The following is a 230686-nucleotide window of genomic DNA, read 5'->3' as shown; positions in this document are numbered from 1 at the left end:
AGCCCAGGCAACCAGGGCTATGACGCCGATGAGGGTGGTGGCAAATACCGGGGTATTTACGGACCGCCGTGATGAGATCTGTTTTCCTCGCACGAAGAAGAGGATAGGCGCTGATCGCACGGGTGGCATAAAAAAATCCCCGCCGAGGGTGGACTCGTGGGGCTAAAAGCTCCCCCAACTGGACTCGAACCAGTAACCCTTCGATTAACAGTCGAATGCTCTGCCAATTGAGCTATGGGGGAATGGTGTGTGTGCCGGGGTAATCCCTTGCAACGAGAAGTAACTATATACGCGGCCGGGAAAAGTGTCCAAACGGGCAGGTCACAGGCGGTTTTTTGGCGCGAGTTTTCCCTCTGCCCTCGCACCGGCTAAGCTCAGTGCGGGGCTATAGCTCAGTCGGTTAGAGCCGCGGACTCATAATCCGCTGGTCGCGGGTTCGAGCCCCGCTGGCCCCACCAGTAAGAAGCGCCCCAGGTGTCACAGCTTGGGGCGCTTCCCATACCCTGGGAAGATTGCCCACAATGTGAGTGTGGCACTAATGTTTTGCCCTCTAGATGAAAATACCCCTGAGTTTTACAGAAGAATTCGGGTAAGAGGGTGGCCGTATGGGTTTCATGCGTGCTACTTATCGAAATTGAAGTACTGAATGGTAGTCCACAATAGGTGGGTTCGGTACGTAGTAATAGCCAGCTATCTAGGAGTGCATTGATGATCCTCAGGGGTACGGTTCGAGCAGCATACGAAGAACTCGGATTGCCGTCCGACGATGCGACGATTGACAAGGTGTGGCAAGAGATTGTGGCGGGAGCCGCAGGCCGCGCAGAGACCATCCATACGATGCTCTCACAGCAGATTGATCCCGAACTAGGTTTGGCGCTGGACCGAGAACTCCCTGGACGCGACATTCCAGTGCAGGCCTCTTACGGCCGTCACGCGGCGCCCGGCGATTGGGCCTAATACGGCCCGGTTTCGCCCCGGTAGGCCGTGCCCCGGTTGGGTGTGGCCGATACTTGTAGTTGACTAGGTGGCATGCCCACAGTTGATCCCACGATCCTTGCGATCTACCAGAGCCTCGACTTGATTGGCGTCGTGCTCAATGGTGCTATCGGCGGCACCATCGCAAGGCAGCGAAATTTTGACATCATTGGTGTGGCGTTCCTGGCGCTATTTTCCGCGCTGGGGGGCGGTATGCTTCGCGATACCCTGATGCAGCGAGGCACCCCCGCCGCCATTGCCGAACCCAGTTACATGGGCATGGCGATCGCCGGCGGCCTTATCGTGATGGTGATTCATCTCGACGGGCGCTCGTGGGAGTTGTTCCGCATTCATGGGGACGCCGTGATCCTCGGCGTGTGGGCTGTCACCGGCTCTACGAAGGCCTTGACGTACGGCATGCCTTGGGCTTCCGCGCTGTTCATGGGCATGCTTACCGCTGTGGGCGGCGGTATGATTCGCGACATCGCCACCGGCAGCGTCCCCTCCATTTTCGGCGGGAATACGCTCTACGCCACGCCGGCGATTGTGTCCTCCGCGACGATGGTGGCTTTCCATGCCGCGGGTCACGACGCCGTGGGCATGATCGCCGCGACCACCCTCGGCGCCGGCTTTGCCATCCTGGCCTATTGGCGGGGCTGGGTCTTGCCGACCAGTGCTGATTGGGCACCCATCAAAATGACCCCCGCCCAATTGGCTAAAGCCTTGAAACGCGCCGAGCGTAAAGGCGCCCGCGAGGAACGTTCGCGCCTCAACCACGAGTAGTTCTGGTGGCCAAACAATCGGTGTTTATGCGGCTGAATTGTGTGGGCTCGTGTGGGCTTGCGGGCCTTTGCCGCAACGCCGCGATTCTGTAGCGCACTGCGCATTTTCGCTGTGTAACGGCCTGGATGGCCGCCCGCGGGGGCTAGTACCCTCTAAACGCTCGTACGCCCTAATTGGCTCGTGCACGACATATTGGCATTTCCCGAGTTGAACGGTGTCTACTGATATTTTTTACATCAAAATCCCGAAATCTGTGTAAATAGTATCGCGCCAGGCCGCTGAGGCCGTCCCCGATGATGAAAATTACACCGGATCCGCGATTCTGGTGTAAAAAACTTCATGCGTAGCACGCAACCTAATCCAAATGGCCTCCCCGCGCGCCCCAGCCCTCGCCCCGCCGGCCTGAAGTCGCCCATCTGCCGGTTTGAGGCCCCGCCCCGCCGTCATGCGGCCCAAGCCCTGAGCGCCCAACCCCAATATAGACAATCCGGTCTATCCGATTCCCCCACCTCAGTCCATCCAAAACACAAACAAAGGCCCCACCACCCACATTTGACCGTACTGATTAGTCTAGCTTATGCTTTCGACTGCATTAGGCATACAAGCCTTACCAAAATCGCAGTGAAAGAGCATAACAACAATGACTACTGTGGCTACGAAGCCGGACGCGGAACAGCGTCAGCATGTGTTTACGTCCTTTGGGGCGCAGGTGGTATACGGCCTGATCGTGGGCCTCCTCCTAGGTATGGTTGCCCGCAACCAGTCTTGGCTGGTGCCGATTGTCAGCGAGGTGGGCGCAGCATATGTGTCCTTGCTGAAGTTGATGGTCCCGCCGCTGGTGGTCACCGCGGTGATCACTTCGATTGCGCAGCTCCGCCAGGTGACTAATGCCGCGCGCCTTGCGTGGAAGACGTTGGTGTGGTTTGCCGTGACGGCTTTGGCTTCTGTTGTTGCGGGTTTGGTCATTGGCACGTTGTTGCATCCTGGCCGTAATTCGCGTGTCGACGCCGCGACCGCAACCGCCCCGGAAACCACCGGCTCGTGGGTGGCTTTCCTGCAGGGCATTGTGCCTTCGAATATCTTTGGCCTGGAGATCGGCCTGAAGGAGACGGCGTCCGGCGCTTTGGCGGCGACCCCGTCGTTTCATGTGTTGCAATTGTTGTTGATTTCCATCGCGTTTGGCATTGCTGCCGTCAAGGTGGGGGAGCCGGCGGAGCCGGTGTTGAGGTTGACGGCGAGCGTGTTGGAGATTGTCCAGAAGGTGTTGTGGTGGATTATCCGTTTGGCTCCGATCGGCACGGCGGCGCTGATTGCAAAGGCGGTGTCCGTTTATGGTTGGGAGGCGCTGAGCTCGCTGGGGACCTTCGTGATCGCTGTGTATATCGGCTTGGCGGTGGTGATCGGCTTGATTTACCCGGCGGTGTTGAAGCTCCATGGTTTGAGCGTCCGTAGGTTTTTCGCACAGGTGTGGCCCGTGACGTCCCTGGGGTTTGTGACTCGCTCGTCGATGGGCGTGATGCCGGTGACCGAGAAGACCACGGTGGAGCGATTGGGGGTGCCGCGCGCGTATGCCTCGTTTGCGGTGCCGCTTGGGGCGACCACCAAGATGGATGGTTGCGCCGCGATCTACCCGGCGATCGCAGCTATTTTCGTGGCGGAGTTTTACGGCGTGCAGCTGAATATCACCGATTACCTGCTGGTTGTGTTCGTATCGGTGATCGGATCTGCCGCCACTGCGGGCACGACGGGCGCTACGGTGATGCTTACCCTCACGTTGTCTACCCTGGGCTTGCCCCTGGAGGGGGTGGGCTTGTTGCTGGCGGTGGAACCGATCGTGGATATGGGCCGCACCGCCGTGAATGTTACTGGCCAGGCGTTGGTGCCGGCTGTGGTGGCAAAGCGCGAGGGTATCCTCAATCGCGAGGTGTTCGAGGGCAAGTAAACTCCCAAGGTATGGAGTTTTTGCGCGATTGGCCCGTGGATCATTGTGGAGCCGCCGTCTTGCACGGCGGCTCTGTTTCGTTCGAGGGCGATGTGGATCGGTTGTTCGGTTTGGCGAGCGTCACCAAGCCGCTCGTCGCCTATGCCGTCCTTATCGCCGTAGAGGAAGGTGTGTTCGAATTGAACACGCCGTTGGGCCCGCCCGGGGCGACCGTAACGGATCTGCTGGCGCATACATCGGGCATCGGTTTTGCATCGACCAAACCGGAACGCCCGCCGCGTCAGCGCCGCGTGTATTCCTCCGCTGGTTTTGAGATCCTCGCCGCCGCAATCGCCGAGGAAACCGAAATCCCGTTCGTGGATTACCTCGACGAGGCGGTGCTGCAACCCCTCGGGATGACGCGCACGCGGCTCGCCGGGTCCCCGGGCCATGGGGCGGAATCCACCGTCCGCGATCTTGCGAAGTTTGCTGCGGAAGTGCTTAATCCGACCCTGTTGCATGGCTCCACGCTGAGCCGGGCCCTTACCCCCGTTTATCCGCGGCTGAGTGGGCTGGTTCCCGGGTATGGAGTGTATAAGCCGTGCCCGTGGGGTCTGGGGTTTGAGATTAAAGGGGCGAAAGCGCCGCATTGGACCGGGGTGAATATGCCGCCGGATGTGGTGGGACACTTCGGCCAAGCTGGGACTTTCTTGTGGGTTCACCGGCCAACGCAGCGCGCCATGGTAGCGTTGACGGAGCGTCCTTTTGGGGATTGGGCGAAGCCGTTGTGGACTGAAACTAATGCGAAGGTGTGGGCACACCTAGAGCAAACGCTGAGCAAACCCTCAAGTACTACTTGAATAGATGGGGGTGTCAAGTAAAGGTTGAGGGTTGTCCGCAACCTATCTTCTCAGCCAAACTGTCCCATACACACACTAATTACGAGGCCGTTGGGGAAGACGATCCTCGTCTTGGCGTACACAACCGTGTACGTCTGGTTAGCGACAGGGAAATTAAGACAGTGACTCTGCCAACTTCAGTGTGTTCCTCGCATGCCGTCCTCACTATTCACGGTATGCCCATCCGGCTGCGCCGAACCGTGGAAGACGCCATGGTCGAGTGCATCCAAAGCCCAGCCGACTACGCTGCAGCCACATTCGACGATGTGTTTGCTTCAGAGTGGTTTACTCAGTGGCGTCGCACCGCACCAGGCTTGATCGGTTGCCGCCAGGTAATCACCGGCGACGCGCACGAACTGGCGCAATTGAGCGATGTGCTTGATGCGCTGGGCCGCGAGCATGGTTTCCACGTGAGCGTGGATTTCCAGCTTGATTACGGCTACCACCGCACGGTCGCCTAGCGCGCGTCACGCCGTCGCTGTCACGAGCGCCAGGGCCTCCTTAAGGTTCGCAGGTGAGAACGCATCTATGCGCACCCCAAACTCCTCTTCAATTCGAACTGCAAGTTCGATGAGGGTGAGCGAATCGAACGCTAGGGGAGCGTCAAGGTCGATCTCAGCGGCGTCGTTACCCGTGACGCGTTGTACCAGCGCAATGAGGCGTTGTTCGGCGGACTCCATGACGCTCAGGCTACCCACGGTAACGTGGAAAACGTAACCGACACGCGAAGGGTAGTCTGCAACAGTGGCCAATAACATCATCCCCAAGTTCATGCGTCGCGCTCCGGAACTCACCCCGTTCCCGCGTTTCGACGCCGTGGACCGCACCGGAGACGTCGACGGCGTGCATTACTACGAAACGGGGCCTATCGACGCCCCCGTCACCGTAGTGTTCGTACACGGGTTCACCCTTGCCGCGAGCGCGTTCTATTTGCAGGTCGAACATCTGGCCGGACGGGATGACGTGCGCTGCCTGTTGATGGACCTGCGGGGCCACGGCGCTACCGGCGAGGTCCCCTTTGAGAAGTGCAGCGTTGGGGGTGCCGCGGACGATGTGGCGCGCGTCGTCGAAAAGCGCTGTCCAGAGGGGGAAATGATCATCGTTGGGCACTCGCTGGGTGGGTTGATCGCGCTGAATCTTGCGCGCCGTTATGGGCCGCGGCGGGTGCGGGGGCTGCTGCTGATATCTTCGGCAATCGAGTCGCTGGGCAGCAAGGGGTTACCGAAAATAATTACGCACCCCATTATGGACAAGGTGCGGCAGGCAGTCGAAGCTGCGCCCGAAGCCACCGAACGCCTCACCCGCGACGCCAAAGACTTTATCGCCAGCACCATGGGGCCGCTATTTTTTAACACAAATACAACCAGCTACGATATCGTCCAATTCCACGCCGAATTAGTGCGGCAAACCCCGATGTCCACCTTTATCGGCTACTTCGATGACCTGCAACAGCATGACGAACTCGCCGCTGCGGAAGTGCTCAAAGAAATCGACGGAATTGTGCTGGTGGGCGAACGCGACAAAGTCACGCCGGTATCGCAATCCGAACGAATTTGCGAGCTGTGGCCGCGGGGCGAATTGCGCACCGTCAAAGACGCCGGGCACATGCTGCTTATGGAAATCCCCGAAGCGGCCAACAACGCCATCGATTCGCTCGTGGCTGACCTGCACCGGCAGCGCTCACGGTAAAAGGGGCGGCGGCTTAAGGGGGAGCGGCGCGCCCTTACGGTGCGGGGACGGCCGGTTGCAGCGCGAGATACAAATAAAACAGCGTGCAGGCCGCCCACACCGTCAGGACGATCAAATTGATTGCAAAGACGATCTTGAGCAGCAGGATGGTTACCTCGGTGTGCGCGTACTCCTGTAGGTGCTTGCGCAGCGTCACATTCGAACATGTGCCCAGGGCGAAGACGATGGGGAAGGCGATCAGGAACACCAGCTGCGCGGTGGAATACTCCTTGAGCAACCAATCCTGAAACCATGCGCCCGTATAGGTGCCGGCGTAGGAGCCGGAGGCGACAAGCATCGTGTAGGTAAACACGAAAATCGCCGAAATCCAGCAGAGCCCCGAACAAATAATCGAGCGGTTTACGCGTTTGACCACGTATTTCGGGGTGACAGCGGGAGGCATCAAAACGTTCGGTTGGCTCATGCTGTTTCCCGTCATATGCTGCGCAAACTTTCTCAAGCTTCGATTGCTTCGTTCCCTATCATGGCACGGTATCCTCTCCGTGTCTCCTCGTGGGGAATTCCGGCGGGCGTGTTGGGAAACTTAGCTCCGAATGATCACTTCGCCGAACAGATTCAAACCCCTGAGATGGATGCGCGGCACCGACGGATCCGCTGGCTGTTCGCTGCGCAACTTCTCCTCGGCGAAAATGGAAACCGCCGATGAGGTTACCGCCACGCCCTTGGGGACAATCAATTTAACTTCGCCAAACAAGTTAAACACATTGATCACCGTCTCCTGCTGCGAAATCCGCGCCTGGCGGAAATCCAGCTTTGTCTCCCCAAACACGTTTACCGTGGAAATCTCCGCCGGAAGAGTAATCCGGCCGGTCACCTTGCGTTCGCCAAAAACAGCGATGTGGCGCTGCTGGGGTTCCACCGTAGAGTAGGTGGGAAATTGCTGGTGAGTGGGAACTACCGCCACCGATTGGACAATGCGATCGATTTCGGCGGGGTCGTCCGTAGCCCAGACATCGCCAACGAGCTGGGAATAAGTGCCTAAATCAAGCTGCCCGCGTCCTACCGCTTTGGTTAGAACGTCTTGGGCGTAGGCGCGTTTCTCCTGATACGGCAGAGGTAGGTTCATACCGTTAAATATAGCGAAAACACTTTGGATTGATTGGCGGAGCGAACAGCAGCCGTGCGATCGGCTGGCCTAGGTGTTGGTCTGGGTGCCGAGCTGGGTGCCGGTATGCGCGGGGTTGTGCGGGGCGATGGGCAGGGAAGATCGAGAGGGGCCCACTGGGACTCGGGTTGTGTGCTACGCATGAAGTTTTTTACACACGAACGCCGATTTTGTGTAATTTTCATCATCTGGGGCGGCCCAGGGCCGCCGGCGCGGTATTTTTTACACAGATTTCGGGATTTTGATGTAAAAAATATCGGTAGACACCGTTCAACTCGGGGTTGGGGAATAGGTTGCCTGCAACCAACCGTATTGGAACAGCGCGCGAAATGCAATTGGGCCATAGTTGACCAAGGGTAGCCAATTTCAGAGGCTCAGCGGGGCTGCTATGGCGTTTTTCTCAAGAGAATTTGTGCGCAAAATGTTTTGGGCGCAATTGATTTGACCGCGGGGGTTGGGGGGCGGCGCGGGCGAAACATGGGGAAACCCCCTGCGGTTTGGCAGGGGGTTTGAGGCGTGGCGGTTAGACGGAGGTGGGGTCCGTGAGCTGGTACTTCTTGGCGGCTTCGTCGGCAACCGAGATGTCCAGTTTGCCCTCGCGTGCGAGGCCAGCGAGTACGGCGACCACGATGGATTCGGCGTCGATATTGAAGTAGCGACGCGCGGCGGGACGGGTGTCCGAGAAACCGAAACCGTCCGCACCCAATGTGGTGTAATCGCCTGGAACCCATTGGCGGATCTGCTCCGGCAAGGCCGTGGCAAAGTCCGAGACGGCCACGTACGGACCGGAAACGTTTGCGAGCTTTTGCGCAACGAACGGGGCGTCGATAGGCGTGCCGGGGTGCCGCAGTTGCTCGAGGTTCTGGCGGTGCCCATCGCGGGCAAGCTCGTTCCAGGAGGTGACCGAGAAAATGTTCGTCTTGACGTTGTAGTCGGCGGCGAGCATTTCCTTCGCCTTCAAGGCTGCCTGCATCCCGATGCCGGACGCAAGAATGTTCGCCTCGTGGCCGGTGCCCTCCGCGGGGGAGTAGAGGTAGATGCCCTTGTGCAGGCCCTCGATGTCGAGGTCGGCGGGTTCGGCTGGCTGCGGCGTCGGCTCGTTGTAAATGGTGAGGTAGTAGATGACGTTCTCGCCGCGGCCGGGTCCGTACATGCGGTCGATACCCTCGCGGATGATATGGGCGAGTTCGAACGCAAAGGCGGGATCGTAGGAAACCACCGCAGGGTTCGTGGAGGCCAAAATCGGGGAGTGGCCGTCCATGTGCTGCAGGCCCTCGCCCGTCAGCGTGGTGCGGCCGGCGGTGGCGCCCAGCAGGAAGCCGCGCGCCATCTGGTCGGCGGCCGCCCAAATCGAGTCGGCGGTGCGCTGGAAACCGAACATGGAGTAGAAGATATACAGCGGGACCATCGGCACGCCGTGGGTCGCGTACGAGGTGCCGGCGGCGATGAACTCGCCCATGGAACCGGCCTCGTTGATGCCCTCGTGCATGATCTGGCCGTCCACGGCCTCGCGGTAGGAGAGCATGAGGTCATGGTCCACCGGGGTGTATTTTTGGCCGTGCGGGTTGTAAATCTTCAGCGTGGGGAACCACGAGTCCATGCCGAACGTACGTGCCTCATCGGGGATGATCGGCACGAAGTGCTTGCCCAGCTCCTTATCGCGCATCAGTTCCTTAAAGATGCGGACCACGGCCATGGTGGTGGCCACCTGCTGCTTGCCGGAGCCCTTCAAAATGGACTTCAGGGCCTCCATGCCGGGCACGTGCAACGGCTCGTAATTCTGCCGACGCTCCGGGAGGAAGCCGCCAAGCTGCTTGCGCCGCTCGATCATGTACTTGATCTCCGGGGCGTCCGGGCCGGGGTTGTAGTACGGCGGCAGGTACGGGTCTTTCTCCAGCTCAGCATCGCTGATCGGGATGCCCTGGCGGTCGCGGAAGGACTTCAAATCTTCCAGCGTGAGCTTCTTCATCTGGTGCGTGGCATTGCGGCCTTCGAAGTTATGGCCCAAGCCGTAGCCCTTAATGGTGTGCGCCAGGATCACCGTGGGGCGGTCCTTGGTTTCCATGGCGCGCTGGAACGCGGCGTAAATCTTGCGGTAATCGTGGCCGCCGCGCCGCAGCTTCCAAATGTCGTCATCGGACATATCTTCGACGAGCTTTTTGGTGCGCTCATCGCGGTTAAAGAAGTGCTCCCGAACATACTTTCCATCGTTGGCGCGGAAAGTTTGGAAGTCACCGTCCGGGGTGATGTTCATCAGGTGAACAAGGGCGCCTTCCTTGTCCTTTTCAAACAGCTCGTCCCATTCGCGGCCCCACACGATCTTGATCACGGACCAGCCCGCGCCGCGGAAGAAGGACTCCAGCTCCTGGATGATCTTGGTATTGCCACGCACTGGGCCGTCCAAGCGCTGCAGGTTGCAGTTAATCACAAACGTGAGGTTGTCTAGGTTGTTCAGCGCCGCCAGCTGGATCAGGCCGCGGGATTCCGGCTCGTCCATCTCGCCGTCGCCGAGGAACGCCCACACGTGCTGGTCGGAGGTGTCCTTGATGCCGCGATTATGCAGGTAGCGGTTGAAACGCGCCTGGTAGATTGCGTCCATCGGGCCGAGCCCCATGGACACGGTGGGGAATTCCCAAAAGTCCGGCATGCCGTGCGGGTGCGGGTAAGAAGGCATGCCGCCTTGCGGGCGGGACACCTCTTGGCGGAAGCCGTCCAGGTCGTCCTCGTCCAGGCGACCCTCTAAGAACGCACGTGCGTACATGCCGGGGGAGGCGTGGCCTTGGAAGAACACATGGTCGCCGCCGCCCGGGTGGTCTTTGCCGCGGAAGAAGTGGTTAAAACCAACCTCATAGAGCGGCGCGGAGGATGCGTAGGTGGAGATGTGTCCGCCGACGCCGATGCCGGGGCGTTGCGCGCGGTGCACCATGATGGCCGCGTTCCAGCGGATCCACCGGCGGTAGCGTTTTTCAAGGTCCTCATCGCCTGGGAATTCGGGTTCCATGGAGGTGGGGATAGTGTTGACGTAATCGGTGGACGTCAACGGCGGCAGGGCCACGCGGCGTGCGGTCGCACGTTCGAGTAGACGCAGCATGAGGAAGCGGGCCCGGTCTGGGCTGGCTTCGGTCAGCAGACCGTCGAGGGACTCCATCCATTCACGGGTCTCCTCAGGGTCCGTATCGTTGAGGTACGACGCGACTCCATCACGGATAAGGGCGAAGTTGCTGTCGTCTGCGGAGTTCGAACCCTGTTGCAGGTCAGCCATACCAAATCCTCCAATCGGAATTTAGGGTGTTTTCCCCATAAACAATACGGGCTCGTTAAGAACGCTGCTGCTTCTGGGCCCAAATTGCGAGGTGAACACATGTCTGTGATGTGAAAGAGTGGGCAAAGTATGGCAGACTCTTGATGTAGAAGTAAGAATTCTGCCAAAACTCGTCGATTCGCCTGCAAAGCAGCGTAGTGTCGAGCACAGGTACATCATCATTACATAACCAAGTCAGGCTTGCTTCACACTGGTGGTTCGCCTGACGTTTTGCAGGAGGAACAGACAGTGGTCGATGCTCCGGGCGCAGCGAAACAGAGTGCCCAGGATTACGCAATGCTCTTAGGCGTGAAGCCAGGCCAAATCGTGCAGGAGCTCGGTTGGGATGACGATTGTGACGCGACAATCAGCGAAGCAATCGAAGACGTTATCGATGCCGAATTGCTTGACGAAGACACCGACGAAGTGTGCGACGTTGTGCTGCTGTGGTGGCGCGACGAAGACGGAGACCTTGTCGATGCGCTTGTCGACGCCGCGCGTCCTCTCGCCGACTCCGGCCGCGTGTGGCTGTTGTCCCCCGGCGCCGGAAAACCTGGAACCCTGGAACCGGGTTTGATCGCCGAATCCGCCCAGCTCGCAGGTCTGGTGCAGACCAAAGCCGAACGCCTCGGTGTTTGGCAGGGCTCTTGCTTGGTGCAGCGCGGCGCAAAGCGCTAGTCAAGCAGGGGATTTGCAGAAAATTTCAGTCGTTCGGTAAAGTCAACGGCTGTTGCAAGCGCCTTTAGCTCAGCTGGAAGAGCAGCTGGTTTACACCCAGCAGGTCGGCGGTTCGAACCCGTCAGGGCGCACGCTTGGAGAAGGGTCAGGTCCACATTGGGCTTGGCCCTTTTTGCTTCGCTCGGGGCGCTTTAATGTAGATGCCTTTGCCCCCGAAATGTGGCAATAGTTGATTCAAAAGAACTTGCTGGTCGAGAACACATTAATGTGTAACCATGTTTGTGTTTCGGCCCACCCTCAAAGCGATCAAAATGCTCCCGCGGGAGTCATTCGGCGATCCTGCCTTGTATGATGCCGTCATTTCCCTGCGTAGCTTGAGCATAGAGGAGCGGCGGGAGGCCGTGAATTCCTTGGATTTGCGGGGGCTCGATCATTCATTGCTTAAGGACGGGCGCAAGTATTTTGAGCAGGGCCGTCGCCCAGATACGCACCTCAGTAGCTCGCAGGCGTTAGGGCAGCCGGTGTACGAGGTCCGATCAGGGGATTCGGGCTGGCTTCGCGGCGCGGTTATTCAGGCCGCCACGCCTTCCGTGCAGGAGTTCTGGCTGGTGTACGCGGACCAGCACAACAGGTTTCATCGCCACGCCGAACAGTTGTTCGGCAATTCTAATGCGCAGTTTTGGCCGACAACGGTGGATAAAAAACTGCTTGCGCTGGATCAATTGCGCACCAAGCGCGAAATTATGCACAACCAGGTATATGAAACTTTGCTAGACGGTATTCGCCGCGCAATTAGCTGCCTTGGCCTCAGCATTGTCATTCAGCTTTCCCTCGACGATACGAATTGTTTCGTCTCCATTACGGTTCAGCTATTCGAAGATGAAGTCGGCGGGGACTTGGATACCATGTACGAGGTAGATTTCGTGGTGAACTCGGCATACAAGGACTTCGAATTGCGGGACTTTGTCATCAATGCGATGATGGCGCTTCTAGAGCCCAGCCCCGATTGCGTGGAACAAGTGTATGCGCCTGGCCAGCGGGGCTTGCATTACTTTATGTTTGTGTCGCAGGCGCGCATTCGGCTGTTGTTATCCGATCCGAAATTTGTTGAGCTGATTACGCACCCCGAGGTTTCCACCGGAGTCGATTACGCCACTTCCCATCAGTGGGCGCCGGTGCTGGAAGTCGAGTACGCGGTCGTTCCAGATGTTCCTGCGCAGCTTCATTCGGTGTTTCCAACGCAGGCATCGCCAACGCAAAATTCCCACCGTAAGTCGTCGCTTGGGTTCGACTAGTGCCCCGCAGCGGGGGTATTTAAGCCCCGCAATCGGGGGATAAGGTTCGAATTTGACGGACTTGTGGGTGAGTTAAATATCACATAATTCGTCGTCCGTAAACTCAATTTGGGGGGTCAGGGAGGACTGCTGCATGGCTGCCTTGGTGGTCGCCTCGGCCTTCTGCTTGCGCTGCAAAAAGTCGCGCACGTCGGACTCCTTGATCCGGTAATGGGTGCCCACCTTTGTGGCTTTAAGCAGCCCGCGTTTGATGTATTTATTCACAAGGTGGGGGCGGCTGACGCCGAGGATTTCTGCCACTTCGTTTGGTGTGAGGGTCTGGTCCGTGACGATCACCTGCCATTCTTTGTCTTGTTCATGTGCCGAAAGGATGAGCTTAAACTTGTTAAGCTCCGGGGCGGAGGTGGGTGTTGCTGCGATTAAATCGCGGAGTAAAACATCGACGGTATCTTTCGTGTGTGAGATTTGATTTGGTTGATCTATAGCCAATTGCTGTGCCGCGGTGTCGTGCGGCGCATGGGATACTCCCATATTTTCCTCCTAACTGAAACAACTGTAACACGCGCCCTCCGAGCGGCATAGGGTTGCAAAACCGGAAAAATACCCAACTTTTGGGGTCACCCGCCGCCATTGACAAAACGTCCGCCATAAACTAAGGAAATTGCGCCCATCACCCCTGGCTGCAAAGGTTACTACGATCGTTGCCATGGAACTTGATGTCAAGGCTGTGAGCGGCATTAATACGCCCCTGTATCTGCGCGTGACGGACCTCCGGCCGAACGAGCGGGTGCGGGTTTCGGTGTCCACTGTGGATTCGCACCGCCAGCCGTGGTCGACGGACCAGGCGTTCCGCGCCAATGAGCTCGGGGTGGTGGATTTGGCCACGTCGTTGCCGGAGAGCGCGCAGTGGGAGCCGGCGCATTCGTTGGGCATTCTGTGGTCCATGCGCCCGGATTCGGCGGGCCTGGGTGAGGACGACGTATCCGCCTTCGACCTCAATGGCCTCAGCCCCATTCACCTCAATGTTCGAGTGCGCATCAAGGGCGAGGGCCTGGGTTCGCTCCTGCAGCGCACCATCGCCAGAAACGCACACCAGTTCGACGGCCCGTGTGGTCCCGCGTTCCACACCAAGCGCGGACCCGGCGTGATATTGCTTATCGACGCCCCGGCCTCCACGAATTCCGCCAGCGCAGCCGCCCTCGCACACCACGGATTCGCAACCATGTACGCCACGAGCACGCCTTCGGCGGCGGAGCTGGAACGCTTCCACCGGAGCGAGTTTGTGGACGCAACCGTACCTTTGGCCCTGGTCGCCCACGGCCGCGCCTGCACCAAGGCCTTCGAATTGGCGGCGGCGCACCCAGAACTGATCGGCCCGGTGGTGGCGCATTCGCCAAGCGATGTGGCCTTTCCCAACCCCTCCCGCCAGGAGTTTCGACGCACCAAACTCACAGGTAAACCCGCAGATCTCGCGGGATTCCACGCCGCCCACCGAGCCCAGGCCACACCGATCGATGTGGCGGGGATGACGGGACCGCTGCTCGTGACGGCGGGAACCGAGGATGCCGTGTGGGACGGCGTGGGCATGGCGGGTGCGCTTGCTGAAAAGGCGGAAGCAATGGGCGTCGAGACGTTCCTTGTGGCGTATAGCGGCGCCGGACATATGTGCGGATACCCCTTTGCGTTTCCGGGGTTGCCCACGGCGACGGTGATGCGCGACCATGGACACCGCATACGCGTCGGTGGCAGTATCGACGCCAACGGACGGGCAGCCCAAATCTCCCGCCAACAAGTGATCAGCTTCCTCGCCTCCTCCTACGATATGCCGGTGACCACCCTATGAAATTCACCCACGCAACCGCCCTCGCTCTCGGCATGCTTGCCGACCGTACCATCCCCGACCCGCAGCGCAATCACCCCGTAGCCGTGTTCGGTAATTACGCCTCCTGGCTGGAAAAACGCCTCTACCGCGACAGTCGCAGCGCCGGGGTCGTGTATGTCGCTGCCGCCGTGATCCCGCCAACCCTCGCCGCGCATTGGGTGGCCCGCCGCTGGCCCGGCCCGGCACTCGGCGCCGCCATCTGGGCCTCCCTCGGCGGGGCAACTCTGCAACGCACCGCCATCGCGCTCGCCCTTCGTATCGACGCCGGCGACACCGAAGGGGCCCGCGAATGGGTGCCGTGGCTCTGCTCGCGGGACCCGCAAGCCTTGGATGCCCCCGGAATGGTCCGCGCCGCCGTCGAATCCGTGGCCGAAAACACCTCCGACGCGGTGGTCGCCCCGATCGTATGGTCGCTATTCGGAGCGCCCGGAGTAGTGGCGCACAGGTGTGTGAACACCCTGGATGCGATGGTCGGCTACCGCAACGAACGCTACGAAAACTTCGGCTGGGCCGCCGCAAAACTCGACGACGCCATGGCCTGGGTACCCGCCCGCCTCACGGCACTCATCCACGTCGGATTCGCCGCCAGCGCCGGGCGCGGAGAAGAAGCCCTGCGCGCATGGCTCGAAGACGCCCCCAAACACCCCAGCCCCAACGCCGGCCCCGTAGAGGCCACAGCCGCGGCCGCCCTCGGAGTACAACTCGGCGGCGACACCATATATGAACACGGCGTGGAACAACGCCCCCGGCTCGGGGAAGGACCCGCACCAAGCACCGCCACCGTGCGGCAAGCCACCAGGCTCTCCCGGATGGTGCAAGGCGTTGCCGGCGGGATCGTCGCTGCGGTGGGGGTGGTCTGCGGGGCGGTGAGGTAGGGAGGCGGTGAGTTGGACGACATACGTCATGCACACGCCCCCGCATGGTCCGAGTTCGCAGGAGGCCGAGTAGTGGCGGTGGGAAACTCAGTTTCCGGTGCTTGCGAGGTAGGGGAGTGGCGTGAAATCGCGGCTATAGATGCGAGAGCGGCGCAAACGCTTGGGCTCCGAGCGGATGGGACCGTGGTTCGAGCGGGGAGGTAGGGCATAGGTGCGATAATTTCGGCTATGATGTAAGAAAGATGCAACAACCCTGAAATTCTGGTGATCCTAATGCTGCTTAAATTCACCGTGAAGAACTATCGATCATTTCGGAATGCGAGCACGCTGGACATGATCGCTAGCAACGAGCAACGGTTTCGGTCTCGGTTGCCGAAAATAAAGAAGCGGTACGACGTGACCCTCACTCCGGTGGCGGCGATTTTTGGGGCGAACGCCGCCGGAAAGTCTAACTTTATTGAGGCGTTGCAGGATTTGAAGGACGTATTGATTCGGCCGCTACAGCACGGAAAACTACTGCCGTATACGCCATTTCTGATGGACAAAAATACAAGAGAGCAGCCTACGGAATTTGAAATCCTGTTTTTCTACCGCGACAAGATATATGAGTACAAAATCAGCTACCATGCACGCGCAATAGTGACCGAATCTTTGGTCGAACACCTAAGCCGGAGTGAGCACCTATTGTTTTCCCGTCAAGGTGCGGATGTGAAAGTCGGAGAAAAAATTGAGAACGAAATTCTCAATGTTCACCTTCAAGGTGTGCCCGACAACGTCGCATTGCCAGCGTACTTCGCGTCGATGAAAGAAGTTGACGCAGAGTGGTGGCGCAAAATCGTTATTCCGTACCGCTGGATTCATTCAAGCGCGATGATAGGCTCACATTTTTTCGCTGATGGAAAACCTATTTCCGTGCCGTATATTGAGATATCCGAAGACATCCTTAAGAAAATTGACATAGGCGTGAGCGGATTCGATCGGACACGAGTTGAATGGGAAAGCCTCCGGATAGCCGAATCCGATAAAGAACTTGTGCTAAGGAGCTTGCTAACCGAGCAAACTCAACGCGTAGTCCTCGAGATGAATGGAAAGCGGTTCGAAGCTTTTATTGCCGATGACGGCGAAATTGCTGTCGAGGAAACACGGCTAGTCCATCACGGTACGGACGATGACTACGTACTCGAGTGGTCGCAGGAGTCCGAGGGGACGCGGATTGTCATCCGGTTGTTGTTTTTGTTTGCATTGTTGAGCCTGCCCAGAGTCAATGTCGTTTTGCTCATTGACGAGCTGGACCGGAGTTTTCACACCGAGCTATCGCGTGCCCTTATTGATGGGTTTCTGTCAAATTGTAGCCCCGATAGCCGCGCGCAGCTGATCTTTACTACGCACGATCTATTGTTGCTCGACCCCGATAGATTTCGGCGTGATGAAATGTGGGTAGTGGAGAAAAACCTCGAAGGTTCCTCAAGCATGATCAGCATCGCCGAATATAATACCGGTAGAAAGGGAGCCGATTTAAGGAAAGCCTACCTCGCGGGGCGTTTTGGTGGGGTGCCTTCCATTGATCCGCTAGATTTTTCCGAACTTCCAAGTGACCTCAGCGTGGTGTGAAAGGTTTGGTGACGTGACGGCCAAAAAGTTCAAGCGCGGAAAAATCAAACATCGAGAAGAACGTTCGCTGTTTGTGATCGCGGTCGAGGGGAAAACCGAGTATGAGTATTTTAATACGTTCCGTAACAAGCTAGCTTCCGTCCGAATCTTCGTTGATCAGGGGAAAAGCAGTAACCCTCGCGCTGTATTACAAGCTGTCAATGGCAAGCTCGATGCATTGAAACGTGATGGCGAACTACGTCCCGGTGATGAGGCTTGGGTTATCGTAGACGAAGATCGTTGGCCGGAACCTGAACTAGTAGAAATCTGGAAGTGGGGCGCAGAACGCAGAGATCGAGGTATCGGCTTTAGCGTGCCGCAGTTTGAATGGTGGTTACTTCTTCATTTTGAAGACGGTCACGGTGCTCGCACACAACGCGAGATTATGGACCGATTAAACAGTTATCTGCCCGAGTACCAGAAAGGCAATCGAAAACAGTTAAAATTTGCGGACGAAGCGATTTCCCTAGCAATTGAACGTGCGTATAGTAAGGTGAAGACAGTGCCTTATGAAAGTGGTGAACGGCAAGCTGTCCTGGGCGCGTGGACATCTGTTCATATTTTGGTGGATAAAATACAGGCGGCGATTAAGCGATCAAACCCGTGAGTTGTTTTAGGGTCAATTGATGGTAACGTCTCAAGGCGCCCCAATAGATTTAATCGATATAATGAAAGAATTGAGTAAGGTATTCGCTTACTAGAGGATCGACTGCATGGATGAAGGTGCCGCGAATTCCTCTGGTAAGCAGGACGAAGTAAATGTTGCTTATGTACTCGAGTAGCATTTCATCGGTGGTGGTGATATTCAACATATTGTTATTGCGTTTGCCAGCTTTGTCGAAGTACTGGTCGCGCCGAACGAACAGGCACTGACGTTCTGGGTCGTAGCCGATATCGCGGCCAATGATCACGCCAGCGTAATTTAGGTCGTAGCCTTGGATGGTGTGGATGGAACCTGATTCGTTGATTGAATTTGGGGAATTTACCCAGTCAACGGCAGTGGTGTTCCATTTCAGGCGGACTCCTTCGCCGAGATCGATATCGTAAAGTTCGGGGTTCTTCTTACTCACCCATTCCCAAGCATATCCAGCAACGATACGTGCGAGGCCATCCCGCTGCTCGTAGTCGTAAATTCTCTGAATCATCTTTGCGGGGCTGCGGAACAGGCCCACTTCGTAATCGCCGAACGACGTTATGGAATCTGGCGGATACGGTGAAAAAATCCTTTTGATGTATTCTATGTAATCGTTGCCACCAGCACTACGCATTTGTGTTGTTAAATGGTAAGTGCGGGAGACTCCAGAATAGACTTCTTTTGGCGCATCTGCGGGGCGTATCGTTTGGTTGGAGTCGTACATTAAAATGAGGTTGCGAGCCTTTGCTTTTAGCCAATCAAGTTGATTAGCATCCGGCTTTTCTCCATGGAATAGCGTTTGGTTGATATCTTTGAAACGCTTAGTCATTGCACCAACAGATTGCGCCGCGAGACGGTTGAGTCGATGTGCTTCGTCGACGAGCACGACGTCGTAAATCTCCGGCGATTCAGCAATCGTAAAGGCGGTGTGAACCATCGACTTGTCGAGCCCCGGCGTTTGTTTGAAGACATTTTCAATTGACTTGCGGAGGGACTGTTGGGGGACGACGAGCGCAATCTTTCTGTTTTGAAACAGTTCGCGGTTGCCTTCGACGAAAAACTCGGAGAACATGGTGTCTGCGTCGATGTTTGAATCGTCCGTGCAATTCGCAATGTCCGACAAAAGCTTCATCAGGTAGATCGCGATGACGGTTTTACCTGTGCCAGGGTCCCCTTCAACGATTACTACGTTGCCATGTTTATTGGCATTGTCGGCAAGGTCTTGCGCGAGCCCTTCCATGATATCTTCGGCCGCGATTGCTTGATCGTAATTGAGCGCTTTGAACGGGGAAAGTTTGAAGAGCTCGCTATTGACGATTTCTGGGATCGAGCGTTGGAATAGGCCTTGATGACGAAGCTGCTCGAAGATTTCATCGAACGTTCGACGATAAACGCTGCGATTGTAGTAATCCGAATCCAAGATGCCTACGTTTTGGTTGAGTACTTGGTTCGAAGCATCCCCAGCGGCGAGTTGGATGAGTTTGGACTCTAGATCGAGGCAAGCCGATTTGTGGAACTTTTCGCTGAGAACAAGGGCGACGGTTTTGAGCTGCTGTTTTTCGGGAGTCTTCAAGTGCTGTTTCATGCGCTTGATGAAATTGAGGGACTCGCCGATGTAGATCAATCCAGGCTGGCGCGGGCCAGAAGAATTGCTCGGCGCTGGGCGATGCAAGAGATAGACCACCGGCCAGTTGGATAGCTGGCGGTTTGATTCGGCTTCGCGTTCAATACCGTGGTCGAAAGCGTAATTGAGAATCCGGAAATCGCTCACCGAGGCTATTCCTTATCCTCACGAGGAGTGGCTTTGACGGGGTATTTCTTCGCAGTGCGCTCGAGTTTTCTTAATATGATGTCCTCGGGATCTGCGCCGAGGCGATCGGCTAAGAAATAGGCGTACGTGAGGATATCTGCCAGCTCTAGCAGCGCCTCATCGTTGCAGAAATCCTGACCAGGCCATTGAAAGCACTCGAGCAACTCCCCAGCTTCAATGGCAATGCTTTTGGCAAGGGCGTCTGGAGTGTGGAACTGTTTCCAGTTGCGGGCATCACGGAACTTGCGCAACGTGGACATGACGGATTCCTGAGACATTCTTCCATTGTACGAAACATGGTTTTTCGAGGTTATGGATAGTGTCGGCGAAGGAATAACGAGCCAGGGGCGGCCTAGTTCAGATGTGAGCGATCCCGCGCTCATCCCGGCATGGGGGCTGGGTCTAGGACGCCGGGTTGGCCTTCGGCGAGTTGTAGATAGTCGAGCTCGAAGGTTTGATTGAGCGCGAGGGCGAGGCCTTGGGTGTCTATACGGTCGGTTTCCGGCGGGTATTTTTCGGCGACTGCGCTCATGCCGGGCTGGGTGCGGCGGATGTATCCGGTGATGGTGACTTTCCCGCTGGGTGCGGGGGCGTAGTCCCTGCCATTTTGGGGGGTTCCGCGGTTCACCAAGATTACGGGACCGGCGTCGCTGCGGAAGGGGGTAACCACGTGGTAGCCGGGGCGGGTGGCTATCAGGACGTCGTCAAGCGGGGAATACGTGCCGGTGACGGTGACGCGTTGCCATTCGTCAAGGTCCTGGGCGTAGGGCACGGGGGCGCGATTGAGTACGGCCTGGGTTTGCTGCCTATCGTAAAAGAATACAATGGTGCCGAGGAGTGCTGCGGCGATGATGACCAGTAGGAATGTTCCGAGTTTCTTTTCCACGGTATGTATCGCCCTGCTCGTGTTAGAACCGCTCTTCGTTCTTTTCTGCGAGTTTACGGTAATGGTCCACGCGGTCGTCGCCGTAGCGGGCGTGTTGCCTTGTTTTCTTTCTCGGCGTCGCAGTCTCCTCGCCCTTGGTTATCGACGTCGCGGCTTCCGCGCGTTCCTCCTCCTCGCGGCGTCGCTCCCGAATCTCGGCGTAGATGAAGTAGCCCAAGCCGAGGGGCGCCATGATCCCGAAGGCGATCCATTGGATGCCGTAGGAAAGGTACGGGCCGGTTTCCAACTGGGGTAGGGGCAGGGCCTGGATGACGCCGGGTTGGTCCTCGACGAGCTGGAGGTAATCCTCTTCGAGGTCGAGGCCGGTGATTTGGGCGAGCTGCGTGGTGTCGATGCCATTGACCTGCGGCGGCAGGGAGGCGGTAATGCTTGGGTCCACACCCGTTTCGCTGCGGCGCACATGGGCAGTGATGGTGACCTCGCCGGCGGGGGCGGGGGTGAATTCGGCGGAGTCCTGGTAGCCCCGGTTTACGATCACGGTCTTGCCGCTATTCAGTTGGAAAGGCGTGAGGGCGTGGTATGCCGGCTTTGAATTCACCGGGCGGAGGCGAAGAACAACCTCCTGGTCCGGAAGGTAATGGCCTGTGATACGCACGCGCCGCCACTCCTCGAGCCCGGGGCTGTAATCCACGGGTTCGTGCTCGAAGGCTGCGGTGATCGCGGAATTCCTGGCATTGGTGGCTTCGTTTTTGCCCAGCTGCCAGGGGGCGAGAACGGTGAAGGCAACATAGGCGAAGGCGAGGACGGCGAGGGCGGTGATTACCCAGCCGGGTTTGAGGAATACCTTGACCAGTGATTGCTTTCGGGGCATCCTAGCGTCCTGATTTGGATTCGAGTAGTTCTTGTACCCAGTGTAGGAGGCCGGGGACCGCTGCCTCAATCTCCCGGCGGGTTTGGGCGAAGGATTCGGCGTCGCAATAATAGGGGTCTTCCACCTCGGCGCCCTTGGGGGAGTCGGGGTCGAAGGAACGCAGCAGGCGGATGCGGCCGCGGGGGATACCCCAGGCACGGAGGCCTCGCAAATGTGATTTATCGAGTGCGAGGAATAGGTCGGCCGATTGGTGCTCGGCGCCGAGCTGGGCGGCGCGGTGGGCGCGGGCGTCGAGACGCACATTGGCCAGCTCAGCGATGGCGCGGACGTCGGCGCTTTGGCCTACATGCCAGCCACTGAGGCCACAGGAACGCACCATAACTTCCTCGGCGAGATCCGCATTGCGAATCGCTCGTTTGAACAAATATTCGGCCATGGGGGAACGGCAAATATTGCCGGTGCATACAAAGACAACGTAGGCACGTTCGGTGGTTTCGGCGCGTTCGGCGGCGGATTTCATCGTATTTGGTACTCCTGAACGGGTTGCGGCATTAGCCAGAATAATAGACTCGTTGTTTGTGATCGATTTCAATGCGTTGCGTTTTCACGGCGACGAAGCCGCCGCGGCCGCCAGTTTGGATTTCGCAGTGAATGTGCGTTTGAGCCGCCCGCCAGCGTGGTTGCGCGAGATACTTGTGCGCGGTATTGATTCGCTGGGCGCGTATCCGAACGCAAAAGCGGCGCGGGAGGCGGTGGCGGAGCACCATTGTGTGCAACCAGATCAGGTGATGTTATTGAGCGGTGCGGCGGAGGGATTTGCGTTGTTGCCGCGTCTGCAACCCCGATTGGCTACTGTTGTGCATCCGAGTTTTACGGAGCCGGAATACGCACTGCGAGCGGCCGGGGTGCCCGTCCAACGGTGGATCCTCGATCCGCCTTTTTGTTTGAATAGCGGGAGTGCGGCGGGGGCGGGGTCGGGCGAGCTCGGCGACATCGGGAAGGCGGGGCCGGGGGAGCTTGGCGACATGGTGGTGATCGGCAACCCTACAAACCCCACCGGCGTGCTGCATTCGCGGGCGGACCTGCTGCGGTTGGCGGATCGAACTAAGTATCTGGTGGTGGATGAGGCGTTTATGGACCTCAGCCCGGACGAATCGGTGATCGGTTCCGGCGCCATCGTATTACGCAGCCTGACCAAAACTTGGGGCCTTGCCGGGTTACGCTGCGGGTATATGATTGCGGATGCGGAGATTATTGCGCACTTGGAGCGGGAACGCCCGCACTGGCCATTGGGCACACTGCAGCTCCTCGCCATCGAATATGCGGTTGGTGCGGAGGTGGGGCCCCTGTATGAAGAGATGGCGGCGCAACGCACCGAAATGGCCGCGTACCTTACCTCACATGGCTGGAACGTGTGGCCTAGCCAAGCGCCGTTTTTGCTGGTGAACCCGCCGCCGGGGCCGGACCCGGAAGTGCAACGAGTGCGGTTAGCGGAGCGCGGGGTGGCGGTACGCCGCTGCGATACGTTCCCCGGCTTGGATAAGACTTTTTGGCGCCTCGCCGTGCGCGATGCCGCGGCGGTTGCCACACTGGAAGCACATCGAAAGGAGATCGCGTGGTAAGCACAGTTGGCAAGGTTCGGGACGTGTTGCAGGCGGCGTACCCGCCGGAGTTGGCGGAGCCGTGGGACGCGGTAGGTCTGATCTGCGGCGATCCGGATGCGGAGGTGACCAAGGTGGCCTTCGCCGTGGATTGCACCCACAAGGTGGCGCGCCGGGCGGTGGCCATGGGTGCCCAGCTGCTGGTGGTGCATCACCCGCTGCTGCTGCGCGGCGTGACCTCCGTGGCTGCGGACACCCCAAAGGGCAAGGTTATTCATGAGCTCTTGCGTGGCGGGGTGGCGCTTTTTGCCGCTCATACGAACGCGGATTCGGCGCGCCCGGGGGTGAACGATCGGCTCGCGGAGCTATTGGGCGTGACTGCGGGTCGGCCGATCGAACCGAAACCTCAAACCTTGGATAAGTGGGGCGTGATGGTTCCCGTCGCGGACGCGGAAAAGGTAAAGGAGGCCATGTTCGCGGCGGGCGCGGGCGCGCTCGGGGATTATCGCGAATGCGCATTCCAGTTCGAAGGCACCGGGCAGTTTCTGCCGGTGGCCGGGGCGAACCCAGCGCTCGGCCAGGTCGGGGCGCTCGAACACGTTTCTGAACTTCGGGTGGAGTTTGTGGCGCCCACGCCGGCGCGCCGGGCGGTGGAGCGGGCGCTGCGGGCGGCCCACCCCTACGAGGAACCCGCTTTCGATATCGTGCAGCTTGCAAATACCGTGGACATCGAACAGGCTTACGGTATTGGCCGCGTTGGCGAGTTGGATCAGCCGATGCCGCTCAAGGATTTCGTGCAGCGGGTGGCGGAGCGTCTGCCGCGCACCAAGTGGGGTGTGCGGGCCGCGGGCGATCCGGAAAAGATCGTGCGCCGGGTGGCGGTTTCCTCCGGTTCCGGCGATAGTTTCTTGGATGCGGTGCGCGCGCTGGATGTGGACGTATTTGTGACTTCAGATCTGCGGCACCACCCGGTTGACGAATATTTGCGCGCAGGCGGTCCGGCGGTGGTGGATACCGCGCACTGGGCCAGCGAGTTTCCGTGGTGCGCGCAGGCCGCCGGCGTTGTGGAACGTGAATTAGGCTTGACCACGAAAGTGATTGACCTGCGCACGGACCCTTGGACCATCTCGATCAAGTGAAGGAACCCCTATGAAACTTGCCCCTGAAAAGCAGCGTGACCTGCTGGAATTGGCTACGTTGTCCGTGGTGAATCCGGCGGCAATTCCGGCGAGCGCGGAGCAGCGCGAGGTGGATCAGTTGACGGCGGAAATGACCCGTATCCAGGCCGCAGACGCCTCGATCACACTTTCTATTTCCGATATGGAGGCGGAGGTGCGGCGAATCCAGCTTGATATGTCGAAGTTGCAGCGTCGGGAGTCCGCGGCAAAGGGAGCGCTGGGCGCGGTCACGGACGTCGAAAAGCGCCGGGACTTGCGTCATGAGCTTGCCGCGGCGGTGCGTCGCCTCGATGACCTGCGCGGGGAGCTTAAGGAGACGCACGACGAGCTCCATGCCCTCCGCGCAAGCCACGATCGTTTTTGCGCAGATTTGGAGGCTGTGAGGGCGAAGTTGGAGGCCGCTCAGCGCGCCGTTGTCCCCGCCGATGATTCCCAGCGAATCGCACGTATTGACGAACTCAAATTGCGTCTCGACGCCGCGGTGCTCGAGGCGTATGCGGAACAGTGCGACGTTGACGGCATCGGCGTCGCCAAGTTCTCTGGGCGTGCGTGTGGTGGCTGTCACATAATTCTGCCGCCGGCCGTGGTTTCGCGGATTCGTAATGCCCCCGAAGACGAGTTGCCGCAATGCCCGGATTGTGGCGTTTACCTGGTGCGATAGGAGTCTGATGAAGGTTTGCATAGAGGCCGACGGTGGTTCTCGCGGTAACCCCGGCATCGCCGGTTCGGGCACGGTAGTCCTGGATGAGACGCGCACAACCGTGTTGCGGCGGATCGCCGAATTTGTGGGTACCACTACGAACAATGTGGCCGAGTACCACTCGCTGATCAACGGTCTGCGGGCGGCCCAGGAGCTGGGCGCGCTGGAGGTGGATGTGTTTATGGATTCCAAACTGGTGGTCGAGCAGATGTCCGGCCGCTGGAAGGTCAAGCATCCAGACATGAAAACCCTGGCCTTGCAGGCACAACGCCTCGCCGCGGGCTTCCGATCCGTTTCCTACACGTGGGTGCCGCGTGCCGAAAACTCGCGCGCAGACGAGCTCGCAAACACCGCCATGGACGCGGGTGCCGACGGCGCGGAACCCGGCATTATCGTAAACGAAACCGCCAGCTGGAACGGCGCCACAACGCGGCCGAGTCGGTTGATTCTGCTGCGGCACGGTCAGACCCCGCTATCCGCCGCAAAACAATACTCCGGCGTGGGAAATCCCCAGCTCACGGACCTTGGCGAGCGGCAAGCCGCAGCCGCAGCGGCCCGGTTGGGGGCCCGTGGCGGCATCGATCACATTGTGTGCTCGCCTTTGGCTCGGGCCCGGCGTACCGCCGAACATTGTGGCGAAGCGCTGGGGCTGGATGTGGTGGAACACGAAGGTTTGATCGAAATGGACTTTGGCCGTTGGGAGGGGTTGACCTTCCAGCAGGCGCACGAGGCCGATCCGGAGACCCACGCCGCGTGGATGCGCGATATTACGGTGGCGCCGCCGGGCGGGGAATCGGTGCATGACGCGTACCGGCGAGTGTCCGCGACCCTTGCCGAGCTGCGTGATACCTACCGGGATTCGAACATTCTTGTGGTGTCGCACGTGACGCCGATTAAGTCTATTTTGCGACGCGCGTTCGATGCCGGGCCGGAGTTTTTCCACCGCCTGCATTTGGATTTAGCGTCGTTGTCGGTGGCGGAGTTTTACTCGGACGGCCCCACATGTGTGCGCTTGGTGAATGATACTTCTCACCTGAAAGGGGTATGATCGTATGCGCGAATGAGCCATCCGGGTGGACGCGGCACGAATGTATCGGCATTGCAATGCGCTGACATGTCTGTCGAGGAAAGTCCGGACTCCACAGAGCACAGTGGTTGCTAACGGCAACCCAGGGCGACCTGCGGGATTAGTGCCACAGAAAACAAACCGCCCAGCGATGGGTAAGGGTGAAACGGTGCGGTAAGAGCGCACCAGCGCCCTAGGTGACTAGGGCGGCTAGGTAAACCCCACTGGGAGCAAGGCAAGAGGACGTACATTGGTATGTCTGTTCGGGCGTTATAGGTTGCTCGCCGAGCCCGAAGGTACGCTGCTTGAGGCCCGCCAGCGATGGCGGGTCCAGATGGATGTTCACCCCAATGACAGAATCCGGCTTATAGGGTGGCTCATTCGCCCACCGGCTCCCCGTCCGTGGGGGCACCCGCGCGCAGGGGGACTACTAGCAATCCGTCCGCCGACAGATCGGCGGCGAAGTTTTCGGCGTGTTTGGGTTCCACATACGCCACGGCAGCGTCGACTAAACCGGGCGCGGTTCCGCGCGCCGCAATAGCCCCGCGGGTTTCGCACAAATAAACCAATGCACGATGGGTGTCCGTGGCTAGATTGAACGTGTTCTCTAGCTCCGACTGAGAGGTTCGCACCAGCTCGAGCACGGCATTCATGCGGCGGGATCGCAATGCCGCGGCAGCCTCCGCGGCGCGTTGCGTCTCCGCCGTGAGGAACTTCAACCAATTGCTGGCTTCCTGCAGGCCAGGCACCTTATCCGTGCCGTGGACCTTGTGCACGGCCGCTAACCAATCCGTGACTCGTGCTTGGGTATCGGGGAGGGCGCGCAGCGAGTCCACGCCGTAGGCCCGCGCGGCGTCGTCTAGAAAGCTATGGCGGCGCAGAATCTCGGACACCAGTTTGCTTGGCCCGGCAGGCTTCGGCTTTGTTACGACGATCAGTTCGATTCCGCGCGGGTGTGGCGCTTGGGTGACCGAACCGTCCGCGTAATCCACCAGTGCCACCGAATTCGTGTGCCCCCGCAGCGCCGCCACGTGTCTTGCGCGCAACTCTGGAGTGTCGGCGAACGTACTTGCGGACTGGGTGCATACCTCCGCGAGGCGCGCGCGCAATGGGGCATCGATCTCCACATCAGCCGCAATCTGCAACGCCAGTGCGAATGCCGTAGCCATCGCTTCCGCTTCGCCCAGCCCACAATTGGTGGGAATGGTGCTGACCACCGTGATGTCGAACCCCTGTGTGTCTCGGCTCAGCATTTGGCGATTGATGAGCGTCCATATAATGCCCCCGAGCCGTGTCTCCACGCCGCCCGGCTTTCGCTGCGTAACCGCATCCATATTCGACTCGAGTGTGGCGTCACGACTGCCCGGTTGGGAAAGCCGCACGTTGAGCTTGGAATCCGTGCGGGGGGAGGCGGCGACCGCGACGCCCAAGTGCGTCATCGCCACCGCCACGATGCCGCCAATATAGTCAGTGTGTTCGCCCACTAGCGGAAACGTGCCCGGTGAAGTGGTGAGCATTTGTGGTTCTATGCCATATGTTCGATGATGTAACTGCGCGGCGCGGTCGCGAATATCCTCGTCGGGGGCGTTCCAAAGCGGCATCGGGGCGGGGTCTCCTCACACAAGGGGCGGCATGCTTTGCCCCCACTTTAGTCCGGAAAGCGCAGCATGGTTCGCCGCACACGAGGTAGGTTGGGGAGGAAGATCGCCGATTTAAGGAGAGTGACACCGTGACCAACGCAGACGACCAATGGTTCTACGATCCGACCACAGGTTCGGTTTCCCAGGGGAAAAATCAGGCGTGGGAGGATCGCATGGGCCCCTACGCCACCGAAGCGGAGGCGCGCGATGCCATGAAGCTCGCGGCAGAGCGCACCGCCGCAGCTGACGCCTACGATGAGGAAGACGACGACTGGGGCGTGGAACCCGCCTGGGAGCGCTAGTCCTTTTTCGCAGCCTTCTTGCGCGCGGCCTTTTTCATTGATTCATACGCCTTTTCGATTTTCTCGAAACTCTCGGCGTAGTCCTTCAATGACTCAAGGCCGCGTTCGCGTTCCACCTGGAACAGCACGCCGTAAGCGAACGTATCTTCGCCCGCCGCGCGGGACTCTTCGGCCTTGCGCAGCAATACATCGCGCGAGGTCACCGAATCCTGGAAGTCTCCCAGCACGGTTTGCATGCGTTTGCATGCTTCGTACAGCTTTTTGGTTTTTAGCCCAGTGGCGCGGGCCGCATCGGCGGAATAGCGGAGCTTCTTTGCCGATTTCCGCATGTCGTGGAAGTAGCCTTCGCGCTCTCGCAGCGACCGTTCCTTGTCCTCCCAGCGCGTCACCGCCTTTTGGTGCCGCTTAACCAAACGTGTGTACGCCTCATCGAGGTGCGTCACAAGGATCTCTTCGGGGGTTTCCTCCTCACCTTCTTCCTCGGCAGCCTCCGCTACCTGCGGGTTTGCGAGCAATTCATCGAGCGCATTGAGCAGATCAAAATAGCGTTGCGATTCCAGCAGCTCCAGCACTTCCGAATGTGCATTCCGGTACTCCACGGCCATATCTTGTTCGAGGTGCTTGCGCGTGACCTCGTCGATAATGTCCGAATCCACGGTCTTCAGCAGGTCATGGAAGCGTTCTTCCACCACCTCCGCGTCGCGCGCAACACCGAGCACACCGGCGAGGTGTTTGAGCTCTTTCTCCAGCTCAAGGTACCCGTCGCCGACCAGGATTCCTTCAAATGTTTGCATATGGCTGCGGAGTTCGCGGGTGGCCACGCGCATCTGGTGAATGGAGTCGTACTCGTCCCGTCGCACCTTCGGATCGTTCGCCACAAGCGCATCCCTGTTCGATTTCAGCGCCTTCAGGACGGCGTAGGCGGGATTGCTCTTCTCAAGTTCTGCTGGCTTCGGCGGCTTCGGCGCGGTGTCTACCGAATCGCCCAGCGCCGCCACCAGCTTCGAAGGGCTTTTCGACGCCGTGGCTCCCGCGGCCTCCAGCAGCTGCGTCGCCGAGGCCATCGTGTTTTCTACGTCCGCCAAATACTCTTCGCCGAGTTCGAACTCCCATTCGCGCCAGGTTTGGCGCTTGCCATTGGGCAGCAGCGACCAGGACGTCACATGATCATCGCAGAATTCGCCGACTAGTTTGCCTTCGATATCCATCAAAGCAAATTCGTGGCGAACGTTATCTACCTGCGCAATTGGCTCTAAGGGGATATCTCTGACGATCGCCCGCACTGGGAACAGCAATTCGGACGGCACGGTGTATTCTCCGTACTCCGGTTCGGTGAGATCCGCATGTAACTCCACCCGTCCGTGGCTGGCCGGCAACTTTATATGCCAGCCAGAATCCTTGCCGCCGGTACGTCTGCGCAACGTAATCTTCGACCTTGTCAGCCGCAAATCTGGAGAATCGTAATATACCGCCGATAGTTCATGCGTTTCCCCATGAACTTCAGCCACATGTTCAATCTCGGTCAGCACCGGGGTGGTGGCGCTTTCATCAACCGAAAACTTTGCTTCTACCTCGAGGAATTGACGGGTACTCATACCCCAGTTGTACCAGCAAAATCGCACCATTGACGGCGAGTGATGGCGAGCAATCCCCCCGTTTTGTCGCAAGCGCAAGGCCCTCCATCCCCAGCTCCCGACCCGTGCCGTCACCCCCGTAGCGCTGACCTCGGAGTGGCTGAACACCTCAAAACTTTGGGCCTGTGAATTCTGCGCAGTCGTTGCGATCCCCAAAAGTCATAGCAGCCCTGCTAAGCCTTTGAAACTCGCTACCCTTGTCGGACTATGGCCGAATTGCTTTTCGTGGCTCATTCTGACGTGGTAAGCTGCCCACAACCTATTCTCGCGCCTAGAGTTGAACGGTGTCTACCGATATTTTTTACATCAAAATCCCGAAATCTGTGTAAAAAATATCGCTCCGAGCCGCCCAGGCCGCCCGGAATGATGAAAATTACACAGGATCTGGGATTCGTGTGTAAAAAACTTCATGTGCAGCGCACAACCCATCGGTCCGAGCCTTGCCGACGCCTGTTTGCGGGTCAATCCTGCGATGGTTTGCCACGGCCCAGCTATGCTTCGGGAAAGGGGCGGAGCTTGAGGATCTCTGGCGACCGATAGGCGGGCCGCCGACAATGACGTATATGTATCCATAACCGTATCAGCCCGAGTGTGGACGTTCGGGGCTTGACCGGATTGTGTCCGCCGAAATGTAGTTTGCTACCGGATTGCGCCCTCTTGTTATATGCTCTCTGCGAGCCTTGATCTGCTCGCCTTATGCAAAGCATGATGGAATTACGTCACTGTGACGAAAAGCCGGCCCTATTAGTTGTGTGCAAGCTATTGCCGCGCCGGGAGTTGAACGGTGTCTACCGATATTTTTTACATCAAAATCCCGAAATCTGTGTAAAAAGTATCGCGCCGAGCCGCCCAGGACGCCCAGAATGATGAAAATTACACTAGATCCGCGATTCGTGTGTAAAAAACTTCATGCGCAGCGCACAACCCATTTCTCAGCAGCCCATTTCCTAGCCCAGTCATCGGCTCGTCCCAGCTTGGTTGGGCATCTGGCGTGAAGATTGGTGGCGGGGATTCTGCCTCGCACCAAGGCTGCGGCGGGGATTCTGCCCCGCACCAAGGGGCGAGTCCATTAGATTGAGAAGAATGAATAGCCAACAGGAGTTTGTGCTCCGCACCATTGAAGAGCGGGATATTCGGTTTGTGCGCCTGTGGTTTACGGACATCCTCGGGTATTTGAAGTCGGTAGCCGTGGTCCCCGCCGAGCTTGAAAGTGCTTTCGAAGAGGGCATTGGTTTCGACGGTTCGGCCATCGAGGGGTTTTCGCGGGTGTCGGAGGCGGATACGATCGCCCGCCCAGATCCGTCTACGTTCCAGCTGATGCCCTTCGAGCGGCAGGACACCACCGATATCGCAAGGATGTTCTGTGATATCACCATGCCGGATGGGCAGCCGTCCTACGCGGATCCGCGCCAGGTGTTGCGCAGGCAACTCAAGGAGGCGGCGAACGATGGGTTTACGTGCTTCGCGCACCCGGAGATTGAGTTTTTCCTGGTGGAGTCGTTAAACACGGACGGGCGTCCGCCGACGCCCACCGATAATGGTGGCTACTTTGATCAGGCGGTCACGGATAAGGCGCCGCATTTTCGGTTCGATGCGATGAATGCGCTGGAATCCATGGGTATTTCGGTCGAGTTTTCGCATCATGAGACCGCCCCCGGCCAGCAAGAGATTGACCTGCGCTACGCGGACGTCCTCACCATGGCGGACAATATTATGACTTTCCGCTACATAATCAAGAAAACCGCCTTGCGCAACGGTGTTCGATCCACCTTTATGCCAAAGCCCTTTGCGGAGTACGCGGGCAGCGCGATGCATACCCACCTGTCCCTGTTCGAAGGGGACACTAACGCCTTCCACGATCCGGACGATGAGTTTTCGCTGTCTAGCACGGCGCGGCAGTTTATCGCGGGGATTTTGCACCACGCGCCGGAGTTCACAGCCGTGACCAACCAATGGGCGAATTCGTATAAGCGTTTGATGTTCGGCAATGAAGCGCCTACCGCCGCGACCTGGGGTGTTTCCAATAGTTCGGCCATGGTGCGTGTGCCAACCTATCGCTTGGGCAAGGTGTCGTCACGCCGCGTCGAGGTGCGCAGCCCGGACTCGGCGTGCAACCCCTACCTCGCGTACGCCGTCCTAGTGGCCGCGGGGCTGAAGGGTATCCGGGAGGGGTACGAGCTGCCGGATCCCGCGGAAGATGATATTTCTAAGTTAACGCGCCGCGAGCGTCGCGCATTGGGGTACCAGGATTTGCCGGGCAGCTTGGACCAGGCACTGCGCCTGATGGAGCAATCGGAGCTGGTCGCGGAGGCACTCGGCGAGCACGTTTTTGAGTACTTCTTGCGCAATAAGTGGCGTGAGTGGCAGGACTACCAGGCGCAGATTACGTCGTGGGAGCTGCGCACCAACCTGGACTACTAGAGGAGCATTATGGCCACCCCCCGTTCCACCCGTCGTTTGGTCCCTACCCCGGGTGGGCTGAGTTTGGAGGGGCCGCACGCCCAGGCGGATTTGGAGTGGCTGGGGTGGATGAATCCGGATTCGGTGGAGCTGTTGTGGAGCCTGACCGGGGCCGCCGATCCGGACCTAGCGCTGAATACGCTCGTACGTTTGATGCAGGCACTGGGGGATGAGCGCGCCGAACTGGATCGGGCGCTGCGGGAGGAGGTGCCGCTGCGGGTGCGTTTGGTGGCGTTGCTCGGGGCGTCGACAAGCCTCGGCGACCACCTGGTGGCGAACCCGCAGCTGTGGCGGCAGCTGTCGCTGGGGCTGCCAACGGCGACGGAGATGATGCAACAGATGCTGGAGTGCGTCGCCGCCGTCCCCGCCGAGTTAGTACATATGGACGATGAAAACGTCGCGGTCGCGGACCCGGACGCGGACACTGCGTCGGCGGATCTGAGCACGCCCGGGACGTACAAAGCCTGCGTGGTCGGCACGGAAGCGGAACAGCGATTAGAACGTACGTACCGAACATTGCTGATGCGTATCGCCGCGCACGACCTCGCCGGAACTTACCCTGAATCGCCTCGCAGACCGGGTCAACCACATGTTCCATTCACCGTGGTTTCTGGGGCGCTGTCCGATCTTGCCGACGCCGCCCTTACCGCAGCGTTGGCGGTGGCTGTGGCCTGTGTGTACGGTGAAAAACCTGTTTCTGCACGCCTGGCTGTGCTCGCGATGGGTAAGTGCGGCGCCCGCGAATTGAACTATATTTCGGATGTAGACGTCATTTTTGTGGCGGAACCCGCCGATGCCCGCACCACCCGGCTAGCGGGAGAGTTCATTCGTTTGGGTTGCCGTTGTTTCTTTGAGGTGGATGCCGCGCTGCGCCCCGAGGGAAAACAGGGCGCATTAGTACGTACGTTGGAAAGCCACGTCGCGTATTATAAGCGCTGGGCGCACACGTGGGAATTCCAGGCGCTGCTCAAGGCGCGGCCCATGACGGGGGCGGTGGAATTGGGGAATCAATACGTGACGGCGCTCGCCCCGCTCGTGTGGAACGCCAGCCAACGCGAAAGTTTTGTCGATGACGTGCAGGCTATGCGACGCCGCGTGATCAACAACGTCCCCGCGGAGCTCCGCGAGCGCGAACTCAAGCTCGGCAAGGGCGGCCTGCGGGATGTGGAATTCGCGGTGCAGCTGCTGCAAATGGTGCACGGCCGGGTGGATGAAAGCCTGCGCCGCCTCGGCACGGTGGATGCGCTAACGGCCCTGATGAAGGGCGGTTATGTGGGGCGGGAGGACGCGCACGCCTTGATTTCCGCCTATGAGTTTCTGCGCCTGCTGGAGCATCGCCTGCAGCTGCAACGCCTGCGCCGCACGCACACGATGCCGGCGGATAAAGATGTGAAACAGCTGCGTTGGTTGGCGCGCGCGGCGGGGATTGTGGCCCAGGGCAATCAGGGCACGGCCGCCGAGGAGCTGGGGGAACGCTTCCGCAAGGTGGCGTTGCAGATCTCCTCGATGCACGCAAAACTGTTCTATCGCCCGCTGTTGAACTCGGTGGCCAGCCTGCCGGTGGAAACGCTTCGCCTGTCCGCAGAATCCGCGAAGCTGCAATTGGCGGCGCTGCGTTACACCTTCCCAGAGCGCGCCTACGAGCACCTGGTTGCATTGGCTTCCGGCCGCAGCCGCAAGGCGAAAATACAGGCGATGCTGCTGCCGACGCTCATGGAATGGCTTTCCCAAACCGCCGACCCGGACATGGGCTTGCTCAACTACCGCAGGCTTTCCGACGCCGCGGAGGACCGCCAGTGGTTCCTCCGCATGCTGCGCGATGAGGGAGTGGTGGGCCAACGGCTCATGCGGATCTTGGGCAATTCGCCCTATGTTTCGGACCTGATTCTGGCGACACCGGATTCGGTCAAACTCCTCGGCGACGGCGCTACCGGCCCGAAGCTCCTCGCCGCCTCCCCGGATACGGTGTCGCGTTCGTTGCTTGCGGCGTCGAGCCGGTACGCGGATCCGGAAAAGGCGATCCGGGCGGCGCGTTCCTTGCGGCGCGCGGAGTTGGCGCGCGTGGCGGCCGCTGACCTGCTGGATATGATGGATGTGCAGGAGGTTTGCCGCAGCCTGTCGCTGGTGTGGGATGCGGTGCTGGACGCTGCCCTGGCCGCCGAGATCCGCGGCAGCGTGCCGGAAGGGGAGCAGCCACCGGCCCGGATCGCGGTGATCGGGATGGGTCGTTTGGGCGGCGCGGAACTGGGTTACGGCTCCGATGCCGATGTTATGTTCGTCTGCGAACCTGCCGAAAACGTGTCCGATAATAACGCCGTGCGCTGGGCCGTCGGCGTGTGCGATCGGATGCGCCGCCGGTTGGCCAAACCCAGCGATGATCCGCCGCTGGAGGTGGATCTTGGGCTGCGCCCAGAAGGCCGCTCGGGTCCGATCGTGCGCACCTTGGACTCCTACGAAAAGTATTACGAACGCTGGGGCGAAACGTGGGAGATTCAGGCGTTGTTGCGCGCCTCCGTGGTGGCGGGAGACAGGGAGGTCGGGCGGGAGTTTTTGCACCGTATTGATCCTTTGCGCTACCCGGCTGGCGGTGTGTCCGCCGAGACCGTGCGTGAGGTGCGCCGGATGAAGGCGCGCGTGGATAACGAGCGGCTGCCCCGCGGCGCCGACAGGAACACGCATACGAAACTGGGTCGCGGCGCGCTGACCGATATCGAGTGGACCGTGCAGCTTCTTATCATGCTGCACGCCCACGAGGTGCCCGGTTTGCACAATACTTCCACCCTGGAATGCCTGGATGTGATCGAACAGGAAGGGCTGTTGCCGAAGCGCCAGGCGGAGACGTTGCGCGCCGCGTGGCTGGCGGCTACCCAGGCAAGAAATGCGCTTGTGCTGGTGCGGGGCAAGCGTACGGATCAGTTGCCGCCGCCCGGCCCGCAGCTGGCGCAGGTGGCTGGCGCGGCGGGCTGGGACCCGACGGAGTACCAGCAATTCCTGGAAAACTACCTTCGGTTGACGCGCCGGGCCCGGCAAGTTGTAGATGAAGTGTTTTGGGGTGAGACGACTTTCGAGCCATAGGAAGGAGGTCCGGGTCGGTCATTTTTTCGGACCCTACGATGCGGATTTTTCAACCAAATGGTTGATGTTGAGGTGTGGCTACCCTTAGTTAAATAGTGGTCGTGGGTAGGCCGCTGATTCTGGTGCATCACGGAACCGCCCTTTACGCTAGACCCCTTACTGCAAAGGAATTTTCGAGATGACCCTAGCCATGGACGCTCGCCCCAGTGCTCAGCTCTCCTCTGATCTGAAGACCTCTACTGCCGATGCACACGAACGCGCCGAGCATTCCAACTTCATGGATCAGCTCCTCGCCGGCGAACTCAGCGTCGATGACTTTATCGCTCTGCAAGAGCAGGCTTGGCTCGTGTACAACGCGCTTGAGCATGCCGCCCGCGTGGTGGCGCAGGACCCGATCGCTGCCGGCATCGTCGACCCGATTCTCGAACGTGTGCCCGCACTCGAAGCTGACCTCGATTTCCTGCATGGCAATGCCGAGTGGCGCGAGACTGTGACCGCTCTGCCCGCAACGCAGGCGTATGTCGACCGCCTCAACGAGATTGCCGACGCCCGCGACGCCGCACGTTTGGTTGCCCACCACTATGTCCGCTACCTCGGCGACCTGTCGGGTGGCCAGGTGATCGGCCGCATGATGCAGCGCCACTATGGCGTCGCCGCTGAGGCCGTGAACTTCTACAACTTCGAAGGCATCGCGAAGGTAAAGCCTTACAAGGATTCCTACCGTGCCGCCCTCGACGCAATTGAATTGGATGACGCCGACCGCGCTCGCCTGCTTGACGAAGCGGCTGATGCTTTCCTGTTGAACCTGAACTTGTTCATGGCCCTCGGCGAACGCTAATTTTTCACCCAGATGCGCTAACCTAGTCGTCTCGTTTCCAGACGCCCACGCTTCCTGTCACCAGCCCAGACATTCGGGAAGCGGTGGGCGTTTTTGCGTGCGTGCCCGCGCGCCGGACAGTTTGCAAATTGCCCACAATGTATCCGTTACTTAAGCCCCTTTAGCGCTTAGAACATACCACCTAAACCGCCCGTTGTGAATCGAAAAACCCCAGCTTGTACCCGGTCTCACCCACCCATGCGAGTGTGTGTGCCCCCGCCGTTTGCAATTCACCCGGCGACGTAATATCCCCGTTGATCTACATTGCGCGCAACTTGCACGACCAGCGGCGGCAGCCCCAATGCGGCCACACGTTCCCGCAGCTCATCCAAGCCCCGCGAAACCACGGAATCCGGCCATACGGTTGTCCGAACCTGCACGTCCACGCCCGATTCGGCCACCATTTCCAAGCAATCCCACATAAATCCCGCAACCCGCGGCGTGCAGCCAGTGACCACCGGCAGATCCTTGGGCAGCGCCTTGACGTCCAATCCGATCCAATCCGGCCGCGTTTCCGCGCGCGCCAAGAGTGCCGCCACCCTGCGCGGGGCGTACCCACAGGTGTGCAACCCGACCGGAAACCCCAGGTCATGCACCGCTTCGATGGCGTCCGGGAGGCTGCGGTGGACGGTCGGTTCGCCGCCGCTGATCACCAGGGCGTCGAGAAGCCCGCGGCGATGCTGCAGCAGCGCAATAACCTCGCTGAATGCAACATCGCCGGGCTGTCCTAACGCCTGCAATTCGGGATTATGGCAATAGGTGCAGCGCAACGGGCAGCCTGGTGTGAACACAGTTGCGGTAAGTTTGCCGGGCCAATCGGAGGCAGAAAACGGAATCAACCCGGCGATGGGCAGGTTAACCTCAGGCGGCGGGTGGTTCCGCGAAGTAGAGGCGCTCATGGAACTCGCCTTTCTTACCTGTGTTAAAGCTGGTCACGGGCCTGAAATAGCCCATGACCCGGGTCCACATTTCGGTCTCGCTTCCGCACGTCGGGCATTCGGGGTGTTCCCCGGATAGGTACCCGTGTTGGGCGCAGATTGAGAAGGTTGGCGTGACGGTTATGTACGGCAGTTCGAAGTTTGTTAACGCTCGCCGTACCAGCGCCGCGCAGGCGTCTCCGCTGCTCATGGCGCTGCCCATATAGAGGTGCAGGACGGTGCCACCAGTGTAGCGCGTTTGCAATGCGTCCTGCGCCGCCAATGCCGCAAACGGATCGGGCGTATGTGCGACCGGCAATTGGGTGGAATTGGTGTAGTACGGCTCCGCGTCCGTCCCCGCCTGCAAAATGTCGGGGTAGTGTTCGCGATCGGAGCGCGCGAAGCGATAGGTTGCGCCCTCCGCAGGCGTGGCCTCGAGGTTATATAGGTGCCCGGTGCTTTCCTGGGCCGCGATGAGCAGTTCGTTTATATGATCGAGAAGCCGCGTGGCCAGGGCGTGGCCTTCTGGGTGCGTGATATCGTACGCATCTTCGGTATAGTTCCGGATCATTTCATTGCAGCCATTGACGCCGATGGTGGAAAAATGGTTGTCCAGGTCGGGCAGCCACCGCGCGGTGTAGGGGAACAGGCCGAGCCCCATAAACTCGTTGATGGTGCTGCGCCGCCGCTCTAGCGTATCGACGCCCATCCGAACCAAGCGCGTGACCTCCTCCAGCATCTCCGCTTCCGGGCGCCCGCGGAATCGGTACCCCAGGCGCGCGCAGTTCAGGGTGACCACGCCGATGGATCCGGTGTGTTCGGCCGATCCAAAGAGACCGTTGCCGCGTTTGAGCAGCTCGCGTAGGTCAAGTTGGAGGCGGCAGCACATGGATCGGATCATGCCGGGATCCATGTCGGAGTTAATAAAGTTCTGGAAGTAGGGCAGCCCGTATTGCGCGGTCATCTCGAACAGCGCCTTTGCGTTCGGCGATTCCCAATCGAAGTCCTTGGTAATGTTATAGGTGGGGATCGGGAAGGTAAACGGCCGGCCGTCCACGTCCCCGGCGGACATGACGGAAATAAAGGCTTGGTTGATCATGTCCATCTCCGCGCCCAGCTCCCCGTAGGTGAAATCGCACACCTCATCGCCGATGAACGGGTATTCGTCGGCGAGGTCCGCGGGGCATACCCAGTCGAAGGTCAGGTTGGTAAAGGGTGTTTGCGTGCCCCACCGGCTGGGAACGTTCAGGTTAAAGATCAGTTCCTGCATGGTCTGCTCAACCTGCTCATAGGTGAGATTGTCAAGGCGTACGAATGGTGCCATATAGGTGTCAAAGGAGCTGAAGGCCTGCGCCCCGGCCCATTCGTTTTGCAGCGTGCCCAGGAAGTTCACCACTTGGCCGCAGGCGGCGGAAAAGTGCTTGGGCGGGCCGGAGGAGATTGTGCCCGGTACCCCTCCGAAGCCCTCCTGCAGCAATTGACGCAGCGACCAGCCCGCGCAATATCCCGAAAGCATGTCCAAATCGTGGATGTGGATATCACCGTTTCGGTGGGCCTGGCCAGCTTCTGGGTGGAACACCTCATTGAGCCAATAATTGGCCACCACCTTGCCGTTCGTGTTCAGCATGAGGCCGCCGAGGGAGAAGTCTTGATTCGCGTTTGCGTGTACGCGCCAATCGGACCGGCTCAGGTATTCGTTGATGGTTTCGGAAACATCAATGCTGGCTGGGGGCATACGAAGGGTGGTAGAGGGGCGCATATCGACCACTCTAGAACCGCTGCGCTAAGATGTCACCGTGCCTTGACGTGAGATTCCTAACCGTTCGGAGTTCATACCCCGCGAGCGCCAGCCGACTGATTCATTAGCCGAATTGGGAAGCGGCTTGTTCACCAATATCGTGTCGGACACCTGTTCGTTTCGCGGCCGGACGGGACACCACGCCAAGCACCCTTATAACGAGCATTAATGCTCAGAACCCGGCGTCGAGGGCAAGTCGACGCCGGGTTATTAGGCGGAATACTCATTGCGCACCATATTTGGGAGACGGTGTGCGCTTTGAGTTATTAAGGACAATGGTTGGCTCGCGGCAGGGCTTCCGCTGCAACCGATATGGAGGGCCGAGGAGACGGATTCGGACCTAGTTTTGCGCTTTCGGATTGCGGCGAACGCCGGAGAATGCGCGACCATCCATGGGAACGCGGCGGTTGTTCAGGGATTCAACCACGCGGCCCGTGAGCTGGTGAAGTTCTGCGAGCTCGAAGCGGGTCAGGTCGACGCTGGCGGCGACGCAGCGTTGCAGCGGGCCAGCTTCAACTTCAAGGTCGCGACCGCGTTGGGTCAGGGACAGGATACGGCGGCGAGTGTCAGTAGGATCGATCAGACGAACCAACAGATCTGCAGCTTCCATGCGCTTCAGCAGCGGAGACAGGGTGCCGCTGTCCAGGTGGAGGCGTTCACCGAGTTCATTTACGCTGAGGCCGTCCTCCTCCCACAAGCACACGAGCACGAGGTACTGCGGGTAGGTGATACCCCAGCGATCCAGGTGGCCACGGTACACTTGTTGGACTGCGCGTGCAGCTGAGTACAAAGAGAAGCAGACGAGGTCGTCGAGATTCAAATGGGTCTTGGGCTTGTTCACATCGTTGAGTATGTCGTGCGAAGCCAAGCTGTGCAATTCGGGGGTAGCTTTAATTGTGCACGTTCAATTTCAATGATGAGGCTAAAACTCGGCGGGAGGGGTCTACGGTTTCACCAGCTCAAATGTGAAACGTCAGACGTATCACCTGAAAAGCTCTAGAAGTGCTATGGGGGTGGGATTTAAATCGTGCGAAATGTGCTAGTTGTTTAAACTCAAATTTTCATAAAACGCTAATTCGACCGCTGATTATCGCAATCCTTTTAGATTTCTTGCGTGTTATATAAAAAGTGAGTTTAGGGGCTTCAAGCTCTATACACATGCATGCGTTATGTAACGATTGCGAGCAACGGTTGTCCCAATTTTGGGGGGATGGCCATTACAACTAGTGCCTATTTGTATCTACGTTTCATGCTCACATTACGACCAATGTAACTGTGAAGGTTATTCAGGGGTTTCTGTAGAAGAATAGCTTGGTAAGGGTTTGTATTGTGCGCTTCGTGGTGGCTATGGGTAATCGGCAGTCGGTGTGAAGTATTCGCCAGTTTTTGATGTGGGCGATTGCTTGTTCGACGACCCAGCGGATGGATGCAAGAGCGTTGTTGAAGCGCTGCTGCCAGGGTTCGAGAACCTTTTGCCCGTTGTTGCGTTTCTGGGGGATGTCAAAACCAGTACCTACGTACCCAAGGTCGGCGGTGACATAGTCGCCTGGCAACACGGTGGTGATGCCCAGCTTATCTGCGATGCGCTTATCGTGAGATCTCCCAGGCATTGGCGGGCTGATGTACTCGATATTGCCGTTCTGGTCGGTCAAGACTGCGAGGTTGTGGCCGGTGGCTTTGCGTTTGCCGCTGATCAACTGTTGTTGCCCTTTCCATGACCAGCATGGGACCAATGTCCCATCGAGGACGCGATGGCGCGTTGGTACGAGGTCTTCCACGGTTGGTGCGGTTGGGAGAAAGCGTTCCAGAAGGTCAAGGACTGCGTTGATGGCGCGGGAAATCGTGGGTTGGGACACCCCATAGATCGTGGCGATCACACGTTGCGGGAGATTTTCGCTCCAGTAGTAGACCAAAGCGCATTCCAGGCTACTGACTAACCCCAAACTAAGGGGGCAATGATGTGTATAACCTGCGGTTTCGATGTCGTTGGCTAGCGCGATAATCTCATCAGTCGAACATTTGCTAGTATTGGCCCAGCGGTACAAGGCATTTGTGTTTTGTTTTGTCATAGATTCATTATGCGGAACCTTGTATCGCCTTTGCTATGTTCGGGGGTATTGAGGTCGGAAAGTCCACCCGGCAAAACCCCAGCGGTTGAATAACCCTCTGTATTTATACCCATTATGTAGTGAACATTGCTACTCGCACATGGGGGTGACTTTCGCGTCGGGCTCGGAAGCCCGATTGTGTGGCTTTTGTGGGTTGGAACGTGAAGATTTCCTCATTGACAAGGAGATTTCCGTGGGTAGGGTTGCTTTCGGGTGTGGTCTCACACGTGCAGTCTTGAAACACATGTACGGTTGCCCCCTATGGGGTTCTCTCAGCATCCTTGAAACAGGTTTTATTCAGCCACTTACCTTGTAACGTTTTGTGCCTTAACTGGTAAAGTTCGGGTAAATCGAGTGGTAACGCAACTCAGTGATGTGCTTTTGAAAAAGGAATGTTTAGCTTCCGTTTTGTGCGGATTCGCTAGTCCGCCGCCGCTTCAAAGGCACGAAATTTAAGTTTAATTTAAGGTTTTTAGCAGCTTTTGTTGGGCATTCGAAGGCTCCGGTCGTGCGGTTTTCTACGCGTTACATGGTGCAAAACCGTGGGGGTATCCGGAAGGGCTATGAAATCATTTTGGGCCGGTTTTGAACCCAGTTTGGCGCTTGTGCCGGGCCCCGAGGCCGGGAAACCGGGCAGCCGAAAGGTGCCGCCAACGGCCGATTTTGGGCCTCAAAACCCAGCGCGTAGCGCACGTCCAATGGGGGTAATAGCAAAGCCGCTACATAGATTGGAGGCGTCGTTGTGTTGTCAGATCTCTAGGCTTCAATTCTTGTGGCGTGCGTGATTTCTTCGAATGTTTCGCCCCCGTTTCTGGGGGGTGCACAATTGGCTCTCACGGCGACGCTAGCGCTCCAAACCCTCTACATCGCCGGCAGAAAAGCGCAGGTCAACGCGGGGGATTCTCTGCAGTTTTGGCAATATCATGTGTCCGGCCGAGGTCAATAGACCAATACTATCGGGACCATAGGGGGTGAAAGTTACAACCGTGTCCAACCAAGAACGGACGCATCCTACTCTCTGGGGCACACTCTGTATGGTTGCGCGGCACTATTTAAAACTTTTGGGTTTTTAAAGGGCGTGCTGAGGTGTATCTCAGGTGTGTTAACTCCTGCATAACTTTTGCTTGGGTCAATAATATCCCCGCGACGTGCGGCGTTGATGCATTTATGTCTATAGCTTTCGCCCTGGAAATGGTCAAGGGCTTTCAACTGTATCGTTTGAATCGGGCACAAGATAAAAAAGACCCACCCAGAGGGGCGAAAGCTTTACCTAACCAATGCAGGGGCGACTGATAGGGTTATGGCTATGGGTTGTTTGTGTTGATCGCGATGTAGCTCGTATCTCCGAGTGAAAATTGTTCGCAAGATTTTAGGTTGATGCTCTAAAGGTGCGAAACTGCTGGTATCGCATCGATTATTTCGGGGTAGGTTGTGCACAATTCGAGTGGATACTTCTTTTTTAGCTTTGACGTTCGAAGGGTTTGTGGCATTCAAACTAGATTTGCACATAAATTTGCTGCCCCCAGTTCTTGGGGCTTTAATAGGGCGAATTGATCTTTGGGAAGCCTTACGCCGCGACCGACCTTGGGCTTTGGGAACGATGTCACGCTGCGGGCGCTCGCAGCGGTTGCGCGCTGGGCGTCGAGAAGCAAGGGCGTAAAAGGCACGAAAAAACCCGCAGCGTCCTTGGGAGAGCGGCTGCGGGAGGTGCGGCTAGCAGTCGAAGTACATCTCGAACTCCTGCGGCGTGGGCCGCAGACGCACCGGGTTGATCTCGTGGTCGTACTTCATCTTGATGTAGGTGTCCAGGAGGTCCTCGGTGAACACGTCGCCTTCGGTAAGGAAATCATGATCTTCGGAGAGCGCTGCCAAGGAGGCTTCCAGGGACGTAGGCGCCTGCGGGATGGACGCGGCCTCCTCGGGAGGAAGCTCGTACAGATCCTTATCCACGGGCGCGTGGGGTTCAATGCGGTTCTTGATGCCGTCGAGACCGGCGAGCATCATCGCCGCAAAGCTAAAGTACGGATTGCCCGACGGGTCCGGCGCGCGGAACTCAATGCGCTTCGCCTTCGGGTTCGAACCAGTGATCGGGATGCGGACGGCGGCGGAGCGGTTCCGCTGCGAATACACCAAATTGATCGGTGCCTCGAAGCCCGGCACCAGACGGTGGTAGGAGTTCAAGGTCGGGTTCGTGAACGCCAAGACCGCGCCCGCATGGTGCAGGATACCACCGATGTAATAGCGGGCCAGATCCGAAAGCCCGGCATAGCCAGACTCGTCGTGGAACAGGGGCTTGCCGTCCTTCCACAGCGATTGGTGCGCGTGCATACCGGAACCGTTATCGCCAGCCAGCGGCTTAGGCATAAACGTCGCCGTGCGGCCGGCACGGAAGGCGGCATTCTTAATGATGTACTTGAACGTCTGCAGATCATCGGCAGCGTGCAGGAGGGTATTGAACTTGTAGTTGATTTCCTGCTGGGTGCCGGTGCCCACCTCGGGGTGCTGACGCTCGACGACAAACGCGGCGTCGCGAAGCAAAAGCGTCATCTCGTCGCGCAATCCCTCGTACACGTCGTGCGGGCCAGCTTGGCCGTAGCCGCCCTTTACGCGCGTCTTGTAGCTGCGGTTCGGGGAGCCATCCAAATTCGCATCAGCGCCGCGGTTCCACCAGCCAGCGTCGGAATCGATGGAGTAGAAGCCCTCGTGGGTGTCGGTGGCGAAGCTGACCTTATCAAAAAGGTAAAACTCCGCTTCTGCGCCGAAGAAGCAGGTATCGGCAATGCCGGTCGCTGCAAGGTATTCCTCCGCCTTGCGCGCCACATTGCGCGGATCTCGGGAGAACGGCTCACGGGTGAACGGATCGTGGACGAAGAACTTGATGTTCAGAGTCTTCGCTTTGCGGAACGGATCCAACACGGCGGTGCGTACATCGGGGAGCAGGTTCATGTCTGACTCGTCGATGGTGGTGAAACCGCGGATGGAGGAACCATCAAAGGCGAAGCCCTCTTCAGCGGCTTCCTCGGTAAAGGTATCGGCCGGAATCGTAATTCGTTGCTCAGCGCCGGGTACGTCGGTAAACCGCATGTCCACAAACTGCACGTCTTCGTCGCGGATAAATTGAATTACGTCTTCGATGGTATTGAACGCCACTGGACACTCCTAGTGGATGGCGGGCAGGTTATTGTCTCTGTTAGAACTGTCGGAAATGGGCGGCCGAGAGAGGCACACACCTGTTCGGCAGGAGCGATTGAGTTCTGGGCAGGGAGGTGTGCTCCGCGCACGCTAGGGGTACTGCGGGCGCGCCTAGGCATGTGATGCTGTGTACGCGGCCGATTAGCCTCAGAAACATTCGCACGAGGGGAATTCTACCTATATCTGTCGATCGACCGTAACCTAGGGTCCGATTGGGGCTAGCGCAATGTGTAGGGATGGGGCGCCGTGAGGCAGGGCAGGGCGGAAAATAATCGGGCTGGCAGTATGCATTTTTCGAGTGCGGCCAGTTATCTTGATAGATATGGCAGACAAAAAGCACAGCTGGCTGGAAGGACCGCAGATTCCCGCCGAAAACGAAGATCCGCTCGCGCCAGGGCGGTGGCCGGGCGAAAAACTCGGGCTCCCGGAGAGCGGGCCAGGGGCGCTTGCGAGCGTAATGCGGCGCGTTGGCGGAATTGTGTTCGACTGGTTCCTGTGCATGTTTGTGGCGATTAGCATTACGAGCTTCACCCATATCTTGGGTGGGGTGTCTACCGTGACGCTGATGGTCTTTGTTGTCCTCGGGGTGGTATCCGTAACTTTGTTCGCACGCACGCCGGGGCAGGCGGTGATGCGAATGGGGGTCGCGCGAGTCGATGCTGAAGAGCGGGTAGGATTCTGGCGCGCCCTCGTGCGCACCGTGTTAACCGTATTTGTGTTCCCACCGATCTTGGTCGACGCCGACGGGCGTGGGCTGCACGATCGCGCGACGGGGACCGCGGTGATTTTGGGGTAGGGGGTCGCGCCCCGCACGGACGCCCTTGAAAAACAGCATTGGGCCACACTTTCTTACGAGCGTGCGGCCCAATGTTGCGTGTTGGCGGTGAGAAATATGGCTGAGTGATCCCGCCAAGGACACGTCTAGTTATAAGAATAGCAAGAACAGGAGTACCTGTGCGCTGACGATCTTGGCCACCATGGCCATTGGATACACGGTGGTGTAGCCGATGCTTGGCAGCTCGTTTTTGGTTTGGTCGGACACGTAGCTGAGCACGGCCGGGTGGGTTTGCATACCGGCGAGGATGCCGGAGACTTGGCCGAAGGGGATCTTCATGAACTTGTATCCGATGATCAGTGTGAGCAGGCTGAAGATCATGGTGATGGCGGCACCAACGGCCAGGATGGTCAGCGAGCGCGGGTCGGCGAGCGCTTTGCCGAATCCGGCGCCTGCGGTGGTGCCGATGCCGGCGAGGAATAGGGTGATGCCAAGCTGGCGGAGCGCAAGGTTCGCGCCGTAGGGCACTTGCCACACGACGGGGCCGGTGCGGCCGACGGCGCCGAGGATCAGGGAGACGACCAACGGGCCACCGGCGCTACCGAGCTTCAGTGCGGTGCCGCCGGGCAGCGGGATCGGGATCATGCCGATCAGCACGCCCACGCTCATGCCAAGCAGGAGCGGCAGCAGGTTGATATCGGAAATGCGTTTGTATGAGTCGCCGAATAGTCGGGTGGCGCGGTCGATGCTTTCGTGCGGGGCGACAACGCGCACGCGGTCGCCGAGCTGCAAAATGGTGTCCGGGGTGGCCACCATGTCCGCGTCGCCTCGCCGTACGCGTGTGACGAGCATGTGGTCGAGGCGGGGGCGGAGTTTGCGCAGTGGGATGCCCACCATTTCGGTGGTGGATACGAAGATGCGGCGGTAGTCGAGGCCTTCGTCGTGGGTGGGGTCGCCGGGCAGGAATTCGCCAATAAGTTCTTGTGCCTTATTGACTTCCTCTTCCGTGCCCACGACCGAGATGATGTCCCCGGGGTCAACGTGGTCGCCTGGTTCCGGCAGGAAGAGTTTGCCGCTGTGTTCGATGCGGGAAATGATGATTTCCAGGTCGAAGCGGTGCGGCATCGTGGTGACCGACGGCAGGCCTTCCTTGGTCACTCGAATGCGCCGCGTGAGCAGCTCCTGGATGGCCACACCCGCGTCGCGCGCCTCCTGATCGTGGTCGATGCGGAACACTTTCGCCAGCACCGCGACCGAAATGATCACGCCGAGTACGCCGATGGGGTAAGCCAGGGAGTACGCGACGACGGGCAGCTCAAGCTGTGCTTTCGTGTCAGAGTCCGAGCCAATTAACGCAGGTAGCGTATCGACGACCGCGGCCATCGCCGGTGTGTTCGTTAACGCACCGGTGAACATACCCGCGCCCGACGGTGAGTCGATATTAAATGCCTTGATGAGTGCATATGAGACGCCTGTAATGACCACCACCATCAGCAGGCCAAATATATTGTGGCGGATGCCTGTGGTCCGCAAAGATTGGAAGAACCCAGGCCCAGCTTCCAATCCAATCGTGTAGACGAACATGGACAGGCCGATGATAAACACGATCGACGGCAGCGTGATGTCAGGCTCAAGCGTGGCAAAGCCCAATCCTACGAACAGGACGGCGGCCACTCCGAGGCGAAACCCGGCAATTTTTATTCGCCCGATGAGGAGCCCCAAGGACATGATCACTAACAGCGCTAATAGCTTGTTTTCCACTAACAGATGCACACGTCCATGGTGACACGGTGGGGATAGCGCCCTCAACCCAAATCGGTGACTAGTCACTCGTCATATCACTGTTGCAGGCTGGAAATACCACAATTGCTTGGGCTGAAACCCCGCTGTTTGACCCCCTGTTATAGGGGAGGTTCGTTTCCTTAGTCCTTGCTGATAATGCAAAGCTAATGTCGCAAATTCATTAGCTATCCACCCTAGAGAGCTAGGTGTGAGTTTTGACGCAAAATCATGCGAACGCGCCGCAACCCGCAACACCGTGTTCTAGTTGGTTGCGGGCGGGGGCGCGGGCGGGGCGTCGAAAAGCGTTGGTCAGTGCTTTTTGCGGTCGGCGGCGCGGCGTGCACGACGGTTCATGCCGGACACGCGTGCGCCCTTCGGAATCGGGCCCTTGGGGAGGCCGGGGTGCTGGGCGCTGCGGCTATCGATCGAATCAACGCGGGCGGCGAGCGCGTACACCTCGTCCTTCTTCATATTGCGCGGCAGCTTCATCAGCTCGCGCTGCAGGTTGCGGATGCGCACTTGGCCCTCCTCTTCGCCCACGTAAATCTCGTAGATCGGGGCGGTGCCGGCAACGCGCTGCAAGCGCTTCTTTTGCTGCGTCATCAGGGGGCGCACGCGGTGCATTTCGCCTTCGCCCACCAGTACGATTCCGCAGACGCCGACCACGCGGTGCACGGCATCCATTTGCGTGGTCGCCGCAACCGCAGTCTTGGTCTTCCACACCATGCCCACGCCATTGCGCAAGTTTTCTAATGCCCAGCCAGCGGCGCCCGGTTGGCCCGAGGCCTTGTCATACACCGAATTTTCCACGCGGCGGGTAAACAGATACAGCGCGGCCGTGAGGCCGAACAGGATGCCCACGAACAGCATGTACCACTGGCCGCCCCACAACAAACCGAGAAGGAAGAACGCGAAAGCGATGCCAATGATAGTGAGCAGCAACAGCGGGACGAGCTTCTTGTCCTGCTTGCGCTGAATCTGGAAGGCCTGCCACAATTGCGACCAGTTCTGTTTGAACTGCGCGAGCCTAGCGCGGAAGCCTTTTTTCTGCGCAGATTGATCCCTCTGCTTGCGTGCGTCTGCCATGCCTTCAAGGATAGGTGATGGAGGCGGGGGCGTCGAAACGCAGGTCCGAACTAACGGCTGACTACCGGGGTGTCTTGGGAAGCGCCGTACTTAGCCAACAGCGACGATGCCTCTTGCGCGGTGGAACCCTCCGTGGTCTCGGCGAGGTGGCGCAGATTCTCCGGCAGCTGCTCGCCGCGGGCGGCAATGGTCTGCGCGTACAGGCGGCCCGCCCGGTAGGACGAACGAACGAGCGGACCGGACATGACGCCGCTAAAGCCCATTTCCTTCGCCGCATTGGAGTGTTCCACGAACTCTTCCGGCTTCACCCAGCGTTCGATCGGGTGATAGGTCGGGCCGGGGCGCAGGTATTGGGTAATGGTGAGGATGTCACAGCCTGCGTCTTTCAGGTCGCGCATCGATTGCGTGATCTCGTCGAAGGTTTCACCCATGCCCAAAATTAAGTTCGATTTGGTGACCAAGCCGTAGTCGCGGGCCTGGCGGATCACTTCGAGTGAACGTTCGTAGCGGAAGGCGGGGCGGATGCGCTTGAAAATCCGCGGCACGGTTTCGATGTTGTGTGCGAAAACCTCGGGGCGGGCGGCGAACACCTCCGCGAGCAGATCGGGCTTGCCGGAGAAATCCGGAACCAGGTTTTCTACACCCGTGTGGGGGTTGAGCTTGTGAATTTGGCGAACCACCTCGGCGTAGAGCCAGGCGCCCTCGTCCGGGAGGTCGTCGCGCGTGACGCCCGTGATCGTCGCGTAATTCAGGCCCATTTCTTGGATGGATTCCGCTACGCGGCGGGGTTCATCGCGGTCCAATGGTTCCGGGCGGCCGGAAGAGATCTGGCAAAAATCGCAGCGGCGCGAGCATTGCGAACCCCCAATTAGGAAGGTGGCTTCGCGCGATTCCCAACATTCGTGCAAGTTTGGGCAGCCCGCTTCCTGGCACACCGTGTGCAGGGAAGCGCCGGACACACGCCGTTTCATGTCCTTAAATTCGGGACCGGTCTTGGCGGTGGTGCGGATCCAACGAGGCTTGCTTTCGATTGGCGTTTCTGCGTTTCGCGCTTCAATGCGAAGCAGTTTGCGGCCGTTGGGGGCGATAGTCACGTTCCACACCCTACTAGGGAAATCGGGGTGTGTCGAAAACGCTTGTTGGGCGTGTTTGGGTGGGCCGTCGCGGCTCGGCGCGGCCGCGAACGGTCGAGCGAACAGGCAGCCCACGAGGGATTAGTAAGGTACCTGTTGACAAGCCAAGGTACCTTTGCAATACTGAAGGTACCTTCTTGAAGGGCAAGGAGGTACCAAAAGAAGGGAAATGCATCATGTTTGGTTATCCGCAAGATCCCGGAATGCCTCCGGAAGACGGATTTGATGGGCCTGTGGGCCCCCCGCCGCCGCGCGATGGCTTGCCGTTTTCGGATGACACTTTCGAAGGCCGCATTTTCGAGATCTGGACGCTGATCAAGCGCGCCACTAAGAAAGATCTCGACCAAGCACGTCGGCAGCTTGGCTTCGGCCATCGAGTCCATCGCGTGTTCGAAGGACAGGGCCGCGTGCTGGCGATGCTGGCCATGCGCAGCCCCATTGCGCAAAGCGAACTGGCGTACGTACTCGGTGTGCGCCCGCAGTCGCTCGGTGAGATTCTTGCCAAGCTCGAAAGCGCCGGTTTGGTTACCCGCGAGGTAGACCCGAACGACGCTCGCGCCCGCGTGGTCAGCATCACGGAGGAAGGCCTCAAGCAGGCGGAGGAAAACGCCAAGGGCAGCAATTCGGCGGATCCGCTGACGTTGCTCTCCGACAAGGAGCGCGAACAGTTTTTCGCAGTGACGGATCGGATCATCACCTACCTCGAGGATTACATCGGCGAGGACGATGAGGACTATGGCCCTGGTTTTCCGCCGCCGCGGTACATGGGCCGTCCGCGGCGATTCGGGCCTCCCGGTCGACGTGGCCGCCGGTTCCGCCAGGACGATTGGGAATAGATTCCCAGGTTAAACAAGGTGTCCGGAGACGATGACGTTGTAGTCGAGGTCTTGGTTGTCCTTCACCGCGCAGGCGATCAGAATGATTCGGCCGGGAATGGTGGTGTCCACCAATTCCGCATCCTCAATGGCATCTTGTTTCCCCACGAGCCAGGCGCCGTCGACCACCCATTCGCGCGCCGCACCGTGTTCATCGGTGGTGCGTAGCTTCGATCCATTCAGGATCGAAGAGGAATAGCGGGGGACGGTGCCGCCGCTTACTGCGGGCACTTGTTCGGGCGGGGCGTCGAGAAGCACATCGGCGCTCACACGTTCGGAAATAGGGTTGAATACCAGTTGCTGCTGAGCCCAGGCATGGCCGAGGATATATACGGTGCCATCCTGGGCTTTTGACGGTGGTTGCCCCCAGCCCTCAACCCAGCGCACCATGGTTGTTTGCGGCCCGGGCGGGTCGAGGGGGAGGACGTAGGGCATCGAGGCGTACGTTGCGCCGACAAGCGGCACGCTGCCTTCGATACTGAACGTGCCGACGTCCATCGGGGCCGGGCCCGCATTCACGTTCGGCGGCGGCGGGGGTGGCGGTGGCGTCGTGGAGGTGGTTACCGGCGTGGAAGCCGCTAATGGTTCCGGCTCTTCGGTGGCCGTATTGCGGGTGAGCACTAGAAATGCGCCCGCGCAGACGCAGGCTAGCGTGACCAGTACAGCCACGATGGGCACGGCCACCGATTTCCTCATGGGACAGTATTGTACTGGAGGGTCGCGTGTACTTGCTCGGGGGAATGTTCCAGCAGTTCGAGCAGGTGTTCGCGGAGTTCGTTGTGGTTCGAACGGGTGGCCACCTCGATATCGGCGATGATGGTGGATCGCGGGCCGTGGGACATCACCAGGATGCGATCCGAAAGCAGGATGGCCTCGTCGACGTCGTGCGTGACCATGATGACCGTGCGGCGATTCGCCTCCCACACGTTGCGGAGCTGCAATTGCAATTCGCGGCGCGTGAGGGCATCGAGGGCTCCGAACGGTTCATCGAGAAGCAAGATCTCCGGATCGACCGCGAACGCACGTGCGAGGCCGACCCGTTGTTGCATGCCGCCGGACAGGCGAGCGGGGCGGCGGGAGGCGGCGTGCGCAAGGCCAACCTGTTGCAGGAACTGATCTGCGATTTCGGAGCGCTCGGCGCGGGAAAGTTGCGGGCGGGCGGACTTCAGGCCGAATTCGATATTGCCCTTGGCGGTCATCCAGGGCAGCAGCGCGTGGTGTTGGAAGACCATGCCCCGGTCCGGTCCGGGTGCGGTGACCGCGTGCCCGGCGGCGAATACCTCGCCGGTGCTGGGGAACGCGAGCCCCGCAATCATCGAAAGGATTGTTGATTTGCCACAGCCGGAGGGGCCGAGGATGGACACGAACTGTCCTTCGTCGATATGCACGCTCGTTGGAGCGATAACCTCGGCGGCGCCATAGGATTTGGTGATATTGCGCAGTTCTACATGGCTGCTATTAGTCATAGCGAACAACTTTCTGAATCGCGGCGATCAGATGGTCGAGGATGAGCCCGGTGGCTCCGATCAGGAGGATGGACACCACGATGGCGTCAATGTCGAGCCGGTTCCATTGGTTCCACACAAAGAAGCCGATGCCTTGGCCGCCCACGAGCATCTCGGCGGCGATAATCACCAACCACGAGGTGGAAAGCGAAACCCGCAGGCCGGTAATGATTCCGGGGAGAGCGGCTGGGAGCCACACATAGCCAATCTGCGCCCAATGCGAGGTGCCTAGGGTGGCGGCGAGGTTAAGGTACGTGGGATTGACGTTGCGCACGGCGTCGATAGTGTTGATCAGGGTTGGCCACAGCGCCGAAAGCACGATCACGAAGATGGCGGTGCGTTCGGAATCGCTCAGCAGAGCGAGGCCAAGAGGGAGCCAAGCCAGCGGGGAGACCGGCCGCAATACCTGCAGCAATGGATCGACAGCCCAGCGTAATGCCGCGCTGCGGCCCAGCACAAAGCCTAATGGGACGGCGATTGCTGTGGCGATGAGAAAGCCGGTAAGCACGCGCCGCAGCGAGGTGACCAGGTGCCAGAAAATGCCCACGCTGCTCGGTCCATCCCGGTAAAACGGATTGGACAGGATTTCTATCGCTCGACTAGCCGTTCGGGTTGGGGTGGGGGCGAGGTCGCTCAGCCAACCGAACACGGCGGCGCATTGCCAGAGGCCGACGGCGGCGAGGAAAAGGACGGTGCCGATCCCAATGGCGCGGATAGCGGGTGTTTGTTCCGTTTGCATGTTTGTGGTTCCTAGTAGCCGATCGTCGGTATGTTCGGGTTGAATTCGCGGCCGTTGACGGTGATGCTCTCGCTGCCGTGCCCGATATCTGCGGGCAGCACGGAGTCCGCAAATTTGATCAGCGTCGGGTCGTCCATGATGAGCGCATCGCCGCCGAGCTTCCACCGCGCGATTTGGGTGGCCATCCAGGTAATCGCGGCGGGATCGGTGGCGTCTCCAAAGGACATGCGGCCGTGATCCACCACGGCCTGCCCGTGCCAATTTTCGTATTCCCCGCTAAAGGTGGGCAGGAATAGTTTGGCGGGCTGATTGAGGTATTCCTCGCGCCCCAAAGTTTTCGCAACTTCGTGTTGTTTTGCGGGGTCGTTCGCAATCTTGGACGCCTCGGCCAGCGCCTCCGTAATAAGTTCCGCCTGGGTTGAATGCGTCGAGCGCCAATCCTTGGACATCGCGACGCTGCAGCACGGGTGCCCGGGCCACAGTTCCTTGGTGAGTTTGAAAATACGTCCGGCACCGGAAGCGATCGCGCGCTGATTAAACGGCTCTGGGCCGACAAAGCCGTCGATGCCGCCGACCTGCAATTGGGCGATCATATCGGAGGGCCGCAACAGGCGCAGTTCCAGGTCGGCGACGGGGTCCACGCCGCCGGCGGTGAGGTAGTCGCGGAAGAGCAGCGCATGGACGGAGAATTCGAATGGAATGCCGATGACTTTGCCGCGGAAATCGGCGGCATCGGAAACCTTGTCCACGTACTTGCTCGCCAGCGTGATCGCCTGTCCGTTCGTATTTTGGGTAAAGGCGATCTCGGTGGGCCGTTGGCCATTCGTAGCGCCGGCGTTCATGGCGATGGGCATGGGGGAGAGCATGTGGGCCACGTCCAATTCGCCGGTGGAGTAGGCGCTCCAAAGATCCGCCCAACCGGCGAATTTCTTAAGTTTGACGGTCAATCCGCGCTGCTCAAAAAGGTTATTGGCGTGCGCCAAAATCAGGGGAGTGGCGCACGCGATGGGGACGTAGCCGATGGTGAGCTGATTCGCGGATTGTGTCGATTTGGCAGTGGGGACGGCGCAGGAGGTTGCCATGCTCGCCACGGGCAGGGTTGCGGCGGCGAGCGCGGTGCGCGCGAGTATCGCGCGGCGGGTGATCGTGTGAGCGTGTGGAGGCATAGCGGCAACCTAGCAGGGGAAAAGATGGTCTGTAGCAGATAGACCGCTTGGTCTTGCGGCTTGGCCGTTGAGAGTAACCGTTGCACGGGTCTGATGTCTAGCCCCCAATGAAAAAGCCACGTAACAGCGTGAATATTTCTCGCTATAGGCAAGGTTGCCCTAACAAATTGATAGACAAAGTGGTTCACAGGCGCGCGGAAATGTGTTAGGGTCGTTCCTCAACTTCAGCTATGTATCGTTCACAACGGAAAAGAGCACGACTGCGATGAGCAATCTCACTCCTAATCACCGCCCCGGCGAAGCGCTGCAACCTATCGATCCCGCAGCCCTTCGCGCCCTCGCCGAAAAGAACATCGAAAACCCGTCCGGTGCAAAGAGGACCGTGCGCACCCATACGGAAGCGGACGGCCTGTTCCGCAACGTCACCCAGATTCGAAACCTTGAGCCCGTCCTCGTATCCGAACCGCCGGCGCTGCTGGGCGATGATTCAGCGCCGAACCCTACCGAGGTGGCGCAGGCCGCGCTGGCTGCCTGCATTTCGGTGGGCATCCAAGCGATCGCCACGCACCGCGGCGTGACCCTCACCAAGATCGAAATTGATATCGAAGGCGATATTGATATTTCCCCGACCTGGGGCGTCGGCGACCTCAATGCGGACAAGCGCCCCGGCGTTTCCGACGTCCGCGTAAAGATCGCACTGGAAGGCGACGCAGACCGAGCGACCCTAGACCAGATCCACAAGGATGCAATCCGGTGGTCCCCAGTAGTAAACACCTACACGCGCCCGGCGAAGTTGACCTCGGAGCTCGTGTCACCAGAGGAAGGCTGATATGACCACCGCAACCATTTCCCATATCGAACTCGAACCCTTGGGCACGCACCCGGATCTGCTGCAAAAGGTCTCTGCGAACGCAGCTGCGGTTGATCGCGGGGAGCTCGACGCCCGCTATATCCTGCCATTGCTGGGTGAAGCGGGCCTGGGCGGGGACCTGCTTTCCGCCGCCCGGCTGATCCGGGAGTTGTCCCGGTGCGATCTTTCCGTTGGCTTTACCGTGTGGGCGCACCGCATGACGCTGGAATACCTGCGCCGCGCGGCCCGCGCGGATACCGAACAGGTACTCGGCCAATTGCTGCGCGGCGAGCGCCCCGGGGTCACCGGCATGGCGGCGGCCTTTAAGGAGTTCGCTGGTTGCGGCCAGGTTGAGCTGCACGCCGCCGAGGTCCAAGGTGGCTACCGCATCTCGGGCAAATTGAACTGGGCTTCGAACCTCTATCACGACGCCGTGGTGGTCAGCGCCGCGCGCACCGATCACGGCGAACGTTTTTTGTTCTTTGTCGAGGGCACCGCGGAAGGCGTGGATTTTGGCAACCCGTTCGGCCTGCTTGGCCTGAACTCCACGGCGTCCGCAGGCGTGGAGTTCAATGCCGTATTTATCCCGGAATCGCAAATCATTTCGCACGATTTCGAACCGTTTATTACCGAGGTCCGCCCGACCTTCGTGTTGCTCCAGGTGGCGGAGTGCCTCGGCGTGGCCGAGGCGGCGATTGCGGCGGCCTCGACCCGCCTATCGGGTGTGAATGCGACCTTCGCGGAAGACGTGGAGCGGCTGGCGGAACGGATCCGAAACCTGGCGCAACAGCACGAGGAAAGCATCCTGCGGCTACCGAACGCAAATGCGGTTGATCTGCTGGAGTTGCGCCTCGGGGCAGCCTCGGCGGCGGTGGATGCGGCGGGCATCGAGGTGCGCGTGGCGGGCGGCGCCGGATACGCCAAGAGTTCGGCCGCTTCCCGGCGTTTCCGCGAGGCGGCGTTTATTCCGGTGCAATCGCCGTCGGAATCTCAATTGCGTTGGGAGTTAGCCCGTGCGCGGGGCGATGAGTGAGCGTGCGGTGCGGTTTCCGACTAGCACGCATTATCGGCAAACGGTGGCGAATTTCCCGTCCGGGGTGACGGTGGTAACCACCAACAAGGACGGCGAGGATATCGGGCTTACCGTAAGCGCGTTCGCATCGTTGTCCTTGCAGCCGCCGATGGTGCTGGTCAGCATCGACCAGAACTCCCGTTCGCACACATATTTGCAGGTGGGCTCGCCGATAGGCGTGTCCGTGCTGGCGGAGGGGCAGACGGATCTTGCCGTGCGTTTCGCCCGCCACGGGCTCGACCGTTTCGCCGACGTGGAGATCGACCGCCGCGCCGATATCCCCTTTATCGCAGGTGCCGCCGCCTGGTTTCGGGGCGAGGTGACCAGCCGTTATCGGGGCGGCGACCACATTATCCTCACCATCGCGGTCCACGATTGCGATTTCCGCGAGGGCATCGACCCGCTGTTATACCACGGCGGCCGTCTGCACGCATGGTCGAATACGGCCGCGACAAGCTAGGCGAGCGAGTGGTCGGCGACGGTGAGTTCGCCGGAAAACGCCGCGGCGAGGGCGTCGGCAAGCGGTTCGATTAGCTGTTGCGTATCGACGTCGCGTCCTAGCTCGGCGCTCAACGTGGTCACCCCGGCGTCGTCGATGCCGCACGGGACGATGTGTTGGTAAAACTCCAGCGTGTTATTGCAATTGAGGGCCAGCCCGTGCATGGTCACACCGCGGGTCACGCGGATGCCTAGCGCCGCTATCTTCCTGTCGGGTTGCGGCAACCAAACACCCGAGCGACCGTCGATACGCCCGGCCTGAGGGAGGCCGGTGGTGCGCAGGACGTGAATAATCGCCTCCTCAACGCGGCGCACGTAATCCACCACGTCCACGGGTTCGGCGAGCTTGATAATGGGGTAGCACACCAGCTGGCCGGGCCCGTGCCACGTGATGCGGCCGCCGCGGTCCACGTCCACGCACGGTAACCCATTGGTGGGGCGATCCTCCGGCTGCGTCCGCTTGCCCGCCGTATATGTGTTCGGGTGCTCGAGGAAGAGCAGGAGGTCCCCGATCTCGTCTCGGGCGCGCTGGGCCGCGAGTGTCGCCTGCCGCTCCCAGGTTTGCAGGTAATCCACGCGGCCCAGCCACTGGACATCCAAGGGCACGCTCAGATCGCGGATTGGCTGGTCAGGTGCGGTAAACGGGGGGCGGGGTGCGGTCATAATGGGACTCATGTTACCGCCTTACGGGGTGAGCTCCTATTCGGCGCTGGTTGCGCACGAAAAAGCCCCGCATGCAGGGCGCACACGGGGCTATCGTTGGGGCTCTCGCGTTAACCGCTCACCAGTGCTACAGGTCGAGGTCGCCCGCGAAGTTTGCGGTCTCCAGACGGTCGCGCACGGTGGTGAGGAAACGGCCGGCATCGGCGCCGTCGATCACCTGGTGGTCGTAGGTCATCGGCAGGAACACCATCTGGCGCACGGCGATGGCGTCAACGCCGTCCTCCGTGATCACCACGGGGCGCTTGACAATCGCGCCGGTGCCGATCATGGCGGCCTGCGGCGGCACCAAGATCGGGGTATCGGACAACGCGCCCTCCGAACCAATGTTCGTGATGGTGAAGGTGCCGCCCATGAGGTCGGCGGGCTTCAGCTTATTGCTGCGCGCGCGTTCCGCAATGTCCACGATGGCCTGCGCCAGCTGTGGCAGCGTCAAATCCTGAGCGTTGTGGATCACCGGGGAGAGCAGGCCCGCCGGGGTGTCCACGGCGATACCGAGGTTGACCTGCGGGTGGTAGGTCATTTCCTTGGTCTCTGCATTGTAGGACGCATTCACGTTCGGGTGGGAAACCAGCGCCTCCACGATCGCCTTGGCAAAGAACGGTAGGTAGGTCAGGTTCACGCCGTACTTGGCCTGGAACGCGGCCTTGGAAGCCTTGCGCAGGTCCGCAACCTTGGTCATATCCACCTCATGCAGCTGCGTCAGCTGAGCTGACGAATGCAGGGACTCCAGGGTCTTCTTCGCCGTGATCTCGCGGATGCGGTTCACGCGCTGCGTGGTACCGCGGAGCGCGGCCTTCGCCGGATCCACACCCTTGGTGGAGGCGGCGGACACCGGGGCCGCCGGTGCGGCCTCTTCTTCCGCAGCCGCACCTTGGTTCGCGGCGGCCAAAACGTCCTGCTTGCGGATGCGCCCACCAACACCGGTGCCGGTGATGGTACGCAGATCGATGCCGTGCTTATCGGCGAGCTTGCGCACCAGCGGGGTCACGTACGGGACGTTTTCCGCATTCTTTTTCGCCGCCGCGGGTGCCGGGGTGGGCTCGGGAGCAGCGGGCTTCGGCTCCGGCTTGGGTTCAGGCTTGGGCTCCGGCTTGGGAGCGGGTGCTTCCACCTTCGGGGCTGCCTCTGCCTTCGGTTCGGGCTTGGGGGCGGGTTCCGCGGGGGCGGCGGCGACGCCGGAACCGACGCGTGCGATCACGGCGCCGACATCTACGGTGTCGTCTTCCTCGGCAAGGATTTCCACGAGGGTGCCGGCCACCGGGGAGGGAACCTCGGTGTCCACCTTGTCCGTGGAGACCTCCAGTAGCGGCTCATCCACCTCGACGGTATCGCCCACGGCTTTGAGCCACCGGGTGATGGTGCCCTCGGTGACGGATTCACCAAGCTCCGGCATCTCAATATCGGTGGCATCGGCCGCCGGGGCCTGTACTTTGGCGGCTACCTCGGGGGTGGCTTCCACCTTCGGGGCGGCCTCTACCTTCGGTTCGGGCTTGGGGGCCGATTCCGCGGGGGCGGCGGCGACGCCGGAACCGACGCGTGCGATCACGGCGCCGACATCGACGGTGTCGTCTTCCTCGGCAAGGATTTCCACGAGGGTGCCGGCCACCGGGGAGGGAACCTCGGTGTCCACCTTGTCCGTGGAGACCTCCAGCAGCGGCTCATCCACCTCGACGGTATCGCCCACGGCTTTGAGCCACCGGGTGATGGTGCCCTCGGTGACGGATTCACCCAGCTCCGGCATCTCAATATCGGTGGCATCGCCAGCGGGGGCCGCAGCGGCCGGGGCGGGGGCCGCCTCAGCTGCGGGTGCCGGTGCGGGGGCAGCGGGGGTGGTGTCGGCTGGTGCTTCGCCTTCTTCGCCGATTTCGGCGATGACTGAGCCAACGTCAACGGTGTCGTCTTCTTCCGCCAAGATTTTCAAAAGAACACCTGCGGCGGGGGACGGAATCTCAGTGTCGACCTTGTCTGTGGAGACCTCCAGCAACGGCTCGTCGGCGGCGACGGTGTCACCGACCTGCTTCAGCCAGCGGGTGATTGTACCCTCGGTGACGGATTCGCCCAGTTCGGGCATCTCAACGGAGAACGCCATTGTGTCAGACTCCTTGGAAAAGTCGTTTTGTTACGGTCTTAATACAGCAAAGCGTACCGGTTTGCTGTTTGTTTTGTGTCGCTTGGGTAGGCACAAACCACAGATTTGGACCTAGAATTGTGTGCTGTGTTCAACATTTTCGGCCGAAACCGCGCCAGATCCAGCCTGAAACCACCCCGTGCACCGGGTGAAACCATCAGGCCAGAGGACCGCGAATACCTACGTTCGTGGGTAGTGGGGCGGGCGTTCGTCGAGGCATATATTGAGCCCGAGACGGTGGTCAATGAAATGAGTGTCGTCCTAGTCGATGAAAATGGCGAATTCACGCGTCGCCGCATCGGCGGCCCCAAGGGCATTGATGCACTTGTTCGACTCCTCGATATCCCCGTATACGACGTTGAAGAGACCGGATACCCCCAGCGCATGCGCGCCAAGATCGAACGAGATCGCATTCTGCGCAAACGCCAGGAACAGCGCGAACGCCGCGCCCGGTTTGAGCGCGGCGAGCTGCCGGACGTCGATTAGCGCTGGTCGGAAACGTCTTGCAGGGCGGCAAGCAGCGTGCGTACCGGGGCGCCGGTGCCGCGTGCTGGGGTGAAACCGTAGCCGCTTTCGGTGTTAAAGGCCGGGCCCGCGACGTCCATGTGTGCCCATTCGACATCGTCTGCGACAAATTCGCTGAGGAAGTGCCCAGCCACGAGCATTCCCGCAAACCTGTGCGTAGCGATATTGCGCAGATCGGCGACTGGGGACTTGAGCGCGGAGCTAGCGATCTCCTCCGGGATCGGCATTGCCCACGCCGGCTCGTCCACGCTGCGGCCTAGCTCGGCCACGCGGTCGCGGAAGGTATCGCTGCCGAGCACGCCCGTGGTGCGGGTGCCCAGGGCCACCAGCTGCGCGCCCGTCAGCGTGGACACCTCGATCAGGTAATCGGGGTTGTCTTCACACGCGCGTGCGATGGCGTCGGCGAGGATAAGGCGGCCCTCGGCGTCGGTATTGAGCACCTCGCAGGTGGTACCCCCGTAGTGCGTGATTACGTCGCCGGGACGGTACGCGCCGCCGCCGGGCATGTTCTCCGCCATCGGCACCGTGGCCGTCACATTGACGTTCAGCTGCAGCTGTGCCGCGGCGATAATGGTTGCGATCACGGCGGCGGAACCGCCCATATCCGAAATCATGTGATCCATGTTTGCCGAGGGCTTAATGGAGATCCCGCCGGTGTCAAAGGTCACGCCCTTGCCAACCAGCGCCACGTGCTTCGCAGCTTTTTTCGCACGGTAGGTCAGCCGCACGAGCCGCGGTTGGCGCGTGGACCCGCCGCCTACCGCCAGAATCCCGCCGTAGCCCGCTTTGGCTAGGGCAGCCTCGTCCAGCACCTCGACCTGCAGCCCGGCACGCTTGGCCAGCCCCGCGGTAAGCGTCGCGTAGGTTTCCGGATAAAGGTGCGAAGAGGCGGTATTTACCAGGTCGCGTGCCAGCGCCACGGCGGCGGCGGTAATCCGAGCGCGCTCCACGGCCGCCTTATCCGCGCCCACGAATACCAGTTCGGCAACGGGGGTCTTGCGTTCCGGCAGTTCCGCCGTGCGCAAACCGCGGTAGGTGTAAGCGCCCAAGATCGCGCCCTCCACGGCCGCCTGCACGCCAAAGGTGCCCAGGGTGGTGGCGGCCTTGTGCACGCCTTTGAGCTCGCGCACCGCCACGCCCGCGGCCCGCCGCACCACCGTGTCGGTGACCTCGTCCGCATTGCCGAGCCCGACGGCCACGATCAAGTCCAGGTTGGTGGCGGCGGGGGCGGGCACCTTGGTGATTTCCTCCGCCGCGCCGGTAGCGCCCAGCGCGGTGAGGGTTTTGAGCAATTCCAGCTCGACGGCTTCCGTAAACAGCCCGCTGGCCGCGAGCACCAGATCCTCCTCACCTTCGAACACAGGAACAATGAGCGCCTCGGTGCGCTTGGGGAGCTTCTTGGACGCGGAGACCGTAGGGACGATGCCATACGCCGGAAGCGTGAATTCTTTAGCCACGATTGGCCCTCCAATGATGTAAGGATGCGTGTCTTAGTTTGCTGCTGCCGCGCCGTGCCGCCACGGTGGCCGCGCGCAACGGGCGGGCACCTCCCACCCTAACCACATGGGCGCGCCGCCGGGGTGCAGCGTGCCCAGCGCAAACGTAGCTATGTTCGGTTGGCTGTGCGGGTGTTGGGGAGGTGTAGGGTGTCTGTATGCCTGCAATGACCTTTACTGTTACGCAAACTGAACAGCCCACCAGCCCCGAGAGCCGGGCCGAGATCCTGGCCAATCCGGGCTTTGGAAAATTTCATACGGATCACATGGTGCTCATCGATTGGACCGAGGAGCAAGGGTGGCACGATGCGCGGGTGGTCCCGTACCAGCCGTTCGTGCTGGACCCGGCTTCGTCGGTCCTGCACTACGGCCAGGCCGTGTTTGAGGGGCTGAAGGCGTACCGCCACGAGGACGGCAGCATTCAAACGTTCCGCCCCGAGCAGAACGCGCAGCGTTTCCAGCGTTCCGCCGAGCGCCTTGCCATGCCGCAGCTCCCGGCCGACGTGTTTATCGAATCTTTGCGTCAATTGGTCGCCGTGGATAAGGATTGGATCCCGGCCGCCGGCGGTGAGGAGTCCTTGTACCTGCGTCCCTTTATGTTGGCCACCGAACCGTGCCTTGGCGTGCGCCCGGCGAAGCGTTATGTGTACGCCCTGATCGCTGGCCCTGCCGGCGCATATTTCGCGGGCGGCATCAAGCCGGTGTCGGTGTGGCTGTCCGAGGATTATGTTCGCGCCTGCCCGGGTGGCACCGGCGCCGCCAAGTTTGCGGGTAACTATGCGGCTTCCTTGCTCGCGCAGGCCCAGGCCGCCGAACAGGGTTGCGATCAAGTGGTGTGGCTCGACGCCATCAAGCGCTCCTATGTGGAGGAAATGGGCGGCATGAACCTGTTCTTCGTGTACGGCGAGGGCGAGTCCGCGCGCGTGGTCACCCCGAAGTTGTCGGGGTCGTTGCTGCCGGGCGTCACCCGCGATTCGCTGCTGCAGGTGGCCCGCGATTTGGGCTATGAGACCGAGGAGGTGCTCATTTCCACCCAGGATTGGGAGGATGATGCCGCCGCCAAGAAGCTCACCGAAACGTTCGCCTGCGGCACCGCGGCCGTGATTACCCCGGTCGGTTCCGTAAAGAGCCGCCACGGCGATTTCGATATCAATGGTGGCGTGACCGGCCCGATCACCATGCGGCTGCGGGAAACGCTTACCGGCATTCAGCGCGGCAGCCTGCCCGATACCCATGGCTGGATGCACCAGCTGAGCTAGCCCCCGACCAGCGCCCCGTAGCTGATCACAAAGACGCTGGGCGCGAGGGCGGTCGTGAGTTCGATAAGCGCGCCGATGCAATCGCCGTTGAGCCCGCCGAAGCGACGCGTCAACCGGCGTGCCAATACCACCGCCGCGCTTATCGACGCCGCGCCGGCACACCCCAGCGGCAGCACCAGCGCCCATTCGCTCACCGGTGCGATCGGGAGGGTCCCGGCCGCGATCGCCAGCGCCGCCGTCAGCGCGAACGCCCATGCGAATATCGCGCGGCTTGCCACGGTGCCGATCACCAACGCCCCGAAGCCGGTGGGTGCCAGCGGGGAGAAGTTCCGGTGGCAGGGGATCATCCCGGCCAGGCGGGCGACCACAGGCACCGATCCGATCACCAACCCCGCCGCCGCCGTGCCCGGCAGCTTGTCCAGCACCGCGGTGAGCCCAGCCAGCTGCACCATAAGGCATAGCACGGCGGCCCCCATGCCCAGCGCCCCGGTGTATTTGTCCGCCAGGATTTCGCGCGCGCGTTCGGGATCGCCAAAGGATCCCAGCGCGTCGCCCACATCGGCGAGCCCATCCAGGTGCATCATGCGCGTGAGCCATTGCCACAGCGCGATGCACAGGGCTGCGATCAATATCGTGGGCGTGTGCAGCCAGGAGAGCCCGGCCACCAAGGCGGCGCCTGTGGCCCCGAGCACGAGCCCTACCACCGGCAGCGAGTTCATGGCCCGCCGCCCGGTCACCCGATCGAAGGCTTGTGCTACGCCCCGCACGGGCAGGATGGTCAACCAGGACAGCGCCGTCGCGGGCCCCTCCACCAGGGCAAACCCGTGGTCACCCGCGACGAATTCGGCTTTCCCGGACACTACCGTGCTACTCCTTTTCGGAAACCCCGGCGGATTCGAAGGTGGCCATATCAATCATGATGTCTACGGCGGCCTTGACTATCGGCAGCGCCACCGCCGCCCCGGAGCCCTCCCCAAGGCGCATCTTAAAATCGAGCAGGGGTTCGAGCTTCAACGCGCGCAATGCGAGCTTGTGGGCGGGCTCGGCGCCGCGATGCCCGGCCAGCCACCACTGCCGCGCGCCGGGCGCAAGTTTGTTCGCCATGATCGCCGCAGAGGTGACCACTACGCCGTCCAGAATCACGGGCGTGCGGCGCACGCTGGCCTGCGCGAGGAAGCCCGCCATGGCGGTGAGATCGGGGGAGGAAATGGCCCGCAGCACGGTGATCGCGTCGTGGTGCTGGTTGCGCACGCGGAACATGGCATCCCGTACGGCCGCCACCTTGCGCTTCCAACCCTCATCGTCGATGCCGGTGCCGCGCCCCACCACAACCACCGGTTCGGACTTGGTCATGGCCCCCACCAACGCCGCCGCCGGGGTAGTATTGCCGATCCCCAAATCGCCGGCAATCAGCAGGTCAGCCCCGCTATCCACCTCCTGATCCGCGATGCGCTGCCCCACCTGAATCGCGCGCAGCACCTCTAGCTCGGTCATGGCGTCCACGGCGTCGATGGAGCCGCAGGAACGCCGCACCCGGTCCTCGCCCTCGGCATCGTGATCCAAGGACACATCCACCACGCGTACCGAAGCCCCCGCCGCCCGGCCCAGCACATTGATCGCCGCGCCGCCCGCCTCAATATTGGCCGCCATCTGCAGGGAAACCTCCGCCGGGTAGGCAGACACCCCGCGCTGCGCCACGCCGTGATCGCCAGCAAATACGATAATCCGTGGGTCCCTAATTGGCCGCGGCGGACACACCCCCTGACAGGAGCTCATCCACACGCCAATTTGTTCGAGGCGCCCGAGGGATCCGGCGGGCTTAGTCAGCGTCTTCTGATACGCCTCCGCCTGCTCGCGCACCTCGAAACTCGGCGCGTCGACCTTGGCGAATAGTTCTGCGGGAAGCATGGGTGACTCCTTTTATGTTTGGGGTTTCAAGACTAGTGGCAATCCTGCGGCAACAAGCACCACTTTGTCGCACACCTGGGCCAGCCGCCCATTGAGTGTGCCAATTTCATCGCGGAACAACCGTCCCGCAGGGTGTTCGGGTATCACGCCCATACCCACTTCGGGGGTGACCAGCACGAGCTCACCGCCACCATACGTATCGACGCCGCGTACCAGGGCGTCGATACGCGCCTGACACGTGCCACGGGGGCGGTCCCAGGCCTGCGCGGAATCGATAACATGAGTGAGCCACGTACCCAGGTCGTCGACCAGGACGGGTGTGGGCGAGGCGTCGATAAGCACGTCAACAACGTCGCGCGTATCTTCGGTGCGCCAATGGGAGGGACGCCGAGAAACATGGTCCGCGATGCGCGCCGCAAAATCCGAATCACCCGGCCACGGGCGCGCCGTAGCAACATACGTGACCGGGCCCGCAGGCATCAAAGCCTCCGCAAACGCCGACTTGCCCGACCGTGCGCCACCTAGCACAAGCGTACGCACCTAAACTTCAGCGCCAATCTCCACGCGCGGCTTCGGACTCCGCAACTTACGCGGCTGAGACGCCCGCGAATAACCATAAAACGCGAGGGCGTAACCGGTATCAGTCGCATGCGGGAAACGCTCCGCCGCAGCCTTTTTCAAACGAGCGCCCAAAATGAAACCCTCAATGAAAAACGCCGCCATGACCAGCATCGCGATCGTAGAAGCGATCGCATTCACCTCCGGATTCGACTGCACCGCAAACAACACCACCAACAACAGCAGGGCGGCGGGCATCACCATATTGCTAAAGAACCGGCGGGCATCCACCCAATCTCGAGCAAACGCGCGAACCTCCCCCTTATCGCGCTCCAAGAGGTAGCGCTCATCGCCGCGATCCATCGCCTCCTGCACCGCCCGGCGCTTCGCGGCCGCAGACTCCCGCTCCTGCTTCTTCAGCGCCTTATACTCTTCCCGAGACATCGACTTCTTCAACGCCTTACGGCGTGCCCGCGCCTCCTTCGACGTTTCCGGCGGCGACACCGGATCCCGCCGGATACCCCGGGCGCGCTCAACCTCATTCCGCTTCGGCGTCGGACGCCCCTTTTTCGGCGTATAACCCTTGCGGTGCTTGTCTGCAGACTGAGTGTCAGAAGCCACAGAACACTCCTTGGAAGAAAAAACTAACGAACGCCCTCAAGGCTACAAGCTTTTCCGCCCAATCCGTGAATGCGGGTCCAGCACAAGGTGTGCGCAAAACGTACAATGCTAGTACCGTTGGTTGCCGACATAGATTCACACGCAAGGAGACTTCTTTTCCATGACTGCTCCCGAGACCAACACCGGTGTCATTCTTACCGATGCCGCTGCCGCAAAGGCCAAGGCTCTCCTTGATCAGGAAGGCCGCGACGACCTAGCGTTGCGCATCGCCGTCCAACCCGGTGGCTGCGCCGGACTCCGCTACCAGCTCTATTTCGACGACCGTCGCCTGGACGGCGACAAAGTCGACCTTATTGGCGGGGTCAACCTTGTAGTAGACAAAATGAGCTTGCCGTACCTTACCGGTGCGCGCATCGATTTCGCAGACACGATCGAATCCCAGGGGTTTACCATCGATAATCCCAACGCCAGCGGCTCTTGCGCCTGTGGGGACTCGTTCAACTAGGCGAGACGCTGCCGTGCCGATCGGGGGGTTCGGGGGTTGGGGGCGGGTTTCTGGCGCTGACCGCCTCGGATGCAACGTTGTGCCTAGGTCTGGCTAAGTCCCGAACGGTTGTGGACAACTTATCGGTGACCTTGGCGGTGGCTGCGACAGCCTACTGCCGCTGGGGTGGCTTGGGGGCCGAAATCAGCCGACGATTTTCCGCGCTCAGGCAGATTCGACACGCCAGCCGCCGCGCGGTGGTGTTTCCGCAGGACGCGGAATTCGCCATGTCAGATCTGCCTGAGGCAGATTTTGCGGGGCCGATGGTTCGAAAAAGTTCAATCTTGTCTGTGTTTCACGGCCTTGCCAATAGCTTGCGCGGATAGGTTGTGTGCAGCTGTTGACCTGCGATCGTCCGGAATTTCTTCATTAGGGTGGTCAACGAAGAATAGAAAGACGATTTGCAGCGTTTTTGGCCTGTCATCTCTCAGGACCTTGGTAACAACCTGTTTCATCACCTTGGTGACAACCTGTCTCATGTCCTTGGTAACAGTCTGTCTCATGGCCTTGGATGCAACGAGTCTCATGACCGTGGAAACGATTTTGGTGGTGTTCGTTTTCAATTAGGTGCATGGTTCGTCCTCTTTCGCCGAATGTGCGGCGTTTAATTGTTGAATTTGATCCGTGTGCCGCGAACGGCATGAGTATTACGGAGTTTTGTGCGGTTCATGGCATTAGCCGGAAAACGTATTATGCGATCAAAAAGCGTTTTGAGCAGGAAGGATTTGGGGCGCTGCATCCGCGGTCGAGTGCGCCGCATAAGCCTGCGACTACCTATGATGAGGCTACGGTGTCGATGGTGCTTGCGATGCGGGAGCGGCTTGGCCAATTTGGTTGGGATAATGGGCCGCGATCCATTTGGTATGCGTTGATTGATCAGCCGAATGTGGTGCAGCCGATTCCTTCGGTGTCGACGATTGCTCGGATTCTGGCTGCTGCGGGTGTGGTCGCGAAGAATCCCCGGAAGCGGCCTCGCTCATCGATAGTGCGCTTCGAGCGATCCTGTGCCATGGAGTTGTGGCAGCTGGATGCGTTTTCCTATCGGCTCGCTACTCCGGCGGGCACTGTGATCACGATTTACCAGCTCATCGATGATGCAACCCGATTTGATGTGGGTACTACGTATGGCACCAAGCCGGAAAATGGGGCAGATGCGTTGAACTGTGTAGTTAACGCGATCCGTGTCTATGGGGTACCGCGCCAATTGCTGAGCGATAATGGTGGCGCGTTTAATCAGATTCGCCGGGGCCGGATCACTGCGCTGCATCGGTTTCTTGCCGTCAAGGGTTGTGAGGCCATTACTGGCCGGGCGGATCATCCCCAAACCCAAGGCAAAAACGAACGCTCCCATCAAACCTTGGTGAAGTTCCTTGATGCGCACAAGCCCAGTACTGAGGCCAAATTGAAGGAATTGCTCAGTGAATACCGGGAGTACTACAACAACAAGCGGAGGCATCAAGCACTCGGGGGTATGACCCCGAAACAGGCCTGGGACAGCATCGAACACCGCCCTAGTAGCGGCGAGCCCATCACCCAGGAGCAATTGACTGCAGAGATTGAAAAATACCGGCAGGCCCGTTCGAGCGAGTCCCCCAGCGCTGCAGATGGCCTCGACCAGGATCCAGCAATGCTGTACATCAAACCCTCGTCCAGACCACGTTTCGCGCTCGCGGGGTACTACATCAATATCCCCAAACGGCTTACCGATAAGCACTACTACGTCGTTCACACCGACGATGAATACGCGCTATTCGATTCCGTCGACGGCGTCATGGTCCTGCGAATCCCACTGCCACTAAACGTGCTCGGCGAACCGATCGGCGCCACCGTACCCCTTTGGAAAATCATCGGCGCGTACCTCCACGAGGCCCCGCCGTGGTTTCTCAAACGACAGCAGCAATGGCTACAACAACACCCCACCGCCGCTGCTGAACTAGAGGATTAACTACCCGCTCGCGCGTTACCAAGGTAATGCTACTGGTTGTCACCAAGGTGATGATACTGATTGTTACCAAGGTGATGGCACAGAGTGTTACCAAGGTCGCGAGATTCTACACGGCGTTTTTGGGCCAGATTCGTCCTGGATTTCTTCGTTGGGGCCCCGAATGAAGAATAGAAAGACCAGCCCCAGGTCGGCAGTTGCGCACAACCCATCGGCGACCTAGGCGGTGGCGCACAATGTATTGCCGCTGGGGCGATTTGGGGCCGAAATCGGCCGACGATTTTCCGCGCTCAGGCAGATTCGACACGCCAGCCGCCGCGCGGTGGTGTTTCCGCAGAAGGGTGAACCCGCCGTGTTAGATGTGCCTGAGGCAGATCCGGCGCGTCGGTCATCGCGGGGTAGTGTTTCCGCAGGACGGTGAACTCGAGCTGTTAGATCTGCCTGAGGCAGATTTTGCGGGGCCGATGGTTCGAGAAAGTTCGAACTCTATTGCCCGGGATTGCTCTCCCGGCAGCTTGCCCTGATAGGTTGTGTGCAGCCGTTGACCTGCGATCGTCCGGAATTTCTTCATTAGGGTGGTCAACGAAGAATAGAAAGACGAGCTGCGGCGTTTTTGGGCGTTTTTGGGCCAGATTCGTCCTGGATTTCTTCGTTGGGGCCCCGAATGAAGAATAGAAAGACCAGCCCCAGGTCGGCAGTTGCGCACAACCCATCGGCGACCTTGGCGGTGGTGCACAACTCATCGGCGGGTGGAGAAGCTCCGCAACCTATCGGCGGGTTGGCTGGTTGAGCGCAACCCCACACGGCACCAGCGTGGAAGTTGCGCGCAATCTTGGATTTAGAGGTGGACGGGGTAGTCGCGCTCCTCGATGTCCGGCTTGATGCGGTGTTCCACGAAGATGGCGTGCCACACCATAAAGGCGAGGACGGTCCAGAGGCGTCGAGAATGGTCGGAGACTCCAGCGCGGTGCTCTTTGAGCATGTCAAGCACGGCGTGCTTGGCTATGATTCCGTCGGTCTGGGATTCATTGATGGTTTCTTGCGCCCACCCGTAGAGTTCGTCGCCGGCGAGCCAGTGGCGCATGGGCACCGGGAAGCCCAGCTTGCGGCGGTTGAGCACGTGGGCCGGAACGATTTGTTCCATCGCGCGGCGCAGGGCGTATTTGGTGGTGCCTTCGGTGATCTTGAGATCGTAGGGAATGGTTTCCGCCACGGCGAAGACTTCGCGGTCTAGGAAGGGAACGCGCAGTTCAAGGGAGTTGGCCATGGTGATTTTATCGGCCTTGACCAGGATATCGCCGCGCATCCAGGTAAACAGGTCTAGGTGTTGCATGCGGGCAACGGGATCCATGTTTTTGGATTGCGCGTAGATGGGGGCGGTGACGTCTTTGTGGTCCCATTCGGGCCGGGCGTCGGGAAGCACGCGCTTGAGTTGCTCCCAGTTAAAGGAACGCGCATTGCCGTAGTAGCGCTCTTCCATGGTCATGGAGCCGCGTTCGAGGAGGGATTTCCCCTTCATGCCGTCCGGAAGCACGCGGCTGAGTTGGTGCATGCCCTTGCGCATGGGGGAGGGGAGTTTCTCAAACGGCGCGAGGGATAGCGGCTCCTTATAAATGGTGTAGCCGCCGAAGAGCTCGTCCGCGCCTTCGCCGGAGAGTACCACTTTGACGTGCTTGCGGGCCTCGGCGGCGACGAAGTAGAGGGGGACCAAGGAGGGGTCGGCGACTGGGTCGTCGAGATACCACATGATCTTGGGGATGGCGTTGGCGTACTCTTCGGGAGAGACGACCTTGACGATGTGCTCGGCGTCGATAGCCGCGGCGGATTCGGCGGCGACGTCAACCTCGGAGTAGCCTTCGCGTTCGAAGCCGGTGGTAAAGGTGAGGAGCTTCGGGTTGTGGCGTTTGGCTAGGGCGGCGATTGCGGTGGAGTCGATGCCTCCCGAAAGGAAGGAGCCGACTGTAACGTCCGCACGCATATGCTTTTCGACGCTGTCTTCTAGCGCCCGCGCGATGCGATCGAACAGGTCCTGCTCCTTGCCTTTGGGCACGGGCTGGGCGGGGAATTGGGGCTTGAAGTAGCGCTCCGCGGTGACCTGACCGCCGGGTTGGACGGTGGCGATGCAGCCGGATTCCAGGCGGCGGATTGCGGCGTGTAGGGACTCCGGTTCGGGCACGTATTGCAGATCTACGTAGTGTTCGATCGCGCGGAAATCGAGGTCCAGCGGGAGGCCGATCTCGGGGGCCATCTCCAGGATTGATTTCTTTTCGGAGGCGAAGACCGTGCCGGCGTCGGTGGTGGCGTAATACAGCGGTTTGATGCCAAACGGGTCGCGGGCCAGGAAAAGCTCGCGGTTGTGCGTATCCCAAATGGCGAAGGCGAACATCCCGCGGAGGTGCGTAACCACGTCCTTGCCCCAATGGTGGTAGCCGACGATGATCGTCTCGCCGTCGCCAGACGTGTTGAAGGTGTAGCCGAGGTCTTGCAATTCCGCGCGCAGCTCGAGGTAATTGTAAATCTCGCCGTTAAAGGTCATGGCGTAGCGCTCGGGGGCGTCGGCAGGGCCCCATTGGAGAGGCTGATGCGAGTGGGCGATATCGATAATGGAGAGTCGGTTAAAACCGAACACTACGTCGGCATCGAACCAGGTACCGTCTTCGTCGGGGCCGCGGTGCCGCATGCACGGCAAAGCGCGTTCGGTTGCCGCGACAAAGTCAGCAGCGTTCTGATTGCTGGTCAGCATGCCAAGGAGGCCGCACATACAACAGTTCCTTTAAATAGAGTCGTTTGGTCAGGGTGGACAGCGGCGCCCACGCGCCACGCATCAACACAGCTTAACCGCTAGCGGGTTTGTGGCACCACAGACCCATCATGCCGGAAGCGTGAGGTGTCAGCCGGTTTCCGTCAGACGGTGTTACGAACGTGCAAGTGAATTGCGGCTCCATTGGAACTGGTGAACAACCCTGAACGGGTGGGCAAGCGCTGAGTTTGAAAGTTCCGAAAGTGACTTGCGGGGTAAAAAACACTGCATAAACGGCCCTTAACACGCCCATTGGGGGGTACCCAAACGTTTGATACCGAGTGTGAGTTGGATTACATGCTGAGGGCGTATGTTCGGTTTGCGCGGCTTTCATGCAGTAGAATCCTCACTGTTTTATCAGGAACGCACCTAGCCTGCCCTTTTTCATGGGTGAATCGAAGTGGAAACCCGCGCCGTATGCGATAACCTCAATGTTTAGGACAAGGACGCGTTGCGTTCTGAAGCGATTGTGTGGACAGGAAGGCAGACACACGTGGAACAGCGAAACAAGCGTGGTTTTCGGCGAAAGGCCCTGCTTGCCGGAATCATCGGCGCAGGTAGCCTTACGCTGACTGGCTGCGACGTCGCCGCACCCGGCGGCTCGTTCGGCCAATTCTTGCGCATGGGCTGGCCCGAGGGCATTACGCCGGAGGCGACCGCTATGGGCAACTTCTGGGTATGGACCTGGGTGGCGGCATGGATCATCGGCATTATCATGTGGGGCCTTATGTTCTGGTCGCTCTTCGCGTATTCGGCGAAGAAGGCGGAAAAGGCCGGTAAGGGCGAGTTCCCGCGTCAGACCGGGTATAACGTGCCCTTGGAGCTGGTGCTTACGATCATCCCGATCGTTATTGTGATGGGCTTGTTCTTCTTTACGGTGCAGACCCAGGACAAGGTCACCGCATTGGATAAGGACCCGAAGGTCAAGGTGGACGTTACCGCCTTCCAGTGGAACTGGAAGTTCGGCTATGCGAACGTTTCTTCGGAGCTTTCGCCGACCGGCTCGGACTATGTTGGTACCGACGCCGAACGCCAAAAGGCAGCCGAAAACTCTGCCGAATTCTCGGATACCACCCGCGGTGAAGAAGGTACCGCGTCGCATGGTGACGGACATGGTGCGGCCGCGGGCCCGATCCACGGCAAGTCCACCTCGGACGTTTCCTTCTTGCACTTCAACAAGATTGAGACCGTAGGCACCACGGACGAGGTGCCGGTGCTGGTGCTGCCGTCGCAGACGGCGATCGAGTTCGACCTCGCCGCGGCCGACGTGGTGCACTCCTTCTGGGTTCCGGAATTCCTGTTTAAGCGCGACGCGTTCCCGCACCCGGAGGCGAACAAGTCCCAGCGGACCTTCCAGATTGAAAAGATTGAGAAGGAAGGCGCGTTCGTGGGGCGCTGCGCGGAAATGTGCGGTACCTACCACGCAATGATGAACTTTGAGGTGCGCGTTGTTTCGCCGGAGAAGTTCACCGAGTACTTGGACTACCGGATGAAGAACCCGGATGCGCAGAACTCCGAGGCGCTGGAGGCTATCGGTGAAAAGCCGTACGCTACTTCTACCAGCCCGTTCTTGCCCGGCCGTACCGATACCCGCGGTGCGAACGAAAACACCGTGGACCTCAACGAGGGCTTTTAAAGGAGGAGTGACCTAACAATGAAGTCTTCTGCAAAGATCTTCTACGGGCTGACCGTGTTCCTGGCGGTCATGGCAGTGCTCTACATTCTGGCAACGATGAAGATTGCCGATGCCGGCAGCATTCGCGGCCTGGAGTGGGCCGGTGCCACGGGATTGGTCCTGGCCACAGGGTTGACGCTGATGCTGGGTGGTTACTTCCACTTCACCGAACGTCGAATGGATATTCTCCCGCACGACTGGGAGGAAGCCGAGGTCGAAGACGGCGCCGGCATGCTCGGTTTCTTTAGCCCGAGTTCCATTTGGCCGTTTGTGATGTCGATGGCCATTTTGATTATGGGCTTTGCTATTGCCTTTATGTCCTATTGGATGCTTCTGCTTGGCGCAGTTGTTCTGATTTGGTCCGGTACGATGCTCAACTTGCAATACGGTCTGCCGAAGGAAAAGCACTAAATTCCTGTCTGCTATTACGTGGTGTTGCCTAGGTAGGCACCTGTAACGCAATTCGAGAAACCCTGCGGAATCACCCGCAGGGTTTTTGTGTGCTTAGTTGGCGTATGACGCTTTATCTAAAATGCTAAATTGGAGTTAGCGCTCGGGGAGTGTGAACTCCTCGATAGCACCATTGAGCCCCAGCGGCAGGGTAGGGGATGGGCTGCAGAGCGGGCGCGAGGCTTTCGCGTCGCTTCGCGCTTCTTCCCAAGTAGTGGTGCATGTGGGGGCGTTATGGTGCCGAGTTTTTCGTCCGTCAGCATTTCCGCAGGCCGCAGGGGGTCAACCGAAAGTTGTAGCGGACGAAAAGTTCCCGCGGATATTTGTGACATACATCTCTCACTTCAGCTGAGGAATTGGGGCCATCAATACAGGGGAATGTTTTAGGCTTTAATGGCGAAAACGGAAAGCGGCTTGTGGACGCGTCCGGCTGGGGGGTTGACCTGCAAAAATAGCGCGTCGGATCTGCGGCGAAAAAGTTCCCGCCGTTTAGAAAGTTTTTGGAATTTCTTAGTGGGCCAAGAAAAGCACCTGTACACGCGATTTTCTCGCACGAGAATTCGGGGGCATGAGATGACTTAACTCTAAGAAACCGTCATACTAGTTAACGTGACGAGCGCAGTTGGAAATACAGACATGGCGGCACCGCAGCGTGTTGCGGCACTGAACCGGCCCAATATGGTCAGTGTCGGCACGATTGTGTTTTTGTCGCAGGAATTGATGTTCTTCGCTGGCCTGTTCGCTATGTACTTTGTGTCACGTGCGAATGGTCAGGGAGAGTCGTGGGACGCAGGTACAGGCCACCTGAATGTTCCGTACGCCTTCGCGATTACGGCGATTCTGGTTTCATCGTCGTTTACCGCACAGTGGGGCGTTTTCGCCGCAGAACGAGGTGACGTCTTCGCACTTCGTCGCTGGTATGCACTTTCTACCGTTATGGGTCTCGTGTTCCTCGTGGGTCAAGCGTGGGAGTACTTCCAGTTGGTGCAGCACGGCCTGACCATTCAGAACAGCATCTACGGATCCGTTTTCTACATCACAACCGGGTTCCACGCTGCTCACGTTCTGGCTGGTGTCCTTGGTTTCGTGGTGGTTTTGATTCGCGTGGCCAAGTCGAAGTTCACCCCGGCCCAAGCGACCGCAGCGATGGTGGTGTCCTACTACTGGCACTTCGTCGACGTGGTTTGGATCGGCTTGTTCATCACCATTTACTTCATTCAGTAGGCCGTAGCAGCCGACGGACCTCGGACTCACCCAGTAGATGAGCTCCAGGGCTCGGCCTATAGCCCTTCACTTTCCGAACACGAGTTATAAGGGAAATGATGGATACCAACCTCCAGAAACCCGATATGGCCGCCGCTGCGGTCAGATCGGCGAAGAAGGTCAAGAGCCGCCGCAAGGTGCGCCGGACCGTCGCCGGTGCAGTGGCATTGACCATCGGTCTCACCAGTGCTGGCCTTCTGGCTGATGCGTTGACACCCGACGCACAGGTGGCTACCGCCAGCTCCGACACCCAGGCACTGATTCAAGAAGGCAAAGACCTTTACGACGTCGCGTGTATTACCTGCCACGGTGTCAACCTTCAGGGCGTCAAGGGCCGCGGCCCCTCCCTGATTGGTGTAGGCGAAGGTGCAGTGTACTTCCAGGTCCACTCTGGTCGTATGCCGATGCTCCGCAACGAAGCACAAGCTGCACGTAAGACCCCGCGCTACTCCGAGCATCAGACGCTTGCGCTTGCCGCATATGTCAACGCTAACGGCGGTGGCCCGGGCATTGTGAAAAACGAAGACGGCTCCATCGCCATGGAATCGCTTCGCGGTCAAAACTACAACGGTGAGATTGATCCAGCCGATGTCGCCCGTGGTGCTGACCTATTCCGTTTGAACTGTGCGTCCTGCCACAACTTCACCGGCCGTGGCGGCGCGCTTTCCTCCGGTAAGTACGCTCCCTACCTAGATCCTGCAAACGAGCAGGAGATCTACCAGGCTATGCTCACCGGCCCCCAGAACATGCCGAAGTTCTCCGACCGTCAGCTCACCGCGGACGAGAAGAAGGACATCATCGCCTTCATTAAGTCCGCGAAGGAAACCCCGAACCCCGGTGGCTACGGTCTTGGCGGTATCGGCCCCGTCACTGAGGGCATGTTGATGTGGCTCGTCGGCATTACCGTGCTGGTTGCCGCTGCATTGTGGATTGGATCCCGCTCATGAGTAACAACGAAATGAAGAAGTACACCTCTCAAGAGCTCAACTCCATGAGCAACGATGAGCTGGCCCGCTTGGGCACCGAGCTCGATGAAGTGACGGTCGCGTACCGCAAGGAACGCTTCCCAATCCCGAACGATCCTGCAGAAAAGCGCGCGGAACGCAGCGTGGTCATCTGCTTCCTCCTGGGCATCGTATTCGCTATCGCATTCCTAGGCGTGTACCTGTTCTGGCCGTGGGAGTACAAGGGCCTCGGCGAAGAAGGCCTCTGGCTGTACACCCTGTACACCCCGCTGCTCGGCGTCACGATGGGCTTGTCCATCCTGTGCATGGGCTTCGGCGCGGTCCTTTACGTAAAGAAGTTCATCCCTGAAGAGATTTCGGTGCAGCGCCGCCACGACGGCCCTTCCGAGGAAGTCGATCAGCGCACCCTCGTCGCATTGCTGAACGATTCTTGGGAGACCTCCACGCTCGGCCGCCGCAGCCTGCTTAAGGGCCTGATGGGCACCGGCGCGGTCCTTGCCGGCCTGGCCATTATCGCCCCGCTGGGTGGCATGGTGAAGAACCCGTGGCGTCCGAAGCCCGGCGGCGTCGACGTCCAGGGCGACGGCACCTTGTGGACCACCGGATGGACCCTTACCGAAGAGGGCACCAAGGTGTACCTCGGCCGCGATACCGGCGCTATCGCCGAGGAGCACAATGGCCACTACACCACGCAGGGCGTGACCCGCCTCGTGCGCATGCGCCCCGAGGATCTCGCGGCAGGCGCCATGGAAACCGTCTTCCCGCTGCCCGAGGAAGACGTCAACGATGGCGACCTCTACGATTCGACCCGCGAAGTGTACGAGATGCACATGCATTCGATTCACGGTTCGCGCAACTCCGTGATGCTGATTCGCCTCCGCCACGAGGACGCGCAGCGCGCAATCGAGCGTGCCGGACAGGAAGACTTCCACTACGGCGACTACTACGCCTATTCGAAGATCTGTACCCACATTGGTTGCCCCACCTCGCTGTATGAGGCGCAGACCAACCGTATCCTGTGCCCGTGCCACCAGTCGCAGTTCGATGCTTTGCACTACGGTAAGCCCGTTTTCGGTCCTGCCGCTCGTGCTCTTCCGCAGCTGCCTATTACCGTAGATGATGAGGGATACCTCGTCGCCGCTGGCAACTTCATCGAGCCGGTCGGCCCAGCTTTCTGGGAGCGTAAGTCATGAGCAACAATAAATTAGCCCAAATGGGCACCAATATGGACTCGCGGTACACCATGTCCGCGATGGTCCGCCAGCAGATCAACAAGGTCTTCCCAACCCACTGGTCCTTCCTGCTCGGCGAGATCGCACTGTACAGCTTTATTGTGCTGCTGCTGTCCGGCATTTACCTGACGCTGTTCTTCGACCCTTCCATTACGAAGGTCATTTACGACGGCGCTTACGGTCCGCTGCGCGGCGTCGAAATGTCCCGTGCGTATGAGACGGCGCTGAACCTTTCCTTCGAAGTTCGCGGCGGCTTGTTTATCCGCCAGCTGCACCACTGGGCCGCACTGATGTTCGCGGTGTCGATTATGGTGCACATGATGCGCATCTTCTTCACCGGCGCTTTCCGACGCCCGCGTGAGGCAAACTGGATCATCGGCTGCGTGTTGCTGCTGCTGAGCGTTGCCGAGGGTTTCATGGGTTACTCGCTGCCTGACGATCTGCTTTCCGGCGTGGGCCTGCGCATCATGTCCGCGATCGTCATTTCCCTGCCGGTCATTGGCACCTGGCTGCACTGGCTGATCTTCGGCGGTGACTTCCCGTCCGAAATCATGCTCGACCGTTTCTACATCGCACACGTGTTGTTGATCCCCGGCATTCTGTTGGCGCTGATCGCCGCTCACCTGGCGCTGGTCTGGTACCAGAAGCACACGCAGTTCCCCGGCCCCGGCCGCACGGAAAACAACGTGGTTGGCGTGCGCATCCTCCCGGTCTTCGCAGTGAAGTCCGTGGCCTTCGGCCTGATCACCTTCGGCCTGCTGGCGCTGATGGCCGGTGCTACCCAGATCAACGCGATTTGGAACCTTGGCCCGTACAACCCGGCGCAGGTCTCCGCCGGTTCGCAGCCCGATATCTACATGCTGTGGACGGACGGCGCGGCCCGTATTATGCCCGCCTGGGAGCTGTACTTTGGCAACTACACCATCCCCGCCGTGTTCTGGGTGGCTATCATGCTGGGCGTGCTCGTGGGCCTGCTGTTCGCCTACCCGTTCATCGAGGCGAAGATGACCGGCGACGATGCCCACCACAACCTGCTGCAGCGTCCGCGCGACGTCCCCGTCCGCACCTCGCTCGGCGTGATGGCGCTGGTGTTCTACGCACTGCTGACCATCTCCGGTGGTAATGACCTGGTGGCCTACCACTTCCAGATCTCGCTGAACGCCATGACCTGGATCGGCCGCATCGGTTTGATCGTGCTGCCCGCGCTGGCGTACTTTATCACCTACCGCATCTGCATTGGCCTGCAGCGTTCGGACCGCGAGGTCCTCGAACACGGCATCGAGACCGGTGTGATCAACCAGCTGCCCAATGGTGCCTTTATCGAGGTGCACCAGCCGCTGGGTCCGGTCGACGATCACGGCCACCCGATCCCGCTGGAGTACGCCGGTGCCCCCGTGCCGAAGCAGATGAACCAGCTTGGCTTCGCCGGTGCCCCGGGCCGCGGCTCCTACTTCAAGCCGGATAACCCAGAGATCGCCGCCAAGGCCGCAGAAATCGAACACCGCAACCACGCTGAGGAAGCGGAAATGTTCGAAGAGCTGCAAGCCGCCAACCGTGCCCAAGATGAGGCTGATGGCCGCGTCTAGCTAGCTCATTTCCAACGCGCTCAAAACCCGCCCCACACACAAACTGTGGTGGCGGGTTTTTTAGGCCTGTGGCGGGCACTGGGAGGCGCTGTGGCGGCCGTGGAGGTGCGTTGTAGTGGGGGCTTTAAGGCAAATTCCCAACGGGGCGAGACGTTCGAGCACCGCATCGTTGCGGGTGCGGTCAAGCAGCCCGCCGCGATTCCAATGGCCACATTGATGGCGGTGACTATGGGGAACACCAGAATAGAAAGTGTGTACCAACCCAGATTTCCCCGCAGTCTCAATCGAAAGCCTGTGTTATTCCAGCCGTCGTTGTCGAGCCCACGCAGGGCGAGACCGGTAAGCATGGGCGTCACGATAAAGATGAGCAGGCCTGGGCTGCCGCTGGGTGTGTCGGAGGGGATCCCGAGGAGGGTAGCCAAGCCGACGCCAACCCAGCCGCAGCCCACGGCGACTGCCGAAAAGACGGCGAGATTGCGTTGCGTCCTGTCCATACCGCCATCATATCCCTATGAGATATATGGCGATGCGGGATGCTGAATGTCGAGTGCGGCGCTCTTGGCCGCCGCAAAGGGGTGTGCGTCGGTTACCCCTGCCGCCGCGGCATACCTTATATATAAGGTGCAATTTTTCTGAGAGCTTTCCTTATATATAAGGAGTGCACGCTTAGATTGCGAGCTAGCGGGTCGCAATATTGCTTTTCGACGTCCCGCCGGCCCGGCGTCGTCGGCAAAGCTTCCTGCGTGGCGCCGGTGAGCGCCTTGTGTTGGGCGCCTTGCCAGCGCCTGTGACGCGAGGTGTATTTGGTATTTAAGTTAACCGTGGTGCGATTGTGAAAACGCTGACCGGGGCCATTTGGGGCCCAAAAAGCGACGCGCCATCCGTTGAATGGTCAACTTTTTACCCTTCCGCATGGGCATGTGACAGAAGTCACAAAATTAATTTGTAACGTGCGATCGGGTGTCGCGCCACGCATTGGTAGCTGAATTGCTTTAGGCTCATAAATCTGAGCGTCGCCCACCGCGAAAGTGCAGCGTACAACATATTTTATTGTTGCAGGTTTGGTGTACTGTATGTGGCAGTGATTGTCTCGATTTGGATACATGAGGGTTGCCCGTTGGTTTTGGTAACGGGACGGTAACGAACACAAGATGTGCGTCATTTGCTTGCGAACGTTGGACAAACCAAACCCCCTTTCGTAACCTAAATGAGACATTGCGAGCCGGGAGAGATCAGACGGGTCTTGAAGGGTAAGCGACGGATAACCGAACAATGCCTAATCGCATTTGCTTCAAAGCCTCCGGCAAGTGGAGGTGGTGAATGTGAACCGGGGAACCAAACCTTATTCATTCTGGGGTGAGTTCCGTGTGAGAGCGCTTTGATAAAAGCGTGGATCCGGATAGGGAGCCTTCCGCTTCCGAACCCGACAGCTAACCCGGTCGGCCAACAAAGGAAGATTTGGAGTTTTCTATCGTGGGTAAGCACAGCCGCCGTAATACGAACACTGTTCGCAACGCAGCAACCGCTTCCGCTGTCGCCGTTGGCGCCACCGTTGCTTTTGCGGGACCTGCACAGGCTGCAGATGTTGTCATCCCGAACACCGGAATCACTTTCAATGTCCCTGGCATCGAAAACGTGCCGGGTGTCCAGAACGTCCCTGGCGTTCAAGACTGGGTGCCCGCGCTCTCGGGGCAAGCTGCCACCCCTGGTGGGTTCAACCTGCCGGGCATTCCGGCCGCCAACAATGGGCAGGCCATCGTTGATGCCGCAGCATCCAAGATCGGTGCTCCGTATGTGTGGGGCGCAGCTGGCCCCAACGCTTTCGACTGTTCCGGCCTGACCACGTGGGCATATCAGCAGGTGGGCAAGCAGATTCCGCGTACTTCTTATGAGCAGGCCGCTAACGGCCACCAGGTTGCGTACGACCAGCTGCAGGCTGGCGATATCGTCGCCTTCTACTCTGGCGCTTCGCACGTGGGCATCTACACCGGCCACGGCACCGTGATTCACGCCTCCACCGAGGGCACCCCGCTGTCCGAGGTTCCGATGGATCAAATGCCGTTCCACTCCGCTGTTCGCTACTAACGCGAACGACGCGCCTCGCGCGCTGAAACTTCCGTAATTTACCCGCAGCGAAACGTTCGTGCCTGCGGGTTTTTGCGTTCGTGGGGTAGCTTTTCGCGGGGCACCGGTCCCTCCCCAAAAAGTTGTGGGCGATTAATCACGGTAATCACATCGCTCACTCTAGTTTCAGTTTTCCTGCGAGTTCTTTGTCTTTGTTTATCAACCGTTTATAGTCATAGTGTTGCCGTAACGGCCTTATGTGGGCGCCGGTCCCAACACCGGAGTGAACAGGTGTTTTACGGCGCGAATCCCATGTGCAAACGATGGAAAGTTGGTTTAGGTTACGTGTCCGAGTCGCAGTTGCGCCGCGTTATCAAGTCCACAATTTTGATTGGCGTCACTGTTTTCAGCGTGGCAGTGGTTCCGCCCGCCTACGCGGACCCCGCCGAAGTGGATCGCCTGATCGAGGACCTTGGTAGGGTCTCCCACGAGATCGAGGCCAAGAACGAAAATGTCAAGCAATTGGAGCTTGATATTGAGGCCAAGCAGAACGAGATTAACGGTATCCGCGATGAGGTCCGTGTCACCTCTGAAAAGGCGCAAGCCGCGCGCGATGCTGTTGCGGCCAATCAGGCTGAGGTAAACAAGTTGGCGCTTTCTAAGTATCGCGGCGCCAATGTTGACCCCGTGACCAGCGTTATTTCCGCGCAGAACCCGCAGAGCGCCATCGACCGCACGGCGTATATGACTTCGCTGACGCGCCACCAGGAGCAGATGCTGAAGGGGTTGTTGGCGGCGGCTGATGAGGCTGCGGCGTCGCACGATAGGGCGGCGCGGGCGGAGGCGCAGGCTGAGTTTCAGGCGGGCCAGCTTGAGGTTGAGCGTAGCCGCGCCGAAAAGGAGCGTAAGGATCTCGACGGCCAGACTGCCGATATCCGTCGCCGCGTTGAGGCGTTGAGCCCTGCCGACCGGGAACGCTGGAATTCTAAGAATGGCCCCGTGGAGCATTCACTGCTGGGGATTTCCGGGTCGAACCCGTCGGGCATGAGCGCCCTTGAGGTCGCCATGACCAAGGTGGGCTCGCCATATGGTTGGGGCGCTATTGGCCCGGACGCGTTCGATTGTTCCGGCTTGGTGTATTGGGCCTACCAGCAGCAGGGCAAGACTGTGCCGCGGACTTCGCAGGCGCAGATGGCCGGTGGCACGCCGGTGAGCCGCGAGGAGCTGCAGCCCGGTGATGTGATCGGCTATTACCCGGGCGCCACCCACGTGGGCATTTACGCGGGCAATGGCATGTTGTTGCACGCCTCCGATTACGGGATTCCGGTGCAGGTCGTGCCCATGGATTCCATGCCCTATTACGGGGCCCGCCGGTACTAGTGGCCAAGACGCTGCTGGTCACGAATGATTTCCCGCCCACCGTAGGCGGGATTCAGTCGTACCTTAGGGATTTTGTGGCGCAGCTCCCGCCTGAGGAAATCGTGGTGTTTGCCTCGACTCAACACGCTCAGGCCGCGCGCGAATACGATGCGGGGCTGCCGTATGTGGTGGAGCGCTGGCCGCGGCGGGTGATGCTGCCTACGGTCGCGGCGTCGATACGCATGGAACAATTAATTCGTGCGCACGGTATAGATACGGTGTGGTTCGGTGCCGCGGCGCCGCTGGGGTTGCTGGGTGCGGCGGCGAAACGGGCGGGCGCGCGACGGGTGGTGGCTACGACGCATGGTCACGAGGTGGGTTGGGCGATGCTGCCGGGCGCGCGTTCGGTGCTGCGCAGGATCGGCCGGCACGCGGACGTGGTGACGTATATTTCCGCGTACACCTGCCGGCGGATTGAACGTGCGTTCGGGGATGTGGAATGGCTGCATTTGCCCTCCGGAGTAGACGCGCAAGTGTTCGAACCTCTGGAGGTTGGCGCCGACCGCTACAGGGCGGTGCGGGAACGCTGGGGGATCGCCGGGCGGCCGATGGTGTGCTGCATTTCGCGGCTGGTCCCCCGAAAAGGGCAGGATTCGCTGATACGTTCGTGGCCGCTGGTGCGCGCGGAGATCCCCGACGCCGTCCTGATGATCGTCGGCGGAGGCAGGTACGAACGCATCCTGCGTAGGCTCGCCGGGGATGGCGTGTATTTCACCGGCATGCTTGCCGACGCCCCGCGCACGGCGCTTCTGGCAACCGCCGACGTGTTCGCCATGCCGGCGCGCACCCGTGGCGGTGGTTTGGACGTGGAGGGGCTGGGCATCGTGTATTTGGAGGCGCAGGCCTGCCAGGTGCCGGTGATCGCCGGGGATTCCGGGGGCGCGCCGGAAACGGTAACCGCGGAGACGGGCGTGGTGGTATCGGGAAGGGACATTACAGGGCTTGCACGGGAGATTGTGTCCCTGTTGCGGGATGGGGAGCGCAGGGCCGCGATGGGGCGTGCCGGGCGGGCGCATGTAGTGCGCGATTGGTCCTGGGAGAGGCTTGGGGCGCGGCTGCGGGCGGCGCTTGAATGCCCACCAAAATAGGGCTTGTACACGGCGTGGCATATACTTGAACAGCTTTTTGTATTTTATTTAACGAGCGGCAGGTGAATACGCCCCATGGCCCCAGTGTGCGTTGGTTTTGATATCGGTGGCACCAACCTTCGCGGGGCGGTCGTAGACGCTCACGGAACGGTGATCGATTTCGAGCAAGTCCCCACGCCCAGCAGCACCTCTGCGTTGGAACGCGGGATCAAACATATAGTTGAAAAGCTCGGAAAGCGGCACCAGATCGCGGCGGTGGGAGTGGCCGTGGCCGCATTCCTCGACCCGGATTGCACAACAGTGCGATTTGCGCCGCACTTGCCGTGGCGGGACGCGGCTGTGCAACAGCGCCTGCAAAACCTCCTGCAGCTGCCGGTGCGCTTGGAGCACGACGCCAATGCCGCCGCGTGGGGCGAATATCGGTTCGGGGCGGCGCGCGATGCGAAAATTTGGACGTTGTTTGCGATCGGGACGGGGATCGGCGGGGCGCTGATGATCGACGGCAAGATTTATCGGGGCGCGTTTGGAACCGCACCTGAGTTCGGACATTTGACCGTGATCCCCGATGGGCGTACCTGCCCGTGCGGCAAGCGCGGCTGCCTGGAACGGTATTGCTCCGGAACGGCCTTGGTATCCACGGCGCGGGAGCTGATCGCCAGCGGGAGGTTCGAGGAATCCCGCTTAAGTATTGATTTTCGCGCGCGTCCGGAGGCCTTGACCGGCCATGTGGTGATGCAGGCGGCGCGCCGCGGGGACGTCGCAGCGCTGGCCGCGGTCGATGATTTCGCGCATTGGTTGGGTGAGGGGTTGGCCATCGTCGGCGATGTGTTGGACCCGGAACTCATTGTTATCGGCGGCGGCGTGGCTGGCGAATCTGTGCTCTATTTGGAGGCGGCACGCAGGCAGTATGGCAAGCGCATCGTGGGGGCGGGGCATCGGCCGCTCGCTCGTTTGCGCACGGCGGAACTTGGCAGCGACGCAGGTATGATTGGCGTAGCAGACTTGGCTCGCCAGCTAACCTGACCTGCACCCGTTCCGGCTCGATGGAAGTGAAATAGCATGCAAAACAAATGGTACTGGGCGTTTAAGCACATCATTATGGGCCCGTTTTTTCGGGTGTATAACCGCCCGGAAATCGAGGGGCTCGAACACATTCCCAGTACCGGGCCGGCCATTTTGGCTTCCAACCATCAGTCCGTGATGGATTCGTTTTACCTGCCGTTGATGTGCCCCCGGCAGATCACCTTCTTGGCCAAGCAGGAGTATTTCACCGGCACCACGCCGGTAGGTAAATTGCAAAAGTGGTTTTTCTCCAGCGTCGGCCAGGTGCCCATCGACCGCAGCTCCGCCAACGCTGCGCAGGCCGCCATCGATGTGGGCATGCAGGTGCTCAGACGCAATGATTTGCTGGGGATCTACCCGGAGGGAACGCGGTCACCCGATGGCCGTATTTTCCGGGGCAAGACCGGCATGGCGTGGATGGCGCTCGGTGCGGGTGTGAGCGTGGTTCCGGTCGCCATGATTGGCACGCGGGAGGCCAACCCGATTGGCTCCTGGGTGCTGCGGCCGGCGAAGGTGCGCATCCGCGTGGGCGAGGCTATCGACGCCGAGGGTTATGTCAAGGCGCTGGGGCTGGATCCGGATTCCTATGAAGCGGCACGCGCCTTGACGGACCACGTTGTGCAAACCTTGGCGGCCCTGTCGGGCCAGACTTATGTTGATGCCTATGCGGCCGATATCAAGGCGTCGCTTGCGGCCGGTGAGGGCTATCCGGAGGGAACTGCGCCGCAGTACAACTAGGTTGGCAGGAGCTGCGGGGCTACCAAATTCGCTAAAGGTGCAGTAAGGTTGTTCAAGGCCCAATCCAATGGGCTTCAACTATGCCCAAGGAGAGGTAAGGCGTGAGCACTCAGGTGGCCACCCCGCGTAAGGTTGAACGCCTTGCGTGGCCAGACGCTGCCCGCGGATTGTCCATTATCGGCGTGTTATTGCTGCACGCGTGTCTGACGGTGCCCAGCGCCATGGAGACGACGCTACCCGCGCAATACAATGAGATGCTGGCGCCGCTGCGCTTGCCGCTGTTTTTCCTGGTCAGTGGGTTTTTTTCCGTTAAGATTCTGCACAGCACATTGTTCGAGTTAGTGTCTCGGCGGCTGTGGTATTTTGTGGTGCCATATGTGATTTGGGTGCCGGTGGAGCAGTGGCTGAAGGCGTCCGAGTTGGCAGCGTTTCAGGATAAACCCATGCCGGACTTGTGGTTCTACTGGGAAGCGATCACGGGCGGGAACAATACCTATTGGTTTTTGTATTGCCTGATCCTGTGTAATCTGCTGCTGTGGGCGACGCGGAAGCTGCGGCCGTGGCTGGCGGTGGTCTTTTCGTTTAGCCCAGTGGTCTTGCTGGTCGCCGGGGAGTGGGATCCAATTGTGGCGAATTCGATCATGTTTATCCCCGTGTTTTTTATCGGGGCGCATGGGCACTCGCTGATCAATTGGTTCGCGGAGCACACCCTGTACCTGTGGGGCCTGGGTGTGGCCGGGCTGAGTTACGCGTCCGGATATGTGCTGGAGACGCTGTGGGTGCTGCGCCAGGAATACCCGGTGGAAGGCTGGCAGCTGCCCGGCGGCATCCTGCTGGATAGCAACGATATCGATATCATGGTGCGCCTGATGGTGCGGCTGTTGATGCTGCCCGCCGCGGTGGCGTTGGCGGTGGTCTTGTCCCGCGTGCCGGTGGTCAATTCCGTGTTGGAGTTTTTCGGGCGGCATACCCTCGTGCTGTATTTGGGGCATCCGCTGGCGCTGACATTGCTATTTAATTTTCATTATCGCTACGAGGACATTGCGTTCACGGAGGATTCGGGCAATCTGTGGGATTCGCCGACACTGTGGGTTGGGGTGTGCCTGCTGTTCGCCATGTTTGGCGGGCTGGTCTTCGAGGGCCTGCGCCGGATCCCCGTGGTCAAGTGGACCGTGGTGCCGCCGGCACTCACCGAGCTTGTGAAGGCTGCCCCGAAGCGGGCCGAAAAGGTGTATCGCTAAACAGACGCACCCTACAGCCACAGAGCGAGGGTAACTCTCCGCCGCTGCTCGGCCCCGGTTATTGTGTACAATGCAACTAAGTGTCTGTATTCATAATCAGCACTTATAGCGCGGCGTTTGCCCAATGCTCCAAGACACCCCTCATGAAGGAGTGACAATGAAACCTATTCGTCTTGCTGTATTTCTGTCCATCACCACGCTCAGCCTCGCTGCTTGCAGCGGCAACTCCGAGACCAGCAGTGCGATGTCGTCCGCGACTTCGGCAGCATCTTCGGCGATGTCCTCGGCTACTTCGGCGGCTTCCTCGGCGATGGCTCAACCCTCCGGCGGCGATGTCACCGTTGAGGTCGATGGTTCGCCACTTGAGGCGAATTTTCTGAACATCACCTGTACCCCCGGTGATTCCAATGATGATGTCGACGATGCGGATGATGTGAACGAGGGTCCCGAGTTGAACATCGAATCCCAAAAGGGCGAAGCCCACGAGCTGGACATTGATATCAATAACCCGGACGATAACCCCACCCTGGATAACCTCGATATCGATGTGGACACCACCCACTTGGACACGGAAGACGCCCAAGAAATGGCCGCCACCGTGACGCGGGATGGCAATACGTGGACCATCGAAACCGACGCCTTCCATTCCGAAGGCACCATGAATGATGATGCCGATGACGGTACCGGCAAGGTTGCCCGTGTGAAGGTCAGCGTTACGTGCCCTAGCTAAGGGAGCCGCGGCGTCGATAATGGGCCGCAATAACGCCGAACACAATGGCGAGGGAGAGTAGCACGTAGGAGCTTCCTACCAGCTGTTGCGCGAAATTCCACGCCTCTTCGGCGTTATTGTTGCGCGGCAGCATCCAATGCGGGGGGAACAATGCGGTGCCAACCACCAGCACAAACGCCACACCGGCGGCCACGCTCTTGCGCATGGCCACGGCCAGCAGCAGCGCGGCGGGGACGATCCACACCCAGTGGTGCGACCAGGAAACGGGGGAACACAGAAGCGCAACCAGCGAATTCAATGTGACGGCGACTACGGGTTGCGCGTGGTACATCGCCCAGGCGATCAGGGCGAGGAGGATCACGATGCCCACCTTCCACAGCGTTTCGGAAGTTTGTTCGCCCACGAGGCGGAACAGCAGGCCACGCAATGATTGATTGCCGGCGTATGACAGGCCGCCGATGCGGGAGGGGTCGCTCAGCGTGTGCAGCCAATATTGGGAGGAGTTCGTGGGGCTGATCAGCCACGCCAAGGCCGTAAAACCGATTCCCGACGCCGCGCACACGCCCGCCGATTTCCAATCCCGGCGCAGCAGGAAATACAGGCCGAACACCGCGGGGGTGAGCTTGATGGCGGCGGCGAATCCGATCCAAAATCCGCGCGGCAGCCAGGGCTTTTTGGTCAGCGTGTCCACGAGGACGAGGGCCATAAGGAAAATGTTTACCTGCACAAAGTCCAGGGTTTCCGTGATCGGTTCGAGCAGGAGCGCGGCGGGCAGGAGCACCAAGGCGCTCAGGCGGGCGGGCAGCGCGGGCGCGGCGTGGCGGAGCACGATCACCATGCACCACCACAGCACGATCACGGAGGCGATATCGAAAACCACCGCGCCGAAGGCTAGGGGGAGCACCGCCAGCGGCGCGAACAGAATTGCGGCGAGCGGCGGGTAGGTAAAGGGCAGTTTGATGTCCGCGACGCTGTAATCCTGGGTGTACAGGTTTTCGCCCCGCAGGAAGGCCTTTGCGCCCTCGCGGTAGACGTCAATATCGATGTGGTAGCGCCAGAATTCGGAGCTGCCGATGGCGTCGAAATTCACCGTCCGCAACGAAACCGCGTACAGGGCAAACAGGAGGGCGCTGGCCACCACCGCGGGGTGGCTTAACGCTCTGGTGAGGAGCCTGGAGTACGTTTCGGATTCGCTCTGGAGTGTGTTCACGTTTGGAGAGTCTAATGCCGTTGCCTGGAAAGGACTATGCTGAGTGCGGGATTGTTTGTAAGCGAAAGTGTAGGAATCTGCTGTATGCGCTTCTTTTACGACACAGAATTTATTGAAGACGGCACCACAATCGACCTTGTTTCCATCGGCATCGTCGGCGAGGACGGTCGCGAATATTACGCCGTCTCCACCGCCTTTGACCCCGCCAAGGCGAACACGTGGGTGCGCAATAATGTGTTGAACCAATTGCCGGAGCCGGGCCATAAGGCGTGGCGTTCCCCGCAGCTGATCCGGGAGGAAATCCTGGCGTTTTTGCTGGATTCGCCCGGGGATCCGGAATTATGGGCGTGGGTCGGCGCGTACGATCACGTGGTCCTAGCCCAGCTGTGGGGCGATATGGTGGCGTTGCCGCGCAAGATTCCGCGCTATACGCGGGAGTTAAAGCAGTATTGGGAGTTTGCGGGCCGCCCGAGGTTGCCGCGGCTGCCCAATAATAATCACGATGCGCTGGTGGATGCCCGCCATAATTTGGCCAAGTTTAAGGTGTGTTTTGCGGCGTTGCCATTGACGCCGAGCAATGCCGCCATTACCCGCCGCTAACACGCGTTTCCCACATTATGAAACGGCGACGTCTCACATTTTAGGAATGCTGTGATGCGCGTGGTTAAATGGTGTGCGTGAGTTGGACTGTAGATATTCCCGTGGCTGAGCTCCCCGATTTGCCGCCGTTGCCCGGTGGTATCCAGGAGCGATTTGATGACGTTATTTCGCGCCCTGCATACCAGCAACCGAGCTGGGACCAGCAGCAGGCCGATACCGTCCGCAAGATTTTGGAGTCGGTGCCGCCGATCGTGGTGGCCCCGGAGATTCGGGGGCTGCGCAAGCAGCTCGCCGAGGTTGCCCTGGGTAGGGCGTTCCTGCTGCAGGGTGGCGATTGCGCCGAGACTTTCGAGTCCAACACCGAGCCGCATATCCGCGCGAACATTAAGACGTTGCTGCAGATGGCCGTGGTGCTCACCTATGGCGCCTCCACTCCCGTGGTCAAGATGGCCCGTATCGCAGGCCAGTATGCGAAACCACGTTCGTCGGACCTCGATGCGAACGGGTTGCCGAACTACCGCGGCGATATCGTCAACGCCGTGGAGGCTACGGAGGCTTCTCGACGCCACGACCCCGCCCGCATGATCCGCGCTTACGCGAACTCGTCTGCCGCCATGAATTTGGTGCGTGCCTTGACCACTTCCGGCACGGCCGACCTGCACCGCTTGAATGAGTGGAACCGCGAATTCGTGGCGCAATCGAAGGCCGGCGCGCGCTACGAGGCGTTGGCGCAGGAAATCGAACGCGGCATGGCCTTTATGCAGGCCTGCGGCGTGGCGGACCATAATCTTCGGCACGCGGATATCTTCTGCTCCCACGAGGCACTGCTGGTGGATTACGAACGCGCCATGCTGCGCCTCGCGGACGATGATGAGGGCAATACCGAGCTATACAACCTGTCTGCGCACCAGGTGTGGGTGGGCGAGCGCACCCGCGGCATGGAAGATTTCCACGTGAACTTCGCAGCGTTGATCGCCAACCCGGTGGGGTTGAAGATCGGCCCTTCCGTTACCCCGGAGGAGGCCGTGGCATACGCGGATCGCCTGGATCCGAACTACGAGCCGGGCCGGCTGACCCTGGTGGCGCGCATGGGCCACGATAAGGTGCGCAGCGTGCTGCCGGGCATCGTCGAGGCGGTGGAGGCCTCTGGGCACAAGGTGATCTGGCAGTGCGACCCCATGCACGGCAATACCACCACCGCATCCAATGGCTACAAGACCCGCCACTTTGACAAGGTGATCGATGAGGTGCAGGGCTTCTTCGAGGTGCACCGCAAGCTGGGCACCCACCCCGGCGGCATTCATATCGAATTGACCGGCGAGGATGTCACCGAGTGCCTCGGCGGCGCGGAGGACATCACCGATGTGGATCTGCCGGGCCGCTACGAATCGGCCTGCGACCCGCGGTTGAACACGCAGCAGTCCCTGGAGCTGGCGTTCCTCGTTGCGGAGATGCTGCGCAACTAAGCCTGCAACAGATAAGCCACAGCGCCGCCGCTACGAATAGGTAGTGGGCGGCCAGTAGGCTTTCCCACCCGGCCCATTCGCCCCAGGGAAGCCATTTGTGGAACTGGCCGATGGTCATTGCGGCCAGCGCCCACCAGCACCACCAGCGCGCCACCCGCCACATGATCACTACCCCCGGCACCAGCCATACCCAGTGGTGGGACCAGCTGACGGGGGAGGCGACAAGGCCGAAGTACGCTACGGTGAGTAAGCACGCGGCGTCGATAGGCGTGCGCCAGGCAATGACAAATACGCCGCACCCAAGCGCGGCAATCAGCCACCACCAATGCTTATCGACGTCCGCTCGCACCAGCACAGCCAGCAACGAAACGTTCGTAGCCTCCCCCAGATCCCCAATGCGGTGGGCATCCCACAAAGTGCCGGTGAAATACGTGATGGAATCGCGCGGCCGAAACGCGGCCGCCAACCCCGTTGCCGCCGCACCAGCGCCCGTAAACCAGGCGGCGGCGCGGAAATCACGGCGGGCCAGGAAATACAACAGGAACACCCCGGGGGTGAGCTTGCAGGCGGCGGCGAGACCCGTGAGCAGGCCGCGGGGGAGCCTGCGCTGGGGCGCGAGGCAATCATGCAGGACCAGCGCCATGAGTAGGATATTGATCTGGCCGAAGCTGATCGTACTGGTGACCGGTTCCAGAAGCAGGGCGGCGGCCAGGATCGCGCCGATATGCGGGGTGTGGAGCGTGCGCAGGGACCAATAGAGGCACACGACGCTGATCGCGGTCATCGCTACCTCCGCGGCGAACTGCGGCAGGGCGGCCAGCGGGGCCAGGAGCAACGCGCCGAACGGGGGATACGTAAAGGGCAGCGCGCGATCCGCCGTGGGGTAGGCGCGGTGGTAGAGATTGCCGGGGTCGTGCAGCAATGCGGCGGCGCCCTGGCGGTAAACATCCACATCCACCAGGTAGCGCCAGCCGTCGCCGTTGACGCTCACCGCCGCCAGCGCGGCGAGCACAAGCAGCCAGCTAGAACGGGTAGAGAGTAACCGTTGCACCATATTCAGTCAGGGAGGCCGGGGACGGCGACTGGGAAATAATGCGGTCGCTATTGTCTGCGTCATCCACGCCGGTGACCTTGAAGCCCTCCCGCTGCAGGGTAGCCACGGCGTCTTTGACGGTCTTGCCGATCACAAGGGGGACGCGCACCTGGTGGGTCACCGTGAGATCCACTTCCGCATTGGCGGGGTCGAGGAAACGGCCCGCGACGGGGACGGTGCCCGAGACCACCTTGGTGCCGCCCGAAGCGGAGGAATCCGTGGTGACGGTGCGCACGCTAATGCCTACCTCCGAAAGCTTTTTGCGGGCCTCCGATTCGGTGAGGCCGGTGACGTCGGGCACCTCGATGGCATTGGAAAGGATCAGCTTGATCTCCGTGCCGCGATCCACCTCGGCGTCGGTTTCCGGCGAGGTGGAAATGACCTTGCCGCGGCCAATCTCGGCGTCGAATGCCTCTTCGATCCCGGAGACCTTCAGGCCGGCGTCTTCGAGGGTCTGAATGGCCTCCTGGCGCGTTTTATTGCGCACGTCCGGCACGTGGACCGGGGCGGGCCCCTTACTCAACGCCACGGTCACCGTGGAATGCGTGCTCACGGTGGTGCCAATGCCTGGGTCCGTGCTCACCACCCCGCCTTTTGGGACCTCGTCCGAATACACATCGGCGCCCTGGGCCCACACCAAGGTGCGTTCCTCAAGCCGCTCGCGATATTCGCTGGCGCTATAGGATTCTGGAATGCCCGGCACGCTGGGCTTTCCCAAGGAAACCAAGAGCGCGACATTGCCGCCGCGCGTGGCCCATTCGCCGGTCTTCGGATTGGTGTCCGCGACGAAACCCGGTTCGATTTCGTCCGAATACACATCCTCCGCGACCGGGGTAAAGCCGGCCTCCTGTAGGGCGGCCTCCGCGACGGTGCGTTCCATGCCGATCACCTGCGGGACCTCGCCATAGCGCCCGGATCCTAACCACCAGCCGCCTACCACGACGGCGGCGGTCACGATACCGATCACCAAAAGCCACACCGCAAGCTTGGCCTTGGATCGGTTTTCCACGGCCGGGGCTTGCTTTTGCACCACAGGCGGCCCGGGGGGTGCGGGCTGCTGCGACGGATCCGGAACCGGCGCCGGCACCACCGGGATTTCGCCGGTCGTTTCGGGGCGGCGCTCGTAGGCGGTGGTGGCGTTGATCGGGGGCGCGGCGTCGACAGGCAACATCTGCGTGGTCTCCGCCTGCTCCTCGGTGACTGCGGGAATTACGGTGGTCGCGGCGTGCTCAATCGAATTGCCGACGCCCGCCGCAACCATCGCCGAAGTAAGTAGATCCGTCGGCGGGGAAGCCTTCTCATTGGCACGATGCGCGGCGGAATTCAGTGGGATCGGCACCTCATAATCCGGCAGGCCCAGGTCCCGGACCGTGCGCTCCATATCCGCCAGAAACTCCCCGGCGTCGGCGTAGCGCTCGTGGGGGTCGCGGGCGGTGGCGCGGGCAAGCAGGGCGTCGAACTCCGGGGGAATATCCGGCACCTTCGACGAGGGCGGCGGAACGTCTTCATTCAGGCGCTGATAGGCGTGGGCGACGGGGGTATCTCCCGAAAACGGGGTGCGTCCGGTCAGGAGTTCGAAAAGCAAGAGGCCGGCGGAATACACATCGCTCTGCGGGCCGGTCTCCCCGCCGGTGACCTGTTCGGGGGAGAGGTAGGACACCGTCCCCACGATCTGGTCCGTGGAATGCCGGGACGCCGCGCCCGCGCGCACCAGGCCGAAATCCGCCAATTTCACCTGATGGTTGCCGTTGATCAGCACATTGTCAGGCTTAATATCGCGGTGCACCATGCCCGCCTCGTGGGCTACTGAAAGGCCGGTAAGAACGCTGCGCATCACGGCGGCCGCGGCGTACGGCTTCATCGGGCCTTGCTCATCCAGGAGTTCCCGCAGCGTACCGCCGGTGATTAATTCCATGATGAGGTAGACGTGCTCGCCGTCGCTGCTGGCGTCGTATACATTTACTAGGCACGGGTGGGAAAGCATTGCCATGGAGCGCGCTTCCCGGCGAAATCGGGTGCGAAAAACAGGGTCATCGATAAAACGTTCGTCCATGACTTTGGCGGCGACACTGCGTCCCAAACGGAGGTCAATACACCGATACACGGTAGACATACCACCCCGCGCGATGGGGGTTTCAATTCGATAGCGTCCCTCAAGGACATCGCCAGCGTGCAATCCTGCCATGCGCACCATCTTGCCCGATTCGGCTTGCTGAATGCTAGCTAGGTGAGGGGAGGTTCGCCACCGGCGCACAACAGGGCTACATTGAACACTGTGAGTTCTATTCCCGCGATGCACAAGGTATTGCCAGCAGACGAACCCGTATTGACCATCCCCGAAGCCGCCGAGCTGATGGGGGTGGTGGTGACCAGGGTGTTCCACCTTATCAACGACCACCAAATCATCCCCGTACGCCGCGACGGCGTGAAACTATTGCCCAAAGCCTACTTCAATGAACACGGCGAGCTGATGAAGTTTGTGCCCGGCGTAATCGCCCTGCTCTCAGACGGCGGGTTCCAGGACGAGGAAATCCTGAGCTATCTCTTTACCGAAGATGAATCCCTGCCGGGGCGGCCAATCGACGCATTGCACGGCCACCTCGCGCGGGAGGTTATGCGCCGCGCGCAGGCGATGGCGTTTTAATGCGCAAAGTGCCGAACTCGATCCATCGCACGGCGTACCAGGCGGCGGTGCCCGCTATGGCGATCCACACGATGTTGTAAAGCTGGTGGTTGCCGCTGCCCGTAAACGAGCAGGCGATCAGGACGGAAAGGCCGGTGGTCCAGCGGACGATCCGCTGGTCCGGATTAAACGTGCCCACTAAGGCGATCAGGCTGGTGTAATACCAAGGCAAGGTCACCGCGTTGAACACGACGGCGACGGCGTATGCTGCGGTGATGCCGATCACGGCGTCGCGATCCGTGCGGCGGAACAACCACCACACCGTAACCAAGCCCAGCAACATGAGGATCTGCGACACGCTGCGGGCAACCCCCAGAAACGCGTTATAGGAAAAATCCTCGTTGACCAGGGAAGCGGCCGGCGACACCAACCCCGCCAGCAGCGACGGAAACGCCAAAGGATTAATCACCTTCGAATTACCGGAAATCTGGGAGACCCAGCCCCAGGAGGAGCCGGAAAGGTAGGTCACCAGCGCCACCACCGCCACGGACAGGGCGGTCATCCAGGTGCCGGAAACCACGAAGTTCCACATGCGGCGCGGGCGGCTATGGTCCGGACGCTGCACGGCGCGCATGGCCATCCACACCATAAATGGTAGCGCAAACACCGCCGTAGCTTTCAACGAAACGGATAGTGAGACAAGGACAACGCCCAGCGCGAAACGCCTGTTCAGGGCGCACAGGACGCCCACGCACACCAGGCCCACCATGATGGATTCGTTGTGCATGCCGCCGATAAGGTGCAGCGTCATCACAGGGTTGGCCACCCCCAGCCACAGCGCCAGATTGGGGTTGCCGCCCAGGGCCGTGGCGATGCGCGGCACGGACCACACGATCATGGCGAACCCGGCCAGCGAAACAAGCTTGTATAGGAACACCCCGGCGGTGACGTTTTCGCCGACCAGGCGGGTAATTCCCTCGCCCAGCCACAGGTGTAGCGGGCCGTAGGGGGTGGTGGTATTGCGCCAGTCGTGGCTGACCTCCAACAGGTAGGGGCCCGGATTGACGGCGGCACCTTGGGTGTATGGGTCGAAGCCGTCGCGCATCATGGCCCCCTGCATGAGGTAGGAGTAGACGTCGCGCGAAAGGATCGGCCCGGCGAACACCAGCGGCGGGATCCACCACGCCAGCGCCTTCAGCGTTTGCTCCTGGTGGCGGCCGAGCATGACCCACGCCGCCACGAACATCATGATCGAACACCAGAACGTAACGTTGGAGAACCCGGCGCCGTGGCCGAAGGACAGGAAGGAAAGCCCGAATGCGTCCAGTAGGCCCCCGCGATTGCGGGTGGCCCCACCCCCGAAAGAGGCCAGTGTGAGCAGGATGGAGCCGACGAATCCAAGGTAGATGGGGTTACGCATGTCGCGATGTCGCCTTTTGTGCCATGCTGTGCAGCCCGCTGGTCACTTCCGGCGGCAGCGAATCGTCCAAATGTGCGAGGCCGGATTCGGTCAGCGTTGCTATTCTCTGTTCGATAACGTCCACCGCCCCGCTGGCGCGAATAATGTCCACCAAACCGGCGGTATTGGGCGTGCCTACGCCGGCGCGGAGGGTGGCCGCGGCGGCTGGGTCCGCGGCGTCGAGAAGCTGCAAGGCGGTGGCTAAGAGGACGGTGCGTTTCCCCTCGCGCAGGTCGTCCCCGGCGGGTTTGCCCGTGACCGCAGGATCGCCGAAAACGCCTAATAGGTCGTCGCGCAGCTGGTACGCCACGCCGATATCCCGCCCGTAGCGCAATAGGGAATCCGCAGGTGTGTTCGCAATGGCTGCGCCGAGGTGCAGTGGACGGGCAATGGTGTACGCGGCTGTCTTGTATAGATTGATCTTTTCCGCCTCCGCAATCGATTCATCGCCGCTGGCCTCCACGCTCACATCGAGGATTTGCCCAGCTATAACCTCGGTTCGCATGGCCCGCCACGGCTCCCACGCGCGCGCTAATGCGGCGGCGCTTAGGCCCGAGGAATTGAGCAAATCATCGGCCCAGCTTAGCGCGAGGTCGCCGAGGAGGATCGCCACGGACGCCCCATAATGCTCGGAATTTCCCGACCATGCGTTCGATCTATGGTGTGCTTCCACCGCGCGATGGACGGTTGGCTTGCCGCGCCGGGTATCGGAGGAATCGATAATATCGTCGTGAATGATTGCGCACGACTGAATGAATTCTAGGGCGGTGATAGCCCGCAGCACGGCTTCCGGGTCCTCGTCGCTGGGCGCGCTCATAAACCCCGCCCAGGCGAATGTGGGCCGGATGCGCTTGCCGCCGCGTAGCGACTCTCCGAGCAGCTCAAACGCCGCCGCCGTGGCCGGGCTAATATCGCACACCTCTGCGCTTCGGGAGGCAAGGTAATCCTCGATAATGGTGTCGATGCGGCGCGGAATGTCGTGGAGTGCAATCACTGTCGTGTGTCCTCATCATTGGGGGAAGGATGATATGAGAATAAGATACCCAGGCATGACCCCAACGAACTACCAGTTAGCCATTTCCGACGCCCTCAAACGACCAACCCCTGGCCGCATACCGTTTTCCGTGGAATTCATGCCGCCGCGTGACGACGCCGCTGAGGCCCGCCTGAAACACGCGGCGAAAACGTTCCACGACCTCGGCGCTTCCTTTGTATCAGTCACCTACGGTGCCGGTGGTAGCACACGCGAACGAACCGCTCGGGTGGCGCGGCGGCTGGCCCGGCAGCCCTTGACCACGCTCGTGCATCTCACACTGGTGGATCACACCCGCGAAGAACTCGTGGATATCCTGCGGGAATACGCGCGATTGGGGCTTTCGAACCTGTTGGCGCTGCGTGGCGACCCGCCGGGTGATCCGCTCGGCGAATGGATCCCCACCGCCGGCGGCCTGACCTACGCGAGCGAACTCATCGAATTGGTGCAAAGCCTGCCGGAGTGCGAACACTTTGAAATCGGCATCGCCTCGTTTCCCGAGGGGCACTACCGCGCTGCCTCCCTCGAGGAGGACACCCACTACACGCTGGCGAAATTGCGCGCCGGGGCGAACTACTCGATCACACAAATGTTCTTCGATGTGGAGCATTACCTGCGGCTGCGCGATCGGCTGGCGGTGGACGCCGAGCACGGGCACAAGCCGATCATTCCAGGGCTGATGCCCATTACAAGCCTGCGATCTGTGCGGCGCCAAATGGAACTAAGCGGCGCCGCATTGCCTCCCGCCCTCGAACGCCGGCTCGAACGCGCCGCCGCCGGCGATGAGGAGGCCAACCGGGAGGCCATCCGCGAAGTTGGCATCGAGGTGACCACCGAAATGGCCGAACGCCTTATCGCGGAAGGCGCCCCTGACCTGCACTTTATGACCCTCAATCTCGTGCGGGCCACCCAAGAAGTCCTACACAACCTCGGCATGGCCCCCGCCGCGGACATGGACGTGATCCGCTAGCCCACCGGCGGTACGGCGGTTGAGTACAACCTATCGGTGACCTAGGCGGTGGCTGCGCAGCCTATCGGCGACCTCGGCGGTGAAGCGATCTGGAGGCGTTTAATCGGCCGCTGGCAGCTTGCGCGGATAGGTTGTGTGCAGCCGTTGACCTGCGATCGTCCGGAATTTCTTCATTAGGGTGGTCAACGAAGAATAAAAAGATGATTTGCAGCGTTTTTGGGCCAGATTCGTCCTGGATTTCTTCGTTGGGGCCCCGAATGAAGAATAGAAAGACCAGCCCCAGGTCGGCAGTTGTGCACAACCCATCGGCGACCTTGGCGGTGGTGTATAACCTACTGCCGCTGGGCGACTTGGGGGCCGAAATCAGCCGACAATTCTCCGCGCTCAGGCAGATCCGACATGCCGGGGTGCTCGGGACGGTGTTTCCGCTGGACGCCGAATTCGCCGTGTCAGATGTGCCTGAGGCAGATCCGGCACGGCCGATGGTTCGAAAAAGTTCAATCTTGTCCGCGCTTCACGGCCTTGCCAATAGCTTGCGCGGATAGATTGTGTGCAGCCGTTGACCTGCGATGGTCCGGAATTTCTTCATTGGGGTGGTCAACGAAGAATGGAAAGACGAGCTGCGGCGTTTTTGGCCAAGATTCGTCCTGAATTTCTTCGTTGGGGCCCCGAATGAAGAATAGAAAGACCAGCCCCAGGTCAGCGGTTGTGCACAACCTATCGGCGACCTAGGCGGCGGCACACAACCCATCGGCAACCCAGGCAGTCGCACACAACCCATCAGCCAGCACGCGGCACCCATCATTCAACCGCAACCCGCCGCCCGAAATCCCAGCCCCTAATTTAAGATCTTGTCTCCAACGGCAATGGAGCCCACAGCACGGCGAATGGCCGGTCGTCTCCGGAAAAGTGGAAGTTTCGCAGGACGTCTCGGAATCCTAGGCTCCGGTAGAGCCGAAACGCAGCATTGTTTTCGTTTTCCACTTCCGGCGTGGACAGTAGCGCGTAGTTCGATTCGGCGTGTCGCGCGAGTGCGGTGATCAGTGCCCGCCCGATCCCTTCGCCTTGCCTGCTCGGCAGCACGTGGACTTCGGCGATTTCGAAGTAGTGGCGGAGGATTTTTTGTGCTTCCGGCCCGTATTTTCCGGCGCGGATGAGTCCGTGGTGGATTTGTTGGTACCACCAGTGGTGTCGCATGCCGATGTATCCGAAGGCGATGCCCACGGGTTTTGTTCCGTCGAGTGCGCATACGGCGGTGAATCCGGCGTTGCGGGTGAGGTGCTGCCATGCGTTGATGCGGGTGTGGCGGATGCCGGGGTGATAGCCCATGGCTTGGATATAGATGTCCACAAATGCGGGCGCGTGCCGGGCGAATTCGGGGGTGCTGAGGTGGCGCAGAGAAACACTCACGCCCACCAGCATAGGACGAACCCACTCGAACATACGTTCAAGCCATGTTCGAAGTCCTCGATAGCGTTGCATACATCAGTTCGAGAATCGAGGAGTTACACCATGTCAACCGTAGTTTCCGCCACTTTCTACCGCGCACAAGACCGCAAGGCCGATTTCCTTTCGCGGGCGTATGGTCTGCTGGATCAGGCGCACAGTTACCTCCGTGCGGGGGATCTATTGCTCGCTGTTGATTGCGGTTACCAGGCCGCCTTGCGTGCCGCCGGTGCCCGACTTGTGGGGGGACGCGCGCGGGGTAGTGCGTGGGAAAGACTCCGGCGTATCGACGCCGCGGGTGCCCGCCAGGCTGCCCATTTTCAAGGTTGGTCTGCGGTGCGGGCGCGTGCGGTAGTAGGGTTAGATATTGGGAAAAGTGCTACGGAAGTCAACATTTTTCTCGCCGATGTTGCATCTTTTATAGAAGAGGTAGAAGGCAGGTTGCCGCTGGTAGCGTAGCGGTGCCGACAATGCGGGAACTTTCCGACTACTCTTGGCGTTAGACCTAACGTATAGTAGGCCAGCACACAGTGTGGAGGAATCGTGTCCCTTTCTGAGCAGGAGCAGAGGATGCTTCGGGAGATCGAGCAGTCGCTCGCCCAAGATCCTGCATTCAGCGCTGTCGTTGCAGGGCACAGCCCAAGTCCGCAGTCAGGCCTTACGCTGCGTGGTCTCGCGATCACGGTTGTTGGGCTTGTCATGTTGGTCGGTGGCGTGGCCCTGAGTCAACAGAACCTTTGGTTTACTGCGCTGAGCGTGGTGGGTTTTTTGGTGATGTTTGGTGCGGGGGTTTGGATGTTGCGCGGGGGCGGCGGAGATCCAATGGTTTCGCCACGTCCAGTGAAATTGCAATCGGGCGCGTTCGGCGCCCGCATGGAAGAGAATTTCCGCCGTAGGTTTGATGATCCGCAGAACTGATCCGGTGTGCTAGCCGCACGCGTAATGCTTTCCCCGCCTCGGCGGGGATTTTTTCTGCCCACTTTGCCCCACATTTGTTCACGCACGATCTAAATGCGCGGTACACAAAGTGTCTAAAGGGGTTGGTGTGACGCATGTGAGGGGGTTTTCGGTCATATTTTTCACTGACGCCCCACCTCCCTCCACCCCTACTGACCTGCTGAAATTAAATCGAGTGGGGCGAAATGGGGGTTTTGGCATGACAAAAGTGGGGCAAAGTGGGGTAGTGTGGGGCACAACGGAGATTATCTCCGTGAGGTTGTATCGACTGGAGTGAGGAAGGTAGGCCGCCGATGTTTCTTGGTACCTACACTCCGAAGCTCGACGATAAGGGTCGCCTCACCCTCCCCGCGAAGTTTCGCGAGGAATTGGCGGGCGGCCTGATGGTGACCAAGGGACAGGATCACTCTCTTGCTGTGTATCCCCGCGAAGAGTTCGCGGCACGTGCTCGCAAGGCGGCGGCTGTCTCGCGCACGAACCCGAAGGCGCGTGCGTTCATTCGTAACTTGGCGGCAAGTGCGGATGAGCAGCGGCCCGACGGGCACGGGCGCATCACTTTGTCTGCCGCCCATCGCGCCTACGCGGGTTTGACCAAGGAGTGCGTGGTGATCGGCTCGGTGGATTTCCTGGAAATCTGGGACGCTGAGTCCTGGGCCGCATATCAGGCGGAGACGGAGGATTCCTTCTCCGATGCTGAGGACGACGTTTTGGGTGGCTTATTGTAGGTCACCGCAGAGTGCGTGTACGGACTCTGCCCGCAGGATCTGGTGTACTTCCCCGATACCAGATCCTGCGGACAGGGCCCTATACGCGCCCTGCAATACCTGTTAATCTCCGGCACCGAGAGGGGGACAAGCCTTATGGACACATTTGAAAAGCATTACGGGCACGTTCCCGTTCTCCGTGACCGTGTAACAGAGTTGATTGCCCCGAGCATCAGCGAGGGCTCCGTGATTATTGACGCCACTTTGGGCGCCGGCGGCCACAGCGAGCATTTCCTTAGCGTGTTCCCAGACGCCTACGTGATTGGCCTCGACCGCGATCCGAACGCCTTGGCTGGGGCTCAGCAGCGGTTAGCACGTTTCGGCGAGCGCTTTGTCGCCGTTCACACGCGTTTCGACGGCGTGTTCGATGCGATCGCAGGCGGCTCCGGCGCCGCATTTGAATGGGCGCGCGAGGGAGTATCGGGGGCACTGTTCGATCTGGGCGTGTCCTCGATGCAATTGGACCAAGTGGATCGTGGCTTCGCCTATAAGGTCGACGCCCCGTTGGATATGCGCATGGATCCAACCCGTGGCATCACCGCCGCGGATGTGCTCAATACGTATTCGCACGGCGAGTTGGCGCACGTGTTAAAGGCCTATGGCGAGGAGCGTTTCGCGGGCAAGATCGCTGCGGCGGTGCTGCGGGAGCGTGCGAAGGAGCCGTTTACGCACTCCGCTCGTCTAGTCGAACTCTTGTACGCCACGATCCCGGCAGCCACGCGCCGTACCGGTGGGCATCCGGCGAAGCGGACGTTCCAGGCGCTGCGGGTCGAGGTGAATCGCGAGCTGGATTCTCTGGCCGCCGTTATACCGGTGATTGCGCGCATGCTCAGCGTCGGTGGTCGGGCGGTGTTTATGAGCTACCAATCGCTCGAAGACAAGATTGTGAAAAAGCAATTCGCCGAGCTTACGGCTTCTAAGACTCCGCCGGGTTTGCCCATGGATCTGCCCGGCACTGCGCCGGAGTTCCGGTTGGTCACGCGCGGCGCGGAGCGGGCTTCACCTGAGGAAATTGAAGAAAACCCAAGGGCTGCACCCGTGCGGGTGCGCGCAATTGAACGAGTCGAAGTGCAATAGAAGGAGGCAGCGATGACTACTCAATTAACCACAGTGCGTCCTCAGCCCACCGCACTTCCCCGTACCCCTACGACTACGCCCACGCGGAGGCGATTCCAACACACTCCGGGGTCGCGGCAGGTGGTGTCGGTTCGCGGTCGTCGTGTTACCACGACGCACAAAGCTGATCCCAAGGTAGTGAAGTTCTTAGTCCTCGTGACAGCTGTGCTGGCTGGGGGCATCGCCACCACCATCGGCCTGTCTGGTATTTCTACCGAACAGACTTTCAAGCTCCAGGAGCTGCATGCGGAAGAAACCCAGCTGAATAATCAGCTGGAGACGCTGCACCGCGACGTCGAAACTGCGCGTTCCTCCGCGGAAATCGCGCGCCGTGCCGCCGGTTTCGGCATGGTCGTCCCGGATCAGCCCGGGGTGCTTGCGGTCGGTGAGGACGGCACCGTGACGGAGCAGCGCCCCGCCGATCCGAGCAAGACGCAACCCATTATCGATGTCAATGGCAAGCAGATCAGCCCTTCGCGCGCATCTTCGAATCCCGATGAGACCCGCGATGTGAGCGATAACCTGAATCCGATCCCGCAGAGCAACCTGCAGCGGCCGAACACTGTTCCAGGGGTGACTCCGTACGCGCCGCGACATGATGGTGGCGCCCAGTGACCCGGCAACACGATGCCATTAAGCTTGGTCAGCGTCGCCTCCGCATGATAAAAATCGTCGCGGTGGTGACGGTGACCCTGCTGGTCGGAAGGCTGGCGTGGGTGCAATTGGTGTGGGGGCCGGCGCTCGCGGCCGTAGCGGAACAGCAACGCGCCCGCACCTATAAGGACCCCGCCCGTCGCGGCACCATCACCGATCGGGACGGTAAGCGTTTCGCGTACACCATGCAGGCCCGTTCGCTCACAATTTCGCCGAAGCGGCTGCGCCAGGAGATCGAGGAACGGCACGCCAGCAATCCCGACGATTACGCGCCGCTGGATGACACGCTCAAGGACATCGCCAAGGGCATCCCGGAAATGATCAAGCAGGCCGGGGAATCCTCCGATAAGGCGGCCGAAAAGGTGTCCGAAAAGGAGATCTTGGAAAAGCTGAAGGCGGACACCCAATACGAGGTTTTGGTGCGCAATGTCGACCCCGATGTGGCCGCCGATATCGCCGCCAAGTTTAAGGGCATCGCGGCGGATCACCAGGATATCCGCCAATACCCCAATGGCGCGATTGGGGAAAACTTTATCGGCAAGATCAGCATGGATGGCGTCGGGCAGTTCGGCTTTGAGGCTTCCTCCGACAATCTGCTCGCGGGTATCGACGGCCGCTCCACCGAAGACGTGTCCACGACTGGCCAGGTGATTCCGGGCACGCTGCGCGATAAGGTGCCGGTGGTCGATGGTGCGGATGTGCAATTGACCATCGATCTTGATCTGCAGACTTATGTGCAGCAGCAGGTGGAGCAGGCGCAATCGAACTCTTTGGCGCAAGGGGCGTCGGCGGTGGTGCTGGATGCCACCACCGGCGAAGTGCTCGCCATGGCCAATGACAATACGATCGACCCCACCGGCGATATCAGCAGGCAGCTGGAAAAGGGCAAGAACTTTGATAATCCGGCGGTCACGCACCCGTTCGAGCCGGGCTCGGTGGCCAAGGTGGTCACGGCGTCGGCAGCCATTGAAGATGAGGTGACCACGCCGGACGAGGTATGGCAGGTGCCGGGCAGCATCGATATGGCCGGCGTAAATGTCAAGGACGCGTGGGAGCACGGCACGGTCGGCTATACCACCACGGGGATCTTTGGAAAGTCCTCGAACGTGGGCACCCTGATGATGGCGCAGCGCGTCGGCGAGGACCGCTTTGCGGAAATGTTGGAGAAGTTCGGCATCGGGCAATCCACGGGAATCGAATTGCCGAGCGAATCTGAGGGCCTCTTACCCGCGCGCTCCCAATGGTCCGGCGGAACCTTTGCCAATCTGCCGATCGGGCAAGGAATGTCCTTAACGCTGCTGCAAATGGCGGGCGTGTATCAGGCGGTGGCCAATGATGGTGAGCGTATCCAGCCGCGCATTATTAAAAAGGTGACAAACCCCGATGGCACCGAGGTGGAGCAACCCGAGCCGGAGCGCGTGCAGGTGGTCAGCCCGCAGACCGCGGTGACGGTGCGCGAGATGTTCCGCTCGGTAACGCAGAATGATCCCAGCGGCGTGCAGATGGGTACGGGTGTCGGCGCAGCGGTCGAGGGGTACCAGATTTCGGGTAAAACCGGTACTGCACAAAAGGTTGATCCGGCATGTAATTGTTATTCTAATTCTAAGTATTGGATCACGTTTGCGGGCATTGCTCCGGCCGATGATCCTCGCTATGTTATTGCATTAATGCTGGATGAGCCGAAGCGTGGCGTACATGGTGAAGGTGGCCAGAGTGCCGCACCTTTGTTCCATGACATTGCGTCGTGGTTATTGAACCGCGATAACATCCCCCTTTCTGCCCCTGTGGAAGGTCCGTTCGTCCTCCAAACCCCGTAGTCTGGAATAGTTCGGCCGAGACTCGTGACCAAGGAGAAAACTCAAATGGACTTGACTACCCTTGCGAAGATCGCAGGTGGCAGGCTGGTGAACCCCGCAGATATAGCAATCGATGCGATTGGGTTACACGCCCAAGAGCTGGAGCAGGGTGGCTTGTTCGCCGCCGTGCCGGGGAGCAGAGTTCATGGCGCGAGCTATGCGGTTGATTCGAAAGCGGCGGCGATTCTCACGGACGAGGCTGGCCTGGAGTTGCTTGCGGAAGAAACCCGGCCGATTATCGTGGTGGCGAATGTGCGTGCGGTTTTGGGGGAGGTTGCGGCGGCGATTTACGGCGACCCCAGCACGGACCTGGTGGTTATCGGCGTGACCGGCACCTCAGGGAAAACCACAACCACGCACATGTTGGAGTCGGGGTTGCGCGCCTTGGGCTATACCGTGGGGCTTATCGGAACCACAGGGACGCGGATCGCGGGGCGTTGGGTGCCCACCTCGCTGACCACCCCGGAGTCCACCACGCTGCAGGAGCTGTTTTCGCTGATGAAGCAGCGCGGCGTGACGCATGTGGTGATGGAGGTATCCAGCCACGCGTTGTCCTTGGGGCGGGTGCAGGGCACCAAGTTCGATGTCGCCGCGTTTACTAACCTTTCCCAGGACCACCTGGATTTCCACCACACGATGGAGGAATATTTCTCGGCCAAGGCGGTGTTTTTCGCGGGTATGGCCAAGCAGAACGTGATCGTCGCGGAAGACGAATGGGGCCGCCGACTGTTGGCGGAGTATGGCGGGATCGAGGTCGGGGAGCTGCACGTGACGGGGCCGCAGCGGTGCCGAGTGCGGGTGGGGGAAAGCGACGTGGATATCCAGCTTTCCCTGCCGGGGCGGTTTAACCTGCAGAACGCGGCATTAGCGACGACGTGCGTGGCCGCCGTGGGCATAGACCCTGCGGCGTTTGCAAAGACGCTGGTAGATGTGGGTGTTCCGGGGCGCATGGAGGCCGTGGATGAGGGGCAGGATTTTCTGGCTGTGGTGGATTATGCGCATAAGCCCGCGGCGGTGGCGGCGGTGCTGGACACGCTGCGCACGGATTATCGGGTGGGCATCGTGATCGGTGCCGGTGGGGATCGAGACGCCGGGAAACGCCCGCTCATGGGAGAAGCCGCCGCCACCCGGGCGGCCTTTGTGGTGGTCACGGACGATAATCCGCGTTCGGAAGATCCCGCCGCGATTCGTGCCGCCGTGCTGGAAGGTGCGGCGCGGGGGAGCGCGGAGGTGGTGGAGATCGGCAATCGGGCACAGGCTATCCGCGCCGCCGTGGCCTGGGCGCAACCCGGGGATGCGATCGTTATCGCAGGTAAAGGGCATGAGACCGGGCAGCTGATCCAGGGTGTGACGCACCCCTTTGATGATCGTGTGGAATTGGCCGAGGCTTTGCGTGAGGTGCAGCGATGATCCAGATGACGGTGCAGGAACTCGCGGATGTGGTCGGCGGCACCTTAAGCGGGGTCGATCCGCAGGCGCTGATCACCGGACCGGTGGAGTTTGATTCGCGCAAGGTGACCGCAGGCTCGGTGTTCCTAGCGCTGCCGGGGGCGCGCGTGGATGGGCACGAGTTCGCGGCGTCGGCAATCGCGGCGGGCGCGGTGGTGGTGCTGGCGGCGCGGAAGGTCGACGCCCCGGCTATCTACGTGCCGGAGGTGGCGCGGCCCGAAACCAATGCGGAGGCCTATGCGCACGACCCGACGGCGGACACGGCCTCGCTGCTGCGGGCGCTTTCGCTGCTGGCTCGGCACGTGGTGGAGCGCACCAAGGTGCAGGTCATCGGTGTGACCGGGTCGGCTGGGAAAACCTCCACAAAGGACTTTTTGGCGTCGCTGTTGCCGCACGTGGTCGCGCCCCCCGGAAGCTTTAACAACGAGATCGGCCTGCCGTACACGGCGCTACGGTGCACGGAGGAGACGGAGTTTTTGGTGGCGGAAATGTCCGCCCGCGGGCTGGGGCATATCCGCCAGCTCACGGAGATCACCCCGCCGCAGCTCGGCGTGGTGCTCAATGTGGGCACCGCTCACCTGGGGGAATTCGGCTCCCGCGAGGTGATCGCGCAGGCGAAGGGCGAGCTGGTCGAGGCGCTGCCGGAAACCGGCGTGGCGGTGCTCAATGCGGATGATGATGCGGTGGCGGCCATGGCGCAGCGCACCAAGGCGAAGGTGGTGCGATTCTCGGCCTCCGATTCGTCCGCGGAGTATTACGCCGCGGGGATTTGTAGCGACGAGTTCGCGCGGGCTTCCTTTGAATTGCATACCCCCGTTGGGCACCGGCCGGTCAGCCTCGGCGTGCATGGGATGCATCAGGTTTCCAATGCGCTCGCCGCTGCCGCGGTGGCATTGGAGGCGGGGGTGCCGTTAGACGCGGTCGTCGCAAAGCTGTGTGCATACCGCGCAGTTTCCCAACATCGCATGGATGTGCGGACGCGTGCGGATGGCGTGGTGATTATCAATGATGCCTATAACGCAAACCCAGAGTCCATGCGGGCCGGGCTGGAGGCGCTGGCACACACGGCACGCGGCCGCAGCTGGGCGGTTCTCGGTCAAATGGGCGAACTCGGCCAGGGTTCGGCGGAGGAGCATCGGCGGCTCGCGGACGTGGTGGCGGAACTCGGCATTTCCACGCTGATCGCGGTCGGCGTCGGAGTGAACGCGCGGGCCTTGGCCGATGCCGCGATCGCGCGCGGAGTACCCACCCTGATGGCGGATAGTTCAGATGCAGCTATTAACTTAATTGCGGAAGAACTTCAGCCTGGGGATGCCGTGCTAGTCAAGGCGTCCTTTGCTGAACGCCTGTGGACGGTAGCCACGGGCCTTTATGAAGCATGCCCAAACGAAAAGTGAGCAAACAGTGACTCAGATCCTAATTAGTGCCGCGATTAGCTTTCTCGTGGCGATCTTTTTCACCCCAGTGCTGATCCGCTGGTTCAGCGCGGAAGGGATCGGCCAGGAAATCCGGGCGGAGGGTCCTAAGTCGCACCTGCGCAAACGCGGCACGCCGACGATGGGCGGGATAGCGATCCTCACCGGAATCCTCGTGGCCTACCTGATTTCCGGGGTTATGGGCCTGCTCATGGGCTACGGCGGCTTTACCGTGTCCGGGCTGCTGGTGCTGGGGCTTACGCTCGTGTTAGGCGGGCTTGGGTTCGCCGATGATTACATTAAGCTCGCCATGGGCCGCAACCTGGGCTTGAATAAGAAAGCCAAGCTGATCGGCCAGGCGGTGGCGTCGCTGGTGTTCGGTTTCCTGCTTACCCGGTTTGCCAACGAGCAAGGCTTAACGCCGGGTTCCACGCACCTTTCCTTTATCCGTGACATTGATATTTTGGATATCAGCTTCGGCGGCAGCATCCTCGGCATGGGCCTGTTTTTGCTGTTTATTTACATTTTGATCAGCGCTTGGTCCAATGCCGTGAACTTAACGGACGGTTTGGATGGCCTTGCCGCGGGCGCAACGGCGATGGTGATGGGCGCCTACACCATGGTGACCTTCTGGCAATTCCGTAATTCCTGCGAATTGGCCGTGAAGGCCGGTTGCTATTCCGTGCGCGATCCGCTGGATTTGGCTATTTTGGCGGCGGCGGGTTTGGGCGGCTGCCTGGGCTTTTTATGGTGGAATGCGGCGCCTGCAAAGATTTTTATGGGGGATACGGGTTCCTTGGCGTTGGGTGGTTTGGTGGCCGGCCTGTCGGTGGCTTCCCGCACGGAGCTGCTGATGATCGTGATCGGCGCGCTGTTTGTTATTGAGGCGGCGTCGGTGGTGATTCAGGTGGCGGTGTTCCGCACGCGGGGTACGCGCTTTTTCCGCATGGCGCCGTTCCACCACCATTTTGAGTCCGGCGGCTGGGCGGAAACCACCGTGGTGATCCGTTTTTGGTTAATGACGGCCATGGCGTGTATTGGCGGTATGGCATTGTTCTATACCGAATGGCTTAACGTTGCGGGAGTGTAGATGATTATTGATGGACACGTGCTGGTCGCGGGCGCCGGCGTTTCTGGCGCGGGGTGCGCGCGCATGCTGGTGGACCTGGGGGTGCAGGTTACCGTCGTAGACGACGATGAGACCGCGCGGTTTCGCGTCAGCGAGGCGACGGGTGCGGCGAATGTGTCCAGGGATGCCGTGCGTTGGCAGGACTATACGTGCGTGGTCACCTCCCCGGGGTGGCGCCCCGACACGCCGTTGCTTATCGACGCCGCGGCCAACGGCCTCCCCGTAATCGGCGACGTGGAGCTGGCGTGGCGGCTCGATCGGGACGGTGTGTTCGGCCCGCCGCGCACCTGGATGGTGGTGACTGGGACCAATGGCAAGACCACCACCACGGCCATGTTGGCGGAGATGATGCGCCGGGGCCCGCAGCGCGCCGCCGCGGTGGGCAATATCGGCGTGGCCATCGGCGATGCGCTGACGGCGAATCCGCGCATCGATGTGCTGGTGGCGGAGCTATCGAGCTTTCAGCTGCACTGGTCGGAGCAATTGCGCCCGGATGTGGGCTGCGTATTGAACCTGGCGCACGATCACATCGATTGGCACGGCAGTTTTGATGCCTATGCGGAGGCGAAAATGAAGGCCTTGCGCGGCGGCACCGCCATTATCGGCGTGGATGATCCGGAGGTGGTGGCCCGCGCCGGCGCGGGCTGCATCGGCTTTACCCTCGGCGAGCCCGCCGCGGGCCAGGTGGGCGTGGTGGACGGCTACCTGGTGGACCGCGCCTTTGACGGCGGCAGGTTGGCGCCGGTGGCGGGCATTTCCCCGCCCGGTTCGGCCGGCGTATTGGATGCGTTGGCGGCGGCGGCGATGGCGCGCTCCCAGGGGATCCCGCCGGAGTCGATCGCGCAGGCGTTGTCGAGTTTTCAGGTTTCGGGGCATCGCGGCCAGGTGGTGTTTCATTCCGGCGGGGTGTCCTATATTGATAATTCCAAGGCGACGAACCCGCACGCCGCGGACGCCGCCTTGGAGGGGCATGAGTCGGTGGTGTGGATCGCCGGCGGTCAGCTCAAGGGTGCGGATATCCTTCCGGTGATTCGAAAGCACGCCGGCAGGTTGAAAGCGGCGCTATTGCTCGGCGTGGATCGCGGCCTGATCGCGGCTGCATTGGCTACAATCAATCCGGAGATTCCGGTGGTTATCACCGATTCGACGGATCCGGAGCAGGCGATGGCGGAGCTCGTGGCAGCGGCCCGCCGCATCGCGGCCCCGGGTGATGTGGTGCTGCTCGCCCCGGCTGCGGCCTCCCTGGACATGTATTCGGGTATGAGCCAGCGCGGAACCATTTTCGCCCAAGCTGCCGCTGGGAGTAGTACATGAGCAAACTTGCAGATAAGGTGCAAGCGGTATCGCGCGATGTGAACGCCCGCCCGCTCACGGACTATTACATGATCACCATCGTGGTGGGCGCGCTCACCGGCTTGGGCCTTATCATGGTGACCTCCAGCTCCATGACCTGGTCGGTGCTGGATGGCGATACCGTGTGGGGCGCCGCCGGTAAGCAAGCCGCCATGGTGATGGTGGGTGTGCTCGCCTTTTGGGGGGCGTTGCGGCTGCGCCCGGCCACCATAAAACGCTGGTCGGGGGCGCTGTTGGTGGTGGCTTTCGTGTTGCTCCTGCTGGTGCTTATCCCGGGGATCGGCACGGGCCGCGAGTCGGTTGGCTCCCAATCCTGGATCGCGGTGGGCCCGTTGCGCATCCAACCTTCCGAGATCGCCAAGGTGGCCATCGCGGTGTGGGGTTCGGCGTATCTTGCGGACCGCACCAAGGCCTCCTCTTCATTGGATTCCTCGCATTTCCGCTACCTGGGCGTGTCCCTGTGCATGGTGGTATTGATCCTGCTGCAGGGCGATGTGGGCATGGCCCTCGCCTTTATCGTGGTGGTGGGTTTCGTGCTGTTTTTCGCGGGGGTGCACCCCAAGCTGATCGTGGGCGCGATCGGCGTGGTGGGTGTGGGCCTGCTGCTTATCAGCATGCGCGGCGGTTTCCGTTCGGACCGTTTCACCGTGTATTTTGACGCGCTCTTTGGGTCCTTCCAAGACACCCGGGGCAAGGCGTTTCAGTCCTATCAGGGTTTCTTGTCGCTGGCTGATGGCAGCCTTACCGGCGTGGGCCTCGGCCAATCTCGCGCGAAATGGTTTTACTTACCGGAAGCGAAAAACGACTTTATTTTTGCCATTATCGGCGAGGAATTAGGCCTGTGGGGCGGGGCCATGGTCATTGGATTATTTGGTGTCCTCGCCTGGTTTGGGCTGCGCACCGCACAGCGGAGCCGTAACCGTTTTCAGTGTTTGCTCGCGGCGTCGTTAACCGCTGGGGTGACGGCGCAGGCGTTTATCAATATCGGCTACGTGGTGGGTTTGGTGCCCGTGACCGGCATTCAGCTGCCCATGATTTCCGCGGGCGGAACCTCCGCAATTATTACATTGGCCGCAATGGGGCTATTGGCTAATTGCGCGCGGCACGAACCCGAGGCGATTTCCAATATGCAGAATTACGGACGATCTTTCTGGGATCGATTGTTGCGTTTGCCGGAACCGATGGCGCCCAATGCACGCCGCCCGAAGCCGCAGGTAAGGCCCCGCTTTGGCGAGCCGGTCACGGCGCGTGGTGGTAGCGTCGGTGCAAGGACGCCAGCGAATCGACGAAGGAGAACAAAACCGTGGTGAACATCGTTGTGGCGGGTGGCGGTACCGCAGGACACATCGAGCCGGCACTCGCCGTAGCGGATGCACTACGTGCGCAGGGGGCAGACGTCACTGCATTGGGCACCGCCCGCGGCCTGGAAACCGACCTCGTGCCCAAGCGCGGCTACGAGCTGAACCTTATCGATCCCGTGCCGGTGCCCCGCAAGCTCAACCTGGACCTGCTGCTGCTGCCTTTGCGGGTGCTTAAGGCCGTGCGGCAGACCCGGAAAATCCTGCGCAAACAGCGCGCGGATGCGGTGATCGGCTTCGGCGGTTACGTCGCGGCGCCGGCCTATGTTGCCGCCCGCACGCTGGGTATACCGTATTTTGTGCACGAGGCAAACGCGCGCGCTGGGCTGGCCAATAAGCTGGGCGTGTGGATGGGCGGCACGGGGCTCAACGCCGTCGCCGGTTCCGGCATGCGTGGCGACGTCGTGGGCGTGCCGATCCGCGCGAACCTTTCCGGCGCGCAGTCCGCAGACAAACGCGCCGCAGGCTACGCCAAATGGGGCTTAGATCCCGCCAAGCAAACCCTATTGGTCACGGGCGGTTCCCAAGGCGCGCGTTCCCTGAACCTTACGGTCGCCGATGCGGTGGAAAGCATCACCGCAGCCGGCATTCAGGTCTTGCACGCCTATGGGCGCAAAAACGAGGCCCCGCCCGCCCGGGAGGGCTATGTGGCGGTGCCGTACATTGACACCATGGATTTGGCCTATGCGGTGGCGGACCTGGTGGTGTGCCGGGCCGGGGCCATGACCGTGGCGGAGGTGACGGCCGCCGGGATCCCCGCCATCTATGTGCCGCTGCCGCACGGCAATGGCGAACAGGCCCTGAACGCCAAGCCGGTGGTGGACGCCGGCGGTGCCACCTTGATCTACGATGCGGATCTTACCGCCGAGGGGTTGGCCACGCAGGTGAATGCGATCCTTGGGGATCCGGAGATCCACGACAGCATGATCGATGCCGCCCGGCGCAGTGGCCTGGGGCACGCCGCCGAGGCAATCGCTTCGCGCATCCTACAGACGAAAGAAAACCTAGAGGAACATGACTGACCTTTCTCGAGTACACCTTATTGGTATTGGCGGTGCCGGCATGTCCGGCGTTGCCCGCATCCTGCTCGCCCGCGGGGCGCAGGTGAGCGGCTCCGACGTCAAGGAATCCCGCACCTTGGCGGCGCTGCGTTCCATGGGTGCAAAGATCGCGGTGGGGCACCAGGCGGAACACCTGACCCTGTCCGGCGAATTGCCCACCGCGGTGGTCATTTCCTTTACGGCGATCCCCAAGGACAACCCGGAGCTGGTGGCGGCGCAGCAGGCGGGCATCCCCTTGTTGCGGCGCAGCGACCTGCTGGCGGAACTCATGGAAGGTTCGCGGCAAGTGCTTATCGCGGGCACCCATGGGAAAACCTCCACCACCTCGATGACGGTGGTGGCGCTGCAAACCGCCGGGCTGGACCCCAGCTTTGCCATCGGTGGGCAGCTGAGCAAGGCGGGCATGAGCTCGCACCAGGGCACCGGCGATTGCTTCGTGGCGGAGGCCGACGAGTCCGATGCCTCGCTGCTGCGCTATAGCCCGACGGTCGCGGTGGTGACCAATATCGAGCCGGATCACCTCGACTTCTTTAAAACCCCCGCGGCGTACTTCCAGGTATTCGATGATTTCAGCGAATGCATTACCGAGCAGGGCGCATTGGTGGTGTGCCAGGATGATGAGCACGCCAAGGCGCTCGGGGAACGCGCCCGCGCCCGGGGCGTGCGGGTGCTTACCTATGGGTCCGCACAGGAGTGCGACGCCCGCGTGGTGGGCTTTACCGCCACCCACGAAGGCTGTTCCTTTGACATCGTCACTGCCGATGGTGCCGTGCCGGTGCGGTTGCGGGTGCCGGGCAAACACATGGCCTTAAACGCCACGGCGGCGTTTCTGGCCGGCACGCTGGTCGGTGCGGAGCCGCAGCGGCTCGCCGAAGGTTTGAACGGTTTCACCGGGGTGCGGCGGCGCTTCGATTTCCGCGGCGTGGTTACCCATGGCGATTACGCCGGGGTGCGGGTGATCGATGATTACGCGCATCATCCGACCGAGGTGCGCGCGGTGCTGCAGGCGGCGCGGGAAAAGCTGGAATCCGAGCGCGCGGAAAACGGGGCGCAGGGCCGCGTCGTGGTGGTGTTTCAACCGCACCTGTATTCCCGCACAATCGAATTCCATAAGGAATTCGCGGAGGCTTTGTCGGCGGCCGATGAGGTCATAGTCATGGATATATTTGGTGCACGAGAGAAGCCCGTGGAGGGTGTGGACGGTCGCATTATTAGCGATCTTATTGGTGCACACTACGTCAAGAGTTTTTCTGATGTGCCGAGGCGTGTCGCGGAGATCGCTCAGCCGGGAGACCTTGTGCTTACAATGGGTGCCGGAAGCGTGACCATGCTCGGACCAGAAATACTGAACGAACTCCATTGAAACGGTTGAATCGAAAACTCCTGTACGTTATCGCCGCAGTGATAGTTATTGTCGCTGCGGTGATTGCCGTGTTTTTTACCCCGCTGTTTACCGTGCAGCGCTTCGAGGTACACGGACAATCGGTCACCAGTGCGGACGATGTGGTGGCCGCCACCAAGATCCGCGAGGGGGATGTGCTGGCGAGCGTGGATGCGCACCGCGCCGCCAACGATGTGGCCACGCTGCCATGGGTGGCCAACGCGACGGTCTCGCGTTCCTGGCCCGACACGATCGTGGTTGATGTGGTGGAACGCACGGCGGTGATGTACGTGCACCGCGAGGATGGCGATCACCTTGTGGATACCACCGGAACCGCTTTTTTGATCGATACGCCGCCGGAGGATTCGGTGGAGATTCGGGGCACCGATGAGGACGATCAGAAATTATTCGGCAAGTTGAGCGAAATTTTGGACGCCTTGGGGGATGTTCGGGGGCAGGTCGAGGCCTTTGAGGTTTCGGGCCCGTATGAGGTCACACTTGTGTTCGACGATGGGCGCACTGTGGTGTGGGGCGCGCCGGAAAACAACGAGGATAAAGCGGTTGCCACCCGCATTGTCTTGGGCCGGGAGGGCCAGCACTGGAATGTGAGTGACCCAATTCAGGTCACCGTAAAGTAGCGTTTCCGCAGTTCAGCAACTTTAAAGTAGAGGTTGAATGTACCGACACGCCCCGAAATGTCCGCCAATTTTTGGGCGTTTTCACCGATGATAAATAGGTCCCTACATGGTTGTAGGAATGTCTAGCATTCATCATCGTAAAAGAAAGGCGAGTCAACCTCATATGACCTCTCCGAACAATTACCTCGCCGTGATTAAGGTTGTCGGTGTCGGCGGTGGCGGCGCGAACGCCGTAAACCGCATGATCGAAGAGGGGTTGAAAGGCGTCGAATTTATCGCCGTCAATACGGACTCCCAGGCGCTGATGTTTTCTGATGCCGAGGTAAAGCTCGACATCGGTCGCGAGGCAACCCGCGGGCTAGGCGCAGGCGCAAACCCGGAAGTGGGCCGCACCTCCGCAGAAGATCACAAGAGCGAAATCGAGGAGACCCTTCGCGGCGCCGACATGGTATTCGTAACTGCGGGCGAAGGCGGCGGTACCGGAACCGGTGCCGCCCCCGTGGTGGCCAATATCGCCAAAAAGCTCGGCGCCCTGACCGTTGGCGTGGTGACCCGGCCGTTTAGCTTCGAAGGCAATAGGCGCGCGCGCCAGGCCGAGGAGGGCATCGAGGCGCTGCGGGAAGTCTGCGACACCCTCATTGTTATCCCCAACGATCGGCTGATGCAGCTCGGCGAGCCGAACATGTCGCTCGTAGACGCCTTCCGCAACGCCGACCAGGTGTTGCACGACGGTGTGCAGGGCATTACCAACCTGATCACCACCCCCGGCGTGATCAATGTGGACTTTGCCGACGTGCGCTCCGTGATGCAGGACGCCGGATCCGCCCTGATGGGTATCGGTTCGGCCCGTGGCGAAAACCGCGCGCGTGCCGCCGCCGAACAGGCCGTAAACTCCCCGTTGCTGGAATCCACCATGGCGGGCGCCAAGGGCGTGCTCTTGTCCTTTGCCGGCGGCTCCGACCTGGGCCTGCAGGAGGTCAACGAGGCGGCGCATTGCGTCAAGGAACTCGCCGACGATGATGTGAACCTGATCTTCGGCACTATTATCGACGACAACCTGGGCGATGAAATCCGCGTTACCGTGATCGCAGCTGGGTTCGATCCCGCTACCAATGCGGGGACGGTGACCCACTTAAACAAGAAGGCGGACGCGGTCGTCGATAAGGAGCCTGAGCACAATCCCACGCCGGCGCCCCGCGAATCCTTGTTCCCTGACGTGGAGGAGGAGCGGCATCAACCTGCACCCGCGCCCCGCACCTACGAAGCGCGGGCGGGTGAGGCGCGCAACCGGCTGCAGCATGGCGGCATGTTTACGGGCAATGACTCGCGCAATAACGACGAAGACGACCTCGGCGTACCGAGTTTCCTGCGCTAGATGGAAGCAATTGAGCAACGCCCCGTCCGCAAGGTGTTTACCACCCGAGCAGGCGGGGTTTCCCGCGTTCCATACGACTCCTTTAACCTCGGCGACCACGTCGGCGACGACCTGCAGGCGGTGGCGGCAAACCGGGCGCGGCTGGCCCGGGTCCTAGGGCTGCCGCCCGAGCGAATCGTGTGGATGGAACAGCTGCACACCAATAATGTGACCGTGGTGGACGGTCCGGTGACGGCGGGTCCGGTGGCGGCCACCGACGCTTTGGTGACGCGCTGCAAAGGGCTCGCCTTGGCCGTGCTGACCGCGGATTGCGTGCCGCTGCTGCTCTCCGACACGGAAGCGGGCGTGGTGGCGGCGGTGCACGCCGGGCGAATGGGGGCGCGTAACGGCATCGTGGCCAAAACGATATCCAAGATGGTTGAGCTAGGTGCAACCCCGCACCAGATCCACGCGCTGATCGGCCCCGCGGCCTCTGGGCGGCACTACGAGGTACCCCCGGCGATGGCCGATGACGTGGAGGCGCGGCTGCCGGGAACGAAGACCACCACGGAACGCGGCAGCTGCGGTTTGGATCTGCGGGCGGGAATTGTGCGGCAATTATTGAGCCTTGGGGTGCGTGCGATCGACGCAGACCCGAGGTGCACTATAGAAGAGGAAACAATGTTTTCGTATCGTCGTGACGGTGTTACCGGGCGCCAGGCCGGTTTGGTGTGGCTGCAATGACGCGCCGCGATGACTTGGTAGCAAATCTCACACTCGTTCGAGATCGCATTGCGCGGGCGGCTGCGGCGGCGGGGCGGGATGCGGAAGAGATTCAGCTACTCCCGGTAACTAAATTTCGCCCAATAGAAGATATCGAGTTGCTGTTCGAGTTGGGTTTTAGGGAAGTCGGGGAGAATCGCGATCAGGAGGCGCGCGAGAAAGCGGCTGCGCTACCGGGCATGAATTTTCACATGATCGGTCAGGTGCAGACGAAAAAGGCGAACTCCGTGGCGCGGTGGGCGCACACCGTGCAATCCGTGGATTCGTTGAAGCTCGCGCAGGCGCTCAATAAAGGCGCTGGTCTTGCGCTTGAAACAAGTAAACGCGAGGGGCGTCTGAGGTGCATGGTGCAAATGAGCATTGATGGTGACCCCGGGCGTGGTGGGGCAGTAGAGGCTGCTGTGGAACCGTTGGCGGAGTGGATCGCAGAGGCCGAATTTCTGGAATTTGTCGGACTTATGTGCGTTCTGCCGGTAGGCGACCATATGTTTGATAGCGCGCAACGCATGTTTGCTAAATTGTGCGCTTGTTATGGAGATTCTCTGGATTTTAGCGCCGGAATGTCGCAGGACTTAGAACAAGCAATTTTCGCGGGTTCGACAATCGTGCGTGTCGGAACCGGCATCATGGGGCCGCGCGATTTACCGTAGGACAAGCAAATGACGCACAACGTAATGTTGCACAACGGAAAAGGATTACGACCCCATGTCGCAGTTGCAGAAGTTCAAGGAATTTTTCGGCCTCGACGCGCCTGAGGAACCATACTACGAGGATGAGTACGCCGCGGACCCCCGCAGTGGCGCAGCGTACAAGCCGGCAGAAAGCTACTCCTACCGCGAAACCGTATCGCGTTCCTACTCCCCGAACATCGTGTATGTGCGCACCCAGACGTTCGATGATTGCACTGCGGTTGCCGAGCCATTCCGCGATGGCGACGCCGTGGTGTTCGATATGGGTGGGGCGGCTAGCGGTATCCCTCGAAGGATCGTGGATTTCGCCTCTGGCCTGTGCTTTGCCTTGCGCGGTACCATGCGACAATTGGATAGCCGAGTGTTCGCGATCATTCCGGAAGGCGCGTCCGTGAGCACCATCGAACTAGAGCGTGCAATCCGATAGCTTGTTGGCACCTTTTCCCGTCGGGGTCACCACGTACGTCTGCTTTCGTGGTGGCCCTCTTTTTGCGTTAGGCTCGGTGTGGTGAACTACCTGTTTTTAACGCTATCGCTCATCATTGAAATATTTACTTTCTTGTTGATAGCGCGCATTCTTATCGAGATGGTCCAATCCTTCTCGCGTAATTTCCGTCCCCCTCGTTGGTTCGTGATGATAGCGGAACCCATTTTCGTCATCACAGACCCGCCGGTGAAGGCTTTGCGTCGCGTGATCCCGCCCGTACGTATGGGATCTGTTGCATTAGACGTTTCAGTTTTGGTGCTGTTTTTTGGCCTTCAATTGATTCAGATGCTCCTGAGCAGGGGTTATTAAAATTACTCGGGGGGACTATTCGGGGGTAAATGGTGACTATCGTGTGCGTGTCAGCTGCTATCTTGTGCACCATCTTTACGGGTTTCAGTTGTCAATCACGTGCATTCAGGGAACAATGAGCTATGTAATGCAGTGCGCAAGGGTTTCAATTGGGTTACACTTGCGACTATCTGAACAAAGCGCTTTAGGGTCCCCCCTGAAGCTAAAGGGCCTCTCATTCGGGGCTTTGAATCGACACGCGAAGGGAACCGTCCATGCTGCTGACTCCAGCTGAAGTGCACAACGTGGCTTTCAGCAAGCCGCCGATTGGAAAGCGTGGCTACAACGAGGACGAGGTCGACCAGTTCCTCGATCTGGTGGAAGACACCCTCGGCCAGCTTCACGAAGAGAATCATGATCTGCGCCAGCAGGTCGACGAACTCCGCGCAGAGCTCGCCCAGGGAGGTGGACCCGCCCCCATTGCTGCCGTTCCCCAGGTTGACGAAGCCGCGATCCGTCAGCGCATTCGCGCGGAGCTTGAGTCCGAATTGCGTGCCGAATACGAAGCTAAGCAGGCCAAGTGGGTTGAGGAGCATAAGGCCCCCGAGCCCGCCGCCGATACGAACCTGCAGGCTGCCCGCGTGCTGGGCCTTGCGCAAGAAATGGCGGATCGCCTTACCAGCGATGCCCGCGCGGAATCCCACAATATGTTGGAAACCGCACGCGCCGAGGCAGAGCGTACCGTTGCGCAAGCTAACGTCGCCTCTGAGCGCACAATTTCCCGCGCGAACAGTGAAGCCTCTACAAAGGTCGCTGACGCCACTGAGAAGTCCGAGGCGATGCTTGCAAAGGCTAAGCAGGACTCCACATCTATGATCCTCGAGGCCACCGAACGAGCTGAGGCGCAGATCCGCCAAGCTGAGGATAAAGCAAACGCCTTGCAGCTGGATGCTGAGCGTAAGCACACCGAGATCATGGCTACCGTCAAGAAGCAGCAGGCCGCGCTGGAAGGCCGCATTGCAGAGCTGCGTACCTTCGAACGCGAGTACCGTACTCGCCTCAAGACCTACCTCGAAAGCCAGCTCGAAGAGCTATCTACTCGAGGCACTGCGGCACCGCACGGTGCCGACGATAACTAGTCGCGACGCGACCCGGCCCTTCAGCAAGCGCTGTAGGGCCTTTCCGCGCGAAAGGAGAATGGGGTGCTCATAGCCGCAGTGCTGGTCGCACTGGTCGCGCTGGTGCTGCTGGTCATAGCAGTGCAGGCAGAATCCGACATCTGGTCGTATCTGCTGATTTTGGTCGCCGGAATAGGCTTTGTCCTGTGGATTTGGGATGTGATTCGCACTAGGCGTTAAGCTAGTGTGCGGAAGTGGCGATGATCCGGCAATCACCGGGGAGCTTTCGGAAGAACGGCACGAGGGTGTGCTCAGTAGAACCGGACGGGTGGGACCGTGATAGACCCTTAAACGAAGTGGAGTGTTTTGCACACACTCAAGCCGGGTGGTACCGCGCGCTTTTTGGTGCGTCCCAGCAATAAGTGACAGAACTTTTTGCAAGGAGACGAACAAAATGGCAGTTGGTGGCGTGTACCCCCGCGTCGATCTTACGGGGGGTTCCAGCCGGTTCCCAGACATGGAACAGCGCGTCCTCGAGTTTTGGGAGGCGGATAAAACCTTCCAGGCCTCCATCGATGCGCGCGATGGCGCACCGGAATTCGTGTTCTACGACGGTCCGCCTTTTGCGAACGGCCTGCCGCACTACGGCCACTTGCTCACCGGATATGTCAAAGACATCATTCCCCGGTACCAAACCATGCGCGGCAAGAAGGTAGCCCGTGTGTTCGGTTGGGATTGCCATGGTCTGCCTGCGGAACTGGAGGCCGAAAAGCAACTCGGCATCAAGGACAAGGGCGAGATCGAGGCCATGGGCCTGGAAAAGTTCAATGAATATTGCGCCAAGTCGGTCCTCGAATACACCGAGGAGTGGAAGAACTACGTCACCCGCCAAGCCCGCTGGGTGGACTTCGAAAACGGCTACAAGACCATGGACCTCGGGTTCATGCAATCCGTTATGTGGGCGTTTAAAACCCTGTACGACAAGGGCCTGATCTACCAGGGTTTTCGCGTGCTGCCGTACTCGTGGGCAGAGCACACGCCGCTGTCTAATCAGGAAACCCGCCTCGACGATTCCTACAAGATGCGCCAAGACCCCGCGCTCACCGTTACCATGCCCATCACCGGCGGGCCGGAGGAGTTTATCGGGGTAAACGCCCTAGCGTGGACGACCACCCCGTGGACCCTGCCGTCCAACCTTGCGCTGGCCGTGAACCCGGCGGTGTCCTATGCGGTGGTCAAGGCCGGCCCCGGCGGGCTATCCGAATTTGTTGGCGAACGGTTCTTGGTGGCCGAAAACCTCGTCGGCGGCTACGCCAAGGAGCTCGGCGAGTACGAGGTGCTATCCACCCATAAGGGCGCAGACCTCGTCGGCCTAACCTACGAACCGGTGTTCGGATTCTTCCGCGACCACCCCAATGCATTCCGCGTGCTTGCCGCGGACTATGTCACCACCGAGGACGGCACCGGCATCGTCCACCAGGCACCCGCCTTCGGTGAGGACGACTTAAACACCTGCGCCGCCGAGGATATCGAACTTGTTATCCCCGTGGACATGGACGGCAAATTCACCTCGCTGGTCCCAGACTACGAGGGCCAGCTGGTCTTCGATGCGAACAAGAACATCATCCGCGATCTCAAGGCGGCACGCCGCGTCCTGCGCCACGAGACCATCGAGCACTCCTACCCGCACTCCTGGCGCTCTGGGCAACCCTTGATCTATATGGCGCTGCCCTCGTGGTTCGTCGCCGTGACCAAGTTCCGCGACCGCATGGTGGAGCTCAACCACGAGCAGATCGAATGGATGCCCGCACATATGCGCGACGGGCAGTTCGGCAAGTGGCTGGAGGGTGCGCGCGACTGGAACATTTCCCGCAACCGTTATTGGGGTTCCCCGATCCCGGTCTGGGTCTCCGATTCCGAGGAGTACCCGCGCGTAGACGTATACGGTTCGCTGGACGAACTGGAGCGCGATTTCGGCGTTCGTCCCACCTCGCTGCACCGCCCCTATATCGATGAGCTGGTGCGCCCGAATCCGGACGACCCGACCGGAAAGTCCATGATGCGCCGTGTCCCCGAGGTGCTGGACTGCTGGTTCGAGTCCGGTTCCATGACCTTTGCGCAGAAGCATTACCCGTTCGAAAACAAAGACTGGTTCGATACCCACAACCAGGCGGATTTCATCGTGGAATACTCGGGCCAATCCCGCGGCTGGTTCTACACCATGCACGTGCTGGCCACCGCGCTTTTCGATTGCCCGTCCTATAAGAAGGTCGTCGCACACGGTATCGTTCTCGGCGATGACGGGCTGAAGATGTCCAAGTCCAAGGGCAACTACCCGAACGTCAATGAAGTGTTCGAACGCGACGGTTCCGACGCGATGCGCTGGTTCCTTATGTCCAGCCCCATCCTGCGCGGCGGCAACCTGATTGTCACCGAGCAGGGCATCCGGGAAGGCGTGCGCCAGGCGTTGCTGCCCATGTGGAACGCATACACCTTCCTGCAGCTGTATTCCGGCAAGCCCGCGCGGTGGTCCACCGCCTCCACCAATGTGCTCGACCGCTATATTTTGGCCAAGCTCCACAACCTTGTGGCGGCGTGCCAAGAGGCTTTGGACGCCTCCGATATCGCCCGTGCGTGCGACGAGGTGCGCTGGTTCTGCGACGCGCTCACCAACTGGTATGTGCGCCGTTCCCGCGATCGCTTCTGGGCCGGCGACGAGGAATACCCCGAGGCATTCGACACCCTGTTCACGGTGTTGGAAACCCTGACCCGCGTGGCGGCGCCGCTATTGCCCATGGCCACGGAGGTGATCTGGCGCGGGCTCACCGGCGAGCGTTCCGTACACTTGGCCGATTACCCGAAGGCCTCCGAGTTCCCGGCGGACGATGCCTTGGTGCGCACGATGGACGAGGTGCGCAGTGTCTGTTCCGCCGCGTCGTCGATACGCAAGGCGAACAAATTGCGCAATCGCCTGCCGCTGCCGAAGCTGACGGTGGCGCTGCCGGAGTCCGCGCGCCTGGAGCCGTTCGCGTACATCATCAAGGAGGAGGTCAATGTCAAGGAAGTGGTGCTTACCGACGATGTTGACGCCATCGGGCACTTCGAAGTGGTGGTGAATGCGCGGGTGGCCGGGCCGCGCCTGGGCAAGGACGTGCAGCGCGCCATCCGCGCGGTTAAGGCCGGCGATTATCAGCGTGTCGACGCCGCGGTAATCGCCGATGGTATCGAACTGCAGGAAGGCGAATTCACCGAGCGCCTCGTGGTGGCGGACCCCGAATGCACCGCGCAAATCGAAGGTGTGGACGGGCTTGTGCTCGTCGATCGTAATGTCACCGTAGCCCTCGAGGCCGAGGGGTGGGCGGCGGACCTGATCCGCGGCCTGCAGGACGCCCGCAAGCAATCCGGCTTTGAGGTTTCGGACCGCATTACCGTCACGGTGAGCGTGCCTGCGGATAAGGTGGCGTGGGCGCAGCGCCACCAGGACTATATCGCGGGCGAGGTGCTGGCCACTTCCTTCGCAATCACGGACGAATCCATCGCGGGTCTGGATATCATCGAAGGCGTCACTGCCACGTTGGCAAAAGTGGCAGCCGAGTAGTTCGCATTGGCCCCGGGCACCGCATACACGCGGCCCGGGGTTCGGGAGGGCTGGGGGTAGCGGTCGCGCCACACCGCAGGCAAGGGCGGTAGTTTGGGGGAACGGCACGGGTGGCTTTGCGTCTGTGGCCGCGCAGTGGAGAGACGTTGGAGATTGGAATCAACGATGGCGCATTTTGAATTGACTGGCGAAACTTGCGAATACCGTGGACGGACCTTGCGCCGCATTCGGGCCCTGAAATTCTTGCGGCATTGTGGCGTGCTCCCCGGCGTGCTCGGGGGTTGGGTGGAGCAGCACGAAAACCTTTCCGACGACGCGTGGGTCGCCGACGATGCGAAAGTGTACGGCGATGCCACCATCACCGACGAGGCCGTGGTGTGTGGGGAGGCCGAGGTGTACGAGCATGCCCAGGTGCGCGGGCGCTCGAAGGTATCCGGCACCGCCAAGGTGTTTGGCCATGCCATGGTGTCCGGGGACATCACGGATTCCGCGCAGGTGTTCGGTAATGCGACGGTGTGGCGATCCGGCCCCAATCCGTGCACCGTGGCGGGCGACGCGCGCGTCTTTGAAAACGCCCGGGTGTTCGGCGAGTGCTGGGTCGGCGACCACGCGCGATTGTTCGGTTGCGCTTCGGTGCAGGGGCGGGCCCGCGTGGGCGGCATGGCCGGCGTGTTTACGCACGCCACCGTGACGGAACAGGCCTGGGTATCCGGGCAATCGCAGGTATTTGGCAATGCTCAGGTTGCCGGCCAATCCTGGATCCACGAAGACGCGCAAGTGTTCGAAAATGCGCGCGCCTTCGGGCAATCGCAGGTGCTGGGCAGCGCCCGCATATTTGGGCACGCATGGGTTTCCGGCCTGGCCGCCGTGGAAGGCGGGGCGCAGGTGTTCGGCTATGCGCAGCTGAGCGGCAAGGCCCATGTGTGCGCGGGCCGGTTCAGCGGTACCGCGCGCGCGGGCGAAGATATCGAATTGGATATCCCGGATACGCTTACCACGGAGGAATTGGATGCCCGCGCCGGGCAGGAATTCACCGACGGCGTATTTGTGTTCGATCCCGCGCGGCAGTGTTTTACCGGCGGCTACGAATCCACGTTCTACTTCGATCACGTGGGCCCGAACACCTACCGCGAGGTGCTGCGCTATTGCGAGGGGGAAGAGGTGGAGCCCGATCCGGGCACGGAAATGTACTTTACGGGTTCGCCGCGGCAGCTGAAGGCCGCGGTGATTGCCAGCCAGACCAATGCCGGTGGGTTTATGGGGTATCCCGTCGTGTTCGATAAGAAGTTCGTCACGCTGTTCGTCGGCGATTTAGAGGTGCCGTAAGGGCGCGGCGTCGCTAAGCGGGAAGTTACACTGGGACGCTATGGGTCAACGTTTCGCCGCGCCGGTGCTGATGGTGGTGTCCGGGCTGTCCATGTACGCCGGCGCTGCGGTAGCCGTAGGTTTGTTCGATGTGCTGCCGCCGTCGGTGGTGGCTTGGCTGCGCATCGCCGCCGCCGGCCTGCTCTTGCTGGTGCTGCGCCGCCCAAAGATCGCCGAGTTTTTCGGGCGCGCGGGCGCTGTAGCTGCGGTTTTCGGCGTGGTCACGCTCGGTATGAACATGGCCTTCTACGAGGCGATTTCGGAACTGCCCCTAGGCACTGCCGTGGCGATCGAATTTTTGGGCCCCATTGCCGTGGCCGCGTGGGGGAGCCGTAGCGTGCGCGATTGGTTGGCGCTGGTGCTTGCGGGCGGCGGGGTGCTGGTGCTGTCGGGGGCGCAATGGTCCGCAAGCGCCTACGGGGTTTTGTTCGCCCTGCTCGCCGCCGCGCTGTGGGCCCTCTATATCGTGGTGGGCGCCCGCGTGGCAAAAGAACGTTCGAAAAACAGCCTGGCCGTGAGCTTCTGCTGGGCCGGCGTGCTGGCCATCCCGCTGGCCGTGCTCGCCTGGCCGCAGCACGGCGTGGGCATGGCCACGTGGCAGCTCCTCGCGCTTGCCGCGGGCCTCGGCCTGCTGAGCGCGGTGATCCCATACAGCTTGGACCAGGTGATCCTGCGCATCACCAGCCCCGATTATTTCGCGGTGCTGCTCGCCCTGCTGCCGTTGACGGCCGCGCTGCTGGGGGCGGTGGCGCTCGGCCAGGTGCTGAGCGTGGCGGAGATGGTGGGCATCGGCGCGGTGGTCGCCGCGGTGGCGCTGCGCAAGCAATGACGCATTCGGGGGCGGTAGCGATTGTGATATATGCGACTCTTTCGCGCCCGTTTCCTTGCCTGCTGCTACTGAATGTATATGCGTTTTCCTGAGAAAACTGCTTTTTCGGCCGTGTCATGTTCACAACTTAATAAGCATCTATTAGATTTCCTTTAGAAGCCCATTTAGTTTTACTATGCAGTATTGCGCGCAAGATGACGGCGTGGCGGCGACACGGAAGGAAAACATGCGGGTTTTACATGTGGCGGAATGCCTCGCCGGAGGCGTTCTGACCGCCCTGGAAGGCTACGTGAAGGCGACACCGAACCTGGAGCACATTGTGCTTGGAAATTCTCGGCGCGGGCACAACCTTGCCATGCGCACCGTGGCGGGGAGCAAACAATTCATTCAGCTGCCGCATAACCACGCGCGGGCGATCCGTGCCGTGGCCAAACAATTGCACGAATTGCGGCCCGATGTCCTGCACGCACACTCCTCGTACGCTGGGGTGTATGCGCGGCTGGGGGCGCTGGGTTCGGAGGTTCCCGTGGTGTATACCCCACACGCGATTTCGTACGGACGTCCGGATTTCTCGCCGCCCAAACGGGCGCTTTTGCATGCCGTGGAAAAGCTGCTTTCCATGAATACCGATGTGTTTGCAGCCTGTTCCGTGCACGAGCGCGACCTGCTTGCACGTTTGAACGGCCGGGTCCCCGTGGTCACGGTGCCGAATGCGTTGCCGCTGGACCACCCGGCGCGTCGATACGAATGGCAAGCGTGTGCGGGGCGCAAGGTGGTTGGCATGGTGGGGCGCATCAATGAATACCGCGATCCTGAGCGTTTCCTTAGCATTGTGCGGCGCGTTCGCGAACAGCGCGCCGACGTCGAATTCGAATGGATCGGCGACGGCGACGAGGAGCAGCGCATCCGCCTTACCGCCGCCGGCGTCCACGTGACGGGCTGGCTGAGCAGCGAGGAATTGCAGCGGCGCATCACGGCGTTGTCCATGCTCCTGTACACCTCCCGCTGGGACGGCTTCCCCATGGTGATCCTTGAGGCAATTACCGCCCGTGTGCCCACCATCGTCGCCGATATTGCTCCGCTGCGCGAGTGCCCCACGTGCGCGCGTTTCGACGACGCGGACCAGGCCGCCGCGAAAGTGCTCGCCCAACTCGACCTGAACGAGCCATTGGCTTGGTATTGGGACCCGCTCTTGGCGGAACATACCTTTGAAAACCAGCGACAAGCGCTGATCCGCGCGTACGAACTCGCTACCGCCTTATGAAATTACGCGAAGCTTTGCGGCGGCCGGCGCGCCTTAAGGCGCTGCTTAGCTGGTGGAACAATGATTTTGGTAGCGCCCGGTGGCAGCGCATCGCCGTGCGGCTGGTGGCCTGGTTGTGCATTCCGGTGTTCGCGCTTACCGGGTGGGAAATCGGGCAATCGTATCTGCGCACCCGGGACATCACCTATGTGGTGGATACGAAAATCCTGGTGACCAATCCGCGCATCGAGGATCCCGATGAGCACCAGCGCCTGATCGCCCTTGGAAAAACCCGCGATGACACGGTGTTTTTGGGTGGCGCGGTGGAGTCCCCGGACTTCCAGCGGCTGTTGGTGGCCAATTCCGGGGTGGCCGAGGACTCCTTCGAGGTGACCAGCACCGCCACCCGCGCCGCGCGGACCATCACGCTGCGGGTCACGTCCAAGGACCCCCGGATTAGCTCCGTGGTGGCGGTGCGTGTCTTTGTCACCATGCAGCAATACCTGGACCAGCACCGCGGGTCCGTGTACCTAGACACCGGCATCGCGCCCACGGAACCGGCGGGCATAACCGCCTATTACGCCGGAGTGGGTGCGGATTGGCCGGTGTCCGGCACCGTCCTCGGCATGATTATAGGATTCACCGTGGTGGTGGTCAGCGCGCGGCTGCCGCAGCTACGCAGGGGGTCCGAAGATGCCTAAGCTGCCCGTGGCCGAGCACCAGCGGATCCAATTCCCCTGGTGGGCCAATCCGATGGTATTGATGTTGATCAGCCTGTGCGTGGTGGCATACGTGGTGTTGTTCGTTGGGCCGAGCCAATACGAAATGTGGAAGACCGCCCAGCACGTCACCCCGGCCGACGGCCCCATCGTGGTGGGCATCCTGGTGGCCGCGGTGTGCGGCGGCATCGTTGGCCGCTGCGTGGTCATGCGCCCCGCCGCCACGGCCCCGTATCTGGAACAGACCCAACGCTTCCTGCGCACCCGCATTGTCACCGTATTTTTGTACGCGTTTTTTGCGCTTACCGTGGCGGGCTATGCGCTGTGGATCGCCAAGGCGGTGCAGAGCGGATTGACCATCAGCACGTTGCAGGCCGTGGTGCAGGGCGACCCCGGGGCGATCTCCGAGCTAAAGAAAAACGCCCAGCCCACCGCGGGCGTGACCACCTTTACGCAATGCGGCACCTTGGTGGCGGTGCTGGGCATCGTCCGCTCCCGGCTGACGGGCAAGCGGGCCACGATCCTGATTATCACGGTGCTGCTGCTTTCCCTGGTGCGCTTCCTGTTCTATGCGGAACGCATCGCGTTTTTGGAGGTGGCCGTGCCCGCCATCATCCTGACGGTGGCCCTGCTGCCGGCCCGCGTGCGGTGGCCTTATGCGCGCCGCATGGTCATCCGCGTGTTCCCCGTGGTGGCCGTGGCGGTGGTCTTCGGGCTCTTTGCGCTTGGCGAATATTTTCGCTCGTGGGCCTTTGTCCGCCAGGAGACCGACCAAACGTTCGTGGGCTATATTGCCAGCCGGTTTATCTCCTATTACGCCACCGCCACGAATAACGGCGCGCTTTACGGCCGCATCGCCAACGAAAAGGGCATACAGCACACCGCGTTTTACGCCTTCTACAATTTCCCCGGGGAGCCGTTCGGGGTGGATACCGTAGACGGAACTTCGTTCGACCAATGGTGGGCGCTGCAATTGGAAACCTCCGCAAACCCCACCTTGACCAATATCGGAACCGTATTTCCGCTCGTCGGCGAACTTTCATTGACCACGGTCATAGTGGTGTTCTTTGTATTGGCGTTCCTTACCACCGTGCTATTCCGGCAGGCCGCGCGAGGGCATTTATTGTCCTTGCTCATCGTGCCTATTTTGTGCTTCGCGTTTATGGAATTGCCGCGGATTTCCTATCTCACCTTGGGGCGCAGCGTGCCCATGTTTTTGGGCCTGCTGGTGCTGTGGCTTGTGTTCGATCTTTGGAAGGCGGCGGGGAGCACACCCCCGCGCGAGGCGCCCCCGCAGGAAAAGGCGCGGCGCCATCACCAGCTGCCGGCGGGACACAGGTACCACATCGCGATGAAACAGTATTACGAACTCGTTGAGGAACAGCCATGAAAAAGGTCTTTTATCCAGGGCGCATTTTAGAACGCAATGTGGGCGGCAACACCACCTACACCCGGGCGATCGCATCCGGCATCACAAGCTACGGATGGCAGGTGGCCACCTTGCCCTACCATTCCAAGGCGGCGATCACAGCGCTTTTGGAACAACGCTCCGCATTGGCAAAACCCAAGGCAGGCGAGCTGGTGCACTATAGCGCGGACACGGGCCCCCTGGTGCCGGTGCGGCGCCCGTCGGTGGTAACGGTGCATGGGGTTGCCAGCGCGGTGGCGCAGGGCGTGCGCAATCCGCTGCAGGAGGCGACGTGGCGCACCAGGGTGCGTGCGGCGATCCGATGCACCGACGCGCTTATCACCGTATCCGAATCTAGTAGCGAAACCCTGCAGGAGGTATTCGGCCTCGACGCCGCGCGCATCCACGTGATTCCCCACGGCATTGATATCGCGCAATTTGCCACGCCGACGGTATGCACCAGCGAGGTGCGCGAACAGCTGCCAAGCGAATACCTGTTGTACCTCGGCAATGTGGAACCGCGCAAGAACCTTATCCAACTCGTCAACGCCGTGGACCACCTGGAAATCCCCCTCGTGGTGGCGGGCCGCACCGCCTGGAACGCCGAAGGAATTGAACAGCGCATTGCGGAAAGCCCGAATACCGTCCGCCTCGGTTTCGTTTCGGATCAAGACAGAGTGTATTTGCTGCAACATTGCCGCGCCTTTATTTTCCCGAGTTTGTACGAGGGATTCGGTTTCCCCGTATTGGAGGCGATGGCGGCGGGGGCTCCGGTCTTGGCCACGCGCCGGGGTTCGTTGCGGGATGTCGCGGGCCCCGCCGGGCATATCGAGGATGTGGGTGCCAGCGCCATCGAAACGGCGTTGACGAGGTACTTTGGCGACGACGCCTGGTTGCGCGATGTGGTCACGCCGGGGCGGCACTGGGCCGAGCAATTCAGTTGGGACAAGAGCGTGGCGGCGCATCACCGCCTGTACGAGGAGTTGATTCAGCGATGAGTCCGAAAGTGCTTGTGCTTCATGCGTACAGCGCCCACAACCGCGGCGACGGCTTGCTTGTCGACCGCTCAATCGCACTCCTGCGCGAAGCCTTCGGCGCCGATGTCCAGCTTGAAATGGTCGCATCCTATCCCGAAAGCTTTTCCTATCTCGGCATCCCCGTGTATTGCGCCAAGCCCGGTCGCAGCGGGTGGAACCGAGAGTACCTGCGCGTGTTGCGACGCCTCAACAGCTACGACCTTATCGTCGGCGTCGGCGGCGGTTGCCTGCGCGCCGGGCACCCCGTGGAGATGGCGAAAACGCTGCTTGTCATGGGCCCGCAAATCTTCGCCGCCGGGGCCGCGCGTACCCCCAGTGTGTACCTTCCGCAAAGCATTGGCCCGTTTCGTTGCGGCTCGGCGTATCTGTTCCGCTACCTCGTGGGGCGCATCACCAGCTACATGCTTCGCGACGCCCGCTCCCTAGCCGAAATCCGCCAATCCAACTGCGTGCGCCTGCCGGACCTGGCCTTGACTTCACCCGAATTTACCCAGGCAGTGCGTGGTTTTTCCGAGGTGGATGTGGACGATACGGTGGTGTTTACGGCGCGCGCGGTGCACGGATCGCTGCCGCCCGGCGTGCGGGAATTGTATGCCCGGCTGCGCCAAAGTGATATCCCCGTGGTGGGCTTTATCCAAAGCGCGGTGGGCGGCAATAACGATACCGAGGTGCAGCGCTCGCTGACCGGCGCGGCGGAAATCACCCCCGCGGAATACTTACGCCAGGGGCCCGAATACCCCGCTCGAGTGGTGGTGGCGGTGCGTCTGCACGCGGCCCTGATGGCGTTGCAGGCGGGGCATTATGTGATCCATCTTGCCTACGAGCGCAAGGGCTTCGCGGCGTTTGAAGACGCCGGATTGTCCCCCTGGGTGCACAACGTGAACACCTTTGATCCCGAATGTGTGCTTGAGCAGGTAAAAACGCTGCTCACCGATGAAACCGCCCGCGCCGAGTATCGCAAAAAAGTTCGGGAGCGGTGCGATTATCTAGAGCGATGTCACGCCGAAATGATCGAAATCCTGCAGGCGAGCGTATCGCAACAATGAGCTACGTGGCACGCGTCCTCTCATTCAGCAACGCCTTCGCCGGTTTTCTCGCACAGGTGTTCAGTAGCCTGACCACCTTTGTTATCGTTATCCTCACCGCGCGCTTTCTCGACCTCGGCGTGCACGGCCATTTTGTGTTCGGCGTGGCCCTCTGCCAGATCGTGTTAAGCCTCGTCCGGGCCCTCTGCGGCGAAACCATCGTGGTGCTCTCCACCCGCGGCAAGGTGGCCAAAAAGACTTTCGATTCCGCGGTGAGCGCGGCGGTCCTAGCCACCGCCATCGGATCCGCCGCCTGCCTCGTGGCCGGGGCGTTTTGGGCCGAATACCGAGCCGTGCTCATCACCACCGCATTCGTCTGCCTGCCCGTCTGCTTCCTCGACGTCGTGCGCTATTGCACGATCTCCATGAAACGCAGCACCCTGCTCCTGGCCACCGATGCGGCCGTTTTTATCATCACAATCAGCGCCTATATCATCGCCGGAAGCTACACACAATCGCCGGTGGTATTCCTTATCGCCTGGGGTGCGGCCTGTGGGGTGTGCGCGGGGGCGTTGGCGCTTCGGTTGGGAATACGCGGCGTCGATACGCGAACTACCTGGAATTGGCTGCGCGTGAACTTTGCCCGCAGCTCCGCCTTTGTTGCGGAAGCCGCGCTCGGGGCGCTGGCGGGTGTGGCGGTGCTGTCCGTGATGGCGATCGTGACCGATAGCGAACAAATTTCCATTTTTCGCACGGCGCTGACCATTATGGGCGTGACGGGGCTGATCAATAATTTCATGCGCAGCACCGTATTGCGGGAACTCTCGCCGGAACTGCTTAAACAACGCAGGACGCTGCTGCGCGTATTTTGCCTGATGGTGGCGGCGGTGTCCACGGTGATCGTCGCGTTCGGCGTGTGCATCTGGGTGGCACCGAGCTGGCTTACCGTGGCGATCTTCGGTTCGAATTTCTTGGCGATCGTCCCGGTGTTGCTGCCCACGATCCTGCACCGGGTGAGCGCTAGCTGCTCCACGATCCCCACTATTTTCTTGCGCGCGCAGGGGGTGACCTGGACTGCCACGCGGCTGCGCATCATTGTTGTTACGCTCGGCATTGTGATCGGTCCGCTCGGCGCTTACCTCTATGGCGCGTGGGGAGCGCTGATGGGAGAAATGATCACCTACCTCATGCTGTTTATCGGCTTGAGCGCATTGGTGCTGGTGACGGCGCGCAAACAGGAGGCCGCGTAATGGAACAAACGTTTGGGGTGGTGATTCCGACCCAGGGGCGGCGCAAGAACCTGCCGAATATCCTCGAATCGTTGGCGGGGTTGCGGCTGCCGCCCTATGCCGTGGCCGTGAACGACCAATCCGAAAGCGATGAAATAGCTAGGGTGTGCGAGGAACGCCAGGGGTTATTTCCGATCCTGCGGCGCACAACACGAACCTTTCCGCGTGGCGTGTCATCCGCGCGCAACGGGGCCATCGCGGCGATCCTCGGCGACGTCGACTGGATCTGCACACTCGATGACGACTCCGTGATCGTGGACTCGCCCATCGGCCGCATCGAAGAATTCGGCAACGCCAGCGCCATCGCCGGCCGGTACCGCAGCTCCCGGATTGCCAGCTACGCGCCAATGAGGTTTACCATTGATCTTCGCACTGCGTGGACGCACACCGTCGAGTCCGCAATGTTTTTTCGTAGCGACGCCCTGCGCGCCGTCGGCCTTTTCGACGAAACGCTGGGCACGGGGAGCGCTACCCCCTGGCAATCCGGGGAGGGAACGGATCTGATCTTCCGGTGCATGCGGTATGGGCCCGTGTTGTATGACCCCGATTTTGTGGTCACTGCTGCGGCGTATCGCAGTACCGACTTTCCGATCTCCAAACATCGGCGATACGCCCGCGGAACCGGCCGTGTCATGCGGAAATGGTGCCCGAAATCCCAGCAATTCCAGGGCCTGTTGGGGCCGGCAGGGCGTGCCGCCCGATGTGCCGCGCGTGGCGAATGGCACAACGCCAACTTGCGCTTCAATATCATGCTCGGACGGCTCGAAGGCCTGCTCGGCCGGACGTGGGGCCAAGAATGATCTGGGCGGGGATGGGTTAGTGGGGCGGGTTTGCGGGGTCGAGCCGGATGGGTTTGCGCGGCGGGTTTGCGGGGTCGAGCTGGATGGGTTTGCGGGGCAGGTTTGCGGGGTCGAGCCGGATCGCACCTTGGGAAATGTAGCTTGCTACTATTTTGCGCCCCATAGTTAATTGCCTGCTGTGGGCTTCAAATCAACCGCCCTATATGAGGGCATGGCCGAATTACGTCACTGTGACGAAAAGGAGGCACGGTTGGTTGCGTGCAACCCATTGCCGGACCGGGAGTTGAACGGTGTCTACCGATATTTTTTACACCAAAATCCAAAAATCTGTGTAAAAAATATCGCGCTGGCGGCCCCAGCGAGCCCCGGATGATGAAAATTACACAGAATCGCCGATTCGTGTGTAAAAAACTTCATGCGCAGCACACAACCCATTCCTGCAGCTCATTGACACCTTAGCTTTCCAATGGGCCGCCAGAATATGGACATACACCAGGGAAGGGGCGCGGGCGTTCGGGCTCCGGCAAACGATGGGCAAGCAATCGACAGTAATGAATATGTATGCGTAACTAGATTTGCGGGAGCGGCGGTGCCGGAGTCGAAGCCAAATTGCATTCTTGGAAACGTAGCTTGCCACCATTTTGTGCCCAAGTATAATAACGTCGCTGCGGGCCTCAATTCAACCGCCCAATATGGAGCATGGTCGAATTACGTCACTGTGACGAAAAGGTGACCAGATTAGTCGTGGACAATCTATTGCGATGGCGAGAGTTGAACGGTGTCTACCGATATTTTTTACATCAAAATCCCGAAATCTGTGTAAAACATATCGCGGTGGCGGCCCCAGCGGGCCCCAGATGATGAAAATTACACAGAATCCGGCTTTCGTGTGTAAAAAACTTCATGCGCAGCACACAACCAATTCCTGCGGCGAGCCGATAGCCCTAAGACGGGCCGATTTGTGCTCCTCGCCACCGATGGGTCTGTTGCCGCATGGGAATTGGGACGGGTCGGTGTGGCTGGTTGCGGTTTTTAGGGTTTCAGTATGCGCCTTCGGGTTTGAGCACGGCTTTGATCGTGGCCAACAGGATTCGCAGATCGAGGCCGAAGGACCAGTTGTCAACGTAATAAAGGTCGAGGGCTTGGGCTAGCTCGGGGCTCAGATTGCTGCGACCACTGACTTGCCACAATCCGGTGATGCCGGGTGGTACTTCGAGGCGCATGAACATGTCATTGTCGTATTCATCGACTTCGCGCTGAACCTGTGGGCGGGGGCCGACCAGGCTCATGGTACCGTTCAGGGTATTAAAGAGCTGGGGGAGTTCGTCGATACTATATTTGCGAATGAATTTACCTACGCGGGTGACGCGAGGATCGTCCTTCATTTTGAATAGCAGCGAGGTTCCACCGGTCTGGGCAATGAGCTCTTGCACACGATCTTCCGCGTTGAGGCACATGCTTCGGAATTTCCAGACGTAATAGGGTTGACCTTTGCGTCCGATGCGTTCGCTTTTGTAGAGCACCGGTCCGTTGTCCTCAAACTTTATGGCAATTGCGGTGAGGATCATGATGGGTGCTGCAAGGATTAAGCAGGCGACGGAAAACCCGATATCAAATGCCCGCTTAAACCAGCCATTGGCGGCGCGAATCCGTGGATGATCCAAGGAAAGTACGGTGCGTGGGCCGATTGCGAGTTGGTGGAGTCGGGTTTCTGCCACGTCCTCGATCATCGGCTCTAGGTACAGATTCGTGTTCAGTGAGCGGAGATCCCACGCTAGGCGGCGAAGATTTTTGTGGCCAAAGTGCGTGACGGAGGCGACCCAGACGGTGTCGCAATCGAATTGCTGAGCTGTCTGTGCAACGTCCAGATTGGATACGTAGGATACGACGTGGCACTCCTTGACCGGTGGCAGGAGGCGCTGATTTTCGGGGTCCATGATGGAGAACGCGGCGACCTGATGGTAAGGAAAGCGCACTTCAAAGTCGGTTCCGAGCACATCGAGAATGTCTTCGGTGCGGCCAACAAATAGGATTCGGGAAGGCTGGGAGCGATATGCGCGGCGGCATATCCAGGCGGCGAGCAGCCGGGTTAAGCTCATGACGGCGATGCCGACGACAAAAGAGAATAGCAGGTAACGGTGGATAAATTCTATGTCAAATATTGCACTAATTATTGCAAAAGTACCCGCCACGAATAATGATGACGTGATCACGATTCTTACGCCCGACATATGTTGGACGTAGGAGTGGAATTCGTATCCTTTTTTAAGCCAAATGGCGGCTATCCAACTGGCTGCGACAAGGCCGATGATAAAGCATTCTCGGGCGTGAATCCCGCCCATTTTAGCGAGCGGAATGTGGTGGTTACCCAGCGCTATGCTGAGCGAGATCGATGCGCTAATGGTGACGATATCTGTGCACAAGACAACATTTTTCGGCCGCTCACTGCGCTTGGTGCGGGAGCGGGTATCGGATCTCGTCTCTCTTGTTTTGTATTCGGTAAGCGTCATTTCTTTCGGCGGGTGCTAAGGAGGTTCCATTGACCTCGAACTAGTAGGAACTGATAGATTTCATTGAAGTAAACTGAATATGCTTAGTAGAGTGGAACAATACGTAACCGTCAAGCGTTTTATTAAGTTTCGTTATAACTCACATCAGATTATTAGATGAAGCTCAGCTGCTGCAAGGTTTACGTTGAAAAAACTCAGTTTCGCTACCCCCGCCACCCGCGCAGTTTCGCGCCTTTTCCGTGCGCAGCGGGCCCGGCCGACGCGTTACACATTCCTTGGAAAATATCTATTGGATTAAGTTATCGCCGCCGGCGCGGGCAGGTAAGGCGGAACTGTCGGGGCCGGTCCTTTACCCTAGTGCTATGCAACGGTGGGTTCTGCACATAGATATGGATGCGTTTTTCGCATCCTGTGAGCAGCTGACCCGACCCACCTTGCGCGGCCGACCGGTGCTGGTAGGCGGGCCTTCCGGCAGGGGGGTGGTGGCCGGCGCATCCTATGAGGCTCGCGCCTTCGGGGCGCGTTCGGCCATGCCGATGCAGCGGGCCCGGATGATGGTGGGGTTTCGCGCGGTGGTAGTGCTGCCGAGGTTTTCGGTGTACAGCGCGGCATCCAAACGAGTGTTTGATCTGGTGCACGAGCGCGGCGGCATGGTGGAGCAGCTTGGCGTCGATGAGGCGTTTCTCGAGCCGCCGGAATTAGCGGGCGCGAGCCCTGATGAAGTGCGGGATTGGTCGAACTCGCTGCGCGCAAAAATTTTCGAGGAGACCGGGCTGCCCAGCTCGATCGGCGCGGGCTCGGGCAAGCAATATGCGAAAATTGGTTCGGGTTTGGCGAAGCCGGATGGCGTGTACGTGATCCCGGCCTCTGAGCAGCAGGCGATCCTAGGGCCGATGCCGGTGCGCAAGCTGTGGGGGATTGGGGCGGTGACGGAGGCAAAGTTGCAACGAATCGGTGTGCGAACCATCGCGGAATTTGCCGCGCTGACCAGGAAAGATGTCGAACTGTTGTTGGGGCAGCTAGGCGTGGCGTTATGGGAGCTCGCTCAGGGGCGCGACGAGCGGCTGTTGGCGCCGCGGGCGGAGGCGAAGCAGGTGTCCAGCGAGCACACCTACCCGCAGGACCTAACCACCCGCGCGGGAGTTGAACAAGCTATCGAACGCGCGGCGAATGGCGCGCTGCAAAGGTTGGCAAAGGATGGCCGCGGGGCGCGCACTGTAACGGTAAAGCTGAAGATGGCGGACTTCCACACCGAGAGCCGCTCCACCTCGTTGCCGTACGCGTCTGACGACGCCGCGGTCCTGCTCAACGCCGCAAAAACCCTGACGCGCTATCCCGATGACGTCGGCCCGATTCGCCTGGTGGGGGTCTCGTTTTCGAACTTAGAGCCGGTCTACCAAGACCTGCTGTTTCCCGACCTAGCCCCGGTGATCCCCTTTGATACCGATTGGGAGGCGGGGGTGCGCAGCGAGGCCGCACCGATTGTGGATGTGGCGGTGGAGGAGCCATCGAAATGGTTTGCCACCCAGGATGTTTGGCACCCCGAATTCGGGCATGGGTGGGTGCAAGGCGCGGGCCACGGCGTGGTTTCCGTACGCTTTGAAACCCGCACCACAGAACGCGGCAAGACCCGCAGTTTCGCATTCGACGATCCCGATCTGCAGCCTGCGGACCCGCTGCAGAGCTTGGACTGGGACGACTGGATCGCCGCCAATATTGAATAGGAGTTAGAACAAGGTTGCGGGATGTGCCCCGGTGGCGATCGCCACGGCCAACAGCACTCGAGCCTGGCCCGCCCGATGATAGGTAGACCCGATGGCGCCCTTAGCCGCGAGCGTCGCGCCACCGCCGGTGCCACCGTAGGAGCCATGGACGTCGCCACGCGGAACACGGGTGGAAATGACCACCGGAATGCCGCGGTCCATGGCCTCGCCCAAAGCAATGGCAACTTCCCGGCCCACATTGCCGGCGCCCATGCCTTCGACGACTAAGCCTTGCGCACCGCCTGCGAGCGCGGCGTCGACAAGGTCGCGGGTGGCGCCGGGGAAGGCCGGAATAATGTCCACACGAATGTTCGCTAAGGGGTGCGGCAACATCGGCTCCGGGCGGGTCGGCTCCTCGGGGCCGTTCGTGGCAAAAGCCAAGGTATCCGTGGTATGCCACTTCACGCAGCCGCGGGCCGGAATCACGGCGTGGGCGAACACGACGAGCACGCCCATATCGCGCGCCAACGGGTCGCTCGCAATGATCATCGCCTGGAGCAGGTTTTCCGCGCCGTCGCTCTCCGGGTGGTCGAAGGGCCGCTGCGCGCCGGTCAACACCACGGGGCGAGAATCCGTGTGGAAGCAATCAAGAGCGATCGCCGTCTCCTCCATGGAATCCGTGCCGTGGGTGACCACCACGCCGGAAACCTCAGGGTCCTGCAGCGCGTCGTGGACGCTCACCACAATGTCATCGATATCCGCGAACGTCATATTGGAGGAGTCCAGGCGGGTCAGCTCGCGCGTCTCAATGCTTACCCCTGGGAAGCGCGACACCAGTGGCTGTACAAGTGCTTCCCCGCTTACAGTGGGGATGAGGGCACCATCGGAGCCTGTGGTGCAGGCAATAGTTCCCCCAGTAGTAATCACAACGATTTTGCTCATAGGCACAGCTTACTGTGATCGTATGTGCATCCCGTGTACCATGGTTTCGCATTGTGGTGTCAGCCCAACCAAAGGCACCGAAGAGGAGAGTTATCCGTGAAGAAAATCTACACCGCCGTTACAGTCGGCGCTGCTGCATTTATGCTCACCGCGTGTGGGTCATTGCCGGGAAACATACCGTTCCTTGGGGGTGATTCCTCCACTTCTTCATCGGCCGCAACTTCCAGCTCGCAGGCTTCTAGCGCCGCCACCTCCGCGAGCGCCCCGCAACCCACTGCTGAAGACCTTAACGCTGTGCTTGCTATCGCGACCGACCCTAACGCTTCTGTAGAAGACAAGATTAAGACCGTTGAGGGCGGCGAAACCGCCCCTGAGCTGTTTGAAACCATGACCCGCTCCAAGCAGGAATCCGGCGCGGACTTCCAGGTAGTGCCTCCGGTGCTCCCCGGCTACACCCCTAATTCCGTGCTTGCCACCGTGAATTTCACGCTGCCCGATCGGGAGCCGCAGGTGGCGGACAACGTGGAGTTTATCTACGAAGAAAACACTTGGAAGCTGTCCAAGACATGGGCCTGTACGTTGATCACCAATACGGTGCCCCCGGAGCAGGTGCCGCAAATGTGCCAGGGTGACGTCCCAGCGCCGGTCCCACCACCGGCCGGTGAGCCGCCAGCCGCGCCGGCTCCCGCTCCCGGCGAGGTACCCCCGGCGGAGGCCCCCGCGCCTGCCCCCGAGGCCCCCGCACCGAACCCTTAAAGGTTTGTTGGCCTAGGCCCGTTGGAGTGTGAGCTCCCTCACAAGGCAGGATGTGTGCTGTCGGGCCTTTCTAGGCTGGGTCGCATGAGAAAAAATGAGCGTGCTTTTGACCGTTTCCTTCGGCTAGTCCTGTCTGCGATCACCGGTGCAGTCGCCCGCGAAACCACGGGTACCCTGTCCAAGGTCATGTGGGGTGTTTCCGCAGTCATGGCCGTGACGGGCCTGACCGGCGTCTGCCCGTTGTACCGCGTGTTCGGCATTTCCACCTGCAAGGTGAAGTAGCCCTATTGGAATTGGATGCGGGTGGTGGCCTTTTGGGTCACCGTCACGTCCGAATCGCCGCCGTATTCCACCGTGGTGGTGAATTGCACGTCGCCCTCGGGCAGCGGTTTGCTCAGGTCCACCTTGATGGTCCCCTTGGAATTCGTCGTGGAATCCAGCACCTGGAGGTCGCCGGTGGGCTGCCCGTCGGCTCCCGTGATGGATAGTTTGCTTACCGCCGGCCGTTGCTCCACCTGCACGTCGAGCTCTACCACGGAGCCCGCGATAGATTTCACCGTGTAGGTGGTTGTTTGCAGTAATGTTGAGGCCCCGCTGACCCGGCTTTCCACCTTCCACTTTGCGCCGGTACCAATGTCTTCGCCGGGGAACACCACCGGCAGGTTGATCACGTGCTGCAGGAATCGTTCCGTGGCCGCGCGCGCGGTGTCGGTGGCTTCGTCCGGCGCGGAGAACACCAATGTGTGGATGCGCCCGGTGTCGTCCCCTTCCCAGCTCACTGCGAATCCTTGTGCGGTTGCTAGTTCGTCGTTGAGGGTGGTGTCGGAGTAGGTCGGGGTCCCCACTGTGAGGGTGACCTTGCGCTGCTCGGTCGCCTCCGCCGTCACGGGGAGTTTCATGGTGTGGGTTTCTTCGGGGGTGTCGTCCCCGGTGGATGTTGTCTGGTGGAACCCATCGTCGATAATCAGCGTCGCTTGCTGCGGCGTTGCGGTGGGTTTGAAACGTATGGGCTGTTTCGAGCCGGAGCCGCCGTCTACCAGGGAGATTTTCACGGCGTCGGCTTCCACGGCGATGGGCGGTTCGCTGGGCGCTTCGTCGCTGCAGGAGGTGAGGAGCAGGGCCGCGATAACCGCAGTGAGGATACGAGTTCGAGCATGCACGTGATCCAACCTACCGAAGCCCAGAATGGGAAAACAGCACCAGGATAAGGAATGATGGATTCCGTGACACACAAAGCAAGGCTTGTTTTTGCGATCATTCCGCTCGTGGCTGTGATCGATCAGCTTTCCAAGGCGTGGGTGCTTGCCACCCTCACGCCGGGGGTTCCGCAACCGGTGATCGGGGATTGGTTTCGCTTCCTTTTGGTGTTTAACCCGGGTGCTGCGTTTTCTATGGGCCAGGGCATGACGTGGTTGTTTACGCTGATCCAGGCGGGTTTCGTGGTGGGCGTGTCGGTGTATGCGCGTCGTATTACGCATTCGTGGCAGGCGGTTGGTCTAGGCATGATTGCGGGCGGCGCGCTCGGCAATCTTTTCGACCGTCTGTTCCGCGAGCCCGGCGTATTTTTCGGCCATGTGGTGGATTTTGTGTCGGTGGGCAGTTTCGCGGTGTTTAATCTGGCGGATAGCGCGATCACGGTTGGCGTGGTGGTTTACCTTATTGGTGTGATGTTGGAAGAACGAAAGGTGCGTGCGTGATGCGGGAGTCGCGCCAAATGCCCGTGCCGGAGGGCTTAGACGGGATGCGTGTCGACGCCGCGCTTTCCAAACTGTTAGGCATTTCCCGCACCGTTGCCGCCGAACTAGCCGCCGCCGGGGACGTGGAGATCGACGGCGCAGCCGTGGGAAAGTCTGCTCGATTAGCGGCGGGGTCTTGGCTGCATGTGACGCTGCCCGCCCCGAAGGAACCGTTGTTGCCCAAGGCGGAGCTCGTCGAAGGTATGGACATCCTATATTCGGACGATGATGTCATTGTGGTGGATAAGCCGGTGGGGGTGGCCGCGCACCCGACCGTGGGGTGGGAGGGGCCCACGGTGGTTGGGGGTTTGGCTGCCGCCGGGTTCCGGATTTCCACCTCGGGCCCACCGGAGCGAAAAGGTATCGTGCAGCGCTTGGACGTCGGCACTTCCGGGGTGATGGTGGTCGCGGCGTCGGAACGCGCTTACACGCTGCTCAAACGCGCGTTCCGTGATCGGACGGTGAAAAAGACGTACCATGCGCTGGTGCAGGGGCATCTGGATCCGCTGACGGGCACGATCGAGGCGCCGATTGGCAGGCACCCGTCGGCGGGTTGGCGGTTCGCCGTGACCAGCGACGGCAAGCATTCGGTGACGCACTATAAAACAATTGAGGCGTTTCGTGAGGCTTCGTTGCTGGAGGTGCACCTCGAGACGGGGCGCACGCACCAGATCCGCGTGCACTTTTCCGCACTTCATCACCCATGTTGCGGCGATCCGATGTACGGTGCGGACCCGCAGCTGTCGCAGCGTTTGGGCTTGGTGCGGCAGTGGTTGCACGCGGTGACATTGGGTTTTCACCATCCGGCGGATGGGCGTTATCTGGAGATCACCTCGCCGTATCCCGCGGACCTGCAACATGCCCTTGACGTGGTGCGCGAGGGTTAAATGGAAGCGCGCCTCGCCGTGGCCGGCGTATCGACGGCCGCTATTATCGCCCTCGTGTTCGCCTTTGGGCATTCCGATAGGGTGTCCAAACCCATGAATATCAACGGCGATATCGTGGGCATGGATTCCGAAACTCCCGCAGCCTATCAGCAGCGGGCGCGCGCCACGCTGGAAGCTGCGGACGCCCCGGCCTTTGCGCTGATTACCTTTACCGAGCCCTTGAGCGCGGCGGAGGCGGCGCGGATTCTGGAACCGCTGCCGAGGGTGAATGCGCGGGTCACGGATACAGTCGTGGTGCCGCTGCCAGAGCCGGTTCACGGCGCGACGCGGGTGGCCGTATTTGGCTCGGACTCGATTCCGGGTGTGGTGGCGTATGCGCCTGGCGACGCACTCCGGGAGGTTGCGAAAGACGAACGTGTGTTTGCTATCGAGGTTTTGCCCTCCGACGCCGCGTGGGGCAGGTTCGGGATTCGACCGGTGCACGTGTCCTAGCGGCGCGAGTTTCTTGGTGGGGGCGGTTGTTTTGGGCAGGATGTTTTGCGGGGCGTGTTGGCGGGGCGGTTGTCCGCGGTGGGGCGGTTGTTTTGGCGGGGGCGCGAGCAACTCGGGATAGGTCGCACGTAATCTATCGAGGCTGAGCTGGCAGCATTTCCACAGGACCCCGCACTGTCCGCCCTCATTCTCACGCGCAGAATCTGCCTGCCTCACCTGCCCTGACCGATCTGCCTGAGGCAGATTCGTCGCGGCCGCATTTCCCCAGGAAAACTCGGCCCAAAAATCAGGCAGATCCCGCGCAACCAGGCAAATGTGACATAGCAGGAGCGCGAACAGGCAGATTTAACGTGGCCGGGGAAAGGGGCGCTTCAGCTACGGACAGCTACGGGGTGCTGCGGGCAGACGGCAGTGGCGGGGCAGGCACGGAGCACAAAAACGGCCGGGGTGCGCCGGGTTTCGGGCGTCACCGTACCGGTTGTGGGGTGTGGTGGGCATGCCAAGATTGTTGGGGTGCAGCGAACGATCGCCGCGAGGATTCGACGTGAGTATTCAGCCGTCAGGATTCAGTCGTTTGGATTCGGCCGTTAGGGTTCGGCGTGAGGATTCAGCCGTTCGGATTCGCGTCGGGTTTTGGTGTTTGTGTGGTGTTGGTTTCGGCGCGGTGGATGGCGCGGCGCAGGGTGGTAATGAGTTCGCGGGGTTTTTGCAGCAGCCCGTGGGTGATACGCAGTGGTTCCCAGCCGAGTTCGCGTAGCCGGATTAACACTTTGGCGTCGTAGTCGCGTTGGCTGCGTTGGAGGTGGTGGGCACCGTCGTAGAACAAACCGACGCGGATATCTGGCCAGCCGGAATCAAGCACGGTCAGCAGGGGTGTGCCGTCGTCGACTAGCGCACCGGAGTTATAGATCGGGATTTGCACCTCCAGGTGTTGGCGAAGCTGCTCGGCAATTAACCGTAGTACGGTTTCCGGGGGCGATTGCGCACCAGAGTGGGACAGCTTCAGCAGTTTTTTCAGTTGGCGGGCGCTGAAAATATTCCGCGCGATGTCACGCACCAGCTGAAAGTTCAGGGTGGTGCATGCGCGCAGCGCGTCAATCAACTGGATGGCGCGGACCTCCCAGTTAGCAAGGTTGGGCACCTGGTAGACCCACCAGGAGTGGCGGTCGCGCTGCAGATCAATCAGGCAATCCACCAGGGCGTATTCGGGGGCAACGACCTGCATGCCGGGCAGTTCCTGATCCGGTGTCCACACCCTGGTGCCCGGCCGCAGTCTGCGGCGGGTGGCGTCGAACACGTTGTGGCTGCGTTGGAAATTACTGGCCACATGCACGGTGATGTGGGCATCATCCACCCAATACTTCAAACCGGCGTAGGCTGCGGCGGCCCAGCCGCCGATAATGACATTCGGGGTTTGGGTGAAATGGGCCCGTGCCCGCAGCATGATCGGGGCGGCAAACCCGAGGCGCTGCGGGTGATACCGCGAACCCCACTCCACCTCCCGGCTCGCCCGGCAATACCCACGCGGCATGGCAAGCCGGCGAGTGATGTTGATGAAAGAGGTGTCAAGCAATTTGGTGCGACGCTGAAACAAACCCATAGCACCAGTGATAACCCCAAAACAGCACAAAACCCAGGGTTTTCCCAAACACACCCCACCAACCTGTGGATAACCCCAAACAATCCACAGGCACGTCGCGTACCAGCGGCAACAAGGTGGCGCCCAGCAAGCCGAAAGGGTATAATGTCGTCCGCCACAGCACGGGAAACGGCGGGACAACAACGTTGCAGGCAGGTGGATTATTTGCGTGGTCTCGGTCGTGACGCGGTGGCTAGGATTTTCCAGCGCTTCAAATGTGCGACGCGTTGCTAGTGCACCAATCGCGTTCGCCCAGCGACGGGCCGGATAGCGCCGTGATAACTGATGGTCTACCGCAGTATTGCTGTATTGTACGGGGACGTTGATGGAATGATTTACCGGTGATGAGGGCTTACGCTTCGCGCATTGACTGGCGGTACACCAACCTCCTCGATGTCGTGACCCGAACAAGGCTCACCGGTGACAACAGCCTTTTTTACCCGCGACAGCGCGAACCAACGGACCGCTGATCGTAGACGGCACCACGCGATCAGATACCAACGCCCGCCGGTGGAAGCGAACAACATCGGCTCGACATCGCGGCAGCTTTCAACCCCCTCTTTGGTGACGTACTGAATCCGAACCACCTTCTGGTCTGTCATAGCTTGCTCCAGCGCAGAACGGGTTGATCTCAACGATGTGGCGGGGTGATTGACCCACACCCGCTCAGTCAGTCGCTCAGCCTGTTTTCGCGTACAAGGATCAAGAACATCAACGATCTTCCCTGCGGCCGCAGCTGCCAGATCGGCATACGGCGCATCAGCTGATACAGCAACCGCAGCTAACAAGGCCATCGCTTCCGTCGGGGATAACCGTACCGGTGGGAGCGATGCGCCTGGGACCAAGCCATATCCACCGCCAGGGCCTGGACGCGACCAGATGGGTAGACCGGCGTTTTCCAGTGCAGCCAGGTCGCGCTTGATGGTACGGACTGACACCTCAAACTCGTTGGCCAAGCGTTCAGCGTTGGTTCCACGCGATCCACTACGCCGCAAAACATCCGTGAGAGCGTAAAGCCGCTCAGATCGCTTCATGATAATGCCTGGTCAAAATTCATGACATCAATAGTGACACACTGTTGTCCACCAGCACTGACATGATCGCATCATGACATCAAATCACCAGGAAAAAGCATCTCCGGCGATCATCTTGATCGCGGGCCATTGGCTTGGGGCATGGGCATGGGACGAAGTCGTCGAACAGTTGACATCCGACGGTATGCGAGCCATTCCCATCACTCTTCCAGGACTCGACGTTCACGACTCACAGCGCGCAACCAGGACTCTTGACGATCAGATCGCGGCAATTCAGTCAGTTGTCGATGCACAGGGAGGTGATGTTGTTCTCGTCGCTCATAGCGGTGCTAACGCTCCGGTCAGTGTCGTGATCGACCGAAACCCCGAACTGATCCGACGGGTCGTGTGGGTCGACTCCGGCCCCGTTTCGCCAGGCAGCACCTTCGCTCCAGATCTCCCCGAATCAGTTGTGGAGGTGCCCTTACCTGCTTTCGACGCTCTTGGTGAGCAGGCCAGTCTCGATGGGCTGAGCTCCGAGCATCTCCATCGCTTCCGCGAGAAGGCCGTCGCCGAACCGGCAGCTGTTATACGTGCAACTGTCGAGCTGACCAATGTTGACCGCTTAACGGTGCCGACCACGCTGGTGTGTTGCTCTATGTCTAGTGAACAAATCCTGGAGTTGGCTCAGGGGGGACACCCGATGTTCACGGAGGTGTCGAAGCTGACCAATGTCGACGTCATTGATCTTCCTACTGGGCACTGGCCCATGTGGAGCTGTCCCTATGCGTTGGCCAAAGTGATCAGTAACACCGCTCTCCGATAGCCTAACCGACCATTTAGACAATTTATCCATAGGGACGAGCTTGCCTAGGCTGGCCGCTTTTCTTCGCTGCTATCCCGGGAGGATATCGTGAGCCATGCCAACGCCGCCCGCGGCATCATCGTCGAACGTGTGCTGTCGGATAACGGTGGTGCATAGCGCTCGAATCTGTGGCGAGATGCCTGTACCGGACTCGGTGTCACGCACAGACGGACGCGACCGTATCGCCCACACACGGCGTGTAATCATCAGCCGCCGAGTTCCGCGCTCAGGCAGATCGGACGCGCCGGACGATCAGATCCGCGCTCAGGCAGATTCGACATGCCGGCCATCGAGCGGTTGCGTTTCCGCAGGAGGCTGAACTTGCCCTGTCAGATGTGCCTGAGGCAGATTTGGTGGGGCCAATGGTTCGAGAAACTTCGAACCATTATGTGCGGGAAGGCCACGCTGACCTGGGCGGTTGCGCACAACCTGTCCGCAGGCGTGAGGGAGTTTTAGCGGCGCGGCGCGCGATGCAGTGCAAGGTCGAGAAGATACACCGATACGGACACCCAGATGATCACAAACCCGACCCAGCGCATGGGCGTGAGGTGTTCGTGCACGATAAACACGGCCCACAGCATCTGCACCGTAGGGGTCATGTATTGCAGCATGCCCAGGGTGGATAGCGGGACGAGTTTGGCTCCCATGCCGAAACACAGCAGCGGGATGGCGGTGACCACGCCGGTGGATACGAGCAATAAGGTGTGCCCCCAACCGTGCTGCAGGAAGGAGCTGGTGGCAGTGAATTCCAGGTAGGCCAGGAACGCGGCCGCCGCGGGAAACAGAGCCAGGGTTTCGGCGGTGAGCGAGGCGGATACGCTCATGTTCACTCGTTTTTTAATCAGCCCGTAGAACCCGAAACTAAAGGCCAGGATCAGGCCTAGGATCGGCGGCTCGCCGCCCGCAAAGGTGAGCAGCAGCACGGCCGCTGCGGCGATGCCTACCGAAAGCTTTTGCAAGGCGCGCAGGCGTTCCCCTAAAAACACCATGCCGAGCAGGACGTTGACCAGCGGGTTTATAAAGTAGCCGAGGGCCGCCTCCGCCACGTGGCCGCTATTGACCGCGATCACATAGGTAAGCCAGTTGATGGCAATCACCGTCGCCGCCACCGCGATAATTAGCCAGGTGCGCCGGCTGGCGGCCCGCAATTGGCGCAGGGTGCCGCTATACCAGATCACTGCCACCATAAATACTGCGGTCCACACGATGCGGTGGGCCAGGATTTCCAGCGGCGAGGCCGGATTCAGCAGCGGAAAGAATGCCGCAAAAAATCCCCAGAACACGTAGGCGAGTACAGCGTATGCCATGGGCATGTACAGTACTCGCCAGGCAGGTCGAACACCTAGCCGCCGAGTGCTTCGGGGGATTCGGGCAGCACCTGGCCACCATCGACGATAATGCCCTGGCCGTTGATGTAGCGGGCGGCGTCGCTAGCTAAGAATGCCACCACGTTGCCAATGTCTTCGGGAGTGCCCAATTTGCCGCCGGGCACGGAGCGCGCCATCTGGTCGCAATATTCCTGGCCGAGCGCCTGCAGGCCGGGCGTGAGCACATTGCCGGGGAGCACGGCATTGCAGGTGATGCCGTCGTTAGCCAGTTCGATTGCGGCGGTGCGCACGTAACCCATCTGCGCGGCCTTGGTGGCGCCGTAGTGGGCCCAGCCGGGGAAGCCGGTCACATTGCCGGTAATCGAACTGGTCACCACGATGCGCCCCGCCCCGGAACGCTTGAGATATGGCAGTGCCGCCACCACGATATTGGCGGTCCCGCCGACGTTGAGCTTGGTGAGTTCGCCGAGGGCCGCGGCGTCGATATCCGCGATGGCGAGCTGTGGGTACGCGCCGGCGTTGGCGGCTACGATATCCAGGTTGCCATAGGTTTCCACGGCGAAGGCTACGGCTTTGTGGCATTGCGATAGGTCGGTGACGTCGCAGGGGACGGTGGGGAATTCGGTGACGGCGGCGAGGTGGGCGTCGTCAAGCGCGGCGATGACAACGTTGGCACCGGCCGTGGCTAGCGAGCGTGCAATGCCGAGGCCGATGCCGGTGGAGCCGCCGGTGACAAGGGCGGTGCGGCCGGCGAGCGAAGTGGGGGCGTTCATGGAGTTCCTTTCTGCGAGGGGGCTTACCCGCCAGCGTAGTCGCAGACGTTAATGAAAACGCGTGCCATTAATCGGTGACGTACAATGAACACCTATGAGCAATTCCTCCTTTGTGCACCTCCACAACCACACGGAATACTCGATGCTGGACGGCATGGCGAAGGTGGACATGCTGGCCGCCGAAGTCAAGCGCCAAGGCATGCCGGCCGTAGGCATTACCGACCACGGCAATATGTTCGGTACCGACGCTTTCTACCGGAAAATGGTGGACGAGGGGATCAAGCCGATCATCGGCATCGAGGCGTACCTGGCTCCCGAGTCCCGCTTTAATAAAAACCGCGTGCGCTGGGGGGAACCGCACCAGAAGGCTGACGACGTCTCGGCTTCCGGAGCGTACCTGCATCAAACCATGATTGCCGAAACCGTTACCGGGTTGCAAAACCTATTCTACCTGTCCTCCATGGCCTCCTACGAGGGGCAATTGGGCAAATGGCCCCGCATGGACGCCGAACTTATCGCCGAAAACGCCACCGGGATCATCGCCACTACCGGGTGCCCCTCCGGCGATGTGCAAACCCGGCTGCGGCTCGGGCAATTCGACGCCGCGCTGGAGGCCGCCGCCATGTGGCAGGACATCTACGGCAAGGAAAACTACTTCCTTGAGCTCATGGACCACGGGCTGGACATTGAAAACCGTGTTCGGTCGGAGCTTTTGGAAATCGGCCGCAAGCTGGGGCTGCCGCCGCTGGTGACCAATGACTGCCACTATGTGCTGCAAGATCAGGCGCACGCCCATGAGGTGATGCTCTGCGTGCAAACCGGCAAAACTATGCAGGACCCAGACCGCTTTAAATTCGACGGCGACGGCTACTTTATTAAATCCGCCGCGGAAATGCGCGCCACCTGGGACAACCTGGTGCCCGGTGCCTGCGACAACACGCTGCTGATCGCGGAGCGCGTGCAGGACTATAGCCGCCTGTGGGAGCCGCACCCGCACGATCGCATGCCCATAGCGAACGTGCCCAGCGGGCACACGCCCGAATCCTGGCTGAAGCACGAGGTGATGGAGGGCCTGAAAGAGCGCTTCCAGGGCGGGCAGGTGCCGCAGGCATATGTGGATCGCGCCAATTACGAGATCGAAGTGATCGCCATGAAGGGGTACCCCTCGTACTTCCTGATCGTTGCGGACCTGATCAAATACGCGCGTTCCGTGGGTATCTTGGTGGGCCCGGGCCGTGGTTCCGCCGCCGGCGCGTTGGTGGCGTACGCGCTGACCATTACGAACATTGATCCGATCCAGCACGACCTGCTGTTTGAGAGGTTCCTGAACCCGGAGCGCCCGAGCGCCCCCGATATCGATATCGACTTTGACGATCGCCGCCGCGGCGAAATGATCCGCTACGCCGCGGATAACTGGGGCGAGGACAAAGTTGCGCAGGTGATCACCTTTGGCACGGTGAAAACGAAGCAGGCGCTGAAAGACTCCGCCCGCGCGCTGTTCGGGCAGCCTGGCTACCAGATCGCCGACCGCATCACCAAGGCCCTGCCGCCCGCGATCATGGCGAAGGATATTCCGCTGGCGGGCATTATGGACCCGAAGCACGAACGTTACGGGGAGGCCGGGGAGGTGCGCGGCCTGATCGAATCCGATCCCGATGTGAAAAAGATCTATGAGACGGCGCGCGGCCTCGAGGGCGTGGTGCGGCAGGCGGGCGTGCACGCTTGCGCCGTGATTATGTCGAGCGTGCCGCTGCTTGATTGCATCCCCATGTGGAAGCGCGCGGCGGACGGGGCGTTGATTACCGGCTGGCCGTACCCTGCGTGCGAGGCGATCGGCCTGCTGAAGATGGACTTTTTGGGGTTGCGTAACCTCACCGTGATCGGCGATTGCATCCGCAATATTAAGGCGAATCGTGGGGAGGACATCGACCTTGATACCTTGGCCACCGAGGACGAGGCCACGTATAAGTTATTGGCCCGCGGCGATACGCTCGGCGTGTTTCAGCTGGACTCCGGCGGCATGCGTGAGCTGCTGAAACGCATGGAGCCGACGGGTTTTGATGATATCGTGGCCGCGCTGGCGCTGTACCGGCCGGGCCCGATGGGCATGGGTGCGCACTGGGCGTATGCGGACCGCAAAAACGGCCGCGAGGAGATCACCCCGATCCACCCCGAGTTGGAGGAGCCGCTGCGGGAAATCCTTGCCGATACCTACGGTTTGATCGTGTACCAAGAGCAGATCATGCGTATCTCGCAAAAGGTTGCTAATTACACGGCCGGTCAGGCGGATGGTTTCCGCAAGGCGATGGGCAAAAAGAAGCCGGAGGTGCTGGCGAAGGAGTTTGTCACCTTTGAGGCGGGCATGAAGGAAAACGGGTTTTCCGACGCCGCGATCCGCGCGCTGTGGGACACCATCGAGCCGTTCGCGTCCTACGCGTTTAACAAGTCTCACGCGGCCGGCTATGGTTTGGTGTCTTTCTGGACCGGCTATCTCAAGGCGAATTACACCGCGGAATATATGGCAGCCTTGTTGACCTCCGTGGCGGATCGCAAGGATAAATCCGCGATCTACCTTGCGGATTGCCGTCACCTGGGCATCAAGGTGCTGTCCCCGGATGTCAATGAATCCGCCCTGAATTTCCAGTCCGTGGGCACCGATATCCGCTTCGGTTTGGGCGCGGTGCGCAATGTGGGTGAAGACGTGGTGGAATCCATCGTGCGCACCCGCAAGGAGAAGGGCGGGTTCCGCGATTTCTCGGATTATCTGGAGAAGATTGACACCCTGCCGTGCAGCAAACGCGTCACGGAGTCCTTGATTAAGGCGGGCGCGTTTGATTCATTGGGGCACCCGCGGCGCGGCCTGATGTTGATCCATGAGGATGCGGTGGATTCCATTACCGCTACCAAGAAAGCCGCAGATAAGGGGCAGTTTGACCTGTTTGCCGGGTTTGGGGGCGAGGCCGCCGGAGCTACGAACGTGTTTGCGGTTCAGGTGCCGGATGAGACCTGGGAGCGCAAGCACGAACTCGCACTGGAGCGCGAAATGCTGGGCCTGTATGTGTCCGGCCATCCCCTCGATGGTTACGAGGATGCCTTGGAGGCGCAGACGGATACCGCGCTGACCACGATCCTTTCCGGCGAGCTCAAGCACGGCACGGAGATCGTGATCGGCGGCATTATTTCGGCGGTGGACCGCAGGTTTTCGAAAAAGGATGGCTCCCCGTGGGCCATTGTCACGGTGGAGGATCACAACGGCGCCTCGGTGGAATTGCTGGTGTTTAACAAGATTTACGCCATGGTGTCCAGCCTGATCGTGGAGGACAATATCATCCTGGCCAAGGCGCATATTTCCATCCGCGACGATCGCATGGGCGTGTTTTGTGATGATCTTAAAGCCCCTGAATTAGGGATCGGCTCCGGCACGGGCCTGCCGGTGCGGTTAACGCTGCGCACGGACCAATGCTCCATGGCGAACATTTCCAAGCTCAAGGGTGTGCTCCAGGCCAATCCCGGGGAATCGGATGTGTATTTGAACCTCGTGGATGGCGACCATTCCACGGTTATGATCCTGGGCGAACACCTGCGCGTGTTGCGCGGCCCGAACCTTATGGGTGACCTCAAAGCCACCATGGGGGCGGCCATTTTAGGTTAGTTTGCGTCACATCTGCACCACTTGCAGCGTGGGTGCTAGGGCGAGGATACACTGGTCTGCATGAGCGTAACCGATGTCCAGCAGACCTTGTTTTTCCCGCTATTTGGCCGTGCCCAGGCGGCGCAGAAATGGCCGGAGTGTTTCTCTGATCCGTGGGCCGTTGAGGTGACTCAGGCGGCTCAGGATCAAGGTGTCACGGTTGAGGAAATGGATGGTTTCCCGGCCATGGTGTACGGCCTGCGCCACCTGATGGCTGTGGAAGAGGCGAAGCGTTATGTAGCGAATCATCCGGGCGCCGCGGTGGTGAATTTGGGCAGCGGTTTCGGCGAGCTTGGTCGCGACCTTACAGATTTTGATTGCACCGTATATAACCTTGATGTCCCCGAAACCCTCGAGCTCCGAAAGAACTGGTGTTCGGATGACGGGGTGGATTTGCCGTACGCGATTACGGACCTCGCATGGCTGGACCAGGTGGACGCCGCCAAGGGCTTTATCGCCATCGCCACCGGCAAGTTCCATTACCTTGAGGTGGCGGATGTCAAGCGGCTGGTGGCGGAGTTGGCGCAGCGTTTCCCCGGCGGGCGTTTGTGTTACGACGCCGAGTCTCCCCGCGTGCAGGCCGGCGGCCAGGTCCAGCGGCGCGCTCTCGAAGACGCCCCGATGCCGTTTAAGGTGGAGGATCCGTACGAGATCCGCGAGTGGAGCGACCGTGTCACCGATGTGGATATCGAGTTTAACCTGACCAATTACTTGGATCCGGCTGATCGCGAATTCCTGCCGTTTGGATACCGCGCGGGATTCAATTTCTTTGAGTTGATTCAGGGTATGTATGTGGTAAAGGCTGACTTCAAATAGCATCGGCGCTTTCGGCTTGCATGCTTAACGGGCTGCACATCTGCGTGTGTGTGGCCCGTTGAGCGTGTTTGGCGACCAGCCCCGCGCATGAGTGATGTATATTATGAGCGCGATAACATCTTCCACAATCGAACAGCGATTCGAAATTATCGACGCCCCGACCCACGGCGACCCACTCGCCGCTCACGTCGCGAAAGTCCGCCGCCCGCACGAAAACGCATACTTCGAATACCTGCACGAATAATCGCCAAACCTGGCGGTGTATCCAAGGCAAAGTTCGGCAAAGCAATGTACCTGTGGAAGTAGTTACTATCCGCGTTGTGAGCGTCTCTAGGGGTTGACATGATTCCGCGAATAACCGTTGTAGGTTCAATTCATGCCGATTTGAGTATGTGGGTAAAGCAACACCCACAGCCAGGCGAAACGGTGATCGGCACGGGCGGTACCATCTCGCCGGGCGGCAAGGGGGCAAACCAGGCGGTAGCTGCGGCGCTCCAAGGGGCCGGGGTCGCCTTCGTCGGCGCGATTGGAAACGACCCGCACGCGTTGAGTGCCACGGCGCTGATGGTGGACGCGGGCGTGATGATGATGGGCGTCGAAAAGCGGGGAGATAGCACTGGGTTGGCCGTGATTACGGTGGCGGAGGACGGCGAAAACACCATCGTCGTGCTGCCCGGTGCCAATGCGTGGGTGACGGAAAGCTACGTAAAGCTCCACGCGGACATTATCAGAAACGCCGAAATCGTGCTGCTGCAGGGGGAAATCCCGGCGTCCGGAATCGAAGCGGCCGTGCGCCACGCCACCGGAAGGGTAGTGATCAACCTCGCGCCAGTGATCCCCGTGGCGCGGGAAACGCTGCTGCGGGCGGACCCGCTGCTGGCCAACGAACACGAAGCCGCCCGCATCCTCGAGCTTTTTGACACGCCGAGCGCGGGGGATCCGAACATTGTGAACGATCCCGAAACCATGGCCAAAGAATTGCTGGGCGCGGGTTTTAGCAGCGTCGTGCTCACGCTCGGGCCGAACGGCGCGCTGGTGGCAACCCCGGATGGGCTGCAACACGTGCCTACTCCTGCGGTCACGCCCGTGGATACCACCGGCGCGGGCGATGCATTCACCGGCGCATTGGTGGCCAGACTTTCCGAAGGCGATACGCTGCTGGACGCGGCGAAGCACGCCTGCCGGGTCGCCGCATACACGGTAACGGGGTATGGTGCGCAATCCTCGTATCCGACGGCGCAGGATCCGCTGCCCGAGCTTTAACGCTCGCAGGCCACGCCGTCTCCGTCGCGGTCCAGTTCGGAGCGATAACCGGGGGAGCCTAGGTAGATCGGTGCCACGCCGGCGGCCTTGGCTTCCCCGCAATTGCGATAGTATGCGGCGGGTGCGGGCGCAGGTGCAGGAGCTGGGGCGGGGGCCGGTTCTGGGGCGGGCGGCGGGGCGACAAAGCCATGAATCTGGTTTTGCTCTTCCGCGACCTCATTGCCCACCACCGGTACCGGCGCGTTTTCCTCCGATGCGGGTTCGGCGGGCGGCGGGGCCGGTTCGCTGGAAGGGGCCTTGGTGACGGTATGCGTCGTTGATTTCACTACGGTGCTGATCGCGGTGCTGGTGACGGTGCGGACGGAGTCCTTGGCGCTGCAGCCGACCATCGCAAAGCTGACGGCGAAGAAGAACAAGAGGAACAACGCTCCGCGGCCGATGCCGATGGCCTTCAAGGGCTTTTTATTATTGGCGGCGGGGATGCCGTCACCGTCATACGCAAACGACGCTGTCATGTTGGAAAAACCTTCCACGAAACTAAGGATTACCTAAATGGTTACTGTGAAAAGCTTTGTTCGCAATGGGTACCCACCTTTGGGGTGAACATAGCAACATCACGGCAATGGCGCAGCGTTTGTTCTACGGTCGCGCTAGATCCTCGGGCGGCAGGCAATATGCTTGACGTGGACAAGGGGGCTACAATGTGCTTTCATGACCGATCACGCTCTTGCCGTTCCTGCCTTGTCTTCCGATCTGGAGCCAGTCCGCGCTGCAGATATTCAAATGGCGCAGGCACGAATTTCCTCCGTGATCGCGCCGACTCCGCTGCAATATTGCCCTCGGCTTTCGGAGGAAACAGGGGTGGAGATCTACCTCAAACGAGAAGACCTTCAGGACGTGCGTTCGTACAAGATCCGCGGCGCCTACAACAATGTGGCGCAGCTGACCGAGGAACAACGCGCGGCCGGCATTGTCGCGGCGTCGGCAGGCAATCACGCGCAGGGCGTGGCCTATGTGTGCCGTGCGCTGGGCATCAATGGTCGCATCTACGTGCCAAACCAAACGCCAAAACAAAAGCTCGATCGCATTCGCGTGCACGGGCGAGAATTCGTGGATGTTGTGGTCACCGGCAATAGTTTCGATGAAGCCGCAGCCGCCGCCCGCGACGATGCCCACCGAACCGGAGCCACCCTCGTGGAGCCTTTCGACGCCCGTGACACCGTCGTCGGGCAGGGGACCGTCGCCGCCGAAATCCTCGCCCAGCTGTCTACCCTGGGCAAAAACGCCGATGCCGTGGTGGTGCCCGTGGGTGGCGGCGGGCTGATCGCAGGCGTTTTAAGCTACCTGGCGGACATGGCGCCGCACACGGCCGTGATCGGCGTGGAGCCCACCTCGGCGGCCTCGATGAAGGCGGCCCTAGACAATGATGGCCCCGTCACCCTGGAAACGATCGATCCTTTTATCGACGGTGCCGCCGTCAAACGCATTGGCGATGTGAACTACCGTATTGTGGACGCCAACCGGTCGCGCCTGCATATGCTGACCGTTAGCGAGGGCGCGGTGTGCACCGAAATGCTGGGCCTGTACCAATCGGAGGGGATCGTGGCGGAGCCGGCAGGCGCGTTGTCCGTCGCCGCGCTCAAGGAGCTGAAATTGCGCCCCGGCGAGGTGGTGGTGTGCATCATCTCCGGCGGTAACAATGACGTGCTCAGGTACGCTGAAATTGTGGAACGTTCCTTGGTCCACCGCGGACTCAAGCACTACTTCCTTGTCGATTTCCCTCAAGAGCCTGGCCAGCTCAAGCATTTCCTGTCGGAGGTGTTGGGCCCCCACGATGACATCACGCGATTCGAATACCTTAAGCGCAATAACCGGGAAACCGGGACCGCGTTGGTTGGGTTGCAGCTCGGCAGTGCCGCCGACCTTGAACCGCTGCTGGAGCGGATGAGGCAATCACGCATTCACACGCAACAGCTACAACCTGGTACCCCCGAATACGACTTTTTGGTGTAAATGTCTCCTAGTTCCAAACCTTCCCCCACTACCAGCAATTCTTATCCGCAACGGTGGTGGGGGCTAACAGTGTTATGCGTTGCGGTCGCCGTGTTGGCAATCGACACGACGGTGCTGAACTTTGCCATCCCTGCCATTAATTCCTCGCTGCAACCCTCGGCCACCCAAACGCTGTGGATCGTCGACGTGTATGCGTTCGTCCTCGCGGCGTTGCTGGTCACCATGGGCACCCTCGGCGACCGCATTGGCCGCCGCCGCGTGCTGCTGATCGGCGCCGCCTGCTTTGGTGTCGCCTCCGTGATCGCCGGCGTGTCTACCAGCGCCGAAATGTTGATCGCGGGCCGCGCGTTGCAGGGCGCGGCGGGCGCCACATTGATGCCCTCAACGCTCTCGCTGATTCGAACAATGTTTCAAAACCCCGGCGAGCGTGGCCGCGCGATTTCCATCTGGGTATCCGTCTATTCCATGGGTGCCGCGGCTGGGCCCTTGCTGGGTGGTTTCCTGCTCCAGTTTTTCCATTGGGGCGCGGTGTTTTTCATTAACGTGCCGCTCGTGATCGTGATGATCCTCGGCGGCGTGAAATACCTGCCCTCCTCGCGTTCCGCCGAGCCGCAACCGTTCGACCTTACCGGTGCGATGCTCAGCATCCTCGCCCTGTTTTCGCTGGTGTATGCGGTGAAGGTGATCCCGGTGGAGGGCCCCAGCCTGATCGGCCTGGCCACGGGGCTGGTCGCCGTGGTGGCGGGCTTCCTACTGCTGCGCCACCTGCGGCTTGCCTCGCACCCGCTGATCGATATTTCGCTGATGTCCAACCCCGTATACGCCACGATGGTCACGGTCAACGGTTTGTCCATGTTTTTGTATGTGGGCGTGCTGTTTTACCTAAGCCAATACCTGCAGGTGGTCCTTGGTTTTCCGGCGATCACGGCGGGCGCGTTGATGGTGCCCGGCCTGCTGATGTCCATGCTTGCGGCGCTGGTGACGGGCCGCGTGATGTCCCGTTATCCGGCGCGCACGCTGCTGATTATCGCGCTTTCCATTACTGTGGTGGCTAGCTGCCTGTTGGGCTTGGACGCCTACGGCGCGTTGGAGCATTCGGCCTTTTGGCTGGCCTTCGCGTTCGCGGTGTTTGGCACGGGGGTGGGCATGGTTGACCCGGTGAGCAACGATTATATTATCGCGGCGGCTCCCCCGGATCGGGTGGGCGCCGCGGCGTCGATTTCGGAGACGGGTTATGAGCTCGGCGGGGCGTTCGGCACCGCGATTCTGGGTTCGATTCTGATGGCGGTGTACGGCTCCGGCGTGCCCGAAGCTATTGGCGATTCCGTGTCCGCCGCCCATGCCACGGGCGACGCTTCCCTTATCGCGCTTGCCGACGCCGCGTTCCGCAACGGTGTCGTCGCATCCTCCGCCGTGGCGGCGGCCACCGCCATCGTGATCGCGATCGTGGTGGCCCGGTTTGTGCCGCGCGACGTGGCCTTGGTTTAGTCACACGTGAGGTATTTGCAGAACGCGAATTCCCACGGCCCGAGCACCATATGGGTTTCGGTAAACTCCGGCGAACCGAAACTGTATACGAGCTCCCCGGTGAATGGCAGGGTGACGGGCCGATCCGAAAGGTTGGCCACCAGCGGGTGCGCACCCAGCAGGGCGATCCAGCGCTGCCCGCCGATGGCCTTGACCGGTTCCTGCACCTGGTCACTCAGTTCGAAGATGCGCTGGTAGCCGGCGAACACCTCCGGGTTGATCTGCCAATCGAGGCGCGCCGCCTCGAAGGTGGCGGGGTCGGTGGGGTCCAGCGGTGGTTGCGTCAACCCCATATCCTGAAATTGTTCCGCGCGCCCGGCGATGGTCCCCGCCTGCAGGGCCGGATCGGAGTGCGAACAAAAGAACGGAAACGGGGTGGTGGCGCCGTATTCTTCACCCATAAATAGCATGGTCGGCGAGGGGATCGCCGCGATGATCGCCGCCTTGAGCAATTGTTGCGCCACGGTCAGATTCTGGCTCGGCCGGTCGCCGCGCGGCCGGTTGCCCACCTGGTCGTGCGTGGTGGTGTACACCACCGAGTGGTACCGATGATTTATCGCATCCACCAGCTGCTGCACCGTGCCATAGCCCTTGTAATAGGCGTGTTTTTCGCCGGTGACCAGGGTGTGCAGGCAATGGTGGATGGTGTCGTTCCATTGCAGATCAATGCCGCGGCTGGTGGTAATTTCCGGGTCGTCCCGCAGGTCCTCCGCGATCAGCGTGCGGGGGATTCCGGTCTCCGCGGCCACAGCTGCGGCCAGTTCCGCGATATCGTCGAGCAGGCTAAGGTCCGTATAGGCGTGCGTGGCGTCGAGCCGCAGCCCATCGACCCGGTATTCGATAAACCATTGGCGGATGGCATCGAGGATATAGCCGCGCACATGCGGGTCCGCCATATTGATCGCGTCGCCCCAACCGGTGGGATTCGGGACGGTGTAGGGCCCGAAGCGGTTCATATAATTCCCTTCCGGCCCGAAGTGGTTGTATACCACGTCGAGGTATACGGCAATGCCGTGGCCGTGCGCGGCGTCGATAAGCTGTTTGAGGCCGCGGGGGCCGCCGTAGCCGGCGTGGACGGCGTGCCAGAATACGCCGTCGTAACCCCAGTTTCGGTCGCCCGCAAAAGGTTGCACGGGCATTAGCTCGATCGCGCCCACGCCAATCGACTGCAAATAGGGCAACTTTTCGATCACCCCTTGGAAATCACCCCGAAACGTGCCCACGTGCAGCTCGTAAATCCGGCTCCGCTGCTGCCCGCGCCACGGGTGCTGCCAAGCGAACTCCGGATCGCACACCTCGCTCAGCCCGTGCACCCCGTCCGGCTGGCTTTGGGAACGCGGGTCCGGCAGCAGCTCGCCATCGACGCGAAACCCGTAACGCATGCCCGGCACCGGCGTAATATCGCTGGTCCAGACGTTGCCGCGCCGCATCGGGTGCGCAACGCCATCGATGACGAGTTCAATATTGCTGGCCTTGGGTGCCCATACAGAAAAGTGTTTCATGCGTTCTAGCCTAAGCTACAACCATGTATCAGTTGCCGGCCTCCGCACGCACATTCACCGACGAACTCGAGATCAAACGCTCCCGCTTTCTTACCTTTATTCGACGCGTGCAAAACGCCGAGGAGGCGCGCGCCTTTATCGCCGAAATCAAACATAAATTCCCCGATGCGCGGCACCATTGCAGCGCCTTTATTTACCACGTCGAAGGCGCCAATCCCGTCGAACGTTCGAGCGACGATGGCGAGCCTGCCGGGACCGCTGGGCAACCCATGCTGGACGTGTTGCGCGGCTGCGGAATGCTGGACATCTGCGCCGTTGTGGTGCGCTACTTTGGCGGCGTAAAGCTCGGCACGGGTGGCCTGGTGCGCGCATATTCGGACGCCGTTTCGGGTTGCTTGCGGGGCGTTGTTCCGGTGACGCGCGAGCTCCGCGAACTCTACGAAGTTTCGTTCGGACACGACGTTGCCGGGCGGATGGAGGCCGAACTCCGCAACCGGCTTTTCGACGTCGTGGACACCAGCTACGGCGCGACCGTCACCCTTACCATCGCCGTGCCGCCCGGACAGGACACTCTTGCGACCACGGTAGCGGCCCTTACACAAGGCAATACTCAGGTGCGGGAGGCGGGGCAACGGTGGGTGGAAATTGCTGACTAGAATGGAGTGCTATGAGCATGCAGCGCTATCCCCAGAATCCAATTGAACTGCGTAAACAGGCGGTTCGCCGCCACGCCCGAAACGGAGTTGTCGCCGTGGCGGGCGGGGTTATCGGCGGCGCGGCACTGTCTTTGCTCTTTCAAACGGGATTCTTTTTGATTGTCGGATTGATTATTGCGGTCGCCGGTGGGGTCACGGCCTATCAGCGAGTACAGCGCATCGTCAACTACAAGGATTAGAAAATATGAGCGGCGTTCGTATCGATGCTTGGGTCTGGGCCACCCGGTTTGCCAAAACCCGCACCCAAGCCGCCGACGCCTGCAAGGCCGGACACGTCAAACTTGGCGGCGCGTCCGTGAAACCTGCGCAACAGGTGGTGGCGGGGGACCGAGTCCAAATCTGGGTAAACCACCGGCAATACGATGTGGAGGTTGTTGAGCCCATCCGCAAACGCGTCAGCGCCGCCGTCGCCCGCACCTGCTATATCGACCATTCGCCGCCGCCACCGCCGAAGGAAATCTTGGCCTCCATGCCGCGCCGAGACCGCGGCGCGGGGCGCCCCACCAAGCGCGATCGGCGCGCCTTAGATCGCCTCCGCGGCCGCGAATAAGCTAGCGGGAACCGAAGGTGCCCCAGTGGGGCGGCGGGAAGTTAATCCCGAAGGGGCGGAAAAAGTCAGCGCTGGTAAGCGCCCACACGTGGATGAAATCGAGCGATTGTGGGGATAAACCCATGGACGGACTCCTCAGTAAAACAACCGTTGACGCGTTCATTATACTGCTACCTTTCATGCAGCCGCATGGTTTCTAACCGATCCCGCAGTCGCGTGGCGCGCGCCAGGCCCCGGCGGCCCTTGGTGGTGCGCAGGATGTGTTGGTGGCCGAATTTGCGGAGCAGGACATCGTCGATAATGCGCACGTGACCAGGCTTAAAGCGGTAGCGCATGGCCTGTTCCACCTTGGCGATATCCGCATCATTGAGCAGATCCTTAAGCTGCGCGATGGTGGTGATGCCATTGGCGGTAAGTATTTCTTCGAGCCAGCGATACGATTCGGATTTGGAGCGCGAAAAGCGATTCCCGATCAGCACGGAAAGCACGCCCGGGAGGGTCTCTGCCGATAGCGCAACATCGTCCGATTGCGCCGGGGGAGCGGCCTGAATCGCCGCGATTTGGTCGAACTGTTGATCGGCCAGCTCGATCAGTCCGGCGGCGAGTGTGAACGCACGATCGATGCGCGGGTCCATGGACCCGCCGGGGTCCTTATACCGAATATCGTGCTCAAATTCGGCCCATGCATGCTGCAAAACGGTGCGCACCTGCACTTCGAACACCATTCCGTGATAGGCGCTGAGCTCCTGCTGGGTTTCCGGAACTTTGATCACCACGTGATGGGACCCATAGCCGAAGCCCCCAGAGATCCGCGTTTCCGCCGCCTTATCCACGGAACGGATCACGTGAAAGGAATCCTGCAGCACGGACACCACCGATGGAATCTCCGTCGAATGATAGGTGGTCACACGGACGCCAATAATGTCATGAATATCATGCCAAGGGTCGGGGTAAGCGGGGGTACCGGCCGCGGTTTTCTTATTCGCCTTTGTTTGCAGCGAGCGCCACTCCTTAATGCGCGCCGTCACGCGATCGTAGGTCACGCCGGAATCCGCCAGCAGGTCCTCGACCACCTCCCGGAAATCCGCGGCCGCGCTCGGGTGTTCCGCCACCCAATCGTGGTAGCGAACCTCAAGTTCAGTGGTGTCCATGCACTCCACATTAGCGAGCATGAGCGAATTGCTGAGACACTGACGTGGGGTAACCCTGGTGATATATCACGCCGTGCGGAACCAGCCCACGCGCACCCGCCGCCGCGTATGTTTCCGCCGCCCACAGCTGCAATTCCGGCAAATAACCGGCGGCCCAGGGCGCGGCCACCAGCAGCGTGGTCGTGGGCGCGAAATACAGGATCGTGCCCCCAAAAAATTGCTGGAGGTGCGTGTGCAGCAGCCAAAACGAATGCGGGTGCGCCAACCAATCCACGGCCGAGCCGGGATCCGCAGCCACCTCGATCCCGCCCCGGACATGGCTTCGGATGCGCACGCGCGCGCTGGTGGTCCGTTCCGCCGTAAGGTCCCACATTGATGTGCTGCCTACCCCGAGGGCATCCAGCTCGGCGTGGGTGACCAGCTTGCCCCGCCGCACAAACACCGCACGCAATTCGTCCGAGAGTGCGATGGAGACGGGGCAGTGCGCAAAGGTGAGGTCATCAACCAGGGGCGAGCCTTGCGCCCGCCGCACCTGCAACGAGAAATCTTGTCCAATGTCCATGGGAACCCCTTTTTTCTTTCTTGGACGCAGCCAGCGCCCACCGGGGTTCCCAAACCACCTAGAACGGGGGTTCCTCCTCCAATTCCAGCGCGGCATACAATTGTTCGGCGCTCCACAGCTGGATCGCCTGCCCCTGCTTGATCAGCTGCTCCGCGCGCTTTTGTTTGGAGGTGACCGTGGCCCACGGCCCGCACACCAATAGCGTGGTTTTCTTGGTTACGTTCTTTCCAATAGTCGCCCCGAGTTCGGCCATACGTTCCCACAGCATGCCCTTGTCATAGGGTTCGAAATCCCCCGAGAGCGTCACGTTTTGCCCGAACAGCACGCCCTCCGGATCCGCCTCCGTATTGGCCGCCGGAATCACCTCCGGGGTGGCGGCTTTGGACCAGGCGGTACGCTTCCGGGGCTGCGCCGGCGTCGCGCTCGCAAATTTGCGCAGCATGGGGTACACGCGCTCCGCCACCAGCGAGCCCGCCGTCCACCCTTCGTGCTCAAAGTAGGACACCACGTCCCCCGTGTAGCCGGCGCGTTTGGCCAGCTCGATGGCGATCCCGGCGCAGGTCAGGGCATCATCTTCCGCGTCGTGATGCTGGGCCTGCGGCACGCCCAGCACCTCCGCCACCACCGGCAGCCGGTGCGCCGGGAATTTCACCTTGCTGTGCCTGGCCAGCGATAGGGTGCAGCCGAACGTCAGCTCCGGCGTGGGCACACCGCTGGCGGCGCAGGCGCGCCCCAATGCCGACATATCGAATTGCGCGTTATGCGCCAGCACCGGCAGCTCACCGATAAAATCGCTGATAGCGGGCATGATTTCGCCGATGCTCGGGTGCCCCGCAACATCGGCGGCGGTGATCCCGTGGATACCGATATTGAATTCCGCAAATTCCGATACGCTCGCCGGGGGTTGGCACAACCAAGAGCGCGATTCCATGACATTGCCGTCCTGTACGCGCACCACGCCGACCTGGCAGATGGACCCCCAATCGTCGTTTGCGGTTTCCACATCCAGCGCCACGAAATCGAACCCAGGTATCACCGCCGGAGCATCGCCTTTTTGTGCGGAAGCAATGGCCGCCAAGAAGTGCTCCTGGTGCTGCTGCTGGTTGGGCGCAAAGGTAACGCTGACATTCGCGCCGTCGAGAAGCACACGCCCGCAATCGGTGTCCGTGGGCGCGGCGATCACCGTCACACCCGACACGTTTGCGAGCGGAACTCGGGAGCCGGGCCCGCGCAACGCCGCCACTAACGGCGAGTTGCTGATGTAAATCTCAGCTGGGGAAACGGTAATGGTAGCGCCGTGAGCGACGATCACGAGCGATCCTTTCCTTATAGTGGTGGATATGAAGATTTCATTTTCAGCAAGCAAACTGACCATAGGCGAATTGCGCAAGCTTATCGACGCCGTGGACGCCATCGGCCTGCCCGACACCACGCCCGTAGTGGTCGAGGAAGACGATCTCGTTGTGGACCTCGGCGGCCAGCGAGACGCCCGCGCCGACCGCCGCCCGCCGCGCCCGAGCGAGGCAGGCAGCCCCATCGACCCCGCCGTGCGCCGCGTACGTGACGCATTCGGCGACGTCCTGCGGGACTACTTATAACGGTCCGGGTCGTTATATTCGTCTTTAGCCGCCTGTACCTTCGATTCCTCCGGAGGTTCCAGCTGCTTGAGCAACATCGTCGAGCGGGCCGGCACCTCCAGTGTGCCACCCGCGGCGATGATTTCCTCGGTCAGCGGGTAGCCCGTCTCCTCCGTGGTATCCACGATGAGCTTCCAGCGGCGGCCGAAACGGGCATCGGGGAGGGTGAACTCAATGCTTTCGTGGTACGCATTGAAACACATGATGAAGGAATCATCCAGGATCCGCTGGCCGCGCTCGTCCGGCTCCGTGATGGCGTTGCCGTTGATATACACCATGAGCGACTTGCCAAAGCGGAAATCCCAGTCGCCCTGGGTCATGAGCTTGCCGGAGGGCACCAGCCATGCGATGTCCCGCTGCGTTAAATCCTCGTCGCCCAGCGGGCCGCCCGAGAAGAACCGGCGGCGGCGGAACACCGGGTGGTTGGCGCGAATCCGCAGCAGGCGCCGGGTAAAGCCGTGCAGGGTGGCGTTGTCTTTCACCTGCGCCCAGTCGATCCAGCTCAGTTCCGAATCCTGGCAGTAGACGTTATTGTTGCCGCCTTGGGTGCGGCCCATTTCATCGCCGTGCGCGATCATCGGCGTGCCTTGGGAAAGCAGCAGCGTGGTCAGGAAATTGCGGCGCTGTTGCGCGCGGAGCTGCAGCACGGCGGGGTCGGTGGTCACGCCTTCCACGCCGCAGTTCCAGGAGCGGTTGTGGCTTTCCCCGTCCCGGTTGTCTTCGCCGTTGGCCATATTGTGCTTATGGTTGTAGCTCACCAGGTCATTCAGCGTAAAGCCATCGTGCGCCGTGACAAAGTTTATCGACGCCGTGGGACGACGGCCGTTGTTCGCGTACAGGTCGCTGGAGCCCGTCAGGCGGGACGCGAATTCGCCCAGGGTGGAATGCTCCCCGCGCCAGAAATCGCGGACGGTATCGCGGTACTTTCCGTTCCATTCCGTCCATTGCGGCGGGAAATTACCCACCTGGTAGCCGCCCTCGCCGATATCCCACGGCTCGGCGATAAGTTTGACCTGGCTTACCACGGGGTCCTGCTGCACGAGGTCGAAGAAGGCGGAAAGGCGGTCCACATCGTGCAATTCGCGGGCGAGGGTGGAGGCCAGGTCGAAGCGGAAGCCGTCGACGTGCATTTCGGTGACCCAGTAGCGCAGCGAATCGAGGATCAATTGCAGCGAGTGCGGGTGTCGAACATTGAGTGAGTTGCCCGTGCCCGTGTAATCCATGTAGTGGCGTTTATCACCATCGACCAGGCGGTAATAGGCCGCATTATCGATACCGCGGAAGGCGATGGTGGGGCCCATGTGGTTGCCCTCGGCGGTGTGGTTATACACGACGTCGAGAATCACCTCAATGCCCGCCTCGTGGTACGCGCGCACCATGCCCTTGAACTCGGACACCGCGCCGCCCGGCTTTGTCGACGCCGCGTAATCCTGATGGGGGGCGAAGAAACCAAACGTGTTGTACCCCCAGTAGTTTCTGAGCCCGATGTCGCGGAGGCGGTCATCCTGCAAAAACTGGTGCACCGGCATGAGCTCGATGGCCGTGATGCCTAGGTCCTTGAGGTAGCCGATGATCGACGGGTGCGCCAAGCCCGCGTAGGTCCCCCGCAGCTTCGCCGGCACATCCGGGTGGGTCATGGTCATGCCTTTGACATGAGCCTCATAGATGACCGTCTCGTGGTATGGGATTTTTGGTGCGCGGTCGGACGCCCAATCAAAAAACGGGTTGATCACCACGGATTTCATGGTGTGGTGCAAGCTGTCCTCAGTATTGCGCTTGCTCAGGTCGCTCGGGTCGGTGATGTCGTAGCTAAACAGCGATGGGTGGCCGTCGAACTCTCCGTCGAAAGCCTTAGCGTACGGGTCGACCAATAATTTGTTCGGATCGCAGCGGTGCCCGTGAGCCGGATCGTACGGGCCGTACACGCGATATCCGTAGCGTTGTCCCGGTTGCACGCCAGGGAGATAGCAGTGCCAAATGTGAGCATCTACTTCGTCTAACTCGATGCGCGTTTCATTGTCCTCTTCATCGATCAGGCACAGTTCTACCTTTTTGGCGATGTCGGAGAACAGGGCGAAGTTGGTGCCCGCACCGTCGTAGGTGGAGCCCAACGGGTAATCGCTACCCGGCCAGACTTGATAAGCAGTTTCATGGGATGAGGGACTCATGGTCCCATATCTTATCTGCCTTTCGCTTCAAGTCCCGCCAGGATGAGATCGATCCCGCAATTAAATACCCGCGCTCGGTCCGCAGGGGCATCCACCGCGGTGCCCGTAGCCTCTGCCAATTGCGTTGCGGTCTGCTCACTTAAGGTGGCGCCGGTAACAAAATACAGTAAGGCTAGCGAGCCGTCGTTACGGTCCTTTTCGCTCAGCGGTGCGTCACCTAACGCTTGCTCGATCAGCTGCTCGAGTTGGATGCGTAATTCTGAGGTGCTGCTGAGGGCCGCTATGACAACCTCAGCGCCGTCCCGGTGCGCCTGCATCGCGCCCCGTAGCGAACGGCACGTGGTGGCCACGGCGGTTTGCCAGCTGTCGCCCTGGACCTCCGAACTCTGATATACAGCCGGTTCAATGATCCGGTTCGCAATCGCCGCGATAAGCGCTTGCTTGTTCGGAATGTGCCAATATAATGCTCCAGGTGCGACCGATAAACGCTTGGCAACCCTCCGCATGGTCATGTCGGCGAGTCCGTAATCGTCCAGGATTTCGATTGAGGCGTTAATGATCGAGTCTTTTGTCAACTGCACAAGCTTTAATCGTAGTCATATCCCAAGTTTTATGGGGGAAGTGCGTCAGAATCGCCGAGTTGCCATCGTTGTGGCGGCAGGCGTCTTTGGTAGGCTAGTCGTACTTGAACCGGAAAACCCGTAGTCAGGAGTCCAATTGTCCGTTCAATCTTTCACTCGAACCCGTCAGGTGGTATTGGCCGCGGTGCTGGTTCTTCCGCTAGCGCTTACGGGATGTGGCTTGTTTGGCGGCGAAGAAAACCCCAGTACCTCTACGTCGAGCTCAAAAGCCTCGGCCGCTGCGAAGTCTTCATCGTCCGAAGCTAAGTCCGAAACCTCATCGGAGGAGTCTTCGAATTCGTCGAGCGAGGAGCCGAAGCCGGAAGAAAAATCTGAGGATGCCCCACCGGCAAATGTGGAGATTCCGCAACACGCTCCGATCGAAGGCGGTTCTCCCGCCAGCCCCGAGGATGCTGCGGCTATCCAGGCGATGGTGAACGGGATGGCGAACCCGACGACGACCCGCCAGTTCTTCGGCTATATGATCGATAACACCTGTCGCCGGGCGCTTGAGGCGCAGGGTGGTCTGGGCCCCCAGGACCTGAACCAGATTCCGGACGCGGAGATCCCCCCGCACCAACGTCCGACTGTGAATTCGGTCTCCGATATCAAGGTGGATGGCGATACGGCTTCCGCGACGGTGACTTCCACCGCGGAGGGTAAGCAAGAGACCTTTACCATGCGCATGCTCCGGGAAGACGGCACCTGGAAAATGTGCAACTAATCTGACACTTTACCCCGCAACTTGAACGTTGTTCATACCGCGGGGTATTGTCATGCGTGGCTCCCACCACATCCCCCACTTTGAAGGAGGCCGCGCACATGACTCATCCCGGGGCAACTGACATCCTTGAGATCGCCCGCGACAAAGTACTGGGCCAGGGCATTGGCCTTGACCAGCAAGAAACCCTCCAAGTGCTGCAACTTGGCGATGACCGCCTTTCGGAACTCCTGTCCCTCGCCCACGAGGTTCGCCTCAAGTGGTGCGGCGAAGAAGTCGAGGTAGAAGGCATTATTTCCCTGAAAACCGGCGGCTGCCCGGAGGACTGCCACTTCTGTTCCCAGTCCGGCCTGTTCGAATCCCCCGTGCGCGCAGCCTGGCTCGATATCCCCGGCCTGGTCGAAGCGGCGAAGCAGACGGCAAAGTCCGGCGCCACCGAATTCTGCATCGTGGCAGCGGTGAAAGGCCCCGACGAAAACCTGTTGTCTCAGATGGAAAAGGCCGTCGCGGCGATCCAAGCCGAGGTGGATATCCAGGTCGCCGCGTCTGTGGGAATTCTCACTCAGGAGCAGGTGGATCGCCTCGCCGCCGCGGGCGTTCACCGCTATAACCACAACCTGGAAACCGCACGTTCGTTCTTCCCGAACGTGGTGACCACGCACACGTGGGAGACCCGCCGCGAAACCTTGCGCATGGTGAAGGAAGCGGGCATGGAGGTTTGTTCGGGCGGCATCCTAGGCATGGGGGAGACCCTCGAACAGCGTGCCGAATTCGCGGCTGATTTGGCGGCCTTGGAGCCGGATGAGGTGCCCATGAACTTCCTCGATCCGCGCCCGGGCACCCCCTTCGCCGATTACGAGGTCATGGAGACTGCCGACGCCCTGCGCGCCATCGGTGCGTTCCGCCTCGCGCTGCCTAAAACCATCCTCCGGTTCGCCGGTGGCCGCGAGCTTACCCTCGGTGATCTGGGCGCGGAGCAGGGCTTGCTCGGCGGCATCAACGCTATTATTGTGGGCAACTATCTGACCACGCTGGGCCGCCCGCAGGAACAAGATCTGGAAATGATGGGTAAGCTCCGCCTGCCGATTAAGGCACTGAACGCAACGGTGTAATGGAAAAAGACGACCTTTTGGTGGCGCTGCTTACCGACGCCGCGCCCGTGTACCACCCCAACACTGGTCAACGCATCGAGGATGGGGTTGAGATTAAACTCTCACCGTCCGCACGAGCCGGTTTGGAGGCCCCCCGCTTCTGCCAGCTCTGCGGACGTCGAATGGTTGTGCAAATTCGCCCGGATGGCTGGGATGCGCGTTGCTCTCGACATGGATCGGTAGATTCCGCGTATCTTGGTCAACGATGAATCTTAAATCTGCAGCCATTATGCTTCTTGCCGTCAATGCGTGCGCGTTTGCCATTGGTGCCATCACGCACGTGTTGCCGCCGCTTGGGCGCAGCCCCGAATTCGCCTTGTACGCCTTGATCGTGTTTTCGAATATGGTTCTGGGCTTGGCGGTCGGAGCGATCAGCGCCCGCCGGCTGGGCATCGGCCCCCGCGGCATAGTATTCGCACTCCTGTGCGCCGCCTCTGCGGCTAGTTCGCTCGTGGTGGGGCTGGCACATTACCCCGGCGCTGCGGCCCTGGCTCTGGGCCCCGTGATGGCCGCTTTGGCGTATTGGTCCGCCATGGTTACCGAAAGCTAACCGAGCGTACCCGGTTCGCTGCGATTGTGGCACGTGTGTTTCCCTTACAACGGCCAATGCACCATGCTGTTCCCCGTCGCTTCGATGCTTAAACTATCGACGGCCGTGAGCACATTGTGAATAGCAACGCGCACCGCACCAATAAGTTGCGCTTCCCCCAGCCCGTGGCGGATCAATATGGTATTGGTCACGCTCACCCGAATTGCCTCCGTGCCGTTGGTGTGACAGGCCGCTTTTACCGACACGGAAGACTCGTTCCACTCGTTGCATATCTGAAACATGCGCACGGAATCTCCGATCGGGACGAGGTCGGGCTCCCAATCCGCCTCAACGACCAGTGCAAAGGAGTGCGGATCCGTATTCGGAGCTATGGCGGTGATCACGAAACTCAGCCGGATCCCGCCCAGCTGCGTAAGCAGGGAGCTTCCATGAATCTGGTATTCGAGATTCCGAGGACCCCACCGTTTGAGTATGTGTTCGATGCGTTTGGGGGTTACCGCCGAGAGCTCGGGATCAATGACCAGTAGTTCCTCCAGCCGCCGCGATTCGTCCGCCCACGTTGTAGGGGTGTGCGCCGTGATCAGGCTTTTGCCGGCAATGTTTCGAGCGTATTCGCGATCCTGTTCTAGTTGCTGGTCCGCACTTTTTACCGGACGTCCAAGGCTTGGAAATTGAATCATAAAATGATCCGCCGCGGACCGCGTTTCCGTAAACGCTTGCTCCAGAAATGAATGCAATTGGTGCGTGGTCAACCCGGCCCGGATCGGCAATGAGATTCGAAAATGTACCGCAATGGAAGAATCCTTGGCGGGCTCCAGCAAGGTGGTGAGCCCGACGAATTCGCTATTGGACCAAGTAACGGCCTCCGCAGCCACCTCAATCTCCTGTGGTTCCAGCCGATTGCGGAGGAACGAACGCACAATCAGGTGGTCCACGGTCTCGGAGGCGAAATAGATGACGCTGCAAAAGTCCTGGCTAGACACCACAATATGGTCGTCTGCTACGTCCGGTAATTCGTCGATGCCACGGAGGAATGCCGCGACGTCGTCAAGCGAAGGAATGTGCACGTTGCTGCCTTAAATTTGGTTCGGTTACTCTGCCCAGTGGACCACGCTGGTGCCGTCGGCGGTAGTGCTGAGCTTGTCCACGCACGATAAAATGTTCGAAATTCCGACTCGGAGTGCCTGCGCCAATTGGGCATCCGAAAGGCCGCGCGTCATGGGGATCGTGTATTCGACATTGACCACAATGAATTCGCGGTGTTTGGTGCTGCAATACGCGTCGGTGGAATGCGCGCCGCGGTTCCAATCATTGCAAAGCGTAAATACGCGCATGAAATCCTTGTTCGGATCCGACTTTGAAATCCAGTGCCCGCGCAGGATCAATGCGGGGCCCGCCGTCACCGAAATATTGAACAGCACATTGCACAGGCTCACCATGACGCTGTTTCCCTCGGCGCGGAGCGACAAGCTGGACGGCCCGAGCCCCGCCAACATATGTTTGATTCGCACCTGCGTTACTAGGGAAATGCCTTCGAGGATTTCGTCTTCGGTGCTCATGAGGTGTTCCATAAGCCGCGCTTCTTCGATCAGGCGAGCCGGGCGTTCCGGGGTGGGGTCGGAATGTGCGGTCAGTATGGTTGCGCGTTGTTGCGCGCGGGCGATTCGTTCGCTGAGCGTGCAGATCCGGCCGAGTTCGGGGAAACGTTTGAGGAAGAAGTCGGCCGCGCTGTGGGCGGCGTCGCAAGCCTGCGCGATGGCGGCGGTGAGTTGGTGCTTGGTAACGCCGGTCGCGATTGGCAAGGAGGTTCGAAATTCGATATTGGAGGAAAAGCCGTCGTTGGTGGTGATTGTCGCGGTGGGGTCGTAGTTTTTGGTGTTCCACCTTGAGACTTCTTGCGCGAGTTCGAATCGGTGTTGGTCTTCGAGCGGGCGGTACATAACGGAACGCACCACGAGGTGGTCGACGAATTCGGAGGCGAAATAGAGAACGCTAAAGAAGTCCTCCCAGACGAAAATAACGTAGTCTTTGCCGATGATTGGGTCCAACTGGTTAAACCTGCCGACAAGGGTGACGTCGAACAGCGTCGGAATTTTCATGCGGCTATTCTATGAGAGTTCTAGCAACCGTGCGGGCACCGATGCTGTTGCGCGCAAAAATATGTCGCCTTCATCGTTGTGCGTTTTTGGTTTTGCGGATTGTGTTGGGCTTAGGCGGCGGGCGAGCAACCAGCCAACGCTGACGGTGGCTGCGGCGCACGTAAAGCGCACGGAGTTTCGGAGACCTCGGCGGTTTTCGCACGTGTGTTAGGTCCGTGTAGTGGACCTCACTGCCCTCGCGGTGCTCCCTCGTGCATACAATGAGGAATCTGGTGAACCCGCATGATTGTGATCCTTAAGGGAGCTAAAAGCCCATGTCGTCTATGTTGAGCGTTATTGACCTGCGTGGTCGAATTCCGTCTGTCAGTGAGTTGCGTCGCGCATTGCCGCGTGGCGGGACGGATATTGATTCCGTGTTGCCGGTGGTGCAGCCCGTGGTGGCGGCGGTAATTGACCGTGGCGCGGCCGCAGCGTTGGAATATGGGGAGCAATTTGATCGTGTGCGCCCCGACTCGGTTCGCGTGCCCGCAGCGGTAATCGAACAAGCGCTCGCCGAGCTGGACCCGAACGTACGTGCTGCGCTGGAGGAAAGCATCCGGCGCGTGCGGCGCGTTCATGCCGCGCAGAAGCCGCAGGAGCACACCACCGAGCTGGCCCCCGGCGGCACCGTGACGGAGAGGTTCCTGCCCGTGTCGCGCGTGGGTTTGTACGTCCCCGGCGGCAATGCGGTGTACCCGTCGAGCGTGATTATGAACGTCGTGCCCGCGCAGGAGGCCGGCGTGGAAAGCTTGGTGGTTGCCTCCCCGCCGCAAGCCGGTTTCGGGGGTTGGCCGCATCCGACCATACTTGCGGCATGCGCGATCCTTGGCGTGACGGAGATCTGGGCCGTGGGCGGCGCGCAGGCCGTGGCTTTGCTGGCGTACGGCGACGAGGAGCACAGCGAGAATTTGGTGCCCGTGGATATGATTACCGGCCCGGGCAATATTTACGTTACCGCTGCTAAGCGGCTTTGCCGTGGCATTGTGGGTATCGACGCCGAGGCTGGACCGACCGAAATTGCCATCCTCGCCGACGCTTCCGCCGACCCCATCCATATTGCTTATGACCTGATTAGCCAGGCCGAACATGACGTCATGGCGGCCAGCGTGTTGGTGACGGATTCGCCCGTATTGGCGGAAGCCGTGGATAGGGAAGTGGCGGCTCGATATTCGGTGACCCGCAACGCGGAACGTGTGAAGGAAGCGCTGACCGGGCCGCAATCCGGGATCGTTCTGGTGGATGATCTGGAGGCCGGAATTCGGGTTGTCGATGAATATGCCGCCGAGCACCTCGAGATTCACACGGTGAACCCGCGCCAGGTGGCCGAGCGGATCCGGAACGCCGGCGCCATTTTCGTAGGTACGTTCGCACCGGTGCCGTTGGGGGATTACTCCGCTGGCTCGAACCATGTCCTGCCTACCTCCGGTTCCGCCCGCTACAGTTCCGGGCTTTCCACAAACACGTTCCTCCGGAGCGTGCACCTAATCGACTACGACGAAGCCGCGCTCAAGGAGCTTGCAGATACGGTGGTCGCCTTTGCGGACGCAGAGGATCTGCCCGCCCACGGCGAGGCTATCCGCGCCCGGTTCGAAACTTTGGAGGCTTAACCCATGACCATCACCCTGGCAGACCTGCCGTTGCGGGAGGAGCTCCGCGCCGAGGAAGCCTATGGCGCCCCGCAGCTCGATGTTTCCGTGCGCTTGAATACGAACGAAAATCCGTATTCGCCCTCCGATGCCCTGATCGCCGACCTGGTCAACGAGGTGGCGGGCTTGGCGGCGGGTTTGAACCGATATCCCGAGCGTGATGCGGTGGCGTTGCGCGAGGCGTTGGCGGAATACGTGACCCACCAGACCGGTGTTGCGGTGACTAAAGACAACGTCTGGGCGGCCAATGGTTCGAACGAGATTTTGCAGCAGCTATTGCAGGCGTTCGGCGGGCCCGGCCGTTCCGCATTGGGGTTTGCGCCGAGCTATTCTATGCATCCGATCCTGTGCAGCGGCACGCACACCGAGTTTTTCTCCTGCGATCGCGATGCGGATTTCCAAATCCCCATCGACAAGGCCATCGAAACCATTGCCGTACGCCGGCCCGATGTGGTGTTTGTAACCACCCCGAACAATCCCACCGGTGGGCTCACCCCCATCGAGGACCTGCGCCTGCTGCTCGATGCGGCACCCGGCATTGTGATCGTCGATGAAGCGTACGCAGAGTTTTCGGAGGCACCCTCGGCAACCACGTTGCTTAGCGACTATCCCACCAAATTGGTGGTCTCCCGCACCATGAGCAAAGCGTTCGATTTCGCGGGCGGCCGATTGGGTTATTTCGTGGCGCATCCGGCGTTTATCCAAGCCGTATTGTTGGTGCGCCTGCCGTACCATCTGTCCTCGCTTTCTCAAGCTGCGGCGATCGTGGCGCTGCGGCATCGTGAGGATACGTTGGCCACCGTTGCCACCCTGGTTGCCGAACGTAAGCGCGTCGTCGAAAAGCTCGAACAGTTGGGCTATTACGTGGTGCCGAGCGAGGCGAACTTCGTGTTCTTTGGCAAATTCGACTACAGCGCCGCGGTGTGGCAGCGCTTCCTCGACCAGGGGGTGCTGGTCCGCGACGTTGGGGTGCCGGGATTCCTACGGGCTACCATTGGTACGCCTGAGGAAAATGATGCTTTTCTGGATGCTGCAAAGGAAGTGCGATGAACCGCATTGGGCGTATCAGCCGCGAGACCAGCGAGTCCGCAATTACTGTTGAAATCAATCTAGATGGAACCGGCAAGACGGACATCGATACCGGCGTGCCATTTTTCGATCACATGCTCACGGCGTTCGGCGCGCACGGGTCCTTCGATCTCACCGTGCACGCCAAGGGGGACACCCATATTGACGCGCACCACACCGTCGAGGACACCGGCATTGTGCTCGGACAGGCGATCAATCAAGCGCTCGGCGATAAAAAAGGCATTCGACGCTTCGGTTCCTGCCAGCTCCCCATGGACGAAGCGTTGTGTGAGGCCATCGTGGACGTTTCCGGTCGCCCATACTTTGTGATCACCGGCGAGCCGCCCCAAATGCTCACCGCTGTGATCGGCGGCCACTACGCCACCGTGATCAACGAACACTTTTTTGAAACCCTGGCCGGGAATGCGCGCATCGCCTTGCATGTGCGCTGCCACTATGGCCGCGATCCGCACCACATCACCGAGGCGGAATACAAGGCGGTGGCGCGGGCGCTGCGTGCCGCCACGGAACCTGATCCCCGCGTGACGGGCATTCCCTCTACCAAAGGCTCGCTCTAGGTGGAATATTCCTGGCTGATCTACCTGCTGTTTGCTATTTCCGGGCTGTTGGCGGGCGGAACTTGGTCCGCCTACCAGGCTGAACATCGTTTGTTTACGTTCCTGCTTGGCATCCTTTCGGCGCTTGCCGGGGCGGCGGCGCTGCTGTGGTTATTGGGCGCTCGGTAGGCTGGGCGGACCGCACATAATAGCTTTGCGGCCAATACTTTCCTGCCCGCATTTTGCTGTGCCGCCGCAGGAGCCCCGCTGCGGCCTTGAAAACCGCTACCCTTATTAAAACCATTGCCGAAATGCTCCGAACGCCGTTATCCCAGCTCATCGCGTTGCCCGCAACCTTTCCCCAAACGGGAGTTGAACGGTGTCTACCGATATTTTTTACATCAAAATCCAGAAATCTGTGTAAAAAATATCGCGGCAGGGCCTCCAGAGCGCCCCGGAGCGATGAAAATTACACAGAAATCCGATTTCGTGTGTAAAAAATTTCATGTGAAGTGCGCAACCTTTTTCCGTCGGGCCAAACTCTAGCGCTAGCCAGGGCTCGACGGCGTATGCAACCTAAGCGCACGCTACACTTTCAGTCATGTCAACGACTGTCGCCGTGCTTGATTACGGTTCCGGAAATATTCGATCTGCCGCACGCGCGGTAGCACAAGCGGGCGCTCGGGTGAAGGTGACGCACGATCCCAAAGAGGTTCTCGCCGCAGATGGTTTACTGGTCCCAGGCGTGGGGGCTTTTGCGGCGTGCATGGAGGGCTTGCACCGAGTGCAGGGTGCCCGCATGATCGGGGAGCGGCTCGCGGGCGGTCGCCCGGTATTGGGGATTTGCGTGGGAATGCAGATTCTATTCGAGCATGGAGTGGAGCACGGCGTTGACGCGGCTGGCTGCGGCGAGTGGCCGGGCGTCGTCACGCGTCTCGACGCCGCGGTATTGCCGCACATGGGCTGGAACACCGTGCGCGCCCCACAAGGTTCGCAAATGTTTGCGGGGATCGCGCCGACGGAGCGTTTCTATTTCGTGCATTCGTATGGGGTGCGCACGTGGGAGTTTGCGGAGGATGGGCTGACCACCCCGCCACTGGTGACGTGGGCGACGCACGGGTGTGATTTCGTGGCGGCCGTGGAAAATGGTCCGTTGTGGGCTACGCAATTTCACCCGGAAAAATCCTCCGAAACGGGGCAAAAGCTGCTGCGGAACTGGTTGGCAAGCTTTTAGCGACTACACTTTAAGGCCATGAGTCTCACACTTCTCCCAGCCGTTGATGTCGTTGATGGTCAGGCGGTGCGCCTCCATCAGGGCGAGGCAGGCAGCGAAACTGTGTACGGAACGCCGCTGGAGGCCGCGCTGAATTGGCAGGACCAGGGCGCGCAATGGCTGCATTTCGTGGATCTTGACGCCGCCTTTAACCGCGGTTCGAATCACGAACTTATGGCCGAAGTTGTGGGCCGGTTGGATATTCACGTCGAGCTCACCGGGGGTATCCGCGACGATGCTTCGCTGGAACGTGCGCTTGCTACGGGGGCGCGGCGCGTCAATATCGGCACCGCGGCATTGGAGCATCCGGAATGGTGCCGAAGCGCCATCGAACGTTACGGCGATCGCGTGGCGGTGGGCTTGGACGTGCGCCTGATCGATGGGCAGTGGCGCACGCGCGGCAATGGCTGGGTGTCCGACGGCGGTGACCTGTGGGAAGTGCTGGAGCGCCTGGATTCCCAAGGCTGTTCGCGCTTTGTGGTCACGGACGTGTCTAAGGATGGCACCCTTGCGGGACCGAACATTGATTTGCTTCGTGATGTGGCGGCGGCGACGGACGCGCCGATCGTGGCTTCCGGGGGCATTGCCACGCTGGCGGATGTGATCGAGGTGTCCAAGTATGTGGCGGAGGGTATCGATTCGGTGATTATCGGGAAAGCGCTCTATGAAGGGCGGTTTACCCTCGCGGAAGCACTCGCGGCAGTAGGCAAGTAGGCATATGGACGCGCGCGAACTCCTTGCCGTCGCGGAAGCGATCGTAGATGAAGCCGAACGTGTTTTCGTTGCGCGTATTGGTGCGCAGCCGGAGGTAACCAAACCCGGCGGCGATTTCGCAACCGTAGCCGACCTTGAAATCGAACATTTATTGCGCCAATTATTGACCCTGCACACCGGCATCCCCGTGTTTGGCGAGGAGGCCGGCGGCAACCTTTGCGCGGACGCGGTGTGGGTGGTGGACCCGATCGACGGCACCTCGAATTATTCGGCGGGCAGCCCCATGTGCGCGATCCTGGTGGCGCTGCTGCTGGCGGGTAGGCCGGTGGTGTCGGTGATCTCATTGCCGCTGCTGGGCAAACGTTTGTGCGCCTTTGAGGGTTCGCCACTGTTTTTGAATGGGCGCCCGCAGCCGAAGCTGGAGGATCAGCCGCCGTTGGTGGCGCCGATCGCGTTTGGGTCGATCGTGTCTCCGGTGAATTCGACCTTTCCCACCCTGCTGCGCCACAACCTATTGGCCAAGGTGGCGATGCAATACCCGCGCCTGCGGGTGACCGGTTCCGTGGGGATCGACCTCGCCTTTACCGCGTTGGGCATTTTCGCTGGCGCGGTCACGTTTAGCCCATATGTTTGGGATAACGCGGCGGGTGTGTTGGCGATTCAGGCGGCGGGCGGCCGCGTCACGGATCTCCACGGTGAACAGTGGCATCCCGCGTCGCAGGGCCTGGTGGCGGGCACCCGTGCGGTGCACGAGTCGATCCTGAGTACGATCAGAGCGTTGGAATCCTAACCGTTATAAGGAGCGTGTGGCCATGGCAGTGGCAGTGCGGGTGATCCCGTGTTTGGACGTGGACAATGGCCGCGTGGTCAAGGGCGTAAATTTTGAAAACCTGCGCGATGCAGGCGATCCGGTGGAACTCGCCGCGCGTTACGACGCCGCCGGGGCCGACGAACTCACGTTCCTTGACGTGAGCGCTTCCAAGGCGGGGCGGGGAACCATGCTGGAAGTGGTGCGTCGAACAGCCGAGCAGGTGTTTATCCCATTGACTGTGGGCGGTGGCGTGCGCAGCGTGGCGGATGCCGACGAATTGTTGCGTGCCGGTGCGGACAAGATCAGCGTGAATACCTCGGCCATTGCACGCCCCGAACTATTGCGCGAACTATCGGAACGGTTCGGCGCCCAGTGCGTGGTGCTTAGCGTGGATGCCCGCCGCGCCCCCGGCATGCCGAGCGGTTTCGAGGTGACCACCCACGGCGGTTCCCGCGGGACAGGCCTGGATGCCGTCGAATGGGCGCGCCGCGGCGCGGAGCTCGGGGTGGGGGAGATCCTGCTGAACTCCATGGATGGCGACGGCACCAAAGAAGGGTTTGATATCGAACTCACCGAAAAGGTGCGCGAGGCGGTACGGATCCCGATCATTGCTTCCGGGGGTGCGGGCAAGGCGGAACATTTCCCGCCGGCCGTGGCGGCGGGTGCGGACGCCGTGCTCGCGGCGTCGATATTCCACTTTCAGGAGGTCACCATCGCGGAGTGCAAACGGGCGCTGGCGGAGGCTGGGTACGAGGTGCGCCTGTGATGAGCGATAACCCCGCGGACTACGAGCTCGCCCCCGCAATCGCGGCGAAAGTACGTTTTAATGATGCCGGGTTGGTGCCCGCCATCGTGCAGGCGGCGGAAACCCACGAGGTGCTCATGATGGCCTGGATGGATTCGCACGCGCTTGCGTTTACCTTGGCCACTCGGCGCGGCACGTACTATTCCCGTTCGCGGCAGGAGTATTGGATTAAGGGCCTGATCTCGGGGCACGTGCAGCGGGTGGTGTCGGCAAGTTTGGATTGCGATGGGGACACCGTGCTGCTGCAAGTTCATCAAACGGGCGCGGCGTGCCACACTGGGAGCCGTACCTGTTTCGATGATCGGCACTTGGAGCTTGCCTGATGCGTATCGCGGCTGTCTTTTTAGGCCTCGGCGGCGCAGCCCTGTGGGGCGTGTCCCGGCTCCCGTGGCTAACCGTTAATGTGTTCGATGATAAGTCCGGCGAAAGCACCCAGGACCTCGTGGGGGCGGTGTGGTCGACGGAGCTCACCGCACTCGCCCTGGTTTTGCTCGCCGCGATGGTCGCCGGGCTCGTGCTGCGTCGCACCGCCCGCCGCATTATCGGCATCGTGGGGGCACTCGCCGCCGTGGCCGCCAGCTGGCAGCCATTGGTGCTGCTCGCCGGGCAGCCTGACCTGGCCCGCGCCAAAAATATCTTGACTTCCGGGGCCGCCACGGAACGCACCCAGGCGCCGGTGATGATCTCCCCATGGGCGGAGGTGACCGGCGCGGACGTGCACGTGCTTGGCCCCGCGCTCGCCTTTGTCGCCTGCGGCGTCGCGCTGTTCGGCGGGGTGCTGTTGGCCATGCGCCCAGGCGTGGACACTGCCAAGTCACACACGTATGAGCGCACCAGCAGCCGCCACGAGCGCTTGGAGCAGGATCTAGCGGAGGCCCCCGATTCCGGCCGCGTATTGTGGGACGCGCTGGACGCCGACGTGGATCCCACCGACCTCGATTCGACCGATATCGATCCGAAATAGATTTAGCTTTTAGCTGCGTAATTTCCGGTGAACCAGCTTGCACAACTAGCCTGTAATGCAAGAGGAAAGGGATCGCCATGACGTCGGTGTTTAACCGGATCATCGCGGGCGCAGCCGAGGATGTAGCGGCCCGCAAGTCACGCGTCCCGTTCTCCGAAATCAAGGCCCGTTCCTACGATGTGGAACCGCCGCGGGACGCGTTGGCGGCGCTTCACGCGACAGGTTGCGGCGTGATCGCGGAGATTAAACGCGCCATGCCGCCGAAGGGCATTATCGCCGAGATCGACGCTCCAGAGGTCCTTGCACAAAAGTTCGAATCCGGGGGCGCGCGTTTGATTGGCTGCCAGACGGAGCGGCGAAGATTTCACGGTTCGTTGGAGGATTTGCGGCGGGTGCGTGACGCCGTCCAGGTGCCGGTGATGTGCCGCGATTTTATCGTTGACCCCTACCAGATCCATGAGGCGCGCGCGTACGGGGCGGACGTGGTTCCCTTACTTGTTGTGGCCCTTGAGCAGTCCCGATTGGAGGCGTTGCTGGATCGGGCGCAGTCTTTGGGGATGGTGGCGTTGCTGGAGGTGCGCACGCCGGAGGAGGCGACGCGGGCCATTGCGGCGGGGGCGCGGGTGATCGGGGTGAACGCGCGGGATATTGCGACGCTGGAGGTGAACCGCGAGACTTTCGCGGAGATCGCCCCCGGGTTGCCTCGCGGAGTTGTTCGAGTGGCGTTGTCGGGGGTGCGTACCCCGCTCGATCTGATGAGCTACGCGGGGGTGGGTGCCGACGCCGTGGTGATCGGCGAAAACCTCGTCACCTCAGCCGATCCGGTGGAGGTGTGTCGCAAGCTTGTGGCAGCGGGGCAACATCCTTCGTGTCCTGCGTCACGCTAGTAGACTTTCAACAATGATGGTTGATCAATTGGCCGCAATTCCTTCGCCGCCGCAGGGGGTTTGGTACCTCGGCCCCATACCAATTCGAGCGTATGCGCTATGCATCATCGTGGGTATTTTCGTGGCGGTGTGGCTGACGCGGCGTCGATACGTGGCACGCGGGGGAAGCGCGGACGTCGTTATGGACGCGGCGATGGTGGCGGTACCTGCGGGAATCATCGGCGGCAGGCTCTACCACGTGGCAACGGATTATGATAAGTACTTCTGCGCCACATGCAACCCCGTGGATGCGCTCAAAATTACGAATGGCGGGCTAGGCATTATGGGGGCGGTGGCGCTCGGGGTGGCCGCCGTCGCCGTCATGATGCGCATCAAAGGGCTGAAGCTCGCCCCGCTTGCCGACGCCGCGGCTCCCGGCATCGTCCTCGCACAAGGTATCGGTCGCCTGGGCAACTGGTTCAATCAGGAACTCTATGGGCGCGAAACCACGGTGCCGTGGGCGCTGGAGATTTACTATCGCGTGGACGCGGACGGCAAATTCGCACCTTTGACCGGTTACTCCACGGGCGAGGTGATGGCCACGGTGCATCCGACGTTCCTGTACGAATTGCTGTGGAACGTCGGCGTGTGCCTATTCCTCTTGTGGGCCGACCGTAAGTTCGAACTTTCGAACGGACGTGTGTTCGCGCTGTACGTTGCCAGCTACGCGCTGGGCCGCTTCTTCATCGAATTTATGCGTACCGACGCCGCGACCATTGTCCTCGGCTTGCGTATCAACACCATCACTTCCGCGGCGTTGCTACTTGGTGGAATTGTGGCGTTTTTCCTAATGAAACGCCAGCGAGAAACCAAGGTGTGATCAGATACATCAAATGCCGGGTAGCGCTCCTCTGCGTGCCCGGCTGTTTTTGAATCTGCCTGCATAACGGGGGTTGTGTTTGGGGTCACCAACAATAACGCGCACAATGTGTGCGTTGGCCGTGTAGCTTTACCAGCTGAAAAAGGACTAGGGTGGGGATCGTGGAAAGAAGAACCAAGATTGTATGTACTCTGGGGCCGGCCGTGGCCAGCGAGGATGGGATCCGCGAACTCGTTGAAGCAGGCATGGATGTGGCCCGTTTGAATTTCTCGCATGGTGACTATTCGGACCATGAGCAAAACTACAAGTGGGTTCGCGAAGCGACCGATCTGACCGGGCGCGCCGTTGGTGTGCTGGCGGACCTCCAGGGGCCGAAGATTCGCTTAGGGCGCTTTATCAATGGCGCGACTGTCTGGGAAAACGGTGAGACCGTGCGCATCACGGTCGACGATATCCAAGGTACCCACGACCGAGTATCCACCACCTACAAGAACCTGGCCAAGGATGCCAAGCCCGGCGACCGCCTGCTTGTGGACGACGGCAAGGTCGGCCTCGTGTGCGTAGGCGTGGAAGGCAACGATGTGGTGTGCGAGGTTGTGGAAGGCGGTCCGGTCTCCAACAACAAGGGCGTGTCCCTGCCCGGCATGGATATTTCCGTTCCTGCGCTTTCCGATAAAGACATCCGTGACCTGCGCTTCGCGCTGAAGCTCGGCGTGGACTTTATCGCATTGTCCTTCGTCCGCGCCGCCTCCGATATCGAGCTGGTGCACAAGATCATGGACGAGGAAGGCCGCCGCGTTCCGGTGATCGCCAAGCTGGAAAAGCCGGAAGCCGTCGAAGCGCTCGAGGCAATCATCCTGGCGTTCGACGCCGTCATGATCGCCCGCGGCGACCTCGGCGTGGAAGTGCCGCTGGAAGAAGTGCCGCTGGTGCAAAAGCAGGCGATCCAAATCGCCCGCGAAAACGCGAAGCCGGTGATCGTGGCCACCCAAATGTTGGACTCTATGATCGAAAACTCCCGGCCCACCCGCGCGGAGGCCTCCGACGTTGCAAACGCCGTGCTCGACGGTGCTGACGCCGTGATGCTTTCCGGCGAAACCTCCGTGGGCCGCGACCCCATCAACGTGGTGCGCACCATGTCCCGCATTGTGAAATACGCGGAGACGCAGGGCGAAGTCCCGCCGCTGAATCACATCCCCCGCACCAAGCGTGGCGTGATCTCCTACTCCGCCCGCGATATCGCGGAACGCCTCAACGCCCGCGCGCTGGTGGCCTTCACCACCTCCGGTGATACCGCCCGCCGCCTGGCCCGTTTGCATTCGCACCTGCCGCTGCTGGTATTCACCCCGAACCCAGCGGTGCGTTCCCAACTCGCACTATCCTGGGGCGCGCAAACCTTCCTGTGCCCGCGGGTGCACGACACCGACTCGATGATGCACGAGGTTGACGAAGCCCTGCTGGCCATGGACGAGTACAACCGCGACGACATGATGGTCGTGGTCGCAGGCACCCCGCCCGGAGTCTCCGGCAACACGAACATGATTCACGTGCACCTGCTTGGCGAAGACGTGCACACCCCGCCCCCGGTGACCGAAGTCGCACCGAAGGTCGAGGCCGCCCCGAAGATCGAGGTCGCGCCAAAGGTAGAAAAGGCCGAGGAGCCGCCGAAGAAGTAATAGGCCGAGCTGCCGCCGAAACACGCACCGCCGCGCCCCCTGAATCATTTGGGGCCACGGCGGTTTTTGCATGCGCGCTCTGCCGCGATATTTTTTACACAGATTTCTGGATTTTGATGTAAAAAATATTGGTAGACACCGTTCAACTCCATCGCGGGCGAAAGGTTGCAGGCAACCCAAAAGCCCACCGCCATAATCTCACAAGCGGTGGGCGTAGTGGGGGCTAGCATGCTAGCAAAACGCCAGCATAGAGACCACTAGTTAGATCTTGGTGGCGTCCAGCTTCCACACGTCGCGGGCGTAGTCGGCGATGGTGCGGTCGGAGGAGAAGCGGCCGGATTCGCAGATGTTCACCCAGCACATGCGTGCCCAGTGGAGGCGGTCAGCGAAGTAGTCCGCGGCCATCTTGTCCTTCGTGGTGCGGTAGGCGTCGAAGTCACCGAGGACGTAGTACAGGTCGGGGGTTTCCCAACCGCCGCCATCGAGGAGGGAGGAGCGCAGGTCGTGGAACATGCCGCTGTGGTTATCGTCAAGGCGACCATCCACCAGGGCGTCCAAGGCGCGCTTTAAGCCGGGCACGGTTTCGTAGAGTGCGTACGGGTTGTAGTGGGCGCGCAGTTCGGGGAGTTCCTCCACCTTGGCGCCGAAAATGTAGGCGTTGTCGTCGCCGACGGATTCGAGGATTTCCACATTGGCGCCGTCGAGGGTGCCCAGCGTCAAGGCACCGTTCATCATGAATTTCATGTTGGAGGTGCCGGAGGCTTCCTTGCCGGCGGTGGAGATTTGTTCGGAAACGTCCGCGGCCGGGATGATGTGCTCGGCGGGGGAAACGTTGTAGTTTTCCACGAACACCACGCGGATGGTGTCGTTCACATCGGCGTCGCCGTTGACCAGCTCGGCGATCTCATTAATCAGCTTGATAATCGCCTTGGCGCGCACATACCCGGGGGCGGCCTTTGCGCCGAAGATAAAGGTCCGCGGCGGCACGTTCTGCAGCCCGTCTTCCTTGATGCGGAAGTACAGGTCCAGGATGTATAGCGCGTTCATCAGCTGGCGCTTGTATTCGTGCAGGCGTTTGATTTGCACGTCGTAGATGGACTGCGGGTCCACCTCGATGCCCTGCCGGTCCAGGATCCATTCGGCGAAGTCCGCTTTATTGGCTTCCTTGATGTCCAGCAGCTCGCGCATCACGGCTTCGTCCTCGCCGAAGTGGCGGAGTTTTTGCAGCTCGTCCAGGTTGGTCACCCAAGCGTCGGACCCCGCCAACCGGGTGAGCAGCTCGGATAGCCGCGGGTTGCACATTTTCAGCCACCGGCGCGGGGTCACCCCGTTGGTTTTGTTATTGAATTTCTGCGGCCAGATTTCGTGCCAATTCCGCAGCGTGTCCGCCTTGATGATCTCCGTGTGCAGCGCCGCCACGCCGTTGATGGAGTAGGAGGCGTAGCAGGCGATCCACGCCATGTGCACGGTGCCGTCTTGCACGGGGGACATGTGGTGGATGTGGGTTTCGTCGAAGCCCAGCCCGCGTAGTTCCTCCCGGAAGCGGCGGTCGATTTCCACCACGATTTCCCAGATGCGGCTGAATAGCTGCTGGAAGATGCTGCAGTTCCATTGTTCGAGGGCTTCGGCGAGCACGGTGTGGTTCGTGTATGCGAAGGTCTCTTGGACGATTTTCCAGGCGGCTTCCCACCCGAGGTTGTGTTCGTCCATGAGCAGGCGCATGAGCTCGGGGATGGCCAGCACCGGGTGCGTATCGTTCAATTGGATGCAATTGTATTTGGCAAAGTCCGTGAGGTCCGGCCCGTGGTGTTTGACGTAGTTATCCACCATTGCCTGCAGCGATGCGGAGACAAAGAAGTATTGTTGGCGGACGCGTAGCACTTTGCCGGCGTAGGTGGTGTCGTTGGGGTAGAGCACGCGGCACAGGTCCATGACGGCTTCGCGTTCCACGATGGCGTCGGTAAAGCGCTGGGAGTTAAACGCATCGTAGTCGAATTCGGCCATGGGTTCGGCTTTCCAGAGGCGTAGTGTGCCCACGTTGTCGGTGCCGTAGCCGGTGATCGGCATGTCGTAGGGCACTGAGCGCACCACCATGTCGTCGAAGCGCACGATGCGGGTTTGGTTTTCGCGGCGTACCACAAACGGGTAGCCGTCTTCTTTCCAGGCGTCGGGTTCTTCGGTTTGGAAGCCGTCTATGAAGCTTTGTTTGAATAGGCCGTAGCGGTACAGGATGCCGTAGCCGGTGACGGGCAGGTCCTGCGTGGCGCAGGAATCCAGGAAGCAGGCGGCGAGTCGTCCGAGGCCGCCGTTGCCGAGCGCGGCGTCGTTTTCCGCGTCGAGGACGTCGGAGAGTTCGTGCCCGTTTGCGCGAACGGCTTCTTCCGCTTCGCTCACCATTTCGAGGTTGGTGAGGTTATTGAGCAGCGCGCGTCCCATGAGGAATTCGGCGGAGAAATAGTGCTGCTGGCGGGTGCCGTTGTATGCGGCGGTGGTGGCTTCCCAGTTATCGGCGATGCGTTCCATGATCGCTGCGGAGAGGCCGAACCAGAATTTGCGGTCTGTCGCGGTTGCGGGCGAGGTGCCGGATGCTGCGCGGACGTGCCCGCCGACATTCGTGGCCAGCGAGTGTTCACTCATTGTTTGTGGGCTCCTGAGTCGGGTACAAGGTTTTACATCAGCGCGAGTCAGCTGCGCGCCATCGGCATAAGCATATAGTCCGATGGCGTGTTCCTCCACGTGGGCGATTAATTGCGGCCTAGATAACTCAGCACTGCGGCGGCCCCGGCGCGTGTCGCCGCGGAGATTGTGGGCGCGTATTCCGGCAGGAACGTAGGCATATGATTCACCGGCGGCGTATCGACGCCCGGCGGGGTCACGCCCACAGTCCAGTACAGGTAAGGCACCCCGAGCGCCCGCGGGATTTCGGAAAAATCTTCGGAAGCCGTCCACGGTTGCGCGTCGGTGGAAGCGTCGCCGAACACGGCGTCGAAAAGCGGGCGGACTGTGGCGAAAACCTCAGGGGAATTATCGGTGAGTTCGCCGTGTGCCGAATATTGGAAATCGGGTTCTTGTTCGCATCCGCTGGCGGCGCATTCGGCGGTGACCACCCGGTGAATCGCCTGGTACACGCGCTGTTTCACGTCCTCGGAATAGAAGCGGCAATTCAGCACCAGGGTGGCGGTTTCGGGCACGGTGTTATTGGTGTGGCCGGAGATCAACGAACCCACCGTCACAACGGCGAATTCGAACGGAGATACCTCGCGCCCCACGATGCCTTGCAGGCGCACAACGATCATCGCGGCGAGGAACGTAGGGTCGATAGATTGGTGCGGCATGGAACCGTGCGCGCTGCGGCCATACAGGGTGATCGTGATGGTGTCGCACGCCGCCAGCGCCGGCCCCGGCATGGACATCACGGTGCCCGCCGGGCCCGCCACCACGTGTTGCCCAAAGCACACATCGGGGCGCGGTATGAGTTCGCACAAACCGTCGGAAACCATGGCCGCCGCGCCCGTGGAAGTCTCCTCCGCCGGCTGAAACAGCGCGATAAAGGTGCCGGTCCAATGGTCGCGGCACGCATCCATGATCGCGCACAACCCAAGCAGCGCGGTGGTGTGAATATCGTGCCCGCACGCGTGCATCCGGCCCTCGTACACAGAGGCGAATGGCGCGCCGGTTTCCTCGCGGACCGGCAGTGCATCAAAATCTGCCCGCAGCAGCGCGCACGGGCCGGAACCATTGCGGAAGATCGCCACGATGCCATGCCCGCCGATGCCGCTGATCACCTCGCAAGAGTATTCGCTGAGCTTGTCCAGGATCCGCGCCGCAGTCTCCGCCTCCTCGGTGGAAAGCTCCGGGTGGGCATGCATCCACTGGTAAAAATCCCGCTGCCACTCCAGCGGCACGCCGTGGCCATTGATTAACGCTGCTAACTCACGAGTTTCCATGGGGGCAAGGGTACACCCAGCCCGCGGCGGCTACGCCAAAAACGGATTGTATTTCAGGCTATTGCGCTCCACCTTGCACTCCATTGCGATGCGGATCGTGGGCGCAATTTTGCCTTGTTCCCGCAGCTTGTACAGGGCGGTGACCATGCGGTCGCGCTGTTGTTGGGGCGAAATGGTGTTCAAATAGATCTTGGTGCCGCCTTCGAATCCGGCCAGGGTGGAGACCCGCCATTTGATCATTACGCGCCACGGCATGGGGATGTCCAGGTCCACGGGTTTGTGGTGCCATTCCTCGTTGCAGGGGATGTCCGCCCCGGCACCGGCGTGGCAAGCGTGAATAAGGTCACTCATGCCGTCGCGTTCGGCGTCGGTGAGCAGCCACGGTTCGGCGCTTGCGGATTTCGAATAGATTTCCAGGGTGGGGTAGCGGTGCCCGAAGCCCGCGAAACACACGGCGTGGTCGTTTTCGGCGATCACCAGGTTCTGGTAGCCGGCGTAGTCCACGGCCCATTCATTGAACATATTGGGATTGGCCCGCAGCTGTGCGATCTCTTGTTCGGCTTGCACGCCGCGCCCGTCGATCGCCACCAGCTGTTTGTGCAGGTGATCGAATGAGGCGCCGGCCGGTTTGAGCCAGTTTTGGAACACCGCCACGTATGGCGCGTACCGATTCCGCCGGTACAGGTCCTTCAGCGACTCGATGGTAAATCGAATAAAGGCGCGGTGTTCTTCCACGCTGAGGGTGCCGGAGGAGGCGAGCTGATTGTCGTGCGTGGCGCCGTCCACGAAGTGTCTGCGCCCGATGATTACGTCGTGGCTACCTGCAAAGTAGCCGCCGGCGCGTTGGAGCAATTCTTCCTCTGGCAGGTTGGGGTCCATGCCCGCAGCCTTCAGCCGGGTGCGCACGATTGCGAGCACGTGTTCGCGTCCGGCGGGGTCGGCGAGGTAGCGCTCCATATGGGCCGCGGTTTCGTAATCCATTACAAAGTCGTAGTTCGCGCGCCAGAAATCATAGGACACAATTTCGAACAAGTTAGGAACTCGCCGAAACTCCGCCTCCGTGTCAAACAAATCTTCGGGCAGTAGGCCGCTGATGATGTCGCCATTGGCCAACATTCGGCTTTTTTCCGGCGGCGTTTGCAGCAGGTTGTCGGAGCAAAACGCGCAGGTGTCGGTGAATGATTTCGCACTCAGCGGCCGCGGGTCCACGGCGGGGACTGAAAGTGGCCGGTTGCCGCGTCCGGGTACGGTCCAGACTTCCGTGCCGGTAAATGGGTTCACCTGTTTGATGGTGCCGTCCGCCATTGTGGTGAGCGGCATCTGACGTGAGTGCAATTGTGGGGTCATAAGTATTTAAGTTATCCGCTAGGGTGGCGGCATGCCCAACATCTGTTTTCACGCGTTGGTTCCGCAGGCTGAGGTTGCCGCTTTGGCGCAACGTTTCCAGCAGTTGTCCACAACGCTTATCGACGCCGCGGCCGCTACCGATATTCGCGTAACCCACAGCGCCGTTGCGTGCGCCGAAGAAGATCAACTCCGCCAGATTTTCCGGGATGAGCACGATGATGCCGAGTTGGAAAACGCAAGCGTGTACGCCTTTATCATCGAATTGGTGGAGCCGCAGCGCTCTTTGAATGAGACCGCCATGGTGTATTCCCGTCTGCTTACTCCGTCGGCGCTGGTGCATTTGGAGGATACCCTGGTGAAACCGGAGGAGTCCTTCGAGGTGCCGGCCCGATATCCATGGCTCGTACACGTGCGACCGTGATAGCTTGATAGTTTGGTAGCCATGAAGCTGCTGCGAGAGGAACTCCGCTGGACCTTTACGTGGCCCTGTGGCTGGTTGCAGGGCGTATTGTTCAACCTAGTATTGGCGGCCGCCTATTTGGTGGTGTGGCCGCTGGCCTTTGATGATCATTACGATGTGGTATTGCTGTTTACCGCGTATTTTGCCACGTTTATCATGGCCGATGTGACCACTACGAATATTTTCGGTCACGATATTGTGCGTACTTTGGCCGCGCTGCGCCGGGGGCGTTCCTTCGCCTCGCTGATCCTGATGAAAAACCTGGTTCAGACGATCGTGGTGGTGATGCCCATGGTGTTGCTCACCATCGGTGTTACTTGGTACGTCGACGGCGCCGAAGAGCTCTTTTTGGCCATCCCCGGCATCCTGTACCCGATGCTGCTGTGGCTCGGGATTGGGAACCTGATTTCGGTGCTCTATCCGGTGTTGCCCGCCCCGATCAATTGGCGGATCCAGTCCATCCGGGCGGGGCGCAAACAATGGCTGCTGCACGCCCCGATGCTGATTTCCTACGCCATCCCCTACGTGCTCTACGTCTTGGCCGCCACCACCGATCTGCCCGGCAATCTCAATGCGCTGATCCGCGTGGTGGCCGGCACGCCGCACAAATGGGAAAGCGGGCTGATCTTGCTGGTGGCCTCCATCATCATTTATTGGGGCCTGACCTGGTTTAGCCTGCGGCTGGTGCGGGATCGCGGGTTTGTGCTCCCGATGCAGAGCGATCTGGTGTACCAGGCACCGCTGGATCCCGAGGTGAAAGACGCCGCCCTCGAGCTGCTGCCCCGCAGGGCGGACGTCGCAGACGCGGCGAACTAGCTCGACCTGCGCCACATAAACCACGGATCGGTGGCGCGATTCCTAAGCCTGAATTGGTGCCGAGGGCCGGGGCTCGGGTTGCGGAGGTAGAGGGTTTCGCGCAACTTGTTGGCGACTGAGGCGGTGGCGCGCAACCTACTGCCGCTGGGGTGACCTGGGGTCCGGAATCGGCCATTGATTTTCCGCGCTGAGGCAGATTCGACATGTTGGGGTGCGCGGGCCGATGTTTGCGCAGGACGCCGAACTCGCCCGGTCAGATCTGCCTGGGGCAGATTTTGCGAGGCCGATGGTTCGAGAAAGTTCGAACTCTATTGCCCGGGATTGCTCTCTTGGCAGCTTCCGCCGATAGGTTGTGTGCAGCCGTTGACCTGCGATCGTCCGGAATTTCTTCATTAGGGTGGTCAACGAAGAATAAAAAGACGATTTGCAGCGTTTTTGGGCGAGATTCGTCCTGGATTTCTTCGTTGGGGCCCCGAATGAAGAATGGAAAGACCAGCCCCAGTTCGGCAGTTGTGCACAACCCATCGGTGACTTGGGCGGTGGCGCATACCTCATCGACTACCTAGGCGGTGGCGCGTAACCTACCGGCGGTGCAGTGATTTGGAGGGGTTGAAGCGGCTGCAGGGCTCTCTGCTCAGGCAGATTTGGCGCGTCGGCCGTCGCGGGACGGTGTTTCCGCAGGACGCTGAACTCGCCCGGTCAGATCTGCCTGAAGTGGCGCCGATGGCGGCCGGGATTAGTGTCGGGGGCGGGGGTCGTTCGGAATTTCTACATTGGGGGCGCTGATTGGGGGCGCTGATGAGGAATGCAAAGACGAGCCCCGGGTTGGCGGTTGCGCGCAACCCGTCGGCGGAGGTGGGTGTGGGCAATCCATCCGCCGAGGTTAGGGGTTACACGCGACCTATCGGTCGAGCTTTTGCGCGAGCGTTTCACCGGGGGCCACCACGATCGCCTCCACATCGGTGGCACCGAATTCGGCCAATAAGCCCAAGGTGGGGGAGTCGGGAGTGGTGGCAACGATCACGCGATCCGTTTCGGCTATCAAGGCGGGCACTCCAAAGGTCTCTAGTAGCGTTTGGGCTCCTGGCAATATGTGGACATGCTCCGTGTCATCGTGCATCTGTTTGGATAGCCACACGATGCCAAGGCCGATACCAAGCCCATCGGGGACGTCGCAGAACGCGGCAAAGGCGGGGTCGGCGGGTTGGAGCGCGGCGTCGATAAGCAACACCCACTCGGCGCAGGCGGCGGGGACATTGAGCTTTGCGGTGTCAATACTCGCGATGTGTGCAAGCCCCTGCTGTCCGGGCTCAACGGGGTGCCCAGCGGCGTCGAGAGGCTGTGCCCCAAGCGCGATAAGGATGCCCGTTCCCCCGTCCCTGGTGTGCACGCCGCCGGTGGCCAAAATAATGCGATTGGCACCGCGCGAAACGGCATCGGCGATCAGCACACCGGTGCCAAACGTATCCGAGCGGGTGGGGTCGCAGGGGTGAGCGCAAACATCGATATATGCCTGCAACGTAGCGGGGTCGAACACGTAACTGGCCTCGGTGAGCCTGCCCTCCGGATCCACCGTTTGCAACACCACGGTTTCACCATTAAAACAGCTCGCGGTACCTGTACCACCTGTGGTGATGGCAACCTGCGTGAGCTCGTCACCCGGGCATGTGGCGGCGATTTCGTCGCAGGCTTGGTGGGGGCTCAATCCGCCGACGGGTTCGGCAATGATGAGTGTTCGCAAACCTGATACCTACTTTCTACTACAGTAAGTGGTTGTGTGGAAAAAGCTGATTGTTAGTTGTGTGGCGGGTTTTATTCTTTTTGGAATCGCTGGAGTGAACGCGCAAGCCGCGCCGCCGCCCCAAGGGGAGACCGCGCCCCCGGCTCACGACGGCGCGTCCGCACGCCGCAACCAGTTCGCGGCCGGTGTGACACCGCTGGTGCCGGAAGGGGTCAATGATCCGGAATGCCGCGTGACGCCCGAGCGTCCGCACGCTGTAATCCTCGTGCACGGCACCGATGCCAGCCTTTATGGCGATTATTCCAAACTCGGGGCGGAAATTGCACGAGACGGCTGGTGTGCATACGGCTTGGACTATGGCGTTGGAAAAGACGGTCGCTTCGGATGGGGGCGGCTGGAGGATTCCGCACGCCAACTCGATGAGCTCATCACGCAGGCGCGGGCAACCTCCGGCGCGGATAAAGTTCAGGTTATCGGGTTTTCTCAAGGGGCGACGGTGGCGCGCTGGTGGGTTAATAAAATCGACGAAGGCAAACACACGCACGCCTGGATCGGCCTCGCATCCCCGACGCGCGGCGGTAGCCTCTACGGCGTGGTGCCCCTAGCGCAACACCTGCCCGGGGCGGTGGATGTGGCCGAAGACTCCGGCTCCGTCGCACCCGCATTGGTCGACCTGATGGCCGGATCGCCGGTGATGGAAGCGCTGAACGCGGGCGGGGAAACTGTGCCCGGGCCGGCGTATGTCACTGTGGCAACTCGCACCGATGAAACGATGCCGGAATTGGTGAATCAGCCGATTTATGGTGAGAAAACGCGCAATATCGTGCAGCAGGATCTGTGCCCGCAGAACCTGGGTGGGCATATGTACATGACCTACAATCCGACCGTGATCGAGCTGACCCGTTTTCTATTGGTCGATTGGCAAAATGGGGGTAGCCGGGGGGAGGTTCCGTGCGTGGATGTGCCATTGGGCGCGTTTATCCCGGAGCTCACCATAGTGGATAACCTGCAGAAACTCCGGCCCGCGTCGCTGCACCCCGCACCTGTGACCTACCACACAGCGCAATGATTTGCATATACCTGTCGAGCCATTGAAACTTGGAATCGGTCCGAAACGTACAAACCGCGAACAGCGCCGAAGAACCTCGAGCGGCGGGCGCGGAGATTGGATGAATGAACATGACTGTTGAAGAACAGGTGTCCAACTACTACAGCATGCTGCTGAAGCGCAACGCTGGCGAGCCGGAATTCCACCAAGCCGTGGCCGAGGTGCTTGATTCCCTGAAACTCGTGCTGAAGAAAGACCGCCACTACGCCGACTACGGCCTGATCCAACGTCTGTGCGAGCCGGAACGGCAGCTGATCTTCCGCGTGCCGTGGGTGGACGATCAAGGCGTGGTGCAGGTCAACCGAGGCTTCCGCGTGCAATTCAACTCCGCCCTCGGCCCGTACAAGGGTGGCCTGCGCTTCCACCCGAGCGTAAACCTTGGCATTATCAAATTCCTTGGCTTTGAGCAGATCTTTAAGAACTCTTTGACCGGGCTGCCGATCGGCGGCGGCAAGGGTGGCTCCGACTTTGACCCGAAGGGCAAGTCTGACGCCGAAATCATGCGCTTCTGCCAATCCTTTATGACCGAGCTGCATCGCCATATCGGCGAATACCGCGACGTGCCCGCCGGTGATATCGGCGTGGGCGCCCGCGAAATCGGCTACCTGTTCGGGCAGTACCGTCGCTTGGCTAACCAGCACGAATCCGGTGTGCTCACCGGTAAGGGCCTGACCTGGGGCGGATCGCTGGTGCGCACCGAAGCTACCGGTTACGGCCTGGTGTACTTCACCAAGGAAATGCTGGCCGCACACGGTGCCGAATTCAACGACGCGAAGGTAATCGTCTCCGGTTCCGGCAACGTGGCGATCTACGCCATGGAAAAGGCCCAAGAGCTTGGCGCGACCGTGATCGCCTTCTCCGACTCCTCCGGTTGGGTGCACACCCCGAACGGCGTGGACGTGGCCAAGCTCAAGGAAATCAAGGAAGTTCGCCGCGAGCGCGTGTCCACCTATGTGGACGAGGTGGAAGGCGCGACCTACCACGCAGAGGGTTCGATTTGGGAACTCCCGTGCGACATCGCCCTGCCCTGCGCAACCCAGAACGAGCTCGACGGTGAAGCCGCCCGCAAGCTCGCCGACAACGGCTGCCAGTTCGTTGCCGAAGGTGCGAACATGCCGTCGACTGCCGATGCGATCGAGGTGTTCCGCGAGCGCGGCATCCACTTCGGCCCCGGCAAGGCTGCCAACGCCGGTGGCGTGGCCACCTCCGCGCTGGAAATGCAACAAAACGCTTGCCGCGACTCCTGGTCGTTCGAATACACCGACAAGCGCCTGCACGACATCATGAGCAACATCTTTAACACCTGCGCCGAAACCGCCAAGGAATACGGCCACGAAGGTGACTACGTGATCGGCGCCAATATCGCCGGCTTCAAGAAGGTCGCCGACGCCATGCTGGCCCAGGGCGTTATCTAAGATTTACGCTTCTGGTCTGGGGAGGGCCGGGGTGCCTGGTTTGGTGAGAGCTAGGCCGCCCGGCTGGTGAGAAGACTAGGGTGTAGACCGAACCCTCGCGCATACGAGCCTGCGGGCTGGGCGCGGGGGTTTGTTGTTCGCTGGGTTCGCGCTCTTCCGGAGCCCACGCCGCGCCTCTCCGTGGGAAAACCTTTTTGAAACGATTCGGGTTCCGATCGGGCGAGCCTCCAGCTATTCCCATGGTCAGGCCAGTAATCTTGGGAGCTATGTATCGCGTTTTCGAAGCCCTTGATGAGCTGGTTCAGACAGTCGACCAAGCTTATGGCGTCCCTATGACTGCGAATTGCATGGTGCCTCGAAATGAGGTGCTTGCCTTGCTGGATGATCTCCGCAATGCATTACCCGTTGAGATCGACGACGCCCAGGACGTGCTAGACAAGGCGGATTCGATCGTGGATGAGGCGGAGGATCACGCCCGCCAGTTAGTGGATAGCGCCAAGTCCGAGGCCAGCAACCTAGTCGAACAGGCGCGCGAGGAGGCGGAGCGCATGGTGGAGGACGCCGAAAACCGCGCGCATTCGCTCGTGGCCAAGGCCCAGGATGATTCCGATCGTATGGTCGATGATGCTCGCCGTTCCGCCGAGGACATGGTGTCCCGCGCCACGGCCGAATCCGATCGTTTGATGCAGAAGGGCAATGATGCCTATCAGCGCAGCGTGGATGAGGGTCTCGCCGAGCAGCACCGTCTGGTCAGCGAGGCGGAGGTGGTGCGCCGCGCCAACGAGGAGGCGCACCGGATTGTGGATGCGGCGCATGGGGAGTCCAATCGTTTGCGCCAAGAGTGCGATACGTTCGTCGACGGCAAGCTCGCCGAGTTTGAGGAGATGCTGTCTGCGGCGTTGCGTTCCGTGGGCCGGGATAGGTCCGCGTTGCGGCGTGGCGCCGGCGCTACCGGCAGGGAACGAACACGTGAGCGAGGCACCGGTGAGCGCTCATGGGAGCGATCCGCGGAGCGTAAGGACTCCCGTTCGTACGAGGATTAGTGGGGAGTTTGTCGGCAAGCGGGTAGGCTGGTTGCGCCATGAGTTCTCCATTTGTTTTTGATTGCGCCGCTGTGGTGCGCGGCTCTGGGCTGCCAGAGCACATTACGCAGACGGGCCCGTGCCCGGAGCGCATTGGGTTGCCGATGATCGCCATTGAGCCTGGTACGGAGGTGACCGTCGACGCTACGTTGACCCCTCTCGGTGAGGGGGTGATGGTGGATGCCATCGTGGAAGCGCCGCTGACCGGCCAGTGCGCCCGCTGTTTGGCGGAGCTGCACCCGACCCAGGAATTCCGCATTCACGAGGTGTTTTCCGCTTCCGATACCTTTATTCAGGGCGCGGATTCCGGGGAGGATGACGTGCCGCAGATGGTCGACGATACCCTCGATATCCTGCAATCCGTGGTCGACGTTGCCGGTTTAGAACTGCCGTTCAATCCGACGTGTGAGGGCGAGTGCGTGGGTAGTGACGTACCAGCACCGCAGGGCATTGCAGGCGAGCCCAATGACCTGCCGGATCCGCGCTGGGCGGGGTTGGAGAAGTTTCTGTGACACGTAGAAAACGGCGCGTATCCGGGCAAGAGGCCGTCGATCAGGCGTTCGCCGCCGTGGACCATACTCCGCTTCTCGACGCCCTGGGGGTACAGCTTCCAGAAACCGCGCTGAAGCAGGCGCTCACCCACCGTTCCATCGCCAATGAGAATGGGAACCTGCCGCATAATGAGCGCTTGGAGTTTTTGGGCGATGCGGTGCTTGGATTGTCCGTAGCCGGGGCGCTTTTTGAATTGCACCCGGAAAGCCCGGAGAGCATTATCTCGAAGATGCGTGCCACGTTGGTGAGCCGTTATGGGTTGTCCGATATCGCTCGTGAGATCCATCTCGGGGATCACGTGCTCTTGGGCATCGGTGAGGAGTCGATGGGCGGCCGCGATCGCGTATCGATTTTGGCGGACACAATGGAAGCTGTGTTCGGTGCCATTTACCTCGAACATGGTTTCCATGCCACGCGCGATGTGATCCTTCGGCTCTATGGGGACAAGCTCAAGACGGCTTCCGCCAAGGGCATCAATGCGGACTGGAAGACCTCGCTGCAGGAGCGCCTTGCCGAACGTGGGTTGCCCATGGCCGTGTACGAAACCACTTCGACCGGCCCGGATCACCAGCGCCATTTCGTTGCTACCGCTTCTGTGCAGGGGCATGAATTGGCCCGAGGTGAGGGGACCGCCAAGAAGCTGGCGGAGCAGCAGGCCGCGCACCAAGCGTATCTGGCGTTGCAGAACACCGTTGATTGGGAAGCTTTGCACAAGGATGCCTGAGCTACCCGAGGTGGAGGTGGTGCGCCGCGGGCTGGCGGATCACGTCCAAGGGCGCACAATCCTGGCGGCCGCAGCGTTGCACCCGCGGGCGGTGCGCCATAACCCCAGCCTGGAGGGGTTGCTGGGACGGCGAGTCGAGGGCGTCGATAGGCGGGGGAAGTTTTTGTGGCTGCGGTTGGACGATGGCACGGCGCTGTTGGTGCATCTGGGCATGAGCGGGCAGATGCTGATCAAGGATCCGGACGCGCCTTCGCACACACATTTGCGTGCTCGGGCGGTGCTCGATAGCGGGTATGAGCTATGGTTTGTCGATCAGCGGACCTTTGGCTATTGGTGGGTGACTTCGATGGCGCCTTCGCATGGGGTAATGGTGCCGGAGCCGGTGACGCATATTGCTCGTGACCTGCTGGATCCGGACTTGGATTTGGAAGAGCTGGCGCGCGCGATCAAGGCGAAGCACACCGAAATCAAGCGGGTTTTGCTAAACCAGGAAATCGTGAGCGGCATCGGGAACATATATGCGGATGAAATGCTATGGGCGGCTCGAATACATGGTCGACAATTGGCGCATCGGCTGCGCTTGGGACGCATCGTGGAGCTGCTCCAGCAGGGGCAGGCGGTAATGACGCGGGCGCTGGCCCAAGGCGGAACTTCGTTCGATGCGCTGTACGTCAATGTAAATGGCGAATCGGGGTATTTCGACGTGTCATTGAATGCGTACGGGCAACAAGGTAAACCCTGTTCACGCTGCGGCACTGAAATAGTGCGTGAGGAATTCGCTAACAGGGGCAGTCACTTTTGCCCGCAATGTCAGCGGCGTCACTAATAAGGAGATATGTGTAAACGCTAACAAAAATCCGCCGCGACACGGTAGATTGCTGGTTATGCAAAGCATCCTCAACGCCATTGATTGGTTCAATGCGCAATACGGTATTGTCCTGGTAATCCTGTTATCCGCGGCAGGCATCTACTTCGGGGTGTACACGCTTCTGGTGCAAATCAGATACGTGCCAGACATGTTTAAAGCGGTGGTGGAAAGGCCCTCCGAACTTCCCGACGGAAAACAAGGCATATCTGCTTTTAAAGCCTTTACCATTTCCGCCGCTTCCCGCGTGGGTACCGGCAATGTTGCAGGTGTAGCCATGGCTATCGCAACCGGCGGCCCAGGTGCCGTGTTTTGGATGTGGCTGCTCGCCCTGATCGGCGGTGCCACATCTTTCGTGGAATCCACGCTGGCACAGGCATATAAAGTACCCGATAAAGATTCATATCGTGGCGGCCCTGCCTACTATATTTCGCGCGTGCTTGGGTGGAAATACATGGCCATCCTGTTCGCCGTGCTGATTACCGTCACCTATGGGTTTGTGTTTAATGCGGTGCAATCCAATTCGATCTCAGAAAGCATTACCCACTCGTTGGGCGGCGACCCGCGCGCCACGAAAATTGTGGTCGGTGTCATCCTTGCTCTTGTGACGGCGTTGGTGGTATTCGGCGGCATTCAACGCGTGGCAAATGTCACCCAAATCGTGGTGCCCATCATGGCGGTCGCTTATATCGCCATCGGGCTTATTGTGGTGATTATCCATTATGACCGAGTTCCCGAAATGATCATGGAAATCATCGAGCACGCATTCGGAATCCGGGAGTTTGCCGGTGCGGCACTGGGCACCGTGATCATGAAAGGCGTGCAGCGCGGCCTGTTCTCCAACGAAGCCGGCATGGGTTCGGTGCCCAACGCCGCGGCCACCGCATCGGTCTCGCACCCAGTAAAGCAGGGGCTAATCCAGACGCTCGGCGTGTACTTTGACACCCTCGTGGTGTGTACCGTCACCGCCTTTATCATCATGCTGTCCCGCCCCGATCTCAGCAACGTCGAGGGCGGCATGGCGCTTACCCAAAACTCTTTGGCCGCCAGCGTGGGCACCTGGGGCATCTACTTCCTGTCCGTGGTGATTATCTTCCTCGCGTTCTCCTCGGTGATCGGTAACTACTACTATGGCGAAACCAATATCGAATTCCTGACCAAGGATCGGATCTGGGTAAACGGATACCGCGTGCTGGTGTCACTGTGTGTACTGGGCGGCTCGTTGGGCACGGTGCCGCTGGTTTGGAACCTCGCCGATGTCTTCGCCAGCCTCATGGCCACAGTCAACATTGTGGCGCTGCTCCCGCTTGGAGGCGTGGCGGTAGCATTGTTAAGAAACTACGCCCAGCAGCGAGCCAAGGGCCTCAACCCAGTGTTCCACCGCGACGATGTACCCGGAATCAAAGGCTGGGATGCCATGGCTTGTTGGGATGGTTCTGATCCGCTCACGCACCGAGACGAAAGGTATTTTGAACAATGATCCGGCTGACCGCATGGGTTCACGGGCATGTCCAAGGCGTGGGGTTCCGCTGGTGGGTCCGCAGCCAAGCCATGGAACTCGGGCTTGTTGGCAGCGCCACTAACCTCATGGACGGTCGCGTCTGTGTGGTCGCCGAAGGGCCCAAAGAACAGGTGGAAAGCCTGCTGCGCCGGCTGTGGGCGCTCGAGCCCGCAACCTATGATCGTCCCGGCAAAGTGAAAACCATCATCGAACAATGGGGTGAGCCCAAAGGCGAACGCAGGTTTGATGTGCGCTAGGTTCGGGCTTATGCGCAATCCACCTTGGGGTTCGGTTCGATTGGCAAGATTGAATCAACAACGATGTGCGATGCCGAGAATAGATGATCACCAAATGTTTTCGGCGGTGTGTCATATCCCCGCAACCTGATTGGGCGCGAAACACATTGCGGATTATTTAAATCGACTAGGGATAGTGCCTGCTTAAAATCAAAACCTTCGAAGGTGGCAACTATGAGGGCGGTGTCGCCCTCAATTGTGATTGACCGCCTTCTAAATTTATCGTCCAAGGGCACTACCGAATAGTCTTCGGTCCTGCTATCTAAATCAAACCGATGTAATGCTCCCGATTCGCCGTACACATAGTACTTACTGCCACTGGTGTGATAATACCGGCCTGCCTGCATGGCCTCTGGCAGCGGCATTGTGCCCTGGTCTACGATCTCCGACTTTCCATTGACCAATTCGATTTTTAGCACAAGCAAATCGTTATCGGTATAGTGCACCACGTAGCTTGCTTCGTCTAAACAATTAAGCGAAGAATGATATGTCGGGCTATATTCTGCCGCAAATGGGATTTCGTATTCTGTGACGTCGCCATCGATCGTCGCATGGATCATCCATGTCGTGCCAGGTCCGTCAGTGTTATCTTTGGATTCCGGAAAATGCTCCAGCCATACGATTGAGGCATCGTCGCAGGCTGCAACCGCATCCGGCTTGTATCGAGTGTGCATGGAAAACACTCGATCCCCTTCAGCGAGTACCATGAGGTGGCGTTCTCGGTACTCTGCGTTGCCGTCATTAAAATAGAATGCCGCTACGTTCCCGTTGGGTGAACCATGAGAGTTTGTGAGTGTGCCAACTCCCAATCCAGGAATGTGTAGCTTCCGCACGAGTTTCAACTGCTTATCAAGCACTAATAAATGATCCTCGTCTGGTACGGCAAAGTAATCCCCGAGGCGTTCGATCGATGGAAAATACACGGCTTGGGTTTGTAAGAGGCCCAGCTCATGGCCTGTCTCTGACGTCAAGACGACATTGTTTCGATCGGTATTGCTAAGCGGTTTTAAAGCTTCGGCTGAAACACCAATAAAGGCGGGCTTGTGGCTGACGAATTCATCTTCTGGCTCGATTGAGGAATACGCGAGATACCCACCAATAGCGCCGAGCGCAAGAATCAATCCAATTACGGGGTACCAGAATTTTCTCATTGGAACTCCCGCGTTAACTCGCCGGGGATTACTTTGGTATCCGATCGCATTTCCCTTGGAGAAATTGAGTGCTTAGGGTTTTTGGCGGGACGCCAACTGGTGCCAGCAACAAGTTCAGCAGCTTGCCGCACCGCGATCGCACGCTCTTCGTCAAAACTTGCTACCTGTTCAACTTCCTTAGATATCGAGTCTTGTGCTGCTGCGGGCGGAACTTCACCGCATGTGATACATATTGAAAATAGCAAAAGTATTGATACCAATACACGCTGCGAACGCGATAATTTTACCGGTTTCATACTGACTCCTTTCACGGCTTCAAACAGTATGAAACACACTTACCAAAATTGAGTTCAATTCTGGTAACAATGTCCGATTGGGGGCAATCTAAACTTGTAATTCCACCCCCAAAACGAACGTTCATTTATCCACTTATAGGTGATACCTTGGAGAGTCTTTTTACGGGGCCTGTTTGAGCGAACAAGCACACTGCCCCCGCTGCGGACGGCATTATACCCCTTCGCTTCGCCGGGCGCCACCTTGTTGCCGCTGGAACCCTACGTGCCTGTGGATTGTTTGGGGTTATCCACAGGTTGGTGGGGTGTGTGCGGGGAAACCCCTGGGTTTTGTGCTGTTTTGGGGTTATCACTGGTGCTATGGGTTTGTTTCAGCGTCGCACCAAACTGCTTGACACCTCTTTCATCAACATCACTCGCCGGCTTGCGATGCCGCGTGGGTATTGTCGTGCTTCCCGGGAGGTGGAGTGGGGTTCGCGGTATCACCCGCAGCGCCTCGGGTTTGCTGCCCCGATCATGTTGCGGGCCCGGGCGCATTTCACCCAAACCCCGAATGTCATTATCGGCGGCTGGGCCGCCGCAGCTTATGCCGGTTTGAAGTACTGGGTGGATGATGCCCACATCACCGTGCATGTGGCCAGTAATTTCCAACGCAGCCACAGCGTGTTCGACGCCACCCGCCGCAGACTGCGGCCAGGCACCAGGGTGTGGACACCGGATCAGGAACTACCCGGCATGCAGGTCGTCGCCCCCGAATACGCCCTGGTGGATTGCCTGATTGATCTGCAGCGCGACCGCCACTCCTGGTGGGTCTACCAAGTACCCAACCTTGCCAACTGGGAAGTCCGCGCCATCCAGTTGATTGACGCGCTGCGCGCATGCACCACATTGAACTTTCAGCTGGTGCGTGACATCGCGCGGAATATTTTCAGCGCCCGCCAGCTGAAAAAACTGCTGAACCTGTCCCGCACCGGGGCGCAGTCGCCCCCGGAAACCGTACTACGCCTGATTGCCGAGCAGCTGCGCCAACACCTGGAGGTGCAAATCCCGATCTATAACTCCGGTGCGCTGGCAGACGATGGCACACCCCTGCTGACCGTGCTTGATTCCGGCTGGCCCGATATTCGTGTTGGTTTGTTCTACGACGGTGCTCACCACCTTCAACGTAGCCAACGTGACTACGATGCCAAGGTGTTGATCCGGCTACGCGAACTCGGGTGGGAACCACTACGTATCACCCACGGGCTGCTGCAACAACCCCGCGAACTGATCACCACCCTGCGCCGCGCCATCCACCGCGCCGAAACCAACACCACACAACCACCAAACGGCGAATCCTGACGCCGAACCCTAACGGCCGAATCCTCACGGCTGAATACTCACGGCCGAATCCGAACGGCAGATTTCTCACGGCGATCGTTCTCTGCACCCCAGCTATCTTGGCGTGGTCGCCGATCCGCCTTGTTGCTGCGCGCCCACCACACCCCTTACAACCGGCACGGTGAAGCTCAACACTCTTCGGTGAGCCCGAAACCCGGCGAACCCCGGCCCATTCTCACGCCGCGCCTGCCCCGCCACTGCCGTCTGCCCGCAGCACCCAGCAGCTGCCCGTAGTTGAAGCGCCCGCTTTCCCCGGCCACGAACAATCTGCCTGGTTGCTGTCCTGCCTCGTCACATCTGCCTGGCCGCGCGGGATCTGCCTGGTTTTTGGGCCGAGTTTTCCTGGGGAAATGCGGCCGCGATGAATCTGCCTCAGGCAGATCTGACGCGGGTGGAAATGCAGGCAGATCCTCCACACCACACCGGGTGAAGTGGCGAGGTGGAGGCCGGAATTTTCCGCGCTCATGGCCGACGATGTTCCATGCTCAGGCAGATTCGACACGCCGGTCGTCGCGTGGTGGTGTTTCCGCAGGAACGCGAAACGGCCGTGTTATATCTGCCTCAGGCACATTTGCAACGGCAGAAAACCAGGCAGATCCTCCACACCACTCCAACAAAAGGCCGCTGGAGGCTGACGCACTGTTGCGCGCGATTGGTTACGGCCGCCTCGAACACGTTGCAACGACATCGATTGTGAACCACCGGAACCCGCACCACAAAGCCACGTACAATCTGCCTGGCCGCTCTTCGGCAATGTACGATCTGCCTGGCCGCGCTGGATCTGCTTGGCTTGCGAAGCGGATTTTCCTGGGGAAATGCGCCTGCGACAGATCTGCCTCAGGCACATCTGCCATGGCAGAAAACCAGGCAGATCCTCCACACCACGCCAGGTGATGTGGTGAGTTGAAGGCCGGAATTTTCCGCGCAACCGCCGCGCTATATCTGCCTCAGGCAGATTCAACACGCCGGTCGGCGCGCGGTGGTGTTTCCGCAGGAACGCGAAACGGCCGTGTTACATCTGCCTCAGGCACATTTGCCACGGCAGAAAACCAGGCAGATCTGACGCGGCGGGGTTATGCGGGTACGTATGCGACGTGCCCTCTTTAAGCGGCTTCGATGTGCACTAGGGCCGAGACTTGACCCGGCCCTTCACTAGGCCGCTTCAATGTTCACCGTGCCGTCGCCGGAACGCCGCACCTGCAGGTTTCGATAATCCGCGATGCGCGGGTGAGCGGTTTCCTCGTAAGGCAATGTGTTTCCCACGATTACCACTTGTGCACCGGCAGCTTCGCCGGCCGCGATGCCTGCCGCGGCGTCTTCAAACACCACCGTGTCTTCCGGCGCTACATTGAGTGCGGCCGCCGCCTTGAGGTAGCCCTGCGGGTCAGGTTTTCCTTTGGTGATTTGATCAGCGGGAATCACCACATCGGGTACTGCTACTTGCGCCGCCGCCATCCGCACGCGCGCCAATTCCAGCGGCGCACTGGTGACGAGCGCATGTGGCACCTGCAATGCGCGAAGTTGTTCGATAAATGCCCGCGCCCCGGGAATTTCCACTACGCCGTCGAGTTGGATCATTTCTTGCTCGGTGCGTGCTACTTCGAGGCGTTTGCGCTCTTCTGCGGAAAGGTGCGGCACGAAGTGTTTGTAGGTTGCGGCGGAGGGGCGTCCGTGTGAAAATCGCAAGATTTCATCCGGATCGAGGCCGAACTCATGGGCGAATTCAATCCAGAGTTCTTCAACCACGGCGGTGGAATCGACCAGCGTGCCGTCCATGTCGAGGAGAACCGCCCGCCCTTGCACAAGAAATGCTGTATTGGACATGCTTTCATGCTACCTGCGAGCCGCTCACCGGGCGGATTGCAAATGTGCGTTACACTGCCCGGGTGCATTTGAAATCGTTGACGCTCAAGGGTTTTAAGTCTTTTGCGTCTGCGACGACCCTGAAATTCGAGCCGGGTATTTGTGCGGTGGTGGGGCCGAACGGTTCGGGCAAGTCGAATGTGGTGGATGCGCTGGCTTGGGTGATGGGGGAGCAGGGCGCCAAGACTTTGCGCGGCGGCAAAATGGAGGACGTGATTTTCGCCGGGGCGGGGGATCGGAAACCGCTTGGCCGGGCCGAAGTGACGTTGACAATAGATAATTCTGACGGCGCATTGCCTATCGAATATACGGAGGTTTCCGTCACGCGCCGCATGTTCCGCGATGGCGCAAGTGAGTACGAAATTAATGGTTCCCGCGCCCGGCTTATGGATATTCAAGAGCTGCTTAGCGATTCCGGCATTGGCCGGGAAATGCACATCATCGTGGGGCAGGGACGTCTCGCACAAATATTGGAATCGCGCCCCGAGGAGCGTCGCGCCTTTATCGAGGAAGCTGCCGGCGTATTGAAGCATCGTCGCCGCAAGGAGAAGGCGCAGCGCAAACTCGTGGGCATGCAGGCCAACTTAGACCGGCTTACCGACCTTACCGAAGAGTTAAAACGCCAGCTCAAGCCCCTCGCGCGTCAGGCCGAGGCCGCGCAACGTGCCGCTACCGTCCAGGCCGAGCTTCGCGACGCCCGCCTCCGCCTCGCCGGGGACCGCTTAGTGCGTCTTGCTACCGAGCGTGACGACGCCCATCGCCTTGCCGAACGCAGCGCAGCTCAGGTGGCAAAACTCAGCGAAGAACTGGAAGAGCATAGCCGCGTGCAACAGGGTTTGGAGTCGCAATTGGCCCAGGTCACCCCAGAGGCCGAGGTTGCGCAAGCGTTGTGGTTTGAATTGTCCGCGCTTGCGGAACGCATCGTAGCAACCGAACGTATTGCCCAAGATCGCGCCAGCGCTGTGGTGGAGGTTCCATACGCCGGGCAAGATGCGGATGCGTTGGAGCGAAGGGCGGATCGCGCGGAGGCCGAACAGGCAAATTTAGATCAGGCTGTCGAGGTGGCTCGCGAACGCCTTGACGCCGTACGCGAACAGGTGTTGGAGCACGAGGAGATCGCACGGGAAGCCGATCGTGAGCACATGGCGCAGGTTCGGGCGCGTGCCGATCGGCGTGAGGGGGTGGTGCGTTTGGTCGCTGCGGAAGAATCTCAAACCGCCCAGATCGAGGCCGTTGAGGCGGATATCGCCCGCCAAACCGAGACTTTGGAAGCCTCCTTGGCGCGGGTGGATGCTGCGCAGCTTGAGGCGCGCACCATGCAAGAGCGGCTGCAGGAAATGCATTACGCTCGGACTTCGTTGGCGGCGCGCGCAGAAACCGCGCAATCGGAATCCCAAGCGGCCGCCGCGCGTTTGAACGAACTTTCGGCGCGGAATCGGGAGATTGAGACGGGCATTGCGCGCTTGGAAGCGCGCCGCGAAACGCTGATTGATTCACTCCCAGCGGCGGATGTTGGCGAATTGCTTGCGGATACCTCGGCCGTGGTCGATGCGATCAGCGTCGATGAGGGATATGCCACCGCCGTGTCTGCCGCATTGGGTGCCCACGCCCATGCGCTATTCGTAGAAGATTTCGATGCGGAAAAGCTCGCATCCGCGGAGGTGGCGCGGACGGTGGTGGTTGCGGCTTCGCCGGCCGCGAGTTGGCGTTTGGAGGCGCAATTACCCAGCGGGGCGCGTTGGCTGCTGGATGTTATTCGGCTTGATGCGGGGATCGTTGGTCCGATCACGCGTTTGCTTGCGGATGTGGTGGTGGTGCCGGAGGTCGCGCAGGCCCAGGCGGTGGTGGTTGCGGATCCGCGGCTGCGCGCTGTGACTACGAACGGCGAACTTTTTGGCGAAGGTTGGATGGCCTTTGGGCGGGGCGCGGCAACCGCCGTGGAAATCGGCGTGGATATCGCCCGAGCCGCCGAGGCGCTCGAAAGTTTGCATGAGGAGTCTGTGGCGCTTTCCGGAACGCTCGAAGGTGCCACCACGGCGGCCAACGAGGCGCAAATCGCGGCGGCCAGCGCGCAGGCGGCGCTGCGAGATCACGATGTGGAATGCAAATCGGTGGGGAGAGAGGCCCGCCGCGCGCAAGCTCATGTCGACGCCATTCAGGGCGAACGTAAGCGCGCGATGGAACACGTGCAGCAGGCGACGGAACGCCTGGACCAGCTAAAAGACCAATTGGCGCAGATTCGAGACCGGTTGGCGCGGGTGGATCAACATGCGGATGAGGAACCTTCCACTGAGGCTCGCGACGCGGCGGCGGCCACGCTGAGCCAGCTTCGCGCCATGGAAATGGAGGCGTGCCTGACGCTGCGCACGGCGGAGGAACGGGCTGGCGTGTCGCGCGGTCAGGCCGATAATCTGCGTAGGCAGGCCGCGCAAGAACGTTTGAATAAGGCGCGGCACGAAGAGCAGATGGAGCGCCGCCGCAAGCAGGCGAAACTCGCCGCAACCGTAGCCGAATGTGCGGCCGAAATCCGGGTTCGGGTGGCGGACGCGACCGCCCGTGCTGCGCTGTCCCGGGATGAATTGGTGGCGCGGCGCAACCACCTTCAAGGGTTATTGTCACGCGCGAACGAAGAGGTGAATTCGCGGCGCGAGCAATTGGGCAGACTAACCGATAATGCGCACGCCACGGACATTGCTAGGCACCAGGCGCAGGTGCGCATTGAGGAGGCGGAGGCGAAGCTTACCGAGCAATTGGGTCTGCCAGCGGAGGTGATCCGGCGCGATTACGCCCCCGATGAAACGTTCGATCGCGCGGCGGAAACCAAGCGATTGCGGCAAGCCGAACGGGATCTAGCGGCATTGGGTAAGGTGAATCCGCTCGCGCTGGAGGAATTCACCGCGCTGGAGGAGCGCTACGAATATTTGGCCGGGCAGCTCGCCGATGTGCAACAGGCAAGGAAAGACCTTTCGGATGTAATTACCGAGGTAGACGCGAAGATCTTGCAACTGTTCACGGAGGCTTGGCGCGACGTCGAAAAGCAATTTCCGCATGTGTTTGCGACGTTGTTCCCAGGTGGGGAAGGGCGATTGGTGCTGACGGAGCCGGAGGACATGCTCACCACCGGCATTGAGGTCGAGGCGCGTCCGCCGGGGAAAAAGGTCAAGCGCCTGTCACTGCTTTCCGGCGGCGAGAAATCGCTGACCGCGCTGGCCATGCTGGTGGCGATTTTCCAGGCGCGCCCGAGCCCGTTTTACGTCATGGATGAGGTCGAGGCGGCGCTCGATGACGTCAACCTTCGTCGGCTGCTGGACCTGTTTCGGGAGCTGCGGAAGGATTCGCAACTAATTGTGATTACGCACCAGAAACCGACGATGGAAGTGGCGAACGTGCTCTACGGTGTGACCATGCGCGGCGACGGTATCACCCAGGTGATGAGCCAGCGCATGAGCCCCGCTTAGCGGCCGAGCCCGGAATACGCCCAGCCGGCGGCGCGCCACCGCTTGGGGTTCAGCGCATTGCGGCCGTCAATGATCACGGGCTCTTTGACCAGGGTTGCGGTGGACGCCGGGTCCAGCGCCAAAAACTCTTTCCATTCTGTGAGCAGCAGCACAAGCTCAGCGCCGGTGAGCGCCGTCGCGATATCGGCCTCGGTGTGCAAATCCGGGTAAGCGCGGTTCGTGGATTCCAAAGCCTTTGGGTCGCACACCGTGATTTTCGCGCCCAGATTGTGCAAGCGTTGCGCGATTTCTAGCGCGGGGGAGTCGCGGATATCGTCGCTATTAGGTTTAAAGGCGGCGCCGAGCACCGTAATCTTTGCACCCTCGACATCGCCATCGAATGTGCGTTTGGCCTCGGCGACGACGCGGTCTCGGCGGCGTTGGTTGATCGAATCCACCTCTTTCAAAAACGTCACCGCCTCGTGGACACCTAGTTCTTCGGCCCGTGCCACGAAAGCGCGGATATCCTTGGGCAAGCACCCGCCGCCGAAACCGATGCCGGCGCGCAGGAACTTGTGTCCGATCCGATCGTCATGGCCGAGCGCCTGGGCGAGCTGGGTGACATCGCCACCGGTGGCCTCGCACAATTCCGCCATCGCATTAATGAAGCTGATCTTGGTGGCCAGGAACGAATTCGCCGCGACCTTGACGAGCTCCGCGGTGGGGTAGTTTGTGACCAGCTTTGGCATCCCTTCGGCCAAGATGCGTTCGTACACAGCGTCGAGCGCGGATTCACCGTGGCGCGCGGAGGTTTCATCTGCGGCCAGGCCGTAAACGATGCGGTCTGGGTGCAGGGTGTCTTCCACCGCGAAACCTTCGCGCAGGAATTCGGGGTTCCACACCAGGGTGAGGCCGCGTTCGGCGCATTGGCGGGCGAATCGTTCGGCGGTGCCGACCGGGACGGTGGATTTGCCAACGATGACGGCGCTGGTTTCGGTAGGCATGGCATCGAAAACCGATTTGAATGCAGCTTCGAGGTAGGTGAGGTCCGCCGCTGGGCTGTCCTTGGATTGCGGCGTGCCAACCGCAATGAAAATGACATCGCTGGTTGCCAGTTCTTGCGGTGCCGGGCCGGTAACAAATCGCAGCTTATTGTTGCGAACCGCGGGTTCTAGGATTTCGGCAAGGCCGGGTTCGTAAAACGGTGTGCGGCCGCTGGACAGCGTCGCGACCTTATCCGCGTCCGTATCAATGCCTACGACATCGTGTCCCAGGCTTGCCATGCAAGCAGCGTGCACCGCTCCGAGGTAGCCGCAGCCGATGACTGAGATTTTCATAGCGTTTCCTTTCGATTATGTTCTAAACAATGGGCGATCCAAGATTCAAACCAGGGCCGCGAACTTGGGCGAAAAGCGTACAAGAAGGCGAGGCGAATAGTGGCGCTTTGCGTGTAGCAGCGTAGCCGCTGTTGTGGAATGTGCAAGCGCTCCGCAAGCGTGCACACAACGTTTCGAACCCCGCGATAGGTTTGCGGATGAAACACCTGCTGTATTCGGCGCAGCTCCGCATGCGCGAGCAGGTTGCCAAGATCAAGCGCGGCCTCGGCGAGCGTGGTGGTATCCGTATCCAACAGGCTTAACGTGTCACCATCCCACAGCAGTTGTTTATCGTGCAGGTCTCGGTGCGACAGCACCCACGGCGATTCGTGGGCGAGAAGGTCGCGGCACGTGGCATCCACCATTGCCGCGAAGCGTGCGGGCTGAGGGATCGCCTGATAGGAGGTGGCATGGGTAAACCATTGCCTAAGCACGCGGCATTCAGCTTCCGGGCCATGCCGATTAATCGAGTGCATGTGCGTTTGATCTTGGACCAGTTCCGGCCATAGTTGTTCGAAGCGAGCCCAGCCGGGCAACCCTTGTTGATCCAATCGGTGCAGCGTGTCGCCTGGGAGTTTTTCGGTGGTTATGCTGCCCGCACTCACATCGATAATGGCTGCGGATCGCATGTCGGCGGCGGCGCATACCTCGTGCATCGTGCGGGTCGCGGATACCACTCCGGGCACCTTGTTGGGGCGAAGGAATTTGCGAACGTGGTCGGGGTAAATAACCACCGCGCGTTTGCCAAAGCGATGCACGACCAATGCACCGGATTCCGGCGGGGAAAGCTCGGGGAGTGCTGCGTCGCGCGCATAATCGGCGAGACGGAGGTTGGCCGCGGCGTCGATAATTCCGGCGCGGAGCCGTCCAGCTTCGTCGAATTGTTCAAACACGAGCGATTGCTCCGGGCCGGGCCAGGCGCGACGGACACGGGGGAGATCGAACAAGAGGGCGAGCGCTTGGTTCACAGCAATTCCTCCACGCGGGTCAGTGCCGCGGCGGTGCGAGCGCGCCATGCCGGATCGCCTGAACGCATCGGTTCCGCGATGCGCAACAACATGGCATGCAGCTGGGCGGTTCGTACATCAGTTTGGGAAGGCGCATGACCGCGGGTATCGGCGTAACCGGCCAGCAACGCGGAGGCGGTGTCGGCGTCCACGACGGAAAGGTAGCAGCCAAGGTCAACCGCGGCGGGGGCGAGGTGGATGCGGTCAAAATCCGTAAGCCAAATATCGTTGCCATTGCGGGAAATCAGGAATTGATCGGGGGAGGCGTCGCCATGAACGACAACCGCGGGGCCCGGAACATGGGTTGGCACGCGGGCGGCAATATGTGCGATTCGGTGGGCGAGGTCAGGGGCTAGCACTTGGAAGATGCGTTCGTGCGCTCGCATGCGTTCGGTGATGGGAGCGTACCGATGTGCAAGCCGCGCCCGGAGCGTTTCTGGGAGCTGCGCGGTTGACATATGCAATTGCGCGAGGATGCGCCCAGCTTGATAGGTCGCATTTATGTTCGGGCTGGCCTGTAAATCAGAATCGCCAACTACGCGCGCAATGCTGAGGCGCGGATTGGTGCCATCGTCGAGGCGATCCGGGGTGGGGACGGCCTCCGACACGAACCTGTGCACTTCGAATCCCAGTTCGTCTGGGGCGACGGTAACGCGCAGCACGCTATCGCCCGCGCGGAGCACGATGCGCCGCGCCGGGTTATAGCGCAGGATCCGGTCAATGCCGGTGAGCTGGAACCCGAGATGCTCGGGCAATAGCCAGGGGCCCAGCTTCGGGTCTGCCTCGAATTGTCCATGCTGAAAGGTGAGCCCACCCAACGCCGGGGAGGTGGTAACCGAAAACCCGTGCGTTTGCGCCCAGAGCTCGGTCTTGTGCGCTTTCCGCTGGCCATCGGGCCACATCAGGCGCGCCCAACCGGCAATAGCATCGTCGGAACAATGGCGCAGGGCGGCCAGAATCGACGTCTCGGGTTTGACTCGCAACGCCGTGGCCCGTACCGGCTTGCCGCACTGCCGGCTCAGCCACGTGCTGTCCAAGATTGCGCTGAATGCATGTTCGGTATGTGTTGTCATTGGCTAGTCCTCAACCTGTGCCCGCGGCAGCGATTGGGAGCCGTTGGAAACCCACGCACGGAATTCGGGACTGTGCTCCTGCAGGTAATCCGGGGTCCCCTGCCACAGGACTTGGCCGTCTTGGATCCACACCACGCGGTCCGCGCCAAGGGCCACCTCTGGGTCGTGGGTCACCGCGATCGTGGTTTTTTCCGCCACCAATTCGTGGATTGCGTCCATGACCAGCGTCGCTGATTCGGGGTCGAGGCCGGTGGTTGGTTCGTCGAGGATAATCACCGGGGTATTGCGCAAAAGGGCGCGCGCGATTGCCACCCGTTGGCGCTGGCCGCCGGAAAGGGTGCTGCCGCGCTCACCCACCAACGTGTCGTAGCCTTCCGGGAATTCCATAATGAAATCGTGGGCTCGCGCCGCCTTGGCCGCGGCAATAATCTCGTCATCGCTGGCGCCGATGCGGCCGAATCGAATGTTTTCGCGGATGGTGCCCGTAAAGAGAACCGGTTCCTGGTGCAATAACGAGACCAATTCCCGCAGATATACCAAATCGATATCGCGGAGCCGGTGGCCGTCCAAATATACGTCCCCGGATTTCGGGTCGATGGCGCGCACCAATAGCGAGGCCAGCGTGGATTTACCGGCGCCGGACGGTCCGATCACGGCGAGCATTTCGCCCGGTTCGATGGTGAGGTTGAATCCGCGCAAGATCAAGACGTCTTCGTAGTCGGTGAACACATTGTCGAACTTGATGTGGCCGTTGATGTGATACGGCACGACGGGGTCGGTGGGGGTGCGGATATCGGAGGTGATTTCCATCAGATCGGCCACGCGTTCGCCGGATGCGGTGGCGCGGGCGATGCGGCCCGTGTATTTGGCCATGTCCCGCAACGGTTTCATGGTGGTGCGCAGATAGGTGGTAAACAATACGAGGTCGCCCAATGTCATGGATTCCTCTAGAACACGTATTCCACCTCCGACGAGCACTGCGGCGGTGGCCAACCCAACGATTGCGTCGGTTGTACGTTCGAGCCGTGCGGCGAGCCTCCGTGAGCTCACGCCTGCGGTGAGCGCGGTGGTATTCGCTTCGCGGAAGCGATTGCTCACCATCGCCTCTAGTACGTACGTTTGCACGACCTCGATGGCGGAAAGGCATTCCTGCGCGGTATTGGCGAGCTTGCCCTCCGCTTTTCGAGTATTGCGCGATGCGACGGCGATATTGCGTGACGTATTGCGCGAGGTGATGCCGAACAGGATGAGCGCTACCAGCACCACGATCGCCAATACCGAGTCCAGTACGAACATCACCACCATCATCGCTAGGAACGTAACTATGTTCGCAAGCAGCGGCAGTCCGGCGGTGACGGCGACCTCCTGCATACGGTTTACGTCCGCTACGATGCGCTGCACCGTGTCTGCCGAGCGATTCCCCTTATGGAATTGCTGCGGCAGGCGTTGCACATGTTTGAACACCCGCATGCGCAGCGTGGTGGAGGCGCGCGATCCGACCAGCGTAAAGGCCACCGTGGCAAGGTAATTGGCAATAGCCCGCAATGCCGTTACGCAAACCAGTGCGATGCCGCAGATGAGCAGCAATTGTATGCTCGCTGGCTGTCCGGAGGTATGCGCCCCCAGTGAGACCGAGAGCGCGTCCACCACGATCTTCAGTGGCCAAGGTTCCAGCACCCGAAAACACACTTCAAATAGCAGTGCGATTGTGCCGCCGACGATAAGCTTTCGCTCGGGCTTGATATGTGGGGATACAAGTTCGAAGGTGCGCCGCAAAGGTTGGTTGATCATTAGCTATCGGCTACCCCGGCGATCTGCAAAATATTGTCCACAACCTGCGGCCAACCGTGGTGCTGTTCCGCTAACCGCCGCGCTTGTTCGCCCAACGCTTTTCGACGCCCCGGCTGCTCGACCAAACCGTCGATTGCGGCGGCCAATGCCACGGGGTGGGAGGGAGGAATTAGCTCCGCAGCGGTACCCAAAATGGCCGGGATCTGCCCGACTTGGGAGGCCACGATCGGCAGCCCGGCGGCCATGTATTCGAAGATTTTTAAAGGGGAGAAGTACTGGTCGCTATCGTTGGCCGCTGGGTACGGGGCGACGGCGATGGCGCTACCGGCAAGGTGCGCCAGCATATCCGTTGGCGCGACGGCGCCCCGGAAATCCACTTGTACGTTTAAGTCTGTGGCTAAGGTTTCCAGCGCCTCACGTTCCGGGCCGTCACCGATAATGCGGATCCTCCATGCCTGCTGGGCGTGTTTGGCTGCGTGAAGGAGATCGGAAACCCCATGCCAAGGTTTCAGTGAACCGATAAACGTAACTACCGGCGGGCCGTCGGTATCCTCTGGTTGCGGCACGATCCGTTCCAAACAAACGCCATTAGCCACGGTGACCACCCGTCCGCCGACGCTATTGGCAATCACCCAATCGCGCACGCGATCAGACACACAGATGGTTGCGCGCGCCGAGGAAACCTGGGATTGCAATGCGGCGGCTGCGGTCGCGGCGTCGAAAAGCGTGCGGTGGGTGCGCTGCTCGTCGATCAGAGGTGCGTTTACCTCGAGGATGCCGGGGATGCCGGAGGTGGCGATTACGGTGCTGAACAGCGAGTAACGTTCATAAATCAGTTCGGTGCCATCGCGGCGCAATTCGGCGCTGATTTCGGTGGCGCGTTCCCATTGCGCGGTTTCCCGTTTGCTGGGTTCCCGCTCTTCGATGGGGTAGACGCGCACCTCGAGGTCATGCAGGTCATCAGGGATACACGTGCCCTTGCGCACCGCGTGGACCACCACCTCGTGCCCGCGCCGCCGCAATTCTCGCACCACTTCCTGGATGTGTACCGACGCCCCTTTGGTGCCGAATATGGGGATGCCGGGGTCTACGCAAACATAAGCGATTTTCATGGGTTGCCTCTATCCGTCCTGCCACTGGGCAAGCGTCTTTGCCTGTTGGTGGCTATCAAAATGCTTTTCGATAAGTGCGCGAGCGTTGGTGGTGAGCTTGGTGGCGTCGACCTTGCCGGTGGCGAATTGTTGGAGCGCGGCGATCAATCCGTCGATATCGCCAGGCTCCAATAGAACGCCAGTTTCACCGTCGCGTATTACCTCCGGCAATCCGGTGACGGCGGTGGCAATCACCGGGATCCCGCTGGCCATGGCTTCCAAAACTACGGTGGGCAAACCGTCGATATTGCCATCCGCGGTGGGGATGCATGGGGCGACAAATACGTGGGAGCGCGCAATGAGTTCGCGCACCTCGCTCTGATTGATTGGGCCCAATAGGCACACATGTTCGCTTAGGCCAAGGTCGTCGATTTGCTCCTGCAGGGTGTCTTGCAGCTCCCCGGCGCCGCCGATGGAAAGCTGGACGTCCCAACCTTGTTCGCGGAGCACACCGATGGCAGAAATCAGATGATCGAAACCCTTTTTGGGAACTAGTCTGCCCACCGCGGCCACGCGCAGCGTTCCGGTGAGCGGCAGCGGCGGGCGATACGGGAACCGCTCCAATTCCAGCGCGTTGTAACACAATTGAATATTTGCGCCGGTGCCTTCCAGCACCGTGGTGAGGAAACGTTCGTTGTATTTGCTAATGGCGATCACCTGTTGCGCAGCCCCGCACACGCGCCGCAACCAATCGATATCAACGCTGTTATGGAAAATATCTTTCGCGTGCGTGGTTACGGTGAATGGAATGCCCGTAATCGTGGAAGCCACGTAGGCAATTCGGCCCGGCAGGGAAGCGAAATGGGCGTGTAGGTGCGTAATGCCTTGGTCATAAGCCATGCGGGCAAGTGCGAGCCCTTGTGCGACCTCATCGAAGGGGAGATCTACGAATTGGGGGAGGGTTTGCTGCACCCGTTTTCCAAGTTCGGGATGGTGCAATGATTTGGCCAATTCCTCCCATAATCCCGTACCGACTTGCGGTCGCGGGACCCAGTGCACATTGGCCTTAATCCGAGCTAGTTCGGGGTGGAAGCGGGCGTCCGATGTGGGACGCAGTGCGAAAATATCAAGCTGTTCACCGTTGGCTTCTCGAGCAAGAATTTCAGTAACAATAAACGTTTCTGAAAACCGTGGATAAACTTTTAACACATAGCCGATTTTGCTCATGTTTTTGCTCCCTCTATTATGGCCGGTTTTACGCATTCGGCGGCATATTTCGCGGCAGTTGTCAGACCGTCTAACTTGATATGTGAGCGGTCAATCGAGTTTTGTGCGGCGCGGCGTACCCAAGCGCTTAACGCAGCCGGGGTTGTTTCGGACAAACGCAAATATTCTACCGCCCCTACTTTCTGGAAAGATTGTGCACGAATGAGTTGTTCTTGGCGGGGATATTCGCGCGGAGTTATCAGCGCAGGGGTATCTGAGGCGAGAATCTCGCAGGAGGTGTTGTACCCGCCCATGGAAATGACGGCAGACGCGCGCTGAATTTGTGTGCTTAACCCAGGCCACGAATGGTGTATTTCGGTATGAGGTGCGGCTAATTGTTGCAACTCGCGAAATTCCGCAGCACTTGCTTGGGGGCCCGTAATTACGATGTGAGTATGCGCGTCGGGGACCTCGAGTTGAACAGTTGCGCGAAGCAGTTGGAAGCCATCCGAACCGCCGCCAGCGGTGGTTAAAATAAACGGCTTGGGTGCCAGTTCCATATCGTGGTCGGCCACGCGCCGTCCCTCGGCGAGGAAACCGGTATAGCGAACTTTGTCTACGAGCCACGGCGGTACCTCGCCAGAGGTAACCGGATCGTGAACCTGTGGATCTCCATAGACCCAGACTTGATCGATTAGGGTGCCGAGATGATTGGCGTCCCCGAGGAGGGCCCATTCCTGTATTGCGGACTCAGGCGTGTCTAGTATGTCGCGTAATCCGAGAATGACCTGCGCGTATGGCACAGCTTCGCGCAAGGCCTGCAGCGGTTCCTGCAGTTCCTTCCACACGCCTAGGATGTGGCGGTCAATGATCACCAGGTGTGGGGCGAACGATAGCAATGTCGATTTCAACAGGTTTGAACGCAGTTGAATTAGGTTTTCAGTACTGCCGCCAAGGCTGCGCGGATGATAATCCTTTCCGCGTTTTGTAATCCCGGGAATGGTAATCCAATCAAACCCTGGCGGTAGGGGGAACATGCTTCCTGATTGCAACCCGGAGACAAGCAGGCCGGAAACTTCGCAATCGAGCATATCGGGGAGGTCTTTGGCAATGTGGTGGGCGATAGTGAGGTTGCGGCGCACGTGTCCTAAACCCTGGGAATCGTGGCTATATAGCAGCACTCGAACAATCGGCTTATTCATGGCAATCCTTTGTTAACCCTGACAATCTAGTTAAAAATCATCGCCTAAAGTCGGTCGTCTTACTTAAGGCGCGCTAAGGGCTTGGGATCGTTGCTGTTCGCATCACTCGCAATCAAATATCAAGACATGACTAGATGAGGCTAGCCATGTTTAGGGGCAGCCTTCGATTCGTGTTGAAGAAAGGCTTCTAGCTTGCCTCGAGTATAGCAATATCAATCGACCAAGCTAACTAATTACCTAAAGCACAGCCGGTTTTGTTGCACGTTCACATTTATTAAATGCGTCATTGTTGCTAACAATCCGGAAGGCGCGGAGTCTCGGCGGCGCGGCGCCGGCCTAAAAAAATTGTGTAGGCATCATGCTACGTGTCAGATCCGGGAAAGTATTTGAAGTTTGTAGAACAGTTTTCGCGCCGTGCGGGTTGTTATTTTCCGATGATAATGCGGGTTTTTCATCTTCATTTCATATTTGAGGGCGAAAGTTATAATTAGCACCGGCGTCGGCCGTGCTTAGTAAAATAGAATCATCATATTCATTGGTGTGATGTTGTTCTTTCCCATTACGCGGGATTAATGTATTGCGCCGCGGGAGGCGCAGCGGGTGTACCCGTTCCCCTGAAAACGCCGCCGCAACGCGGCGATTGGGAAAGCACATTAGCGACCTGAAAAGTGCTATCGGGGCGGCTATGCTTGGAGTTCTCACTGAAAAAACCAAGGGGATTGACACACACATGAGCGGCATAGCCGATCTGAATGACTCACTACTCGGCTGGGCTTCCCAGACCGAACTCACCTTGAATCAGCGGTTCGCTGACCATTCCTTGTTTATTGAGGCGGAACTTGCCGCCGACGAACTAGAACGTATTGATCGCTTCTATGGAACTTTTTTGTCGCGGCAACTATCGGCGGGCGCAGACCTAGAGGCATTGCTTCGCGACACCCCGGCACTCGCCGTATCAACCTTGGTAGCCCGCGCCGCCCGAATGGTTGATTCGGAGAACTTTTATGCGGAATACCTTGGGGGCCTGAATCTGCGGGCCGACGATGCCTGGTTGGAAGTGCTGGAAAGCCTAACCCTCGAGCTATTGCGCACCGTTGGTCTCGTCGTCCCAGAGGGCTGCAATCCCGTTTTGGCCTTGGTGCTGCACGCCGGGATCACCGGCAGCGAGGTCGCGGGCCTGATGGAGCTGCTGGACAATATGGATCCCGCGGCCACCGCCGAACAAGTTATCGAGATTTTGGCGGATGGCAGTTATAAAGCCTTCGAACACAACGAGGAATCGGAGGTGCCGCCGCTTCCACTTGAGGTGACGGCGGCGTGTGCAACGTGCGCCCCCGCGTTGCTGCTGCCCGTGCTGCGTGGCGTGATCGCCATGAGGAACCTCACCATCGAACAGCCATCCACTTGGCAGGATGCTCCCCAGCCTGCCCTGCCGATGCTGGTGCGGGAGGCGGTAGCGGCGGAGTTGCGGGAACGGCCCGCTGGCACGGTAAACCGCGCGGAGGCGGTTGGCGTGGCCACGCGGGAGGCCCGCCCGCGCATCGTCCTAGATGCAATTCGCAATAAAATCTGTGTGCGATTACCCGAACAATTGCTCGCACCGGAGGAAGACGAGGTGCAGTGGCGGGTCACGCTCGATGGCACCACAAAGGTCTACCGCACCGGCCGCATGTGGGGGGAGGGTCACCCGTTTACGGAGGCGCTCGATCTGACCATCGACCACCAGGTGCGCGAATTGAGCGTGGCGGATGTGACCAATGGGCTCGCGTGGGTGTTGCCTGTGGTGGACAATACCGACCCCGTACTGGTGTTCAATCCAAAGGGCGCTAATATCACCGACAAAGCGTCCCTGCATTATTCGGAATTGCTCGTGGTGTGCCCCGAGGATGCCACCTTGGTCGACGTGGTCACGGGCGAGGAAATCCCGGTCACGGAAACCATCGATATCGAGGGTTGGACTGGGTGGTCATGCCGCCGCGTCGACGCCTATAACATTGCGTCGCTCCAGGCAGTGCGCCCGGATCAATCACCCTCGGCCATGCATCAGGTGCGGTGCATTGATCCTCGGAAACGCGTCATGTTCCGCGACCCGGGCACCCCAATTCCGCACGTGTTTTCGCATGGCGGGTTGCCGGTGCACGCGCAATCCTTGGTCGCCGAGTTCCCGCCGACCGTATCCGGCCACCCCGAGACGTGGTACCTTTCCATCTCCTCCTACGCGGGCACCGGTAACGCCGGTGAAGAGGTGGCGCCGGCTGAGCCGCTGGAGATTCCGGCCGAGGGCGGTGTGTTCGATATTTTCGATCCCGAGGTGTACGACGCCCCCTGGGTTGGCGAATACCTTATCCGCCTGCGCGGTCCACGCAACGAGTCGTTCCGTCACGAGTACGCCATCGTCGAAGGCATGCTCGCCACCACCGAAATTGCCGGTTTATGCAGGTCATTCCGTATTCCTGCGCACGGCGGCCTGAGCGAGGCGGCGTTGCTGGTCAAGTCCGGGGAGAAGCATTTTCAGGTTTCGCCGCCGGAGGTGCGGGTCGCCGCCGCCGAGTCGGGCACCGATTTTGTGGTCACCACCGACGAGGGCGATAGCATGCCTTTGCGATTTATTCCGCCGCGTCTGCGTTTTGAGGTGCCGCTGATCACCATGCCGCCAATGTGGCGCACCACTCGCTTGGTTGTTCGACCGCGTCAATTCGATGCCGACGGCGTCCTACGCATCCGCGCGACTGGCGAACTTGGCGACCCGAAGATCACCGTCCGCAACCACCACGGCGCCCCGCTGCGCACGGTGAAGCTTTCGCGTGACGACGCTCGCACGTACTCGACGCCCATGACCCAGCTCGCCGCTTCCACGCAGGTGATGACGAACGGTCGGGTGGAATTCGAATGGACGGATGCCCGCAGCGATAAACGGGTTTCGGTGAATCTCGCCGCCGTGGACGCAACCCCCCACGCTTCCGATTGTGTGATCGAAGACGGCGAGCTGGTCTTTGCAGATCTCGTCACCGATCGGCAGCTTTCCGCATGGGTGTGGCCGGCGACGGCTCCCTGGGCTTCGGCACGTACGGTGGCGGTTGCTCCGCGCACCCCGCTGCCCGAATCTTTGATCGATGCTGGGCCGGTCAAGGTGCAGTTATTGTCGGCGGATCCGCTGACGGCGCTACGCCCGCCGTTGGCCCCCGGCAGCGACGCTTTTTCGGTCGAACAGGAGGGCTACTATAAGCAGCAATCCGCAGGTTTGGTCGAGCTTTCCGCATTTTTATCGGGCGCGGTCGAGACGGCCCCGGAGGATCCGTCGGTCATGCCCGTGTTGTGGGATTACTTGGATGGCTGGGGGGCGGCATGCCCCGATCGCGCCGTGGTAACGGCGCTGGCGGCAAACCCGAGCGCGGCGCTCAAGGGGCTTTCAGCGTCATTGGTTCCGGCGGAGAAACAACCGGGTCGCGTTATCGCTTCTGGGCTGGTGCACGGTGCGTTTGCGGGCAGCGAGCCGGTCACGGAAGTGCACCGCACCGCGTGGATCGGCACATTAGAACTCCTAGCCCAATTGCCCGCGCGCTACGCGGCCGTGGAGGAAGGTGCCCCACGTACGCAATTGCGCGACGTCTTGGATTCCCTCGAGGAAGTTGCAGGTAAGCGGCTTATTGAGACGCTAGCCACAGGGCGCGACGCCACGTTGGATACCGCGTGCATTGATAAGTCGACGGTGCAGATCGCGCATATGAACGAGGCGCAGCAGCAGACCTTGCTGGCAATGTTCTTCTCCCAGGCGGAAATTGTGCCCGGCCCGATTATGGAGGACTCGGCCCGCTTGCTGGCGGTGTTTGACACCTTTAAACACCGCAAGGAGCTGACCTCGCTGGTGGGCGATCAAGGGCTGATCAAATCCGCCGTTTCGCTGCTGCGCGCCCTCCGTGGCGCGAACCGCCAGATCTATAGTTCGGCGCGTATTCGGTTTGACAAGCTCGACGGCGTGGACACTAACGATATCTCGAACATTTGGGCGTTAGTTCCGGTGGTTTCGCTGGTATTTGCGCTTTCGGCACGGATGCATGCGCATGGGCTCATGGGCAAATCGAAGCTCCTCGTCGAGGCGGCCCAGGGCTGGAGCCAATTGGCCGATATCGTCCCGGATCTTGTTACTGGCGACCTGATCGCTGCGGAAGCCATGGTGCTCGCCGTGAAGTATCCCGGTATGGCTACCTAGCCACGGCGCGCAACGACCGACCGGACACGCCGAGACCCCGGCGTTGCCCCCGTTTGTGTGTGTGCCAAGGTGTGGGGTTTCGGCGCCGCGCATCGGTTCGAAACGCTTGCCGTCGGCTGTCGGCGGCGGGCGAGCACACTCCAAGTGGGCAATGTTTCCGCCCTACCCCCAGGGGTGTCGGTTTGGGGGTGTACCAAAAAGTCTACGTTCCGGGTGTGCATAGCTTTGTGGGTGTTGCCGCCATTGGCGTTACCCACGGCGGCCACCGCCGCGTACTTCGAACAAAAAGCTCGCAACATAATCCCGCCACACCAAACCCATGTTCCATAAAGTGGGACAAGCGGGTGCTAAACGCCCATAAACGCCCATCGTGGCACTATAATGAGACACTAAACTAGCATTTGTGATCTATTCTTTATCTGAGTTGATAGACGCATCCGCAATGGGGTTCTTATCCATTCGGCGCCGCTTGTCATTTCCAATGCATTGTCGCCCGCGTGGCGGTATGCTGCGGTGTGGCCTGCGGTTACGCGCGCACGCGCGTGGGATAGGTGCACAAATTCGCGAAATTATTTCAGGTCTGGCGTTCGTCTGTATTCGCACACCAAAATGGGCAGCGCACTAAAAAATCATGCGCAAAACGTGAGGAATGTCGCTGAACCTGCAAGTATGGAGGTTATGGACATGACTTATCTGATCATTGGCGTCGTGGTCGTCATCCTTATTGTGGTGGCGCTTGTAGTGGTCCTCGGTTTGCTCAGGCAGAAGAGTAAGACCATCACTTTTGCTGAGGACGAGTCGCCGAAGGAGCTCACTCAACAGGAAAAGTCTGGAAACTATCAGGCTTCCGGGGGGTTCAACTTTGCCCCTGCGAATGCTCCTCAGCCGGAACCGGAGGTTTTGCGTGGTCAGAGGTTTGAGGAATCCACCCCCGTTTCGAGGGCGCAGCACGAGGCTCCCGAGGGCCAGACGGGAGCAGCAGATTCACTATCTTCGGGTCCGGCGATCCCCCCTGAGCGTCCCGGGCCAAAGCATGCGGAGGCTGAGCACACGCCGCCGGTCGAGGCGCCCGCAACCCCTCCGCTGTTTAGCGACCTCACGGATCCGACCCATACGACCGTCGAGTTCACCATGCCCGAACGTCCGGAGCGCGAGATCGTAGAGGCCGAGGTCGTCGAGGATCAAACGTTCGAACCCGCCGCGAGTGAGGATGTTCAAACCGCTCCCCGGCACGCTGCGGAGGGGGATAAGCTGCCCTTCGAGCCGCCTGTGGTCGAGCGCACTAGCGATCCGCTTTTCGACGTCCCGCCCACACCGTCTGCGCCCGAGGACCACGCCGTGCGCGGCGCCGTCGGCGAAGTTGGCGGCGAATCGATTGTGGAGCCAGAGCCAGAGCCCCAGCCGGAACCGGAGCCCCATTTCCCGGACACACCTTTGTTCGAATCGGTTGCCGAGGAAAACCCCGTGGAGTTGTCTGCGATCCGGGAGGCCGAGGATGCCGCTGAGGCCGCCCGCGCCCAAGCAGATGCGGCGGTCACGGCGCTCGATGAGACCCCGACCCCGGTAGATGTTCCGCCTTCCGCCCGGCCCACCGAGGTTGAAGAGATCGCACCCGCTGTGGGGCGTTTGGGCAGGTTGCGTGGCCGATTGTCGCGTTCGCAAAACGTCATCGGCCAGGGCGTGCTCGGCATATTAAGCGCCGGCGACCTCGACGAGGACGCGTGGGAGGAGATCGAGGACACCCTGCTCATGGCGGACCTGGGCACGAAGGTGACCATGCAGGTGGTGGATGCGCTTCGGGAGAAGATCGCGGAGCGCGGCGTAGCCAGCGAGGCGCAAGCGCGTGCGATGCTTCGGGAGACGTTGATCGAGGCCTGCAAACCCGAGCTGGACCGTTCGATCAAGGCCATGCCAAATGGCGGCAAGCCCGCGGTGGTCCTCGTCGTGGGCGTCAATGGGACCGGGAAAACCACGACTACCGGCAAGCTCGCACGTGTGCTCGTTTCCATGGGGCATACGGTGTTGTTGGGCGCGGCCGATACGTTCCGGGCTGCGGCCGCCGATCAGCTGGAAACCTGGGGTCGCCGAGTTGGTGCTTCCACTGTGCGCGGGGCGGAAGGCGCGGACCCGGCATCCGTGGCTTTCGACGCCGTGGCGCGCGGCGTCGAAAAGCAAGTCGACGTTGTGCTCATCGATACGGCCGGGCGTTTGCACACCTCCGTTGGGCTGATGGATCAGCTGGGCAAGGTCAAACGTGTGGTCGAGAAGAAGGCGGAGGTGGACGAGGTGCTGCTGGTGCTGGATGCCACCGTGGGGCAAAACGGCCTGATGCAGGCGCGCACCTTCCGCGATGTGGTGGACATCACCGGCGTGGTGTTGACCAAGCTCGACGGCACGGCCAAGGGCGGCATTGTGTTCCAGGTGCAGGAAGAGCTCGGCGTGCCGGTCAAGCTCGTTGGGCTCGGCGAAGGCGCGGATGATCTGGCCCCGTTCGAAGCCGAAAGTTTTGTCGACGCCTTGCTTGGCTAGGCGCACAAATGCACCGGCATATTGGTGGCAACTGACGTGCTAAGGATCTGTGTGAGCGGGGGGACGCACAGAAAATCCGCACCCGTGTACGGACGTTGGCGTACCACCCAATTGGCGGGCTTGGTGCCGATGCCGATGCCGGAAAACCGGGAGCCATCGTCGCCCACGAGGGTGGCCACCCCGTAACTCATGCGCTGCTGAACGCGGTTCGCGCGCAAAATGGTGCGGCCCAGCTTTTGCACGGTGATCCCGGCGGGTCCGTACCCAATTTCGATGCGGTTCTTGTGGGCCACGATGCGGCCGTGGCTGGAATGGCAGAATTCGGAACCGTCCAGTTCGTTGATCAGCGCCCAGCCGAGGATATCGGTTTCGATGGCGTTAAAGGTCTCCAATTCCGTGAGCGCGAGGCGGGCGGCGTGCGGGGAAATATACTCGCAGCCGGATTGGGGCATGATGCTGAGCAGGGTGGGAAAGTCGCGCGGGGTGGTGTGTTGCAGGTATTCCTCAAAGAGCGTGACGGAAAATCGGGTGCCGATGCGGACCCGTTCGTAGATCTGATTGGGGTGGCTGCAACAGGTCTCCAGCCATTGGCGGATCACCCAGCTGAGCTCCTCCCAGGTGTCTTCGGGGATCGCGCTGCCCGCGGGGCGTCGCGGTTCGGCGAGGCCGTGGTTGAAGCCGATCAGGGCAGGGTCGCACGGGAAGTCGGAGACCTTGCCGTCGGCGATGCATGTGCAGGGGATGAATGCCTCAAGCCCCATGTCCCCTCCTCGGTACAGCTGCCGTAACGAGCCTCCAAGCTACCATCGGCGGGCACGGTGAGTCGTGGGTGAGGGCGGACGGGGGTAACCCGATGGTGCTGCCTGCTACACATACGAAAATTCAATTGTTTGTTCGCATAAAGCGATGGAAATTCAATGGAACACAATACAAGGTGAGTCTTGTTCGTTCGCCGGGGCGCGAATTCCTGCCTTTAAAGTGCACGATTTATGTGGCGATTTTTGCGTCTGCGCACGTCACCGGCTATCTTCGAGGATTGTGTAATGTTTCTTTGCGCTGTTGCGATGAAGTAGTTACAAGGGCTTAAACGCGTAATGTGAATCGGCGATTCGGTCTGGTGCGGGCGCCGTGTAGCTTATGTGGTGTAGGCCTTAAAAAACTTTCCGGATGGTTTGGAAATATATAAGCTCAGCACGCGGTTGGATGATATGTATCAGACGACTCGATTGTTGATACACAAAAACACCCAACCGCCTAACAGGTTTGCGCTGTTAGGCGGTTGGCTTTTGGCGGCTCCGTTAGACTCGACCTGAGCGATCTGATTGGAGGCTGTTATGAAATTGGTCACCGCCGTGGTGAAGCCGTTTACCTTGGACCAGATCAAGGAGGCGCTGGAGCAGGTTGGCGTCCTGGGGATGACGGTGACTGAGGCACAAGGGTTCGGACAACAGAAAGGGCATTCGGAGGTGTATCGGGGTGCCGAATACGCCGTAGATTTTGTGCCCAAACTAAAAATCGAGGTTGTGGTCGCGGAGGACTATCTGGAGGAAGTGATCCAAGCCATCGTTGAGGCCGCCCGCACCGGCAAGGTCGGCGACGGCAAATTGTGGGTGGTGCACGTGGATGATCTGGTGCGGGTGCGCACCGGCGAGCGCGGCGAAGCGGCGCTGTAGGGGGCGACCCTTCCCACGTCAAGGGGTTGCGCCGTGGGCGCGGGGTTGCGCTTGCGCGGGGCTGTGCTGTGGGGTGCGGCGCCGTGTGTACGTGCGTGGGGATCGTTTGGGGGAATGCTGAATGAAACCCGCCTTGACTGGCGGGTTTTGTGCTTTCTGCGATCGCGTCTGCCGTTTTTCTATCGTTCGATTGAAATTGTTTCTATCGAGTGATAGATTTCCGTCTGTCAGTTGATGGAACTCATGCCCACGGGCAGAAGGAGACTGAAATGGAGACTGGGAACGCAGCATGGATTTTGGTCTCAGCGTCGCTGGTTTTTCTGATGACGCCGGCGCTGGCGTTGTTCTACGGTGGGATGTCCCGGCAAAAGTCGGTGCTCAATATGATGATGATGTCGTTCGGGGCCCTTGGCGTGGTGTCCGTGCTGTATGTCTTGTGGGGCTGGTCCATGTCCTACGGCACGCAATCACTCGCCGGGATTGTCGCTAACCCGTTCGAACTCTTTGGTTTGCAGCGCAGCATCACGGACGCGGACGGCGGCTATATCGCGGGAGCCAACGGCTACCCCAACGTTATCGACGTGTGCTTTCAGCTCACCTTCGCGGTGATTTCCGCCGCGTTGATCTCGGGTGCCATTGCGGAACGTGTGAAATTCTCCACTTGGCTGGTGTTTATCGGGTGCTGGGTGACGCTGGTGTACTTCCCGTTGGCCCACATGGTGTGGGGCGGGGGACTGCTCGCCCACGGCGAACATGGGTTCGCAGCCTGGATGTTTGGCACCGTCGCGGAAGCGGGGGAGCGGGTCGCCGTGATCCAACCCGTGGACTTCGCCGGCGGAACAGTCGTACATATTTCCGCAGGCACCACGGCGTTTGTCCTTGCCCTGCTAGTGGGCAAGCGTCGAAACTTTATGCGAGCCCCGCATCGCCCGCATAACCTGCCGATGGTGATGCTGGGTGCCGGTTTGCTGTGGTTCGGCTGGTTCGGTTTCAACGGCGGCTCGGCGTTCGCCGCGGACGGGCTTGCGGGCCTTGCGTGGCTCAACACCACTGCGGCCGCAGCTGCCGCAATGCTGGGATGGCTGCTGGTGGAGCGCCTGCGTGATGGGCACGCGACGTCGTTAGGCGCGGCGTCGGGAATCGTGGCGGGGCTGGTGGCAATCACCCCGGCCGCAGGCGCGCTCACGCCGATTACGTCCCTGATCGTCGGTTTGATCGGCGGCGCCATCGCGGCGTGGGGCGTGGGCCTGAAATACCGCTATGGTTTCGATGACACGCTCGATGTGGTGGGCGTGCACTTGCTCGCGGGGCTGTGGGGAACTATCGCAATTGGGTTCTTCCATCACGATTCCGGCTTGCTTACCGGCGGCGGCAGCGACGGCCTGAAACTCCTTGTGGTGCAGGCGGTAATCGCGCTTTTCGCAATGGTGTTCGCGGCTGCTATTTCGCTGGTGGTCGGCTACGCGTTGCGGCGTACGATGGGCTGGCGCGTGGATGCGGAGGCCGAGCACATGGGCATCGACTCCAACCAGCACGGGGAATCGGCCTACGATGCTGTTGGCCCCGAAATCAGGTAACCAGATTTAACAATGAGGGAGTAGAAGATGAAACTCATCACTGCCGTGGTGAAACCCTTCACGCTCGAGGACGTCAAAGAAGCGCTCGAACAGGTTGGCGTGTACGGGATGACCGTGACGGAAATCCAGGGCTTCGGCCAGCAAAAAGGCCATACCGAGGTGTATCGAGGCGCCGAATACGCTGTCGATTTCGTGCCCAAAGTCAAGATCGAAATCGTGGTCAGCAACGAACAGGCGGACGAGGTCGTTCGCACCGTTGTAGATACCGCCCGCACCGGCAAGATCGGCGACGGCAAAGTGTGGGTCACCGACGTTGAGGAGCTGGTCCGCGTGCGTACCGGCGAGCGCGGTAACGACGCACTCTAAGCCCGTGACGCTTCTCGACGCCGCCGCCATCCGCGCCGCAGCCCACTCCGAAGTCCGCACGTTGCTGGGGGCTTTGGTGTTGCCGCCCGGCACGGCACTGGCGGCCACGGGATCCTTTGCCCGCGGCGAATCTACCCCGTATTCCGATATCGATCTGCTGCTGATTTACCGTGGGCAGCTGCCGGAAACGGACGCCGTGTGGTACCCGATCTGGGACGCCAAAAAGCGCCTCGATCACGCTGTGCGCACCCCAAAAGAATGTGCGGAAATGGTGGATGCGGATACCACCGCGGCCTTGGCGTTGCTCGATCTTCAGTTCGTTGCGGGAGACGCCGAGCTTATCGCGGAAACCACGCGGCTCGTTCGCACCCAATGGCGGCGCACTTTGCCGAAGAAGTTCAATACTGTGGTCGATACCGCCATAGCGCGCTGGAACCGTTCCGGATCCTTGGTGAGCATGACCCGCCCAGACCTTAAGCACGGCCGCGGGGGGCTGCGGGATTACGAGCTGTTGTCCGCCCTGGCGCTCGGCAATCTGTGCGATATGCCGCCTTTGGGGGAAGAGCGCCGCCTGCTGCTGGATGTGCGCACCCTGTTGCATGTGGAGGCGCGCCGAGCGCGCGATGTGCTCGATCCGGAATTCGCCACAGATATCGCCGCCCACCTTGGGTTTAGCGATCGTCTGGAGCTTTCCCGAGCGCTCGCCGACGCCGGCCGTAATATCGATTCCGCGCTGACCCAGGCGATGGCTTCGGCCCGGCAAATCCTGCGCAGGCCGCGGGTGTTTCCGCGCGGCGGTCGCTCACACACTCGCCCACTCGACTTGGGGGTGGTGGATGCGGACGGCGAGATCCGCCTGCGCCGCAACCAATCTCTCGACGACCCCGGTCTTGTGTTGCGCGTCGGCGCCGCCGCCGCTCGAACTGGTTTGCCCGTGGCGGAGTCGGTGTGGCGCAGCCTGGAGCGCACGCCTGAGCTGCCCACCCCGTGGACGCACACTGCGGTCAATGATTTTTTCGCGCTGCTCGGCTCCCCGGAGCATAGCTGCCGAGTGATCCTCACCATGGACGCTTACGGTGTATGGGAACGCATCGTGCCCGAGTGGACTCACATTCGTGGCCGCATGCCGGCGGAACCCAACCATATCAACACCATCGATGTGCATTCCTTGAATACGGTGGCCTTGTGCGCCAACGCCAGCGTGCACGTGTCCCGCCCGGATCTCTTGCTGCTCGCGGCGTTGTTTCACGATATCGGCAAGGGCTACGGCAGGTCCCATTCCCAGGTCGGCGCGGAGTATGTGGTGCAGATGGCCGCCCGCATGGGTCTTCATATCCGCGATCGCATGTGTGTACAAACCCTGGTGGCGGAGCACACCCTGATGGCAAAACTCGCGGCCACCCGTGACCCATGGGAGGACGCCACCCGCGATGAACTCCTTGACGCCCTCCACTACGACCTCCTCACCGTCGAACTATTGCGCGAACTTACGGAGGCCGATGCCCGCGCGACCGGCCCGGGAGTGTGGAATGCGCGGGTCGAACGCGGCGTCGATACGCTGGCCAAGCGAGCCCGCAGTGCGCTGACTGCGCTGCACCCGCATCGCCCATATGTTTCAGCGCCCACGGACCTTGGGCTAGCCACCGATGGCGATACCGCGCACATCCATTGGCGCGGCGCGCCCGGCGAAGTTACCCGCCTATTGGCCACAATTGCCGCAAAGGGCTGGAACATTACCGCTGCGGCGTTAGTCGTGGACCAGGGCACCGCGCGGGCAGAGTTTACGGTGCGCGCGATGCAGGCCGAAGGATTCAATGAAGAACAATTCGTACAAGCGTACAAATCCGGCGTGTTTCACGCGTTGCCGGAAATGCCGCCTGCAGCCACGGCGACGCACTGGTTCGGCAATGTGCTCGAAGTGCGCGCGGTAGACCGGCGCGGAGCGTTCGGGGCGCTCATCGAAACGCTACCCGAATACACGTGGGGTACGGCTGAGTTACCCGGTGCCACCATGATCGCGCGCTTTCACCTCGCGGGGGATTACGATCGCGCAACAGTGGAGCGCGACGTGGCCCGCGTGCTGGCAACCAGCTAGCATGGTGGGGATTAACTCACAACCATTTGGGAGAGATAGCACGTGTTCGAGTCGCTTTCAGATCGCCTGACAAACGCCCTTACCGGCCTTCGCGGCAAAGGCAAGCTTACCGAAGCCGATATCAATGCCACCGCCCGCGAGATTCGCTTGGCGTTGCTGGAGGCGGACGTTTCCTTGCCTGTGGTACGGGCGTTTATCCGCCGCATTAAGGAACGCGCACTTGGCGTCGCTGTTTCCGAGGCGTTGAACCCCGCCCAGCAGGTGGTGAAGATCGTTAATGAGGAGCTGGTGGAGATCCTCGGCGGCGAAACGCGGCGGCTGAAGCTGGCTAAGAATCCACCGACGGTGATCATGCTCGCCGGTTTGCAGGGTGCGGGTAAGACCACGCTCGCCGGGAAGTTAGCCAAACATTTGGCCGATCAGGGGCACACGCCGATGTTGGTGGCTTGTGATCTGCAGCGCCCCGGTGCGGTGCAGCAATTGCAGATCGTCGCTGGGCGCGCCGGGGTGCAGTGTTTTGCGCCGGACCCGGGTACTTCGTTAGACACGCTTGATCATGAGATGGGCAGTTCTCATGGTGACCCAGTGGATGTGGCGCGCCGTGGTATTGAGGAGGCCAAACGCACGCAGCATGATGTGGTGATCGTGGATACCGCCGGCCGCCTCGGCATCGACGAAACGTTGATGACCCAGGCCCGAAATATTCGCGACGCCGTGTCCCCCGACGAAGTGCTCTTTGTTATCGACGCAATGATTGGCCAGGACGCCGTGGCCACCGCCGAAGCCTTCCGCGACGGCGTGGACTTTACTGGCGTGGTCTTGACCAAACTGGATGGCGACGCCCGCGGTGGCGCTGCCCTCTCTATCCGCGAGGTCACCGGTAAACCCATCTTGTACGCCTCCACCGGTGAGAAGCTCGAAGATTTCGATGTGTTCCACCCGGAGCGTATGGCCAGCCGAATCTTGGGTATGGGTGACGTGCTGACCCTGATCGAGCAGGCCGAACGGGTTATCGACCAAGAAAAGTCCATCGAGGCCGCCACCAAGTTGGGCAGTGGCGAGCTCACCTTGGAGGACTTCCTTGAACAAATGCTGATGGTGCGCCGGATGGGCCCATTGGGCAATATCTTGAAGATGCTGCCTGGTGGCAAACAAATGTCCGAAATGGCGGATATGGTCGATGAGAAACAGCTCGACCGGATCCAGGCCATTATTCGTGGCATGACGCCCGCCGAGCGCCAGAATCCCAAGATCCTCAATGCTTCCCGCCGTAAGCGTATTGCGCAGGGTTCCGGTGTGAGCGTCACCGACGTGAACCAACTGGTCGAACGCTTTTTTGAGGCCAAGAAGATGATGGGGCAGATGGCCAACCAGTTCGGCATGGGCGGCGGCCGCAGCGCCACCAAGAAAAAGGCCAAGGGCCGCAAGACCAAGAGCGGCAAGCGCAAGGCGGCCAAGAGCCGTCCCATGGGCGGCGCCGCCAACATGGCTGAGCTGCAGAAACTCCAGCAGCAAATGGGCATGGGTGGAGGTTTCCCAGGCATGGGCGGCGGTGCCGGAATGCCCAAGCTACCCAAAGGCATGGAGGGCATTGACTTGAACAACCTCGACTTCGGCCAAGGCCCCGGCGGCAAGAAAAAGCGCTAACAGGTTCGCCCCCGCCTGGGGGCGCTTCTGCTGCCGATTTTTGGCAGCTCTCCGGATGCGCTGCGTGGTGTACCCGAATGGTGATTGCTAGCTGCGGTGTTGGCAGGTATTGTCACTGACCTAACTTTGCACATACCACCTAGTGTCAGGGGTAAAATCACCTCTTCACTATGCTCTATCAGGCGGTTTAAGACATTCGCTGCTGTGCTTCGAAAATGCGTTTAGAGTAATCATTGAACAATGTGGAGCGCTCAGTTACAATTCAGAGTTAACTTAGGTTGGTTGCACTGAAACAACCCTAGTTATGTCTATATGTATCTCAGCGCTTTCTCTAGGAGATGGCACGCAAATCGTCACAGTTTCACCAGATGAGATGGCCCAAGAATTTCGGTTTAGTTTTGCAGGTTGTTACCTTGAAATGAAATATGGATATGTATTGGTTCGGCCTGATCAATTTGCTGAACCGGAAAAAATAATTGATCCCGCGTGGGCGCAAGACACTGCTGGAAATAAGGTAAAGACTTATTTTGAAGTTGATGGAGACGCTTTAATCCAGCATGTTGATAAAAGTGTGAATGGCGCTCCAGTTGGCGCTCTCGGACTCGGCTACTGTGCCGGTAAGGTTCGAGCAGCGGGTCCAAGGTATGACGCGCCAAACCTTGCGTTCCCTTATGCAACTAGATGCTAAGAGGGGAGATGCCCCTTTTGGGGGAAGATATGGAACGTAGCTCGCTTATTATACTGGTGGGTATACCAATAGTTATCTGGATTTCATTGTATTTGCGGAGGAAAACTACAAATGGCTGGCTGTTCGTTGCAGCGTTTCTGAGCACTTGTGCCTCATTGGCTCTATTGCTTCGAGGCTATTTTGAATGGTATTGGCCATGGATAGATTTTATTTCCCTTGCCAATGTATTGTTAAATGCGCTTGTGTTTTTGTTTATCGGACAAGGCAGTTCCCGTGGGAGAAGGGGCAGGGAACGGCGGGAATAGGAGATTAGTTACAGCGCATGAGATGTCCTTTTCGCCATGACGTGGTACCATATTAACCTCGACTTTTATCAAAATAATTTGAGAAAGCCTCGTCTTCCTTTGGCGTTTCAAAGTGCAAGTTCGTCACGTCATACAACACTGGTCGCCACCACGCGCAGCATAGCTCTACGTACCTGACTTAGGTCAATTTAAGTCAATTTAGTCAGGTTTTTGGGAGCCGTTCGATGATTGCGGTGACGTCGTTGGGTGTAGGGGCCTAGGTGTAGGGGCCTGGGCATGGACGGTTTGACTTCGGATGTCGAGGGTGACCGATCGGTATTTTTCAAGGTGCGCACGAGAGTCGTTTCGCGCACCAAACCCTTGCAGCCGACAATGTGAAGCTCAACACTTAGAGGTGAAGCCGAAACTCGGCGCACTCCTAGCCCACTTGTTGCTCCACGCCCTCCGCACCCCGCAGCACCTCACAACTCGCCGTAGTGTAAGCACGCCCTTTCCCTGTCTCCGTCAAATCTGCTTGGCCGCTGTCCGGCCACGTACAATCTGCCTGGCTATGCAGGATCTGCCTGGTGTTCCAATTGAACTAACCTGGGGAAATGCAGCTCGCGTCATATTTGCCGCAGGCACATCTGACGCGGCGGGCGGTGATCTTGTTCACTCAAACAGGCCCGGTGAATAACCCCCTACATGCTTGAGCACCTGCGTCGTGCCGCGACTTTTACGCACCACTTGGACACTATTTGCCCCAGCGGCAGTCCGCGCGCACTTCATCGAAGCCACCCACTAACCCTAGCAACCCCTATGAGTCCCCCAAATCCCAAATACACCACCCGAAACCCCAGGTCACTGAACTTCAATCGCAGAAAACCAACAACAGTTGTGAAGGTCGGGCTAGAGGGTGAGGGCTCCGAGGAGGGAAACCGCAGCCACGACTAGGGAGACGAGGGTTCCGAAGATAAATGGTCGGGCGCCGGCTCGGCGGAGGGTGTCTAGGGTGACGCCGGTTCCTTGGGCGAACATGGCGGCGGCGAATAGGGCGTTGCGGAGTAGTTCGATGCCGGTGATGGCGAGGCTGGGGACCGGAAGGAAGGTCCTCACAATCACCAATGCCACGAACCCAAGCACGAACACGGGGATGATCGGCGGCAGGGAGTCGGCGGCCTCGGCGTGTTTGCGTTCGATATTGCTGAGCATGGCGATCACGGGCGCGAGCAATAGCACGCGGCCGAGTTTGACGGTAACGGCGATGGGCAGCACGGCGGCCCCGGCGATCCCGCCGGCGGCGACGACTTGGCTTACTTCGTGGATGGATCCGCCGATCATCACGCCCGCCGCGTCTGGGTTCCAACCGGCCAACAGGGCGGGGAGCAGGAACATGGATGCCGTCCCCAATATCACGATCACGGCGATGGAGGTAACAAACTCGTGTTCTTCCTTTTTGGCCAGCACCCCATGGGTTGCGCTAATGGCGGCCGCCCCGCAGATCGTGCAGCCGCTGCCCACCATTAAGGCGTGGGAACGGCTCAAACCCAGCAACCGTCCGAACGCCAGTGTGGCCAAGAACCCGGCGATAATAATGCCCACGATGGTGAGCAACACCCGCCAACCCAAGGCTAAAATAGCCCCCGCGGGCACGGCGAGCCCCAATAACGCGACACCAAACTTCAATACGTGTGTGGCGGTGTAGCGGATTCCCTCGTTTGTGCTAATCGGAAGCGGGCGGATATTGCCTACCATCATGCCGAGGGCGATGGACACCAGCATTACGGAGGAAAAACCGGTGACGCGGTAGAGCGCGGCGTCGATAAGAAATGCGCAGGCGGCGCCGACAGTGCAGGCAACCACGCCCGGTAGGGTTTTCATAGGGGACACTTTACTGAGTTTGATTCAGCTGTGACCATGAATTAGGATTGCGGGGGTTGCCTGCAACAGCAAGGGTAACACTGTTCTTCCTGCGGGAACACCGCAACCGTCTACGGTCGGCCGGTACGTCACACCGCAGGTAAAACATTTCAAGGGTTGAACCGGCCGTGCCCACCCAGGGTGCGGCGACAGTACTGCCTCAGTGACTAGATATAAGGAGCCATCGCATGGCCGTAAAGATTAAATTGCAGCGTATGGGCAAGATCCGTACCCCGCACTATCGCGTTGTTGTCGCCGACGCACGCACCCGCCGCTCCGGCAAGGCTATCGAAAACCTGGGCATTTACGAGCCCAAGGCCGAGCCGTCCGTGATCCGCATTGATTCCGAGCGCGTTCAGTACTGGTTGGGCGTGGGCGCGCAGCCGACCGAACCTGTGCTCGCATTGCTGAAGGTCACCGGCGATTGGCAGAAGTTCAAGGGCATCGATGGCGCCGAGGGCACCCTGAAGGTTGCCGAGCCGAAGCCCTCCAAGCTGGATCTTTTCAACGCCGCGCTCGCCGAGGCTGCCGAAGGCCCCACCGCCGAGGCAATCACGGAGAAGAAGCGCAAGGCTAAGGAAGACAAGAAGGCTGCCGAGGCTGCCGCGAAGAACAAGGCCGCAGAGGAAGCCGCTGACGAGGTCGAGGCCGAGGACGCGTAACCGAACGCTTTTTCGTAGACACCGCAGGTTTTGGGTTGGTGCCCGAACCGGCGGTGTTTTTGCGTCTGAGGTGCGGGTGAGCTGAATCGGGCGGGTGCGGTGTTCTATGCTTGGTGGTCATGGAATTGGTTATTGGTCGTGTGGTGAAGTCGCATGGGATCCGAGGCGAGGTCGTGGTAGACGTGACCACGGATGCGCCAGATGTTCGATTCGCGGTGGGGGCCGTGCTAACGGGGTTGCAGGGTGGCCAAGAGCGCATCTTGACCGTTGAGGCGGCGCGTCCGCACCAGGGTCGCCTGCTGGTGAAGTTTGCGGAGGTGCCGGACCGCACCGTTGCGGATACCCTGCGGGGCACGAAATTTTTCGCCCCGCCGCGCGAGGATGAGGACGATGATGACGGCTTCTACGACCATGAACTCGAAGGTTTGCGCGTGATCCACGAGGGCGAAGATATTGGCGAGGTCATCGGCGTGATGCACGGCCCGGCGGGCGAGATCCTCGAGGTGCGTTTGACGGCGGGCAAGGATGCGCTGATTCCGTTCGTGTATGCGATTGTGCCGGAGGTGGATTTGGAGGCCGGCACCTGCACGATCACCCCTCCCGAGGGGTTGTTAGAACTCTGATGCGACTCGACGTTATTACGATTTTCCCCGAGTATTTGGAGCCGTTGCGCCACGCATTGCTGGGTAAGGCGATCGAGCAGGGGATCCTCGAGGTGGGCGTCCACGACCTGCGCGCTTGGGCCACCGACGTGCATAAATCCGTGGATGATACCCCCTATGGCGGCGGCCCGGGCATGGTGATGAAGCCCTCCGTGTGGGGCCCCGCGCTTGACGACGTCGCGACCGGCGACCGCCCCGGCACCTCCCTGGAGTCCGCCCTCCCGCACCGCAATGTGATTGGCATACATGATCGAACAGGAGCGGCGGAGGAGGATGCGCCGGGTGCGGGCCCGGCGAAACCGCTGTTGATCGTGCCCACCCCGGCGGGCAAACCGTTTACCCAGGCGATGGCGAGAAGCTGGTCTCAGGAGGACCATATCGTGTTTGCGTGCGGTAGGTATGAGGGGATCGATCAGCGCGTTGTCGATAATGCTTGCGAGCGGTATCGGGTGGAAGAAGTTTCGATCGGCGACTACGTGCTGATCGGCGGGGAAGTGGCGGTGCTGGTCATCGCCGAAGCCATCGTGCGGCTGATCCCCGGGGTGC

General features: G+C 60.4%; 209 protein-coding genes, 3 tRNA genes, 1 other RNA gene, 2 pseudogenes and 1 riboswitch (2 of these 216 cut by a window edge). Of the genes and pseudogenes, 139 read left to right on the top strand and 76 right to left on the bottom strand.

Translation table 11 applies throughout. The features are described from left to right. Positions 1-129 carry the start of a choline BCCT transporter BetT gene (gene betT / locus CCANI_RS09965; protein WP_146323637.1) on the bottom strand. Its footprint begins 1824 nt before the window's first position, so 129 of the gene's 1953 nt are visible here — the first part of the coding sequence; it begins with the start codon at positions 127-129; its stop codon lies off the left edge, out of view. A gap of 40 nt (positions 130-169) precedes the next feature. Next, positions 170-242, bottom strand: a tRNA-Asn gene (locus tag CCANI_RS09960). Positions 243-381: 139 nt separating this feature from the next. Here CCANI_RS09960 and CCANI_RS09955 point away from each other — a divergent pair. The 6 genes from CCANI_RS09955 to CCANI_RS09930 all read left to right on the top strand — a co-directional run bounded on the left by CCANI_RS09955 (position 382) and on the right by CCANI_RS09930 (position 5039). Further along, positions 382-458: transfer RNA gene (locus tag CCANI_RS09955), tRNA-Ile, on the top strand. 250 nt (positions 459-708) lie between these two features. Next, on the top strand, positions 709-957 hold the full coding sequence (locus CCANI_RS09950) for a hypothetical protein (RefSeq protein ID WP_146323638.1): 249 nt from the start codon (positions 709-711) through the stop codon (positions 955-957). Between the two features lie 72 nt (positions 958-1029). Then, a complete protein-coding gene (locus CCANI_RS09945) occupies positions 1030-1758 on the top strand; it encodes a trimeric intracellular cation channel family protein (RefSeq protein WP_146323639.1) in 729 nt (242 codons plus the stop codon). A gap of 640 nt (positions 1759-2398) precedes the next feature. Further along, positions 2399-3700, top strand: a complete 1302-nt coding sequence (locus tag CCANI_RS09940) for a dicarboxylate/amino acid:cation symporter (protein WP_146323640.1) — start codon at positions 2399-2401, stop codon at positions 3698-3700. Between the two features lie 11 nt (positions 3701-3711). Further along, positions 3712-4539 (top strand): serine hydrolase domain-containing protein, encoded by an 828-nt coding sequence (locus CCANI_RS09935; protein ID WP_146323641.1) that lies wholly within the window; start codon positions 3712-3714, stop codon positions 4537-4539. A gap of 215 nt (positions 4540-4754) precedes the next feature. Beyond that, positions 4755-5039: a hypothetical protein gene (locus CCANI_RS09930; protein ID WP_146323642.1), complete on the top strand. Its 285-nt coding sequence runs from the start codon at positions 4755-4757 to the stop codon at positions 5037-5039. A 6-nt stretch (positions 5040-5045) separates the two neighbouring features. On the opposite strand, the gene CCANI_RS09925 is transcribed toward CCANI_RS09930, so the two are convergent. Beyond that, positions 5046-5258, bottom strand: coding sequence for an acyl carrier protein (locus CCANI_RS09925; RefSeq protein WP_186750101.1), 213 nt, complete (start codon positions 5256-5258; stop codon positions 5046-5048). A 64-nt stretch (positions 5259-5322) separates the two neighbouring features. Between CCANI_RS09925 and CCANI_RS09920 the strand changes: the two genes are divergently transcribed. Beyond that, on the top strand, positions 5323-6267 hold the full coding sequence (locus CCANI_RS09920; protein ID WP_246118166.1) for an alpha/beta fold hydrolase: 945 nt from the start codon (positions 5323-5325) through the stop codon (positions 6265-6267). Positions 6268-6301: 34 nt separating this feature from the next. Here CCANI_RS09920 and CCANI_RS09915 read toward each other — a convergent pair whose 3' ends face one another. The 3 genes from CCANI_RS09915 to aceE all read right to left on the bottom strand — a co-directional run bounded on the left by CCANI_RS09915 (position 6302) and on the right by aceE (position 10694). Beyond that, complete coding sequence (locus CCANI_RS09915; RefSeq protein WP_146323645.1) at positions 6302-6730, bottom strand: hypothetical protein; 429 nt, start codon at positions 6728-6730, stop codon at positions 6302-6304. A 120-nt stretch (positions 6731-6850) separates the two neighbouring features. After that, complete coding sequence (locus tag CCANI_RS09910) at positions 6851-7393, bottom strand: LiaF domain-containing protein (protein ID WP_146323646.1); 543 nt, start codon at positions 7391-7393, stop codon at positions 6851-6853. A gap of 562 nt (positions 7394-7955) precedes the next feature. After that, positions 7956-10694, bottom strand: coding sequence for a pyruvate dehydrogenase (acetyl-transferring), homodimeric type (aceE, locus tag CCANI_RS09905; RefSeq protein WP_146323647.1), 2739 nt, complete (start codon positions 10692-10694; stop codon positions 7956-7958). A 336-nt stretch (positions 10695-11030) separates the two neighbouring features. Between aceE and CCANI_RS09900 the strand changes: the two genes are divergently transcribed. The 3 genes from CCANI_RS09900 to CCANI_RS09890 all read left to right on the top strand — a co-directional run bounded on the left by CCANI_RS09900 (position 11031) and on the right by CCANI_RS09890 (position 12706). After that, positions 11031-11411 (top strand): DUF3052 domain-containing protein, encoded by a 381-nt coding sequence (locus tag CCANI_RS09900; RefSeq protein WP_146323648.1) that lies wholly within the window; start codon positions 11031-11033, stop codon positions 11409-11411. A 58-nt stretch (positions 11412-11469) separates the two neighbouring features. After that, positions 11470-11542 (top strand) — tRNA-Val (locus CCANI_RS09895). A gap of 144 nt (positions 11543-11686) precedes the next feature. Then, positions 11687-12706 (top strand): hypothetical protein, encoded by a 1020-nt coding sequence (locus CCANI_RS09890; protein ID WP_146323649.1) that lies wholly within the window; start codon positions 11687-11689, stop codon positions 12704-12706. Between the two features lie 72 nt (positions 12707-12778). On the opposite strand, the gene CCANI_RS09885 is transcribed toward CCANI_RS09890, so the two are convergent. After that, on the bottom strand, positions 12779-13237 hold the full coding sequence (locus CCANI_RS09885; protein ID WP_146323650.1) for a helix-turn-helix domain-containing protein: 459 nt from the start codon (positions 13235-13237) through the stop codon (positions 12779-12781). 175 nt (positions 13238-13412) lie between these two features. Here CCANI_RS09885 and CCANI_RS09880 point away from each other — a divergent pair, with 175 nt between their 5' ends. The 4 genes from CCANI_RS09880 (at position 13413) to CCANI_RS09865 (ending at position 17720) form a co-directional block, all read left to right on the top strand. Continuing rightward, on the top strand, positions 13413-14549 hold the full coding sequence (locus CCANI_RS09880; RefSeq protein ID WP_146323651.1) for an acyl-CoA thioesterase/BAAT N-terminal domain-containing protein: 1137 nt from the start codon (positions 13413-13415) through the stop codon (positions 14547-14549). After that, complete coding sequence (gene cbiB, locus CCANI_RS09875) at positions 14546-15463, top strand: adenosylcobinamide-phosphate synthase CbiB (protein WP_146323652.1); 918 nt, start codon at positions 14546-14548, stop codon at positions 15461-15463. The genes CCANI_RS09880 and cbiB overlap by 4 nt, the downstream gene beginning before the upstream one ends. Before the next feature lie 396 nt (positions 15464-15859). Then, the gene (locus tag CCANI_RS09870; RefSeq protein WP_290211062.1) at positions 15860-17074 is read left to right on the top strand and encodes an AAA family ATPase; all 1215 of its coding nucleotides are present in this window, start codon (positions 15860-15862) and stop codon (positions 17072-17074) included. A gap of 13 nt (positions 17075-17087) precedes the next feature. Then, a complete protein-coding gene (locus CCANI_RS09865) occupies positions 17088-17720 on the top strand; it encodes an RloB family protein (protein ID WP_186750103.1) in 633 nt (210 codons plus the stop codon). Positions 17721-17769: 49 nt separating this feature from the next. Here CCANI_RS09865 and CCANI_RS09860 read toward each other — a convergent pair whose 3' ends face one another. The 5 genes from CCANI_RS09860 to CCANI_RS09840 form a co-directional block, all read right to left on the bottom strand. Then, positions 17770-19518: a DUF2075 domain-containing protein gene (locus CCANI_RS09860; RefSeq protein WP_146323655.1), complete on the bottom strand. Its 1749-nt coding sequence runs from the start codon at positions 19516-19518 to the stop codon at positions 17770-17772. Between the two features lie 5 nt (positions 19519-19523). Then, positions 19524-19835, bottom strand: a complete 312-nt coding sequence (locus CCANI_RS09855) for a nucleotide pyrophosphohydrolase (protein WP_146323656.1) — start codon at positions 19833-19835, stop codon at positions 19524-19526. Between the two features lie 101 nt (positions 19836-19936). After that, positions 19937-20443 (bottom strand): SURF1 family protein, encoded by a 507-nt coding sequence (locus CCANI_RS09850; protein ID WP_186750105.1) that lies wholly within the window; start codon positions 20441-20443, stop codon positions 19937-19939. Between the two features lie 22 nt (positions 20444-20465). Further along, the gene (locus CCANI_RS09845; protein WP_146323658.1) at positions 20466-21314 is read right to left on the bottom strand and encodes an SURF1 family cytochrome oxidase biogenesis protein; all 849 of its coding nucleotides are present in this window, start codon (positions 21312-21314) and stop codon (positions 20466-20468) included. A gap of 1 nt (position 21315) precedes the next feature. After that, positions 21316-21834 carry a low molecular weight protein-tyrosine-phosphatase gene (locus CCANI_RS09840; protein WP_146323659.1) on the bottom strand — a complete coding sequence of 173 codons (519 nt, stop codon included), beginning with the start codon at positions 21832-21834 and terminating at the stop codon, positions 21316-21318. A gap of 58 nt (positions 21835-21892) precedes the next feature. Here CCANI_RS09840 and cobC point away from each other — a divergent pair, with 58 nt between their 5' ends. From cobC to rnpB, 5 genes are all read left to right on the top strand, one after another. Further along, entirely contained in the window at positions 21893-22936 is a 1044-nt protein-coding gene (gene cobC, locus CCANI_RS09835; protein ID WP_246118167.1) for an Rv2231c family histidinol phosphate aminotransferase CobC, read from the top strand. Then, the gene (locus CCANI_RS09830) at positions 22930-24054 is read left to right on the top strand and encodes a Nif3-like dinuclear metal center hexameric protein (RefSeq protein WP_146323660.1); all 1125 of its coding nucleotides are present in this window, start codon (positions 22930-22932) and stop codon (positions 24052-24054) included. Before cobC ends, CCANI_RS09830 begins: the two co-directional genes overlap by 7 nt. Before the next feature lie 10 nt (positions 24055-24064). Continuing rightward, positions 24065-24754, top strand: a complete 690-nt coding sequence (locus CCANI_RS09825; protein ID WP_146323661.1) for a zinc ribbon domain-containing protein — start codon at positions 24065-24067, stop codon at positions 24752-24754. Between the two features lie 7 nt (positions 24755-24761). Further along, a complete protein-coding gene (locus CCANI_RS09820; RefSeq protein ID WP_146323662.1) occupies positions 24762-25841 on the top strand; it encodes a bifunctional RNase H/acid phosphatase in 1080 nt (359 codons plus the stop codon). 13 nt (positions 25842-25854) lie between these two features. Next, positions 25855-26243, top strand: an RNA gene (rnpB, locus tag CCANI_RS09815) — RNase P RNA component class A. Here the strand turns inward: rnpB and CCANI_RS09810 are convergent. Further along, complete coding sequence (locus CCANI_RS09810) at positions 26237-27460, bottom strand: galactokinase family protein (protein ID WP_146323663.1); 1224 nt, start codon at positions 27458-27460, stop codon at positions 26237-26239. The two genes, rnpB and CCANI_RS09810, sit on opposite strands and share 7 nt — an antisense overlap. Positions 27461-27588: 128 nt before the next feature. Between CCANI_RS09810 and CCANI_RS09805 the strand changes: the two genes are divergently transcribed. Continuing rightward, a complete protein-coding gene (locus CCANI_RS09805; protein ID WP_146323664.1) occupies positions 27589-27801 on the top strand; it encodes a hypothetical protein in 213 nt (70 codons plus the stop codon). Here the strand turns inward: CCANI_RS09805 and CCANI_RS09800 are convergent. Continuing rightward, positions 27798-29396 (bottom strand): CYTH and CHAD domain-containing protein, encoded by a 1599-nt coding sequence (locus CCANI_RS09800; protein ID WP_146323665.1) that lies wholly within the window; start codon positions 29394-29396, stop codon positions 27798-27800. The two genes, CCANI_RS09805 and CCANI_RS09800, sit on opposite strands and share 4 nt — an antisense overlap. Before the next feature lie 1122 nt (positions 29397-30518). On the opposite strand from CCANI_RS09800, the gene CCANI_RS09795 reads away from it, so the two are divergent. The 3 genes from CCANI_RS09795 (at position 30519) to CCANI_RS09785 (ending at position 35808) form a co-directional block, all read left to right on the top strand. Then, positions 30519-31856: a glutamine synthetase family protein gene (locus CCANI_RS09795; RefSeq protein ID WP_146323666.1), complete on the top strand. Its 1338-nt coding sequence runs from the start codon at positions 30519-30521 to the stop codon at positions 31854-31856. A 9-nt stretch (positions 31857-31865) separates the two neighbouring features. Next, positions 31866-34970, top strand: a complete 3105-nt coding sequence (locus tag CCANI_RS09790; protein ID WP_146323667.1) for a bifunctional [glutamine synthetase] adenylyltransferase/[glutamine synthetase]-adenylyl-L-tyrosine phosphorylase — start codon at positions 31866-31868, stop codon at positions 34968-34970. A gap of 178 nt (positions 34971-35148) precedes the next feature. Then, positions 35149-35808 carry a biliverdin-producing heme oxygenase gene (locus tag CCANI_RS09785; protein ID WP_146323668.1) on the top strand — a complete coding sequence of 220 codons (660 nt, stop codon included), beginning with the start codon at positions 35149-35151 and terminating at the stop codon, positions 35806-35808. A gap of 269 nt (positions 35809-36077) precedes the next feature. Here the strand turns inward: CCANI_RS09785 and CCANI_RS09780 are convergent, their stop codons facing one another. From CCANI_RS09780 to glnA, 5 genes are all read right to left on the bottom strand, one after another. Beyond that, entirely contained in the window at positions 36078-36746 is a 669-nt protein-coding gene (locus CCANI_RS09780; protein WP_146323669.1) for an anaerobic ribonucleoside-triphosphate reductase activating protein, read from the bottom strand. Beyond that, the gene (locus tag CCANI_RS09775; RefSeq protein WP_146323679.1) at positions 36709-38499 is read right to left on the bottom strand and encodes a ribonucleoside triphosphate reductase; all 1791 of its coding nucleotides are present in this window, start codon (positions 38497-38499) and stop codon (positions 36709-36711) included. Before CCANI_RS09775 ends, CCANI_RS09780 begins: the two co-directional genes overlap by 38 nt. 403 nt (positions 38500-38902) lie before the next feature. After that, complete coding sequence (locus tag CCANI_RS09770) at positions 38903-39403, bottom strand: MarR family winged helix-turn-helix transcriptional regulator (RefSeq protein ID WP_246118168.1); 501 nt, start codon at positions 39401-39403, stop codon at positions 38903-38905. Positions 39404-39848: 445 nt separating this feature from the next. Next, a complete protein-coding gene (locus CCANI_RS09765; RefSeq protein WP_290210929.1) occupies positions 39849-40631 on the bottom strand; it encodes a transposase family protein in 783 nt (260 codons plus the stop codon). Positions 40632-42383: 1752 nt separating this feature from the next. Further along, positions 42384-43820 carry a type I glutamate--ammonia ligase gene (gene glnA, locus CCANI_RS09760; protein WP_146325497.1) on the bottom strand — a complete coding sequence of 479 codons (1437 nt, stop codon included), beginning with the start codon at positions 43818-43820 and terminating at the stop codon, positions 42384-42386. Positions 43821-44184: 364 nt separating this feature from the next. On the opposite strand from glnA, the gene CCANI_RS09755 reads away from it, so the two are divergent. Then, a complete protein-coding gene (locus CCANI_RS09755; protein WP_146325498.1) occupies positions 44185-44658 on the top strand; it encodes an RDD family protein in 474 nt (157 codons plus the stop codon). 129 nt (positions 44659-44787) lie between these two features. Here the strand turns inward: CCANI_RS09755 and CCANI_RS09750 are convergent, their stop codons facing one another. The 3 genes from CCANI_RS09750 to lipA form a co-directional block, all read right to left on the bottom strand. Next, entirely contained in the window at positions 44788-46410 is a 1623-nt protein-coding gene (locus CCANI_RS09750; protein WP_186750385.1) for an aspartate:alanine exchanger family transporter, read from the bottom strand. 318 nt (positions 46411-46728) lie between these two features. Further along, entirely contained in the window at positions 46729-47505 is a 777-nt protein-coding gene (locus tag CCANI_RS09745) for a DUF4191 domain-containing protein (protein WP_146325499.1), read from the bottom strand. Positions 47506-47555: 50 nt separating this feature from the next. Next, entirely contained in the window at positions 47556-48599 is a 1044-nt protein-coding gene (gene lipA, locus CCANI_RS09740; protein ID WP_146325500.1) for a lipoyl synthase, read from the bottom strand. Between the two features lie 242 nt (positions 48600-48841). Here lipA and CCANI_RS09735 point away from each other — a divergent pair, with 242 nt between their 5' ends. Then, a complete protein-coding gene (locus tag CCANI_RS09735; protein WP_186750387.1) occupies positions 48842-49474 on the top strand; it encodes a MarR family winged helix-turn-helix transcriptional regulator in 633 nt (210 codons plus the stop codon). Positions 49475-49483: 9 nt separating this feature from the next. Here the strand turns inward: CCANI_RS09735 and CCANI_RS09730 are convergent, their stop codons facing one another. From CCANI_RS09730 to CCANI_RS09715, 4 genes are read right to left on the bottom strand one after another with little or no spacing between them, the layout of a single operon-like run. Then, positions 49484-50209: a sortase family protein gene (locus tag CCANI_RS09730; protein WP_146325502.1), complete on the bottom strand. Its 726-nt coding sequence runs from the start codon at positions 50207-50209 to the stop codon at positions 49484-49486. Next, positions 50206-50979: an ABC transporter ATP-binding protein gene (locus tag CCANI_RS09725; protein ID WP_146325503.1), complete on the bottom strand. Its 774-nt coding sequence runs from the start codon at positions 50977-50979 to the stop codon at positions 50206-50208. Before CCANI_RS09725 ends, CCANI_RS09730 begins: the two co-directional genes overlap by 4 nt. After that, entirely contained in the window at positions 50972-51757 is a 786-nt protein-coding gene (locus CCANI_RS09720) for an ABC transporter permease (RefSeq protein ID WP_146325504.1), read from the bottom strand. The genes CCANI_RS09725 and CCANI_RS09720 overlap by 8 nt, the downstream gene beginning before the upstream one ends. An 11-nt stretch (positions 51758-51768) precedes the next feature. Further along, entirely contained in the window at positions 51769-52923 is a 1155-nt protein-coding gene (locus tag CCANI_RS09715; RefSeq protein WP_146325505.1) for an ABC transporter substrate-binding protein, read from the bottom strand. A 265-nt stretch (positions 52924-53188) separates the two neighbouring features. On the opposite strand from CCANI_RS09715, the gene CCANI_RS09710 reads away from it, so the two are divergent. The 3 genes from CCANI_RS09710 to CCANI_RS09700 are packed head-to-tail and all read left to right on the top strand — an operon-like array spanning position 53189 to position 55305. After that, positions 53189-53752 carry an OsmC family protein gene (locus CCANI_RS09710; RefSeq protein WP_146325506.1) on the top strand — a complete coding sequence of 188 codons (564 nt, stop codon included), beginning with the start codon at positions 53189-53191 and terminating at the stop codon, positions 53750-53752. 1 nt (position 53753) lies between these two features. Further along, positions 53754-54806 (top strand): acyl-CoA dehydrogenase family protein, encoded by a 1053-nt coding sequence (locus tag CCANI_RS09705; protein ID WP_146325507.1) that lies wholly within the window; start codon positions 53754-53756, stop codon positions 54804-54806. Between the two features lie 7 nt (positions 54807-54813). Then, the gene (locus CCANI_RS09700; protein WP_246118301.1) at positions 54814-55305 is read left to right on the top strand and encodes a flavin reductase family protein; all 492 of its coding nucleotides are present in this window, start codon (positions 54814-54816) and stop codon (positions 55303-55305) included. Here the strand turns inward: CCANI_RS09700 and lipB are convergent. Together lipB and sucB are read right to left on the bottom strand one after the other, a co-directional pair. Then, positions 55302-56006 carry a lipoyl(octanoyl) transferase LipB gene (gene lipB / locus CCANI_RS09695; protein WP_146325520.1) on the bottom strand — a complete coding sequence of 235 codons (705 nt, stop codon included), beginning with the start codon at positions 56004-56006 and terminating at the stop codon, positions 55302-55304. The genes CCANI_RS09700 and lipB overlap by 4 nt on opposite strands. A 127-nt stretch (positions 56007-56133) precedes the next feature. Further along, on the bottom strand, positions 56134-58155 hold the full coding sequence (gene sucB, locus CCANI_RS09690; protein ID WP_146325509.1) for a 2-oxoglutarate dehydrogenase, E2 component, dihydrolipoamide succinyltransferase: 2022 nt from the start codon (positions 58153-58155) through the stop codon (positions 56134-56136). A 126-nt stretch (positions 58156-58281) separates the two neighbouring features. Between sucB and CCANI_RS09685 the strand changes: the two genes are divergently transcribed. Next, positions 58282-58680, top strand: coding sequence for an oxidoreductase (locus CCANI_RS09685; protein ID WP_146325510.1), 399 nt, complete (start codon positions 58282-58284; stop codon positions 58678-58680). On the opposite strand, the gene CCANI_RS09680 is transcribed toward CCANI_RS09685, so the two are convergent. After that, a complete protein-coding gene (locus tag CCANI_RS09680; RefSeq protein ID WP_146325511.1) occupies positions 58677-60176 on the bottom strand; it encodes a leucyl aminopeptidase in 1500 nt (499 codons plus the stop codon). The genes CCANI_RS09685 and CCANI_RS09680 overlap by 4 nt on opposite strands. A gap of 197 nt (positions 60177-60373) precedes the next feature. On the opposite strand from CCANI_RS09680, the gene CCANI_RS09675 reads away from it, so the two are divergent. Continuing rightward, complete coding sequence (locus CCANI_RS09675) at positions 60374-61474, top strand: branched-chain amino acid aminotransferase (protein ID WP_146325512.1); 1101 nt, start codon at positions 60374-60376, stop codon at positions 61472-61474. Here the strand turns inward: CCANI_RS09675 and CCANI_RS09670 are convergent. From CCANI_RS09670 to CCANI_RS09655, 4 genes are read right to left on the bottom strand one after another with little or no spacing between them, the layout of a single operon-like run. Further along, complete coding sequence (locus CCANI_RS09670) at positions 61471-62334, bottom strand: adenosylcobinamide-GDP ribazoletransferase (RefSeq protein ID WP_146325513.1); 864 nt, start codon at positions 62332-62334, stop codon at positions 61471-61473. The two genes, CCANI_RS09675 and CCANI_RS09670, sit on opposite strands and share 4 nt — an antisense overlap. A 7-nt stretch (positions 62335-62341) precedes the next feature. After that, positions 62342-63382 (bottom strand): nicotinate-nucleotide--dimethylbenzimidazole phosphoribosyltransferase, encoded by a 1041-nt coding sequence (gene cobT / locus CCANI_RS09665; RefSeq protein WP_146325514.1) that lies wholly within the window; start codon positions 63380-63382, stop codon positions 62342-62344. A 12-nt stretch (positions 63383-63394) separates the two neighbouring features. Beyond that, complete coding sequence (locus CCANI_RS09660) at positions 63395-63922, bottom strand: bifunctional adenosylcobinamide kinase/adenosylcobinamide-phosphate guanylyltransferase (protein ID WP_146325515.1); 528 nt, start codon at positions 63920-63922, stop codon at positions 63395-63397. Further along, the gene (locus tag CCANI_RS09655) at positions 63923-64561 is read right to left on the bottom strand and encodes a DUF3043 domain-containing protein (protein ID WP_146325516.1); all 639 of its coding nucleotides are present in this window, start codon (positions 64559-64561) and stop codon (positions 63923-63925) included. 160 nt (positions 64562-64721) lie between these two features. Here CCANI_RS09655 and CCANI_RS09650 point away from each other — a divergent pair, with 160 nt between their 5' ends. Continuing rightward, a complete protein-coding gene (locus CCANI_RS09650) occupies positions 64722-65066 on the top strand; it encodes a HesB/IscA family protein (protein ID WP_146325517.1) in 345 nt (114 codons plus the stop codon). Between the two features lie 317 nt (positions 65067-65383). Here the strand turns inward: CCANI_RS09650 and CCANI_RS09645 are convergent, their stop codons facing one another. Further along, a complete protein-coding gene (locus CCANI_RS09645) occupies positions 65384-65632 on the bottom strand; it encodes a hypothetical protein (RefSeq protein WP_146325518.1) in 249 nt (82 codons plus the stop codon). 44 nt (positions 65633-65676) lie between these two features. On the opposite strand from CCANI_RS09645, the gene CCANI_RS09640 reads away from it, so the two are divergent. Next, on the top strand, positions 65677-67050 hold the full coding sequence (locus CCANI_RS09640; protein WP_146325786.1) for a helix-turn-helix domain-containing protein: 1374 nt from the start codon (positions 65677-65679) through the stop codon (positions 67048-67050). A gap of 835 nt (positions 67051-67885) precedes the next feature. Here the strand turns inward: CCANI_RS09640 and asnB are convergent. Then, a complete protein-coding gene (asnB, locus tag CCANI_RS09635; protein WP_146323403.1) occupies positions 67886-69808 on the bottom strand; it encodes an asparagine synthase (glutamine-hydrolyzing) in 1923 nt (640 codons plus the stop codon). A 532-nt stretch (positions 69809-70340) separates the two neighbouring features. Here asnB and ctaC point away from each other — a divergent pair. The 6 genes from ctaC (at position 70341) to qcrB (ending at position 77018) form a co-directional block, all read left to right on the top strand. Further along, positions 70341-71483, top strand: coding sequence for an aa3-type cytochrome oxidase subunit II (gene ctaC, locus CCANI_RS09630; protein ID WP_146323404.1), 1143 nt, complete (start codon positions 70341-70343; stop codon positions 71481-71483). An 18-nt stretch (positions 71484-71501) separates the two neighbouring features. Then, positions 71502-71933 (top strand): aa3-type cytochrome oxidase subunit IV, encoded by a 432-nt coding sequence (ctaF, locus tag CCANI_RS09625; protein ID WP_146323405.1) that lies wholly within the window; start codon positions 71502-71504, stop codon positions 71931-71933. Between the two features lie 648 nt (positions 71934-72581). Continuing rightward, positions 72582-73196, top strand: coding sequence for an aa3-type cytochrome oxidase subunit III (gene ctaE / locus CCANI_RS09620; RefSeq protein WP_146323406.1), 615 nt, complete (start codon positions 72582-72584; stop codon positions 73194-73196). A 95-nt stretch (positions 73197-73291) separates the two neighbouring features. Beyond that, positions 73292-74182, top strand: coding sequence for a cytochrome bc1 complex diheme cytochrome c subunit (qcrC, locus tag CCANI_RS09615; RefSeq protein WP_186750038.1), 891 nt, complete (start codon positions 73292-73294; stop codon positions 74180-74182). Next, on the top strand, positions 74179-75393 hold the full coding sequence (qcrA, locus tag CCANI_RS09610) for a cytochrome bc1 complex Rieske iron-sulfur subunit (protein WP_146323408.1): 1215 nt from the start codon (positions 74179-74181) through the stop codon (positions 75391-75393). Before qcrC ends, qcrA begins: the two co-directional genes overlap by 4 nt. Further along, positions 75390-77018: a cytochrome bc1 complex cytochrome b subunit gene (qcrB, locus tag CCANI_RS09605; RefSeq protein WP_146323409.1), complete on the top strand. Its 1629-nt coding sequence runs from the start codon at positions 75390-75392 to the stop codon at positions 77016-77018. Before qcrA ends, qcrB begins: the two co-directional genes overlap by 4 nt. A gap of 20 nt (positions 77019-77038) precedes the next feature. Here qcrB and CCANI_RS09600 read toward each other — a convergent pair whose 3' ends face one another. Next, on the bottom strand, positions 77039-77512 hold the full coding sequence (locus tag CCANI_RS09600; RefSeq protein ID WP_146323410.1) for a hypothetical protein: 474 nt from the start codon (positions 77510-77512) through the stop codon (positions 77039-77041). 769 nt (positions 77513-78281) lie between these two features. Then, positions 78282-78478: riboswitch (cyclic di-AMP (ydaO/yuaA leader) on the top strand. Between the two features lie 13 nt (positions 78479-78491). Here CCANI_RS09600 and CCANI_RS09595 point away from each other — a divergent pair. The 7 genes from CCANI_RS09595 (at position 78492) to CCANI_RS09565 (ending at position 85360) form a co-directional block, all read left to right on the top strand. Beyond that, positions 78492-79103 (top strand): C40 family peptidase, encoded by a 612-nt coding sequence (locus CCANI_RS09595; protein WP_146323411.1) that lies wholly within the window; start codon positions 78492-78494, stop codon positions 79101-79103. 351 nt (positions 79104-79454) lie between these two features. Further along, positions 79455-80462, top strand: coding sequence for a C40 family peptidase (locus CCANI_RS09590; protein ID WP_246118159.1), 1008 nt, complete (start codon positions 79455-79457; stop codon positions 80460-80462). Further along, positions 80462-81589 (top strand): glycosyltransferase family 4 protein, encoded by a 1128-nt coding sequence (locus tag CCANI_RS09585; RefSeq protein ID WP_146323413.1) that lies wholly within the window; start codon positions 80462-80464, stop codon positions 81587-81589. Before CCANI_RS09590 ends, CCANI_RS09585 begins: the two co-directional genes overlap by 1 nt. A 75-nt stretch (positions 81590-81664) precedes the next feature. After that, entirely contained in the window at positions 81665-82612 is a 948-nt protein-coding gene (locus CCANI_RS09580; RefSeq protein WP_146323414.1) for an ROK family protein, read from the top strand. 36 nt (positions 82613-82648) lie between these two features. Beyond that, positions 82649-83389 (top strand): lysophospholipid acyltransferase family protein, encoded by a 741-nt coding sequence (locus CCANI_RS09575; protein ID WP_146323415.1) that lies wholly within the window; start codon positions 82649-82651, stop codon positions 83387-83389. 101 nt (positions 83390-83490) lie between these two features. Next, a complete protein-coding gene (locus CCANI_RS09570; protein ID WP_146323416.1) occupies positions 83491-84630 on the top strand; it encodes an acyltransferase family protein in 1140 nt (379 codons plus the stop codon). 157 nt (positions 84631-84787) lie between these two features. Beyond that, positions 84788-85360, top strand: a complete 573-nt coding sequence (locus tag CCANI_RS09565; RefSeq protein WP_146323417.1) for a lipoprotein LpqH — start codon at positions 84788-84790, stop codon at positions 85358-85360. Here CCANI_RS09565 and CCANI_RS09560 read toward each other — a convergent pair. Continuing rightward, entirely contained in the window at positions 85353-86570 is a 1218-nt protein-coding gene (locus CCANI_RS09560; RefSeq protein WP_186750040.1) for a glycosyltransferase 87 family protein, read from the bottom strand. The genes CCANI_RS09565 and CCANI_RS09560 overlap by 8 nt on opposite strands. An 84-nt stretch (positions 86571-86654) precedes the next feature. On the opposite strand from CCANI_RS09560, the gene CCANI_RS09555 reads away from it, so the two are divergent. Next, positions 86655-87170, top strand: coding sequence for a polyadenylate-specific 3'-exoribonuclease AS (locus CCANI_RS09555; protein WP_146323419.1), 516 nt, complete (start codon positions 86655-86657; stop codon positions 87168-87170). Positions 87171-87247: 77 nt separating this feature from the next. Next, positions 87248-88636, top strand: a complete 1389-nt coding sequence (locus CCANI_RS09550; protein ID WP_186750042.1) for a class II 3-deoxy-7-phosphoheptulonate synthase — start codon at positions 87248-87250, stop codon at positions 88634-88636. Here the strand turns inward: CCANI_RS09550 and CCANI_RS09545 are convergent. Both CCANI_RS09545 and pknB read right to left on the bottom strand, forming a co-directional pair. Further along, positions 88527-89690 carry a glycosyltransferase 87 family protein gene (locus CCANI_RS09545; protein WP_146323421.1) on the bottom strand — a complete coding sequence of 388 codons (1164 nt, stop codon included), beginning with the start codon at positions 89688-89690 and terminating at the stop codon, positions 88527-88529. The two genes, CCANI_RS09550 and CCANI_RS09545, sit on opposite strands and share 110 nt — an antisense overlap. Beyond that, positions 89659-91914: a Stk1 family PASTA domain-containing Ser/Thr kinase gene (gene pknB, locus CCANI_RS09540; protein WP_146323422.1), complete on the bottom strand. Its 2256-nt coding sequence runs from the start codon at positions 91912-91914 to the stop codon at positions 89659-89661. Before pknB ends, CCANI_RS09545 begins: the two co-directional genes overlap by 32 nt. 108 nt (positions 91915-92022) lie before the next feature. Here pknB and CCANI_RS09535 point away from each other — a divergent pair, with 108 nt between their 5' ends. After that, on the top strand, positions 92023-92373 hold the full coding sequence (locus tag CCANI_RS09535) for an Rv2175c family DNA-binding protein (protein ID WP_186750060.1): 351 nt from the start codon (positions 92023-92025) through the stop codon (positions 92371-92373). Here CCANI_RS09535 and CCANI_RS09530 read toward each other — a convergent pair. Together CCANI_RS09530 and CCANI_RS09525 are read right to left on the bottom strand one after the other, a co-directional pair. Next, positions 92342-93772, bottom strand: coding sequence for an alpha-(1->6)-mannopyranosyltransferase A (locus CCANI_RS09530; RefSeq protein ID WP_146323424.1), 1431 nt, complete (start codon positions 93770-93772; stop codon positions 92342-92344). The genes CCANI_RS09535 and CCANI_RS09530 overlap by 32 nt on opposite strands. Next, positions 93765-94805, bottom strand: coding sequence for a polyprenyl synthetase family protein (locus CCANI_RS09525; protein WP_146323425.1), 1041 nt, complete (start codon positions 94803-94805; stop codon positions 93765-93767). The genes CCANI_RS09530 and CCANI_RS09525 overlap by 8 nt, the downstream gene beginning before the upstream one ends. A gap of 55 nt (positions 94806-94860) precedes the next feature. Here CCANI_RS09525 and metF point away from each other — a divergent pair, with 55 nt between their 5' ends. Together metF and CCANI_RS09515 are read left to right on the top strand one after the other, a co-directional pair. Continuing rightward, positions 94861-95814: a methylenetetrahydrofolate reductase [NAD(P)H] gene (gene metF, locus CCANI_RS09520; RefSeq protein WP_146323426.1), complete on the top strand. Its 954-nt coding sequence runs from the start codon at positions 94861-94863 to the stop codon at positions 95812-95814. A gap of 257 nt (positions 95815-96071) precedes the next feature. Continuing rightward, a complete protein-coding gene (locus CCANI_RS09515) occupies positions 96072-96359 on the top strand; it encodes a hypothetical protein (protein ID WP_146323427.1) in 288 nt (95 codons plus the stop codon). Positions 96360-96657: 298 nt separating this feature from the next. On the opposite strand, the gene CCANI_RS09510 is transcribed toward CCANI_RS09515, so the two are convergent. Next, the gene (locus CCANI_RS09510; protein WP_146323428.1) at positions 96658-97224 is read right to left on the bottom strand and encodes a GNAT family N-acetyltransferase; all 567 of its coding nucleotides are present in this window, start codon (positions 97222-97224) and stop codon (positions 96658-96660) included. A 102-nt stretch (positions 97225-97326) separates the two neighbouring features. Here CCANI_RS09510 and CCANI_RS09505 point away from each other — a divergent pair, with 102 nt between their 5' ends. The 31 genes from CCANI_RS09505 (at position 97327) to CCANI_RS09355 (ending at position 130423) form a co-directional block, all read left to right on the top strand. Next, positions 97327-97719 (top strand): SAV_6107 family HEPN domain-containing protein, encoded by a 393-nt coding sequence (locus CCANI_RS09505; RefSeq protein ID WP_146323429.1) that lies wholly within the window; start codon positions 97327-97329, stop codon positions 97717-97719. Positions 97720-97803: 84 nt separating this feature from the next. Further along, a complete protein-coding gene (locus CCANI_RS09500; protein ID WP_146323430.1) occupies positions 97804-98178 on the top strand; it encodes a DUF3040 domain-containing protein in 375 nt (124 codons plus the stop codon). A gap of 332 nt (positions 98179-98510) precedes the next feature. After that, a complete protein-coding gene (mraZ, locus tag CCANI_RS09495) occupies positions 98511-98942 on the top strand; it encodes a division/cell wall cluster transcriptional repressor MraZ (protein ID WP_027011903.1) in 432 nt (143 codons plus the stop codon). A gap of 135 nt (positions 98943-99077) precedes the next feature. Further along, on the top strand, positions 99078-100058 hold the full coding sequence (gene rsmH, locus CCANI_RS09490) for a 16S rRNA (cytosine(1402)-N(4))-methyltransferase RsmH (RefSeq protein WP_146323431.1): 981 nt from the start codon (positions 99078-99080) through the stop codon (positions 100056-100058). A 12-nt stretch (positions 100059-100070) separates the two neighbouring features. Next, positions 100071-100712 (top strand): cell division protein FtsL, encoded by a 642-nt coding sequence (gene ftsL, locus CCANI_RS09485; RefSeq protein ID WP_146323432.1) that lies wholly within the window; start codon positions 100071-100073, stop codon positions 100710-100712. Between the two features lie 44 nt (positions 100713-100756). Further along, positions 100757-102568 (top strand): peptidoglycan D,D-transpeptidase FtsI family protein, encoded by a 1812-nt coding sequence (locus tag CCANI_RS09480; RefSeq protein ID WP_146323540.1) that lies wholly within the window; start codon positions 100757-100759, stop codon positions 102566-102568. Between the two features lie 45 nt (positions 102569-102613). Further along, positions 102614-104017 (top strand): UDP-N-acetylmuramoyl-L-alanyl-D-glutamate--2,6-diaminopimelate ligase, encoded by a 1404-nt coding sequence (locus CCANI_RS09475; protein WP_146323433.1) that lies wholly within the window; start codon positions 102614-102616, stop codon positions 104015-104017. Then, a complete protein-coding gene (locus CCANI_RS09470) occupies positions 104014-105453 on the top strand; it encodes a UDP-N-acetylmuramoyl-tripeptide--D-alanyl-D-alanine ligase (RefSeq protein WP_146323434.1) in 1440 nt (479 codons plus the stop codon). Before CCANI_RS09475 ends, CCANI_RS09470 begins: the two co-directional genes overlap by 4 nt. A 7-nt stretch (positions 105454-105460) precedes the next feature. After that, positions 105461-106561, top strand: a complete 1101-nt coding sequence (gene mraY / locus CCANI_RS09465) for a phospho-N-acetylmuramoyl-pentapeptide-transferase (RefSeq protein ID WP_146323435.1) — start codon at positions 105461-105463, stop codon at positions 106559-106561. Next, a complete protein-coding gene (murD, locus tag CCANI_RS09460) occupies positions 106562-107914 on the top strand; it encodes a UDP-N-acetylmuramoyl-L-alanine--D-glutamate ligase (RefSeq protein ID WP_146323436.1) in 1353 nt (450 codons plus the stop codon). After that, positions 107911-109263, top strand: coding sequence for an FtsW/RodA/SpoVE family cell cycle protein (locus CCANI_RS09455; RefSeq protein WP_246118155.1), 1353 nt, complete (start codon positions 107911-107913; stop codon positions 109261-109263). Before murD ends, CCANI_RS09455 begins: the two co-directional genes overlap by 4 nt. Then, positions 109257-110333: an undecaprenyldiphospho-muramoylpentapeptide beta-N-acetylglucosaminyltransferase gene (gene murG / locus CCANI_RS09450; RefSeq protein WP_146323437.1), complete on the top strand. Its 1077-nt coding sequence runs from the start codon at positions 109257-109259 to the stop codon at positions 110331-110333. The genes CCANI_RS09455 and murG overlap by 7 nt, the downstream gene beginning before the upstream one ends. Then, positions 110326-111735, top strand: coding sequence for a UDP-N-acetylmuramate--L-alanine ligase (gene murC / locus CCANI_RS09445; protein WP_146323438.1), 1410 nt, complete (start codon positions 110326-110328; stop codon positions 111733-111735). Before murG ends, murC begins: the two co-directional genes overlap by 8 nt. Before the next feature lie 5 nt (positions 111736-111740). Next, the gene (locus CCANI_RS09440) at positions 111741-112391 is read left to right on the top strand and encodes a cell division protein FtsQ/DivIB (RefSeq protein ID WP_290211012.1); all 651 of its coding nucleotides are present in this window, start codon (positions 111741-111743) and stop codon (positions 112389-112391) included. Positions 112392-112554: 163 nt separating this feature from the next. After that, positions 112555-113766, top strand: a complete 1212-nt coding sequence (gene ftsZ / locus CCANI_RS09435) for a cell division protein FtsZ (RefSeq protein WP_146323440.1) — start codon at positions 112555-112557, stop codon at positions 113764-113766. Beyond that, positions 113767-114489: a peptidoglycan editing factor PgeF gene (pgeF, locus tag CCANI_RS09430; protein ID WP_146323441.1), complete on the top strand. Its 723-nt coding sequence runs from the start codon at positions 113767-113769 to the stop codon at positions 114487-114489. Beyond that, on the top strand, positions 114486-115178 hold the full coding sequence (locus CCANI_RS09425; protein WP_146323442.1) for a YggS family pyridoxal phosphate-dependent enzyme: 693 nt from the start codon (positions 114486-114488) through the stop codon (positions 115176-115178). Before pgeF ends, CCANI_RS09425 begins: the two co-directional genes overlap by 4 nt. A 55-nt stretch (positions 115179-115233) precedes the next feature. Beyond that, complete coding sequence (locus CCANI_RS09420) at positions 115234-115644, top strand: cell division protein SepF (RefSeq protein WP_146323443.1); 411 nt, start codon at positions 115234-115236, stop codon at positions 115642-115644. 81 nt (positions 115645-115725) lie between these two features. Continuing rightward, positions 115726-116013 (top strand): YggT family protein, encoded by a 288-nt coding sequence (locus CCANI_RS09415; protein ID WP_425457309.1) that lies wholly within the window; start codon positions 115726-115728, stop codon positions 116011-116013. Positions 116014-116267: 254 nt separating this feature from the next. Next, positions 116268-117131, top strand: a complete 864-nt coding sequence (locus CCANI_RS09410; protein WP_146323445.1) for a DivIVA domain-containing protein — start codon at positions 116268-116270, stop codon at positions 117129-117131. A gap of 63 nt (positions 117132-117194) precedes the next feature. Then, entirely contained in the window at positions 117195-117350 is a 156-nt protein-coding gene (locus CCANI_RS09405) for a hypothetical protein (RefSeq protein ID WP_186750044.1), read from the top strand. 214 nt (positions 117351-117564) lie between these two features. Beyond that, positions 117565-120708: an isoleucine--tRNA ligase gene (gene ileS / locus CCANI_RS09400; protein ID WP_146323446.1), complete on the top strand. Its 3144-nt coding sequence runs from the start codon at positions 117565-117567 to the stop codon at positions 120706-120708. Between the two features lie 165 nt (positions 120709-120873). Further along, on the top strand, positions 120874-122034 hold the full coding sequence (locus CCANI_RS09395; protein WP_146323447.1) for a hypothetical protein: 1161 nt from the start codon (positions 120874-120876) through the stop codon (positions 122032-122034). A gap of 40 nt (positions 122035-122074) precedes the next feature. Then, entirely contained in the window at positions 122075-122902 is an 828-nt protein-coding gene (locus CCANI_RS09390) for an EamA family transporter (RefSeq protein ID WP_246118156.1), read from the top strand. A gap of 226 nt (positions 122903-123128) precedes the next feature. Continuing rightward, on the top strand, positions 123129-124166 hold the full coding sequence (locus CCANI_RS09385; RefSeq protein ID WP_186750046.1) for a glycosyltransferase: 1038 nt from the start codon (positions 123129-123131) through the stop codon (positions 124164-124166). Next, on the top strand, positions 124163-124846 hold the full coding sequence (locus tag CCANI_RS09380; protein WP_146323449.1) for a hypothetical protein: 684 nt from the start codon (positions 124163-124165) through the stop codon (positions 124844-124846). The genes CCANI_RS09385 and CCANI_RS09380 overlap by 4 nt, the downstream gene beginning before the upstream one ends. Continuing rightward, the gene (locus CCANI_RS09375; protein WP_146323450.1) at positions 124839-126254 is read left to right on the top strand and encodes a hypothetical protein; all 1416 of its coding nucleotides are present in this window, start codon (positions 124839-124841) and stop codon (positions 126252-126254) included. Before CCANI_RS09380 ends, CCANI_RS09375 begins: the two co-directional genes overlap by 8 nt. Then, complete coding sequence (locus CCANI_RS09370; RefSeq protein WP_146323451.1) at positions 126251-127270, top strand: glycosyltransferase family 4 protein; 1020 nt, start codon at positions 126251-126253, stop codon at positions 127268-127270. Before CCANI_RS09375 ends, CCANI_RS09370 begins: the two co-directional genes overlap by 4 nt. Further along, on the top strand, positions 127267-128355 hold the full coding sequence (locus CCANI_RS09365) for a polysaccharide pyruvyl transferase family protein (RefSeq protein ID WP_146323452.1): 1089 nt from the start codon (positions 127267-127269) through the stop codon (positions 128353-128355). The genes CCANI_RS09370 and CCANI_RS09365 overlap by 4 nt, the downstream gene beginning before the upstream one ends. 5 nt (positions 128356-128360) lie before the next feature. Then, positions 128361-129584: an MATE family efflux transporter gene (locus CCANI_RS09360; RefSeq protein ID WP_146323453.1), complete on the top strand. Its 1224-nt coding sequence runs from the start codon at positions 128361-128363 to the stop codon at positions 129582-129584. Then, complete coding sequence (locus CCANI_RS09355) at positions 129584-130423, top strand: glycosyltransferase family 2 protein (RefSeq protein WP_146323454.1); 840 nt, start codon at positions 129584-129586, stop codon at positions 130421-130423. Before CCANI_RS09360 ends, CCANI_RS09355 begins: the two co-directional genes overlap by 1 nt. Before the next feature lie 1040 nt (positions 130424-131463). Here CCANI_RS09355 and CCANI_RS09350 read toward each other — a convergent pair. Next, complete coding sequence (locus CCANI_RS09350) at positions 131464-132933, bottom strand: sugar transferase (protein ID WP_146323455.1); 1470 nt, start codon at positions 132931-132933, stop codon at positions 131464-131466. Positions 132934-133295: 362 nt separating this feature from the next. Between CCANI_RS09350 and CCANI_RS09345 the strand changes: the two genes are divergently transcribed. Next, complete coding sequence (locus CCANI_RS09345; protein ID WP_146323456.1) at positions 133296-134657, top strand: DNA polymerase IV; 1362 nt, start codon at positions 133296-133298, stop codon at positions 134655-134657. Positions 134658-134660: 3 nt separating this feature from the next. Here the strand turns inward: CCANI_RS09345 and CCANI_RS09340 are convergent, their stop codons facing one another. After that, positions 134661-135578: an asparaginase gene (locus CCANI_RS09340; RefSeq protein WP_146323457.1), complete on the bottom strand. Its 918-nt coding sequence runs from the start codon at positions 135576-135578 to the stop codon at positions 134661-134663. A 96-nt stretch (positions 135579-135674) separates the two neighbouring features. Here CCANI_RS09340 and CCANI_RS09335 point away from each other — a divergent pair, with 96 nt between their 5' ends. Both CCANI_RS09335 and CCANI_RS09330 read left to right on the top strand, forming a co-directional pair. Next, a complete protein-coding gene (locus tag CCANI_RS09335) occupies positions 135675-136334 on the top strand; it encodes a WKL family lipoprotein (protein ID WP_484037958.1) in 660 nt (219 codons plus the stop codon). An 84-nt stretch (positions 136335-136418) separates the two neighbouring features. Beyond that, complete coding sequence (locus CCANI_RS09330; RefSeq protein ID WP_146323458.1) at positions 136419-136616, top strand: YgaP family membrane protein; 198 nt, start codon at positions 136419-136421, stop codon at positions 136614-136616. 2 nt (positions 136617-136618) lie between these two features. Here the strand turns inward: CCANI_RS09330 and CCANI_RS09325 are convergent, their stop codons facing one another. Beyond that, positions 136619-137494, bottom strand: coding sequence for a hypothetical protein (locus tag CCANI_RS09325; RefSeq protein WP_146323459.1), 876 nt, complete (start codon positions 137492-137494; stop codon positions 136619-136621). A gap of 54 nt (positions 137495-137548) precedes the next feature. Here CCANI_RS09325 and lspA point away from each other — a divergent pair, with 54 nt between their 5' ends. From lspA to CCANI_RS09310, 3 genes are read left to right on the top strand one after another with little or no spacing between them, the layout of a single operon-like run. After that, positions 137549-138031, top strand: a complete 483-nt coding sequence (gene lspA, locus CCANI_RS09320) for a signal peptidase II (RefSeq protein ID WP_146323460.1) — start codon at positions 137549-137551, stop codon at positions 138029-138031. Then, the gene (locus CCANI_RS09315) at positions 138031-138957 is read left to right on the top strand and encodes an RluA family pseudouridine synthase (protein WP_146323544.1); all 927 of its coding nucleotides are present in this window, start codon (positions 138031-138033) and stop codon (positions 138955-138957) included. The genes lspA and CCANI_RS09315 overlap by 1 nt, the downstream gene beginning before the upstream one ends. Further along, positions 138958-139449: a hypothetical protein gene (locus tag CCANI_RS09310; RefSeq protein WP_146323461.1), complete on the top strand. Its 492-nt coding sequence runs from the start codon at positions 138958-138960 to the stop codon at positions 139447-139449. A 607-nt stretch (positions 139450-140056) separates the two neighbouring features. On the opposite strand, the gene CCANI_RS09305 is transcribed toward CCANI_RS09310, so the two are convergent. The 3 genes and pseudogenes from CCANI_RS09305 to CCANI_RS09295 all read right to left on the bottom strand — a co-directional run. Beyond that, positions 140057-141049: a putative endonuclease domain-containing protein gene (locus tag CCANI_RS09305; protein WP_146323462.1), complete on the bottom strand. Its 993-nt coding sequence runs from the start codon at positions 141047-141049 to the stop codon at positions 140057-140059. 374 nt (positions 141050-141423) lie between these two features. Continuing rightward, the gene (locus CCANI_RS09300) at positions 141424-141882 is read right to left on the bottom strand and encodes a helix-turn-helix transcriptional regulator (RefSeq protein ID WP_246118160.1); all 459 of its coding nucleotides are present in this window, start codon (positions 141880-141882) and stop codon (positions 141424-141426) included. Positions 141883-141948: 66 nt separating this feature from the next. Beyond that, a pseudogene (locus tag CCANI_RS09295) lies at positions 141949-142122 on the bottom strand (HTH domain-containing protein); the annotation flags it as partial. Positions 142123-142195: 73 nt separating this feature from the next. On the opposite strand from CCANI_RS09295, the gene CCANI_RS09290 reads away from it, so the two are divergent. Then, positions 142196-142927, top strand: coding sequence for an alpha/beta fold hydrolase (locus CCANI_RS09290; protein ID WP_146323464.1), 732 nt, complete (start codon positions 142196-142198; stop codon positions 142925-142927). Between the two features lie 117 nt (positions 142928-143044). After that, positions 143045-143161 (top strand): annotated as a pseudogene (locus tag CCANI_RS13615) (IS481 family transposase); the annotation flags it as partial. Between the two features lie 257 nt (positions 143162-143418). Here CCANI_RS13615 and rarD read toward each other — a convergent pair. Together rarD and CCANI_RS09275 are read right to left on the bottom strand one after the other, a co-directional pair. Then, positions 143419-144273 (bottom strand): EamA family transporter RarD, encoded by an 855-nt coding sequence (gene rarD / locus CCANI_RS09280; RefSeq protein WP_146323465.1) that lies wholly within the window; start codon positions 144271-144273, stop codon positions 143419-143421. Positions 144274-144308: 35 nt separating this feature from the next. Then, on the bottom strand, positions 144309-145067 hold the full coding sequence (locus CCANI_RS09275) for an SDR family oxidoreductase (protein ID WP_146323466.1): 759 nt from the start codon (positions 145065-145067) through the stop codon (positions 144309-144311). 94 nt (positions 145068-145161) lie between these two features. Between CCANI_RS09275 and dnaE the strand changes: the two genes are divergently transcribed. The 4 genes from dnaE (at position 145162) to CCANI_RS09255 (ending at position 150837) form a co-directional block, all read left to right on the top strand. Continuing rightward, positions 145162-148719, top strand: coding sequence for a DNA polymerase III subunit alpha (gene dnaE, locus CCANI_RS09270; RefSeq protein WP_146323467.1), 3558 nt, complete (start codon positions 145162-145164; stop codon positions 148717-148719). Between the two features lie 60 nt (positions 148720-148779). After that, positions 148780-149574, top strand: coding sequence for a class I SAM-dependent methyltransferase (locus tag CCANI_RS09265; RefSeq protein WP_146323468.1), 795 nt, complete (start codon positions 148780-148782; stop codon positions 149572-149574). Positions 149575-149677: 103 nt separating this feature from the next. Continuing rightward, complete coding sequence (locus CCANI_RS09260) at positions 149678-149818, top strand: hypothetical protein (RefSeq protein WP_186750050.1); 141 nt, start codon at positions 149678-149680, stop codon at positions 149816-149818. Positions 149819-149916: 98 nt separating this feature from the next. Further along, positions 149917-150837 (top strand): ribokinase, encoded by a 921-nt coding sequence (locus tag CCANI_RS09255; protein WP_146323469.1) that lies wholly within the window; start codon positions 149917-149919, stop codon positions 150835-150837. On the opposite strand, the gene CCANI_RS09250 is transcribed toward CCANI_RS09255, so the two are convergent. Continuing rightward, the gene (locus CCANI_RS09250) at positions 150834-151352 is read right to left on the bottom strand and encodes an excalibur calcium-binding domain-containing protein (RefSeq protein ID WP_146323470.1); all 519 of its coding nucleotides are present in this window, start codon (positions 151350-151352) and stop codon (positions 150834-150836) included. The two genes, CCANI_RS09255 and CCANI_RS09250, sit on opposite strands and share 4 nt — an antisense overlap. 196 nt (positions 151353-151548) lie before the next feature. Between CCANI_RS09250 and ilvA the strand changes: the two genes are divergently transcribed. Together ilvA and CCANI_RS09240 are read left to right on the top strand one after the other, a co-directional pair. After that, positions 151549-152850 carry a threonine ammonia-lyase IlvA gene (gene ilvA, locus CCANI_RS09245; protein WP_146323471.1) on the top strand — a complete coding sequence of 434 codons (1302 nt, stop codon included), beginning with the start codon at positions 151549-151551 and terminating at the stop codon, positions 152848-152850. Next, positions 152851-154338, top strand: a complete 1488-nt coding sequence (locus CCANI_RS09240; protein ID WP_146323472.1) for an MFS transporter — start codon at positions 152851-152853, stop codon at positions 154336-154338. On the opposite strand, the gene CCANI_RS09235 is transcribed toward CCANI_RS09240, so the two are convergent. After that, entirely contained in the window at positions 154335-155879 is a 1545-nt protein-coding gene (locus CCANI_RS09235) for an alpha-amylase family glycosyl hydrolase (protein WP_146323473.1), read from the bottom strand. The two genes, CCANI_RS09240 and CCANI_RS09235, sit on opposite strands and share 4 nt — an antisense overlap. A gap of 23 nt (positions 155880-155902) precedes the next feature. Between CCANI_RS09235 and CCANI_RS09230 the strand changes: the two genes are divergently transcribed. Genes CCANI_RS09230 through CCANI_RS09220 form a run of 3 tightly spaced genes read left to right on the top strand, consistent with a single transcriptional unit; the run spans position 155903 to position 157145 of the window. Next, positions 155903-156535 carry a YigZ family protein gene (locus tag CCANI_RS09230; protein ID WP_146323474.1) on the top strand — a complete coding sequence of 211 codons (633 nt, stop codon included), beginning with the start codon at positions 155903-155905 and terminating at the stop codon, positions 156533-156535. Between the two features lie 11 nt (positions 156536-156546). Next, a complete protein-coding gene (locus CCANI_RS09225) occupies positions 156547-156774 on the top strand; it encodes a hypothetical protein (protein WP_146323475.1) in 228 nt (75 codons plus the stop codon). A 5-nt stretch (positions 156775-156779) separates the two neighbouring features. Beyond that, positions 156780-157145, top strand: coding sequence for an RNA-binding S4 domain-containing protein (locus CCANI_RS09220; protein ID WP_146323476.1), 366 nt, complete (start codon positions 156780-156782; stop codon positions 157143-157145). Position 157146: 1 nt separating this feature from the next. On the opposite strand, the gene CCANI_RS09215 is transcribed toward CCANI_RS09220, so the two are convergent. From CCANI_RS09215 to CCANI_RS09200, 4 genes are read right to left on the bottom strand one after another with little or no spacing between them, the layout of a single operon-like run. Beyond that, positions 157147-157269, bottom strand: coding sequence for a hypothetical protein (locus CCANI_RS09215; RefSeq protein ID WP_281284988.1), 123 nt, complete (start codon positions 157267-157269; stop codon positions 157147-157149). 46 nt (positions 157270-157315) lie between these two features. Further along, positions 157316-158296, bottom strand: a complete 981-nt coding sequence (locus CCANI_RS09210) for a GTP pyrophosphokinase (RefSeq protein WP_146323477.1) — start codon at positions 158294-158296, stop codon at positions 157316-157318. Positions 158297-158306: 10 nt separating this feature from the next. Next, the gene (locus CCANI_RS09205; protein WP_146323478.1) at positions 158307-158858 is read right to left on the bottom strand and encodes a hypothetical protein; all 552 of its coding nucleotides are present in this window, start codon (positions 158856-158858) and stop codon (positions 158307-158309) included. A gap of 58 nt (positions 158859-158916) precedes the next feature. Then, positions 158917-160170 carry an exonuclease domain-containing protein gene (locus CCANI_RS09200; protein ID WP_146323479.1) on the bottom strand — a complete coding sequence of 418 codons (1254 nt, stop codon included), beginning with the start codon at positions 160168-160170 and terminating at the stop codon, positions 158917-158919. Between the two features lie 28 nt (positions 160171-160198). Here CCANI_RS09200 and CCANI_RS09195 point away from each other — a divergent pair, with 28 nt between their 5' ends. Next, positions 160199-160456, top strand: a complete 258-nt coding sequence (locus CCANI_RS09195; RefSeq protein WP_146323480.1) for a hypothetical protein — start codon at positions 160199-160201, stop codon at positions 160454-160456. On the opposite strand, the gene glgX is transcribed toward CCANI_RS09195, so the two are convergent. Both glgX and CCANI_RS09185 read right to left on the bottom strand, forming a co-directional pair. Continuing rightward, on the bottom strand, positions 160447-162663 hold the full coding sequence (gene glgX, locus CCANI_RS09190; protein ID WP_146323481.1) for a glycogen debranching protein GlgX: 2217 nt from the start codon (positions 162661-162663) through the stop codon (positions 160447-160449). The two genes, CCANI_RS09195 and glgX, sit on opposite strands and share 10 nt — an antisense overlap. Positions 162664-162674: 11 nt before the next feature. Then, positions 162675-163244, bottom strand: coding sequence for a TetR/AcrR family transcriptional regulator C-terminal domain-containing protein (locus CCANI_RS09185; RefSeq protein WP_246118158.1), 570 nt, complete (start codon positions 163242-163244; stop codon positions 162675-162677). 136 nt (positions 163245-163380) lie between these two features. Between CCANI_RS09185 and CCANI_RS09180 the strand changes: the two genes are divergently transcribed. The 4 genes from CCANI_RS09180 (at position 163381) to CCANI_RS09165 (ending at position 165705) form a co-directional block, all read left to right on the top strand. Next, positions 163381-164007, top strand: a complete 627-nt coding sequence (locus CCANI_RS09180; RefSeq protein WP_146323482.1) for an Rv0361 family membrane protein — start codon at positions 163381-163383, stop codon at positions 164005-164007. Positions 164008-164105: 98 nt separating this feature from the next. Further along, positions 164106-165116, top strand: coding sequence for a biotin synthase BioB (bioB, locus tag CCANI_RS09175; protein ID WP_146323483.1), 1011 nt, complete (start codon positions 164106-164108; stop codon positions 165114-165116). Continuing rightward, positions 165116-165364 carry a biotin synthase auxiliary protein BsaP gene (gene bsaP, locus CCANI_RS09170; RefSeq protein WP_146323484.1) on the top strand — a complete coding sequence of 83 codons (249 nt, stop codon included), beginning with the start codon at positions 165116-165118 and terminating at the stop codon, positions 165362-165364. Before bioB ends, bsaP begins: the two co-directional genes overlap by 1 nt. Beyond that, positions 165361-165705: a hypothetical protein gene (locus CCANI_RS09165; RefSeq protein WP_146323485.1), complete on the top strand. Its 345-nt coding sequence runs from the start codon at positions 165361-165363 to the stop codon at positions 165703-165705. The genes bsaP and CCANI_RS09165 overlap by 4 nt, the downstream gene beginning before the upstream one ends. A 44-nt stretch (positions 165706-165749) precedes the next feature. Here CCANI_RS09165 and CCANI_RS09160 read toward each other — a convergent pair whose 3' ends face one another. Both CCANI_RS09160 and CCANI_RS09155 read right to left on the bottom strand, forming a co-directional pair. Next, positions 165750-166772, bottom strand: a complete 1023-nt coding sequence (locus CCANI_RS09160) for a YbjN domain-containing protein (RefSeq protein ID WP_146323486.1) — start codon at positions 166770-166772, stop codon at positions 165750-165752. Between the two features lie 24 nt (positions 166773-166796). Further along, positions 166797-167804, bottom strand: coding sequence for a YbjN domain-containing protein (locus tag CCANI_RS09155; RefSeq protein WP_146323487.1), 1008 nt, complete (start codon positions 167802-167804; stop codon positions 166797-166799). A gap of 323 nt (positions 167805-168127) precedes the next feature. Here CCANI_RS09155 and hisD point away from each other — a divergent pair, with 323 nt between their 5' ends. The 13 genes from hisD (at position 168128) to pyk (ending at position 179103) form a co-directional block, all read left to right on the top strand. Then, a complete protein-coding gene (gene hisD / locus CCANI_RS09150; protein WP_146323545.1) occupies positions 168128-169450 on the top strand; it encodes a histidinol dehydrogenase in 1323 nt (440 codons plus the stop codon). A 3-nt stretch (positions 169451-169453) separates the two neighbouring features. Further along, positions 169454-170539 carry a histidinol-phosphate transaminase gene (locus CCANI_RS09145; protein ID WP_146323488.1) on the top strand — a complete coding sequence of 362 codons (1086 nt, stop codon included), beginning with the start codon at positions 169454-169456 and terminating at the stop codon, positions 170537-170539. Continuing rightward, positions 170536-171135 (top strand): imidazoleglycerol-phosphate dehydratase HisB, encoded by a 600-nt coding sequence (hisB, locus tag CCANI_RS09140; protein WP_146323489.1) that lies wholly within the window; start codon positions 170536-170538, stop codon positions 171133-171135. The genes CCANI_RS09145 and hisB overlap by 4 nt, the downstream gene beginning before the upstream one ends. Beyond that, positions 171136-171303 (top strand): CG2302 family histidine operon protein, encoded by a 168-nt coding sequence (locus tag CCANI_RS09135; protein WP_186750062.1) that lies wholly within the window; start codon positions 171136-171138, stop codon positions 171301-171303. It abuts the gene before it with no gap. Positions 171304-171715: 412 nt separating this feature from the next. Continuing rightward, positions 171716-172348: an imidazole glycerol phosphate synthase subunit HisH gene (gene hisH, locus CCANI_RS09130; RefSeq protein ID WP_146323490.1), complete on the top strand. Its 633-nt coding sequence runs from the start codon at positions 171716-171718 to the stop codon at positions 172346-172348. 18 nt (positions 172349-172366) lie between these two features. After that, entirely contained in the window at positions 172367-173101 is a 735-nt protein-coding gene (gene priA / locus CCANI_RS09125) for a bifunctional 1-(5-phosphoribosyl)-5-((5-phosphoribosylamino)methylideneamino)imidazole-4-carboxamide isomerase/phosphoribosylanthranilate isomerase PriA (RefSeq protein WP_146323491.1), read from the top strand. Positions 173102-173105: 4 nt separating this feature from the next. Then, positions 173106-173891, top strand: a complete 786-nt coding sequence (locus CCANI_RS09120) for an inositol monophosphatase family protein (protein ID WP_146323492.1) — start codon at positions 173106-173108, stop codon at positions 173889-173891. A 22-nt stretch (positions 173892-173913) separates the two neighbouring features. Then, a complete protein-coding gene (gene hisF / locus CCANI_RS09115; protein WP_146323493.1) occupies positions 173914-174678 on the top strand; it encodes an imidazole glycerol phosphate synthase subunit HisF in 765 nt (254 codons plus the stop codon). Beyond that, positions 174678-175040: a phosphoribosyl-AMP cyclohydrolase gene (hisI, locus tag CCANI_RS09110; protein ID WP_146323494.1), complete on the top strand. Its 363-nt coding sequence runs from the start codon at positions 174678-174680 to the stop codon at positions 175038-175040. Before hisF ends, hisI begins: the two co-directional genes overlap by 1 nt. After that, positions 175040-175681, top strand: coding sequence for a TIGR02234 family membrane protein (locus CCANI_RS09105; RefSeq protein WP_146323495.1), 642 nt, complete (start codon positions 175040-175042; stop codon positions 175679-175681). Before hisI ends, CCANI_RS09105 begins: the two co-directional genes overlap by 1 nt. Positions 175682-175758: 77 nt before the next feature. Continuing rightward, the gene (trpC, locus tag CCANI_RS09100) at positions 175759-176568 is read left to right on the top strand and encodes an indole-3-glycerol phosphate synthase TrpC (RefSeq protein WP_146323496.1); all 810 of its coding nucleotides are present in this window, start codon (positions 175759-175761) and stop codon (positions 176566-176568) included. 13 nt (positions 176569-176581) lie between these two features. Next, a complete protein-coding gene (lgt, locus tag CCANI_RS09095) occupies positions 176582-177427 on the top strand; it encodes a prolipoprotein diacylglyceryl transferase (protein ID WP_146323497.1) in 846 nt (281 codons plus the stop codon). Positions 177428-177588: 161 nt separating this feature from the next. Continuing rightward, a complete protein-coding gene (gene pyk / locus CCANI_RS09090; protein ID WP_146323498.1) occupies positions 177589-179103 on the top strand; it encodes a pyruvate kinase in 1515 nt (504 codons plus the stop codon). Between the two features lie 261 nt (positions 179104-179364). Here pyk and CCANI_RS09085 read toward each other — a convergent pair whose 3' ends face one another. The 3 genes from CCANI_RS09085 to CCANI_RS09075 all read right to left on the bottom strand — a co-directional run bounded on the left by CCANI_RS09085 (position 179365) and on the right by CCANI_RS09075 (position 184397). Further along, positions 179365-181740, bottom strand: a complete 2376-nt coding sequence (locus tag CCANI_RS09085; protein ID WP_146323499.1) for a glycogen/starch/alpha-glucan phosphorylase — start codon at positions 181738-181740, stop codon at positions 179365-179367. A gap of 107 nt (positions 181741-181847) precedes the next feature. Beyond that, on the bottom strand, positions 181848-183050 hold the full coding sequence (locus tag CCANI_RS09080; RefSeq protein ID WP_146323500.1) for an amidohydrolase: 1203 nt from the start codon (positions 183048-183050) through the stop codon (positions 181848-181850). Between the two features lie 30 nt (positions 183051-183080). After that, positions 183081-184397 (bottom strand): DUF4921 family protein, encoded by a 1317-nt coding sequence (locus CCANI_RS09075; RefSeq protein ID WP_146323501.1) that lies wholly within the window; start codon positions 184395-184397, stop codon positions 183081-183083. Between the two features lie 31 nt (positions 184398-184428). On the opposite strand from CCANI_RS09075, the gene CCANI_RS09070 reads away from it, so the two are divergent. Together CCANI_RS09070 and CCANI_RS09065 are read left to right on the top strand one after the other, a co-directional pair. Then, complete coding sequence (locus tag CCANI_RS09070) at positions 184429-184818, top strand: hypothetical protein (RefSeq protein ID WP_146323502.1); 390 nt, start codon at positions 184429-184431, stop codon at positions 184816-184818. Between the two features lie 21 nt (positions 184819-184839). Next, positions 184840-185673: a hypothetical protein gene (locus tag CCANI_RS09065; RefSeq protein WP_146323503.1), complete on the top strand. Its 834-nt coding sequence runs from the start codon at positions 184840-184842 to the stop codon at positions 185671-185673. A 901-nt stretch (positions 185674-186574) separates the two neighbouring features. Here the strand turns inward: CCANI_RS09065 and CCANI_RS09060 are convergent. Then, a complete protein-coding gene (locus tag CCANI_RS09060) occupies positions 186575-187414 on the bottom strand; it encodes a glycerate kinase (RefSeq protein WP_146323504.1) in 840 nt (279 codons plus the stop codon). Between the two features lie 94 nt (positions 187415-187508). On the opposite strand from CCANI_RS09060, the gene CCANI_RS09055 reads away from it, so the two are divergent. The 8 genes from CCANI_RS09055 (at position 187509) to CCANI_RS09020 (ending at position 194918) form a co-directional block, all read left to right on the top strand. Continuing rightward, complete coding sequence (locus CCANI_RS09055) at positions 187509-188483, top strand: esterase/lipase family protein (protein ID WP_186750054.1); 975 nt, start codon at positions 187509-187511, stop codon at positions 188481-188483. 110 nt (positions 188484-188593) lie between these two features. Next, positions 188594-189937 carry an NADP-specific glutamate dehydrogenase gene (gene gdhA, locus CCANI_RS09050; protein ID WP_146323506.1) on the top strand — a complete coding sequence of 448 codons (1344 nt, stop codon included), beginning with the start codon at positions 188594-188596 and terminating at the stop codon, positions 189935-189937. A gap of 266 nt (positions 189938-190203) precedes the next feature. Beyond that, complete coding sequence (locus tag CCANI_RS09045; protein WP_146323507.1) at positions 190204-190980, top strand: FliH/SctL family protein; 777 nt, start codon at positions 190204-190206, stop codon at positions 190978-190980. Between the two features lie 38 nt (positions 190981-191018). Next, positions 191019-191531 carry a YceD family protein gene (locus tag CCANI_RS09040; RefSeq protein ID WP_146323508.1) on the top strand — a complete coding sequence of 171 codons (513 nt, stop codon included), beginning with the start codon at positions 191019-191021 and terminating at the stop codon, positions 191529-191531. Next, positions 191528-192295, top strand: coding sequence for a ribonuclease III (gene rnc / locus CCANI_RS09035; protein WP_146323509.1), 768 nt, complete (start codon positions 191528-191530; stop codon positions 192293-192295). The genes CCANI_RS09040 and rnc overlap by 4 nt, the downstream gene beginning before the upstream one ends. Then, positions 192288-193121 (top strand): bifunctional DNA-formamidopyrimidine glycosylase/DNA-(apurinic or apyrimidinic site) lyase, encoded by an 834-nt coding sequence (gene mutM, locus CCANI_RS09030; RefSeq protein WP_146323510.1) that lies wholly within the window; start codon positions 192288-192290, stop codon positions 193119-193121. The genes rnc and mutM overlap by 8 nt, the downstream gene beginning before the upstream one ends. A gap of 58 nt (positions 193122-193179) precedes the next feature. Continuing rightward, positions 193180-194640 carry an alanine/glycine:cation symporter family protein gene (locus tag CCANI_RS09025; protein WP_146323511.1) on the top strand — a complete coding sequence of 487 codons (1461 nt, stop codon included), beginning with the start codon at positions 193180-193182 and terminating at the stop codon, positions 194638-194640. Beyond that, positions 194637-194918, top strand: coding sequence for an acylphosphatase (locus CCANI_RS09020; protein ID WP_146323512.1), 282 nt, complete (start codon positions 194637-194639; stop codon positions 194916-194918). Before CCANI_RS09025 ends, CCANI_RS09020 begins: the two co-directional genes overlap by 4 nt. Before the next feature lie 8 nt (positions 194919-194926). Here CCANI_RS09020 and CCANI_RS09015 read toward each other — a convergent pair whose 3' ends face one another. Together CCANI_RS09015 and CCANI_RS09010 are read right to left on the bottom strand one after the other, a co-directional pair. Beyond that, positions 194927-196108, bottom strand: coding sequence for a hypothetical protein (locus CCANI_RS09015; protein ID WP_146323513.1), 1182 nt, complete (start codon positions 196106-196108; stop codon positions 194927-194929). Continuing rightward, positions 196105-196404, bottom strand: coding sequence for a hypothetical protein (locus CCANI_RS09010; RefSeq protein WP_146323514.1), 300 nt, complete (start codon positions 196402-196404; stop codon positions 196105-196107). Before CCANI_RS09010 ends, CCANI_RS09015 begins: the two co-directional genes overlap by 4 nt. Positions 196405-196761: 357 nt before the next feature. On the opposite strand from CCANI_RS09010, the gene CCANI_RS09005 reads away from it, so the two are divergent. Beyond that, on the top strand, positions 196762-197742 hold the full coding sequence (locus CCANI_RS09005) for a putative endonuclease domain-containing protein (RefSeq protein ID WP_146323515.1): 981 nt from the start codon (positions 196762-196764) through the stop codon (positions 197740-197742). Between the two features lie 1191 nt (positions 197743-198933). Here CCANI_RS09005 and CCANI_RS09000 read toward each other — a convergent pair. After that, the gene (locus tag CCANI_RS09000; protein WP_146323516.1) at positions 198934-199605 is read right to left on the bottom strand and encodes an HAD-IA family hydrolase; all 672 of its coding nucleotides are present in this window, start codon (positions 199603-199605) and stop codon (positions 198934-198936) included. 62 nt (positions 199606-199667) lie between these two features. On the opposite strand from CCANI_RS09000, the gene smc reads away from it, so the two are divergent. After that, entirely contained in the window at positions 199668-203102 is a 3435-nt protein-coding gene (gene smc, locus CCANI_RS08995; RefSeq protein WP_146323517.1) for a chromosome segregation protein SMC, read from the top strand. On the opposite strand, the gene CCANI_RS08990 is transcribed toward smc, so the two are convergent. The 7 genes from CCANI_RS08990 to CCANI_RS08960 are packed head-to-tail and all read right to left on the bottom strand — an operon-like array spanning position 203099 to position 211827. Beyond that, positions 203099-204418: a UDP-glucose dehydrogenase family protein gene (locus CCANI_RS08990; RefSeq protein WP_146323518.1), complete on the bottom strand. Its 1320-nt coding sequence runs from the start codon at positions 204416-204418 to the stop codon at positions 203099-203101. The genes smc and CCANI_RS08990 overlap by 4 nt on opposite strands. Next, positions 204415-205425 (bottom strand): phosphotransferase, encoded by a 1011-nt coding sequence (locus CCANI_RS08985; protein WP_146323519.1) that lies wholly within the window; start codon positions 205423-205425, stop codon positions 204415-204417. Before CCANI_RS08985 ends, CCANI_RS08990 begins: the two co-directional genes overlap by 4 nt. Then, on the bottom strand, positions 205422-206537 hold the full coding sequence (locus CCANI_RS08980) for a phosphotransferase family protein (protein WP_146323520.1): 1116 nt from the start codon (positions 206535-206537) through the stop codon (positions 205422-205424). Before CCANI_RS08980 ends, CCANI_RS08985 begins: the two co-directional genes overlap by 4 nt. A 3-nt stretch (positions 206538-206540) precedes the next feature. Further along, a complete protein-coding gene (locus CCANI_RS08975; protein WP_186750056.1) occupies positions 206541-208328 on the bottom strand; it encodes an ABC transporter ATP-binding protein in 1788 nt (595 codons plus the stop codon). After that, positions 208328-209440, bottom strand: a complete 1113-nt coding sequence (locus CCANI_RS08970) for a glycosyltransferase family 4 protein (RefSeq protein ID WP_146323521.1) — start codon at positions 209438-209440, stop codon at positions 208328-208330. Before CCANI_RS08970 ends, CCANI_RS08975 begins: the two co-directional genes overlap by 1 nt. A gap of 9 nt (positions 209441-209449) precedes the next feature. Beyond that, entirely contained in the window at positions 209450-210646 is a 1197-nt protein-coding gene (locus CCANI_RS08965; RefSeq protein ID WP_146323522.1) for a glycosyltransferase family 4 protein, read from the bottom strand. Next, entirely contained in the window at positions 210643-211827 is a 1185-nt protein-coding gene (locus tag CCANI_RS08960) for a glycosyltransferase family protein (protein ID WP_146323523.1), read from the bottom strand. Before CCANI_RS08960 ends, CCANI_RS08965 begins: the two co-directional genes overlap by 4 nt. A gap of 730 nt (positions 211828-212557) precedes the next feature. Here CCANI_RS08960 and CCANI_RS08955 point away from each other — a divergent pair. Together CCANI_RS08955 and ftsY are read left to right on the top strand one after the other, a co-directional pair. Continuing rightward, positions 212558-216037: a hypothetical protein gene (locus CCANI_RS08955; protein ID WP_146323524.1), complete on the top strand. Its 3480-nt coding sequence runs from the start codon at positions 212558-212560 to the stop codon at positions 216035-216037. Between the two features lie 678 nt (positions 216038-216715). Next, on the top strand, positions 216716-218566 hold the full coding sequence (ftsY, locus tag CCANI_RS08950; RefSeq protein WP_186750058.1) for a signal recognition particle-docking protein FtsY: 1851 nt from the start codon (positions 216716-216718) through the stop codon (positions 218564-218566). On the opposite strand, the gene CCANI_RS08945 is transcribed toward ftsY, so the two are convergent. Continuing rightward, positions 218563-219327: a hypothetical protein gene (locus CCANI_RS08945; protein ID WP_146323526.1), complete on the bottom strand. Its 765-nt coding sequence runs from the start codon at positions 219325-219327 to the stop codon at positions 218563-218565. The two genes, ftsY and CCANI_RS08945, sit on opposite strands and share 4 nt — an antisense overlap. Positions 219328-219900: 573 nt before the next feature. Between CCANI_RS08945 and CCANI_RS08940 the strand changes: the two genes are divergently transcribed. From CCANI_RS08940 to CCANI_RS08915, 6 genes are all read left to right on the top strand, one after another. Further along, on the top strand, positions 219901-220239 hold the full coding sequence (locus CCANI_RS08940; RefSeq protein ID WP_146323527.1) for a P-II family nitrogen regulator: 339 nt from the start codon (positions 219901-219903) through the stop codon (positions 220237-220239). Positions 220240-220508: 269 nt separating this feature from the next. Continuing rightward, positions 220509-221816: an ammonium transporter gene (locus CCANI_RS08935; protein ID WP_146323528.1), complete on the top strand. Its 1308-nt coding sequence runs from the start codon at positions 220509-220511 to the stop codon at positions 221814-221816. Positions 221817-221843: 27 nt separating this feature from the next. Beyond that, positions 221844-222182 carry a P-II family nitrogen regulator gene (locus tag CCANI_RS08930; RefSeq protein WP_146323529.1) on the top strand — a complete coding sequence of 113 codons (339 nt, stop codon included), beginning with the start codon at positions 221844-221846 and terminating at the stop codon, positions 222180-222182. Between the two features lie 4 nt (positions 222183-222186). Further along, positions 222187-224277 carry a [protein-PII] uridylyltransferase gene (locus tag CCANI_RS08925; protein WP_146323530.1) on the top strand — a complete coding sequence of 697 codons (2091 nt, stop codon included), beginning with the start codon at positions 222187-222189 and terminating at the stop codon, positions 224275-224277. Positions 224278-224319: 42 nt separating this feature from the next. Continuing rightward, positions 224320-225924 (top strand): signal recognition particle protein, encoded by a 1605-nt coding sequence (gene ffh / locus CCANI_RS08920; RefSeq protein ID WP_146323531.1) that lies wholly within the window; start codon positions 224320-224322, stop codon positions 225922-225924. A 304-nt stretch (positions 225925-226228) separates the two neighbouring features. Next, complete coding sequence (locus tag CCANI_RS08915) at positions 226229-226612, top strand: hypothetical protein (RefSeq protein WP_146323532.1); 384 nt, start codon at positions 226229-226231, stop codon at positions 226610-226612. A gap of 1193 nt (positions 226613-227805) precedes the next feature. On the opposite strand, the gene CCANI_RS08910 is transcribed toward CCANI_RS08915, so the two are convergent. Next, positions 227806-228777, bottom strand: coding sequence for a YeiH family protein (locus tag CCANI_RS08910; protein WP_146323533.1), 972 nt, complete (start codon positions 228775-228777; stop codon positions 227806-227808). A 227-nt stretch (positions 228778-229004) separates the two neighbouring features. On the opposite strand from CCANI_RS08910, the gene rpsP reads away from it, so the two are divergent. From rpsP to trmD, 3 genes are all read left to right on the top strand, one after another. Next, on the top strand, positions 229005-229478 hold the full coding sequence (gene rpsP / locus CCANI_RS08905; RefSeq protein WP_146323534.1) for a 30S ribosomal protein S16: 474 nt from the start codon (positions 229005-229007) through the stop codon (positions 229476-229478). A 119-nt stretch (positions 229479-229597) separates the two neighbouring features. Beyond that, positions 229598-230101, top strand: coding sequence for a ribosome maturation factor RimM (gene rimM / locus CCANI_RS08900; RefSeq protein WP_146323535.1), 504 nt, complete (start codon positions 229598-229600; stop codon positions 230099-230101). Then, a protein-coding gene (trmD, locus tag CCANI_RS08895; protein ID WP_146323536.1) for a tRNA (guanosine(37)-N1)-methyltransferase TrmD crosses the window boundary here: on the top strand, positions 230101-230686 show its 5' portion. Its footprint extends 254 nt past the window's final position; only the first 586 of its 840 coding nucleotides appear in the window; the start codon lies at positions 230101-230103; the stop codon falls past the right edge of the window. The genes rimM and trmD overlap by 1 nt, the downstream gene beginning before the upstream one ends.

This window comes from Corynebacterium canis (assembly GCF_030408595.1).
Taxonomy (GTDB): Bacteria; Actinomycetota; Actinomycetes; order Mycobacteriales; family Mycobacteriaceae; genus Corynebacterium; species Corynebacterium canis.
Note: the sequence above shows the minus strand (reverse complement) of the source record. Positions and strands in the feature narration are given on the sequence as shown.

What these genes read in the sequence shown, in the direction of transcription:
- CCANI_RS09950 (WP_146323638.1), top strand. Translation starts at nt 709, where the DNA reads ATGATCCTCAGGGGTACGGTTCGAGCAGCATACGAAGAACTCGGATTG.
- CCANI_RS09945 (WP_146323639.1), top strand. Translation starts at nt 1,030, where the DNA reads ATGCCCACAGTTGATCCCACGATCCTTGCGATCTACCAGAGCCTCGAC.
- CCANI_RS09940 (WP_146323640.1), top strand. Translation starts at nt 2,399, where the DNA reads ATGACTACTGTGGCTACGAAGCCGGACGCGGAACAGCGTCAGCATGTG.
- CCANI_RS09935 (WP_146323641.1), top strand. Translation starts at nt 3,712, where the DNA reads ATGGAGTTTTTGCGCGATTGGCCCGTGGATCATTGTGGAGCCGCCGTC.
- CCANI_RS09930 (WP_146323642.1), top strand. Translation starts at nt 4,755, where the DNA reads ATGCCCATCCGGCTGCGCCGAACCGTGGAAGACGCCATGGTCGAGTGC.
- CCANI_RS09925 (WP_186750101.1), bottom strand. Translation starts at nt 5,258, where the DNA reads ATGGAGTCCGCCGAACAACGCCTCATTGCGCTGGTACAACGCGTCACG.
- CCANI_RS09915 (WP_146323645.1), bottom strand. Translation starts at nt 6,730, where the DNA reads ATGAGCCAACCGAACGTTTTGATGCCTCCCGCTGTCACCCCGAAATAC.
- CCANI_RS09910 (WP_146323646.1), bottom strand. Translation starts at nt 7,393, where the DNA reads ATGAACCTACCTCTGCCGTATCAGGAGAAACGCGCCTACGCCCAAGAC.
- aceE (WP_146323647.1), bottom strand. Translation starts at nt 10,694, where the DNA reads ATGGCTGACCTGCAACAGGGTTCGAACTCCGCAGACGACAGCAACTTC.
- CCANI_RS09900 (WP_146323648.1), top strand. Translation starts at nt 11,031, where the DNA reads ATGCTCTTAGGCGTGAAGCCAGGCCAAATCGTGCAGGAGCTCGGTTGG.
- CCANI_RS09890 (WP_146323649.1), top strand. Translation starts at nt 11,687, where the DNA reads ATGTTTGTGTTTCGGCCCACCCTCAAAGCGATCAAAATGCTCCCGCGG.
- CCANI_RS09885 (WP_146323650.1), bottom strand. Translation starts at nt 13,237, where the DNA reads ATGGGAGTATCCCATGCGCCGCACGACACCGCGGCACAGCAATTGGCT.
- CCANI_RS09880 (WP_146323651.1), top strand. Translation starts at nt 13,413, where the DNA reads ATGGAACTTGATGTCAAGGCTGTGAGCGGCATTAATACGCCCCTGTAT.
- cbiB (WP_146323652.1), top strand. Translation starts at nt 14,546, where the DNA reads ATGAAATTCACCCACGCAACCGCCCTCGCTCTCGGCATGCTTGCCGAC.
- CCANI_RS09855 (WP_146323656.1), bottom strand. Translation starts at nt 19,835, where the DNA reads ATGTCTCAGGAATCCGTCATGTCCACGTTGCGCAAGTTCCGTGATGCC.
- CCANI_RS09845 (WP_146323658.1), bottom strand. Translation starts at nt 21,314, where the DNA reads ATGCCCCGAAAGCAATCACTGGTCAAGGTATTCCTCAAACCCGGCTGG.
- CCANI_RS09840 (WP_146323659.1), bottom strand. Translation starts at nt 21,834, where the DNA reads ATGAAATCCGCCGCCGAACGCGCCGAAACCACCGAACGTGCCTACGTT.
- CCANI_RS09825 (WP_146323661.1), top strand. Translation starts at nt 24,065, where the DNA reads ATGAAACTTGCCCCTGAAAAGCAGCGTGACCTGCTGGAATTGGCTACG.
- CCANI_RS09820 (WP_146323662.1), top strand. Translation starts at nt 24,762, where the DNA reads ATGAAGGTTTGCATAGAGGCCGACGGTGGTTCTCGCGGTAACCCCGGC.
- CCANI_RS09810 (WP_146323663.1), bottom strand. Translation starts at nt 27,460, where the DNA reads ATGCCGCTTTGGAACGCCCCCGACGAGGATATTCGCGACCGCGCCGCG.
- CCANI_RS09800 (WP_146323665.1), bottom strand. Translation starts at nt 29,396, where the DNA reads ATGAGTACCCGTCAATTCCTCGAGGTAGAAGCAAAGTTTTCGGTTGAT.
- CCANI_RS09795 (WP_146323666.1), top strand. Translation starts at nt 30,519, where the DNA reads ATGAATAGCCAACAGGAGTTTGTGCTCCGCACCATTGAAGAGCGGGAT.
- CCANI_RS09790 (WP_146323667.1), top strand. Translation starts at nt 31,866, where the DNA reads ATGGCCACCCCCCGTTCCACCCGTCGTTTGGTCCCTACCCCGGGTGGG.
- CCANI_RS09785 (WP_146323668.1), top strand. Translation starts at nt 35,149, where the DNA reads ATGACCCTAGCCATGGACGCTCGCCCCAGTGCTCAGCTCTCCTCTGAT.
- CCANI_RS09780 (WP_146323669.1), bottom strand. Translation starts at nt 36,746, where the DNA reads ATGAGCGCCTCTACTTCGCGGAACCACCCGCCGCCTGAGGTTAACCTG.
- CCANI_RS09775 (WP_146323679.1), bottom strand. Translation starts at nt 38,499, where the DNA reads ATGCCCCCAGCCAGCATTGATGTTTCCGAAACCATCAACGAATACCTG.
- CCANI_RS09765 (WP_290210929.1), bottom strand. Translation starts at nt 40,631, where the DNA reads ATGACAAAACAAAACACAAATGCCTTGTACCGCTGGGCCAATACTAGC.
- CCANI_RS09755 (WP_146325498.1), top strand. Translation starts at nt 44,185, where the DNA reads ATGGCAGACAAAAAGCACAGCTGGCTGGAAGGACCGCAGATTCCCGCC.
- CCANI_RS09745 (WP_146325499.1), bottom strand. Translation starts at nt 47,505, where the DNA reads ATGGCAGACGCACGCAAGCAGAGGGATCAATCTGCGCAGAAAAAAGGC.
- CCANI_RS09735 (WP_186750387.1), top strand. Translation starts at nt 48,842, where the DNA reads ATGCCTCCGGAAGACGGATTTGATGGGCCTGTGGGCCCCCCGCCGCCG.
- CCANI_RS09730 (WP_146325502.1), bottom strand. Translation starts at nt 50,209, where the DNA reads ATGAGGAAATCGGTGGCCGTGCCCATCGTGGCTGTACTGGTCACGCTA.
- CCANI_RS09725 (WP_146325503.1), bottom strand. Translation starts at nt 50,979, where the DNA reads ATGACTAATAGCAGCCATGTAGAACTGCGCAATATCACCAAATCCTAT.
- CCANI_RS09720 (WP_146325504.1), bottom strand. Translation starts at nt 51,757, where the DNA reads ATGCAAACGGAACAAACACCCGCTATCCGCGCCATTGGGATCGGCACC.
- CCANI_RS09715 (WP_146325505.1), bottom strand. Translation starts at nt 52,923, where the DNA reads ATGCCTCCACACGCTCACACGATCACCCGCCGCGCGATACTCGCGCGC.
- CCANI_RS09710 (WP_146325506.1), top strand. Translation starts at nt 53,189, where the DNA reads ATGAGCAATCTCACTCCTAATCACCGCCCCGGCGAAGCGCTGCAACCT.
- CCANI_RS09705 (WP_146325507.1), top strand. Translation starts at nt 53,754, where the DNA reads ATGACCACCGCAACCATTTCCCATATCGAACTCGAACCCTTGGGCACG.
- lipB (WP_146325520.1), bottom strand. Translation starts at nt 56,006, where the DNA reads ATGACCGCACCCCGCCCCCCGTTTACCGCACCTGACCAGCCAATCCGC.
- sucB (WP_146325509.1), bottom strand. Translation starts at nt 58,155, where the DNA reads ATGGCGTTCTCCGTTGAGATGCCCGAACTGGGCGAATCCGTCACCGAG.
- CCANI_RS09675 (WP_146325512.1), top strand. Translation starts at nt 60,374, where the DNA reads ATGCCTGCAATGACCTTTACTGTTACGCAAACTGAACAGCCCACCAGC.
- cobT (WP_146325514.1), bottom strand. Translation starts at nt 63,382, where the DNA reads ATGCTTCCCGCAGAACTATTCGCCAAGGTCGACGCGCCGAGTTTCGAG.
- CCANI_RS09650 (WP_146325517.1), top strand. Translation starts at nt 64,722, where the DNA reads ATGACTGCTCCCGAGACCAACACCGGTGTCATTCTTACCGATGCCGCT.
- CCANI_RS09645 (WP_146325518.1), bottom strand. Translation starts at nt 65,632, where the DNA reads ATGAGACTCGTTGCATCCAAGGCCATGAGACAGACTGTTACCAAGGAC.
- CCANI_RS09640 (WP_146325786.1), top strand. Translation starts at nt 65,677, where the DNA reads ATGGTTCGTCCTCTTTCGCCGAATGTGCGGCGTTTAATTGTTGAATTT.
- asnB (WP_146323403.1), bottom strand. Translation starts at nt 69,808, where the DNA reads ATGTGCGGCCTCCTTGGCATGCTGACCAGCAATCAGAACGCTGCTGAC.
- ctaF (WP_146323405.1), top strand. Translation starts at nt 71,502, where the DNA reads ATGAAGTCTTCTGCAAAGATCTTCTACGGGCTGACCGTGTTCCTGGCG.
- qcrC (WP_186750038.1), top strand. Translation starts at nt 73,292, where the DNA reads ATGATGGATACCAACCTCCAGAAACCCGATATGGCCGCCGCTGCGGTC.
- qcrA (WP_146323408.1), top strand. Translation starts at nt 74,179, where the DNA reads ATGAGTAACAACGAAATGAAGAAGTACACCTCTCAAGAGCTCAACTCC.
- qcrB (WP_146323409.1), top strand. Translation starts at nt 75,390, where the DNA reads ATGAGCAACAATAAATTAGCCCAAATGGGCACCAATATGGACTCGCGG.
- CCANI_RS09600 (WP_146323410.1), bottom strand. Translation starts at nt 77,512, where the DNA reads ATGGACAGGACGCAACGCAATCTCGCCGTCTTTTCGGCAGTCGCCGTG.
- CCANI_RS09580 (WP_146323414.1), top strand. Translation starts at nt 81,665, where the DNA reads ATGGCCCCAGTGTGCGTTGGTTTTGATATCGGTGGCACCAACCTTCGC.
- CCANI_RS09575 (WP_146323415.1), top strand. Translation starts at nt 82,649, where the DNA reads ATGCAAAACAAATGGTACTGGGCGTTTAAGCACATCATTATGGGCCCG.
- CCANI_RS09565 (WP_146323417.1), top strand. Translation starts at nt 84,788, where the DNA reads ATGAAACCTATTCGTCTTGCTGTATTTCTGTCCATCACCACGCTCAGC.
- CCANI_RS09555 (WP_146323419.1), top strand. Translation starts at nt 86,655, where the DNA reads ATGCGCTTCTTTTACGACACAGAATTTATTGAAGACGGCACCACAATC.
- CCANI_RS09545 (WP_146323421.1), bottom strand. Translation starts at nt 89,690, where the DNA reads ATGGTGCAACGGTTACTCTCTACCCGTTCTAGCTGGCTGCTTGTGCTC.
- pknB (WP_146323422.1), bottom strand. Translation starts at nt 91,914, where the DNA reads ATGGCAGGATTGCACGCTGGCGATGTCCTTGAGGGACGCTATCGAATT.
- CCANI_RS09535 (WP_186750060.1), top strand. Translation starts at nt 92,023, where the DNA reads ATGCACAAGGTATTGCCAGCAGACGAACCCGTATTGACCATCCCCGAA.
- CCANI_RS09530 (WP_146323424.1), bottom strand. Translation starts at nt 93,772, where the DNA reads ATGCGTAACCCCATCTACCTTGGATTCGTCGGCTCCATCCTGCTCACA.
- metF (WP_146323426.1), top strand. Translation starts at nt 94,861, where the DNA reads ATGACCCCAACGAACTACCAGTTAGCCATTTCCGACGCCCTCAAACGA.
- CCANI_RS09515 (WP_146323427.1), top strand. Translation starts at nt 96,072, where the DNA reads ATGAAGAATAGAAAGACCAGCCCCAGGTCGGCAGTTGTGCACAACCCA.
- CCANI_RS09505 (WP_146323429.1), top strand. Translation starts at nt 97,327, where the DNA reads ATGTCAACCGTAGTTTCCGCCACTTTCTACCGCGCACAAGACCGCAAG.
- mraZ (WP_027011903.1), top strand. Translation starts at nt 98,511, where the DNA reads ATGTTTCTTGGTACCTACACTCCGAAGCTCGACGATAAGGGTCGCCTC.
- rsmH (WP_146323431.1), top strand. Translation starts at nt 99,078, where the DNA reads ATGGACACATTTGAAAAGCATTACGGGCACGTTCCCGTTCTCCGTGAC.
- ftsL (WP_146323432.1), top strand. Translation starts at nt 100,071, where the DNA reads ATGACTACTCAATTAACCACAGTGCGTCCTCAGCCCACCGCACTTCCC.
- CCANI_RS09480 (WP_146323540.1), top strand. Translation starts at nt 100,757, where the DNA reads ATGATAAAAATCGTCGCGGTGGTGACGGTGACCCTGCTGGTCGGAAGG.
- CCANI_RS09475 (WP_146323433.1), top strand. Translation starts at nt 102,614, where the DNA reads ATGGACTTGACTACCCTTGCGAAGATCGCAGGTGGCAGGCTGGTGAAC.
- CCANI_RS09470 (WP_146323434.1), top strand. Translation starts at nt 104,014, where the DNA reads ATGATCCAGATGACGGTGCAGGAACTCGCGGATGTGGTCGGCGGCACC.
- murD (WP_146323436.1), top strand. Translation starts at nt 106,562, where the DNA reads ATGATTATTGATGGACACGTGCTGGTCGCGGGCGCCGGCGTTTCTGGC.
- CCANI_RS09455 (WP_246118155.1), top strand. Translation starts at nt 107,911, where the DNA reads ATGAGCAAACTTGCAGATAAGGTGCAAGCGGTATCGCGCGATGTGAAC.
- murC (WP_146323438.1), top strand. Translation starts at nt 110,326, where the DNA reads ATGACTGACCTTTCTCGAGTACACCTTATTGGTATTGGCGGTGCCGGC.
- ftsZ (WP_146323440.1), top strand. Translation starts at nt 112,555, where the DNA reads ATGACCTCTCCGAACAATTACCTCGCCGTGATTAAGGTTGTCGGTGTC.
- pgeF (WP_146323441.1), top strand. Translation starts at nt 113,767, where the DNA reads ATGGAAGCAATTGAGCAACGCCCCGTCCGCAAGGTGTTTACCACCCGA.
- CCANI_RS09425 (WP_146323442.1), top strand. Translation starts at nt 114,486, where the DNA reads ATGACGCGCCGCGATGACTTGGTAGCAAATCTCACACTCGTTCGAGAT.
- CCANI_RS09420 (WP_146323443.1), top strand. Translation starts at nt 115,234, where the DNA reads ATGTCGCAGTTGCAGAAGTTCAAGGAATTTTTCGGCCTCGACGCGCCT.
- CCANI_RS09410 (WP_146323445.1), top strand. Translation starts at nt 116,268, where the DNA reads ATGCTGCTGACTCCAGCTGAAGTGCACAACGTGGCTTTCAGCAAGCCG.
- ileS (WP_146323446.1), top strand. Translation starts at nt 117,565, where the DNA reads ATGGCAGTTGGTGGCGTGTACCCCCGCGTCGATCTTACGGGGGGTTCC.
- CCANI_RS09395 (WP_146323447.1), top strand. Translation starts at nt 120,874, where the DNA reads ATGGCGCATTTTGAATTGACTGGCGAAACTTGCGAATACCGTGGACGG.
- CCANI_RS09390 (WP_246118156.1), top strand. Translation starts at nt 122,075, where the DNA reads ATGGGTCAACGTTTCGCCGCGCCGGTGCTGATGGTGGTGTCCGGGCTG.
- CCANI_RS09385 (WP_186750046.1), top strand. Translation starts at nt 123,129, where the DNA reads ATGCGGGTTTTACATGTGGCGGAATGCCTCGCCGGAGGCGTTCTGACC.
- CCANI_RS09380 (WP_146323449.1), top strand. Translation starts at nt 124,163, where the DNA reads ATGAAATTACGCGAAGCTTTGCGGCGGCCGGCGCGCCTTAAGGCGCTG.
- CCANI_RS09375 (WP_146323450.1), top strand. Translation starts at nt 124,839, where the DNA reads ATGCCTAAGCTGCCCGTGGCCGAGCACCAGCGGATCCAATTCCCCTGG.
- CCANI_RS09370 (WP_146323451.1), top strand. Translation starts at nt 126,251, where the DNA reads ATGAAAAAGGTCTTTTATCCAGGGCGCATTTTAGAACGCAATGTGGGC.
- CCANI_RS09365 (WP_146323452.1), top strand. Translation starts at nt 127,267, where the DNA reads ATGAGTCCGAAAGTGCTTGTGCTTCATGCGTACAGCGCCCACAACCGC.
- CCANI_RS09355 (WP_146323454.1), top strand. Translation starts at nt 129,584, where the DNA reads ATGGAACAAACGTTTGGGGTGGTGATTCCGACCCAGGGGCGGCGCAAG.
- CCANI_RS09350 (WP_146323455.1), bottom strand. Translation starts at nt 132,933, where the DNA reads ATGACGCTTACCGAATACAAAACAAGAGAGACGAGATCCGATACCCGC.
- CCANI_RS09345 (WP_146323456.1), top strand. Translation starts at nt 133,296, where the DNA reads ATGCAACGGTGGGTTCTGCACATAGATATGGATGCGTTTTTCGCATCC.
- CCANI_RS09340 (WP_146323457.1), bottom strand. Translation starts at nt 135,578, where the DNA reads ATGAGCAAAATCGTTGTGATTACTACTGGGGGAACTATTGCCTGCACC.
- CCANI_RS09330 (WP_146323458.1), top strand. Translation starts at nt 136,419, where the DNA reads ATGAGAAAAAATGAGCGTGCTTTTGACCGTTTCCTTCGGCTAGTCCTG.
- lspA (WP_146323460.1), top strand. Translation starts at nt 137,549, where the DNA reads ATGGATTCCGTGACACACAAAGCAAGGCTTGTTTTTGCGATCATTCCG.
- CCANI_RS09315 (WP_146323544.1), top strand. Translation starts at nt 138,031, where the DNA reads ATGCGGGAGTCGCGCCAAATGCCCGTGCCGGAGGGCTTAGACGGGATG.
- CCANI_RS09310 (WP_146323461.1), top strand. Translation starts at nt 138,958, where the DNA reads ATGGAAGCGCGCCTCGCCGTGGCCGGCGTATCGACGGCCGCTATTATC.
- CCANI_RS09305 (WP_146323462.1), bottom strand. Translation starts at nt 141,049, where the DNA reads ATGGGTTTGTTTCAGCGTCGCACCAAATTGCTTGACACCTCTTTCATC.
- CCANI_RS09300 (WP_246118160.1), bottom strand. Translation starts at nt 141,882, where the DNA reads ATGGCCTTGTTAGCTGCGGTTGCTGTATCAGCTGATGCGCCGTATGCC.
- CCANI_RS09290 (WP_146323464.1), top strand. Translation starts at nt 142,196, where the DNA reads ATGACATCAAATCACCAGGAAAAAGCATCTCCGGCGATCATCTTGATC.
- rarD (WP_146323465.1), bottom strand. Translation starts at nt 144,273, where the DNA reads ATGGCATACGCTGTACTCGCCTACGTGTTCTGGGGATTTTTTGCGGCA.
- CCANI_RS09275 (WP_146323466.1), bottom strand. Translation starts at nt 145,067, where the DNA reads ATGAACGCCCCCACTTCGCTCGCCGGCCGCACCGCCCTTGTCACCGGC.
- dnaE (WP_146323467.1), top strand. Translation starts at nt 145,162, where the DNA reads ATGAGCAATTCCTCCTTTGTGCACCTCCACAACCACACGGAATACTCG.
- CCANI_RS09265 (WP_146323468.1), top strand. Translation starts at nt 148,780, where the DNA reads ATGAGCGTAACCGATGTCCAGCAGACCTTGTTTTTCCCGCTATTTGGC.
- CCANI_RS09260 (WP_186750050.1), top strand. Translation starts at nt 149,678, where the DNA reads ATGAGCGCGATAACATCTTCCACAATCGAACAGCGATTCGAAATTATC.
- CCANI_RS09255 (WP_146323469.1), top strand. Translation starts at nt 149,917, where the DNA reads ATGATTCCGCGAATAACCGTTGTAGGTTCAATTCATGCCGATTTGAGT.
- CCANI_RS09250 (WP_146323470.1), bottom strand. Translation starts at nt 151,352, where the DNA reads ATGACAGCGTCGTTTGCGTATGACGGTGACGGCATCCCCGCCGCCAAT.
- ilvA (WP_146323471.1), top strand. Translation starts at nt 151,549, where the DNA reads ATGACCGATCACGCTCTTGCCGTTCCTGCCTTGTCTTCCGATCTGGAG.
- CCANI_RS09240 (WP_146323472.1), top strand. Translation starts at nt 152,851, where the DNA reads ATGTCTCCTAGTTCCAAACCTTCCCCCACTACCAGCAATTCTTATCCG.
- CCANI_RS09235 (WP_146323473.1), bottom strand. Translation starts at nt 155,879, where the DNA reads ATGAAACACTTTTCTGTATGGGCACCCAAGGCCAGCAATATTGAACTC.
- CCANI_RS09230 (WP_146323474.1), top strand. Translation starts at nt 155,903, where the DNA reads ATGTATCAGTTGCCGGCCTCCGCACGCACATTCACCGACGAACTCGAG.
- CCANI_RS09225 (WP_146323475.1), top strand. Translation starts at nt 156,547, where the DNA reads ATGAGCATGCAGCGCTATCCCCAGAATCCAATTGAACTGCGTAAACAG.
- CCANI_RS09220 (WP_146323476.1), top strand. Translation starts at nt 156,780, where the DNA reads ATGAGCGGCGTTCGTATCGATGCTTGGGTCTGGGCCACCCGGTTTGCC.
- CCANI_RS09215 (WP_281284988.1), bottom strand. Translation starts at nt 157,269, where the DNA reads ATGGGTTTATCCCCACAATCGCTCGATTTCATCCACGTGTGGGCGCTT.
- CCANI_RS09210 (WP_146323477.1), bottom strand. Translation starts at nt 158,296, where the DNA reads ATGGACACCACTGAACTTGAGGTTCGCTACCACGATTGGGTGGCGGAA.
- CCANI_RS09205 (WP_146323478.1), bottom strand. Translation starts at nt 158,858, where the DNA reads ATGGACATTGGACAAGATTTCTCGTTGCAGGTGCGGCGGGCGCAAGGC.
- CCANI_RS09195 (WP_146323480.1), top strand. Translation starts at nt 160,199, where the DNA reads ATGAAGATTTCATTTTCAGCAAGCAAACTGACCATAGGCGAATTGCGC.
- glgX (WP_146323481.1), bottom strand. Translation starts at nt 162,663, where the DNA reads ATGAGTCCCTCATCCCATGAAACTGCTTATCAAGTCTGGCCGGGTAGC.
- bioB (WP_146323483.1), top strand. Translation starts at nt 164,106, where the DNA reads ATGACTCATCCCGGGGCAACTGACATCCTTGAGATCGCCCGCGACAAA.
- bsaP (WP_146323484.1), top strand. Translation starts at nt 165,116, where the DNA reads ATGGAAAAAGACGACCTTTTGGTGGCGCTGCTTACCGACGCCGCGCCC.
- CCANI_RS09165 (WP_146323485.1), top strand. Translation starts at nt 165,361, where the DNA reads ATGAATCTTAAATCTGCAGCCATTATGCTTCTTGCCGTCAATGCGTGC.
- CCANI_RS09155 (WP_146323487.1), bottom strand. Translation starts at nt 167,804, where the DNA reads ATGAAAATTCCGACGCTGTTCGACGTCACCCTTGTCGGCAGGTTTAAC.
- hisD (WP_146323545.1), top strand. Translation starts at nt 168,128, where the DNA reads ATGTTGAGCGTTATTGACCTGCGTGGTCGAATTCCGTCTGTCAGTGAG.
- CCANI_RS09145 (WP_146323488.1), top strand. Translation starts at nt 169,454, where the DNA reads ATGACCATCACCCTGGCAGACCTGCCGTTGCGGGAGGAGCTCCGCGCC.
- hisB (WP_146323489.1), top strand. Translation starts at nt 170,536, where the DNA reads ATGAACCGCATTGGGCGTATCAGCCGCGAGACCAGCGAGTCCGCAATT.
- hisH (WP_146323490.1), top strand. Translation starts at nt 171,716, where the DNA reads ATGTCAACGACTGTCGCCGTGCTTGATTACGGTTCCGGAAATATTCGA.
- priA (WP_146323491.1), top strand. Translation starts at nt 172,367, where the DNA reads ATGAGTCTCACACTTCTCCCAGCCGTTGATGTCGTTGATGGTCAGGCG.
- CCANI_RS09120 (WP_146323492.1), top strand. Translation starts at nt 173,106, where the DNA reads ATGGACGCGCGCGAACTCCTTGCCGTCGCGGAAGCGATCGTAGATGAA.
- hisF (WP_146323493.1), top strand. Translation starts at nt 173,914, where the DNA reads ATGGCAGTGGCAGTGCGGGTGATCCCGTGTTTGGACGTGGACAATGGC.
- hisI (WP_146323494.1), top strand. Translation starts at nt 174,678, where the DNA reads ATGAGCGATAACCCCGCGGACTACGAGCTCGCCCCCGCAATCGCGGCG.
- CCANI_RS09105 (WP_146323495.1), top strand. Translation starts at nt 175,040, where the DNA reads ATGCGTATCGCGGCTGTCTTTTTAGGCCTCGGCGGCGCAGCCCTGTGG.
- trpC (WP_146323496.1), top strand. Translation starts at nt 175,759, where the DNA reads ATGACGTCGGTGTTTAACCGGATCATCGCGGGCGCAGCCGAGGATGTA.
- lgt (WP_146323497.1), top strand. Translation starts at nt 176,582, where the DNA reads ATGATGGTTGATCAATTGGCCGCAATTCCTTCGCCGCCGCAGGGGGTT.
- CCANI_RS09085 (WP_146323499.1), bottom strand. Translation starts at nt 181,740, where the DNA reads ATGAGTGAACACTCGCTGGCCACGAATGTCGGCGGGCACGTCCGCGCA.
- CCANI_RS09080 (WP_146323500.1), bottom strand. Translation starts at nt 183,050, where the DNA reads ATGGAAACTCGTGAGTTAGCAGCGTTAATCAATGGCCACGGCGTGCCG.
- CCANI_RS09075 (WP_146323501.1), bottom strand. Translation starts at nt 184,397, where the DNA reads ATGACCCCACAATTGCACTCACGTCAGATGCCGCTCACCACAATGGCG.
- CCANI_RS09070 (WP_146323502.1), top strand. Translation starts at nt 184,429, where the DNA reads ATGCCCAACATCTGTTTTCACGCGTTGGTTCCGCAGGCTGAGGTTGCC.
- CCANI_RS09065 (WP_146323503.1), top strand. Translation starts at nt 184,840, where the DNA reads ATGAAGCTGCTGCGAGAGGAACTCCGCTGGACCTTTACGTGGCCCTGT.
- gdhA (WP_146323506.1), top strand. Translation starts at nt 188,594, where the DNA reads ATGACTGTTGAAGAACAGGTGTCCAACTACTACAGCATGCTGCTGAAG.
- CCANI_RS09045 (WP_146323507.1), top strand. Translation starts at nt 190,204, where the DNA reads ATGTATCGCGTTTTCGAAGCCCTTGATGAGCTGGTTCAGACAGTCGAC.
- CCANI_RS09040 (WP_146323508.1), top strand. Translation starts at nt 191,019, where the DNA reads ATGAGTTCTCCATTTGTTTTTGATTGCGCCGCTGTGGTGCGCGGCTCT.
- mutM (WP_146323510.1), top strand. Translation starts at nt 192,288, where the DNA reads ATGCCTGAGCTACCCGAGGTGGAGGTGGTGCGCCGCGGGCTGGCGGAT.
- CCANI_RS09025 (WP_146323511.1), top strand. Translation starts at nt 193,180, where the DNA reads ATGCAAAGCATCCTCAACGCCATTGATTGGTTCAATGCGCAATACGGT.
- CCANI_RS09020 (WP_146323512.1), top strand. Translation starts at nt 194,637, where the DNA reads ATGATCCGGCTGACCGCATGGGTTCACGGGCATGTCCAAGGCGTGGGG.
- CCANI_RS09015 (WP_146323513.1), bottom strand. Translation starts at nt 196,108, where the DNA reads ATGAGAAAATTCTGGTACCCCGTAATTGGATTGATTCTTGCGCTCGGC.
- CCANI_RS09010 (WP_146323514.1), bottom strand. Translation starts at nt 196,404, where the DNA reads ATGAAACCGGTAAAATTATCGCGTTCGCAGCGTGTATTGGTATCAATA.
- CCANI_RS09005 (WP_146323515.1), top strand. Translation starts at nt 196,762, where the DNA reads ATGGGTTTGTTTCAGCGTCGCACCAAACTGCTTGACACCTCTTTCATC.
- CCANI_RS09000 (WP_146323516.1), bottom strand. Translation starts at nt 199,605, where the DNA reads ATGTCCAATACAGCATTTCTTGTGCAAGGGCGGGCGGTTCTCCTCGAC.
- CCANI_RS08990 (WP_146323518.1), bottom strand. Translation starts at nt 204,418, where the DNA reads ATGAAAATCTCAGTCATCGGCTGCGGCTACCTCGGAGCGGTGCACGCT.
- CCANI_RS08980 (WP_146323520.1), bottom strand. Translation starts at nt 206,537, where the DNA reads ATGACAACACATACCGAACATGCATTCAGCGCAATCTTGGACAGCACG.
- CCANI_RS08975 (WP_186750056.1), bottom strand. Translation starts at nt 208,328, where the DNA reads ATGATCAACCAACCTTTGCGGCGCACCTTCGAACTTGTATCCCCACAT.
- CCANI_RS08970 (WP_146323521.1), bottom strand. Translation starts at nt 209,440, where the DNA reads ATGAAAATCGCTTATGTTTGCGTAGACCCCGGCATCCCCATATTCGGC.
- CCANI_RS08965 (WP_146323522.1), bottom strand. Translation starts at nt 210,646, where the DNA reads ATGAGCAAAATCGGCTATGTGTTAAAAGTTTATCCACGGTTTTCAGAA.
- CCANI_RS08960 (WP_146323523.1), bottom strand. Translation starts at nt 211,827, where the DNA reads ATGAATAAGCCGATTGTTCGAGTGCTGCTATATAGCCACGATTCCCAG.
- CCANI_RS08955 (WP_146323524.1), top strand. Translation starts at nt 212,558, where the DNA reads ATGAGCGGCATAGCCGATCTGAATGACTCACTACTCGGCTGGGCTTCC.
- ftsY (WP_186750058.1), top strand. Translation starts at nt 216,716, where the DNA reads ATGGACATGACTTATCTGATCATTGGCGTCGTGGTCGTCATCCTTATT.
- CCANI_RS08945 (WP_146323526.1), bottom strand. Translation starts at nt 219,327, where the DNA reads ATGGGGCTTGAGGCATTCATCCCCTGCACATGCATCGCCGACGGCAAG.
- CCANI_RS08940 (WP_146323527.1), top strand. Translation starts at nt 219,901, where the DNA reads ATGAAATTGGTCACCGCCGTGGTGAAGCCGTTTACCTTGGACCAGATC.
- CCANI_RS08935 (WP_146323528.1), top strand. Translation starts at nt 220,509, where the DNA reads ATGGAGACTGGGAACGCAGCATGGATTTTGGTCTCAGCGTCGCTGGTT.
- CCANI_RS08930 (WP_146323529.1), top strand. Translation starts at nt 221,844, where the DNA reads ATGAAACTCATCACTGCCGTGGTGAAACCCTTCACGCTCGAGGACGTC.
- CCANI_RS08915 (WP_146323532.1), top strand. Translation starts at nt 226,229, where the DNA reads ATGTCTATATGTATCTCAGCGCTTTCTCTAGGAGATGGCACGCAAATC.
- CCANI_RS08910 (WP_146323533.1), bottom strand. Translation starts at nt 228,777, where the DNA reads ATGAAAACCCTACCGGGCGTGGTTGCCTGCACTGTCGGCGCCGCCTGC.
- rpsP (WP_146323534.1), top strand. Translation starts at nt 229,005, where the DNA reads ATGGCCGTAAAGATTAAATTGCAGCGTATGGGCAAGATCCGTACCCCG.
- rimM (WP_146323535.1), top strand. Translation starts at nt 229,598, where the DNA reads ATGGAATTGGTTATTGGTCGTGTGGTGAAGTCGCATGGGATCCGAGGC.